We start from the raw sequence: 221,208 nt of genomic DNA, 5'->3' as shown, positions 1-221,208 counted from the left end.
ACGATAAACGGCCTATTCAAAGCTGAGGTCATTCATCGCCGTGGCCCCTGGCGCAGCTTTGAAGCCGTCGAATATGCCACCCTCGAATGGGTCGACTGGTTCAACAATCGCCGCCTGCTGGAACCTATCGGGAATATCCCGCCCGCTGAGGCAGAAGCAAACTTCTATGCTGCTATGGAACGATCAGATATGGCCGCGTAACTAAGACAATTCAGCCTCCGGCAAACCCGGCGCGGTTCACAGAGCAGTGACGCCGGACCCTTACGAAGGTCGGCAAGCGCGCCTTCGAAGGCAAGCGCTCAGATAAGAGGATTTGCGCGCTTTGACTGCGGTGCGTTGTGCTTTGTAGCTTCAGCCGGCATTGGGAACAGCTATTTTATGGAACTCATCTGGGCAGCCGGAAAGATCCCGAAATTTCGTCTCGGCGGGGAAGGGCCGGTTTGAACTACAATAGCATTTCCGAGAGCAAAGCGCGCAGTTATACCCCTGAGACGCGCAGAACCGGACCTGCCGCATAATTCCCGCTTGCGCCAATCAACGCGCCAGCCAATGGTTGTTCGGACAGTTCTTGCGCGGTGAGAAAGCGCCGCTGGCTGGTAACGAACAGCGTGTTGTTGCCGGGTCCACCCCAGATTGGCATGGTTGGCCGACGGACTGGAAGTTGAACCCGTTGAAGAATGGTGCCTGTGCTTGGGTCAACGCGGATCACCTGACCGGGGCCGACGATGGCAATCCACAGCATGCCGTCGCTATCCATGCTCATCCCATCCGGATGATCGCCCTCGGGAAAGGTCAGGACGGGTTTTCGCTTGATCACATTGCCATCGACGTCAAGGCTCAGGTGTTCCAGCGTTCGGGTCGGTGTGTCCGTGAACCAAATTGCGTCTGCGTCTGGGTCGCCCAGAATTGCGTTGGGAATGGCAATGTCGCTTAAGACCTTGGTCACGGTGCCGTCGATATCCCGTCGAAAGAGGCCTCCGGTGGGGATACCGCGCCCGGACATGTCCATTGAGCCAAACCACAGCCGTCCCTGGCGGTCTGGCTTGCCGTCGTTCAGGCGTCGGGATGGCGCATCGGCTTCGGTGTCGCTGAGGCGTTCCCAGATCATCGTTTCGGGGTTTAACGCAACGAGGCCGTTTTCCAGGCCCAAGATCAGGCGTCCGCTTTCGGCAAGTGCGATGAGCCCGCATTGGGTGGGCAACGGAATGGCGCGATCTTGACCATCCGGCACGTGCTGCAATAGCCTTTGACCTTGGATGTCGAGCCACCAAAGGCAGCCGCGCGCCGCATCCCAAAGTGGCGTCTCGCCCGTCAGGGCCATGGCGCTGTGGCGTGGGGTGAAGTCGAGCTTTTGGTGGGTCATGGTCGTTCCAATTTGACACGGACAGGGGGCAGGCCGGTCACGCCGGGCCTGAGTTCGATCAGCCGCCCGGACAGAGGCGCAATATCATTGTAGCCGGGGGGCAGCCGCAAGTAGGTCGAGGTCACGAACAGGCTTCCCATATCCGGGCCGCCAAAGGTCAGGGCGGTCGGCATTGGGACCGGCAACGGGACATGCGCCAAGAGTTGACCGTGCGCATCCAGACGAATGACGGACCAGCCGCCACGCATGGCGACCCACAGACAATCCTCGGCGTCGATGGCCAGACCTGCCGGTTGCCCGATCTCGTCTGACCCGACGAACAGTTCATGGCGCGCGCAGGGCATGCCATCATCGCCAAGATCATAGGCCACAAGAACGGCATGTCCTGCGGTGGGGTCCTGCTCGGTCAGATAGGCGCGCCGCCCATTTTGGCTGAAGACAGTGTTCTTAGGTAAGTAGATTTCCGAGACGATGATGTCCGCCGACAGATCCGGGCGAATCCGGTACAGCGTGCCGCTTTTTTCCAGATTGTCCAACGGCATCGTGCCGGTCCACAAACAGTGCTCTGCGTCAACGCCCACCGTATTAAACCGGTTTTCCGGACGGTGGGATTCTGGATCAACCAACGGGGTTGAAAGGCCGGTGCCGGGATGGAACAAAGACAGGCCGTTTTCGCCGGTCAGAAGCAACTCTTCATCAGTGGTCAATGCAAGGCCACCGGTCAAACCTTCAAGGAGGATGCGGCCGTTTGTGCCGTTGCCCACATCGAGCCAACGCAGGGCGGGGGCCAAGACGTCGAGCCACCACAATCGTCCCGTGGTGGCGCACCAACTGGGGCTTTCTCCGACATAATCACGGCCAGTATCGCGGACAGTGCCGCGGAACGGCGCATCGGGACGGGGCGCGATGACCTGTTCATTCAGGCGTTGCGTCAGCCCCACATGATGCGAAGCGCGGCGGGCTGCCTCGCGGATGGTTTGGCCGGCCATGTGCAACGCATCGGGGTGGGTTCCCGCAGGGTCGAACTGACAGCACAATGCGCCAACCACGGTGCCGTCGCCGTCTCGGACTGCCGCGGCCACGAACAAAGGGTCGCCAAAGCCGGCAACATAACCCAAGGCGCGGGCCTTGCTGATGACGCGCTGAAGGTCGGCGGACCACTCATTCTTGCGCCCCGCTGGCTGTGCCGCCAGAATCGCTTGTCCCGGAGGGCTGTCCAGCAGGCCTAAACGGGGCCAAACCCGAACCGTACGTCCGGCAGGATCTGCCGCATCCAGTACGAAAACCGAGTCGTCATCACTGACATACAGGCAGCACGGCACCCGCAGGACCTGTGTCAGGCGCGACATCTCGGCCTGACAGGCGCGTACGGTCGCATCGCGATCCAAGGCGCCGCGCGCCAGTGACATGACCGTCGCGCCAATGGCGTATCGCCGTGTTTGCCGATCATAGCGAATAAGTCGCCGCGAACGCAGGGCAGACAGCAGGCGATGGACGGAGCCCTTTGATAACCCTAGATGATCTTGGATTTCCTTGAAGCTGAGCGGGGCAGAGCGTCCCAGCAATAGCAGCAGGTCAATGCCGCGGGTCAGCGACTGCGCGCCCGGCACATCCTCGGTCTCGGTCAGGGGGTCATCAATCTGCATTTGGAAAATTCCCTGCTCATCTAACGGGGCGACCTTAGCGCACGGATGTCACATATAGAAAGCAGATTTATCTCAATATCGCATGTTGACACGTTTTGAATATCGTTTCACATTGTGGGAACGGAGGACGGAATGACCCACGCCATTACAATTTCTGAAGCCACGCTTTGGCAGGCTGCCGTGTCGGCCAAGACCACGTGGTTGTTCCTGTGTTTGCGCGATAGCGCTGGGTGCGAAGGGTGGGGCGAGGCCACAAGTTTCGGCAATGAAGCCGAGATTGTTGAGCTGGCCGGTCACTTGTCGAAAGTCTTGAAGCAAGCCCCAACCCGGGGTGTGCAGGAGCTGATCGCGACGCTGCGCCAAGCTGAAATTGCGCCGGGCCGCAGGGCATTGTTCAGTGCGCTGGAGCAAGCGGGTCTGGATCTGGCCGCGCGTCGCGCCAACCTGCCATTGGCCGAAATGCTGGGCGGCGCGCTACAAGCCTCCGTGCCGTTCTATGCCAATATTAATCGCGGAATTCAGGATCGCAGCCCGGGCGGATTTGCGGCGCAAGCCCGCCATATCGTGCAGGCGACCGGTGCTTGCGCCGTCAAGATCGCGCCGTTTGATGGCTACCGCTGGGATCGTTTGGATTGGTCTGAGCGGCGGGCAGTAATGCAGGTTGGATTCGATAGGGTAGCTGCGGTCCGGGCTGAGCTTGGCACCGATGCCGATGTTTTTGTCGACTGTCACGACCGGTTTGATCTTCAAGGTGCCCGGCAAGTGGTGGCCGAGCTGTGCCGTATGGGCGTGGTTTGGATCGAAGATCCGACGGCAATGCATCTGATCACGCCGGATGACCAGCGGCGTCTTCGCGCGGCATGCCATGCGGGCGGTGCCCGGTTGGCTGGCGGGGAAGCTGTTACCAATACTTGGCAGATGGCTCAGTTGATTGCCCAAGGCGGACACGACGTTGTCCTGCCTGATCTGCGCCTGACGGGCCTTCAGGAAGGCGTCGCCATGCTGCGTTTGGCTGCAGCGTCTGGCGTCGGTGCCAGCTTGCACAATCCCGTCGGTCCGGTCCTTGATGCGGTGTCGGTCGAAGTTGCGGCAAGCGTACCGGCTTTCTTAATTCTGGAACGACAGATCGGCGAATCCGAGATGACCGCCCGCATCCGGCCGAACGCTGCATCGGTAAACGATGGACGCGTCGCGTGTGCCAGCGGGGCTGGTTTCGGTTTCACACCAGCCGCTGAGGCATTGGAACTTTCACAAGTCACGTCAGCCAACCGATTGGCCAGCTTCCTCGGCACGCCCGGTGCTGGCCCCGACGCATGACATCATTAGACAGGACATCCGCTATGATCGCCGATAACGCCTTTTCTGGCCGCACCTCGCTTGTGACGGGTGCCAGCCGCGGTATCGCGGCGGCCATCGCCCTTGGTCTTGCCAAGGCGGGATCGCGGGTGGCAATCAGCTATTCGGCGCGCGCTGACGAAATGGCAGGCCATGCCGGAGCCGCCGACCGTTTGGTCGAGCAGATCACCGCCAGCGGCGGCACCGCTGTCGCCATTGAAAGCGATATCGCGCAGGCCGGTGCCGCGCAGGCCTTGGTGGCGGAGTGCGAGCGCAGACTTGGGGCGCTTGATACTTTGGTTTTGTCCGCCAGCGCCCAAATTAACAAAGCCTTCTGGCGTCAGACGCCCACAGATATCGCGGTGCAACTTCAGGTGAATATTACCGCCAACATCGCTCTGTTGCAGGCAGTTTTGCCGTCGATGCAGGCCGAAGGCTATGGCCGGATCGTCACGATCGGTTCGGTGCAAGAAGTTGCGCCCAGCCCAGAGATGCCGATTTATGCCATGACGAAGGCGGCCTTGCGCAATCTGATCGAAAACCTTGCGGTGCAATGCGCCAGCGATAACGTGATGATCAACAATATCGCGCCCGGGCTGATTCAGACCGATCGCAACGCCTTTCGTCGCGAGGATCGGAACAGCTGGGAAGAGTTTATCCGCAGCGCCAATCCCGCAGGACGGGCAGGGGTGCCGGATGATATTGTCAAACCCGCCCTGTTTCTTCTGGCGCCTGACAACACCTTCACGACCGGAAGCACCGTCTATGTCGCCGGTGCCGCCCAAATCGCCCGGCCCGGTAGCGATGCCGCGCCACGTGTACGGGACACGCTTGAAGCCGCATCCTGACACCAAACTACGCTCTGTAAACTAGGGAGGATTCATGTTTACTCGATTCTTAAAAACGGCCGCCGTCGCAGCCCTGCTCAGCCCGCTCGGCGGACTGGTCCACGCAGATGACTACCCGTCACGCAATATCGAGATGATGTTTCCATGGGGGCCGGGATCGGCTTTTGCCATGGCTCAGATCATCACCAACGCCATGGGCGAAGAACTGGACACCAACATCACCGTGGTCTCGACCCCGGGTGCCGCAGGTGTGAAGTCTTTCAACACGGTGCAAGACGATGACGCTGACGGATACACGCTTTTGGACGGATGGGTCGCGCCGCTGATCCTGCAACCCCTCGCAGGAAATACCGAGTTCACCTATCAGGATTTCACGCCGCTGTGGTCCGCGACCCGCGTGCCGTTCGCGATTGTGGTCCGCAAGGATGATGAGCGGTTTCCCGATTACGCGACGTTCATTGAGTACCTGAAGGAAAATCCCGGCAAAGCCCGCTATTCCAGCGGCTCCATCGGGAACATTCCGCACATGGTGATTGCAAAGCTGCTGCAAACTGAAGGCGTCTATGCCCGCAATATCCCGTACCCGCAGGATGGCGATGCGTTCAAGGATCTGCGCGGCGGTCTGTTGGATTTCAGCTTTAACGACCCGATCACGTTCCAAAGCAACAAAGATGCCTTTAAGACCCTTGTCGCGTTCACCAACGAAGACGACGTCGCCGCAGCCTATGACGATGAGACCCAGACCTTGGATGATCTCGGCTTGGATATCGGTCTGACCGGTTTGGCCCCATCGGGCTGGAACTGGTTCCTGGTTCACAAAGATACGCCGGATGACATTGTTGCGACCTTGAATACTGCCATGGAAGCGGCATTGCTGCGCCCAGATGTTCAGGAAAAACTGAAAGCCGCTGGCTTCCTGCCGACGATGTATTCGCCGGATCAGTATGAAGAAATCGTGGGTCCGATTGGCGATCAGATTGCCGCCGCAAAGGATGCGATCGCTTGGGAAGCTGAGCAGTTGAAAAAGTAATCGACCCCAATGAAAAAAAACCGGCCATCCCAGTTCTGCTGGGGCGGCCTTGGCTTGGTGAGGGCGCATGATGAGCGACAGTGAACTACGCAAGGACGACACGACCGCCACGACCGTCGCGCGGGTGGCGGCCGGCGAATGGATCGCGCTCGGCGCTTTCGTTGCGCTGGCCCTGTTCGTCCATCAGCAAATTCTGGGGCCGCTGACCGACGCTGGCTATGCCGATGGGGATGCGGTGAATAACGCCGCGTTGTTTCCCCGGCTTATAGCCAACTTGATCCTTGGGCTCTGTGCCATTCAATTCGTGCAACTGTTGCGCCGCCGGGTGCAGCTGAGCGCCGAATTTATGTATGACGCGCCCCGGGAAAACGCGCTGCGGTGCCTTGTCGGGTTCGGTATTCTGGTCGGCTATCTGCTGGGTCTACCTGTGTTGGGGTTCTATCCAGCAACCGTGCTGTTTCTGCTGGCCATGTTTCTCACTCTCAAAACACGTCCTGTCTGGATCGCCGCACTTGTGGCCGTGTTGCTGACCTTGGCGATCGGTTTTGTGTTCGAAGAACTGCTTCGGGTCGTTCTGCCGCTCGGCCGTTTCGGGCTAACCCTGTAAGGATACGCACATGTTCGATATTCTTCTGTCCGGTCTGGATAGTTTTCAGTCATGGCAGGTCATCGGCGGCGTGCTGTTCGGCACCGTTGTCGGCATGATCGTGGGGGTCCTGCCGGGGCTTGGGCCGCTGATCGGGATCATCCTGATGTTGCCGTTGACGTTCCATATGGAACCGGTCGCGGGCATGGGGCTGCTCATCTCGATATTCGTGGCCGGGTCCTGTGGCGGGGCGATCTCCGCCATCGTGCTGCGCATTCCCGGCACGCCCTTGGCGGCGGCGACGTTGTTGGATGGATACCCGATGGCGCGCAACGGCCGCGCGGCCGATGCCATCGGTCTGGCCATTGCGGCCTCGTCGATCAGCGGTGTTCTGGGCGGCATTGTCATGATCTTCGGTGCGCCATTGTTGGCAAGCGTCGCGACCAACTTTGGCCCGCCGGAATATTTTGCCCTTGCGATTACTGGACTGCTGTCGATTTCAGTCGTCTCTGACGAAAGCACGGTTAAGGGATTGATGACCGGTGCGCTTGGGGTGCTTTTGGCCATGATCGGGAGCGACCCGTTGTCCAACGCGGCCCGGTTCACCTTCGGCACCAATGCGCTGTCGGGCGGCATTCACATTGTTGCGATCATCGTTGGACTGTTTGCGCTGTCGGAGGCTGCGTTCCAGATCATCGAAGGCGGGTATCGCAAGAAGCCAGACGTGCAGCCGGTGCGGATCTCCTTGCGGTCGATTAAGATGACCTTGCGACACTGGCGCAATCTGCTTCGCTCCAGTGCGATTGGGGTGTTCTTTGGGGCATTGCCCGGCGCCAGTGGCATCATCGCGTCGTTTACCGCTTATGCCATCGCTCGCGGGCGGCCACTTGCCGGGGATGCCGAGTTCGGTAAAGGCGCCGAGGGCGGCGTCGTTGCCACGGAGTCGGCGAACAATGCGGCCTGTGGCGGGGCGATGATCCCGACGCTGGCCTTGGCTATCCCGGGCGATGCGGCCACGGCCGTTCTGCTGGGCGCGCTGCTTCTTCTCGGTCTGGTGCCGGGGCCGCAGATGTTTGCCCTGAGCGGCGACGCCGTTGGCGGGATTTTCTTGGCCTTCTTAGTGTCGAACGTGGTGTTGTTCTTCGTGGGTATTCTGATGACACCGCTCTTCGTGGCTGTCCTGAAACTACGTAAGCAATACCTCGTGCCAACGGTCCTGCTGTTGTCGATCGTCGGCGTCTATTCTGTTCAGTCACGGGTGGACGATCTGTGGGCTATGCTGGTGTTCGGGATGCTTGGTTTTGGCCTGCGCCGCTATGGCTACCCGCTTGCGCCGATTGTGATCGGGTTGATCTTGGGGCCGATCGCTGAAGGCAGCTTCCGGCGCACGCTGTTGTTTTCCGATGATGGCGCTTGGTTCATATTGGAGCGGCCCATCGCGACTACGATCCTTGCGATCGATTTGATCGTGCTGATCTTTGCGCTTACGCCGAAAAAGACGCGCCAACAGATCTTCGGTTGGATGATGTCCCGGTCGAGCTGACAGGTTCAGACGGTCGCGGCATCCCATTCGGTCGGTGCAGGCGTCCCGATACCCGGTGTCAAACCCCAGTCACCAGACCCAATGGTCAGGCGTCCTCACGGCGCCTGACTGGCCCGTTAGTGGTGCTGACACAGAGAGACGGGTGCAAGATCCTCTTCGTCGCAGGTGAATTCCTGGGCGAGGGATGCCAGGACGGATTCCACATCCGGCAAGGCGTCTTCGCGGCCCTTTTTTCGACGCAGTTTGCGGGCCAGTTTCGATCCCTTTAACGCCGTTTCTTCGGTCAGAATCAGAAACGCCATCTCTTGCAAGCGGTGAAGAATGATTTCGGCCATATCCGGAGAAAGCTGGTCCAACAGATCATCTGGCTGCCGGCAACTTCCCAGAAGGTCCTTCAGGATTGGGCCATATGCAGCGGCTTCGGCTTGCCCGAGGCACATATCCGTGACCTCTTCCAACTCTTTCAGAAACGCATTGAGAGAGCCGTAGGCGGTTTGCGATGACAGTCCGGTTTGTCGGGTGATCGACAGGACGTCACGATCGATTGCGCCGCATTGCAGAACCAGTCCGTCAAGGGTCAACTCTGTCTGGCGCGGCACGTTCAGCGCCGCTTGAAGGCCGATGATTTCCGCGAACAGCACCAATTGGACCAACTCAGCGGCAGCAACCTCGCACGAGATGCGCGAAATGCCGTTTTGTTGGCTAGCCGTGTAGCTGAGCGACAAGCGCGCACTGCCGTCGGCGCGCATATCCAAGGAGAATCTATTCGTTTTCATGGCGGTGGTATACGGCCTTCAAACCGGTCTGCAAGATCCCAGATGTGTCGTGCACAGCCTTATCCGGGCTGCGACCGCCATCATTCAGCGTCCGTCGCCGAGCGTATCGACGTGATCGCCGAGCAGTGTAGAAGACTAGTAATATGCCACTGGAAAAGTGGCGGAGAGACAGGGATTCGAACCCTGGGAACCCGCAAAGGCTCAACGGTTTTCGAGACCGCCCCGTTCGACCACTCCGGCATCTCTCCGCGTCGTGGCTTGGCGCCGTTTAGACAATGCTCTGTCCCTGTGCAACCACTTTTCGGCGGCGGCGCGGTGATCCGTTGTATTTTCTTTTCCTGTGCCGCATCCTTCTGAGATGACGTGGAGGATTGATGCGTATTTTTCTGATGATTGTGCCGCTGATGTGGGCGTTGCAGGTGGCCGTTACGCGTGCCGCCGAGACGGAAGAGACCTTATTTGAGGTTCTGCAGGTGTCGCGCCTGCTGACCGTGCTTCAGGCCGAAGCGGTGGCCTCTGGACTGGACTTGGCGATGGATATGTCCGGCAGTGATGCGCGCGATCCAGGCTGGCGCGAGGTCGTCGCCGGGATCAACGATCCCGCCGTGGTCGGGCCGCGAATGCTGGACGATTTTAGCGACGCGCTGCCTGATGAAAACTTGCCCGCGATTCTAGAGTTCTGGCAAAGCCCGGATGGACAGGAGATCGTGGCGCTTGAGATGTCCGCCCGCGAGGCGTTGCTTGATCCCGATGTTGCGGCCCATGTCATGGAACGATTTGATGGCGTCGCCGAAGACGGCACCGCGCGCACCGCGCAGTTGCAGGAATTTATCGCGGTCAACAACCTGATCGAGAGCAATGTTCTGGGGGCAATGAATGCAAATGCCGCGTTCCTGCGTGGTTTGCGGCAGGGGGCGCCTTTGCGGGATCTCGCGCCAGGAACCGATTCCGGGATTCTCATGGAAGTGTGGTCGCAAGAGCCAGAGATTCGTTTGGCGACGGTCGCTTGGCTCTATGGGTATTTGTCGCTGGCGTATCAGCCGTTGTCTGATGACGACCTGAACGGCTATATTGCGTTTTCGGCCAGTGACGCGGGGCAGGCCTTCAACGCGGCCCTGTTTTTAGCGTTTGATCGGATGTTCGTCCGCACCTCACTGGAGACAGGGGAGGCCTTGGCCCGCCATCTGACCTCAGAAGACATATAATCACGGTCCCGAAGCTTGACTTCGGCCCTTGTTTCGTTGATATGGCGGCTTCCGGATTGGCCGGAACTGAAAGAATTCGCCGTAAGGCGCGCTGTCCCAGGTGCGGAACCCCGCGAAATTTCACAAATATGTGGAACCGAAGGATGCGAAGATAAAAGGAAATACCGATGTTTGCGGTTATCAAAACCGGCGGCAAGCAATACAAGGTCCAAAGCGGCGATGTGCTGCGCGTGGAAAAACTTGAAGTTGCTGCTGGTGACAAGATCGAATTCAGCGAAGTTCTGATGTTGGGTGGCGACGAGGTTGTTGTTGGCAGCCCGCTGATCGCTGGCGCCTCGGTTAAGGCCGAAGTGATCGACCAGATCAAGGGTGAGAAAGTCATCCATTTTGTGAAGCGCCGCCGGAAGCATTCGTCGCAGCGCACCAAGGGTCACCGTCAGAAGCTGACACTGGTCCGCATCACTGACGTTGTGGCAACGGGCGCAGCAGCCCCGGCCGCCGCAGAATAAAGAGGAGCACGACAGATGGCACACAAAAAAGCAGGCGGTTCATCCCGCAACGGTCGCGACTCTGACGGACGCCGCCTTGGCGTCAAGAAATACGGTGGCGAAGCCGTCATTCCTGGCAACATCATCGTGCGTCAGCGCGGCACGAAGTGGTGGCCGGGTGAGGGCGTTGGCCTGGGCCGTGACCACACCATTTTTGCAACCTCGGAAGGCGCTGTGAAATTTCACACCGGCCTGAAGGGTCGCACCTTTATTTCGGTTCTGCCAGTGGCTGAGGCCGCTGAGTAAGCCGAACCAAAAGAGTGATGGAACACTTGGGGGATCGGCGGAAACGCCGGTCCCCCTTGCCGTTTTCGGCAGGATTATTGCAAAGGCGCCGTCTGTTGCCAATCTTAGGGCGCCCTTTACCGATCCTGTGGCAAAGGGGCGGCGCCAATCTTGATTGGTGAGGCGTCATCGCCATCTATTGTTTATGGGTTGCCGTCTGAAGGCGGGGGCACCTACGGGTCTAATTTCACGCCCACACGGGCACGGAAAGATTTGACGTAAAAGGCATTCAAATGTCGTTTTTGGGAGGAAACACATGATCCAAGAGAAAATTGTCAATCAGGTGACCATTCCGACAGAGCGGATGCATCTAAGGCCGCTGCGTCGGTCCGACGAAGGCTTGCTGTCTTTGTATTTCGGGGACATCCGGGTGGCCTCTCAGACGCGGGCGATTCCGCATCCGCTGCCGCCGGGGGCAAGTGCGGCATTTATCGACCGGTCGTTGCAGTCGGACCGGAAAGAAGACGTCTGGGCGATGGATGGCACCGAGGCAGGGCTGGCCGAATTGCTAGGCATCGTGACCTTGCAACGGTTGTCCCCTGAGCGGTCGGAAATCGGTTATTGGGTCGCTCCGGCGTTCTGGAATGCCGGATACGCGTCAGAAGCCGTGGTCGGCTTGCTAGAGGCGAACCCGCAAAATGTGCGCACTGTCTTTGCGGAAGTATTTCAATCGAACCCGGTTTCGGCCCGGGTGCTGAGCAATGCAGGGTTTGATTATATCGGCGATGCGGAAGCTTTTTCCGTGGCGCAAAATACCATGGTGTCGACCTGGACTTATCTGCGTCGACTCACGGCCTAGTCTGGAATGGGTTAAGGCGCGGGACGATTGGTCCCGGGCCCGGCAGGTCGAAGCCGCATTGAGTCTTTGCTGACTTCCGACTAATGGGGTCATCCAACACAAGGGTCCTGTCATGAAATTTCTCGATCTAGCCAAAGTCTATATTCGCTCGGGCGGCGGTGGGTCGGGTGCGGTCAGTTTCCGGCGCGACCGCTATGTCGAATTCGGCGGTCCGGATGGCGGCGATGGCGGGCGTGGGGGCGATGTGATCGCCGTGGCGGTCGAAGGACTGAACACGCTGATCGACTTTCGCTATCAGCAGCATTTTCTCGCCAAAAGCGGGCAGGGCGGGATGGGCAAGCAGCGCACCGGCGCCAGCGCCGATGACATCATCCTGAAAGTCCCGGCCGGAACCGAAATTCTGGACGAAGACGAAGAAACGGTGATTGCAGATCTGTCGAATGTCGGAGATCGCGTTTTGCTGGCCAAGGGCGGCAATGGTGGCTTTGGCAACCTGCATTTTAAATCCTCGACCAATCAAGCCCCTCGTCATGCCAATCCCGGTCAACCCGGGGTAGAGCGGACGATCTGGCTGCGGCTGAAACTGATTGCAGACGCCGGATTGCTGGGCTTGCCGAACGCCGGAAAATCCACCTTCCTTGCTGCAAGTTCGAATGCCCGTCCTAAAATTGCAGATTATCCATTCACCACCCTTCACCCGAATCTGGGTGTGGTCGGGGTGGATAATGCCGAATTTGTCATGGCAGACATTCCGGGTTTGATTGCCGGGGCCCATGAGGGCAAGGGAATCGGTGACCGGTTTCTTGGCCATGTGGAGCGCTGCTCGGTTCTGTTGCATCTGATCGATGGCACCTCCGAAGACGTGGCCGGTGATTATCAGACGATCATCACCGAACTAGAGGCCTATGGCGGGTTGCTGGCTGACAAGCCGCGCGTCACCGCCTTGAACAAGATTGATGCGCTGGATGACGAAGAACGGGCAGAGGCGCGGGCGGCCTTGGAAGAGGCCTGCGGCGCACCGGTTCTGATGATGTCCGGGGTTAGCCGCGAAGGGCTGGTCGAAGTGCTGCGCGCGGTGCGGGGGCGGATCGAAGACGACAAGTTGCGGTTCCGAACCGCAAATGATGAGGATGAGACGTGGCGTCCCTGACCCAAGCTCGCCGTCTGGTCGTCAAGATCGGATCGGCCCTTTTGGTAGATCGCGAGACAGGCCTTCGGGTCGATTGGCTGCGCAGCCTGTCCGCAGACTTGTTCGACATGCGGCGCCGCGGCGTCGATGTGGTGGTGGTGTCGTCCGGGTCGATCGCGTTGGGTCGCCGCGTTCTGGGCCTGCCGGACGGGCCTCTGCCGCTGGAGCAGTCCCAAGCTGCTGCCGCCGTTGGGCAAATCCGTCTGGCTCGGGCCTATGAAGAGGTTTTGGGTCCGCATGGGTTGACGACGGCGCAGGTTTTGCTGACCTTGGAAGACAGCGTCAATCGTCGCCGCTATTTGAACACGCGGGCCACGTTAGGACAGCTTCTGGCGTTGGGCGTGATCCCGATCGTGAACGAAAATGACACGGTGGCCACCGATGAAATCCGTTTTGGTGACAATGATCGGTTGGCGGCTCAGGTTGCCGCGACCATCGGTGCCGATCAACTGGTGCTGCTCAGTGACGTGGATGGGCTTTATACGGCAAATCCCGGGTTGGATCCGACCGCGAAACGGTTTGATGTGGTCGAACAGATCACACCTGAAATCGAAGCGATGGCCGGCGAGGGGATTTCTGGTCTGTCGCGCGGCGGGATGGTGACCAAACTGATGGCGGCGAAGATGGCGATGGGGGCCGGGTGTGCGATGGTGATCGCCAAGGGTGCCGAAGATCGCCCCTTGAGCGGGTTGATGTCGGGGGCGCCTTGTACGTGGTTCCTGCCAGATACTGACCCGCAGCAGGCGCGCAAACGCTGGATTGCGGCGATGAAGACCCGCGGTCGGTTGGTGATCGATGACGGTGCCGCGCAGGCGCTCCGCCAAGGTAAGTCGTTGCTGCCAGCGGGAATACGGTCTGTGACCGGCAGTTTTGGTCGCGGCGACCCGGTTGAAATTGGCGATCGGACCGGCGCGGTTCTGGGCAAGGGGCTCAGCCGGTATACTGCCGACGAAGCCCGGGTGATCAAGGGGCGCCAGTCCGGCGAAATTCTTGATCTTCTGGGCTATGCGGGCCGTGCGGCCCTGATTCATAGGGATGACATGGTGCTATGAGCGACGACATTTCCACTTTGATGGCAGGGCTTGGCGCACGGGCGCGGGCCGCATCGCGCGAGATGGCCTTTGCGCCGTCCGAGGTGAAGACCGCAGCTTTGCTGGGCGCAGCGGATGCCGTCGAGCGGCGCAAGCCCGAGATTCTGGCGGCGAATGAGAAGGACATGGCGTTCGGGCGGGACAAAGCTCTGACGGATGCGATGCTCGACCGGTTGAAGTTGGACAGCGCTCGGATCGATGCCATCGCGGCTGGGCTTCGGGCGATTGCGGCGCAGGACGATCCGGTTGGCGCGGTTCTGGAGGAATGGGACCAACCCACCGGCATTCACATCCGCCGTGTCCGAACCCCGCTTGGCGTCATCGGTGTGATTTATGAAAGCCGTCCTAATGTCACCGCCGATGCTGGTGCGCTGTGCTTGAAAGCTGGCAATGCGGTGATTTTGCGCGGCGGGTCGGAAAGCTTTCACAGTTCGACGGCGCTGCATGCCTGTCTGATTGAGGGCGTCACGGCTGCGGGACTGCCCGCAGATGCGATCCAACTGGTGCCGACCCGGGACCGGGCTGCCGTGTCCGAAATGCTGACGATGACCGAGTCCATCGATGTGATTGTTCCGCGGGGCGGGAAGGGGCTGGTCGGGCTGGTGCAGCGCGAGGCCCGTGTGCCGGTCTTTGCCCATCTTGAAGGCATTTGTCACATCTATGTCGATGCCGACGCGGACCCTGCCAAAGCGCGAGATGTCATTCTGAATGCCAAAACCCGGCGCACTGGAATTTGTGGCGCGGCGGAATGCCTGCTGGTGGATCGTGCCTATTTTGACCGTCATGGTGCGCCGTTTTTGACTGATCTGATTGCCGCCGGGGTCGAGGTTCGTGCCGATGAGATCCTGCAATCAGTGCCCGGAACGGTCCAAGCGTCAGAGGATGATTTTGGCCGGGAGTTTCTGGACATGATCATCGCGGCGCGAATCGTCGATGGTGTGGATGCGGCGATTGCTCATATTCAGGAATTTGGCTCGAACCATACAGACTGCATTCTGACGGAAAATGGCGCGGCGGTAGATCGGTTTTTCATGCGCTTGGACAGTGCTATCCTGATGCACAATGCGTCGACCCAGTTTGCGGATGGCGGTGAATTTGGTATGGGCGCTGAGATCGGTATCGCCACCGGGAAAATGCACGCGCGCGGACCCGTTGGGGCCAACCAGCTGACAAGTTTCAAGTATCTGGTGACCGGAGACGGCACTATCCGTGCTTAAAGGCGATGAGGTACGGATCAGAATTGCAGATTGATCTCTGTGTCCGTGACACGAACGAACAATTTGCGCTGCATTGCAGCGGCCTGTTGCGGTGCCAGTGCAAACTGAACCTGCGCCGGTGTGATCGGGCCGGGCTTGGGGTCACCGTCAAGGTGGGACCAGAGCTCGGGCAGGGCTTTCAACTTCTTGGCCTGTGCGCTGAGGGTCCAGCTTCGGTCCGAGCGGGTGATCCGCACGTCGCCGCCATAAGGCATCGCGGTGTCCAAACATTGCAGGAGCAGGAACACCAATTTGGTGTCGTCGCGATGAACTTCGCCTTCGGTTTGCCAATCGATCCGAACCCGCCCGCCAATTGTAAAATCCTGCAAGATCGATTTGACTTCGCGACTGCCAATGGCTTGACCATCGCCCGTGGCACCATAGGAGATCCTGAAAAACCGAATGCGGGCTTGCGCGTTCAATAAACTCGCCTTGATCAGATCCATTTCAGGGCCCTCGGCGCTTCGGCTCATCTCCATCAATTCTAGGCCGTTGCCGATGGCACCAATCGGGCTGATAAGGTCATGACAGATTCGTGATCCCAGCAGGGCGACAAGGTCTCTGGGGATTTGGTTCATCGGGATGATCCGTTTCTTGGGACGCGTCGAAAACAGGAAAGCTGCTATGACGTCATTGCTTGAGCCCGGAATGTTGGTCCGGCATCCCAACCAACCAGATTGGGGCCTCGGTCAGGTTCAGTCCAATATCGGCGGCAAGGTCACAGTGAATTTTGAGCATATGGGAAAGATTGTTGTGGACGCGAGCAGAGTGGACCTCGAAATTGAGTATCGTTCATGAAAATTACCTATAATGGTTAACAGAACCTTTAATCTTGTCAATCTTTGGGAAGTTTGCCCATCGATGCAGGTTCAAAATGCACCAGGAACACTATATAAACGGGCCGAAAGTCTTGAGTGATAAGGAACTGATGTCCTCGGCATCTCCGCAATACGACGCGCGTCTCGCAACGCACGAGCAGGATTTCATCGCGGCACAGCGTCTGCGCTACCAGGTCTTCGTCGAAGAACTGGGCGGCGATGGGCCATTGGTGGACCATGATAATCGGTTGGAACGCGATCGGTTCGATCCGTTTTGCGAGCAGATGATCTTAGTCGATCTGTCGAAGGATCCGGCCAACCTTGATCATGTGGTTGGTGTCTATCGGTTGCTGCGCGGGTCCGAGGCGGCCAAAGCGGGCGGCTTTTACTCGGCCGGGGAATTTGATCTGTCTGTGCTAGAGCGCAGCGGTCGGAGCCTGCTAGAATTGGGCCGGTCCTGTCTGCATCCCGATCACCGGGGCGGTCCGGCGATGTACCACCTCTGGACGGCGCTTGCGGCCTTTACTCTGGAGCACAAGATCGAGATCCTGTTCGGAACGGCCAGCTTCCACGGCACCAATTTGGCGGCGCTGGCTGCGCCCCTTTCCCTGCTGTACCACCGTCATCTTGCGCCGGAAGATTTGCGGGTGCGTGCACTGCCTGAACATTACAAGTCTCTGAACCTTCGTCGGGCCACAGACCTTGATCGCGCTGCGGCCATTCTGCAGGTGCCTGCCTTGATCAAAGCCTATCTGCGGTTGGGCGGATTTATCGGTGACGGTGCGTACGTGGATCGCGCGTTCAATACAATTGATGTGTGTCTGGTGCTTGATACCGCTCGCATGAACCCGCGCCAACGCGCGATCTATACTCGAGGGATCGACCTGTGAGCCATACTTGGAAATCCGATGAACCGCCGTTGACCATTCCGACGTCCCCGCTGAATTGGGTGCTGATCGTTCTACGCGGCGTTCCGATTTTGATCTTGTTCCTGACGCTGTCGCTGCTGCTGGTGCTGGGCCGGTTGATTGAGGCACCGCTCTTTGGCCTCAAGCGTCCGGTGACGCCCTATCTGACCCAAGGAACGGCCTATCTGACCTTCCTGCTGCTGGGCATGCGGTTCCGCACCCGTGGCACCCCGATGCGGCAGCATGGCGCTGTGGTGGCCAATCACGCGTCGTGGATGGACATCATCACACTAAGCGCCCGTCAGCAGATATTTTTCGTCGCCAAAACCGAAGTGGCCGACTGGCCCGGGATCGGCTGGCTGGCGCGGGCAACGGGTACCTTATTTATCATGCGCGACCGTCGCGAGGCCGCAGCCCAGAAATTGATGTTCGAATCGCGCCTGAAAACGGGCCACAAACTGCTGTTCTTCCCCGAAGGCACCAGCACCGATTCCCAGCGAGTGCTGGAGTTCAAACCAACCCTGTTCGCGGCCTTCTTCGATGAGGCTTTGAAGGATGACATCTGGGTGCAGCCGGTCAGCGTGATGTACACCGCGCCGAAAGGTCAGGATCCCCGGTTTTATGGCTGGTGGGGCGGGATGAACTTTGGCCAGCACGTGTTGAAGGTTTTGGGGGCGTGGCCACAGGGCGGGGTCGAGGTGGTGTATCACCCGCCTTTGGCTGTTCGCGACTTTGCCGACCGTAAGGCAATTGCCAAAGTCGCAGAGCACATGGTGCGCGATCCGGTCACTGCCAACTTGGGGAAGTGACCGGGTCGCCCGGTTACTCCATCGCTGCCAGCAGGGCTTTCAACGCCTGCGTTGGATCGTCTTGCCGCCAAATCTCATCGCCGATGGCAAAGAAATCTGTGATCGGGGTCAGGCGGCGAATGGCATCCGCATCGAGACGGCCCTCGGCCACCACGGGCAATTCGATCATTTCCGACCACCATGCGAACAGATCATCCTCAGCGGTTTCACCACTGCCGAGGACGGTTTGCCCGACGGGACCAAAGCTGACGTAATCCGCGCCAGCTTCGCCAGCGGCTAGTCCGTCATGGCGTGAGGTTGCGCAGAACGCGCCGACAATTGCATCCGCGCCCAGATCCTTGCGGGTCTTGCGTACCGATTTTGCCCCATCAGTCAAATGCACGCCATCAAGGCCCAGCCGTTCGACCAGATGCAAATGGGTGTCAATCACCAACGGAACATCGCGGGCGTGGGCAATTTCGCGCAAGGCGTCTGCCGCTTGTGCGACGGTCTGTTCATCGGTGCTGGCCATGCGCAGTCGCAGGCAGGCAATCGGTGCCGCGTCCAGCACGGCGGCCAATTTGTCGGGGAACCCGCCGATGGAAAAGTCGGGTGGGGTCACGAGATAAAGTTGTGGGCGGTCATCAGCGGGCATGTCGGCCTCATGTCGTTGTTTTGCGAGACCTACCCTGTGGCCCGGCGTCTCACAAGCCATTGCCCTTTGTGATGCGCTGGCTTAGATCCCGCGCCATGTCAAATCTGACCCATATTCCGCCGGTTTTTGTACTGGTGCGCCCTCAGATGGGGGAAAACATCGGCGGTGCCGCGCGTGCCATGTGGAATTTCGGCCTCGACCGGATGCGTCTTGTGGCGCCGCGCGATGGCTGGCCCAATCCAAAGGCCGTGGCGGTGGCCAGCGGGGCCGGGCGTCTGCTGGACGAGGCGGGGCTGCACGACACCACCGCTGATGCGATCGCGGATTGCACCTATGTGCTGGCGACCACAGCGCGTGGGCGTGGGATGACCAACCCTATTCTGTCCCCTGAGCAGGCCATGATCGAAACCTGGCAGCGGGTGCAGCAGGGCGAGCGGGTGGCCATTCTGTTCGGACCTGAACGGGCCGGTTTGGAAAACGATGACATTGCCCGCGCCAACGCATTGATTTCGGTGCCGGTCAATCCGGATTTTGCCTCGCTCAATCTGGCGCAATGTGTGCTTCTGCTGGCCTATGAATGGCGTCGCCAGACCTTTGAAGTTGCGGCCGAGCGCGTCGATCTGGCCGGGAATGAATGGGCCACAGCGGTCGAAGTGGAACGGCTTGCAGGCCATTACGAAGAGCGGCTGGATCAGGCCGGGTTCTTCTTTCCAGAGACCAAGGCAGACAGCATGAAAGTCGTGCTGCGCAATCTGTGGTCGCGGATGCCGTTGACCCGTGCCGATACCCAGATCCTGCATGGCATCCTGCGGCAGATGGTCCGCTGGAAAGAGCGCGGCGACGACCAACGTTAGATTGCAGACCAGAACGCAGCGGCCTAGCGTGTCGCGGCAACGGGGAGTGGTCCATGAGCCAGAAGAAACGTAGCATTTTCGAAGAGGTGGGCAGCGATGCCCCCAATCCGTCGCCATCCGGCGCGGGTGTGATCGAGCGGCAGCATCGCAGCGGCGCCCGTCTTGCCGTCAGGGCGTGGCTGGTTGTCCTCTTCGCATTGGTGGTGGTGATGATCGTGGTCGGGGGCTTAACCCGCCTGACCGATAGCGGCCTGTCGATCACCGAATGGCGGCCCGTCACGGGGGCGATGCCGCCAATGGACACAGCAGGCTGGACATCCGAATTTGAAAAGTACCAACAAAGTCCGCAGTTCGAAATTATGAACTCAGAGATGACCTTGGCCGAGTTCAAGAGCATTTATTGGTGGGAATGGGGTCACCGGCAACTTGGCCGGGTGATCGGTCTGGTCTGGGCGGTAGGGATTGCGGGCTTCGCGCTGTTCCGGCAGATCCCGCCCGGTTGGACCTTGCGTCTGCTGGGGTTGGGCGTGCTCGGCGGTTTGCAAGGGGCGATTGGCTGGTGGATGGTTGCGTCGGGCTTGACCGACGGCAATACCTCGGTGGCGTCGTACCGGCTTGCCGTTCATCTGGGGCTGGCCTTCGCCATTCTGGGCGTGATTGCGTGGGATGTTCAGTTGCTCAGCCGCCCGGAAAGCGCGTTGCTGAAAGCGCGGCGCAGTCGGGACGCAAAGCTCTTTGGATTGTCCACCGGGGTGATGCATCTAGCACTAGTGCAAATCCTGCTTGGGGCGCTGGTGGCGGGGATCGATGCCGGGCGCAGCTTTACCGATTGGCCTTTGATGGCCGGTCAGGTCTTTCCTCCTGCGGCATTCGCGATCGAACCGTTGTGGAGAAATTTCTTTGAAAACCAAGGTTTGGTTCAGTTTGTTCACCGGATCGTCGGCTATCTTCTGTTCGCCTTTACCATCGTCGTTTGGTCGAAAGGCCGGAAATCCGGCAATCGCAGTACGGCAGGCGCCTTCCATACGATGATGCTGATGGCCTGTGTTCAGGTCGCGCTGGGGATCATGACAGTGCTCTATGCCGCGCCGTGGAATATCGCGATCTTGCATCTGCTCGGCGCTGTCGGCTTATGGGTGATGATCTTGCGGGCGCGGTTCCGCAGCCAATACCCAATCGAACAATCGGTCAGGAGTGCCGGCAAATGAGTGCTTATAACGAGTTGATGGCGTTTTCGCGTGAAACCAATGCGTTGGCGGCGGTTGCTGGACGTTTGGGCTGGGATCAAGAGACGGTTATGCCCCGCGGTGCCGCGGCCCAACGCAGTGACGAGATGTCCGCAATGGAGGGCATCTTGCATGCCCGGCGCTGTGATCCGCGGGTTGGTGACTGGCTGGCGGATGCTGGCGTGGGCTCTGATCCGGTTGAAGCGGCCAACTTACGGTTATTGAAGCGGGATTTCGACCGGGCCAGCAAAGTTCCTGCGGCTCTGTCGCAGCGGTTGGCCCGTGTCACCAGTCTGGCCCAAGGGGAATGGGCGGCGGCGCGGGCGGCAGATGACTTCGCTGCATTCGCACCAAGGCTTGCGGAAGTGGTTGATCTGAAACGACAAGAGGCGGCGGCGTTGGTGCCCGGCGGGGTGGCCTATGATGCCTTGCTGGCCGATTACGAGCCCGGGGTTACGGCAGCCGACCTTGATCAGATGTTTGGGGCGTTGCGTCCGCGTCTGGTGGCCTTGCGCGATCAGGCGTTCGGGATTGAGCAACCCCCTGCAATTACCGGGGAATTTTCTGAACAGGCGCAGATGGTCCTCGGGTCGGAATTGGCGCGTGTGTTCGGATATGACCTAAACCGGGGCCGGATCGATAAAGCTGTCCATCCATTTTCTAGCGGCTCAGGCGTGGATGTCAGGATCACGACGCGCACTGATCCGGCTGACCCGTTCAACTGTTTTTATTCGACAATTCATGAGGTTGGCCATGCTTGCTATGAGCAGGCGGTTGATCTGGACTATCTGCTGACGCCGATTGGACGGGGCACCTCAATGGGGGTGCATGAGAGCCAGAGCCGCACCTATGAAAACCAGTTGGGACGCAGTCGGGCGTTTTGTGGCTGGCTTTATGGCCGGATGAAGGATGAATTTGGTCCCCTAAGTATCCGGAATGAAGACGAATTCTATCGAACGGTAAACCGGGTCGGACCGGGGTTCATTCGGACCGAGGCCGATGAAGTGCAGTATAACCTGCATGTTCTGATGCGCTATGATCTGGAAAAGGCCATGATTTCAGGGGCTTTGGATGTCCGGGACCTTGAAGACGCGTGGAATACCCGCTTTAGAGCCGATTTTGGCCGGGCGGTGCCGAAAGCGTCGCTTGGGGTGTTGCAGGACGTGCATTGGTCGGTTGGCCTGTTCGGATATTTCCCGACCTACAGTCTTGGAAATGTCTACGCTGGCTGTCTTTTCAAGGCGTTGAAGGACGATATTCCAGCGCTGGATGCCCATTTGTCGGCGGGCGATCCATCCCCGGCGACAGCATGGCTGGCCGAGCGGGTGCAGCGGCATGGCGCGTTGCGCGACGGGCGTGAGACCATTGAACATGCCACCGGCGCGGCCCCGTCGGAAGGTCCGTTGCTGGATTATCTTGAGGCGAAATTCGGCGAAATGGCGGCGTCGGACTAACGTCGGACTTTTATCGGACTTTCGTCGGACCCTGCGCACGCTGCCGGACCTGTTGCGCAACGCCGGTGGCGGGCCCATATCCGGCAGGGATGCCAAATATGAGGGCTGATGAATGGGCTATGTGAAGACGGCAATTCTGATGGCGGCGATGACCGCCTTGTTCATGGGGGTTGGCGCGCTGTTGGGCGGGGCTTATGGCGCCGTCATCGCGCTGGTGATTGCCGTGGCGATGAACGCGTTGACGTGGTGGAAGTCCGACCGGATGGTGTTGTCGATGCACAATGCCCGGGCGGTTGCCCCCGGGGATCGGTCGGGCCTTGGATCGATGGTGGCCGATCTGGCACGGGCGGCGAATATGCCGGTGCCCGCAGTCTACATCATTGAGACCGACCAACCGAACGCCTTTGCCACCGGGCGGAACCCGTCCAACGCTGCCGTTGCGGTGACCCGGGGCCTGATGGACCGGCTTAGCCGCGAGGAAGTGGCCGGGGTCGTAGCGCATGAGTTGGCCCATATTCGCAACCACGACACGGCGATCATGACGGTGACGGCAACCTTTGCCGGGGCCATTTCGATCCTTGCCAATTTTGCGATGTTTTTCGGCGGCAGCCGGGAAAAGATGGGGATTATCGGCGTGATTGCCATGTCGATCTTTGCGCCGCTGGCGGCGGCGTTGATCCAGATGGCGATCTCGCGCAGCCGCGAATACGAGGCCGACCGGATTGGGGCCGAGATTTGCGGCAATCCCTTGGCGCTGGCCAGTGCGCTTGAAGGGATTCAACGGGTGGCCGCACGGGTGGATAATGACGTGGCCGAACGCCATCCGTCGACGGCGCATATGTTTATCATCAACCCGCTGCACGCCCATAAGATCGACAATCTGTTTGCCACCCATCCCAAGACCGACAACCGGGTGGCGCGGTTGCGGGCCATGGCCGGGCCAGCGGCGGTCGCGCCGGTGTCGCGCCGCAGGGTGGCGGACCAGCCATCGTCGCTGCCCAAGGTGTCGCGGGCGCGCAAGCGTGATCAAGGCCCGTGGAGTTAGACCGCGAGCGATAGCGGCGAGAACGGCAAGAGCCGGAGGGTCTGGATGATCCTCCGGCTCTTGCCGTTTGAACTGTCTGTTGCGCGCCGGCTGCCCCCCCCCCGCGCTGCGAAATTCGGAACCCTGCGGCTGGTTTAGAACGAATCGTCGCCCTGTTGCCACGGTTTGACGAGGTTGCCAAAGCGGGTGAAGCGGCCTTCGAAGCTAAGCTCGACATTGCCGATGGGGCCGTGGCGCTGTTTGCCGATCACGACCTCGGCCTTGCCGTGGACCCGCTCCATCGCCTCTTGCCACTTCATCATCTCGTCCAGCTTCTCGTCGCTGGGTTTTTCGCGCTCTTTATAATATTCTTCGCGGTAGACGAACATCACCACATCGGCATCCTGCTCGATCGAACCGGATTCGCGCAGGTCAGACAGCTGCGGGCGCTTGTCTTCGCGGTTTTCCACCGCGCGGCTGAGCTGGGACAGGGCGACCACGGGCACATCGAGTTCTTTGGCAATGGCCTTCAGCCCTTGGGTGATTTCCGACACCTCGTTGACGCGGCTGTCCTTGGCGGTGGCCGGGCGCACCAGTTGCAGGTAGTCGACCACGATGACGTCAAGGCCGTGGGTGCGTTTCAAGCGGCGGGCGCGGGCGGCCAATTGGCTGATCGGCAGGGCCGGGGTGTCGTCAATGAAAAGCGGGCAGGCTTCGAGGGTCTTGGCGGCTTCGACGAAACGGCGGAATTCGGTTTCGGTCATGTCGCCGCGGCGGATCTGTTCCGAGGGCACTTCGGCGGCTTCGGACAATACCCGGGCGGCCAACTGTTCTGCCGACATTTCGAGGCTGAAGAAACCGACGACGCCGCCATTGGTCGCGCCGATACTGCCATCGGGCAAGGTGCCTTTGGTATAGGCTTTGGCGATGTTGAAGGCGATGTTGGTGGCCAGCGAGGTTTTCCCCATCGACGGACGCCCGGCAAGGATCAACAGGTCAGACCGGTGCAGGCCGCCGAGTTTCTTGTCGAGATCAGTCAGGCCGGTGGAGACGCCGGACAAGCCACCATCGCGCTGGTAGGCGGCGTTGGCAACATTGACGGCATCGGTGACGGCGCGCAGGAACGATTGGAAGCCCTGACCGGACTGGCCCTTTTCGCCCAGCTTGTAGAGGGCCTGTTCGGCCTCGACGATCTGTTCGCGCGGTTCGCTTTCCACATCCACCTGCGCGGCGCGGGCAGAGATGTCTTGCCCCAGCGCGATCAGTTCGCGGCGAATGGCCAGATCATAGATCAGTTGGGCATAGTCGCGGGCGGCGAAGGTCGAAATGGCGGACCCGGCCAGATGCACCAGATAGGCGGGGCCGCCCAGTTCCTTGAGGCCCGGCTCGTCTTCCAGAAAACTGGCGAGGGTGACCGGGGTGACCAGCGCGTTCTTGGCGATGCGCGAGGCGGCGACTTCAAAGATACGGGCGTGGACCGGATCGAAGAAATGCACCGACGAGATCACCGAAGCGATCCGGTCATAGATCTGGTCGTTGGTAAGCAATGCTCCAAGAAGCTGCTGTTCGGCTTCAATGGAATGAGGCAGCGTGCCGTCCGAACTGCCGGAAAAGCCCGATGTCGTTGCGACTGCCATGCCTGTGATCTGGTTCATGCCTGCTCCCGCGTGGCACGTTCTTGTGCCTGTTGTGGAGAAACCGAGTAACTTTATCGCCGCGCCGGGGCAACCTGTATAACCCTGTGGATAACCTGAGTATGACCTGTGCGCAGCTTATCTTGCGCTATGTCGTAGCGGTTCGTCAACATCTGGGTGGTTCGGGCATTGGGCGGCGCGGAAAAACCTTGGCCGGTTGGCGAGGACCGCGGCGTCATCTGCGGCATTGCCCGAAGATCGGGCAATGCCAGTGCGGGATCTGCGACTCACCGGCGCGGATTGGGATCAGGCGCGGGCCGCTTGCCAGCCGCGCGGGTCGTTCAGGAAGGCTTCGACCTCGGTCAAGGTGGCGGTGTCGAAGGCCGCGCTGACCTTGGCTTCGGCCAGCACGTCATGCCACGTGCAGAGCGAATGCAGGGTGACGCCGTGATCGCCCAAGGTTTTCTCGGTGTCCGGGAAGATGCCGTAATAGAAGATGACGGCGGTATGGGCGCAGCTTGCGCCGGTCTCACGGATGGCATTGACGAAGCTGATCTTGGACCCGCCATCGGTGGTCAGGTCTTCCACCAACAAGACCCGCTGGCCTTCGGTCATGACGCCCTCAATGCGGGCATTGCGGCCATAGCCTTTGGGCTTTTTGCGGATATAGGTCATGGGTAGGCCCATGCGTTCGGCCACCAGCGCCGCGAACGGGATGCCCGCGGTTTCGCCGCCTGCAACATTGTCGAAGGCTTCGAAACCGGCATCGCGCAGGACGGTGCAGGTCAGGAAATCCATCAGGGTGCCGCGAATCCGAGGAAAGCTGATCAGCTTGCGGCAATCGACATAGGTCGGTCCGGGCAGGCCCGAGGAATAGATGAAGGGTTCGGCGGCGTTGAAATCCACTGCCTTGATCTCCAGCAGCATGCGGGCAGTGAGACGGGCCATTTCGGCCTTGTCCGGGAACGAGCTGGGAATCATGGTCTGGTCTTTCTACTGGAAGGGAAGGAAATCAGGACGCAACGCGCCAATGGAGCGGAAATCCGGGGTCGAACAGGGTAACCGGCCCGTCCTCGGTCTGGATGTGAGCGGGGTAGCTGACCGGATCGCCATGGGTCAGGGTCAGCGTCGCGGTGTTTGGCGCCAGCCCGTAGAAGGCGGGGCCATTCAGGCTGCTGAAGCCTTCCAGCTTGTCCAAGGCACCGGCACGGTCAAAGACCTCGGCCAGACAGGACATGGTGTTGCTGGCGGAAAAGACCCCGGCGCAGCCACAGACGCTGAGTTTGTTCGGATCGGTATGGGGGGCGCTGTCGGTACCAAGGAAGAAGCGCGCATCGCCCGAGATGGCGGCGGCGACCAGCGCATCGCGGTGGCGGGCGCGCTTGGCCACTGGCAGGCAATAGTAATGCGGCTTGATCCCGCCGACCAGAATATGGTTCCGGTCGATAATTAGGTGGTGGGTGGTGATGGTCGCGCCCATTTTGCCGTCGGGTTGGGCCGAGACGTAGTCAACGCCGTCCGAGGTGGTGATATGTTCCATTACCACGCGCAGATCAGGGACCCGGCGGCGCAGCGGATCAAGGACGGTGTCGATGAACACGGCCTCACGGTCGAAGATGTCGATGGCCGGGTCGGTCACTTCGCCATGCACGCAGAGCGGCAGGTCGATCTCGGCCATCGTCTCGAGCACGGCCATGACCTTGTCGAAGTCGCGCACGCCAGAGGCTGAATTGGTGGTGGCGCCAGCAGGGTACAGCTTGACGGCGGTGATCAGACCGGACTGGGCGGCCGCGCGCAGATCGGCCGGATCGGTGGTCTCGGTCAGATAGAGCGTCATCAGCGGGGTGAACTCTGCGCCCTCGGGCAGGGCCGCGAGGATGCGGTCGCGATAGGCGACGGCATCGGCAGCGGTCACCACCGGCGGCACCAGATTTGGCATCACAATGGCCCGGCCAAAGTGGCGGGAGGTTTCAGGCAAGACGGCGCGCAGCATGGCGCCATCGCGCAAGTGCAAATGCCAGTCATCGGGGCGGCGGAGGGTCAGGGTGCGGGTCATGGCGGTGGATTATACAATGCCGGGCGCAGTGGCTAGAGGCTCTTGCGGGGTGAGAGTGCCTAACAATCGATCATTTGGGGTCGGAACTGGCCGTCCGGCAGGCAAATCGGCCCATTGGTCGTTGAAATGCGTCGAAGGGAGGGGCTAGGACAAATCAACTCTTTTTGGGCACAGGGGACCTGCTTCGATGCTTGATGATCATGGCGCCCGTCCCTGCACCGGGCCGGGCCGCGCTGCACCGCATCAGCGCACCCGCGGACGGGCCTATGCGTCCTTTGACCTGCGGGACGGGGCGGTGGTGCTGGGCAACCTGCATCAAAGCGGCTCGGCCAAGGCGATGTTGCCCCGGACCCACCGGGCGCGGCCTGAGCTGGTGTTTCTGAACACCGCAGGCGGGCTGACGGGGGGCGACCATCTGCGGTTTGAGCTGGAGGTCGGAGAGGGGGCTGCGGTTACCGCGACAACCCAGACCGCCGAGCGCGCCTATGCCAGTCTGGGCGATCCGGCGCGGCTGGACGTGACGTTGCGGGTGGGCGCGGGCGGCGGGCTGCATTGGTTGCCGCAAGAAACGATTGTGTTCGAGCGGGCGCATTTGGCGCGGCGCACTGTGGTCGATCTGTCCGGGGATGCGCGTTTGGTCATGGCCGAGACGCTGGTGCTGGGCCGGGCCGCCATGGGCGAGCAGCTGCACGATGTGACGGTGCGCGACTGGCGCGAGGTGCGCCGGGACGGGCGACCGATCTTTCTGGAGCCGCTTTGCCTGACGGCCGAGAGCCTTGCCCGGCGCAGCGGGGCGGCGGTTCTGGGGGCGGGGCTGGCGCTGAGTACGATTTGCGTCGCCGGGCCCGGCGCGGAAGATGCGCTGACGGCGCTGCGGGCGCGGTTGGCTGAGGCCGGACCAGAGATCGAGGCGGCGGCCTCGGGCTGGGACGGGAAACTGGTGATGCGGGCGTTGTCGCAGGACGCCTTTACGCTGCGCCGACTGGTGGCGGAGTGTCTGCACCTGCTCTGCGCGGGTCCGCTGCCGCGGGTCTGGCAACTTTGAACCTACAGGACTTTGTGATATCATGAATCTGACACCACGTGAGAAAGATAAGCTTCTGATCAGCTTGGCCGCCATGGTGGCGCGCGGGCGTTTGCAGCGGGGCGTGAAGTTGAACCATCCCGAAGCCATCGCCCTGATCACCGATTTCGTGGTCGAAGGCGCCCGCGATGGCCGGTCGGTGGCAGAGTTGATGGATGCCGGGGCACATGTGGTTGCGGCAAACCAATGTATGGAAGGGATTGCCGAGATGATCCATGATGTGCAGGTCGAGGCCACATTTCCGGACGGCACCAAACTGGTTACCGTTCACCATCCGATCCGATAGGAGGGTCCGTCATGATTCCCGGTGAAGTACTGACCCGTGAGGGCGAGATTGAGTTGAATTCAGGCGCATCCGTGACCGTGTTGCGGGTGGCCAATACTGGTGACCGGCCGGTGCAGGTCGGCAGCCACTATCATTTTGCCGAAACCAACGGCGCGCTGGACTTTGATCGTGCCGCCGCCCGGGGGCTGCGGTTAGATATTGCGGCGGGGACGGCGGTGCGGTTCGAGCCGGGACAGACGCGGGAGGTGACTTTGGTGCCCTATGCGGGGGCGCGGCGGGTTTTTGGATTTAATGCAGGTGTCATGGGGGCCCTCGATACCTAAGTTGATGGATGCGGGCAGGATGTGCCGCGCCTCCCAGAACTGGAGTTCAGACTGATGATGAAAACACCGATCGATTTCTGGCGGAACGGCATGGAAATCTGGATCCGCGCTGCGAATACGCAGATGGATATGACCTTGAAGATGCTGCGGATGATGCCCGGTTGGGATCATGCCGCGCTGTCGGCCAAGGATCATAAGGGTGGCGCCATTGTGCCGAAACCGGCCAGCCGACCCGCATTGCGGTCGGTGACGCCGCCGGTGGCGACGATCGATGCGCCGGTGCGGGTGGTCAAAAAGGCCGCGCCGGTTGCCAAGACCGCAGCATCGGACGTGGCAGAGACAACCGCCGTGCCAGACGCGGCAAAAACAACCGCCGCGCCGGTTGCCGCTAAGGTCGCAGTGACCCCGCCTGCCAAGGCTGCGGACAAACCTGCCGCGAAACCGGCACGGGCGGTGCGCCGCACGACACGCACAAAGACAGCGGCACGTGCTGCGACCTCGGCGCCAACAGCGGCCAGCACAGCGTCGCCGACGGGTTCGACGGCTGCGCGTACGGCATCCAAACCGCGTGTGGCGGATGCGCCTAATACAAAGGCAGACAGCAAGGCTGCAGTCGAAACCGGGGCCGAGACCAAGACCGCGGCGAGTGAACCGGCCGTGACGGCGCCGAAGGTGGCCCCGCAGAAGGCAGTCGAGGCACCTGCGGGTGGTAAGGCGAGCCAACCTACTGAGGCCGCTGCGCAATCGGTGACGACGGACGAGACCAAGGCACCGATCTTCGCCAGCGCGCCGCAATCGGCAGCGGCCGCACCCGATGATCGGACCCCGCCAGCGGCGTCGTCCACCGGCACAGCCCCGCTGAAACGCTGAGGCTGAAGTGCCTTGAAATGCATCGGGGAACCGGTGCATTTCGCCGCTAAAAGTCATCAAAAATAAATAAATCTCTGTCTCGACTGGGAATCTCGATTTTTTAGGCTATCGTTTGGGGACACAGGATTGGCGTAACCAGAGGTGTCCATGTTCCCGTTCTTCCCAGTCGTCGCTACATCCGATCCGTTCAACTTCATGCGTGTAAGCGGTGAAATGGTCACGCTCGGCATCGAATCTCAATCCGTCATCATGTACCGTTTGTTGGGGATGTCCGGTCTTTGGGCGGTGCATCCCGATGAAAACGAACGCATGATCAGCGAAAAGCATGTGGCGTTTACCGAATCCGTGTCCTCGGCCTTTCAGGCGGTGATGAGCGGCAAGAGCCCGGACCGTGTCATGAGCGCGGCAATTGAGCCGCTGCGCAGCAAGACAAAATCCAACGTTCAACGCCTGTCGCAGGGTGACCCGTCACTGGGCTAAGTCCTGATGGTTGCGGCGCGGGAGACGGCGCTGGGCCTGTGGGCGGGTCCGAAGCCGTCGATACTGCCTGAATTTCTGGCAATCTGCACGGATGCTGGGCCAAATGAGGGGCCGAACCTTGCAGGGCCGGGCGGGATTGTGTCTGGTAGCGGCAATTGTCGTCTCAGCTCTGGAACCGATCCATGCCCGCAAGAATTCCCCGCGCCGTTTATGCCGATATGTATGGCCCCACGACCGGAGACCGGGTGCGCCTGGCCGATACTGAGTTGTTTATCGAGGTCGAGCGCGACCTGACCACCTATGGCGAAGAGGTCAAGTTCGGCGGCGGCAAGGTGATCCGCGACGGCATGGGGCAAAGCCAAGTCACCCGCGCAGGCGGGGCGGTAGACACGGTCATCACCAACGCGCTGATCGTGGATGTCACCGGCATCTTCAAGGCCGATGTCGGCCTGAAGAGCGGACGCATTGCGGCCATTGGTAAGGCGGGCAATCCCGATACCCAACCCGGCGTCGATATCATTGTTGGCCCCGGCACCGAGGTGATCGCGGGCGAGGGCCGCATCCTGACGGCGGGCGGGTTCGACAGCCATATCCATTTCATCTGTCCGCAACAGGTTGAGGATGCGCTGCATTCCGGCGTCACCACCATGCTGGGCGGCGGCACTGGCCCGGCGCATGGCACGCTGGCCACCACTTGCACGCCGGGGCCGTGGCACTTGGAACGGATGATGCAGGGCCTCGACGGCCTGCCGATGAATTTCGGTCTGGCGGGCAAGGGCAATGCCAGCCAGCCTGCGGCCTTGGTCGAGATGGTTGAAGCCGGGGCGTGTGCGCTGAAACTGCACGAAGATTGGGGCACCACGCCTGCGGCGATTGATTGCTGTCTCAGCGTCGCTGACGAGATGGACGTGCAGGTGATGATCCACACCGACACCCTGAACGAATCCGGCTTCGTCGAGAACACGGTGGGGGCGATCAAGGGCCGGACCATCCACGCCTTCCACACCGAAGGGGCCGGCGGCGGTCACGCGCCGGACATCATCAAGGTGGTGGGCGAAGCCAATGTGTTGCCCAGTTCGACCAACCCAACCCGGCCTTACACGGTCAACACGCTGGAAGAGCACCTCGACATGCTGATGGTGTGTCACCATCTCGACAAGTCGATCCCGGAAGACGTGTCCTTTGCCGAAAGCCGCATCCGCAAGGAAACCATCGCGGCGGAAGATATCTTGCATGACATGGGCGCGTTTTCGATCATCGCCAGCGACAGTCAGGCGATGGGCCGCGTCGGTGAGGTTCTGATCCGGACCTGGCAGACTGCCCACAAGATGAAGGTGCAGCGCGGGCGGCTGGCCGAGGAAACCGGGGCCAATGACAACGTGCGGGTGAAGCGCTATATCGCGAAATACACCATCAATCCGGCTGTGGCGCATGGCCTGTCGACCGAGATTGGCAGCATCGTGCCCGGCAAGCGCGCCGATCTGGTGCTGTGGGATCCGGCGTTCTTTGGGGTGAAGCCTGAGATGGTTCTGCTGGGCGGCAGCATTGCCTGCGCGCAGATGGGCGATCCGAATGCCTCTATCCCGACGCCGCAACCGGTCTATTCCCGGCCGATGTTCGGCGCGATGGGGCGGTCGGTGGAACGGTCAGCCGTGTTGTTCGTCAGTGCGGCCGGGCACAGCGCCGGAATCAAAGGGCGCTACGGGTTGGCCAAGGATACGGTCGCTGTGGCCGGCACCCGCAATATCGGCAAAGGCGATATGGTGATGAACGACCTGTTGCCCGAGATCGAGGTCAATCCCGAAACCTATGAGGTCCGCGCCAATGGCGAACTGCTGACCTGCGAGCCCGCCAGCACCTTGCCGATGGCGCAGCGCTATTTCATGTACTGATCGCGTTAGCCGCGCACCGGGGGCGGGGTGTGACCCCCGGTGCGCCCTTGACGAGGCTATTGTCCGACGGCGTCCGCCAGCAACCGCACGATAGTGGCCTGATTGACATAGCCGGTGGCGGGCAGGTCCCGCGCGGTTTGATAGCGGCGCAAGGCGCGGCGAGTGTCGGCGTCGAAGGTGCCGTCCACCGCACCGGGATCGAGGTTCAGGGCCGCGAGGCGCTGTTCAAGGATCTGCTTGGTGAATCCGGGAAGTTGCAGGGCGGCCTCGGCGGCAGCGGCGGCGCTGAGTTCCGCTGACTGGGCATCGGCGGCCTTCAATTCAGCCAGTCGGGTGTCGGCTTCGGCGGCAAAAGCACCTTGGGGGAAGGCTTTGAGATACGCCTGATAGGCTTGGGCGGTGTCGGTCTTGCGAGTGCTGTCCCAAAGCTTGCGCTCTTGACCCGCGACTTTGGCCAGCTTGGCCTCTTCGATCTCGGCCAATGCGGCGGTGGCATCGTCCACGTGGATCCCGTCGGGATAACGTTTGAGATAGGCGCGCAGGCCTGCCTCATCGCCAATGGCGCCGGTTTCCTGCCAGAAGGCGCGGTCTTGCCGTTCTTGATCCAGTCGGCGGGCTTCGGCTTCGGCTTCCAACTGGGCGGCGCGGCGTTCGGCTTGGCCGTCCAACCGGGCGATCTGGGTTGTGGTCAGATAGCCGGTGGGCTCGGCATCATTGCGGCGCTGCCATTCAGCGATGGCGGCGCGGCTGCCGGGGCCGAATATGCCGTCGATGCCTTTGGGGTTGAATTCGAGCAAGGACAGATCGCGCTGCACCTCACGCCGGGCGTCTTGGGACAGGGCAAGCTGGTCTTCGGCCAGTCGTGCGTTGCGATTTGGCTCTGATCGGATCTCGGTTAGGGCTTGGGTCGCCTCGGCGGTGAAAGCACCGTCAGGGTAGCGGTCTAGATAGCGGGTATAGCCGGTTTCCGTGTCCGCTGTGCGGGTTTGATCCCAGAAGCTGCGCTCGGTGTCCGACAGCGCGGGGGCTGGCGGCTTGGGCCGTTCTGCCGGTGCGTCAGGGGCCTTTGGCGTAAAACTCAGGCTCAGCGGGGTGTAGCCGGAAACGGTAAGGCCAAGCGCCGTCGCTGCGGGCACGATGGCGGCGCCCGGTTGGCCCAGCGTGTCAGTCGCCAGTTGTTCCAGCGCCGAGGCCGTGCCAGAGATCACCGTCACCCCTTGCGGAATGGCGAGCGGGCCAAGACCGGTCGTCAGGAACGGTCCGGCGGCCTGTTGGTCGTCGTCGGTCGCCAATCCAAGAAGACTTTGGCCGGGCTGGGTGGCGAGGATGGCCAGAACCGTCGACAGCGGCAGGGCGTTTTGCGACAGATCGGTCAGCCGGGATAGTTTCGGCGCATCCACCGGCAACAGCCATGTGTCCAGCCCCGAGGTCACAAAGCGCCCCGATAGCAGCACCACCAGTCGGCCGGGGCGAATGTCCCCGTCCGAGGTGGTGGCGCTGTCTTGCAACTGGTCCATCAGCGCGGTCAGATCGCGCGCCGTTGCATTCCGCGCTTCGATCACGGTCAGGCCGCTGCCGGACAACGACGAGGCGGCGGCGATCAGCCCGTCCCCCGCTGTCACATCCGCCAGAGCCCGGTAATCGCCATTGCCGACGATCAACGCTGTATCGCTGGCCAAGCCGGGCTGTGCCACGGCCAGACACGCGGTTGTTGCCATCAGAAATCTACGCATGGTGAATATCTCTCACGTTGGCCGGGACGGCGGGGCAACCGCGCGCCAAGCCCCGGATCGGGCGCACGTGAGAAGGAAACGCCTGAGCGGGTGAAAAAGTTTCCCCGGGGCCGGTGTTTTGGTGGAATCGTTGGCGTGCGCCCGCTGCGCTAGGTCGGTTCCGCGCGCTCGACCGGGCCGCCATGATCTACCCAGCCGGTAAAGCCGTCCTTTAGATGCGCCGCTTGAAAGCCCATGTCCTGAAGGGTGGCGACCGACAGGGCCGACCGCCATCCCGAGGCGCAATGAAAGATGAACCGGCGGTCTTCGCCAAAGATCGGCTTGAAATAGAGGCTGTCGGGGTCGACCCAAAACTCCAGCATGCCGCGCGGGCAATGAACGCTGCCGGGGATGCTTCCGCTGCGGTGGCGTTCGCGGACATCGCGCAGATCGACGAACACCACCGAGGGATTGTCCATCAGGGCGATGGCGTCGGGGGTTGCGACTTCGTCAATGCGGGCGCGGGCGGCGCGCACCATCTCGGCGGCTGTGGTGGTGAGCTGAGGCATCGGCGGCTCCTTGGGACGGGGAAGGTGCGGCGGCAGTGGTAGGCCCGGAGGGATTTGAACCCCCAACCAAAGCGTTATGAGCGCTCTGCTCTAACCGTTGAGCTACAGGCCCGCCTGCGGCTATCCCTATCAGACCGGGTTTCGGCGTCAAGCTGTAGGTCGGGCCGGGCAACCGCAGATGGCGATTGCCCGGATGGCGGGGCCGCAGGGGGGAGGCGTGGGCGGTGTGAGCAGGGCCAGCTGCGCCTCAGAGCGGCCGCATCGCGACGCCCGCTGCGCCTCAGAGCGGCCGCATCGCGACGCCGGCGGCGGGCAGGGCCATGCCGTCGAAGACCACCGAGTGCGGGCCGTAGTTGAAATAGAACCGGTGCGTGTCGCTGTCGCGGATGCGCAGCCCGTCTGGCACCGGGGTCCGTGGAATGCCTTCGGTGGCACAGGCGGTGGCAATCAGGCGGTCCAGCAAACTGTCATCGGGCCATCCGGCCAGATAATGCTGGCGCCCGACGGATGCCAGGAGCGGCAGGCCAGAAGTCAGGCAGAGGGTGCTGGGAACGGTGCCGTCCAGGTGTTCCATCCAGTGGCGGACATTGCCGCCGCCATTCACGGGCAAGGCTTCGGTGGGCGGCAGGCTTTCTAGATGGGTGATTCGCAGATCAAAGCCGGGCAAGGCAGGGGGCAAGCCGTCGGGCAGGGCGAACTCTGCCGTGCGGGCATTGGTGCGCGGGCCAAGGATCACGGTGCCGGCAAAGGACGACAGCGCGGTCAGAAAACTGTCGGGCAGGGTCATGATGCCGGGGGCGAAGACCAGATCATAGGCCGGAAGCCGGTCGGTGTCGGGCGGCACGATGTCCACCGACAGCCCGGCCCGGCGCAAACCGCGATAGACGGAGAAGACCAGCCGGAAATAATCGAAATCCGCGCCCTGCGGCTGCGTCTCCCATGCCCATTGCGAGGCATAGTCAAACACCAGCGCCACCCGGGCGGTTGCGGTGCCGACATTGGGCAGCGCTTGCAACTCTCGGGCGACCTCGGCGGCTTCGGCCAAGGCCGGGGCTGCGACACTGTCGGGGCGCAGCAATCCGGCGTGCAGTTGTTCTTGCCCGAAGGGGGCCTGCCGCCAGCGGAAATAGCAGACCGCTTCGGCGCCGTGGGCGAAGGCCTCCCATGTCCAGAGGCGGACCATGCCGGGCAGCGGTGCCGGGTTCCACGGGGCCCAGTTGACCGGCCCGGGTTGCTGTTCGATCACCCACCAGCGGCCACGGCCAACGGCGCGATAGAGATCATGGTGGAACGCCTGAAAATCCGGGTCGCCTTGGCGCAGATAGGTGGCTTTATGCGCCTCATCCGCATCCAGCCGGTCCAGTAGAAACCCCATGGGATAGCTGTCCCATGTGGCGATATCGAGATCAGCGCCCGTGTCGAAATGGTCGAACTCCGTCACCCGGCCCATATAGTTGTGCAGCAAGGGGGCGGCGCTGAGGCGGTGCAGCACGGCGGTCTGGACCCGGTTGAAGGCTGTGACCTGATCCGACGAATAGCGCCGGAAGGCCATGACATGGGCCGGGTTTGGTTCGGTCACGGTCAGATTGGGCAGGTCGATGTCATCGAAGCTGCCATAGTCCATCGACCAGAACACGTTGCCCCACGCGCGGTTCAGGTGGTCGACGGATTGATAGCGCTGGGCCAGCCAATCGCGAAAGCCGGTGCGGGCGGCCTCGGACCACGACAGCACCGTGTCATGGCAGCCGTATTCATTGTCGAGCTGCCATGCACAAATGCGCGGATCGCGGCCATAGCGGTCGGCCAGCAGGGTGGTGATGCGGCGGCATTCGTCGCGAAAGCCAAGATGGCTGAAGCAATAGTGCCGCCGCGAGCCAAACTTGCGCGGGCGTCCCTCGCGGTCCACCGCCAGCATGTCGGGGTGTTTGTGCAGCAGCCAGCGCGGCGGCGTTGCTGTGGGGGTGCCCAAGACGATCTTCAGTCCGGCATTCGCCAGCACGGCGATGGCGCGGTCTAGCCAGTCAAAGGTCAGAACGCCGGGTTCAGGCTCCAGCCGTGACCACGCAAATTCGCCAATCCGCACCCATGTGAGGCCCGCCGCGACCATGCGCGCGGCGTCCTCTGGCCATTGGGTTTCGGGCCAATGTTCGGGGTAGTAACAGACGCCTAGGCCGCGCTGCATAGGGATCACGCGTTGATGGCGGCGTCGAAGGCCGCGACGGCTTCGCGTGCCCGGGTGGCGACGGTGTCGACGCTGTCGCCGGGTTTATAGAGCGATGAGCCAAGGCCAAAGCCGTTCGCACCGGCGGCGACCCAATCGGCGAAGTTGCTGGGGCCGACCCCGCCCACCATCGCCACATGGGTGGTCTGGGGCAGCACCGCGCGCAGGGCTTTCAGACCGTCGATGCCCATCTGAAATGCTGGGAACACTTTCAGACCGTCAGCCCCGGCTTTCAGGGCGCCGAAGCATTCACTGGGGGTCAGCACGCCCGGAAAGCTTTGCATATCCAGCGCCTTGGCGGTCCGAACCACGTCCGCGTCGAAGTTGGGCGAGACGATCAGGCGGGCCCCGGTGCGATAGACCTGCGCCACCTGTTCTGTGGTCAAAACCGTGCCAGCGCCAATCAGCGCGGTGTCCCCATGGGCTTTGACCATCGCCTCGATGCTGTCCAATGGCCGGGGCGAATTCATCGGCACCTCGATCCGGGTGATTCCGGCGTCGATCAGAGCGGCGGCAACGTCGAGGGCTTCTGGCGGGGTGATGCCGCGAAGGATGGCGATTAGGGGGCGGCTCATTGGGGCGATCCTTTCAAGGATTGGTAGGCGGCGGTCAGGCCGGCGATCACGGTGGTGTTGCCGTCGGCGATTTCTGCCGGGGCACCTTGGTTGGCAAGGGCGGCGGCGTAAAGCGCGGTGAGGCGGCCATCGCCGATCAGGGCGACATTCTGGCCCAGCCAGTATTCCCGGGTGGCGGCCAGTTCGCAGCCGATCAGATATCCTGACAGGCGCGAGACAGCGGCATCCGGCGTCAGGCCGTTCAGCAGGTGATCCGCGCGCAGACCGAACAGGCGGGCGGGCAGGGATTCGGGCTGGGACAGGGTCTGGGACAAGGCGTGCAGGAAGGCTGGCTCGTCCCAGCCTTTGGACTGCACCGTGTGGCGCAGCACGGTATGCTGCGACAGGGCGGCAAACATATCGCCGGTCATCACCGTCTGAAAGCGGGTGATCCGACCTGCGATGATCTCGACCCATTTGGTGTGGGTGCCGGGCAGGCAGATCACACCGGTGTAGCCGGGGTTGAGGGCCAGATAGCCTGCGATCTGGGTTTCCTCGCCGCGCATGACGTCGGCTGGGGCGGCTTGCAGGATGCCGGGGATGATGCTGACTTGCAGGCGGGCATCCGTGACCTCAGGGTGGACCATGTCGGGGCTGAGCGGCGGGCAAGGGGTGGACGCATAGGGCGCTTCCACCCAGCCTTGCCGCGATCCGACCATGCCGCAGGCGATGATCGGCATGGGCGCATCCGTCAACCAAGGGGTAATCAGGTCGGACAGGGCAGGTTCAAACCCGGCCCGGTCCAGACTGCCCATGCCCTTGTCCGAACTGGCCTCGGCCAGCACGGCGCCGGTTGCATCCATAGCAAAAGCCCGCAGGTGGGTGGTGCCCCAGTCAACGGCGATCCAGTCGGGGTGGTGGTCAGGGCGGTTCATTATCCGGTCACCACCACGCCGCCATCGATCACCAAAGCTTGTCCGGTCATCATTTTTGACGTCTTCGAGGCCAGAAACAGCACGCCACCCACGATATCGTCTGGCTCCAGCGTGTCTTTCAGGCATTGCCGCGCCACGTGGGCGGCTAGACCTTCTTCGGTCACCCAGAAATCGTGCTGTTTTTGGGTCAAGACCCAACCCGGGGCCAGCGCGTTCACGCGGATCCGGTCGGGGCCAAATTCGCGGGCCAGCGATCGGGTCAAGCCGTTGATCCCGGAATTGGCCGAGGTGTAGGCCGGGTAGCCTTCATTGCCCATCATATAGCTGATCGACGAGAAATTGATGATCGACCCGCCGCCCTGCGCCTGCATCCCCGGGATGACGGCTTGCGCGGCAAAGAAATACGCCTTGAAGTTGATGGCTTGGGACCAATCCCAGAATTCCTCGGTGACCTCGGCAGTGCTGTGGCGTTTGTCATTGGCGGCATTGTTGACCAGCACGCCGATCGGGCCATGCGCGTCGGCTGCGGAGGCAATGGCGGCTTTCAGGGCGGGGATGTCGGTGATGTCACAGGGCAGGTAGAGCGGACGGCATCCGGTCGCGGTTTCCATCTGGTCGCAAAACGCAGTGGCGTCCGAGCGCTGAACAAAGGCGACCTTGGCCCCTTGCCGCAAAAACCCTTCGGTCAAGGCGGCACCGATGCCAGAGCCGCCGCCAGTGATGAACACTGACGCGCCGTTGAGGTCAGGGTAGGTAGGGGTCAGTTCCATGGGTCAAGCTTTCGAGTTTGCGGTGGTAAAATGGGACGGGTCACAGACGCTCTCCGTCTAAGACCCAAATTGTGCCGGGGAAAGACCAAGGCAGCAGCAATCCGGCCTGCATCAGCCATTGGCCCGAGGCCTCAAGCGGGCCGTCCTTCAGGGCGGTCTGGCCGCGTGACAATCCGACCAGATCGGCGCGGTTGACCAACGTGACCCGGTAGCGGGCTGTGGGGTCCAGTCCGGTCAGACGCAAGGGGCGCGGTGCGATCTGGTCCGAAGTGGCGCTGTGTCCGGCGAACACCACGAACCGGGCACCATCCCGGGCGAGCTGCTGTTCGGCCAAGATGGCCGGATCGGCGCTGTCGAGGCGCAGGATATCGGCCTGCATCCGCCAGTGGCGGTTTGCTTTCCACCATGTGGTGACCTGTAACAGGGTCGCGGCCTCGTCTTCGGTCAATTCGCGCGGATCCATTTCGAACCCCATCTGGCGCTGGGCGGCGACCCATGCCCGCAGGGACATAGACAGCACCCGCCCCGAGGTGTGGCAATGGCGCGGGCCGACATGGGAGCCGGTGACGCTGGCCGGTAGGAACAGCGCCGCGTCATGCTGGATCCGCAGCCGTTCCAGCGCATCGTTGCTGTCGGACAGCCAAACCCGCTGGGTCCGTTCCAGAATGCCGAAATCGATCCGGCCGCCGCCCGAGGCGCAGGTTTCCAGCTCAACTGTGGGGTGGGCGGCGCGCAGGGCGTCCAAAAGTGCGTAGGTGCCATAGGTCTGGGTCGCGTCGGGAAAAGGCAGGACCCGGTTGTGATCCCATTTCACATAGTCGATGGCGTTGTCCCCAAGGATCGCCGAGATGCGGTCGAACAGATAGGCCCGGACCTGCGGTAAGGCCATGTTCAGCACCAGTTGTTGCCGTCCGCGCAGCTGATCGGCGGGGCCAAGCACCCAGTCGGGATGCGCCCGGGCCAGATCACTGTCGGCATTGATCATTTCCGGCTCGAACCACAGGCCGAAGTTCATGCCCAAACTGTGCACATGGGCAATTAGCGGGGTCAGGCCATCGGGATATTTGCGCGCGTCTATGGCCCAGTCCCCAAGCGAGGTGGTGTCGTCATCGCGCAGGCCGAACCAGCCGTCATCCAGCACAAAACGTTCGGCCCCAAGGGCATGGGCGCGGGTCGCGATGTCTGTCAGGGTGGATAGGTCATGGTCGAAATAGACCGCCTCCCAGCAGTTGTAATGCACCGGGCGGGGCTGCGCCGGGTCGGTGGCCAGGATCCGATCCCGGAGGTGGCGCTGGAAGGCTGTGGCGCAGCCGTTCAAGCCAGTGTCTGAGCGCACGGCATAAAGCGGCGCGCTTTGGAACAGGGTGGCCGGGCCGGGATAAGTGTCGGTGGCGTGGCCGAACTGAAGCTGGCGGCGTCCGTCGGGCAGTTCTTCGGCGATCATGGCGTGGCCGCCGGACCAGCCATAGTGGAAGGCGGCGGCGGCGCCTGCGGTATTGGTGGTGCCGGTGTCGGGCACGATCAGGCCGGGGAAATGTTCATGCCCGGTGCGCCCGGTGCGGTTGTCGCGGCTGCGGATGCCGGCTGACCACGGCGTGGTGACGGGGCGAAATTCGCCGCACCAGCGCCCGGCGAAGTCGATCATCTCGCTGGCGTATTGTGAAGCGGGCAGGACCGGCGCCGCCAGCCAGCTGACATGGACGGGTCGTTCGGCGGTCAGGGTCGATTGCAGGCGCAGGACGTGGGTGTCGGGGTCAAGGGTGACTTCGGCCAGATAGGTCAGGCCGAGGTCCGGGTCGTTGGCCGTGATCGTGATGTGCGTCGCACTGGCGGCGGCATCACAGATGGCGAAGCGTGACCGCAGCGGTTGACCGGCCGCATCGCGCAGCCGCAGACCCGGCTGGCCGGGGAAGCCGCTGCTAACCTCGGGACACAGCGACAGGTCCGGCGTGTCGTCCAGCATACCGCCGGTCACGTCCAGATGTTGGGCATGGGCCAGCGCCCGCAGATCGTCGGATTGGGGCAGCGGTGGCCCCCAATAGATCACGCAGGGCAACCGGCCAGCCCGCGCCGCCAGCGCCAGTGTTTGCCGGGCATCGTCGAGGCGCCAGACCGCGAGGTCTGGCTGCAGGTTTGGCTTGGTCACTTGACAGCTCCGAGGGTCAATCCGGCGATGAAGTGCTTTTGCATCAGGAAGAACATGGCCACCGGCGGCAGGGCCGCGACGATGGAACCGGCGCTCATCAGATGGTAGGCCGCGCGGTACTGGGCGTTGAACGAGGTGATCCCGGCGGTGACAGGTTGGCTTTCGACCCCTTGGGTCAACACGACCGCCCAGAAATAGTCATTCCAGATAAAGGTGAAGACCAGCACGCTTAGCGCTGCGATGGCAGGCTTCATCAGAGGCAGGACGATGTACCAGAAAATGCGCCATTCCGCGATGCCTTCGACCCGGGCGGCTTCGATCAGGGGGAACGGCAGCTGGCGGATGAAATTGCGCATGAACAAGGTGCAGAACCCGGTCTGAAACGCGATATGGAACAGCACCAGCCCGGTCTTGGTGTTGTAGAGGCCCATCTCCAAGGTCAGGTTGCGCACTGGCACCATTAGGATCTGAAAGGGCACGAAGTTGCCGGCCACGAACAGAAAGAACACCAGAAGGTTCAGCTTGAACCGGTAGATGCCAAGGGCGAAGCCGGTCATGCAGGACAGGGCCACGGCGCCGATGGCGGTTGGAATGGTGATCAACAGCGAGTTTAGCAGATAGCGTGGCATGTCGCTGTCAAAGAACACCCGGCCGTAATTCTCGAACCCGGCGAACCGGCTGGGCACGGACCAGTAGTTGCCGCCGACAAAGTCACCTTCGGGTTTGATGGAGAACAGCATCACGGCGATCAGCGGCAACAGCCAGAGGATCAGCGCCAGTGGCAGGATGGACTGATAGGTGATCTGCCAGCTGCGTGAGGTCTTTGCGATCGGGGTTGGGAACATCTCAGTGGCCCTTCTCGTCTTTGTACATCGCGTACAGGAAGTACGAGATGAACAGCAGCATGATCAGGAACAGCATCACGGCGATGGCCGCGCCATACCCCATGCGGAAGCCATATTCCGATAGCGCCACCTCGAACATGTAAAAGCTCAGCACCCGGCTTTCGCCGAACGGGCCGCCATTGGTCATGATTGAAATTAGATCGAACGACCGCAGCGCCCCAATGATGGTTACGACGAAGGCAATGAAGGTCGCGGGCTTCAGTTGTGGCACGATCACGTACCACAGCATTTTCCACCCCTTGGCGCCGTCCAGACGGGCGGCTTCGACTTGTTCGGGATCAACGGCGTTCAGACCGGTCAGATACAGGATCATGCAATAGGCGGTCTGCGGCCAAAGACCGGCGGCGATGATGCCGTAATTCACGAAATTCTCGTCGCCCAAGACATTGATCGGCCCCAAGCCGACATAGCCGAGGATCACGTTCAACAGCCCGAAGGACGGATCGTAGAACCACGAAAAGACCAGACCGACAACGATCTGACTGATCACGAAGGGAAAGAAGAACAGGGACTTGTACAGCCGGATGCCGGTGACGGTCTGATTCAGGAACAGGGCAATCAGCAGCCCCGCCGGGATCGCCAGCAGATAGAGGACCAGCCACAGCAGGTTGTTGCGCAAAGAGGTGTAGAAAGCATCGTCGTCCCACAACTCGCGATAGTTTTCGAGGCCGATGAAATACGCGTCGCTCAGCCCGTCCCATTCGTAGAGCGAGATACTGAAGCTCTGAAAGATCGGGATGATCACATAGACCATAAAAAACAGAATGCCGGGGGCAAGGAACAGCCACGGCGTGACCCGGATTTCGTTGCGCTTGTACCACGACCGGGGTGGCGGCGCATGGTCAGTATGGGGAAGGGCGGTCGATGGCATCGCAAACCTCATTCAGTCGCGGATGAGCGGGGGCGGATGCGGGTCGGCCTGCGTCGCCTTAGGAAGGGCGCAGGCCGAGCGTTGGCATCCCGCAAGGACGGGCGGGGCACGGATGCCCCGACCGTGTGGCGGTTATTTGTTGACGCGTTGGCGCACTTTTTCGATCCGGTCGAGGATCTTGTCCAGATTGTCAGGCTTCACCATAAATTCCTGAAAGCCTTCCATGCCGATCTGGGCGATCTGGGCATCTGCATCGCGATCAAAGAACTGCGCCACGCCACCGGGGCTGTTTTCCGACAGCATCTCGAAGCCTTCGATCAGGAACTTGTCATCATCGACGCCCGCCGCCGAATTGACGGGAAGTTGCCCCAAAGCGTCACCGGCATTGATCGCCGTCTGTACTTCGGGCGAGGTGACGAATTTCAGGAAGGCGCGTGCCGCGTCCTTGTTCTTGGCTTGTGACGGGATGTGGAACGTGTCGGTCGGCGCGTCCTCGGCCAGTTCGATGCCGGGGGTGATTTCGACAAACTGGTAGAAATCGAGCTTGCTGTCATCCAGACCACCATCGCGCAGCGGTGCCACGGCGAAGTTGCCCATCAAGATGGCCGCAGCCTGACCTTGCACCATGAACGGCAGCGATTCTTGCCAGCTATAGGCGGTGTGGTTGTCGATGAACGCGCCCATGTCCAAAAGCTCACGCCAGTTGGCGAAGGTGGCTTTGACGCGGTCGTCAGTCCACGGGATTTCGCCTGCGGTCAGTTGCGCGTGGAAATCATAGCCGTTGGTGCGCAGGTTCAGATAGTCGAACCAGCCGCCAGTGGTCCAAAAGTTCTTGGATCCCAGCGTGTAGCACTTGATGCCATTGTCGAGCAGAACCTGGCAGTTGGCCTTTTCCTCTTCCCAGGTGGTGGGTTCCGTCAGGCCGTACTGCTCGTACAGGTCTTTGCGATAATACACGCCCCACTGGTAGTAGGTGTAGGGCACGCCCCATTGCTTGTCGTCGATGGTCAGCGCGCCTTTGGTCGAGGCCAGTTGATCGGCGAACTGCGGCTCTTCCCAGAGGTCGGACACATCTTCGAACAGGCCCGCTTTCACATAAGGAAGCATCCGGTTTGCCGCGTACCAATTGGCCACATCCGGCGCATTTGCGGTCAGGAAGTTGCGGATCTGAGTTTTATAGGCATCGCGGTCGATGATCGTGACTTCAATGTTCAGGTCGGGGTGCATTTCGCCGAATTGGGCGGCAAGGCCTTCGATCACAGCGCGGGGGGCCGGATTGGACATGTCAGAAAAGATCACGAAATCGCCGCTCAGCGCTTCACTGTGGCTTGCCGCATGGGCCCCGGTCGTTACGATTGCCGTTGTTGCAAGCGCCGCCAGCGACGCTTTGAGTTTGAACCGCATGGTTTCCTCCCTAAGTGGTTCGTAAAATTGGTTTCACATAATGAAACCTAGTTTTACATATTGAAAACTGAACACGACTCGCCTATGCATGTCAACAGTTTCCTCGGGGAGTCCCGGGTGACAGCTGAGGGGCGCGGCTGCCCATGTGGTCACCAGATGACCGCCACCGCAGAGAGGCCGCGAGGACCCAAAGCGCGCGCGATCAGACCTTGTGGAGGGGAAAGACATGTCAGGCGTCACACTGAGCAACGTGATCAAGAAATACGGCGATGTCGAAGTGATCCATGGGGTCGATCTTGAAATTGACGACGGGGAATTCTGTGTCTTCGTCGGACCGTCGGGCTGCGGAAAGTCGACGCTGTTGCGCATGGTCGCCGGGCTGGAGGAAACCACCGGCGGCGCGATCCGAATCGGGGATCGCGAAGTCACCCGGATGGACCCTGCCGAACGCGGCGTGGCGATGGTGTTTCAGACCTATGCGCTTTACCCGCATATGACGGTGAAAGAGAATATGGGGTTCGGCCTGAAGATGAACGGCCATCCCAAGACCGAGATTGAAGCGAAGGTTTCAGAGGCGTCGCGCATTCTGAAGCTTGATGATTATCTGAAACGGAAACCTGCGGCGCTGTCGGGCGGGCAACGGCAGCGTGTGGCGATTGGCCGGGCCATTGTGCGCGGCCCGGAAGTGTTTCTGTTCGACGAACCGTTGTCCAATCTCGACGCCGAGTTGCGGGTTGAGATGCGGGTGGAAATCGCGCGGCTGCACAAAGAAATTGGCGCGACGATGATTTATGTGACCCATGATCAGGTCGAAGCGATGACGCTGGCCGATAAGATCGTGGTGCTGCGCGCAGGCCATATTGAACAAGTTGGCGCGCCGCTTGACCTCTATCGCGATCCCGACAGCCGGTTTGTGGCCGGGTTTATTGGCTCTCCGGCGATGAACTTTCTGCAAGGAACGGTGGGGGATGGCTATGTCACGGTGCCCGGGCTTCAGGCGGATGTCCCGCTGTCGATGACCTTGCCTGCAGCGGGGACCAAGGTGATCCTTGGGGTTCGGCCAGAACACTTGGTGATCGATCCGGCCGGTGTGTCCCACAGTGTGGAGCTGACCGAGGCGCTGGGCGGGGTGTCCTATGCCTATCTGACCGCCGAGACCGGCGAAAAGCTGATTGTCGAAGAGCGCGGGGATGACCGATCGGCCCGTGGCGCGGCGGTTGGGTTAAGTTTTGACCCGGCCCGTGCCATGCTGTTTGACGCCGCAACCGAACGCCGGATCCGCTAGGCTGGAACACCCCGTCCGGGGACCAGACGGCTTTTCTTTTCCGGCCTCTTGCGCTACGGCGACGCCAAGAGATTTTTATGGCAAGGAGCACGCCCATGAGCAGCGGCAAGAATGGTCTGTCCTACGCGGAAGCCGGGGTCGATATCGACGCTGGCAATGCTCTGGTTGAGCGGATCAAGCCCGCTGCCGCAGCAACGGCGCGCGCGGGCGTGATGTCAGGTTTGGGCGGGTTTGGCGCGCTGTTTGATCTGAAGGCGGCCGGGTATCAGGATCCCATCCTCGTGGCGGCCACCGACGGTGTTGGCACCAAGCTGCGGATTGCCATCGATACCGGCGTTCTGGATACCATCGGGATCGATCTGGTGGCGATGTGCGTCAATGATCTGGTGTGCCAAGGGGCCGAGCCGCTGTTCTTTCTGGATTACTTCGCCACCGGAAAGCTCGACTCCGCTGCGGCGGCAACGATCATCGAAGGCATCGCTGCGGGTTGCACCCAATCGGGCTGTGCCCTGATCGGCGGCGAGACCGCGGAAATGCCCGGGATGTACCATGCTGGTGATTTCGATCTGGCCGGATTTTCCGTCGGCGCGGTTGAGCGTGGGCAGACCCTGCCTGCAAATGTGACCGCGGGCGATGTGGTGTTGGGGCTGACCTCGGACGGGGTGCATTCCAACGGCTATTCGCTGGTCCGCCGGATTGTTGAAGTCTCGGGCCTTGGCTGGGACGCGGATGCGCCGTTTACTGACGGACCGTTGGGACAAGCGTTGTTGACGCCAACCCGGCTTTATGTCCGGGCGGCTTTGGCGGCGATCCGGGCCGGCGGCGTGCATGCGCTGGCGCATATCACCGGTGGCGGTCTGACCGAGAACCTGCCGCGCGTTCTGCCCGATGGGTTGGGCGCAGAGATCGATCTGACCGCATGGACCTTGCCGCCGGTCTTTGCCTGGCTGCGCGATATGGGCGGCCTAGACCAAGCCGAGATGCTAAAGACCTTTAATGCTGGGATCGGCATGACCCTTGTGGTCGCGGCGGATCAGGCCGACGCATTGACGCGCGTCCTCAGCGAGGCGGGCGAAACCGTGGTTGTACTGGGGCAGGTCACTGCCAACCCGGGCATTCAGTACCGGGGCACGCTGGCGTGACCAAACGCGTTGCGATCCTGATCTCAGGCGGCGGCACCAATATGGTGGCGCTGGCGCAGGCGATGACCGGGGATTTCCCCGCGCGCCCTGTGCTGGTCCTGTCGAACCGCCCCGAGGCGGGCGGTCTGTCCCGCGCCGCCGAGATGGGTATTCCGACGGCGGTGGTCGATCATCGCGGATTTCAGGGTGACCGCGCGGCCTTTGAGGCTGAGTTGCAGCAGGTGTTGTTGCAGACCCAGCCCGACATCTTGTGTCTGGCGGGCTTCATGCGGGTGCTGACGCCGGAATTTGTGACCCTTTGGTCGGGTAAAATGCTGAATATCCACCCATCGCTGCTGCCGAAATACCGCGGGCTGCACACCCATGCGCGGGCATTGGAGGCGGGCGATGCCGAACATGGATGCACTGTGCATGAGGTGACGCCAGAGTTGGATGGTGGTCCGATCTTGGGGCAGGCACGGCTGACCGTTACATCGGACGATACGCCCGACACGCTGGCCTCGAAGTTGCTGCCGCTGGAACACAGCCTCTATCCGCAGGTCTTGCGGCGCTTTGCTGGCGGGGATCGCAGCCGGATTGACCTGACGTGACGCCAGACCTGTTCATCGCCGGGTAAATCGATTACTTAGAGGAAGAAGTAGCGCCTGATTGGCCGGTTAACGCATTGTATCTGGACATAAATGAAAACCCTGACCACAACCGAACAGCTTGCGGAATTTTGTGCCGAAGCCCGCAACCACCCCTATGTAACGATTGATACCGAGTTCCTGCGTGAGCGGACGTATTATTCGCAACTCTGCCTGTTGCAACTGGCCTATCCGGGCAAGGGCGACGAGAACGCAGTACTGGTGGACCCGCTGGTCGACGGCATGCGTCTTGATCCGCTCTACGATCTGTTTCGCGACACCAGTGTCGTCAAGGTGTTCCATGCGGCGCGGCAGGATCTTGAGATTTTCTACTTCGACGGAAAGGTCTTTCCGAAGCCGTTGTTCGATACCCAGGTCGCGGCCATGGTCTGCGGTTTTGGCGAACAGGTCGGTTACGAGACCTTGGTCAAGCGGATCGTGAACCATCAGGTCGACAAGTCGTCGCGCTTCACTGACTGGAGCAGACGCCCGCTGACTGACGCTCAGAAAGAATATGCATTGGCCGATGTGACCCATCTGCGCGGTGTCTATGAGTTTCTGGCGGCAGAATTGAAGCGGCAGAACCGCAGCAAATGGGTCGACGAAGAAATCGAAGTGCTGACCCGTGCCGAGACCTATGAGATCGCGCCGGATGATGCGTGGAAGCGCGTTAAGACCCGCACCTCGTCGGCCCGGTTCATGGCGATCGTCAAGGAACTTGCCGCATTTCGTGAAAACTATGCGCAGACCAACAATGTTCCGCGCAGCCGGGTGTTCAAGGACGACGTTCTGATCGAACTGGCATCGACCAAACCGGCCAATCTGACCGATCTGGGACGGTCGCGGTTGTTGCAACGTGAGGCCCGTAAAGGCGATCTGGCCGACGCAATACTTGCCGCCGTGGCCCGTGGCGTGGCGATGCCGACCGACCTTGCGCCGCAGCCGGATCGCAGTCGGGACAAGTTGAATGTCGATCCTGCCTTGGCCGATCTGTTGCGCGTTTTGCTGAAGGCGAAGGCAGAACAGTCATCTGTTGCCCAAAAACTCATCGCGACCTCGTCTGATCTGGATTTAATTGCGGCCGGTGAGCGGGATGTGATGGCATTGCGCGGCTGGCGTGGCGAAGTCTTCGGGGACGATGCGCTGCGGCTGTGTGCGGGTAAGGTGGCCCTTGCAGCCAAGGGCGGATCCGTACGCATTATCAATCTTTAAGCGGGCCCTGCGCCGGGAAATGGATGCCATGAGCGATCAGGACACTTTACCTCGTGTGATCGATATTGCTGCGGCAGGACCGGTCAGCGATCAAGTGGCGTTGACCTATGATGGCCGCTTCTTGCGCCGCAAGCGGCTGGTGTCCGATGCGGGCACCGCCTTTCTCGTTGATCTGGCGAAGACGACCAATCTGGGCGATGGGGCGGTTTTGGTGCTGGATAACGGCCTGCGTATCGGGGTTCAGGCCGCGCCTGAACCCTTGATCGAAGTGCGCGGCCCGCTGGCGCGGCTGGCGTGGCATATCGGCAATCGCCATACCCCCTGCCAGATCGGTCCCGATCATCTGCGCATTCTGGACGACCACGTGTTGGCCAAGATGCTGCACGGTTTGGGGGCTGAATTGACCCATGTGACCGCGCCGTTTTTACCCGAGGGCGGTGCCTATGGGCTTGGCCGGACAATGCCGCATGGTCAAGGCCCCGATGACGCCCACGCCCACGCTCATGCCCACTGAGGGCGTATCTGCGCCGCACTCCGGTGACATGCGGGACCTGCTCAGTCTGACGCAATGGTTGTCACCGGCATTTCCGGTGGGCGGGTTTGCGTATTCGCACGGGTTAGATTGGGCCATTGCCGCCGGCGACGTCAGCAATGAGGCCGATATGTTTACATGGCTTTGCGATACACTGGAATTCGGCGCCGGGCGCAGTGATGCAATCATGTTGGGGTTGGCGCATCGCGGCGTGATGGCGCCGGAAGACCTGGCCGATCTGGCGGCGGCATTGGCCGCAAGCAAGGAACGGTGGCAGGAAACGCGCGCCCAAGGCACGGCCTTTGCGGCAACGACCAATGCGATCCTGAACGCGGACCTGCCCGCGCTGCCACTGCCGATTGCGGTCGGCGTTCAGGCGCGGCGGCTGTCGCTGCCGACGGCGACGGTGGCCGCCCTGTATCTTCAGGGGTTTGCCGGGAATGTGACGGCGATTGCAACCCGGATCGTGCCGTTGGGACAGACCGCTGGCCAACGGGTGCTGGCCAAGGCCGCGCCGCTGATTGCCCGGCTTGCAGAGATCGCATCGGACGCTACGCCAGAGGATCTGGCCACGTCGGTCTTTCGCGGCGATCTCGCGGCGATGCAGCATGAAACGCAGGACGTTCGCCTGTTTCTAAGCTGACATCCTGACATCGGGCGGACGCCGTTGGCCCAAGATCATTACAGTTCGAAAAGGAAAGATCATGGCACTGAATGGACCGTTGCGGGTGGGAATCGGGGGGCCGGTTGGCGCCGGAAAAACGACCCTGACCGAGCAGCTGTGCCGGGCCTTGTCGGACCGATATTCGCTCGCGGTGATCACCAACGATATCTACACCCGCGAAGATGCTGATTATTTGGTTCGGGCCCAGGCCCTGCCGGAAGCCCGCATTCGCGGTGTCGAAACCGGTGGCTGTCCGCATACGGCGATCCGCGAGGATGCGTCGATCAATCTGGCGGCGCTGGCGGATCTGGAAGCCGCGTTTCCCGACCTCGATGTGGTGTTGATCGAAAGCGGCGGAGATAATCTGGCCGCGACCTTCAGCCCGGAACTGGCCGACCTGACGATCTATGTGATCGACACGGCAGCAGGGCAGGACATTCCGCGCAAAAAGGGGCCGGGGGTAACGCGGTCAGATTTTCTGGTCATCAATAAAACCGATCTCGCGCCGTATGTGGGGGTCTCGACCGAGCTGCTTCAGCAGGATGCCGAACGGGCGCGCGGGATGCGACCTTTCGTGCTGGCGGCATTGAAGGCCGGTATCGGCGTGCCAGAGGTGGTCGATTTCATCATCCGCGAGGGCGGGCTTCCGGCCCGATAACGCGGTGCCCGACAGCAAAAAGGCCCGGAATTATCCGGGCCTTATGGCATCGTTCCGTTTGCACGGATTTATTTGGCGAGAGGTCCGATCAGCATAATCATCTGACGGCCTTCCATCTTCGGCATGTTTTCGACTTTGCCGATTTCTTTGGTGTCTTCGGCTACGCGCAGCAGCAAGTCCCGACCCAAATTCTGGTGCGCCATTTCCCGGCCGCGGAACCGCAAGGTGATTTTCACCTTGTCGCCGCCTTCAAGAAACTTGAACACGCTCCGCATCTTCACTTCGTAATCATGGATATCAGTGTTCGGACGGAACTTGATTTCCTTGATCTCGATGATCTTCTGCTTTTTGCGGGCTTCGGCTTCGCGCTTTTGGTTCTCGTATTTGAACTTGCCAAAATCCATGATTTTACACACGGGCGGATCGGCGTTCGGTGAGATTTCCACCAGATCAAGACCGGCACGTTCGGCAAGCACCATGCCTTGCGCAGGTGTGGTCACACCGACGTTTTCACCTTCGGCGCCGATCAGACGAATCTGGTCCGACCGAATTCGGTCGTTGACGCGAGGGCCGCTTTCACGAGTCGGCGGGGCATTGTGAGGTCTGCGGGCTATGTTTGAGTTCCTTCGATGATTTCAGTCGTCAGGGTCCGAATGTGTTAAACGGGTGACCGCGCGAACACAACCGGGTATCGCGCGGAACAATAGCACAAGTTTACGTTGCACGCGTGTTTTTCTTGCGCAAGCGTCAACATGACCGGTCAGCCGACAAAGGCCTTTTCCACCACATACTCGGCAGGGTCGGAATTGGCGCCTTCGCGCAAACCGAACCCTTCAAGTATGCGCTTTAAATCCGTGTTCAACCCCATCGATCCGCACACCATGGCCCGGTCGGTCTCGGCGGACATGCCGTCGATGCCCAGTTCCCGGAACAACGTGCCGTCGTCCAAAAGCGTGGTGATCCGTCCCATCTTTGGGCTCTGCTCGCGGGTGGTGGTGGGGTAGTACACCAGCTTGTTGATCGCGTCGCCCAACAGCTCTTGCATCAACTCGTCGGTCTTCAGGCTGTCTACCAACTCGCGCCCATAGGTCAGTTCGGCCACATCGCGGCAGGTATGGGTCAGGATAATCTGATCATAGTCTTCATAGGTCTGCGGCTCGCGGATCAACGAGGCAAACGGCGCGATGCCGGTGCCGGTCGAGAAGAACCACAACCGCTTGCCGGGAACCAAGGCGTCATGAACCAGCGTGCCGACCGGCTTGGGCCGCAAAATGATCTGATCGCCGACCTTGAGATGTTGCAGGCGCGAGGTCAGCGGACCGTCTTGCACCTTGATCGAGTAGAATTCCAACTCGTCGTCCCATGCGGGCGAGGCGATGGAATAGGCGCGCAACAGCGGGCGGCCATCGTCTTTCAACAGGCCGATCATCACAAATTCACCGGACCGGAATCGCAGGGATTTCGGGCGGGTTACGCGGAACCGGAACAGCCGGTCGGAATAATGCTGAACCTCTGTCACGGTCTGGGCGTCGGGCAGGGCTTTTACGGGCGTTGCGTCGGTCACTTGGGTGCGTTCATTCATGGGTCACATTGCAAGGCCGGAGCCTCGCCCTTCTGGGTATCGGTAAACTGGGTAAGATCCTAGGGGCCTGTCAGGCCCGCAGGCGCGACTGATAGTCGTGCGCCTGCCAGTCCGCGCGGGCCAGCCATTGTGGTTCGGGTTGGCGGGCGGCCAGTTCTGCACTGATTTCAACTTCGTCAAAGCCTGACCGGCGCGCCATGGCGTATTGATCGGCCAAGACATGGCCCCGGGCGCGCAGGCGGCCGGTGAATCCCATCAGGCGCAAACGGCGGGCGATGGTAAAGCCCCGGCCATCGGCAAAGCTGGGAAAATCGATCCGAATCATCGGGATGTCCGCCAGCGTTGCGGCCAGCGTCGCTGGGTCGGCATCGCTGGCAACATCCAGCGCGGCGCCGGACTGACCCTCGGCCAGCGCGGCGAACCCTTGGGTCCATGTGTCAGGGCCAAAGCCGGTATCCGTTACAATCACGCTCATGCCGTTTCTCCTTGCGACAGAGGTCCGCGCACCATCTTGCCGTTCACGAAATGTATGCCGCATTCTTCCTTGGCGCTGTTGCGCCAGCGCCCGGCGCGCGGGTCTTCGCCGGGTTTGACCGGGCTGGTGCAGGGGGCGCAGCCGATCGAGGGATAGCCTTTGGCGACCAGCGGATGCCGGGGAAGCCGGTTGTTGGTCATATAGTCCTGAATATCCTGCGGTGCCCAATGAGCCAAGGGATTGACCTTGATCCGGTGGGCGCCGTCTTCTTCAAAGAAATCCAGCGCGGCACGGGTGCCAGCCTGAAACCGCTTTCTGCCAGTGATCCACGCGTCATAGCCTGACAGCGCCCGTTCCAGCGGGCGGGTCTTGCGCAGGTCGCAGCAGGCATCGGTGTTGCGCTGATGCAGGGTGCCGTCCGGATCCTCAAGGCCGAGGTCGTCGGTGTTGGCGCGGATCAATTGAAGATTGCTCAGGCCAAGTTTCGCCGCAACCTCGGCCTGATAGGCCAAGGTTTCCGGAAACAGCATCTGGGTGTCAATGAACAGCACCGGAAGGCTGCGGTCGATCACCGAGACCAAATGCAGCAACACCACCGATTCCGCGCCAAAGCTTGACACCAAGGTAATCCGCCCGACCTGTGGGTCGGTGACCGCCCGTTCCAAAACCGATGTCGCGGAATGATGCCGGTAGCGCCGGTTCAAATGCGCGACACGTTCTGGCAACAGGGCCAGTGGGGCTTCAAGCGGCACGGGCCCGCCCCCCGGCTTGTTCCCCATACAGCGCGGTCTTGAACGGCGCCATGCCGAGCCGGCGATAGGTCTGCAGGAAGGTCTCATCCGCTCCTTCGCGGATCTCCATATAGGCCTCGATCAACCGCTCAACCGCTGGCACGATCTCGTCATAGGCGAAACCGGGGCCGGTGCGTTCGCCGATGGCGGCGGTTTCGGTGCCGTCGCCGCCCAGCGTGATCTGATAATTTTCGACGCCGGCCCGATCCAACCCGAGAATGCCGATATGGCCGACATGGTGATGGCCACAGGCATTGATGCAGCCCGAGATCTTGATCTTCAGCGCGCCGATATCATGCTCGACCTTCAACTCGTCGAACCGCAGGGCCAGTTCTTGGGCAACCGGGATCGACCGGGCCGTTGCCAGCGCGCAGTAATCCATCCCCGGGCAGGCGATGATATCCGAGGCAAGCCCGATATTCGCCGTCGCCAGACCTTCGGCCTTGAGGGCGGCATGTACCGCAGGCAAGTCGGCTTTATGGATATGGGGCAGGATCACGTTCTGCTCGTGGCTGATGCGCAACTCGTCATGGCCAAAGCGTTCGGCCAGATCGGCCAGGACCCGCATTTGCGTGGCGGTCGCATCCCCCGGCGTTGCGCCATGCGCCTTGAGCGAGACCGAGACAATCGCATAGCCCGCGGCCCGGTGTTCTGCCAGATTGGTGTCGGCCCATGACCGGAAAACCGGATCGGTGGCATAAGTCGCGTCAAAGGCGGCAGTCGTGCGGGAAACAAAGGCGGGGGCGGCAAACTGGGCCTCAATGGCGGCCAACTGGTCTTGATCCACCCCAGAGAACAGCGGCCGCAATTCGGCGAACCGCTGCTCGACCAGATCGCGGATGGTTTCCAGACCGTTCTCGTGCACGGTGATCTTGACGCGCGCCTTGTACTTGTTGTCGCGCCGACCCAGCAGATTGTAGACGCTGACGATGGCTTCGCAATAGGGCAGCAGATCGGCCTTGGGCAGGAAGTCACGCACCACCTGTCCGATCATCGGGGTCCGACCCAAGCCACCGCCGACCAGCACTTCGAAGCCCGGCGCGCCAGCGGCATTGCGCACCATGCGCAGGCCGATGTCATGGGCGCGGGTCACGGCCCGGTCGTTCGGACTGCCGGTAACAGCGATCTTGAACTTGCGGGGCAGGAACTGGAATTCGGGATGGTCGGTGGACCACTGACGCAGCAATTCGGCCACCGGACGCGGATCCTCGATCTCGTCAGCCGCGGCGCCGGCGAAGTGATCGGCGGTCACGTTGCGGATGGTGTTGCCGCTGGTCTGGATCGCATGCATCTGCACATCGGCCAGCGCGTCCAACATGTCGGGGATGTCGGGAAGCTTGGGCCAGTTGTACTGGATGTTCTGCCGGGTGGTGAAATGGCCATAGCCTTTGTCGAACCGCTCGGCCAAATAGGCCAGCTGGCGCATCTGGCCACCATTCAGCGTGCCATAGGGGATCGCCACCCGCAGCATATAGGCGTGCAATTGCAGGTAGACGCCGTTCATCAGGCGCAGAGGCTTAAATTCGTCTTCGGTCAGCGATCCGTCCAAACGACGGGCGACCTGGGCACGGAACTGGGCGACCCTCGACCGGACAAAGGCTTCGTCGAACTCGTTGTAAGTGTACATTCTGGGTCTCCTGTTCGGCAGGTGGGCTTAAGCCCGGTCCTGCTGCACTGTCTGCTTGCCATGGGCATAATTGGAAGGGCCGCGACTGCGGAAGACTTCCCGAAAATGCACAGGCTTGGGTCCATTCGTATCGGCAACGGCATCGGCCAGATAGGCACCGACCACCTCGCCGGTCTGCTGCGAGGCAAAGATCAGGCGAATTTCAGCATGGGCTTCATCGTCGATCAGTTCGGCCTTGGCAATATCCGGGCTCCAGCCGTCATCTTCGGTCAGATAGATCACATCACCGTCGCGCAGGGCGTTCGCGGTAACGATCTTCGGGGTGAATTTGCGGCTCATAATGCAGCTTCCTTGATGTCCGTTCGGAAAATGGTGTCGGGCAGGGCGGCCAGAGCAGCACGAGGTGCCAACCCATACAGAAGGACCGCCGGTCCGGTCAGTTTGGCGTCGGCCAGATCCGCCGCGAGGTCGGACAGCGTCGTGCTCAGAATACGCTCGTCCGCGCGCGAGGCGTTTTCGACGATGGTGACCGGGGTCTCTCCGGCAGCGCCGTGCATCATCAACCGCCCTTGTAAGAACCGCGCGCCGCGCTTGGCCATATAAATCGCAGCCACGGTTCCGGGCCGGGCCAAGGCCTGCCAGTCGTGATCGGCAAATCCGGCAACATCATGGCCGGTCAATAGGCGCATGTCCGAATTGCGGCCGCGCCGGGTCATGCTTTGGCCGACATTGGCAACCGCCGCAGAGGCTGCGGTGATGCCGGGAACGATGGTGAAGGCGATGCCCGCAGCCTCGCAGGCGTCCATCTCTTCATCCAGACGCCCAAAGACGGTCGGGTCGCCGGATTTCAACCGCACCACATGCGCGCCATTGGCGGCATGATCGACCATCAGCGCATTGATCTCGTCTTGGCTGACAGATGGGCCGAAGCCTTCTTTGCCTACCGAGATCAGATCAGCTTCGCGCCGGACCAATTCCAATACCTCGGGCGAGACGAGACGGTCATGGATCACCACATCTGCACCATCCAACGCCTTGCGGGCCTTCAGCGTCAGTAATTCAGGATCGCCCGGGCCCGCACCGACAAACGCGACGCGTCCGGCTGCGGGGCGGGCTGTTAGATGCCGATCCAGCAGGGCGTGTAGTGCGTCCTCAGCGCCTTGATCGCCACCAGTGTCAATGGCTTGAGGGCCGTCATTAAAGTAGAACGCTGACCAGAAATCGCGCCGCTTGCGCCCCATCGGCAACCGGTCCGCGTGTTTGCGAAAGGCCTTGCCAATCCGGGCCAAACGTCCAAGTCCGGTTGGCAGGCGATCTTCAAGATCGGCTTTGATGGCGCGTGCCAGCACCGGGGCCGCACCTTCGGTGCCGATGGCCACCGTGACCGGGTCGCGATCGACGATAGCAGGGGTGATAAACTGGCTGTCTTCAAGATTGTCGACGATATTGACCAACGCACCATCGGCCCGGGCCAGCGCCGCAAAGCGCGCGTCCTCGGCGGCGTCTTCATTGGCGCCGTAGGCCAGAACGGCACATAGGGCGTCGCCCGCCTGCGCCCGGCGCCGGATCAACTGCAGTTTTCCGGCCTCAGCCCACGCGACGATTTCGGGGGCGGGGTCGTCGGAAAAGACGGTCAAATGCGCTTCGGTTTTCAACAGAAGCCGCAATTTCGCCAAAGCTGCCGCGCCGCCGCCCGACAGGGTGATCCGGCGGCCTTCTACGGCGACAAAGATCGGGAAGTGTTTCATGTGGGGCTTCCGATGAACAATTTCTCCACAGAATATAGAATACTGTCCCCCTATATGGCTATATCCTGCCACCAATAAGAACATGCGTTCGGTTTATCTGTGTGATATGGACTGAACGTCTGGTTTTGGAAGGAGAAAGGGATGCCCGTTCGCATTGATGAACTTGATCGGAAGATCCTTGCAGAGCTGCAACGGGACGCCGCCCAAAGTTTGGATGAAATCGCCCGCAAAGTCGGGTCATCGAAGACGCCGGTGTGGAATCGTATTCGCAAATTGCGCGACGCCAAGGTCATGGGGCAGAGCACCGTCATTCTCGACCCCGAGGCATTGGGCCTTGAAGCATGTTTTTTCGTGTTGATCCGGACATCGGAACATGAGGCGGACTGGCAGCAGACCTTTCTGGCCACGCTCAAAGCACGGCCGGAGGTCTTAGAGGCGCACCGTTTGGCAGGCGAAATCGACTATATTCTCAAGGTGGTGGTCAAGAACGCCCGGGCCTATGACGCCTTTTATCAATCGCTCATTGCCGAAGTCCGAATTTTCAATGTCACCGCGCTGCTGTCGATGGAACAAATCAAATGGACGACGGAACTACCGGTGCTTGACTGACCATCACCGGGTGATGCTAAGCCTGCGGCGGTCATAAAGCTGATCCGCGTTTCCGATCCGTGGCTGTTCGGTCAGATGCCATGCTGGACGGACCGCCCCGGCATGGCCATCTTTTACCTGTCCTTCGAACATGGCGGAACGGGTCAGCATCAAAATCTCTCTTTGTCTGGACCTTTAAAATATTCCATCAGCGCGGCCTGATCTTCGCCGCCCAAACCCGCTGCGGTGAGCATCCGGTGAATGTCAGCGCATAACGCAGTCGAGGGCATTGCGGTGGTCGTCTGTCGGGCCAAAGCCAGCGCACCGTCCAGATCCTTGACCATATTGTAGATCCGGCCGGTGCGCCGGTAATCTTTGGCGGCAAAGCGCGGCATATACTCTTGAAGGATCGAACTGTCGGCCCGGCCAGCGCGCAGGACGTGGGGGATTTTGGTTGCGTCGCTTCGGCGACTTGATCGGGGTTCGGATCAAAGACATTCACAGTCTGTCAAGTCTCGACCAAGCGGGTTCCAATGGCACCGCCCATCGCACCGGCACCGATCAGGGCGATTTTCAGATTCATGCTGGTGTCTCCGGTTGTGAGGTGGCTAGGGCTAAGGTCTGCCGATGGAAACATGCGACTGGACACAGGACAATCAAAATGGCGGTTGGTCGTTCGTCGGTTGGTCGGGCTTTTAATCTCGACAGGGTGTGAGGCCACGAATAGGTTAACGATAACAGCGGCTGGCACGGCCAGAGATGCAGGCGCTGCGGGCCGGGGGGGGCGCGCAACGGTCGCCGCCGCGCGCCTGACGTGATGCCAGTCAAAATGGGAGGGACAGATGAAATCGATCGTCATTCATGCCGCCAAGGATCTTCGGATCGACGACCGGGACGAGGGCATCAGCGCACCGTCAACGGGAGAAGTTGCCATTCGCGTGGCGGCGGGGGGGATTTGCGGGTCGGACCTGCATTACTACAATCACGGAGGGTTCGGCACGGTCCGCCTGCGCGAGCCGATGATCCTCGGGCATGAGGTTTCGGGCTATATCACGCAGGTCGGGGCTGGGGTCACGGGCCTGAGTGTGGGGCAGTTGGTGGCGGTGTCTCCGTCGCGCCCCTGCCATGATTGCCGTTATTGCCGCGAAGCGAAATATAACCATTGTCTGAATATGCGCTTCTACGGATCCGCGATGCCGTTCCCGCATGTGCAGGGTGCGTTCCGCGAACATTTGATTGCCGATGCCGCCCAGTGCGCACCGGCGGACGGGTTGTCACCGGGCGAGGCGGCCATGGCCGAACCGCTGGCCGTTTGTTTGCACGCAGCAAGGCAAGCGGGGCCGCTTTTGGGCAAGTCCGTTCTGGTGACCGGCTGCGGACCGATCGGCCTGTTGTGCATTCTGGCCGCGCGCCGGGCGGGTGCGAATCTGGTGGTAGCGACGGATTTGGGGCCGTTCACCTTGGGAATGGCCAAGGCGGCAGGGGCGGATGTGACCATCAATATGGGGACCGCGCCTGAAATGCTGGCCGAATTTGGGGCCGACAAGGGCACGTTTGATGTGCTGTTTGAATGTTCGGGTGCCGCTGCCGCGCTTGCCAGTGCTGTGCCTGCGATGCGGCCGGGGGGCACAATCGTTCAGGTCGGCATGGGGGGCGACATGATGCTTCCGGTGCAGGCGATAACGGCCAAAGAGTTGGGCCTGCGCGGGTCCTTTCGCTTTCACGACGAGTTCTTCACCGGGGTCAGTCTGATGCAGAAGGGGTTGATCGATGTGGCCCCATTGATCACCCATCGCTTCCCGATGGACGATGCGGTACGAGCTTTTGAGACAGCCGGTGATCGTAAACAGGCGATGAAAGCTCAGATTGTCTTTTCGGGGTCGCACTGAGTAAAGCAGCGGGCAGGGTCGGCACGGGTTTGAGACGTGTGTCGGCCCGGTCCCGCGCGGGGACGCGGCGGTTCAGGGGGATGGGCGCTATTCGCAGATGGCTTGAAGGCGCAACCATGTGGCGTCAGCGATCAGACCCGCCGTACTGCCGGAAGGACGCGGATCGGCGGCCATCAGCGCATTGGTGAACGTGTCCCCGGGTGCCATCGCTTCGCCATAAGGCTCGGTCGACAGGCCCAGTGCCGCGAACTGGTCCAGAACCTCGGCCAGAGGCGGGTCGGCTTGTGGACGCAACAAGATGGTCTGGGCGTAATCCGCCAAGACGTCATCGCTGATTTCGCCGCTGGTCAGCAGGCCAAAGGTGGCGGCCAGACCGGCGTGACTCATCAGGTCATAGATCGGATCTTCGGTTTCGGCGCGAGCCGCTTCGACCAACAACGCCCCAGCCAGTGCTTCGGGACCGGAATAGGGTTCAATCAGGCTTTTGCGCATCAACAAGATGTTGCCGGGCAGCGACGCGGATGCAACCGGCCCACCGCGCAGGACCGCAACCGCCCAAGGGGCCTCGCCCAGCACCTTGCGTTGCAGCCGTTGCAACGCATTGCGTCCGGCAACACTGCGGCAGGGCAGTCCGGTGACGGGTTCCATATTGACCAATAGGCGCCGGCCAATGTCGACGCGGGTGGCTTCCGGCAATATGCTGGCCGTGTGCCGGATCAATGCATCGGGCAACCAGAACCCGAGCAAACCCACTGCGGCGGCCAGACCGAGACCCAGAATTGTGCGGCGCAGCAAGCCGGGCTTGGGGCGCGAGCGGGTGATCGCCCGCTGCACGGTTTTGATCGCTTCGATCATCGTGTCATCGTCAAGCTCTAGCAGCTCTTCGGCCTCGGGACCGGGCGTATACAGCGCTGGTCGGACGCCGGGGTTGTTCCGGATCACTGCCGGCAAGGACCAATGGGCCAGCGCAATGTCTGCGCTATCGCGGATCACCAGCGTCGCGTCTCCAAGGGCCACGAACACGTTCTGGCGCTGATCCGACGCGGTTCCGCGCCAAATGCCGGCACATTCGAGCCGTTGGTATTGTGAGAGAACCGTCATGGGACGGGCGCTGCCTCGATTTTGTTCTTGCCTGCGCGCAGACTAGGCGTTTGTGCGGCCTCGTACAATCCTCGGTTTGCCCCTGCGCGCCCTCATCAGCAGGGTGCTGTGCCGCGGCGCGAAAGCGGGCCGGGGCTTGACCGTGGGGCATGGGGCGAGGCATGCAATGCTATGATCCGCACCGCCGCCCGTTCCGCCGCATCCCCCGCGTTAACCGCGGCTGCCTTGATTGTCATTGCCATGGCAATGATGGGGTTGGTCGACAATTATGTCGTTACAATCGCGGAAACCACCGGTCTTTGGCAGTTTCAGGTCATTCGGTCGGGCATGGCCCTGTGTCTGCTGACTGCGGTGGCCCGTTGGCAAGGCTGGCGGTTGATGCCACGGCGGTGGGGGCCGGTGATCGCACGCAGCGCGGTGCTGTCCAGCGGCCTGATGATCTATTTCGCGGCTCTGGCGGTAATGCCGATTTCCGAAGCGGTGGCCGGCCTGTTTACTGCACCGATTTTTGTGTTGATCCTGTCGGGGCTGGCATTTGGCCATCGCATCGGCCCGGTGCGGATCGGCGCTGTGGTGCTGGGGTTTTTCGGAGTTCTGATGGTGCTGCGCCCTGATGCCGGGGCAATCACGTGGTTGGCGATCCTGCCAATCCTGTCCGGCATGTTTTACGCGCTGGCCGCGCTTGCGACCCGGGAATGGTGCGCGGGCGAGGCGGCTGTGACGCTGCTATATGGATTTTTCGCGGCGATGGGGCTGTGGGGGCTGTTGGGCTTGGCGGTGCTGGGCGTGGCTCCACAAGTGGCCCCGGCGGGTGCTGCCGGGTTTGCCATGCGGTTTTGGGGCGAGATGTCCGCCGAAGCATGGGCTTGGACGGTGGCGCAGGCGGTGTTTTCCTTGCTTGCGGTGGGCTTGATCATCCGGGCCTATCAGATCGGCGAAGCGTCGTTTGTTGCGGTCTATGAATACGGGCTGCTGTTGTCCGTGGTCATGTGGGGCTATGTGCTGTTCGGAACGCGGATTGATCTGTGGGCGATGGTGGGCATTGCCGCCATTGTCACGTCTGGGGCTGTGATTGCCCTGCGCTCGGGTTCGGACGCCCGGTAATCCGGCGGAGGCGCGCAGTCCGCGCGCCACAATTGTTCACCCCAGTCCCGCCAAAAGGCGGAACCGGGGCCCGTTGGCACCTAAGCGGCAAGGCTGGTGCCATCGCCGTAGCGTCCATAGAAGGTCTCGCCGGTCTCAGCCAGATCGCGCAGCAACGCCGGAGCTGCAAAACGGGGCCCGTGTTCGGCGCTGAGCGCATCGCAGATCTCGACGGCGCGACCGGCGCCGAGGATGTCGAGCCAGCCAAACGGGCCACCGGACCACGGCGCAAAGCCCCAGCCCAGAATGGCGCCGACATCGCCCTCGCGGATGTCAAGCAGCACCCCATCCTCGAACGCGCGCACGGCCTCCAGCACTTGCGACAGCATCAGGCGGTGCTGGACATCGCTCAGGTCAGGCTGGGTGTCGGCGACCGGATAACGCGCGGCCAAGCCATCCCACAATCCGGTGCGCTTGCCCTTGTCGTCGTAGGCATAGAAGCCGGCCTTGGCCTTACGTCCGATCCGGCCCTGGTCTTCCATCCAGAACACCACCTCGTCCACCTCGTCATCGGGATAATCCGCGCCCAATGCCGCTTTGGTGGCGCGGGCGATCTTGGCCCCCAGATCGATGGCAATTTCGTCGATCAGTTGCAGTGGCCCCAGTGGCATCCCGACCAGTTTTGCCGCATTCTCGATCAAGGCGGGTTCGACCCCTTCGCGCAGCATCCGGATACCTTCGTTGGTGAACGGCAGGATACAGCGGTTGGCATAGAAATACCGGGCATCGTTGACCACAATCGGGGTTTTGCGGATCTGGCGCACGAAATCCAACGCCTTGGCCACGGCGCGGTCGCCGGTCTGTGCCCCTTTGATGATCTCAACCAGCAACATCCGGTCCACCGGGCTGAAGAAGTGGATGCCGATATACTGCTCCGGCCGTTTGCTGGTGTTGGCCAAGCTGCCAATCGGCAGGGTCGAGGTGTTGGTAGCAAAGATGGCATCGGCGGGCAGGACTGCCTCGGCTTTCGCTGTGGCTTCGGCCTTAACTTTCGGGTCCTCGAACACCGCTTCGACCACCAGATCGCAGCCCTGCAACGCGCCGTAATCGGCAGTCGGGGTGATCCGGGACAGGATGGAATCTTTCATTTCGGCGGTCATCGCGCGGCGCGAGATCGCTTTGTCGAGCAAATTGGCCGAATGCGCCTTACCGCGCTCCGCACCCTCCTGAGTTGCGTCGATCAACACCACCTCAATCCCAGCGCTGGCCGAGACATGGGCGATCCCAACCCCCATCATGCCCGCCCCCAGTACGCCCAATTTGGTGACGGTTTGGTCCGGCGCATCGGGGCGGTTTGCGCCTTTTTCCAAGGCTTCTTTGTTCAGGAACAGCGACCGGATCATCGCGGTTGACGACGGATTCAGCAGCACCGACGTGAACCAGCGGGCTTCAATTTTCAGGGCGGTGTCGAAGGGGACCAAAGCTCCTTCATAAACCGCCGACAACAATGCTTTAGCCGCCGGATAGACCCCTTTGGTCTTGCCGTTGATCATGGCGCTGGCCCCGACAAAGGTCATGAATCCGGCCGGGTGATAGGGCGCGCCGCCGGGCATTTTGTAGCCCTTGGTATCCCACGGCTTCACCAGATCCGATGGCTCTGCCGCCAAAATCCAAGCTTTGGCTGCCTCCAGCAGATCGGCAGACGGCACCACCGCGTCAATCAGGCCTGCGGACAGCGCCCGGTTGGGATCACTAAGCTTGCCCTCCAGCAGGAAGGGCGCGGCGGCCATTGCGCCAAGCTTGCGTGCCAAGCGGGTGGTGCCACCACTGCCCGGGAAGATCCCCACTTTGATTTCCGGCAGGCCGATCTTGGCCTTGGGATTGTCGGCGGCAATTATGTGATGGCACGCAAGGGACAATTCATAACCCAGACCCAGCGCCGTGCCGGGCAGCGCGGCCACAATCGGCTTGCCGCCGGTCTTTGTCTTCGGGTCCATGCCGGCCAGTTCGATCTTGCGCAGCAACCCGTGAATGCGCATCAACCCGTCAAACAGCCCTTGCGCGGGCGCGGCACCTGCATCTTCCTTCATCCGCGCAATCACGTTCAGGTCCATACCAGCGGCAAAATCGCGTTTGCCTGAAGTCAGGATGATCCCCTTCACCTTATCGTCGGCGAGCGCCTGATCGATCAAGGATTCAAGATCAGCAATGCCTTGTAAGCTCATTACGTTCATCGATTTTTCGGCAACGTCCCACGTGAGGGTGGCGATGCCGTCGCGGTCAAGCGCGTAGGTGAAATCTGTCATTGCGGGTCTCCCAAAAGGGTCGAGAAAGAGGATCGGTGGCGAAAGGAACAACTGGCGCACGTGCGCCCGGAATTAGAGGGGGGGAACATAGGGTCGACCATCCTTATGGGTAAAGACGGCGGTCCCGGCAGACAACGCGACGGTCAGGTCGATATCGGAATAGGTGGCAAATTCAACCCTAGCCCGGCTGCCGATCACAAGGAACGCGGCCGGATCACTGGAGCGGTTTTCAAAGCAGTGTCCGTTGGCAACGCCTGCGGGAAACGCAGCGCAATCTCCGGCCTGTATCTTGGTGTCGCCCCCGTCTTCAAGCAAGTGAAGCTGGCCCTCGGTGACGTATGCAAACTCATCCTCATGCTGGTGCCAATGGCGCAATGAGGACCGCGCGCCGGGATCTAGCATTACCAAATTGGCGCCAAACTGCGTTAACCCGCCAGCCTCACCAAACCGCAGCGACGTGCGGCCAGCCATCATCGCCCCATAGGGCGCGGGGTAGATTGACCCGGTTTTCAATGGCACGTTCGCCCGGTCCAAAGCGCCACTGGGCCCGTGATCGTGTGGGTCGGGATAGGACCCGGTGTCGTCATCCTCGTGCAGCGACTGGCCATCGCGGCGGGTATAGCCGTCGCCGTCCGGGGATTTGCGGTATTGCCGGTCGCGACCGGAATAGCGGCAAATGTCTTGGGGATCGCGCCAGCCCGCCACCAACAAGCGGAGCACCGCATCGCTGCGGTTTTCCAAGCAGTGTCCGTTGGCGCGGCCTGCGGGGAAGGCAGCGGTATCGCCCGCTTGCAGCAACGTGACGCCGCTGTCTTCGGTCAGCGTGGCCGTGCCTTCCAAGATCAGTACGAACTCATCCTCGCGGTCATGCCAGTGCCGCATGGACGAGGCCTGCCCGGGCAGCAACCGCTGCAACCGGACGCCGAACTGGGTCAGCCCACCCAAATCGCCCAACGCCACCGCCGTATCATGGGGGTGGCCGGGGCCGTAACTCAGCGCGGGCGGCGAAAGCTTGGACACCGATCAGACCCGCTCGATGATCGTGGCGGCCCCCATGCCCGAGGCGATGCACAAGGTCGCCAGACCGACCTCTTTATTGGTGCGCTCTAACTCGTCCAGCAAGGTGCCGATAATCATCGCGCCGGTGGCCCCCAGCGGATGGCCCATGGCGATGGCGCCGCCATTGACATTGACCTGTGCTGGGTCGGCATTGAACGCCTGCATAAAGCGCAGAACCACGGCGGCGAAGGCTTCGTTGACCTCAAACAGGTCTATATCGGCGACGGTCATTCCTGCCTCGCGCAGGATTTTTTCCGTCACCGGCACCGGGCCGGTCAGCATGATGGTGGGGTCGGTGCCGATCTTGGCGGTGGCCCGGATCCGCGCACGCGGTTTCAGCCCGTGCATATCGCCAAAGTCCTTTGACCCGACCAACAGGGCGGCGGCTCCATCGACAATGCCGCTGGAATTGCCCGCGTGGTGGATGTGAGAGAGCCGTTCCAGATGGGGGTATTTCATCAGGGCAACAGCATCAAAGCCGGGCAGGGTTTCGCCCATATCCTTGAAGGCGGGCTTCAGCGCGGCGAGAGAGGCCATATCGGTTTGCGGCCGCATATATTCGTCGTGATCCAAAATGGTCAGGCCGTTGATATCCCGCACCGGCACGATGGATTTGGCAAACCGGCCTTCGTCCCAGGCCTGCTTGGCCCGGCGTTGGGATTCGACCGCAAGCGCATCGGCCTCGTCGCGCGAAAACCCGTATTCCGTGGCGATCAGGTCGGCGGAAATGCCCTGTGGCACAAAGTAATGCGCCATCGCAACACTGGGATCCGCGGCAACCGCAGCGCCATCCGATCCCATAGGGACGCGCCCCATCATCTCGACGCCGCCGGCGATATAGGCCTGACCGGCACCGCCCTTGATCTGGTTGGCCGCCAGATTGACCGCTTCCAGCCCCGAGGCACAAAAGCGGTTGATGGCCAGTCCCGGAATGGAATCATCAAATGCCGAGGCCAGCACTGCGGTGCGCGCCAGACAGCCGCCCTGTTCTCCGATCTGCGTGACATTGCCCCAGATCACGTCCTCAATGGCGGCACTTGTCAGGTTGTTGCGCGTCTTCAGCGCATCCAACATTAAAGCAGACAGCCGCACCGAAGTAACTTCTTGCAGTGCGCCGTCACTGCGGCCACGGCCCCGGGGACTGCGCAGGGCGTCATAGATGTAAGCGTCGGTCATGGTGGGGTCCTCGGGTTGGTTTAGGTGCGGTCGGCGGGAGAGCCGGGCATCAGGTCGTAGGGGGCTTTCCAGCCATGCAAGGCCATGATCCGTAACATCCATGTGTCAATATGCGGCCAATCTGCCCGATCGAAACCAAACGGTTCGGGATAAAACAGATAGCCGCAGCAGGATAGGTCGGCCATGGTCGGGCGATCGCCCACGATCCAGTCGCGATCTGCCAAATGCTCGTTGAGGATCGTATAGCTGCTTGTGAGCCGGTTTTGCTGGAAGGCGATGACCTCTGCCGGGCGCTTTTCGGGCGGCAGAAAATTCATCAGAAAACGGGTCGCGCCGTTGAGACCGGACAGTTTGTGGTTGTCCCAAAGGGTCCAGCGCAAAATCTCGCGTCGGGCTTCGGGGGTGTCGCCGCCCAGTTTGCCTGACACTTCGGTCACATAGTCTTGGATCGCGCCGGACTGGGTCAGCGTATAGCCAGTGGCTTCGTCGATCATTACCGGAACTTCGCCCATCGGATTGATCGCCCGAAACTCAGGCGTACGGGCACCGCCGTTGAAAAAATCGACATGGACCGGCTCCCATGACAGGCCGGACAATTCAAGGGCAAGCGCGGCCTTATAGGCATTTCCGCTTTCGCCGAAGCAGTACAGCTTAATGGTCATCAGAAAATCCTTCGCGGCATCCGTGTGTGTTAGGGAATTTTGCGAACATTTGGTACGTTTCTTGGGGCAAGAACAAGGGGGCTATCCCGGGGCGTGGCGTCGCTCAATCCGCCGCAATTTTGCGCAGAACTAATTAATTTACGTGGAATATAAAACAGTTAATCGCAACGCCTCTGCCGCGCCACGTCACAACGACCCACCCAGAGAAAACCCCGATCCCTGACTTTATTCGCTCAGCGACTGGAATTCTGCCTTAAAACGCGGCCGGGTCCAAGGCCATGACGGGATCGGCGCCCGATTGAATACGTGCCAAATGCATCGCCGTCGCCGGAAGTTGACGGGACATGTAATAGCGTCCGGTGGCGATCTTGGCGGTCAAAAATGCTGGATCCCCGGTTTCGGCCTCTAGTTGCGCTGCGGCAGTTGCGGCCATCCGGGACCACATCAATCCCAGACAGACATGTCCAAACAGATGCATGAAATCATAAGATCCCGCGAGGGCGGATTCAGGCGATTTCATCCCAGTTTGCATGAAATACATCCCCGCTGCCTGCAGGTCTTTCGACGCCGCTTTCAGGGGCGGCAGAAAGTCGGTGGCCAAGGCCGCGTTGCCGTCATGCTCGGCAATGAAGGTTTTGACCATCTCGAAAAACGCCATGATCGCCTTGCCGCCTTGTGCGGGCAATTTCCGGCCCACCAGATCAAGCGATTGGATGCCGTTTGTCCCTTCATAGATCATGGTGATGCGGGCATCGCGAACGAATTGTTCCAATCCCAGATCACGGGTGAAGCCAGCGCCGCCTGCGGTCTGCTGGGCCAGCACCGTCGTTTCAAACCCCTTGTCGGTCAGAAATCCCTTCAAAACCGGGGTCAGCAACGAGATCATGGCTTCGGCTTCTGCATCCTTGCCGCGGTGGGCCCGGTCAATCAGGCTTGCGCCCCAAAGCGTGAAGGCCCGGGCGCCTTCGACAAAGCTTTTCTGATCCATCAGATTGCGCCGGACATCGGGGTGAACGATGATCGGATCCGCCGGGCCATCGGCATTGACCGCGCCTGAGACGGCACGGCCTTGCAAGCGGTCTGTCGCGAAGGCCACGGCGTTTTGATAGGCGACCACGCCTTGGGCATAGCCTTGCAGAGCGACGCCAAGGCGGGCTTCATTCATCATCGTGAACATGGCGCGCATGCCTTTGTGCATCTCGCCGATCAAAAATCCGGTCGCGCCATCGTAGTTCATCACACAGGTGGCGTTGCCGTGGATGCCCATTTTGCTTTCCAGACCACCGCAGGCCACCGCGTTCCGGGCACCCAATGCGCCATCCGCTTGGACCATAAATTTCGGGACGATGAACAACGAGAGGCCTTTGACGCCATCCGGGCCACCGGGAATGCGGGCCAGAACCAGATGGATGATGTTCTCGCTCAGGTCATGCTCGCCTGCCGAAATCCAGATTTTGGTGCCGGTGATCTGATAGCTGCCATCGTCTTGCTGTTCTGCTCGGGTGCGGATCAGCCCCAGATCGGTGCCGCATTGCGGCTCGGTCAGGTTCATGGTGCCAGACCAGCGCCCGTCGATCATATTGGGCAGATAGGTCGCCTTCTGTGCCTCGCTGCCATGGGTGTGGATGGCAGAATAGGCCCCGTGGGTCAGGCCCTGATACATGTTGAACGCCATGTTCGATGAGACGAACATCTCGCCAACGGCACAGTTCAACACATAGGGCATGCCCTGACCGCCAAATTCCGGGTCCGCGTCCAACCCCATCCAGCCGCCATCGCGCATCTGCTGATAGGCCTCGGCAAATCCGGTGGGTGTTCGGACCGCGCCATTCTCAAGGCGACAGCCTTCGCGATCTCCGACGGCATTCAGGGGGGCCAGAACTTCGGTGGACAAGCGTCCGGCCTCTTCCAGCACGGCGGCGGTGAACTCCCGCTCCAGATCCGCATAGCCGGGGATATCTGACGTGGCGACCTTCAGCACGTCTTGCAAAACGAACTGAAGGTCCCGGGTCGGGGCTGTATAAGTCGGCATTCTGTCCTCCCTCTGACTGGTCCTGAATCGTGGCGTCAGGGCCGGATTATTCCTGCGTCATGGTCCGGTCGGTACAGTGCCGGTTACAAAGCGGCCCGTCCAGCGTAAGAACTCCTTACTCGGCGGCGTGTTGTTGCCCCCGCAAAGCGGCCAATCGCTGTTCGCCGGCATCAAGTTGGTCACGCAGATCTTTGATCGCGGCGGTCAAGGCGCTGTGCTGGGCCTGCATCTCTTCTAGGTGACGTGTGCCGACCCGGATCGCTTCTGTGATCTGAATTTCGGGTTCCTGGCCGCCTTTGTAGAGGTCAAGCAACTGCCGAATTTCTTCTAGGCTGAAGCCAAATCGCTTCCCCTGAAGGATCAGTTTCAGACGGGCGCGATCACGACGAGTAAACAGCCGTTTCTGGCCTTCACGGATCGGAGAGAGAAGTTCTTTGGATTCATAAAATCGCAGCGTCCGGGGGGTTACCTCGAACGCTTCGCACATTTCGCGAATCGTCATCGTGTCGTCCATAAGAGAAGTCCAATCGTGCAACAAAAACTCGTTAGTTGACGTGAGGGCGAATGCGGGCGCTTACAAGATCCGAGGGCGGGTTGATAAACGAAACGTGACGTCAAATTCGCCAGTTTGGATCATTTGGTTGGGAAATCGTGTGTAAACGCCGTGTGCCGGATTAAAAAAATGTGATGTTGCAGTCCGGAGATGCCGTCAGAACGGTCAGAACTGCCTCAAATGGGCGGGTTGGATTATAGCTCGGCAGCGATCTCGTCGCGCAACTTGCGTAATTCGGCGATTGATTCGGTAATATCCGCCCGTTGGGTTTCCAGAACGCCCAGTTGCCTGTCCGCCAGAGCGACCCAAGCAATCATCTGCGCGTGGTTGCCCTTTTCCTCATAAAGGTCCAGCCATTGGCGAATCTCTTCAAGGCTGAAGCCAAACCGCCGCCCGCGCCGGATCAGGACCATCCGCGCAACTTCGCGCTGGCCGTAAAAACGCGATCGCCCCTCGCGCTCGGGCTTGAGCAATTCGATATACTCATAGTAGCGCAGCGTCCGAGGGGTGGTCTCGAAGCGGGCGCACATTTCCTTGAAGCTGAGCCGTGTATGGGGCATCCGATGGGCCAATTCCGTTGAAAACCGGTGCCTTAGAATTGCCTGTAACCCCGGAGGACGTCAATGCATTGGCCGAAGATAGTGGGTGGAAAACAGGTCAACTGCTGAGGTAACAGGAACAAAGAATGCGCAGGGCGCAGAAGGGCAGGCCGTTCCATGACTGACACCCCGGATGATGATCGGCTTGCGCAGGCCCGCGCCTTTGTTGCGGCGTTGCCGTATTGTGCCGCGCTGCGGATCGGGGTGGACCGGGTCGGGCCGGCCGAGGTGGTGCTGACGTTGCCCTATCATCGGGATCTGATCGGGGATCCGGCCACAGGTGTGATCCATGGCGGTGCGGTGTCGGCGTTGATGGACACCTGCTGCGGGGCTGCGGTGATGACCCATCCCGAGGTGGCGGGGGCTGCCGCGACCTTGGATCTGCGGATCGATTATATGCGGGGGGCGGTGCCGGGACAGACCGTGCGGGCCCATGCCGTCTGCACCCATGTCACCCGGTCAATCGCCTTTGTCCGGGCCACCGCCTTTGATTGCGACGGCGGTCAGCCGATCGCAACGGCGGTCGGCGCGTTCAGCGTCACTGATGCGGCGCAGGTGCCCCGATGATCCGGCCCGCGCCCGAGACGGTTCAGGTGATCAAGCAGCGCCGCGATGCCGCGCTGGCCGCATTGGTCGCGCGGGTGCCGTTTGCCCGGACGTTGGGAATTCAATTTGATCGTCGCGGCGATGAGCTGACAGCGATCCTACCATTCGCGCCGAAGTTGATCGGCAATCCGGCGGGACCAGCTTTGCATGGCGGGGCGACGGCCGGGTTTCTAGAGGTCGTGGCCTTGATCGAACTGACATGGGCGGGGGTCTGGGACCGGATTGAAGGCGGCCACCTGCTGCCGGATGATCTGGCCGATCCCGCTGCCTTACGGATGCCGAAGACGGTGGATTTCACCGTGGACTTTCTACGCTCAGGCTTGCCGCGTGATGCTTATGCCCGCGCCCGGGTGAACCGGTCAGGGCGGCGCTATGCCAGCGTTCACGTCGAAGGCTGGCAAGACAACCGCAGCCGCCTGTTCGCGCAAGCCACCGGGCATTTCCTGATGCCACTTGCCGATGACTGAAACCGCGCCCATGACCGCCCCCCTCAGCCATGCCCGCGTGCTTCGGATCGCGGTGCCAATCGTGTTGGCCAATGCCTCGGTGCCGTTGCTCGGGCTGGTCGATACCGGGGTGATTGGCCAATTGGGCCAAGCCGCGCCAATCGGTGCGGTCGGCCTTGGGGCCGTGGTGCTGTCGGCGTTGTATTGGGTCTTTGGCTTCCTGCGTATGGGCACGGCGGGCATGACCGCGCAAGCCATCGGCGCCGGGGATACCCGCGAGGTGGCGGCGTTACTGGCGCGGGCCTTGATTTTCGCGGCGGGTGCCGGGATCGTGGTGATTGCCTTGCAAAGTGGGATCGCCGCCGCCGCTTTTGCACTGGCCCCGGCCTCGCCCGAGGTCGAAAGCCTTGCCCGCACCTATATGGGCATCCGGGTGTGGTCCGCGCCCGCCGCTATCGCGTTGTTTGGCATTTCCGGCTGGCTGATCGCGCAAGAGCGGACCCGCGCCTTGATGTTGCTTCAGATCGGCATGAACGGGATCAATGTTCTGCTGGATTTCTGGTTCGTGCCGGGCTTGGGCTGGGGCGTGGCCGGGGTGGCCTCTGCCACGGTGATTGCCGAATGGGGCGGGCTGTTGGCGGGTCTGTGGCTGTGTCGAACCACCTTAGCCAGCCCGGCAATGCGGGCTTGGGGCGCGATTTTCGATCGAGTGCGTTTGCTCAAGATGGTGGCGGTGAACCGCGATATCCTGATCCGGACGCTGCTGCTTGAATCGATCTTCCTGTCCTTCATGTTTCTTGGGGCAGGGTTTGGCGACGTGACCTTGGCGGCCAATCAGGTGTTGCTGCAATTCTTGCAGGTTACGGCGTTTGCGCTGGATGGCTTCGCCTTTGCCGCCGAGGCGCTGGTCGGGCAGGCGATGGGCGCCCGCGCCCGCAGCACATTGCGCCAGAGCGCCCGGTTGACCGGCATTTGGGGCGCCGGTCTGGCCATCCTTCTCAGCCTCGGCTTTGCGCTGGCCGGTCCGGCCACCATCGACGTGCTGACGACGGCACCGGATGTTCGGATGATGGCGCGGTCGTTCTTGCCGTGGCTGGTGGCGGTGCCAATCTTGGGAGTGGCCGCGTGGATGTTCGATGGGATTTTCGTCGGCGCCACCCGCACCAGCGATATGCGCAATACCGTGGCCGCCAGTGCGGTGATCTATGCGATCGCGGCTCTGACCTTGGCGCCTGTCTTTGGCAATCACGGTCTTTGGGCTGCCTTGTGCATCAGCTTCGTGGCGCGCGGTATCGCCCTTGGTCTGCGCTATCCAGCGCTGGAGCGCGCGGCCGAAGCCTGAGGCTTCGGCCCGGCGGCGGCTAAAGCCACTCGGCCCGGCCCGTGCCCACCGCCTCAGATACGTTGGTAAACCCGTCGCGTTCTAGCAGCGCGTCCAGACCCTGCGCGATCCGGGGCAACAACGACAGGCCTTCATAAACCAGTGCCGAATAGAGTTGCACGGCGCTGGCCCCGGCCCGGATCTTGGCATAGGCGTCTTCGGCGCTGGAAATGCCGCCGACCCCGATCAGCGGCACACGGCTTTCTGTCAGGCGCGACATCTGGGCCAGAATGCGGGTGGCGCGTTCAAAAACCGGGCGGCCCGACAGGCCGCCCATTTCGCCCCGATGACGGCTGTGGAGCCCATCGCGTGCGGTGGTGGTGTTGGTGGCAATGATGCCATCGATGCTGCTTTCCAGCGCCACTTCGGCAATATCGGCCAGTTCGGCCTCGGTCAGGTCTGGGGCGATCTTCAGAAACACCGGGATTGGTCGTGGCATGCGTCCGCGGGCGTCCATCACCCCAGCCAACAAGGCCCACAGCGCCGCACGGCCCTGAAGGTTGCGCAAGTTTTCGGTGTTGGGCGACGATACGTTCACGGTGGCGAAATCCAGATGCGCCCCGCAGGTTTCCAACACGTCGATATAATCCTGCGCCCGGTCGGCGCTGTCCTTGTTGGCCCCGATGTTGAGGCCAAGAATGGTTCCGGCAGGGCGGTGCGCCAAACGTTCGGCCACAGCCGCTGCGCCGTCATTGTTCAAGCCGAAGCGATTGATCACGCCGCGATCAGCGGTCAGCCGAAACAAGCGTGGTCGCGGGTTGCCCTGTTGCGGGCGCGGCGTCACGCCACCGACCTCTAGAAACCCGAACCCAGCGCGGGCAAGGGGGGCAAGGGCCTGCGCGTTCTTGTCGAACCCTGCGGCCAATCCAATCGGATTGGGCAAATGCAGCCCGGCGATCTGGGTGGCCAAACGCGGCGAGGTGACCGGGCCCGGCAGCGGGGCCAGCCCCGAGATCAGCGCCTTCATGGCCACGCCATGCGCGGTTTCAGGGTCCAGCCGATGCAGGGCCAACAAGGCGGCGCGTTCCAGCACACTCATTGCAGGTTCTCCGGGAAGACATGGCCAGCGGCATCAAGGGGCAAGGGAACGGCCCAAAGCACCTCAGCGCGGGCCAGCGCCCGATAGAGATGCGGAAACAGCGCCCCGCCGCGCGACGGCTCCCAGCGCAGGTCGGCAAGCAGCGGGTCGGTCTCTACCGCCGCCAGAACCAACCCCTCGACGCCGGCAAAATGCTTTGCTGCGGTCTCGTGGGCTTGGGCGGCGGTCGAGAAATGAATATAGCCATCCGCCAGATCCACCGGTGCGCCAAGCGTGGTGCCAGAGCGTTCCAACTCGGCCCATTCATTGGACCGGAATATCTTGTAAATCATCATGGCCCTGCCATGCCCGCAGCCGCGCGCAGCGTCAAGCTTTCGAACACGACATCTGGGCGAGATCGCGGAGGTGCACAAAAGCTTGCCACTGACAGGAAACAGCCGCACTCTGTCTGCGATAACGACCATCAGCGAGGACCATTGACCATGCGCGCCACACTCACATCGGCAGCAGCGCTTTTGCTGGCCGCCGGGGCGGCTCAGGCCGATTTCGACCTGACCATCCTGCACACCAATGACTTTCATGCCCGGTTCGAGCCGATCTCGAAATATGATGGACCGTGTTCGTCCGACGACAATGCCGAAGGCAAATGCTTTGGCGGATCTGCGCGTCTGGTGACGGCGGTGGATGCGGCACGAGAGCGCGCTACCAATTCGATTCTCGTAGATGGTGGCGACCAGTTTCAGGGCACGCTGTTCTATACGTACTACAAAGGCAAAGCTGCCGCCGAGATGATGAACAAGCTCGGCTATGATGCGATGACCGTTGGCAACCATGAATTTGACGACGGCCCCGAAGTTCTGGCCGGCTTTATGGATGCCGTTGATTTCCCGGTGCTGATGTCCAACGCGGATGTGTCCGCGGAACCGGCGCTGGCCGACAAGTTGATGAAGTCCACCGTGATTGAGGTTGCGGGCGAAAAGATCGGCCTGATTGGCCTAACGCCGGAAAACACCGCTGAGCTGGCATCGCCCGGCGAGAATGTGCGGTTCCTTGATCCCGTTGCCTCGGTGCAGGGCGAGGTCGACAAGCTGACCAGCGAAGGGGTTAACAAAATCATCGTGCTCAGCCACTCTGGTTATGCCGTCGACCAAACGGTCGCCGCAGGAACCACCGGCGTGGATGTCATCGTCGGCGGGCACACCAACACCTATCTGTCGAACGTGGCGGACAACGCCGCAGGTCCGTATCCGACCATGGTGGGGGATACCGCCATCGTCCAAGCCTATGCCTACGGCAAATTCCTGGGCGAATTGAACGTCACCTTTGACGATGACGGCGTGGTCATTGCCGCAGCGGGCGAGCCGCTGATCATGGACGTCGAAGTAGATGAAGACGATGTAACCGTGGCGCGGATTACCGAACTGGCCGTCCCGCTGGAGGAAATCCGTCAAAAAGAAGTCGCCGAAACCGCAGCGCCGATCGTCGGCGATCGCGACGTGTGTCGTGTTGAAGAATGCTCCATGGGCAATCTTGTCGCCGACGCCATGCTGGACCGGGTCAAAAGCCAAGGCGTGTCCATCGCCATCGCCAATTCCGGCGGCCTGCGCGCCTCAATTGACGAGGGCACGGTCACCATGGGCGAAGTCCTAACGGTGCTGCCGTTCCAGAACACGTTGTCCACCTTTGAAATCACCGGTCAGGATGTCATTGACGCCCTGGAAAATGGCGTCAGTCAGGTCGAGGAAAGCTCGGGCCGGTTCCCGCAGGTCGCCGGTCTGAAATTCGTCTGGGATCCTAATGTGGCGGCCGGGGAAGGGCGGATCATTGAGGTCTTGGTCGAAGGTGCCGACGGTTTCGCACCGATTGATCCAGCCGCGACCTATGCAATCGTGTCCAACGATTTCGTCCGCAAGGGTGGCGACGGCTATGCCATGTTCATCACTGCGTCCAATGTCTATGACTACGGCCCGGATCTGGCTGATGTGACGGCGGAATACATGGCGGCAAATGCACCTTACAAACCCGTCATCGACGGACGTATCGCCAAGAAGTAACCGCTGACTTGACGGCGCCTTTCGTCCAAGCGGATGGAAGGCGTCATGAAGTTGACTGCTGCCAACTCTGGACCTGAATGACATGTGTGGCCGGTTCGTTCTGACAATGCCTGTCGATGAAATGGCCCGGCTGTTCGATGCGGTGCCATCCAATGATTTACCCCCGGCACCGAATTACAATATCTGCCCGACGACCGCCATTACAACGGTTACGAGTGATGGGGGACAGCGCCGCCTGCGCGCCATGCGCTGGGGGTTCTTGCCGAATTGGTACACATCTCAGGCCGACGGCCCACTGCTGATCAATGCCCGCGCCGAGACGATTGCCGACAAACCCGCCTTCCGGTCCGCCTGCCGGACACGGCGCTGTTTGATCCCGGCCTCAGGGTTCTATGAATGGACAAAGGGTGCGGACGGCGCCCGCTTGCCGTGGTACATCTGCCGTCCTGATGGAGCGCCGTTGGCGTTCGCCGGAATATGGCAGGATTGGACTCCGAACGACGGCGGCGATCCACTTTCCACCTGTGCCATCGTGACGACAGCGGCAAACGCGGCCATGTCCGCCATTCATCACCGGATGCCGGTGATCCTGACGGGTGCTGACTGGCCGCTTTGGCTGGGCGAGGCGGGCACAGGTGCGGCGCGCTTGATGCGTCCAGGGCCTGAGGATGCGTTGCGGATGACCCGGGTCGGTACGGCGGTTAATTCCAATCGTGCCACCGGCCATGCGTTGATCGCGCCGTTGACCAACTGAGGTTTTCCGGACGCACAGGGGCTGGTAGTCAGCAGTCAGGTAGTGAACAGTAAAGATCGGAATCTAGGGAGGAGACCGATAATGAAGTTCCTGACACCTGCTGCGATCATCGCAGCCAGCCTTGCTGTGGGCGCAACCGCTGCCACAGCCCAAACGACGAAGTTGCGAATTCAGAATCACCAATCGCCGGAATCGACCTCGGGTCGGTTGATCGCCGAATTTGTTGAAAACGTCTCGGCCATGTCTGGCGGTGAGATCGACATTGAAATGTTCTATTCATCGGCGGTGGTGAAATCCGCGGAAACCTTTGATGCGGCGGCATCGGGGATTCTGGATTGCGACATGACCAATGGCAGCTATCAGACCGGTAAAAATCCGGCTTTTCAGTTCGTGGCCGACACGATGGGCGGCTATGACACGCCGCTGCAATACCAAGCTTGGATCGCCTTTGGTGGCGGCATGGAGCAGATCAATGAGCTGTATACGCCGTTCGGCATGACCTTTGTTGGGGCGCATGTCGGCGGGCAGGAATCCTTGGCATCGACCCGCCCTATCGCCGGACCTGCCGATCTGGAGGGCTTTAAATTCCGCTCGCCGCCGGGCATGGAATCCGAGATTTTCGCCTCCATGGGGGCCAGCCCGGTGGTCATGGACTTCACCGAGATTTTCACCGCGCTGGAAACCAAGATCATCGACGGGGCGGACGCGTCGTCGCTGGCGGTGAATGTCGGGCTGGGCATCTACGATATTGCCAAGCACACCACCTTTCCCGGCTTCCACTCGATGTCGTCGGACCACCTCGCGTGTAACACAGCGGTATGGGAGGCGATGCCCGAAGCTCATCGGGCGATCATCACTGCGGCGGAAGAAAACCTGGCCTATAAGTTGATGATGCTGACGCTGGTCGAAAATGGCGAGGCGCTGGCCGCGTTGCCGGAACAAGGCGTCACCATCTACGACTGGGCGCCCGCCGATCGGGCCCAGTTCCGCGCTGCGGCCCAACAAGCGTGGGGCGAATGGGCCACCAAAACCCCTGAGACCGCCGCGATTGTGGAGAGCCACAAAGACTTTATCACCCGGATCGGTCTGGGCGACTGACGCTGCGACGCAGAGGGGCGGCGTCGCCCCTCTGCACAAGAACATCACCGCAAATGCGTGAAGGGGACCCTATGAATATTCTGATTATTGGCGGTGGCGGCTTTATCGGCCAGAAACTGGCGCGACAGTTGGCGCAGCAGGGCAGGTTGCGCGGCCAGACCATAGACCGGCTGACGCTGGCGGATCTGGCGGCTCCGGCGACGGTTGCGGCCTCGTTCGTCGTTGACACCTGCGCCTGCAATATCACCGACCGGCCCAGCCTCGATGCCCTTATCACACCTGAGACGGACGTGATCTTCCTGTTGGCGGCAGTGGTGTCCTCTCATGCCGAGGCCGATTTCGATGCCGGGATGCAGGTCAATCTGTTTGGCGTGCTGAACGTGCTGGACCGGTGCCGCGCCGCGGGCCATGCGCCGGTGGTTGTGTTCACCTCGTCTTTGGCGGTGTTCGGAGGCGAAGTGCCCGATCCGATCCGGGATTGGACCATTCCAAATCCGCAGACCTCGTACGGCACCCAAAAGGCGATGGGCGAATTGCTGATCAACGACTACTCGCGGCGCGGGATGATCGATGGCCGCGGCTTCCGATTGCCGACCATTGCAGTGCGTCCCGGTAAGCCGAACCGGGCGGCCTCGTCCTTTATGTCATCGATCATCCGTGAGCCGTTGAACGGGCAAGAGGCGGTGTGTCCGGTGGCCGATGACTACCTGCATTACTACCTGTCGCCGCGCCGCTGCGTGGACAACCTGCTGCTTGGTGCCGAGATTGAGGCCGAGGCCTTTGGGAGCAACCGCTGCCTGACCATGCCGGGTCAAACCTTGTCGATCCGGCAAATGATCGACGCCATGACCGAAGTGGCCGGGCCAGAGCCGGAAAAGCTGATCCGGTGGGAGCCACAGGACGAGATCCAGAAAATCGTGTCGGGCTGGCGGTTTGACTACGATCCGGCGAAGGCGGTTGAGCTTGGGCTGACCGCAGATCAGAGCTTTGTCGAGAACGTGCGCTACTACATAGAGGATGACCAGACCGCGGCCTAGTCCCGACCGCTGACCGCGATCCGTCTGGCATCGGCCCGCATAGGTGCGTCGTCGGTGCAAGACGGCAATGGCGATCCGCGCGTCGGGGATCGCCATTGCCAAAGCTTCGGGCATGCCCCGCTTGGGGCCGACATGGACGGGGCGCCGCCGACACACCGTGCTTCGACCTGTTTGGGGGCAGCCAAAAAAATCCTACCGTCTTGAAAAGGAAATGGTCCGGGTCGTCTTGACGCGATCCGACGTTTGAACTACCCACAGCACGCAAGCGGGCGTTGTGTAATGGTAAGACCTCAGCCTTCCAAGCTGATGACGCGGGTTCGATTCCCGCCGCCCGCTCCAAAATATCGCCAGAGACTGCCCGGTGTGGCGGGGTTGGTTTGATCGTTTTGGACACCGTTCTTCATTTTTATCTCGAACGACGTAGTATCCGGCAAAGACAGCATCCGTTGGCGGTGCGTCAGGCCGACTGCTCGGTGATATGTCTTTTCCGCGGGAATCCGAACGACCCCGACCGGCCAGCTTGCCGATGATCGGTCTGTGATGGTTGCAACCGTTCGCCATTATGCTGCCACATCAGCGACGCAGCAATCGCCGTGAAATTGGTTCGGTTCGCCGCAGGCCAAGGCCGGGGACGCGCCCTGTCGCCGCACGGGTTGTTGCGGCTCGCCAAGGGGGGTAAGGCTCTTGAAACGCAGGAGCAGACTGATGGCAGCAGACACAGACACCTCTGACGGCACGCGCGCCAAGACCAAGAAAATTGGCGCGTTGCGCGGGCTGGTGCCCTTCGTCATGGCTTATCGCGGCTTGTTGGTCGCGGCTATTTTGGCTCTGGTGGTGACGGCATTGACCTCGTTGATTTTACCCATGGCGGTGCGCCGGGTGGTGGATGGGTTCCAGACAGGATCAAGCGCGCTGCTGGATCGGTATTTCTTGGCTGCAATCGGGGTTGCCGGTGTGCTCGCGCTGGGATCGGGGCTGCGCTATTATCTGGTGACCCGACTGGGCGAGCGTGTCGTTGCCGACATCCGCAAAGCGGTCTTTGATCGCGTGATTGGCATGAGCCCGGCGTTCTATGAAAAGGTCATGACCGGCGAAGTGCTGAGCCGGATCACCACCGACACCACGTTGATCCTGTCGGTTGTCGGCTCGTCCATCTCATGGTTCCTGCGGAATTTCCTGCTGTTCTTGGGCGGGCTGATGATGATGCTGCTGACCAGCGCCAAACTGACCGGGCTGGTGCTGTTGGTCATTCCCTTGGTGATCGTTCCGATCATCGCCCTTGGTCGCCGGGTGCGGCGTCTGAGCCGTGAAAATCAGGACTGGATCGCGCAAAGCTCGGGCAAAGCGTCAGAGGCACTGTCGTCGGTGCAGGCGGTGCAGGCGTTCAGCCAAGAAGACAAATCGCGGGCGCAGTTTGGTGCCGTCACCGAACGGTCGTTCGACGCGGCCAAGGCCCGGATGGCGGTGCGCGCAGTCCTTACCGTCATCATTATCTTTTTGGTATTCTCTGGCATTGTCGGCGTACTGTGGATCGGGGCCCGGGACGTGCGCGCCGACATCATGACCATCGGGGAACTGGTGCAATTCGTGATCTACGCCGCGATCATGGCGGGCTCTACGGCGGCCCTGTCTGAAATCTGGGGCGAATTGCAACGGGCTGCGGGGGCGACCGAGCGGTTGGTGGAATTGCTGCATGAGACCGATAGCGTGAACGATCCGGCCCACCCGGTTCCGGCCCCGCATCCGGGCCTTGGCGAGATCACTTTCGACGATGTTGTGTTCCATTACCCGACCCGCCCGGACAGCGCTGCGCTGAACGGGGTCAGCTTTCGGATTCAGCCGGGCGAGACCGTGGCGTTGGTCGGCCCATCCGGTGCGGGCAAGACCACGATCCTGCAGTTGTTGCTACGCTTTTACGACCCGGCATCGGGCAGGATTGCACTGGACGGGGTCGCGCTTCCTGACATGGCCCGGTCGGATTTCCGCCGCATGATCGCCTTGGTGCCACAAGAAGCGGTGATCTTTTCCGACAGTGCGATGGAAAATATCCGCTTTGGTCGCCCCGATGCCAGCGACGATGAGGTGCGCGCTGCGGCCCGTGCGGCGGCGGCGGATGGATTTATCGCGGCCTTACCGCAAGGCTACGCATCGGAACTTGGCGAACGGGGCGTGATGTTGTCCGGTGGACAAAAGCAACGGATTGCCATTGCCCGGGCGATTTTGCGCGAAGCGCCAGTGCTGCTGCTGGACGAGGCGACCTCGGCCTTGGACGCCGAAAGCGAACAATTGGTGCAACAGGCGGTCGAACGTCTGGCGCGGGACCGGACCACTTTGATTGTCGCGCACCGCTTGGCGACGGTCAAAAAGGCTGACCGTATTCTGGTATTCGATCAGGGCCGCATTGTCGCCGAAGGAACCCACGACAGCCTTGTTGCCGAAGGTGGCCTGTATTCTCGGCTGGCGGCGTTGCAATTTACCAGCGCGTCAGAGGTCCTTGCCGCCGAATGACCGATCGGCGCGCCCCATTCCTCTTGTGCGCCCCGTGCATTCGCCACAACATTATGCGACGTTCGGGACGTCGGATCATGTAACGATCAAGGCAAAGGGCGATCTGGGAGGAGCAGCCGTGAGCGAATTTATTTCCGTGGAAGGCCGCAACGCAATTGAGGCCGAGATGCCATGGGCGGCGCGGGACATGCCGGTGACCGTCTATCAGGCCATCGGCCGCACAAAGGCGGCGCATGCCCATCGTAAAGCGTTGTCGTTTCAATTGTTATCGGACCCCAAGGCACCCGCAGTCACGCTGGATTGGACCGCGCTGCACGGGCAGGTGACCCAAGCCGCAAACCTGTTCCGCAGCCTTGGGATTGGCGAGACCGATGTGGTAGCGTTTTTGCTGCCAAATGCAGTTGAGACGGCGGTCACCCTGCTTGGCGCGATGACGGCGGGGATCGTCAATCCGATCAACCCAATGCTGGATGTCGAGCAGATCGCGGGCATCCTGAATGACACTGGCGCGACGGTTCTGGTCACGCTGAAATCCTTTCCCAAATCGGATGTCGCCCAGAAAGCCGCCGAAGCGGTTGCCTTGGCACCCTCGGTCAAGACGGTGCTTGAAGTTGACCTGCTGCATTACCTGACGCCGCCGAAGCGCTGGATCGTTCCGTTCCTGCGGCCGAAGCAGCCCGTGCACCACAGGGCACAAGTGCTGGATTTCACCAAGGAACTGGCCCGCCAGCCATCGGACAATCTGACCTTTGCCGACACGAAGGTCGACCGGATCGCGGCTTACTTTCATACCGGCGGGACCACCGGCACCCCGAAGCTGGCCCAGCACCGGTTTTCGGGCATGCTGTACAATGGCTGGCTGGGGCATCGGCTGATTTTCGACCATGACGATGTGCTGATCTGCCCGTTGCCGCTGTTTCATGTGTTCGCCTGCTACCCGGTCCTGATGTCGGTGGTGCAATCGGGCGCGCATGTGGTGTTTCCGACCCCTGCCGGATATCGCGGCGACGGGGTGTTCGATCATTTTTGGAAACTGATCGAACGCTGGCAGGTCACCTTTCTGATCACCGTCCCCACGGCGCTGTCGGCGCTGATGCAACGTCCGGTGGATGCTGATGTCTCGTCCTTGAAAACTGCGATCTCGGGGTCGGCCCCTCTGCCGATTGAATTGTACAAACGGTTCGAGGCCGCAACCGGCGTTCAGGTGGCGGAAGGGTACGGGCTGACGGAATGCACCTGTCTGGTTTCCTGCAATCCGATCTTCGGCGATAAAAAGGTTGGATCGGTGGGCATTCCGTTGCCTTATACCGATGTGCGCATCCTGCGATGCGGCGAGGATGGCGCGGTGCATCATGAATGCCAAACCGACGAAGTGGGCGAGATCTGCATCGCCAATCCCGGCGTCATTCCGGGCTCGACCTATACCGAAAACGGCAAAAATCTGGGTCTGTTCGCGGACCGGGTGTTTTTGCGCACCGGCGATCTGGGGCGGCTTGATGCCGACGGGTTCTTGTGGATCACTGGTCGCAAGAAGGACCTGATCATTCGTGGCGGTCATAATATTGATCCGGCCGAGATCGAGTCGGCACTGGCTGGGCATCCGGCTGTGGCGGTTGTCGGGGCGATCGGGCAACCGGATGCACGGGCCGGGGAGTTGCCCTGCGTCTATGTCGAACTGGTCGAGGGCGCGACGGCCACGGCGGACGAGTTGCGCGCCTATTGCGCCGCCCGCATCCATGAACGGGCGGCGATCCCGAAATATATCGAAATTCTGGAGGCCTTGCCCAAGACCGCCGTTGGCAAGGTCTTCAAGCCCGACCTGCGCAAGCGCGCCATCCTGCGGGTCTATTCAGCGGCATTGAAAGACGCCGGGTTAGCCTGTGAGGTCGTCGAGGTGATCGAGGATCGCAAGTTTGGCCTGACTGCGATGCTGAAAGCCACGGGCGGCATGGTCGATGATGCCGCGGTGGAAGCCTGTCTTGGTGCGTTCACCCGGCCATGGCGCTGGTGCGACTAGGGCCGGGCGGTGCGGGGCGGGCTTAGTAGCCCTGTGTCCGGTCCACCAGATGCAACAGTGGCTCGCCGCTTTCGCCGCGGCGGATATTCTCGGCAATGACCGTGACCGCAGTCTCGGGGCGGGTCGCAGAGGCAATATGCGGTGTGACCGTCACCTGCGGATGCGCCCAGAACGGATGCTCTTGCGGCAGCGGTTCGACCCGAAACACATCCAGCGTCGCATGGCTGATCTGACCGGTATCAAGCGCCGCCAGCAGCGCGGTGTCGTCAATCAGCGGCCCCCGTCCGGGGTTGATCACCACGGCACCTTTCGGCATCCGCGCCAGCGCCGGCGCATTGATCAGCTGGTCAGTCGCCGGTGTGAGGGGCAATAACAGCACCAAAATTTCGGCCCGCGACAACGCAGTGTCCAAGCCTTCGGTGCCATGCAGGCAGTCGATGCCGGGAATGTCTTTTGGGGTCCGGCTCCATCCGGTGACCGGGAAGTTCAGCGCCCGCAGCGCTTGCGCACACGCGGCCCCCAAAGCGCCAAGTCCCAAGACGGTGATCGAACGATTGCGCGCCAGCGGTGGGAACAACGGCTGCCAGACCCCATCTTGATTGGTGATCTGGCGGTCCATGCCCAAATGGTGACGCAGAACATGACCGGTGACCCATTCGACCATGCCTTCGGTCAGTCCCGGATCGACCATCCGGGCCAACGGCTGGGTCAAGGTCGGAATGCCGACGATTTTCTCAACCCCGGCCCACAGGCCCAGCACCGCTTTCGCACCGGAATAGGGCGTGAAATCGGTCATGCCACCATCGGGAGAATAGACCACATACTGGACCGCGGCCGCATCATCGGGTTGCCGTTGCAGATCGATTTTAACGCCAAGATCGGCGCAAGCAGCTTGCAGCGGCGCCGCATAGTTTTGCCAATCACGGGCGGACGCAGCGAAAAGAACAGGAACGGTCATGACGGGCAATTACCTTGGCTTGTGGACATGGGCACTCTGGACCAGCCCGAAAGCGACCAGAAGAACCAACATCGCAGATCCGCCATAAGATACCAGCGGAAGCGGTACGCCGACGACCGGCGCCAGCCCCATCACCATGGACATGTTGACCGCGAAAAATAGGAAGAACGTCCCGCCAATGCCAAGGGTGAGCAGCGCGCCGAAGCGATCTTTGTTGTTGATCGCGGATGTGATGCAAAAGACCAGAACCAAAACATAGAGCGCCAGAAGGGATGCGGCACCGATAAAGCCGAACTCTTCGGCGAGAGTAGTGAAGATGAAATCGGTGTGCTTTTCGGGCAGAAAGTTTAGCCGGCTCTGGGTGCCTTGCATGAAGCCGCGCCCGGTAATGCCGCCCGACCCAAGCGCGATCTTAGATTGGGTGATGTGATAGCCGGCCCCCAACGGATCGCTGGCCGGGTCAAGAAAGGTGTCGATCCGCCGGAATTGATAGTCCTTGATCAATTGCCAATCGGTGCCGCGCGAATTCAAAACCGCGGCGACCAATCCGCCCCCCAGTCCAATGACCACCGCAAAGTATAGCCAGTGAACCCCGGCCAGAAACATGATGAATCCGCCCCCCGCCAGCATCAGGATGGCGGTGCCGAGGTCGGGCTGCTTCAGCACCAATGCCACCGGCATCAGGATCAGAACCACTGGGATCAGAACCCAGATCAGCCGCGAGGTTTTATGGATGTCCAGCCAATCGTAATAAGCCGCCAGGGCCATTACCAGCGTGATCTTGGTCAATTCGGATGGTTGTAGCCGCATGAAGCCCAGATCGATCCAGCGCTGAGCGCCCATCCCGACAGTGCCGAACAGCTCCACCCCCACCAGCAATGCCAAGGACGCGCCATAGGCCAGGCCGGCCATATTGCGCCAGAACCAGATCGGCACCATAGCAATGACCAGCATCAGGATCATACCAATGACAAAGCGCTTGGCCTGCGGGTCTACCCATGGGGTGAACGATCCACCGGCGACCGAGTACAGCATCAAAAAGCCGATACTGGCGATGGCGCTCAGCAGCAAGATTAGGGGCCAGTTCAGGAACAGCAATTTGCGAAACCCGGTCGGGACAAATTTGACCTTATTCTCAAGATAGGTCATGCGCGGCTGCTAGCCGTTGCCGTGGCGGGATGGTTGCGCAAGGGCAGATTGCGCTGTTCTTCCGCGATCCTGTCGCGCTGGGAACTGGGATAAGCCTCGAGCGGGGGAAGGCCTCCGGTCATGGCGTAAAGCAGAATGTCCCGTGCGATGGGCGCGCAGACCGCCGAGCCGCCGCCGCCATGTTCCACCACCACCGCCACCGAATAGCGCGGTTTCTCATAGGGCGCGAAAGCAACGAACAGGGCGTGGTCGCGCCGTTCCCATGGCAGGTCTTCGTTGCGCGTGACCCCCCGGGCGCGTTCTGCCGCCGTGATGTTGCGGACTTGACTGGTGCCGGATTTCCCGGCCAGCAACATGGTGTCGTCGATCACGCGTGAACCGTAGCCGGTGCCGCGTTGGGTGTTTGAGACCCCGTACATGGCTTTCCGCACGGCACGCAGATAGGCTGGGTTGATGTCCAGTGGACCGTCCGAGCGCAGCGGCTCTTCGATCCCATCCACAGACCGCACCAACCGGGGCGAGATTGCGTTGCCACTGGCGATCCGGGCCAGCATCACCGACAGTTGCAACGGCGAGGCCAGCACGAACCCCTGACCGATGGACGAATTCAGCGTGTCCCCGATGGTCCAGTCCCGGCCGCGCTGGGTGGATTTCCATTCCTTGGTGGGGGTCAGGCCTTCGTTGACCGCGGACATCGGAATATCAAAGGCTGACCCCAGACCCAGCTTGCGCGCCATGGCGGTGATCTTTTCAATGCCGGTGCGTTGCGCGATGTCGTAATAATAAACGTCACAAGATTGCACGAGCCCGTCATTGAGGGTCATGTGGCCGTGGCCGCCGCGCTTCCAACAGTGAAAGCGCCGTCCACCGGCCACCGAATAGCCCGGACAATAGACCGTGTCTTCCGGCGCGATTACCCCGGCCTCTAAGGCGGCCAGTGCGGTAATCATCTTGAACGTCGACCCCGGAGGGTAGACCCCCTGAACCGACTTGTTGGCCAGCGGACGATAAGGGTTTCCGGTTAGCAGCGAGTAATCCGCGCTGGAAATGCCGCGCACAAACTTGTTCGGATCGAAACTTGGCACGGAGGCGATGGCCAGCAAATCCCCTGTTTCCACATCCGTAACCACCGCCGCGCCGCTTTCGCCTGCCAGCCGCGCCTGAACGTAATTCTGCAAGCCGGCATTGACCGTGAGTTGCAGGTTGCGACCGGCAGTGCCTTCAGTGCGGGCCAGTTCGCGCATCACCCGGCCAAGAGCGTTGACCTCGATCTGGGTGTTGCCGGCACGGCCGCGCAGAACATGTTCCATCTTCGCCTCGACCCCGGATTTGCCGATCTGGAACTTCGGGATCTGCAACAGAGGATCAGGATCGTTGAGTTTGGACAGGTCATAATCACTGACCGGACCGACATAGCCGACGATATGGGCAAAATCGTCTTCAAGGGGATAATTGCGCGACAAGCCAACTTCGGGTCGGATGCCGGGCAGGGCTGGCGCATTGACCGCGACCCGGGCCAGATCCTCCCATGTCAGTCGATCGGCAACGGTGACAGGCACAAAACTTGACCGGCGTTCGGTTTCGCGCAGGGTGCGTTGGATGTCTTCGTCGCTGAGTGGAATCAACGTTTGCAGGCGGGCCAGCACGGCTTCGACTTCGCCCGCATCCTCGCGGACGATGACGATCCGGTAATTCTGGTCATTGACTGCAATCGGAACCCCGTCGCGATCAAAAATCAGGCCCCGCGCAGGCGGCAACAGCCGCATGTTGATGCGGTTTTCTTCGGCCAGCATGCGGAACTGATCGGCCTGATCGATCTGCATGGATCGCATCCGCATGGCCAGAACCCCGGCAAACCCCAGCTGAATCGCCCCCAAAAACAATGCCCGGCGGCCGATTTTTCGGGTGCTGTCGTCAGTTTCCCGCGATGTGCGTTTCATGTCGATGCTCCTCGGCCAAAGCCTTCGGGGGCGGGCCGTTTGGTCACGCCAAATCCGTAATGTCCCAGCAACACCACCACCGGGTAGGCCGCCAAGGTGATCGGCACCTGCACCAGCTGCACGCCCAGACCCGGTTGAGACACAAATGCCATGGTCAGGACCAGCCAATGCAGGCAGACCAACAGCGTGACCAGCAATGCCACAAGCGCAAATTCCGCCAGAAAGGACAGGGTCCGCAACCGCCGCTGACGCTTGCGCAACCACTCAACGGTCAGGATCACCAAGGCCGTCCACAAGCCCGGCGGATGCATCAGCAGCATATCGGCCACAAAGAACACCGGTGCCACCAGCCACACCGGCACCAGATCGGGGCGGCGGATCGCCCATGCCATGGTCAGGGCCAGCATCAAATCCGGTCCGGGCCAGGGGTCAGGACCGGTGTTTAAAGGCAGCAGACGGATGAAGACGAAGAGCGTACACAAGACCACAAACATGCCTTGAAGAACTGCGCGTTGCGCCAGACGGCTCTCATTCATTGGCAACTGTCCCAGCTTCCCCCGATGGCGAAACCGGGGCCACGCCGACCGGTCGCACCATGGTTCCGATATCGTCGATCGCGCCGACGCCATCATAGCGCAGAACGCGCAAAAACTCCAACCGTCCGTAATCGGCGGCCAAACGGACGCGCAGCCGTTGATCCGGGCTTTTTGCCACTTGGCCGATCAACAACCCGGCCGGAAAGACGCCCCCATCGCCCGACGATACCACCCGGTCGCCGGGGCGCACCAATTCCGCGGTTTCCAGAAAATCGATCCGGGGCAGGGCCGTGTTGTCGCCCGTCAGAATGACCTTCTGGCCAGAGGGTTGAATCGTCACGGGAATGGACGAAGCGGTATCGGTCAACAGGATTACGCGGGCCGTTTCATCGCCGACGCCGGAAATCCGACCCACAAGTCCGATCCCGTCCATGGCGGCCCAGCCTTCACGAATGCCATCGCGGCGCCCGATGTTCAACAAAACCGATTGCCGAAACGGCGAGCCGCTATCGGCCAGAACTACGCCGGTGACATAGGTCAGCTTCGGGTCCAATTTGACATTGTTCAGATCCAGCAACCGGGCATTCTTTTGCTCCAGTTGCAGGGCGGCTTCTTTCCACGCCTTCATCTGTTGCAGCTCGCGGCGCAATTCCCGGTTTTGTTCATAAATCCGGGCGTAGGAGCGAAAGTTTTCGGACATCTTGACCACACTGGTGACCGGCGTCATCGCCCAGTCCATGTGCGGTAGCACCGTATCTACAATGTCGCTGCGGAGCCGCTCTACCCGTGGGCTGTCGATGCGCCACACCAGAAACAGCGCCAAAAGCGCGGCAATACACAGGCCGGTCAGAATGCGTCTGACGGGCCTGAATTGATCGTTTCCCCTGTCATTGTCCTGTGCCAAACGGGTCTCTCGTACCTGCCCAACGGGCCAAGGGGGCATCCCGGGCCGGACCTGTCACAGCCCGTGTTCCGGTTTAGCTGTCGTAATCGATGACGTGGCGCAACTGGTTCTCAAACTCTAGCGCCTTGCCCGTGCCGATGGCAACGCAGCGCAGGGGCTCGTCGGCAACGGTGATCGCAAGGCCGGTCTGTTCGCGCAGGGCCAGATCAAGATCGCCCAGCAGCGCACCACCACCGGTCAGCATCACGCCACGGTCAACAATATCGGCGGCCAAGTCAGGCGGGGTTGCTTCCAGCGCGATCATAACGGCCTCGCAGATCTGCTGGACCGGTTCGGCCAGTGCTTCGGCCACTTGCGCTTGGGTGATCTCGGTTTCCTTGGGCACCCCGTTCAGCAAATCCCGGCCCCGGATCATCAGGGCCTGTCCGCGCCCATCATCGGGCATCCGAGCCGTTCCGATCGAGGTCTTGATCCGCTCCGCCGTCGCTTCGCCGATCAGCAGGTTATGCTGGCGCCGCAAATAGCTGATGATGCCTTCGTCCATGCGGTCGCCGCCGACCCGGACCGAACGAGCATAAACGATATCGCCCAGTGACAGAACCGCCACTTCGGTGGTGCCGCCGCCGATGTCGACGACCATGTTGCCGGTCGGATCGGTGATCGGCATGCCGGCCCCGATGGCCGCCGCAATCGGTTCAGCGATCAGCCCGGCCCGACGGGCACCGGCTGACAGGACCGACTGGCGAATCGCCCGCTTTTCTACCGGGGTCGCGCCATGGGGCACGCAAACGATGATCTTTGGCTTGGACAGGCTTGTGCGCCGGTGGACCTTGCGAATGAAATGCTTGATCATTTCCTCGGCCACGTCGAAATCCGCAATGACGCCTTCTCGCATCGGCCGGATAGCTTCGATGGAGCCTGGGGTCCGTCCGAGCATCAATTTTGCGTCTTCGCCCACGGCGAGAACTGTTTTGACGCCGTCCTTGACGTGATACGCGACCACCGAAGGTTCGTTCAGAACAATGCCCTTGCCCCGGATATAGACCAGTGTGTTCGCAGTGCCGAGATCAATTGCCATATCGGCAGAGAACAAGCCGGAAAAGAGCCGCATGTCATGGACTTCCTGTAGTGCACCAAAATTCCCCGTGAGTCGCGCCCACAGGTGTCCGGCGGTTATAATGGTCGATGTCGAGGCGCGAAAGGGGACAATATGCAGCCCCCGGCGGAACCACGCCGGTCCGGCCGCTGACCCTACCGTTTCGCCGCCCTGTGGAACGGGGGCGACGTCGGGCAGGCATCAGCGACCGGGGCCGCTTAGCTGACGTCTTTATAGCTGACTGCGCGCCGGTCATCGCCAACCCGGTCCCGGCGCAGGATCAGCCGGTTCAGGGCCGCGACATAGGCCTTGGCCGACGCCACCACCGTATCGGTGTCTGCCGATTGGCCGGTGACGATCTTGCCGTCCTCTTCCATCCGCACGGACACGGTGGCCTGTGCATCGGTGCCTTCGGTCACGGCGTGCACCTGATAGAGTTGCAGCCGCGCTTCATGCGGAAAGATCGCTTTGACCGCATTAAAAGTGGCATCGACGGGGCCGTCGCCGGTGGCGGTGACTTGCTGGTCCACACCATTGACCGTCAGGGTCAGATCGGCCGATTGCGGCGCTTCGGTGCCGCAGATCACCCGCAAGAATTTTACTTTCAGATGCTCGTTGGCCTCTTCGCTGGAAGCGTCCTGCATCAGGGCGACCAGATCGTCGTCAAACACTTCTTTCTTGCGATCGGCCAGCGCCTTGAAGCGCACGAACACATCCTTCAGCTGGTTGTCGCCCAGTTCAAACCCCAGATTGGCCAGCTTGGCGCGCAGCGCGGCGCGGCCTGAATGCTTGCCCATGACCAGATTGGTCTCGGTCAGGCCAATGTCCTCAGGGCGCATGATTTCGAAGTTGTCTGCCGCCTTCAGCATGCCGTCCTGATGGATGCCGGACTCGTGCGCGAAGGCGTTCTTGCCGACAATCGCCTTGTTGGGCTGAACCTGAAAGCCCGAGACCGCCGAAACCCGGCGCGAGATGCCCATGATCTTGCGGGTATCGATCCCGGTCTGGAACGGCATGATATCATTGCGAACCCGCAACGCCATGACCACTTCTTCCAGCGCGGTGTTGCCGGCGCGTTCGCCCAGACCGTTGATGGTGCATTCGACCTGACGCGCACCGGCTTCGACTGCCGCCAGAGAGTTGGCCGTCGCCATGCCCAGATCGTTGTGGCAATGGGTGGCAAAGATGATCTCATCTGCCCCCGGCACCCGGTCCAGCAGCATCCGGATCAGAGCGGCACTTTCACGCGGTGCGGTATAGCCTACGGTGTCGGGAATGTTGATCGTGGTCGCCCCGGCCTTAATGGCGATTTCCACTGTCCGGCACAGATAATCGGCCTCGGTCCGGGTGGCGTCCATCGGCGACCATTGCACGTTGTCGCACAGGTTGCGGGCGTGGGTCACGGTGTCATGGATGCGCACCGCCATCTCATCTTGAGTGAGGTTGGGAATACGCCGGTGCTGCGGCGACGTGCCGATGAATGTGTGGATGCGCGGGGCGCGGGCGTGTTTCACCGCTTCCCAGCAGCGGTCGATATCGCCGATACTGGCGCGGGCCAGACCGCAGATCATCGCCGTTTTCGCCAGCTTCGCAATCTCGCTCACCGCCCGGAAGTCCCCTTCCGAGGCAATCGGGAAACCGGCTTCGATAATGTCGACGCCCATGTCATCCAGCAGCGCCGCGATCTCCAGCTTTTCGGCATGGGTCATGGTGGCGCCGGGGCTTTGTTCGCCATCGCGCAGGGTGGTGTCGAAAATCATCACGCGGTCTTGCGTGCTTGGTGCAGTTGATTGGGTCATGGGGTGGTTCCTTGGTCGTCGTGTCGAAATCCAGTCAGAAATGACCGGGGCTCTGGCGCGTGACAATCCTCTGAGCGGTCGCGCCGAAAGGCACGCTCAGAGGCGACTAAGGAGAAGAAGCAAGCCGCGCAGGCCAAAGTCACCCGGACGGGCAGACTGAACATGGATATGATGTGCGGCGCGGGTCATGGGGATACCTATAGGGGCAGGTGGTCCAGATTGGAAGGCAGAATTTGTGAGATTGTGACACGTCTTGGCGGCGCGGTGCGGCGGGTGCCTCGCAGGGCACCCGCCGCGTAAGTTACGACGCCAACCACGCCTGAATGGCCGGGTGCGCCCCCACACCGGTAGCAAGGGCTTTCAGCCGCGGGCAGTCATCGAACAGATCGACCGGAATGTCATCGAGTGCACCGCTGCTGATCCAGCGATCGGCCATGAACAGCTTGAGATCCGCCACCCCGATTGTCGCGCCGCCAATGAAAGGGCCATCGCCGATTTGCCGCTCAATGAACTGCCCCCACGGGGTCAAATAGTCCCGTGCAAGCTGTTGCCGTGCCGTAGCGCGCGCGGCGGGGTCAGATATCCGCATGGTGGGCGAAATCCGGTGCCGAAGGTCCTCGACCGCGTCCATCACCGCGTCATGGCGGGCAGCGGCAAACGGGTCCTCGGGATACAGCCCGTGCATTCGCCCGATCAGTCGCAGAATGGCGTTGGTTTGGGCGAAGATGCCGTGACCCTCGACTTCTAGAACTGGCAACGCGCCATAGGGCAGGTCGGGCTTCATCGCGGCAAAGGCATCGCGGGTAATGCGATGGTCATCAAAGCTCTGGCCAGTCAGGGCCAGCGCCAAGCGGACCTCTTCGCCGCGACTGCCGGTGAAATCAAAATAGGTGACTTTCAGTGTCGTCATCAGTGTCTCCTGAAGATCGGTCCGCCAAAGATAGGACAGGGTCAGATGGGGCCGAACGCAGCGCCAGAGATACGGGCTGGGCGGGGTGAAGGAAATGGCTTTTCAATGCCCTCCGAATGTTGACGCCGCATCGATCTGGATTAGCTCAACAGTCATAAGCGGGGGGACAGCATGACACGCGCCTTGGTGATCGGAGATACGGGCGGGATCGGCAGCGCGGTTGCCGATACCCTGCGGGCTCGGGGCGTGCAGGTCAGCGGTCTGTCGCGCAGTCGTGATGGGTTGGATATCCGCGATGACGCGTCAGTCGCGGACCAGATGGGCCAACTTGTTGGAGAATTTGATCTGATTTTCGTCGCCACCGGCGTCTTGGACCGGGCAGGGGCACGGCCCGAAAAGTCCCTGAAGGAGTTGTCCGGTGCGGCGCTGCGGATGCAGTTCGATACCAATACGGTCGGCCCGGCGTTGATCTTGAAACACAGTTTGCGGCTACTGCCGCGGGATCGGCGGGCGGTCTTTGTTGCCCTGTCGGCCCGGGTCGGGTCGATCGGGGATAATCGGTTGGGGGGCTGGTACGGCTATCGCGCCGCCAAGGCTGCGCTGAACCAAATCGTTCACGGCGCTGCTGTTGATGTCAAGCGCAGCCACCCGCACGCAATTCTGGTCACGCTGCATCCCGGCACGGTCGCCACAGCCTTTACCGCCCGCTACGCCGCGCGACACCCCCGCGTGGCCCCGGCACACGCAGCGGCCAATCTGCTGGCGGTCATCGACGGGTTGTCTCCGGCTGACAGCGGCGGCTTTTTTGATTGGGCTGGGCGACAAGTGCCGTGGTGACCAAGGGTTATGCCCGTGTAGACAGCAGCGGCTTTTGCGCCAGGTCGATGAGATCTTCGTAGGTCGAGAACAGAACATCATGGGGGAGCTGCGCCGCCGGAGCTTTGCGATAGCCTTCGGTGAACAGGGCAAACGGCGCGCCCTGCGCCTGAGCGGTTTCGGCGTCGACCTCGCTATCGCCCACAAACAGGCGGGGTCCCGGTTCGAGGGCAGAAAAGGCCGCCGTCAGCGGGGCGGGGTCGGGCTTGCGCACCGGCAAGGTATCACCGCCAATCACCACTGAAAACAAATGCCTCAGGCCAAAACCGGCCAGAATGGCCTCGGTCGGGGCTTCGGGTTTGTTGGTGCAGATGCCCAATGTGTGACCAGCGGCGTGAAGCTGGTCCAGACAGGTCCGCACTCCGGGATAGAGCGTCGAAAGGGTGCAAGGATCTGCTTGATAGATCGCAAGAAACACCGATACCAGCCGGGCATGTTCGCGCATGTCGATGCCGCTGGCTTGCAAGATCAGTCGAACCAAATGGGGCACGCCATTGCCGACAAAAGCCCGGATCGCGGCTTGGTCTAGGGGCGGGCATCCTTCCGCCTTTAGCATCCGGTTTGCAGCGGCATGGAGGTCCGGGACGCTGTCGATCAGCGTGCCGTCCAGATCAAAGACAATCGCGGTCATGGGGGCAGGTCCTTTGCTCGCCGGGCATTGCGCCAACCCTTAAAGGCGGGTGGGATTAGGTCAACCACTGCCCGGCCTCGGGACGGGTGCCTTGCCGTGCGCCGACCGGCATGGCATTGGTGACCCAGACCCCCGACGAATGCTGGTAAAGGCCTGATATGACTGCCGATGAGCTGCAACCTTTCTTAACCGGTCTCGCGCAGCGCGTGATGCGCGAAGACGATTGGGGCACCCAGGCCGACTATATTCCGGATTTGGCCGGGATCGATCCTGTGCAATTTGCGATCTCGGTGGTGCTGCCGGATGGTCAGGTCCTGTCGGCTGGCGCGTCAGAACAGCCCTTTTCGATCCAGAGCATTTCCAAGATTTTCACCCTGTCCATCGCTCTTGGCCGGATCGGGGATTCGATCTGGGCCCGGGTCGGGCGCGAGCCGTCCGGCGATGCGTTCAATTCAATCGTGCTGCTGGAAAATGAACAGGGTCATCCGCGCAATCCGTTCATCAATGCCGGGGCGATCGTGACCACCGACGCCTTGCTGGCCGGGCGCGCCCCGCGCGAGGCGCTGTCCGAGATTCTGCAGTTCATTCGCATGGCGGCGGGGGACGAGTCTATTCATATCAACCGCCATGTGGCGCGGTCTGAAAAAGCCACCGGGCACCGCAATATGGCGCTGGCGCATTACCTGCGGTCGTTTGACAATCTGACGCACGAACCGGATTTGACGCTGGGGACGTATTTCCATCAATGTTCCATTGAAATGTCGACCCGGCAATTGGCCTTGGCCGGCCGCTATCTGGCGGCGCTGCCATGCAGTCCACGGATGATCTCGGATGCCAAGGTTCGGCGTTTGAACGCGCTGATGCTGACTTGCGGCCAATATGACGGGTCGGGGGAATTTGCGTTTCGGGTCGGCTTGCCCAGCAAGAGCGGCGTCGGCGGCGGCCTGTTGATTGTTGCGCCGGGCAAGGCCTCCATCGCGATTTGGTCGCCCGGCTTGAACGAACATGGCAATTCCCAAGCTGGAACCAGAGCTGCCGCGCATTTGTCCGACTTTACCGGCTGGAGCGTGTTTCGCCCGTGATCGCCCGCCTCGGCGGCCGTTTCTAAAACAGCGCCATCCCGATCAGGCCGTCCACGATCAATTTAAGCCCAACAGCCACCAGCAGACCGAAGATCACCTTTTCAAAGGTTTTCGGATTGACCCGGCGTACGATCCACAGCCCCGCCAGCCCGCTTGCCACAGCCCACGGTGCCAACAGGGCGCTGGCCCATAACGTCGACAGGTCCAGTTGCCCCAACACGATATAGGGGATGATCTTGGTATAGTTCATCATCGCGAAGAAGATGATGGTGGTGCCGATGAACAGGTCCTTGGACAGTTTCTGCGGCAAGACATACATCTGAAACGGCGGCGCACCCGCGTGAGCGATCATGCTGGTCAGCCCAGAAATGAAGCCGAAGATGATCCCGCCGACACGGCTGCCCGCTTTTCCCGGGCCGGTGTCGCGCGACGACCGCACAAAGCCCCGGGTGCCGAACACCACCGAAATCACCCCCAGCGCCAGCGCCATGAACGCTTGTGGCAAGGATGCGGCGAACAGATAGCCGGTGAGAATGCCTAGGGCTGCGCCGGGGACCAGTTTCCAGACCACCGGCCACGCAACGGCGCGGCGATAACTGGTGATGCTGACAAGGTCCTGCAATGCAAGGATCGGCAACAGGATGGATGCGGCCTGAACCGGCGACATCACCATGGCCAGCACGGGCGTCGCCAGCATACCAACGCCGGCAAACCCGCCCTTGGCCAAGCCGCTTAACGCCACGGCCACCAGAGCGGCGATAATCGTGGCAGCATCAAGGCCCGCGATCATCGCCGGACCAGAGGGACGCCGCGTCGAGATCCCGCCGCGCGCATGCCCGACCATTTTCCGGCCTGAACCGGGAACCAAAGCCCTTGGGCCTGTGATGGACTGTGCGACAAGATCATGCCGCATCACACGCAATCGTCTGGAAAGGTCAAGGTCGGACGGTCAAGTCCGCCGAGTATGCCGCAGGTCCCGCCGATCGTGCCTGAACGTCGGCAGGACCTGTATGTCAGGCCATCGTCGCCAACATCCGTTTCGTCACTTCGTGCTGAAGCGGCGCACCGGTCAAAAAGCGGCAAACTTCTGCGACCGTCGTTTGACCCTGACGTTGGTAGGATTCCACCGTATGGCCTGCAGTGTGCGGCGACAGGATAACATTGGGGGCCGAGCGGATGGGGCTGTCCTGCGGCAGCGGTTCATCGTCGAACACATCCAAGCTGACTGTGATGCCTCCAGCCCGAAGTCGCTGCATCAGCGCGTCCGTGTCGACAATCGCGGCCCGGGCGGTATTGATCAGGAAAGCACCCTCGCGCAACAGGCCCAATTCATGGGTACCGATCATACCACGGGTTTCCGGCAGAACCGGGGCATGCAGTGAGATGACATCGCATTGGGACATGACATCATCGAGGCTTTGGATCTCAACACCAAGCTCGGCGGCCCGTTCGGCAGTGAGATAGGGATCCGCCACCAAAATGCGGCACCCGAAGGGCCGCAGCAGGTTGATGACCAGCCGGCCGGTATGTCCGGCACCGACCAGCCCCACGGTCAACCCACCCAACAGCCGGCCGACAAAGCGATCACGCGAACTGTCCCAATCGGTCCCGGCCTTTGTTTCGACGTCTTGTCGGGTGGTGAAGCGCAAATGCTCCATGATTTGGGCGATCACGAATTCGGCCACGGCCTCGGCGATGTGAAGCGCGGCATTGCTGACCCGAACCCGGTCAGACAGGATCACCGGATACGGAACAATCGCCTGTATGCTGGCACCGGAGTGGGCCACAAACTTGAGGTTGGGGGCGGCGTCGAACAGCGCCTCGTCCAATAGCGGCGAATGCCAGCCGGTGATCACGGCGCTGACGTCAGACATCTCAGACCGCCACTGGTCGTTATCGAAGTGGTCCGGCGAGATATGACGCAGGGTCGCGATTTCGGCGAGCGGGGCAAGGATATCGTCGCTCAAAATTTTCGCGTGCACGCGGTCTTGAACAAGGATGGCAACGACAGGGGGCTGGGGGCGATCTTGGGTATCAAGTGTCACGTATGGTCTCCGGTTGGATCGATAGGCAGCGGCCAATTTCGCGGCGCCACAGCTTCGGATTGAGCGTCTTTGGTGGTGCGGTTTTCAGGTCGGCGCATCTGGTCTTTGCGCAAAGAAACTCCGGGCGTTGTCATGGGTTTCAAAAATTGGGCGTTGGCGCTGCGCAAGGTGTTGCCCAGCTTCATTCGCAGAAAAGGCGATCCACAGTAGCGAGTAATCCGCTGATCATAGGCGGCTTCCAAGCTGGCGATCATGGTAGCGTAAACGGCGGTCACCTCGTCGTCCAGACGGAACCGGTCATCGTTCACAATGACAACGACGGGGTGTCCCTGCGCCGAGCACACCCGGCGCAGCTGATCGCGGATCCTGTCCATTTCGGCCCGAGAGCGGACCTGCATCTTTTCGAAGTTCAAAAACAGGTGCTGACCGTCAGGGGCCAGCGCACGAATCCGTCATGGTCCCGTTGGATCAAGCGTTGATCCGTGCCGCAACCTTGCCGATCGGCAAAAACCAGCGACAGATCGCGCGGATGTCTGGTGTCTAATTATTGCGCCGCAATCGCGGCCAGCAAGGCATCGGTCGCCGCAATTGCGACAAAGCCGGTTGTGGTCAGGGCCGCGCCGCCCTTGATCACCGCAGCCGCAGCCCGCGCCGATATGTTTTGTGCTGCATGGGCGTGCCCAAAAGGCGGGCGCCTGCGTGGACGCCCGCTTCGGAAGGACTAGGGTGTGCTTGCGTGTGGAGCTGGACCCTTTGATCGATTTTGGACCGCCGCATCAGCGGCGGCCCAAAGGCGTTAGCTTAAGCCAGCGCAGAAAGTCTGGATGCGCGTGCAGGCTTCGGTCAAGGCGGCGTCCGAGGTGGCATAGCTGACCCGGAAGCATGGGGACAACCCAAAGGCTGCACCAAACACCACCGCAACACCGGTCTCTTCCAGAAGCGCCGTGGCAAAGGCTTCGTCATCGACAATCTTGGCCCCACCGGCACTGGTCTTGCCGATGCAGCCCGCCACAGACGGATAGACATAGAACGCGCCTTCTGGGGTCGGGCAGGTGACGCCTTCGGCGGCATTCAGCATCGACACCACCAGATCCCGGCGACGTTGGAAAATGGCATTGTTGTCTTGGATGAAGTCCTGCGGACCGTTCAGCGCCTCAACCGCGGCCCACTGACTGATCGTGCAGGGGTTCGAGGTGCTTTGCGACTGGATTTTTCCCATTGCCTTGATCAACGGCACTGGTCCAGCAGCATAGCCAATGCGCCAACCGGTCATGGCATAGGCCTTGGAGACGCCATTGACGGTCAGAGTGCGGTCATACAACTGCGGCTCGACCTCGGCAGGAGTGCAGAACTTGAAATCGTCATAGACCAGATGCTCGTACATATCGTCCGTCATCACCCAAACATGCGGGTGGCGCAGCAGCACGTCGGTCAGCGCTTTGAGTTCGTCCCAGCTATAGGCCGCGCCGGTCGGGTTCGACGGCGAGTTGAAGATTAGCCATTTTGTCTTGGGCGTGATCGCGGCCTCAAGTTGGTCGGCGGTCAGTTTATACGCGGTCTGCGAGGACGCTTCGGCAATCACCGGCTCGCCGCCAGCCAGCAGCACCATATCCGGATAGCTGACCCAGAACGGCGCCGGGATGACCACTTCGTCGCCGGGGTTCAGGGTGGCCATCAGCGCATTGTACAAAATCTGTTTGCCGCCGGTGCCGACCGAGACCTGCGCCGGGGTGTAGTCCAGATTGTTGTCGCGCTTCAGTTTGGCGCAGATCGCCTGCTTCAGCTCAGGGATGCCGTCGACGGCGGTGTATTTGGTCTTGCCAGCTGCAATCGCAGCAACCGCAGCGTCCTTGATGTTCTGCGGTGTGTCGAAATCCGGTTCGCCTGCGCCCAGACCGATGACGTCCTTGCCGGCCGCCTTCAGTTCAGCGGCCTTGGTGGTGACCGCAATTGTGGGCGAAGGTTTTACGCGGGCGAGGGTGTCGGACAGGAAGCTCATGGGTCTCTCCAGTTGTCTTTTCAGCGCACCCTGCTTAGGATGCGGCGGGAGACGGTTCAAGGCAATTGAACGGTCCGGCACCGCCTGCTGCAACTTGTAGGGCCCGCCGCGACCCGATGCCCCACGGCCGTGTGCCGTTTGCAGGAGTGCCCCATGTTAATTGAAACCCCAGATGCGCGTCTCAAGCGCCTGAAAATGCGATCCATGCGGCGCGGGATCAAGGAAATGGACCTGATTCTCAGCCGGTTTGCGGATGACAGGCTGGGCGATTTCAGTGACGCTGACCTCACGCTCTATGACGCATTTCTGTCCGAAAATGATCATGACCTCTACGGGTGGGTTTCTGGCCAGCATGTGGCACCTGAACATTATGCCGCCCTTGTGAAGCAGATTGCACAGCATCAACTGGCTCTATTCAGCGCCACTTAAGGGCGAGGCTAGGGCGGACGGTCGGCCTTTATATAGACCGTTGAACCTATGCCGATGGTCCAAGGCACGACCAACTCTGACGATTTAACGCAATCTTGGGGAATTCCAGCGATGGTCGCCGTCATAAAGCAATGACGGAGGCGGGCCATGAGTGTCCATTCTACCTTAGGTGGTGAGACGGAACAAAGTTTCATGCGGGGCTATCTCGATGCGCTGGCGCTGGTCGAACGGTTGCATCGACTTTTGCTGGATGTGATCAAGGATGAATTCGAACGGGTGGGCATCCTCGAGATCAACGCGGTGCAGGCCCTATTGCTGTTCAATATCGGTGAGAACGAAGTGACCGCCGGCGAGTTGAAGACGCGCGGCTATTATCAAGGCTCAAACGTGTCTTACAACCTTAAGAAACTGGTAGATACCGGATTTATGCACCATCAACGCTGCGAGATTGATCGCCGGTCGGTGCGGGTCAAACTGACTGTGCGGGGGCGCGAAATTCGACAGATTCTTGAAGACCTGTTTGCCCGCCATGCTGATGGATTGGAAGAACGGGGGGTGCTGGGCATGGATGGGATTGAGACAATCAATACATCTTTGCGCCGGATGGAACGCTATTGGACCGATCAAATTCGCTATATCTACTGACAGGGCTGCCCCGCTTGTTAGGGGCAGCGCATATGTCCGTTAATGCATGCGTTCTGACAGGCTGGCCATGATCCAAATCATCCCAGTGCACATGATCAGCAGCAATAACACGGTGAACAAAATCAGGTGCAGATCCTCACGTTTTTGCTGTGACAAGTCGATGTGCAAAAAGAACCTAAAATGCACAACCACTTGGATCAGAGCAAACACGGTGATGACGCCCAGCGTTTGAAGTGGGGCGAGGGCGCCGGTGGCAACCAGCCCGAACGGCACTGCTGTCAGAACCAACGCCAGAACAAAGCCGATCAGATAAGACCGCAATTCTTGGCGGTAATTGGGTTCGTCCTTCATCCGGTTAGCCCCGCGAGATAGACGATCGAGAAAATCCCGATCCAGATAATGTCAAGGAAATGCCAGAACAACCCGAGGCGCAGCAGCCGCAGCTTGACCATATCCGACAGACCGAACACCGCGATTTGCGCCAGCATCACCATCAACCAGATACAGCCTGCGGTGACGTGCAAACCGTGCAACGGCACCAGCCCGAAAAAGGCCGACAAAAACCCGCTGCGGCCCGGACCGGCCCCCTGTGCCAACATGCCCTGAAAATCGTGCAACTCGAACCCCAGGAACGTCAGGCCAAGCCCCAGCGTCACAACGAGGGGCACCACCACCGGCGCTACGCCATGCTTGTGCCGCATTGCCAGCGACGCCAGCCCGAAGGTGAGACTGCTGGTGAGCAAAAGCAGCGTTTGAATCCACGCGCTGCGCAGATCGTAGAGTTGCGCAGGCCCCGGTCCGCCCGCCTCTGCCATCGGGCCTTGCATCGTGATATAGGTCGCGAACATCAATCCGAAGATGATCAAATCGCTCATCAAAAAGACCCAGAAACCGAAGACCAAGGCCTCGGCCTGATCGTGGGCCGCGCCGTGATGGGAGCCCAGATTCAGGCCGGGATGCTTTCGTTCAAACTGGGTCATAGGCTTGGCTCCGGACGCTCATTCATCGCGCGGCCCCGGTTCGCCGGACTGCATTCCTGTGCCCGGGTCACCTCGGGTGAGGCGGCAATCTGCGCCAGCCAAACGCGGTGGTCGCGCGCCACCTGTGCCGCAGGAATGATCCGATGGGTGTCGGTTTGGAACGACCGGACAATAAATGCCCCGACAATTCCGAGGAATGAGACCGCAGCCAGCCACCACATATACCAGACCATCCCCAATCCCAAAAGAACGCCGCCAATGCAGACGACCATTCCGATCGACGTGTTGCTTGGAACGGCGATCGCGTCGTAGGTTTCAGGCTCCTGATAGGCGATGCCGGCTTCCTTGTCGGCCGCGAAGGCATCGCGGCTCCAAACCTGCGGGATGACCGCGAAGTTATATTCCGGCGGTGGGGACGGGATCGACCATTCCAGCGTCCGGCCATTCCAAGGATCGCCCAACGGCACTTGCGCAGTGGCCCGGTCACGCACACTGATCCAAAGCTGGATCATCAGACTGGACAATGCCATCAGCACCAGCATGGCGCCGCCCATGGCGATCAGTGTCAGCGGCTCAAAGGATGGGTCCGTAAAGCTGACTGACCGGCGCGGCATCCCCATCAAGCCCAGCACGTAAAGCGGGAAGAACGTTACGCAAAATCCGACGATCCACAAGACCGCAGTGATATAGCCCCAACGGGTGTTTAAACGGAAACCGAAGGCCTTGGGGAACCAATAGTGGTATCCTGCCAGCAATCCGAACAAGACGCCGGGAATGATCACGTTGTGAAAATGCGCGACCAAAAACAAGGTGTTGTGGACCTGGAAGCTGATGGTTGGATTGGCCAGCATGACGCCGGTCAGGCCCCCGATGACGAACAACATCAAGAAACCGGTGGCATAGACCATTGGCACCGAAAACCGGATCCGCCCGCGATACATGGTGGCCATCCAATCATAGACCTTGACCCCGGTCGGCACGGCGATGAACATCGATGCGATCCCGAAGGCAATATTGACGTTAGCACTTTGGCCCATCGTAAAGAAGTGGTGCAGCCAGACCGTGAAGCTGAGAACTGAAATCGACATGGTGGCGACCACCAGCGACATGTACCCATAGAGGCGTTTCCCTGAATAGGTTGCGATGACCTCGGAAAAAATCCCATAGGCTGGCAGGATCAGCAGATAGACCTCGGGATGTCCAAACAACCAGAACAGGTTGACATAGTTCATCATATTCCCGCCGAGATCATTGGTATAAAAGTGAAAATCCAGATAGCGGTCTAATGCGAGAGTTGCTGTTGCCACCGTTAGCGGTGGCATTGCAAAGACCATGATGATGGCCGTGCACAACACCGTCCACGTGAACAGCGGCATCCGGAACAGGGTCATGCCGGGGGCGCGCTCTTTGTAAATCGTGACGGCGAAATTGATCCCGCTCAAGGTAGAACCAAGCCCAGCGATCCCGACTGACCAAATCCAGTAATCTGGCCCGGGGCCGGGGTTAAATGCCAGACCGGTATAGGGGGGATAGGCAGGCCAACCGCCGGTCGAAAACTTGCCGAGAATCAATGAGATCATGATCAGTGCAGCCCCTACGGCGGTCAGAGCCAGACTGATCTGGTTCAGTACCGGGAAGGACACGTCCCGCGCGCCGATTTGCAACGGCATGACATAATTGATCACCCCGGAAATGAACGGCATCGCCACGAAAAAGATCATGATCGTGCCATGGGTGCTGAACAGTTCGGAAAAGTGACCGTCAGACAAAAAGCCCCCGTCCAGACCGACCCCTTGCTGAACGCGCATCAACGCGCCCTCGATGACGCCCCGGGCCATCATCACCAGCGCCAGAACGATATACATGATGCCGATGCGTTTGTGATCGGTGCTGGTCAGCCAATCGCGCCATAGCGGCCCCCACCAGCCAAACCATGTCACCACGCCCAGCACAATAAAGGCGCCTAGGAACACAACGCCAGCGGCCCCGGCCGCGATAAATTCACTGGTGCTCGGGTTCAAAATTGCCGGGACGAAGGGCAGGGAGTCCAGCCCGATCCGCCCGAAGATCATAGGAAGGATAGTATCCGGGGTCATTGTGGAGTCTCCGTCTCGGCTGCGGGCTTAGGGGTGTCCTCAGCGCGTGGCGGCGCAAAGGCGGCACTACCCGGTTGCGCATTCGGCGGAATTGGCCGACCTTGGTGGTAGCGGTGCGTGATTGCTGAAAATAGGTCTGGTTGGGTCGGGCTGAAGTACAAGGCATTGTCCGGCATCGACGAGGTGGCCAATATCTGATGCGCTTCGGCCTCAGTTGATGGTGCGGCAAGGACGCCGTAGCTGGAGTCATCCAACACGATGCCGTCGGACTTGACGGAGTTAACCCAAGCATCGAAATCCGTATCAGTCATCGCGATTGCCGGGAATTTCTGATGGACGAAACCGGTGCCGTTGAACTGGGTGTTTTCGCCCTCGAAACGGCCCGGCGCGTCGGCCAGAAGCTGCAACTTCGTCGTCATCCCCGGCATCACGTAGATCTGCCCAGCAAGGGCAGAGATCAGGAAGGATTGCATCACCGTGTCACTTGTGAGGGTCAAGGCCACTGGCCGACCTGCGGGGAATGCCAATTCACCAACGGTGGCAATGCCTTGCTCAGGGTAAAGAAACAGCCACTTCCAATCTAGTCCGACCACCTGCACGTTCAGGGGCGGCTGATCGGACACCAAAGGACGGTAGGGATCCAACGCCTTGGTGCTGTGCCACAGCATGGTCGACAGGGCCACGATAATCGCCGCGGGCACGCCCCACATCACGATTTCCAGTGGCGCGGAATATTCCCAATCGGGCAGGTAGCGCGCGCGTTGGTTGCGATAGCGAAAGCGCCACAAGATCAGTGGAACGAAAATCAGAACCGGGGCGACCGCGATCATGGTCAGACCAGTGACGCGCATAAAATGAAGTTTTTGCGCAGCGGCGATGGGTCCGTGTGGGTCAAGAAACGAGTCTGCGATGTCTGTGCACCCGGTCAAAAGCGTCAACATCAAGACGGATCCGACCAGTCTTTTCGATAGGGCACAGCAGGAGTTCAAGGCAGTGACACGCAATTCAGACATTTCGGCTGACCCTTTGGAATTCCACGCACTCTCTCCATAATTGTTGCTTGGTCATCCAAGGTGCGCGCAAAATGCGTGTCCTTGTTCATAATTGGTAGCCCAAACACGGTCGCTGTCGCAACCCGTCAAGGGTAATGTGACAAGATGGCCGAGAAAATCTGTCGCCGCACCCCTTCGGTGAGGTTGCACCGGCCCGTGACATTGCAGGGCATTCATCCTACATCGCGACAATGACATTTGGTAATTTGCATTCATGACTGCGGAGCAGGCGCGTCCTGCCACGCCCTCGCCCACTGAGGCGGCCGACACCGCACTGCCGGAAAACGCGCTTCCGCGTGAAGCGCCAGCCATGACCATTATCGTCCGGATGCTGCCCTATCTCTGGCCCCGCGATCAGCCTTGGGTCAAGGTTCGGGTGGTCGCCTCTCTGGTGACGCTGTTGATCGCCAAGTTTATCGCGGTTGGGACACCGTTCTTTTACAAAGGCGCGGTGGACCAATTGGCAGGAGATGCCGCCGAGGGCAGATTCCTGCTTGCCGCAGGCGCGGTCGGGCTGACGATCGCCTATGGCGTGTCGCGGATCTTGACCGTCGGGTTCCAGCAGTTGCGCGATGCGATCTTTGCCCGGGTCGGACAGCACGCCCTGCGCACCGTGGCACGGGAAACCTTCGAACACATCCACCGCATGTCCATGCGCTACCACATCACCCGCAAGACGGGGGGGCTTAGTCGGATCATGGAGCGCGGGGTAAAAGGCGTGTCCTTTCTGCTCCGCTTTATTATCTTCAGCATTGGCCCGTTGGCCGTTGAATTGCTGCTCGTCGGCATCGTTTTGGCGACCCTGTTTGATATCTGGTATCTCGTGGTGGTCGGCGTGACCATCGTTCTGTACGTCGCCTTCACCTTCAAGGTGACCGAATGGCGGGTGACGATCCGGCGCGAGATGAACAAGCAAGATACCGATGCCAATCAAAAGGCCATCGACAGCCTGCTGAACTTTGAGACTGTCAAATATTTCGGTGCCGAACACCGCGAGGCCGAGCGGTATGACGAAAACATGGCCGGCTATGAAACTGCCGCCGTGCGCACCGCCTATTCGCTGGCCTTCCTCAACATGGGACAATCGCTGCTGATTTCTGGCGGGTTGATTGTGGTGATGGTGATGGCCGCATTGGGGGTGCAGCGTGGCGACTTGACCGTTGGCGATTTTGTCATGGTCAACGCTTATATGATTCAGATCACCATGCCGCTGAACATGTTGGGCATGGTGTATCGCGAGATCCGGCAATCTCTTGTCGACATGGGGCAGCTATTTGATCTGCTCGATCAACCGTCAGAAATTACCGACCGACCCGGCGCGGCGGGGCTGACGGTGACGGAAGGCCGGGTGACATTTCAGAATGTGTTCTTCGGTTACGATCCGGCGCGCCCCATACTGAAAGGCGTCAGCTTCGATGTCCCGCCGGGGAAAACGCTTGCCTTGGTTGGGCCGTCTGGCGCTGGAAAGTCAACAATTGGGCGGCTGTTGTTCCGGTTCTATGATGTTTCGGACGGAGCTGTCTTGATCGATGGTCAGGATTTGCGATCGGTGACCCAAGACAGTCTGCACGCAGCCATCGGGATCGTGCCGCAGGACACGGTATTGTTCAACGACAGCCTGTATTACAATATCGCCTATGGGCGGCCCGAGGCGAGCAGGGCAGAGGTCGAGGCTGCAGCAAAGGCGGCGCGGCTGCACTTGTTCATCGCTGATTTGCCCGAGGGCTATCAGACACAGGTCGGCGAACGCGGGCTGAAATTGTCGGGCGGTGAGAAGCAACGTGTTGGCATCGCCCGGACCTTGCTGAAAAATCCGCCAATCCTGCTGCTGGATGAAGCGACAAGCGCCCTAGACACCGGAACCGAGCGCGACATTCAGGACAGCTTGCGGGCCATGAGCAAAGGTCGCACCGTCATCACCATCGCCCACCGACTGTCAACAATCGTCGATGCCGATGAGATCATCGTTCTGGATGCTGGTCAGGTTGCTGAACGCGGCTCTCATGCCGCGTTGCTGGAAGCCGCCGGGATTTATGCCGGTTTGTGGCGCAGGCAAGCCAAGGGCGAGGCGGCCACGGACACGCCGGAGACCGCGACCTAGACGAACCCCTTATTCTGCCGCCCGCAAAGGCGGCTTGCCGGTCAAGCTGTGCTGGCTTGCATCGGTCGCCGGAGACGCATCCCAGATAATCTCGGGGGCTTTCGCCGCGCGTGCCTTGCGCCGAAGCACCCAATCCTGCGCCGCACGGCTGCTTGCCCCTCGGGTGATCCGCGCCAGCAGGCGCCCAAGCACAGTTGCATAGGTTCCGGCCCAAACCCGCAGCGCCAACATCGAGGGGGTGAACACCAAGGTCAGCATCGTGGCGATGCCCAGCCCGAATACAACTGCTGTCGCCAATTGCTTCCACCAAAGCGCTGTCGGACTGTCGATTGACGCGCCTCCGCCGAAAAAGTCCAGACTGAGGCCGAACATCATGGGCGTTAGGCCCGCCATGGTGGTCAAAGTCGTCAGTAGCACCGGGCGGATACGTGTTTCTGCCGTGCGGATGATCGCCTCAATCGGCGGCATATAACGGCTGTATTCCTGATACGTATCGATCAGGACGATGTTGTTGTTCACCACAATTCCTGCCAGCGCGACGATCCCGGTGCCGGTCATGATGATCGAGAACGGCTGGTTCATCACCAACATGCCAATCAATACCCCCGCAGTGGACAGAACCACCGCCAACAGCACCAGGGTGGCGTTGTAGAAGCTGTTGAATTGCGCCAACAGGATGATGAACATCAGACCAAGGGCGCCAGCGAAAGCGCTGGTTAAGAAGGCCTGACTTTCGGCCTGTTCCTCCTGATCGCCGGTCCATTCCCAATCGACACCGTCCGGGAACGGGCGTCCGGTTTCCAGCCACTCTGTCAGGGCCGCGATCCGTTCATTTCCGTTGATCGGCGCCCCCTCGGGGGTGGTCAGACCGGTGGCGACATCGGCCTTCAGATCAAAGTAGCGGGTTTCGTCGATCCGTTGGATTTCGGCCAGTTTGGCCACCGGCTTGACCGAGATGAAATTTGCTAGCGGCACAAGACCTTGCTGGGTACGGACCCGGAGCGTGTCGAGGGTGCTGAGGACACGGTCGTCCTCCGGCAAGCGAACACGGATTTCAATTTCTTCGTCAGAACTGGGCACCCGCATGGTGTCCAGAAGAATGCCACGTGTGACCAGTTGCACCATGGATCCGACGGTGGCCACGTCTGCGCCGTACCGCCCGGCCTTTTCGACATCGACATCGATCTGCCAGTCGATGCCGGGCAAGGGCAGGGTGTCTTCGATGTCAATCAGGCCCGGAGTGTCTTCAAATTTCTCCCGCGCGATCCTGACCGCGTCCCGCAGCGTGTCCCAGTCCTGTCCGGATAGGCGCAGATGCAACGGCTTGCCCGATGCCGGGCCGCGCGACAGGTTTAAGATCTCGGTATAGATGCCGGGGATCTCTTGCAGTGCGGTTTGCATCCGCTCCAACACGGCATCGCCATCGTAATAGGGGTCGACCTCGCGGCGTAAAAACAGGGTTCTGAAAAACCCACCCGATGCGTCGACTTGAGGCCGGTCATCCCATGGGATGATCTCGAATTGCACTTGCCCGATCGTATCACTGGGGCTGTCACCGCCGCCGGTATTGGCGTTCAACCCGCCGTTGCCGGCAAATGCAAAGGTGCTTGCGACCCCGTCGGTGGCCAAGATGACGTCCTCGACTTCCCGAACCAGTTGATCCTTCTCGGTCAGGGACAAGTTTCCCCGGGCCCGCACATAGACAATGGCTTGTTCAGGCTCACTTTCGACGAAGAATTCGACGCCGTTATTGTGGGTGCCAAAATAGGAAAAGACCGTGACCACGAAGAAACCAACTGCACCGATGACCACAAGCGGCATGACCGGGTTTCCGGTAATTGCCTTGATGATCCAGCCAAACGGCGTCCGGCGATAGCCCGCGCGAATTGGGCGGGGTGCCCACTGAATGGCGGCGGCACTCATGGTAATGGACGTGGCGAATGCACCGGCGATGACCATGGCCGCGCCAAGGACCCATCCCATGGGTCCGGCTGCGCCGCTGGGTCCAAGCAAATAGGTGGGGTTGAGCGACTGCATCGCCCCGAGGAACAGCAGATAGAGCGCGAGCGCGACAAGCGCTGCCCGGATCAGCCATGGAAGACCCCGAAGCGCATCCGCGATGTGGCCAAAGGTGCGAGACAGGCGGCCGGTGACCCCACCCATCACCGGTAGGTAGATCAGGGCGACAATCAAAGATGCCGATAGGACGAAGATCAGCGTCACAGGCAGCATGCCCATAAACTGCCCCGGCACACCCGGCCAAAACAGCATCGGCAAAAAGGCACATAGCGTCGTCGCCGTCGAAGAAATGATCGGCCAGAACATTCGCTTGGCCGCCTCGACATAGGCATGCATCGGGCCGCTGCCTTCGGATATCCGGCGGTCGGCGTATTCCACTACCACAATGGCGCCATCGACCAGCATGCCGACGGCCAGAATTAGCCCGAACATCACAATGTTCGAGATCGAGATCCCCATCAGCGCGAGAAAGGCAAAGCACAGCAGAAACGAGGTCGGGATCGCAAAACCAACCAACAGCGCTGGTCGCGGCCCTAAAGAGGCAAGAACCACGATCATCACCAGCGCGATGGCGGTCAGAACCGATCCTTCCAACTGATTGACCATGCTGGCAACGTTGCCGGACTGGTCATTTGACGTGGTGACCGATACGGCGGCCTGCAAATCCAACGGCCAGCTGGCCTGTTCGGCGGCCACTTCGGCCCGTACAAGCGCCGCAGTGTCGATCAGGTTGTAGCCCTTGCGCTTGACCACCTGAAGCGCCACGGTCGTGACCCCGTCAAACCGTGCGGTTCCGGTGCGGTCTTCAAAGGTCAGGCGGATATCGGCGACGTCGTTCAAGGTGACGATCCGGTCGCCATTGGTTTTGATGGGCAGGTTGAACACGTCCTGCCGGTCATTGAACGAGGACGGGATCTTGACCGAAAACGCGCCATTGGCGGACTCCAACTCGCCTGCCGCAATCAGCCGGTTGTTGTTGACCACGGCGTTGATCATATCCGTCGCCGACAAATTGTAGGACTCCAACCGCAGTGGATCGACGATGACTTCAAGCATTTCATCGCGGTGCCCAGCCAGCGGCGCTTCAAGGACAGGCTCTAAGCCTTCCAGCCGATCCTGAAGGTCCTTGGCCAATCTCAGAAGGGTGCGTTCCGGCAGGTCGCCGGTCATGCTGACGATGATGATCGGGAACTCAGAAAAGTTGATCTCATTGATGGAATACTTGTCCGCGCCTGCCGGGAACTTACCCTCCGCGGTCGTCATCGCCGCGCGGACATCGGCCAGCGTTTTGGTCTTGTCCCAGCCAAATTCGAACTCAAGCCCGACGCCTGCATACCCTTCGGATGCGGTGGCCGTCATCGTCTTCAGGCCATCCAAAGACGACAATTCGGTTTCCATGGGCTTGATTAGCAGAGATTCGCTGTCCTCGGCCGAGATGCCCGGAAACGGCACCGACACGAACACGGCTGGAATTTCGATGTCCGGCTCGCCTTCTTTCGGCAGCACGTTATAGGCATAGCCCCCCACAACCAGTGAGAGCACGATAAACGCGAGGACCATCCGCGCATGTTCGGCCGCCCAGTCGACGATTCTGTTCATTCGTCGCCACCCCGAAGCGTCACTGTGACTGCGGCGCCATCGCTGACATATTCCTGTCCGACCACGATGATCCGCGCTGTTTCCGGCAGGCCGGACAATAGAACGCCGTCGATCGTATCGCGGACCACTGCCACCGGCTTGAACCGGACGTGATCGGTGTCATCCACGATTCGCACGCCCATGGTGCCGTGGTCATCCAAAGTCAGGGCCGATGCCGGGACAAGATGCGCCGACACGCCCGCAGCGGCGATGGCAAGGTCAGCCGTCTGTCCGTCACTGATCGTCAAATCAGGGTTCGCGGTCTCAACTTCGACCCGAAACGTCCGGGTTGCCGGATCGGCCGAGCGCGAAATGAACGTCACCTGACCTGTGATGTCCCGGCCGTTGCCCAGTTGCATCTTGGCAGGTGCCCCGATGGCAACTTTCCCGACAGACAATTCGGGCAGGAACCCGACGACCTTGATGGGATCCAATTGAATGATTGTGGCGCAGAGCGAGCCTTGCTGCATCAGACTGCCCAATTCTGCGGTCTCGGAGTCCAGCAACCCTTTGAACGGCGCCAAAAGGGTCAGGCGCTCGATGTCCTTCTTTGCCAAGTCGACAGCCGCCTGCGCGGCTTGCAATGACGCCTTTGCGGCGGCTGCGCTGGTTTCCGAACCGAATCCACCTTTCGCCAACCGGTCTGCAGCGGTGTCGGTGATGCGCGCTTCTGCCATCCGGGCTTCGGCTTCGGCCAGTTTTGACGGACGCGTGCCGGGATCAATCTGACACAAGACCTGACCACTTTCGACGAAACTGCCCTTCGGCAAGGGCGCGGATGCCACTAGACCAGATGTTTCTGCCCGGATTTCGACTTTGCGCGCCGCCTCGGTCTGGCCGCGCAGAAGTACGGCGTTGTCGACGCCGGATGCTGTGCTTTCGATGGCGACAACCGAGACTTTCCGCGATGGGGGCGCTGCATTCTCGTCAGAACTGGCGCCTGAATCCGAAGCGATTCCAGTGGGTTCGTCCTGTTCGCGGGCGAACCCCAAAACCCGGTCACGTTCGAACACGATGGCGTAAAGGCCAACGGCAACCAGCACTGCGATCAGAAGTGGGGCAAGTCTCATTTCGGGCGTAATCCAGGCTGAATTTTGGGATGAGAAGGCATCTTCTGAACCATATGGTTCAGTTTAGTGAGATTGCCAATTCGTCGCAAGTGGCCGAACCAGAGCGTCGACAGCGTTTTCGATGTACCTGCCCTTGGCAATCCGGCGTGCTTCACGGTATGAGGTTTGCAACGAAAGCGGGAGAGTGCGTTGAGCCAATCTGACAGTTTCATCGACGAAGTGACCGAAGAAGTCCGCCGCGAGCGCCTGTTTGGCCTTGCGCGGCGCTATGGTTGGATCGCCATATTGGCAGTCGTACTGATCATCGGCGCTGCTGGCGTGGTCGAATGGCGCAAGGCCCAAGCACGGGCCGAAGCCGAAGATCTTGGCGACGCTCTCTTGGCTGCGATGGCCAGCGAGAACGCGCTGGCGCGGGCAACCGCGTTGGACGGCGTCGGCGGAACCGGCCTTCCGGGATTGCCTGCGCGTTTTCTTGCTGCCGATAGTTTGGCCCAGTCCGACGTGAATGCCGCTGGCGCGTTGCTGGACGAGATCGCCGCCGATTCGGCCCTGCCTGCGATCTATCGGGATCTGGCGTCGTTGAAGCTGACCATGCTGGCTGATTATCCAATGTTGTCGGATGAAAAGCTGGTCCGGCTCGAAACCCTGATCGCACCGGGTGCGCCCTTTCGGATGGCCGCACTTGAGCAAATTGCCGCCGTGCGGATCAGCCGGAATGAACCGTCTCAGGCGATTGACATCCTCCGGACGATTTTAACCGACGCCGATGCATCTGCTGGGCAGCAGCAACGGGCACAACAACTTATCGTCGCGCTTGGCGGCGAGTTTGAAGACAGTTGAAGCTGGGGCCGCTCTGATGGTGCATCGATCAACCCGGGGGGTAACTCTTCGTGCCGCGCCACTTCTCGCGTTGTTGTTAGTGGCAGCATGTGGGGATGACGAGGAACTGTTGTCGGGGCCGCGCTATGACGTGCGGGAATTCGACACAGCTTCGGATGATTTTGAAAAGCAGATGGAAGCCGGTGGTCCGGCCACCGATCAGCCGCCGCCGACGCCCAACACAGTCACACCGATCACTCCTTACGGCGTCACCGGTGAGACCCGAGCCTTGTCTCTGCCTGTACAGGTCGCCAACGCCAATTGGACCCAGATCAATGGCGGGCCGACCCATCAGATCACACATCCGGCCTTGCCGAACCAGCTGTCGCTGGCGTGGTCCGTTCCAATTGGTGAGGGCAATACTCTGCGCAAACGGATCACAGCGGATCCGGTTGTGTCAGGTGGGCTGATCTTCACCATGGACAGCAACAGTATGGTTCAGGCCCATACCACCCAAGGCCAATTGGTCTGGCAAACGGATCTGACGCCGACGGTTGAACGGCCCGGCGAAGCAGTGGGGGGCGGCCTGGCGGTCGAAGGATCCCAACTGTTCGTTACCACCGGTTATGGCGCGCTATTTGCCCTGAATGTGGCCACTGGGGCCCAAAATTGGGTGCAGTCCTTGGGGAGTATGCCCAACTCTGCGCCGACCGTGTCGGGAAACATCGTCTATCTGACGACCCGGGACAGCACGGCATGGGCCATCGATACGCGGAATGGCCGGGTGTTGTGGGACCTTCTGGCCAGTGAGTCCGGCACTGTCGTGGTCGACGGGGCCGCCCCGGCCGTCACCAGCCGCGCTGTGCTGTTCCCCTTCGGGTCCGGCGATCTTGTCGCTGCCCTGAAAGTTGGCGGCGTTCGGTTGTGGTCCACGACTGTGACCGGGCAACGACGCGGCAAAGCCTATGCTGGGATTGGCGATATTTCCAGTGATCCGGTCGTGGTTGGCGACACGGTTTATGTCGGCACGCCGTCGGGGCGTTTGGCAGCCATCAATGCCGCTGATGGTGATCGCTTATGGACCGCGCCATTCGGCGCTAGCAGTGCCGTCTGGCCCGCCGGAGGGTCGCTGTTCCTCGTGTCCGATCAGGCAAACTTGGTTCGCGTCGCCGCCAGCACCGGAGAGCCGATCTGGTCGGCATCCTTGCCGCTATTCACCGATGAAAAGATCAAAAAGCGCAAAGCCGTCTTTACCCATTACGGGCCGGTACTGGCCGGGGGACGCCTGATCGTAGTGTCCGATGACGGATATATGCGCGAAATTGATCCGACGTCTGGGGCGTTGCTGCGCATGTCCGAGCTTCCCGGTGCCGCCGCCGCAAATCCCATCGTGGCGGGGCGCACACTTTATGTGGTAACCGCTGATGGCACGTTGAGCGCTTTCCGCTGACACGATCGTCGTATATGGCAGTCGTTCTGCGATTCTTCCGGAGACCGAAATGTTTACCCTTGCCATCGTTGGACGACCGAATGTCGGTAAATCCACCCTGTTTAACCGTTTGGTTGGCAAGCGACTGGCGCTTGTCGATGATCAACCCGGGGTAACGCGCGACCTTCGTGAAGGTGACGCGCGTTTGGCCGATCTTCGTTTTACCGTGATCGACACCGCAGGTCTCGAAGAGGCGACGGATGAAAGCCTTCAGGGCCGGATGCGGCGCCTGACGGAGCGGGCCGTGGACATGGCGGATATCTGCCTGTTCATGATCGATGCCCGGACCGGTGTTACCCCCGCCGATCAGGTCTTCGCTGAAATCCTGCGCAAGCGGGCGGAACGGGTCATCATTGTGGCGAACAAGGCCGAAGGGCACGCTGGCGAGGCTGGCTTCCTTGAGGCCTATTCGCTGGGTCTGGGCGAACCGTTGCGGTTGTCCGCCGAACACGGCGAAGGCATGAGCGAATTGCTGACGCTGCTGATGCCGCTGCATGACGAGTTTCGCGACCGTGCCCGCAAGGATGCGCCAGAAACTGACGTGGATCTGGAAGACGCTGACGGCGCGTTCGATCCCAGCAAGCCGCTTCAGGTCGCAATTGTTGGTCGTCCGAATGCCGGGAAATCGACCCTGATCAACACCTTGATCGGCGAGGACCGTTTGTTGACGGGTCCCGAGGCAGGGATCACGCGGGACGCAATTTCGGTCACAACGGAATGGGACGGACGTCCAATCCGCGTTTTTGACACGGCCGGGATGCGGAAACGTGCGAAAATTCAGGACAAGCTGGAAAAGCTTTCCGTGTCAGACGGGTTGCGGGCGGTTAAATTCGCCGAAGTCGTGGTGGTTCTTCTGGATGCCGCCATTCCGTTTGAACAGCAAGATCTCCGGATTGCCGATTTGGCCGAACGCGAGGGCCGGGCCGTCGTGGTAGCGGTCAACAAATGGGATCTGGAAGAGAACCGCCAAGAGAAATTGGCTGAGCTGAAAGAAGCGTTCGATCGGTTGCTGCCGCAACTCTTTGGCGCGCCTTTGGTGACCGTGTCGGCAAAAACCGGGCGTGGACTTGACCGGTTGCAAGCCGCCATCCTCAAGGCGCACGAGGTCTGGAACCGCCGGATCACGACGGCCCAGTTGAACCGTTGGTTGGCGGATATGGTCGTGGCGCACCCGCCACCCGCACCGGGTGGCCGCCGCGTGAAGCTGCGGTACATGACACAGGTGAAAACCCGTCCGCCGGGATTTGTGGCGATGTGTTCCTATCCTGAGAAGGTGCCTGAAAGTTATAAGCGCTATCTTGTCAACGGGTTGCGCAAGGACTTTGATATGCCGGGAACGCCGATCCGGTTGACCTTGCGCAGCCAGTCCGATGCGAACCCCTATAAGGATCGCAAGAAGGCCGGGCCGTCGAAGCTTAGAAAGCATCTCGGGCCCAGACCTCTCGATAAATAGACGATTAGATCAGCGTACCGTCCGGTGACAGGGCGGTACGTCCCCCAAGATAGGGATGCAGCGCCTCCGGCAGGGTCACACCGCCATCAGCGGTCTGTCCGTTTTCCAGAACGGCGATCAGCGTACGGCCCACGGCCAATCCAGACCCATTAAGTGTATGAACGAACTCGGGTTTTCCACCTGCTTCGGGGCGGAACCGGGCATTCATGCGGCGGGCTTGAAACGCACCACAGACGGAAATGGAACTGATCTCACGATAGGTGTTTTGACCGGGAAGCCAAACCTCGATGTCATAGGTTCGGGTCGCGCCAAAGCCTGTGTCGCCGCTGCACAAGTGCATGGTTCTGAACGGCAATTCCAGACGCTCTAGAATGTCTTCCGCCAGTCCGGTCATCCGGTCATGTTCGGCTTCCGACGCGTCCGGATGGCTGATGGACACCATCTCGACTTTCTCAAACTGGTGCTGACGCAGCATGCCTGCAGTGTCACGGCCTGCCGATCCCGCCTCGGAGCGGAAGCATTGGGTGTCGGCCACATAGCGCCGTGGAAGGGTTTCTTCGTTGATAACCAATCCGTTGACGATGTTTGTTAAGGTGACTTCTGCGGTCGGAACCAGCCACCACCCATCGGTGGTCTTATAGCTGTCTTCGCCGAATTTCGGAAGCTGGCCAGTGCCGTAGAGCATGTCTTCCAGCACGAGGACCGGCGACCAAACTTCTGTCAAGCCGTTGATATCGCAATGAGTATCCAGCATGAACTGAGCCAGCGCACGGTGGATGCGCGCGATCGCGCCGGTCAGCAGGACAAAGCGTGCACCAGACAGTTTCGCGGCGGTTTCAAAATCCATTCCGGGCAATACACCCTTGATTTCATAGTGTTCTTTCGGCTGAAAGTCGAAATCCCGCGGGCTGCCTTTGCGGCGAAGCTCGATATTGGCGGCTTCATCGCTGCCCTCGGGGACGTCATCAGCCAAGATATTTGGCAGCGACATCAGAAGGGTCCGCAGGGCTTCGTCCGCCTGTTTGGCGTCGGCATCAAGGGTGGCGATTTCGGCCTTCTTGGCGGCCACGAGGTCCCTAAGCCTTTGAAATTCGGCGTCATCTCCAGACGCTTTGGCCGCGCCCACCATTTTGGAGGCGGCATTGCGTTCGGCAAGGGCGGCCTCGGAGGCACTGATCTTTTCCCGGCGGGCGGCATCCAAGCCAAGGACTTGATCTGTAACGCCCGACAGGCCGCGACGGAGCATCGCTGCGTCGAATGCGTCGGGGTTTTCACGGATAAAACGAATGTCGTGCATAGGCCTGCCTTTTGTCTGATGGCGAGGTTATGGCAGCGAATTCCGAAGGGGCCAAGGGGGCGAGTTTCCGTGTCGGATTAACGTCGGACTTTTATCGGACTTTCGTCGGACCGCGGCGTGCGATCCGTTAGGCGGCTGGTAAGCCCTGATCAGTGGGCGCAGATGGCCAAAGCGCGGCGCGGACCTAAGGGCGACCGCATCGGGATTCGCGACCTGAATTTGTCTGAACTTTCTAGGAAGGCGTCCTCGGCGCTGGCATCTTGCCGAGGGGGCGACTATGTCAGGCGGGAGCGCCGTGGGGGCGGCTTGCCTTCGGGCAGGGCCGAGACTAGGGTGCGCGCCAAATCAACGAGGGGGTTGCCCCCGCAGACTGCAAGGATCCCTACATGTTCGCTACTCCTGCTTATGCCCAAGCCGCGGGCGGCCCGATGGGCGCTATCTCGAGCTTTGTTCCGCTGATCTTGATCTTCGCGATCATGTATTTCCTGCTGATCCGTCCGCAGCAGAAGAAAGCCAAGGAACACGCCAAGATGGTTGCAGCATTGCGCCGTGGCGATCAGGTCGTCACCCAAGGCGGGCTGATCGGCAAGGTTGTGAAGGTCAAAGAAGGCGGCAACGAAGTTGAAGTCGAACTGGCCGAAGGCGTTAAGGTTCGGGTGGTTCAGAGCACCATCGCCACCGTTATGAGCAAAACCGAACCCGCAGCCTAAGGCCGCGTCTTTTCAGTGTTATAGTCGTTAAGGGGTCTCCATGCTGCAGATCGATCTTTGGAAACGGGTGCTGATCTGGGCGCTGGTCCTATGTGGACTGGCCCTAGCGATGCCGAACCTGTTTTACAGCCGGGTGGAGACCCATAACGACGCCGTGAAAGCGATCGCGGCGTCCGGCGGGGTGGCAAGCCCCGACCAAACGGCAGAGGCGGCAGAGTGGCCGAGCTTCTTGCCGTCGGGACTGGTCAATCTGGGGCTGGACCTGCGCGGCGGCGCGCATCTGCTGGCCGAGGTTCAGGTCAGCGACGTTTATGCCGACCGGATGGACGGATTGTGGCCTGAGGTGCGTGATACGTTGCGGGCTGAGCGGGCGACGATCGGGACGATCCGCCGGGTCGACAGTGCGCCAGACGAATTGCGGGTGCAGGTCGGTGAACCGGCGCAGATCGCGCAAGCGGTTGCGCTGGTGCGAGATTTGGCCCGCCCGATTGTGTCGCTGACCGGGGTGGGGGCATCGGATATTGATGTCAGCGCCGAAGGTGCGGATGTGGTGGTGCGGCTATCCGAAGCTGAAAAGCAGGCCACCGACACCCGGACGATGCAACAAAGTCTTGAGATTATCCGGCGCCGGGTCGACGAGGTCGGCACCCGCGAGCCGACGATTCAGCGGCAAGGCGAGGACCGGGTCCTGATTCAGGTGCCGGGGATCGGGTCTGCGGACGAATTGAAAGAATTGATCGGAACCACGGCGCGGCTGACCTTTCAGCCGGTCGTCGGGCGGACCACGGACGGATCGGCTGATCCGGGCGCGCGCAACCTGTTGCTGCCGTCCTTGGACAATCCGGGCGAATATTACATCATCGAAGACCGGACCGTCGTATCGGGCGAAGAGCTGACCGATGCGCAGCCTGCCTTTGATCAGAACGGCCGACCTGCGGTGAACTTCCGGTTCAATCCGGCAGGGGCGCGGAAGTTTGGCACCTATACGGCCGAGAACATCGGCTCGCCCTTCGCCATCGTGCTGGACAGCGAAGTGATCAGCGCGCCGGTGATCCAGAGCCATATTGCTGGCGGCTCGGGCATCATCACCGGCAATTTCGACGTTGAGGAAAGCACCCAGTTGGCGGTGCTGCTGCGGGCCGGCGCCTTGCCCGCCAAGATGACCTTTCTGGAAGAGCGCACGATTGGCCCGGAACTGGGTGCGGACAGCATCGCAGCGGGCAAGATCGCCTGCATCGTCGCCTTCTCGGCTGTGCTGATCTTTATGGCGCTGAGCTATGGCTTTTTCGGCATGGTGGCCAATCTGGCGCTGATCATCAATGTGGGGCTGATCTTTGGCCTGCTGTCATTGATCGGTGCGACCCTGACCCTGCCGGGCATTGCCGGGATCGTCTTGACCATCGGGATGGCTGTGGATGCCAACGTGCTGGTCTATGAGCGGATCCGGGAAGAATTGAAGACCTCGAAAGGTCCGGCCCGGGCGATCGAGTTGGGGTATGAGCGGGCTTTGTCGGCCATTTTGGATGCGAACGTCACCACCTTCATTATCGCGACGATCCTGTTCATCATGGGGTCGGGTCCGGTGCGTGGCTTCGCCGTGACCCTGGCACTGGGGATTTTGACGTCGGTCTTTACCTCCATCTATCTGACCCGGCTCTTTATCGTCATGTGGTTTGAACGCCGCCGTCCCAAAACCATCGAGGTGTGATCCCATGCGTCTGAGACTTGTTCCCGCCGAGACCAATTACGACTTTTTCAAGTTCGCGCCTGCGACCTTCGGATTATCGGTTGCTGCTGTGCTGGTGTCGATCGTGGTGTTTTTCACCATGGGCCTGAATTACGGCATCGACTTTCTGGGCGGCACGACGATCCGCACCGAAAGCGCCCAGCCGGTGGATGTGGCGGTCTATCGCGCGGCGCTGGACCCGCTGGGTCTGGGCGATGTCGCCATTTCCGAGGTGTTCGACCCGACCTTCGGGTCTGACCGTCACGTGGCGCAGGTGCGCATTCAAGCCCAGCCGGGCGAGGATGCCATTGCGCCTGAAACCATCCTCGCGCTGGAAGCGGCATTGCAAACCGTCGATCCGGGCATGACCTTTCCCTCGGTGGAAAGCGTCGGGCCCAAGGTGTCGGGCGAATTGGTGCGGACGGCTGTGATGTCGATTCTGGCGTCGTTGACGGCGATCCTGTTCTATATCTGGCTGCGGTTTGAATGGCAGTTCTCGGTCGGGGCTGTGGCGGCCCTGTTCCACGATGTGGTCATTACCGTTGGCGTGTTCGCACTGTTTCAAATCCCCTTCGATCTGACGATCATCGCCGGGATTCTGACCATCATCGGCTATTCGATCAACGATACTGTGGTCATCTTTGACCGGCTGCGGGAGAACCTGCGCAAGTTCAAGACAATGCCGCTGCGCGACGTGATGAACCTCAGCGTAAACGAAACCCTAAGCCGTACCGTCATGACCAGCGGCACCACGCTGATCGCGTTGATTGCGCTGTTGGTGTTGGGGGGCGACGTGATCCGGGGATTTGTCTTTGCGATTACTTGGGGCGTCGTGATCGGGACCTATTCGTCGGTCTTTGTGGCCAAGAATATCGTGCTGTATCTCGGCGTGAAGCGGGACTGGAGCAAGAAATCTGCCACCGCAGGCACCCAGTTTGCTGATATCGACGCTTAAAGTCGCCATCATGCCCGTGTCATCGGGCCGGATCACCTGAGAGGACCGCTCATGCGTTTGCGCGAGATTACCTATCCCGAAGGCACACCGGTTGAGGGCTATGGCCCGGGATTTTTCCGGGTCGGCGGCGCGGTGGTGCAGGGCGGTGTGCTGGTGTTGCCGAGCGGCGTTCAGCCGTGGGCAGGCTATGACGAGGCGGCGCCTTTGCTGGCGCAGGCCGGGGTGATCGACGTGCTGCTGCTGGGCACCGGATCAGAGATTGCTCATATTCCGAAAGAATTGCGGCAGGCTTTGGACGAGGCCGGGATCGGGGTTGAGGTCATGGCCTCGCCCGCGGCGTGCCGGACCTATAACGTATTGCTGTCCGAGGACCGCCGGATCGGGCTGGCCGCCTTGCCGGTGTCGTGAGCCAGACTGTGACGGCGCCGGCCGCGGTGATGGCTGCCTCTGGGCTGGCCTGTGCGCGAGGCGGGATTGCGGTTCTGGACCGGATTGATCTGGAACTCGCCGCCGGAGAAGCGCTGGTGCTGCGCGGGCCGAACGGAGTGGGCAAAACCACGCTATTGCGCACGTTGGCCGGATTACAGCCGGCGCTGGCTGGCCGATTGGCCGTGGATCCCGAAGGCGTAGTTTATGCCGGACATCTGGACGGCGTAAAGGCGATGCTAACCGTCACCGAGAACCTGACCTTTTGGGCCCGCTGCTTTGGCACCGAGCCGCGCGAGACAGTGGCGCGGGCGGTGCAGGCTTTTGATCTGGACGGGTTGACCGATCGTGCCGCCGGCACTTTGTCGGCGGGGCAAAAACGGCGCTTGGGTCTGGCGCGTCTGCTGGTCACCGGGCGAGCCATTTGGTTGCTGGATGAGCCGACTGTGTCGCTGGATACCGCGAGCGTCGCCTTGTTTGCGGCGGTGATGCGGCGGCATCTGGCGGCGGGCGGTGCGGCGATCCTTGCCACGCACCTGGACCTTGGCATTCCGGCGCGATCCCTTGATCTGAGCGCGTTCAAGGCTCGGGCCCTGATAGAACACGACGATTTTAACGAGGCGTTCCTGTGATCGCGCTGCTGCGCCGGGATCTAACGCTGGCCGTGCGCGCCGGTGGCGGCTTCGGACTTGGGCTGGCGTTTTTTCTGGTGGTGGTGATTCTGGTGCCGTTTGCGGTTGGGCCGGATACCGAGATTTTGGCACGGATCGCGCCGGGGGTGCTGTGGCTAGGGGCCTTGCTGGCCTGCCTGCTGTCGTTGGACCGGATTTTCGCGCTGGATTGGGAAGATGGGTCCATGGACCTTTTGGCGACGGCGCCGCTGCCTTTGGAGGGGGTGGTGGCGGTCAAGGCGCTGTCCCATTGGTTGACCACCGGCTTACCGCTGACTTTGGCCGCCCCGGTGCTGGGGGTGTTGCTGAACCTGCCAACGCCAGGCTTTGCGTGGTTGGTGCTGTCCTTGGCGTTGGGCACCCCGGCGCTGAGCATCATCGGCGCATTCGGCGCGGCCCTGACCGTCGGGCTTAAGCGCGGCGGCTTGTTGTTGTCGTTGTTGGTGTTGCCGCTTTATGTGCCGACGCTGATCTTTGGGGCCGAGGTGGCGCGTCGCGGGTCTGAGGGGCTGGAACTGGGCAGTCCGCTGGCCTTTCTGGCCGGGATCAGCTTGGGTGTGGCGGCTCTGATGCCCTATGCCGCAGCGGCGGCGCTCCGTGTCAATTTGCGCTGACCCTGTGGGTCGCATAAGGATTGCAACGCTGTTCGGTCGTGAATAGGTCTTGAGTATGTCGCTGTGGGAATACGCGAACCCAAAGAGGTTCATGCAAATATCGGCGGCTGTGTTGCCGTGGGTCGCTGGTTTCGGCGGCGTCTGCTTGGCTGTCGGGCTGATCTGGGGGTTCTTCGGAACCCCTGAAGATTACCGGCAGGGCGCAACGGTGAAGATCATGTATCTGCACGTGCCGGCCGCGCTGTTGGCGATCAACGGTTGGCTGATGATGCTTGCGGCCTCTCTGATCTGGCTGATCCGGCGGCATCATGTCTCGGCCCTTGCCGCGCGGGCCGCCGCGCCGGTGGGCCTGACCATGACCGTGATTGCTTTGGTTACCGGCGCTATCTGGGGCCAGCCGATGTGGGGCACGTGGTGGGTCTGGGACCCGCGCCTGACCAGCTTTTTGATCTTGGGGCTGTTTTATCTGGGCTATATCGCGCTGTGGGAAGCCATTGACGATGCCGATACGGCGGCGGACCTGACCAGTGTGCTGTGTCTGGTCGGGTCGGTCTTTGCCATTCTGTCACGCTATGCGGTGCTGTTCTGGAATCAGGGCTTGCATCAGGGGGCGTCGCTGAGCCTCGACAAGGAAGAAAACGTGGCCGATGTGTTCTACTTTCCGCTGCTGCTGTGCATCGCGGGGTTTGTGCTGATCTTTCTGGCGTTGGTCCTGTACCGGACCCGCACCGAGATCCGGCTGCGGCGGTTGCAGGCCTTGATGGCCCGGGATCGGCTGTTGTGATGCCGGAACTGGGGAAATACGCGGGCGAGGTCCTGTCGGCCTATGGGATCAGCTTGGCCCTGCTGGCCGTTCTGGTGGCGGTGTCACTGGCCCGGGGACGCCGGGTGCGGGCAAAACTGCGAGCATATGAAGACCGAAAAGGCGCACGATAATGGCGAAAATTTCCCCCCTGATGATCTTGCCGCCGCTGATCTTTGCTGGGCTGGCCGGGCTGTTCTATGTCGGGATGTTCCGGGACGATCCCGATGGGTTACCGTCCACCATGGAGGGGCGCGCCGTGCCGCCGGTGGTGGTGGTGCCGCTGGCCGATCTGCCGGTGTTCGACGATGCCACTCTGCGCAGTGACGGCGTCAAGCTGGTGAATTACTGGGCCAGTTGGTGCGCGCCGTGCCGGGCTGAGCATCCAAGCCTCGAGCTGCTTGCGGCAGAGGGCGTGCCGATTTACGGCGTCAATTACAAAGACGACCCCGAGAAGGCGCTGGCCTTTCTGGCAGAGCTTGGCGATCCCTATACCGCGATCGGGGCGGATAGCAGCGGGCGTATGGGGGTCAACTGGGGGCTGTACGGCGTGCCAGAGACGTTCGTGATCGACGCGGACGGCATCGTGCGGCTGCGGTTTGCCGGTCCGATTACCGCCCGCATTCTGGACGAGAAAATCCGGCCCGCAATCGCTGCTGCGGCTGAGCCAAACTAAACCATCCCCGTCGTTAGACAAATGCCAAACCGGCACCGCAAACGCGCTTGCGATGCGGGGTCAGATGCTGCGCCTGCTGACCACCGCCGCGCGCGAGACAAGTGGCCATAGCCCAAAAAAAAGGCCCGGAACACTGTTCCGGGCCTTTTGTGGTTCAGGTGGCGATCAGCCTGCTTTGGCAAGGCTGCGCAGCACGTAGTGCAGAACGCCGCCGTTCTCGACGTATTCTTTTTCGATGGCGGTATCGATCCGGCACTTCAGGGCGATCTCTTTGACCGTTCCGTCCGCGTAGGTGATGGTGCAAGGCACTTCGCTAAGCGGTTTCAGATCACCTTCCAGCCCCGAGATCGCGACGGTTTCTTCGCCGGTCAGGTTCAACGACTTGCGGGTGTCGCCGCCGGTGAATTCGAACGGGATCACGCCCATGCCAACGAGGTTGGAGCGGTGGATACGCTCAAAGCTTTCGGCAATCACGGCTTTGACGCCCAAAAGGTTGGTACCCTTGGCGGCCCAGTCACGCGATGAGCCTGCGCCGTATTGTTCGCCGCCGAAGATCACCAGCGGGGTGCCTTGGTCGACATAGGCCATGGCGGCGTCGAAAATCGCCATCTGGCTGCCATCTGGCCCCTTGGTGTAGCCGCCTTCGACCCCGTCCAGCATCTCGTTCTTGATGCGGATGTTGGCAAAGGTGCCGCGCATCATGACTTCGTGGTTTCCGCGGCGCGAGCCGTAGGAGTTGAAGTCTTTCACCGGCACTTGGCGTTCGATCAGGTACTGGCCTGCCGGCGTGCTGTCTTTGAACGACCCCGCTGGCGAGATGTGGTCCGTGGTGATCATGTCGCCGAGAATGGCCAGAACCTTGGCGCCATCGATATTACTGATGGTGCCGGCGTCCGGACCCATGCCTTTGAAGTAAGGCGGGTTTTGCACATAGGTCGACGAGGTCGGCCAGTCATAGGTCAGGCTGTCGGTGGTTTTGACGCCCTGCCATTTTTCGTCGCCTTTGAAGACGTCGGCATATTTCGACCGGAACGCTTCACGGGTGACGGTCTGCTCGACCAGATCGGCCACTTCTTGCGTGGTTGGCCAGATGTCTTTCAGGAACACATCGTTGCCGTCCTTGTCTTGACCCAGCGGCTCGGTCGTCAGGTCGATGTTCAGGTCACCGGCCAAGGCATAGGCAACAACCAGCGGCGGTGAGGCCAGATAGTTGGCGCGGACATCCGGGCTGATGCGGCCTTCGAAGTTGCGGTTGCCTGACAGAACGGCCGTGGCAATCAGATCCCCTTCGGCGATGGCCGACGAGATTTCTTCCTGCAACGGACCAGAGTTACCGATACAGGTGGTGCAGCCGTAACCGACAAGGTTGAAGCCGATAGCGTCGAGGTCTTCTTGCAGGCCAGCGGCCTCAAGATAGGCCGACACCACTTGGCTTCCGGGTGCGAGCGACGTCTTGACCCAAGGCTTCCGGTTCAGGCCGAGGGCGCGCGCCTTACGGGCCACCAGACCGGCACCGATCATCACATAGGGGTTCGAGGTGTTGGTGCAGGACGTGATCGAGGCGATCACGACAGAGCCGTCCCGCAGCGTGTAATCTTCGCCTTTGACGGCTTGCGATTTGCGTGGATCGGCACTGGACGGGGCCGGGGCCGGACCTTCGGACGACATGACATCGGCGCGCTTGGAGGTGTCGATGCCGCGGTATTCATGGACCACGTCAAGGAACGCAGACGCGGCGTGATCCAATGCGGTGTAGTCTTGCGGCCGCTTCGGACCCGAGATCGCAGGCACGATGGTGCCCATGTCGAGGTGCAGGGTGTCGGTGTAGATCGGCGCATAGTCTGGGCCACGCCACATGCCGTTGGCCTTGGCATAGGCTTCTACCAGTGCGATGCGGTCTTCTTCGCGACCGGTGTTGCGCAGGTAGCGGATGGTTTCGCCGTCGATCGGGAAGAAGCCACAGGTTGCGCCATATTCTGGCGCCATGTTGGCGATGGTCGCGCGGTCTGCCAGCGGCAGGTGATCGAGGCCTGCACCGTAGAATTCAACGAATTTGCCGACCACGCCTTTTTTGCGCAGCAGCTCGACCACTTTCAGCACCAGATCGGTGCCGGTGGTGCCTTCCATCATCTTGCCGGTCAATTCAAAGCCGACCACTTCGGGGATCAGCATGGAAATCGGCTGACCCAGCATGGCGGCTTCGGCTTCAATGCCGCCGACGCCCCAGCCCAGAACCGCCGCGCCGTTGACCATGGTGGTGTGGCTGTCGGTGCCAACCAGCGTATCAGGGTAAGCGACTTCGGTGCCGTTTTGATCCGTGTCGGTCCAAACCGTCTGGGCCAGATACTCAAGGTTGACCTGGTGGCAGATGCCGGTTCCCGGGGGGACAACGCGGAAATTGTTAAACGCCGACTGGCCCCATTTCAGGAAGGTGTAGCGCTCCATGTTGCGCTCGTATTCGCGGTCAACGTTCATCTGGAAGGCGCGCGGGTTGCCAAATTCGTCGATCATCACCGAGTGGTCGATGACCAGATCCACCGGGTTCAACGGGTTGATCTTGGTGGCGTCACCGCCAAGATTGACCAGCGCGTCGCGCATGGCGGCCAGATCGACCACGGCCGGAACGCCGGTGAAATCCTGCAACAGCACGCGGGCCGGGCGATAGGCGATTTCGCGCGGGTTCTTGCCGCCCATCGCGGCCCAATCCGAGAATGCCTTGATGTCGTCGGTGGTGACGGTCTTGCCGTCTTCGAAGCGCAGCATGTTTTCCAACACGACCTTCAGCGCAACGGGCAGGCGGGAGAAGTCGCCAAGCCCTGCGGCTTCGGCGGCGGGAATGGAGTAGTAGGCGATGGAGGCGTCGCCGACGGTGAGCGTCGTGCGGGTCCCGGCTGTATCTTGTCCGACGGTGATGGGCATGGAACGGCCTTCCTGTTTGCTGAAGGGAAATAGCTGCGGATTATATGCCGCTTTGGCGAGGTGCGATCAAGGGGGGTGCGGCTTTATGTATACCATTGCACACAATACACGGGCTCTCGCAAAAGGGTGATTGGCGCGGCGGAACAAACTGGCCTAGGGTCACCCCACCAAACGGAGAGTGTGGATGAGCGTGATCAGACAGATTTTCGCGGCGTGTGTGGCCGTCGGCCTGAGTTCGGGAACGGGGCAGGCGCAATCTACGGCGGGACCTGTTGTGGTCGAGTTGTTCACCTCGCAAGGGTGTTCGTCTTGTCCTCCTGCGGATGTATTCATGAGCAAATTGGCAACCCGGTCTGACATTCTGCCGTTGGCGTTGCATGTGGATTATTGGGACTATCTGGGTTGGGCAGACGTGTTGGCGTCGCCGCAATTCACCAAGCGGCAAAAGGCCTATGCCCGCTCGGCTGGGCGCAAGATGATCTATACGCCGCAGATGATCGTCGGGGGTGAGACCGCGGTGGCGGGCTATCATCCGATGGAGATCATGGATGCGGTGATGGCGGCGCAGAAAATTTTGCCCACAGTGACCATTTCCGCCCGGATGACGGGGACCACCGCCGAGATTGAGCTGAAAGCGGTGCGTCCTCTGACCCGTGACGTGGTTGTGCAGGTGGTCCGCTATCGCCCGCAGACGCGGGTGGAAATTGAACATGGCGAGAATGCCGGCAAGACCATCGATTATGTGAACTCGGTGACGGTCTGGGATGCGATCGGCACTTGGGATGGCGTCCACGACGTCCGTTATGAGGTGTCAGTGCCGGGGCCAGATCGGGCCGTGGTGATCGTGCAAGAAGAAGGTCACCGGCGCATCTTGGCGACCGCCGCCTTACGCTGACGTTCGGGTTTCCAGCGCCGGTGTATCCACAGCCACTGGTCCATATCCGCTCGCACCCGAGCTTCTAGGCTGTCGTTGAACGCTTGGGTCATTGTGGCCGCGTCGCTATGGGCAATCGGGTCCTCGGCGATAACCTCGAAGGTGTGGCCACGCCGGATCGCATAAACCGGAATGAACAACGCATCATATTTCAGCGCCATTTCAGCGGCATTGAGCGATGTCGGCGCCGGTTTGCCAAAAAAGGTCAACGGAGTGGCACGGTTGACATATTGGTCGATCAAAAGGGCGATGGCATTGCCTTGTCGCAAAAACCGCAACATCTGCGCCAGCCCGCGGCGTCCGCGCGGAAATACCGGCAGGGCAATGCGCGACATGGCGGCGTTGAAATAGGCGTCGAGGTTCGGGTCATCGACGGGACGGTACAGCACACCGATCTGGTGACCGCGCTGGGACAGAAGATAGCGCGCCGCCTCGCCGTTACCGAAATGACCACTGACCACGACGATGGGGCGGTGGGCGACGCGGGCGGCATCAAGGGCCGCCAGGCCGGGGCCCTGCATGTCGGTGCCGTCCAGTTGTGCTTTGAAATCCTCGCCCGAGGCCAGTTCCATCATCATCCGGCCTGTATTGGCCGGGACCGCGCGGATCAGACGGCGGATGTCGGCTTCGGGCAGGTCGGGGCAGACATGGGCAAGGTTGTCGCGGATGCGCCGGTCATAACCGGCGATGGGCGCGACCACATAGGTCATCAGCCACGCAACCACCGCGAGGCGCATTCGATAGGGCAGGATCAAGGGCGCGCGCAAGAGGGTCAGGATGGCCCATGACGTGCTGCGGCGAGACCCGGCGCCGGTTGCGCGTTTGCTGCTTTTGGCCATGGTTTGTCCCTGATCTTCCTGCAATCCGGTCTGCACAGATCCTGTCTATAGGCGCAGGACGGCGTCCCGGCAACCGACGTGGCGCATCACGACCGGTCGGCAGGTGGGACACAGGCGATCAGTCGTCGTCGTCAGTGCGCAATGTCAGTTCCCCGGCGCGTTCCATATCTCGAATGGCCGCGACGACGGCGTTCATCGCCTCTTCGCCATCTTTGGATTTGACCTTGCCGAGGTCGGCGATTTCTTCGCGCAACTGGCTGGCCAGTCGCTGGGACATGTTGGTGAACATGAACTCTGCCGAGGCGATGTCCGCCTCTGCATCCGCAGCGGCGGCAAGTGCGGTCACCAGCAGGGTCTGGTCGACGGCGCGGGTTACTTTTGGAATATCCCGGGCGAAGATCCGGTCGTGGATGTTTGCGAAGGTAAAAATGGCTTTGCGGACCTCTTGGGCAAAGCCGGCATCGGCTTGATCCAGCCCGGTCAGGACGTCGTCCCGGGTTGCCGCCGCCGAAAAGTTCAGGATGGCCCCCAAGCGGTCTACCGGGGCTTCGGGAAAGGCGCGGGGATTGGTGTCGGCCACTTGGCTGGCAATGCCAAGGCCAATCATCCGGACGGTGTCGGGATCAATGCTGCTGGTGGTGGAAATGGCATAGGTGATCCGCCGGGCCAGATCGCCGGGCAGTTGCCCCAACATTTCGGCAGAGCGGGCCACCGGCAGTTTCGACAGGACCACGGCGGCAATTTCGGTGCTTTCCTGACGGATGATGTCGGCAAGGATCTGGTTCGATAGGCCTGAAATCATCCGCCACGGATCGCCGGTCATGACCAGACCGGTTTCTTGCCGCACCCGCCGGATGGAGGTGCTGCTGATGGCACCGTCCAGCGCCGTCAGCGCGTCTTCTAGGCCGCCGGGAAAGGACATGCCCAGATCGTTCACTTCCGAGGTGAATTCTTCCACCACCTCGCGCAGCGTGTCTTTGTCGATCCGGCGCAACGCCCCCATTTCATGGGTGAGGTCGACCTGAAGCGACTCGGGCAGATCCTCAAGCGAGAGTTGCGTTCCCTCCTTCAGTAAGAGCCGGACAATGATGGCCGCTTTTTGCCGTTGGCTGAGGCGCGGCCGTGGACGGCGGGCAGGAAGGGGGGCGGCGGGGCGGGCAAGACTGCCGCCGATGTGAGCAAGGGCTTGGGACACTGTGTACTCCGCATTCTGCTGAAGCGACAGGCCTAGCCCGAGTCGGCTTAAATCCAAGTTACCGACGGCAATGGAGATGGAGAATTTCGGCGCGGTGGCACCGGAGCCCGGCCAACATCTGGCCTGCGCGGCGCGTATCACAGGACAAGGGCGGCAAAATGAGACGGCCAGCACAGTGTCCTGTGCTGGCCGCAAGCATCGCCATTTTTATCGTTCCGCAGATCCGGCGCTTAGCTGTCGCCAAACACCCGGGCAAAGATCGTGTCCACATGTTTGGTGTGGTAGCCGATGTCGAACTTTTCTTCGATTTCGGCGGGGCTGAGTGCGGCGGTCACTTCAGGATCGGCCAGAAGTTCGGTTTTGAAATCCGCGCCTTGTTCCCAAACCTTCATCGCGTTGCGCTGTACCAGCTTATAGCTGTCTTCACGCGAGACCCCAGCTTGGGTCAGTGCCAAAAGCACCCGTTGCGACATTACTAGACCACGGAATTTATTCATGTTGGCCAGCATGTTGTCCGGATAGATCACCAGCTTGTCGATAACCCCGGTGAGGCGGGCCAGCGCGAAATCAAGGGTGACGGTGGTGTCGGGACCAATCGCGCGTTCCACCGAGGAATGCGAGATGTCGCGCTCGTGCCACATGGTGACGTTTTCCATCGCCGGGATCACTGCCATGCGGACGGTGCGGGCCAGACCGGTCAGGTTCTCGGTCAGGACCGGGTTGCGCTTGTGCGGCATGGCGCTTGAGCCCTTTTGGCCGGCGCTGAAAAATTCTTCTGCCTCCAGAACCTCGGTGCGCTGCATATGGCGGACTTCGGTGGCGATGTTTTCAATCGACGACGCGATCACGCCAAGGGTGGCGAAGAACATGGCGTGGCGGTCACGAGGAATGACTTGGGTCGAGATCGGTTCAGGGCGCAGGCCCAGTTGGGCGCAGACATGTTCTTCGACGCGTGGATCGATATTGGCGAAAGTGCCAACCGCGCCAGAGATGGCACCAGTGGCGATCTCAGCCCGGGCCTGCTGCAACCGGGTCCGGTTCCGGTCCATTTCCGCATAAAAGCGTGCGAAGGTCAGGCCCATGGTGGTGGGTTCGGCGTGGATGCCGTGGCTGCGGCCGATCCGAACGGTGTCTTTATGTTCGAGCGCGCGTCGCTTGAGCGCGGCCAACAGTGCATCCACATCGGCCAGCAGAAGATCAGCGGCACGGACGAGTTGCACGTTAAAGGTGGTGTCCAGAACGTCAGAGCTGGTCATGCCTTGATGCACGAAGCGCGCGGCATCGGCGCCGATGATCTCCGAGAGGTGGGTCAGGAAGGCAATGACATCATGCTTGGTGACGGCCTCGATCTCGTCGATGCGGGCGACGTCGAAGTCCACGTCTTTCGCCTTCCAGACGGCCTGGGCGTTGTCGCGCGGGATCACGCCGAGGTCGGCCATAGCGTCACAGGCATGGGCCTCAATCTCGAACCAGATGCGGAACTTGGTTTCCGGTGACCAGATGGCGACCATGTCGGGGCGGGAATAGCGAGGGATCATCGGGCGTGGGCCTCTGTCAATTTCGGGAGTGTGCCGCTGTCATAGACAAGGCAGGTAAGGGCGACAAGGCGGCAGGCTGGCCCAGTCGGGGGCTGGTGGCTGAAAGACGGGCGGCGGATTTGGGGCATGGCAGGATGACCGGGCTTTCCGGGATGGCGGCCAGCGGCAGGGCACGTTTAGGCCGTTATTCATTTCCTTTTGTCGGTTCAGTGACTTAGGGTAAGGTAAAATCACCCTGAGCCGATATTTTTGATTGTATAAGGACTGGCGTCATGCGCACCAAAAACCGATCTCTGCCGCGTTTGTTTTTAGCTGCGGCATCTTCCGTTAGCCTTGTGATTTCGGCGGTGGCCGCACAGGCCTGCACCGGGATTGTCCTGACCGGCGCCGATGCCGGGGTGGTTTCGGCCCGCACACTTGAATTTGGCTTTGACGTTCAGTCCGAGGTCATGGCCATTCCCGCAGGCACGGAAATCACAACGCTGGCCGCGAACCCAGACCTGACCGGGTTCACCTATACCACAACCTATGGCTTTGTCGGCCTGAACGCCTTGGATCTGACGGTTGCGGTTGATGGGATGAATGAAAAGGGCCTGTATTTCGGCGCGTTCTTCTTTCCGGGAGAGGCCGAATTCGGAACCGCGACCGCTGAGAATGCCAGCCAAGTGATTTCAAGCGAGGAGTTGGGCAATTGGATTTTGGGCAATTTTGCCACCGTGCAAGAACTGCGCGCCGCCTTGCCTGCCATGACTGTGGTCGGGACCGTGATCGAAGAGATCGGCGGCGTGGTGCCGTTGCATTACTCGGTGGTCGATGCGACCGGCGCCGCGATTGTCATTGAGTATTCCGCCGCCGGGCTGAAAGTGTTCGACAATACGGTGCATGTCATCACCAACTCGCCCGCCTATGATTGGCACATGACCAATCTGCGAAACTACATTGGCCTGAGCCCGGATAACGACGGGCCGGTCAGCATTGATGGGCAAACGCTTGCGGGTTTCGGGCAGGGCACCGGGATGTTCGGGCTTCCGGGTGATTTCACGCCGCCATCGCGCTTTGTTCGGGCCACGGCCTTTGTGGCGACGGCGGAGCAGCCTGCGACCTCGGACGCGGCGGTGTTTCAGGCCTTTCATCTGCTGAATGCCTTCGACATCCCGAAGGGACTTGTCCGTGACCCCAGCGAAGACGGAGCGCAGGATTACACGGTCTGGACCTCGGCAGCCGATACCAAGGCCGGAGTGTATTACTTTAAGACCTATCAATCGCAGCAACTGGAAAGCGTGACTGTGGCCGAGGTATTGGCCGGGCTAAACGGGATTCACACCGTGCCGATGGACACTAGCTTATCCCTGGTCGATCGCAGCGCCGATTTCCCGTCGAACTGACGTCGAACGCCCTGTCAGCGATCTGGCCAAGTATAAAAAAGCCCCGGACAGTGCCGGGGCTTTTTCATATCGTTGGAACGCCGCTGGATCAGCGGTTTTCAACATCCACGTAGTCGCGCTTTTCGGCGCCCACATAAAGCTGACGCGGGCGACCGATCCGCTGTGCCGGATCGTTGAGCATTTCTTTCCACTGAGAAATCCAGCCAACCGTCCGCGATACTGCGAAAATTGGCGTGAACATCGAGGTGGGAAAGCCCATCGCTTCAAGGATGATGCCGGAATAGAAGTCGACGTTCGGGAACAGTTTCTTGTCGTGGAAATACGGATCGGCCAAAGCCTGCTTTTCCAGTTCCTTGGCAACCTGAAGGATCGGGTTGTCCTCGACGCCGAGCAGTTCCAGCACTTCGTCGGCGGACTGCTTCATCACCGTCGCGCGCGGATCGAAGTTCTTGTAGACCCGGTGGCCAAAGCCCATCAGGCGGAACGGATCGTTCTTGTCTTTGGCGCGGGCGATGAACTCTGGAATCCGGTCAACGGTGCCGATTTCCTTGAGCATTTCCAGACAAGCTTGGTTCGCGCCGCCATGGGCCGGCCCCCACAAGCAGGCGATGCCCGCTGCGATACAGGCAAACGGGTTGGCACCCGAGGACGAGGCCAGACGCACGGTCGAGGTTGATGCGTTCTGTTCGTGATCGGCGTGCAGCGTGAAGATCCGGTCCATGGCGCGGCTGAGGATCGGATTGACTTCATATTCCTCGGCCGGAACCGAAAAACACATGCGCAGGAAGTTCGACGCATAGTCCAGATCGTTGCGCGGGTACACGAACGGCTGGCCGGTGTGATACTTGAACGCCCATGCCGCAATCGTCGGCATCTTGGCGATCAGGCGGATTGAGGCCACTTCGCGCTGCCACGGATCCGAAATGTCGGTGCTGTCGTGATAGAAGGCCGACATCGCGCCGACGATCCCAACCATAACCGCCATCGGGTGCGCATCGCGGCGGAAGCCCGAGAAGAAGTTGCGCATCTGCTCGTGCAGCATGGTGTGATGGGTGACGCGGGCTTCGAAATCTTCCAACTGCGCACCGGTGGGCAACTCACCGTAAAGAAGCAGATAGCAGACCTCAAGGTAATGCGATTCTGCGGCCAGTTGATCAATCGGATAGCCCCGATGCAGCAGAACGCCCTCTTCGCCATCGATGAACGTGATGGTCGATTCGCAGGCGGCGGTGGAGGTGAAGCCAGGATCATAGGTGAAGACGTCACCTTGGGCATAGAGTTTCGAGATGTCGATGACATCTGGTCCCAAGGTCGGCGTATAGATTGGCAAGTCGAGCGTCTTGCCCCCAAAGCTCAGGGTCGCGGTTTTCTTATCGTCTGCCATTTTATTTACCTCTGTTGCCGGGTGGGCGCGCGTCGCGGCGGCCGATTTGGTCCATCTCTTGGTCTGGGTCAGTCCGCGCGTGGGCCTGGCCTCAGTCCATAACGTCTGCGATGCGGGAAAGAGTTTCATCCCGACCGAGAATAAGCATCATGTCAAAGACGCTTGGGGATACCGATCGACCTGCCAACGCTGCTCTTAAGGGCTGTGCAACGTTTCCGGCTTTGACCGAATGTGCTTCGGCGACGGTAGCTACGATCTCCTCAAGTGCGTTGCGGCTCCAATTAGCATTTTGCAGGTGCGGCGTCAATTCACGCAGTATACCACGGGATACAGTATCTATTGCCTTGGCCGATTTTTCGTCCAGTTCCAGCGGGCGAATCTCTAAGATGAAGTGCGCTTTATCAAGGAGTTGCGGAAGTGTCTTCGCGCGGTCTTTCAGGCAATATAGGGCACGGTTCAGGCCATCCTTTTGCGCGTCTGTAAGCGCAGGCGCACCCGTTGCGGCCAGAAATGTCGCGATCTCTGTCATCAACGCGGCGTCGTCGGTCATCGCGATATGTTGACCCGCGACGTTTTCCAGCTTCTTGAAATCGAACCGGGCGGGCGCCCGTCCGATTCCCTCAAGGTTGAACCACTCGAGGGCCTGTTCCGTGGTGAAAACCTCGTCGTCACCATGGCTCCAGCCGAGGCGTGTCAGATAGTTGCGCAGGCCTTCGACCGGATATCCCATGGCACGGTATTCTTCGACGCCCAAGGCACCGTGGCGTTTCGACAGCTTCTTGCCGTCAGGACCGTGAATCAGCGGGATATGAGCCCAGACCGGTTCAGCCCAGCCCATGGCGCGATAGACCTGCAACTGGCGGGCGGCATTGTTCAGATGGTCGTCGCCGCGGATCACATGGGTCACGCCCATGTCATGGTCATCGACCACAACGGCCAGCATATAGGTCGGAGTGCCGTCCGAGCGCAGGCAGACCATGTCGTCCAACTCGCTGTTGCGGATTTTGACATCCCCTTGCACTTCGTCCTTGATCACTGTGTCGCCGTCCAGCGGCGCTTTGATCCGCACCACATAGGGCAAATCGGGGTGATCGGCAGGGTCCGCATCGCGCCACGGCGAGCGGAACAGCGTCGAGCGCCCCTCGGCCCGGGCGGCGTCACGGAACGCGGCAATCTCGTCTTGCGTTGCAAAACACTTATAGGCATGGCCGCTGTCCAGCATTTGCAGTGCGACCTCGGCATGGCGGTCCATTCTGGCGTGTTGGCTGACGGCCTCGTCGTCGTGATCCAGTTTCAGCCACGCCAGCCCGTCAAGGATGGCTGCGGTGGCTTCGGGGGTGGACCGGGCGCGGTCAGTGTCTTCGATCCGCAGCAGAAATTTGCCGCCGCGACCACGGGCAAACAGCCAGTTGAACAGGGCAGTACGCGCCCCCCCGATATGCAGAAACCCGGTCGGAGATGGGGCAAAGCGGGTGACGATTTGGGTGTCGGACATGAGGGCTCCTTTGGGCATGGCTTGTCATAAGCGGCGCGCTTGCGCGGGTAAAGACCCGCCCGTGCGTCCAGCGTTAACCTTTTCGCAACTACGATTAATTTAACCTGAACCTGCGATGGTGGTCAGGAGGTGCCGGAGCATGGCACGACCGGCCCGGATTGGCCTTATGATCGCTGCGCAACGCGGTCACCTCTTTGTCTGGATGCCGGTTTTTCTGGCGCTGGGGATCGGACTTTTTTTCTCTCTTCGGTTCGAACCTTCGGTCCTTGACTACGGTGTGGTGGCGGGGTTGGCCATTGTGCTCGCAACGGTAGCGCGCAGCAGTGGCGAGACACTGTCGCCGCTTTTGTCGGCTGTGGTGTTGATCCTGTTGGGGTTTCTGCTGGCCGGGGCGCGGAGCCATCTTCGCGCCGCGCCGGTGATGGAATATCGCTATTATGGCGCGATTGAAGGGCGGGTGATCGCCGTGGACCGGTCGCAAAGTGAAAAGCCACGGCTGACTTTGGATCAAGTGGTTCTGGAGCGGACATCGCCGGCGCGAACCCCCCGGATTGTGCGGGTATCGTTGCACGGCAGGCAGGGGTTTATTGATCCGGTACCGGGATTGCGGGTGATCCTGACCGGGCATTTGTCGCCGCCGGGCGGACCGGTGGAGCCTTATGGCTTCGACTTTCAGCGGATGGCGTGGTTCCAACAACTCGGCGCGGTCGGCTATACGCGGACGCCGGTGCTTGGGCTTGACCCGCCGCAACCGGGCAAGCCGTTGCTGGCGCTGAATAGATTCCGGTTGGGTCTGTCCGCAGCGGTTCAGGCCCAGTTGCCGGGGCAGGTCGGCGCTTTCGCAGCCGCGCTTGTGACCGGCGATCGGTCTGGTCTGACCGGCGAGACTTTATCAGTGATGCGGGACAGCAATCTTGCGCATCTTCTTGCGATCTCTGGCCTGCATATTGGGTTGCTGACGGCATTTGTCTTTGCCGCCGTGCGTTATGGGATCGCGCTTGTCCCGGCGGTGGCATTGCGCGTTCCCGCCAAGAAGGTCGGCGCGATTCTGGCGCTGTTTGCGGCGCTGGCGTATCTGGGTTTGTCCGGCGGCAATGTCTCGACCCAACGCGCCTTTATCATGGTGGCGGTGATGCTGTGCGCGGTGCTGCTGGATCGCCGAGCCTTAACCTTGCGGTCGGTGGCGCTTGCCGCGCTGATCGTGCTGGTTCTGGCCCCGGAATCTTTGCTCAGCCCCGGATTTCAGATGTCCTTTGCGGCCACGACAGCCTTGGTTTGGGTATTTGGCGAGATGCGCTCAGGGGCGCGACTGCCGATCCCGAAATGGGCGCGTGGGGTACTGTCGTTGATCATTTCGTCTGCCGTGGCCGGCATTGCGACCGCGCCCATTGCCGCAGCGCACTTCAATCAAAGTGCCACCTATGGCTTGATCGCAAATTTGCTGACAGTCCCCTTGATGGGCAGTGTCGTCATCCCGGCTGCGGTGCTGGCGGCGTGCCTCAGCCCGTTTGGATTGGGCTGGGTCGGGCTTTGGATCATGGGGGTGGGCATCCGCTGGATCCTTGGTGTCGCTACCGCCGTGTCGAAGATGGATGGGGCTGTGCGGCTGATCCCGCAACCGCCACCGATGATCTTGCCGATGATGATCTTGGGGCTGATCTGGATTATTCTGTGGCAAGGGCGCCTGCGGCTTGTCGGGCTCATCCCGACCGTTCTGGCGGTATGGCTGTGGATTGACGCAGAGCGGCCTTATCTTCTGATCTCGGACACAGCCACGCTTGTTGGCGTCATGACGCCGGGCGGACGCGCCCTGAACAAGCCCAAAGGCGATGGGTTCGCGGCGGAAGGCTGGTTGGAAAACGATGGGGATCGGTCTGATCGTGACACGGCGTTCCAACGCGCCAAGCCTTATGAGACCGGCGATGGATTTCAGGTGGACCTAGGTGCCGCGCGTCTGACCCAGATGGCCGGTCGCGCCCTGACGGCCAGCGCGGACCCCTGCAATGCGACCACCATCCTGATTGCCAGCAAACCGGTGGGCGCGACGGCGACTTGCCTTGTGCTGGACCCAGAGATCCTCACGCTGTCAGGTGCGCTGGCGCTGCGGCAATCGCCGGTGGCGGTGCAGTCAGTACGCCAAGTGACGGGTTATCGTTTGTGGAACTCCCGCGATCTGCGCGCGGGGCGGCCGCATCGCGTTCCTGAATTGGAACGCGATGCACAAGTCATCCTTGACCGGATTATGATAGCACTGACCACCGGTAGTCGGGTGGACACCAGAGACGCAAATCCGCCAGAACAGGCTCAGTAATTGCGGATCAAACCGACCAATTTGCCCTGAATTTCCACCTGATCGGCGCGGAATACCCGGGTTTCATAGGCCGGGTTGGCGGCCTCCAGCGCGATTGCGCCACCGCGCCGGCGAAACCGTTTCAGGGTCACGCTGTATTCGTTTTGATCCTGAAACGCCGCGACGACAATTTCGCCATTCTCAGCGCTGCTACCTTCGCGGATCACCACCACATCGCCGTCATTGATGCCCGCGTCGATCATCGAGTCGCCCCGCACCTCAAGCGCATAATGTGCACCGGTTCCTGCTACCATCTGCGGCGGCACCACCACATTATAGCCGTCGCTCGGGACGGCGCTAATCGGGCCACCAGCTGCGATCCGCCCCAAAAGAGGGATTTCGTTGCCAGCCCGCCCGGACGGTTGAGAATTTGCCGGGATCGGCGCGGCCACCTCAGGCGCGGCAATGCCATCAATGACCCGTGGGCGGAACCCGGCGGGGTCGATGGCATCGGGAAGTTTAACGATCTCCAGCGCCCGGGCCTTGTGGGCCAATCGCCGGATAAACCCGCGATCCTCCAACGCAGTGATCAGACGGTGAATGCCCGACTTCGATCTCAGATCGAGCGCCTCTTTCATCTCATCGAAGGACGGCGGCACGCCATCGCGCTGGACGCGGATATGAATGAATTTAAGAAGGTCCAGTTGCTTCTGTGTCAACATTTTCGGCACTCCAAGGACAAGACACAAGCCTATGTTTCCGAAACGTTCTATGCGCGTTCCCGGTTTGTGTCAACCTTTCACCTCAGAGAAGAACCACGTCGACCGTGGCGCCGGCATCCATCATCGGGGCGTTGGGCGGGCGAACCACGAGCGCGTTTGATCGCGACAGAACCGATTGCAAGCTGCTGTCCTGACGGTCGAACACAGTGACTTCGCCGGCCTCTAGCCATGCGCGCATGTAATGCTCACGCGGGCCGTTCGCCGTAAGGGCAACTGCCAGTCGCGCGGTTGATCTGGGCGCGGGCTGCGCCGGCAAGCCCATCAGCACCCGTAACGATGGAAGAATGAAGATCGTTCCGCAAACCATTGAGGAGACGGGATTTCCGGGAAGTCCAATCAGGGGGATTCCGGCCAGTATCCCCGCCATCATTGGTTTTCCCGGCCGCATTGCGACTGTGTAGAAGGATCGGGACAGTCCAAGATCGGCGGCCATGTTTCCAATCAGGTCGTGATCCCCGACGGAAGCCCCGCCGGTTGTCACAACCAGATCGCAGCCAGCGGTCAAAGCCAAAACGGTCTGCAAGGCCCCGATCCGATCGCGGGCGATGGGCAACAGGCGCACCAGCGCCCCTTCGCGTTCCAGCAAGGCAGCGAGGCCATAGCCGTTCGAGGACAGAATTTGATCTTCTGAGGGGGATGTGCCGGGCATCACCAACTCGTCCCCGGTGGTTAATAGCCCCACAATCGGGCGGCGATGCACCCGCACAGACGGGATGTTCATGGCCGCAAGTAATGCGACGTCCGCAGGACTAAGACGCGTCCCGGCGGGAAGGCGCGCTCCGGCACGAAAGTCCCCTCCAGCAGGGCGGATATGGGTGCCTGCGTCAAGGTTTTCGGACAAAATAATGTCGTTGCCGTCCACCGTCACGTCTTCTTGGATGACGATCCTGTCGGCTCCAGCGGGAACCGGCGCACCGGTAAAGATACGGACGGCTTGACCTGAAAAAAGCTGTCCGGGATACCGCTGACCGGCCGCCGCTTCGCCGATCACGGTAAAACGCGCGCCGGGGGCGATGCGGTCACTGGCGACTGCGTAGCCATCCATTGCCGAGGCGGCAAACGGCGGCTGATCGCGGGTGGCGACGGCATCTTCGGCCAACACGCGGCCACAGGCGTTTCGTAGCGCAACAGGTTCGGCGGCAAGGGGTTGCAATAACGCGAAAATTCGATCCAGTGCTTCAGAGACAGGGATCACGACAGGCTCATCCCTCTGCGACGAAGCGGCCCGACTTTCCGCCGTCTTTGTAGGTGAGGCGAATGTCGGAAATGACCATGGATTTTTCAACGGCCTTGACCATGTCGTAGACGGTCAATGCCGCGACAGACACGGCGGTGAGGGCCTCCATCTCGACGCCGGTTTGACCGGTCGTCTTGACTGTCGCCACGATTTGCACTCCGGGCAGTGCCGCATCAAGGGACAGCTCAAGGCGGACATTGCTGATAGGTAAGGGGTGGCACAGAGGGATCAAATCGGCGGTTTTCTTGGTCGCCATGATGCCAGCCAGACGCGCAACCGCCAAGACGTCACCTTTTTTCGCGCGACCATCGGAAATGATTTCAAAGGTTTCCGGCGTCATTTTAATGCAGCCAGATGCCTCGGCAACGCGAGAAGTGATGGGCTTATCCGATACGTCGACCATATGGGCATCGCCCTTGGCGTCAAAATGACTGAGCCGGGCCTCCATCAGACCCCCCCTGATCGCAACGGTGCGCTAAGCAGATGGCGGGTGGCGAAGGTCACGTCGGGCTGGCGCATCAGGCTTTCGCCAATCAAGAAGCACCGAACCCCATAGGCGGCCAAATCCGCAAGGTCCTCTGGCGTCGATAACCCGGATTCGGCAACGATGGTCCGATCGACGGGGACCCGCCGCGCCAGCGTCCGGGTCGTGTCTAACGTCGTGTCGAATGTGTGCAGATTGCGATTGTTGATCCCAATCATCGGCGAGGTCAGCAGGCCGGCGCGGTCCAGTTCCTGTTCATCGTGGACTTCAATCAGCACATCCATGCCCCAAGCAAAGGCAGCGGATTCAAGTTCGGCGGCCTGTTCGTCACTGACACATGCCATGATGATCAGAATGCAATCAGCCCCCAAGGCGCGGGATTCCGTCACTTGATAGGGGTCGAACAAAAAGTCTTTGCGCAGGACCGGCAGGGAAGTTTCCGCGCGGGCTTGCACCAAAAAGGAATCGTCCCCCAAGAAGGATGGCGCGTCGGTCAGCACCGACAAACAGGCGGCGCCGCCCGCTTCATAGGCTGCGGCCAGAGCCGGTGGGTCAAAATCCGCGCGGATCAAGCCCTTGGATGGGCTGGCTTTTTTAACCTCTGCGATCAACCCATAGCCTTGTTGACGGGCGCGCAGAAGCGCGTCGTGAAAGCCGCGAACCGGGCTGGCATCACGGGCATTTGCTTCAAGATCAGCAAGGGGCACAGCGCTTTTTCGCGCGGCGATTTCCTCAAGCTTGTAAGCCTTGATACGGTCCAGAACGGTGGGGATCATTGTGTTGCCTCGCTTGTCGCCCGGGCTAAGCCCTGGACTTTGTCGCGGGCTTTGCCGCTGTCAATACTTTCTCGTGCCAGGGAGACCCCGTCGGACAGGGTTGCCGCCCGTTCGGCGATGACCAGAGCCGCCGCCGCGTTGAAGCATACTGCATCCCGATACGCGCCGGGCGCACCGTCAAGCAGAGCCCGGAAGGCGGCACCGTTATGGGCCGGACTGCCGCCCAGAATATCTTCGAATGGATGTACGGGTAGGCCCGCATCCTCGGGGTGGACTGTGATCATGGACACGGTGCCGTCCTTCAGAACCGCCACCTCAGAGGGTGCCGAAATCGCGATTTCGTCGGTCCCGTCGCCACCATGCACCAGCCACGCAGCCTCTGATCCAAGGGCTAGAAGCGTTTCGGCCATCGGCCGGATCAGATCGCTGGAAAACGCCCCGGTCAATTGTCGTTTGACCCCGGCTGGATTGGTAAGCGGCCCCAGAATATTGAATATTGTGCGGGTGCCAAGCTCGGTCCGTGAGGGCATGACGTATTTCATCGCTGGATGATGCATGGGGGCCATCATGAAGCAGATGCCCACATCCTGCAAAGCCTTTTCAACGGCTTCCGGCCCGATCATCACGTTGATTCCCATCTGCGCCAGCGCATCGGCCGCACCAGATTTCGAACTGAGATTGCGGTTGCCGTGCTTGGCAACGGGCACGCCTGCGCCTGCCACAACAAAAGCAGTGGCGGTCGAGATATTCAATGTGCCTTTGCCGTCGCCACCAGTGCCGACAATATCCATCGCCCCCTCAGGTGCGATGACCGGGCTGCATTTCTCGCGCATCACAGAGGCGGCAGCGGCGATTTCCTCGACGGTTTCGCCGCGGGTGCGCAGCGCCATCAGAAAGCCGCCAATCTGGCTGGGGGTCGCATTGCCTTCAAACAGCGCGGTAAAGGCCGTGCGGGCCTGCGCCGAGGTCAACGGGCCTTCGGCGGCCAGTCCGATCAGGGGCTTCAGGTCAGGGCTCATGCCGATACCGCCACACGCTCGAGAAAGGTCTTCAGCATGGCATGGCCGTGTTCCGAGGCGATGCTTTCGGGATGAAACTGCACGCCTTCAATGGCGTGGTCGCGGTGGCGCAGGCCCATGATGGTGCCGTCTTCTAGCCATGCAGTCACCTCAAGGCATGCGGGCAGGCTGTCACGGTCGACCACCAAAGAATGATAGCGGGTCGCGGACAAAGGCGACGGCAAGCCTGCGAACACGCCAGCACCGTCATGGTGCATTGCGCCAAGTTTGCCATGGACGATTTCGTGGCAGCGCACGACCTTGCCGCCGAAGGCCTGCCCGATGGTTTGGTGCCCAAGGCACACGCCGAGCAACGGAATTCCTGCGTCCGCCGCCGCTATGGTCAGATCAAGGCAGATGCCGGCTTGATCAGGGTCGCAGGGGCCGGGCGATAACACGATCGCCTCAGGCCGTAAGGCAAGGGCTTCCGCAACGCTGAGGGTGTCATTACGGTGGACGGTGACATCGGCGCCAAGGTCGCCCAAATAATGCACGAGATTGTAGGTAAAGCTGTCGTAGTTGTCGATCAGGAGGAGCATGTTGTGCGATATCCGGTTCTTCTGGGCGTCGTCTGGGATGGTGCACACTTGCTCAGGTCGAGGGCGGGTGGTCAAGAGCGGAACAAGCGGATAGGACACCGCAAAGTCGCAAATAAAAGGGGCCGGGCAGGGCCGTGAACAAAGGATTTCTGATTGGCGCATTGTGGGGGCTCGTCATCGGGAGCCTGGTCTTTGTCGTGGCCTCAGTGGTGTTGGAGCGGAAGTCCGAACAGGCGGTGCTGCCAAAGGCGGATCCCGTGTCTCAGACCGGGCACGACTTAGCCGCCACTTCCGTGCTGGATTCAGCGCCAAGATTTGAGGGCGGGTTGCAACGGCCCGAACAAATGCCGCGCAGCCTTTGGCCGCGTCCGCCCGCCGTTCATATGCCGGCCATCCCGACCCGCGCCGCGCCGCCGCCGGGCCTTGCCGCGCCTGGGTCCGGTCACCTTGTGACGGTCGCGCCCGCCGTGCGCGGCATCGCCAGCCCGCAGCGCGATGTTTTGCCGGATCCCTTCACCGCGTTGGCCAAGGATGATTTGGTGCGTCGGTCAGGGACACCGGCGACTCCGCGCGCGATTGACGCCGGGCCTAGCGCTGTCGTTGCGCCCAAGGGGCCGACCCCGCCGCAGCGGATGGCGTCGCCGCCAATTCCGGTGCTGGTGTCCAAGCCAATCTTACCGCCCGCGCCGGACCTTCAATGGGCAAATGTTGTGGTGCATCGAGATGCGCCGCCGCAGCACCGGCCCGGTTCTCTGCCGCAGCGACGACTGTCTGCCGTGCCTGCGATACAACCGGATACGGCGGTTCCAGTATCGGAACAGGGCGCGGGTGATCTTTTGGCGACTGCGCCGTCCGGCCAAGGGGAAGAATTGTCCCTAACGGGGCCGCAAAACCCTGCGCAGCCACCGCTGGATCGCAGTGAGGCTGGGGGCGACTCTGACGATGCGTTGCGCGTGGCTTTTGTGCTGTCGGCGCCGCAGGACGGTGGCCAGCCGGGCAGGCGGGCCCCGGCTTGGGCGATGACGCAGATGGTCGCTTCGGCGGACCGCGCCGACGCTGGGTCTGCCCTTGAACAGGTGTTGGCCGTCACGGACCCGTTTCCAACGTCATTGGGCTTTCTGATTGATCCGAATGCAGCCTTTGGGGCCGGTGCAACCGAGCCTGATCTCTGGTCCGAACCGCCTGTAGATAGCGGTGTGATCGGGGTTTTGGGCTTGGACAAGGGCCAGCCCGACGCCTTTTTGGCGATCCGCCGCGCAGGTCTACCCGGCGTGCTGGTCTATAGCGTTCTGGACGGTGCCAACGGAGCGGCGCAATTGGGGGCCGTTGTGGAACGGGCCCGCCGGGATGGTCAGGTGGCTGTGCTGGTCCGCAACGATCCGGCGACCTTGGCGGCGATCGACGACTGGTTCAAAACCGGGGCGGGGTCGTCGGTGCAGCCAGTGCCGTTATCGGCGCTGATGCCCTAAGACAGCCCCCCGGCCTTAAGAGTTGCCACCGCCAAACCGGCCTGCTTCATCGGCAGCTTTGCGGATCGCCTTGGATTTATTTACCGTTTCCTGCCACTCGGCTTCTGGATCGCTGTCGTATACGACGCCGCCACCGGCCTGAATGTACAAAGTTTGATCCTTCAGCACGGCGGTCCGCAAGGCGATGCACATATCCATGTCGCCATTGGCGGCGAAATAGCCGACGCCGCCGCCATACACACCGCGTTTTTCCGGTTCCAACTCGTCGATGATCTGCATGGCGCGAACTTTTGGCGCACCAGAGACGGTGCCCGCAGGCAGGCCTGCCAACAACGCAGAAAGTGCGTCCTGATCGTCGGATAATTCGCCCACCACGTTCGAGACGATATGCATGACGTGACTGTAGCGTTCGATGGTGAACTGTTCGGTCGGGCGCACCGTGCCAATCTTGGACACTTTGCCGGTGTCGTTCCGCCCCAAATCCAGCAGCATCAGGTGTTCGGCGCATTCCTTGGGGTCGCCAAGAAGGTCGGCCTCTAGGGCGCGATCTTCGTCCGGTGTCGCGCCGCGCGGGCGGGTGCCAGCAATCGGGCGAATTGTGACTTCCTTGCCGAACACGCGCACCAGAATTTCGGGGCTGGCACCGATAATTTGAAAGCCGCCGAAATTGAAGAAGAACATGAACGGGGACGGGTTGGTGCGCCGCAGCGAGCGATAGAGCGAGAAGGGCGGAAGGGTGAATGTCTGGCTCCAGCGCTGTGCCGGAACAACTTGAAAGATATCACCGGCCCGAATGTAATCGCGGGCGCGTTCGACCGCCGCCATATAGTCGGCTTTGGTGAAATTTGAGACCGGGTCTGCCGGAACGGATTCGGCGCCAAGATTGCGGCTGTTCGACGGCGGCTGCCGGTCCAGATCGCGCAGGGCATCCATGACCCGTTCGGCGGCTTGGGCATAGGCTGCCCGGGCATTCAGGCCCGATCCGGCCCAGGCCGGAGACACCAAAGTGACCTCGCCCTTGACCCCGTCCAGCACGGCCACGACCGAAGGCCGGATCATGACCGCATCTGGCAGACCCAGCGGGTCGGGGTTCACATTGGGCAACTGTTCGACCAGACGGATCATGTCATAGCCGAGATATCCGAACAGACCGGCCGCACTGGGCGGCAGATCGTCGGGCATCTCAATTCGGCTTTCTTCGATCAATGCGCGCAGGCTTTCCAGCGGTGGCGCGTCCTGAACCTCAAAAGCATCGCGATCGAAGCGCGCGGTCCGGTTCAGTCGCGCGACTTGTCCGCGACATTCCCAGATCAGGTCCGGCTTCAATCCGATGATCGAATAGCGCCCGCGCACTTCGCCGCCGGTGACGGATTCCAGCATAAAAGTGTCTGGCGCGGCCTCGCCCATTTTCAGCATCAACGAGACCGGCGTGTCCAGATCCGCCGCCAAGCGGGTATAGACCAGTTGGGTTTTTCCCGCGTTATAGCCGCGGGAAAAGTCTTCGAAATTCGGGGTCAGGGTCATGGTAGCTGCGCATGTACGGCATTTATAGCCGCTTGGTTGATGGAAATGCCCTCTTCTGCCTGAACGGCGCGGGCGATCTGGATCTGGATGTCCTGTGCCATAGATTGCGCGGCCTGCTGGTTGAGGGACGTCCGCAAGAACTCTGCCGTCGGATCATTGGGATCGGGGGCGGCAACTGCATCTAGGCGCAGAAGATAGACGTCATCGGTGCCTTCCACGATTGTTGCCTTGCCGGGGGCCAAGTCAAACGCTTGTTCCATGATGCTCACAGGCAGGTCACGCAACAGGTCACGGCGGGTCAGGCCGGTCTCAGATGACGGGGTCAGGTTCAGGTCCATGAAGGACGCGCCATTGTCCAACTGCACAATATAGTCCGCCGCTGTTTCGGACAGAGCCGCACGAATTGCCGCGTCCTGCGCCAGATCGGTCGCCAGTTCGCGCACGTCGTCCATCGGTGGCAGGGCGGATGGGATCACGTCGTCCAACCGCAATGCAAAGATCGAGCCGTCGTCCAGAACCGTGATGCTTGGATAGTCGTCAGCGGTGACCGACGCTGCTGCGGACTGAAATTCATTATAGGCCGTGATGCCATCGCCCGGTTCACCGATCCAGTTGAGGCTGCCAATTTCCACTTCGGATTCGGCGTTCAGGTCTTCAAGTGTCGCGCCGCCCGCCAGAAGATCGTCCAAGGCTTCTACATCTTCCGATATCCGGGCACGTGCTGCCAGATAGGCCATATCCTCGCGCAGGATCGACACGGCGTCTTCAAAACTGGTTTCCTGAGGGGACAGGATCGCATTCACTTGAAACAGTGCCGGTCCGATGGGCGACGGCAACGCGCCGGTCACGCCGGTGTCGGTCAGGGCAAAAACGCCGGCCCCGGCCGCATCAAGGTCACTTTCGGTGACGACGCCAAGATCAACGTCATCCTCGGTCAAGCCGCGTGCGTCCAAGAGATCCGCAAAGGTGGTCTCGCCGCTGTCCAGCTGTTCCTTGGCCGCTTCGGCTGCGGCCATGTCGGCGAAGCCAAGCCGCTGTACCATGCGCTGCTCGGGCCGGACAAATTCATCAATCCGCTCTTGATAGGCGGTCCGCAATGCCGTCTCGTCGACCTCGATCTCGTCAACCAGCATGTCCGGTGTCAGCCAGACATAGGTGATTGCCTTGCTTTCGGGCAGGCGGAACAGGTCGGGGTTGGCGTCGTAGAATGCTTGAACGGCCTCGGCGTCCGGCGCCGCAACGGGGGCATCCAGATCCGCCGCAGTCATCTGGGCATAGGTGAAGTCGCGCTGTTCGCCAATAAACTTGTAGATGGTATCGGAATAAGTAGCCGAGGGGGCAATCCCGGCTATGAGCGCGCTTTGGAACAGGCTGCGGGCCACTTCTTGGCGGATTTGGTTCTCAAACTGGCTGACGGTGAAGCCGCTTTGATCCAACGCGAAGCTATAGGCATCGCGGTCGAAGCTGCCATTGACCCCTTGGAAAGCCGGAATGGTCAGGATTTCTTGGCTGACCGCGTCATCGCCAACAGACAGGCCGATCTTGCGGGCCGCCTCATCAAGGGCCGCTGCGGCCAACAGTTCTGACAACACGCCCTGATCGACGCCCGCCGCCTGCATCTGCGCCAAGTTCGCGGTTTCACCGGTCTGTTGTGTGATCGTTGCCATCTGCTGTTGCAGGGCGCGGCCGTAGCTTGTGATCGGGACTTCGGTTTTCCCGACTGCCGCAACCGCCGTGACGGTGCCGCCGAAATTGCCGACGCCGAAGCCCGCCAGACCGACGATCAGCATGGCAAGAACCATCCAGACAAGAATGTTCGTGAGCATGCTCTTGGGTTTGCCTGCCATTTGCAGTGCCATCCTTCATATTGCGTGCGGTCAAATTGCGTGCAGTGGGTCTAGTGGGTTTCCCGGAACCGGGCAACCAGAAGCGCGTGATCGTATTGCGCCGGGCCGGCGGCTGTCAGGTGCCGCGATAGGGCTGCACATATTGCAAGGCCATGTCCCACGGGAAGAAAATCCAGGTGTCCTGACTGACCTCGGTGATGAACGTATCCACCATCGGGCGTCCTTTGGGTTTGGCATAGACCGTCGCAAAATGCGCGTTGGGGAATTTTTCCCGAACCAGCGCCAGTGTTTTGCCGCTGTCCACCAGATCGTCGATCACCAGAATACCGGTCCCGTCGCCCATCAATTCCGGGTCGGGCTCTTTCAACACGCTGGCGTCGGCTTGCGACTGGTTGTCATAAGACTTCACCGAGATTGTATCCACGGTCCGAATGTCCAGTTCCCGCGCCACGATCATCGCCGGGGCCATTCCGCCGCGGGTGATGGCGACCACGGCGCGCCATGGGGTTCCGTTTGGCCCTTGGCCATCCAGACGCCATGCAAGCGCGCGACTATCACGATGAATCTGATCCCAACTGATGTGGAATCCCTTCTCATGCGGCAGCCGGTCGGTCATTCTTGTCTCCTTGCGGGTCAGGTGGCGACGATCTTGATGCCGAGCACGGCCAAAAGGCCGCCAAAGCACCGATCGATGGTTGATTTCATTCCGACATAGCCGCGTTTCGTGCGTTCGAACGAGAATACGCGAACGACCAGAACATTCCAGACGGCTTCGTTGAAAAAGACCACGCCCAACAGCGCGAGGTAGATCAGCCAACTTGTGCCCGGGGGCACGGTTCCGGCGAAAATTGCACTGAACATGACGGCAGGTTTCGGGTTGGACAGTTGGGTCGTTAGCCCCAGCATAAAGGCTGCGCGCAGGCTGCGCGGCGGCGCACCGGTCGGGGTCAGATCAAAGGGCTCGCCCGCGCTGCGCCACATCTTCCATGCCATCCAAAGCAGATAGCCTGCGCCCAATACTTTGAAGCCGGTTAGAAGCGCGGGCGCAATTTCAAAGACCAGCGCCAACCCAAACAAGGCGGCGGCCGCCCAAATCACGCCGCCCACACCAATGCCAGCCGCCAAAGCGGTGCCGGTGCGCATGCCTTCCGTCAGTCCGGTGCGCACAGACATCAAGACAGCAGGGCCCGGGCTGATTGCCGCCATGAAATGGAGGAAGGCAATCGCCAAGAACATCGAAATGGCCACGGCTTATTCGTCCTTGGGTTTGGCAGTCGTGATATCGGGGGCGTCGACGGCTTTCATGCCAACAACATGATACCCGGCATCGACGTGCAGAACTTCGCCGGTCGTTGCGGTGCCAAGATCAGACAACAAGAACAGCGCCGCCTTGCCGACTTCTTCCTGCGTCACAGTACGGCGCAGCGGAGAATTATACTCGTTCCATTTCATGATGTAGCGGAAATCACCGATTCCGCTGGCCGCGAGCGTCTTGATCGTTCCAGCGGAAATCGCGTTGACCCGGATCGCATCCTTGCCAAGATCTTCGGCCAGATAGCGTACCGATGCCTCAAGAGCCGCTTTTGCGACCCCCATGACGTTGTAATGTGGCATCACTTTTTCAGCGCCATAATACGTCAGGGTTAAACAACTGCCGCCTTCGGTCATCATTTTTTCCGCACGCTGAACAACGGCGGTGAAGGAATAGACCGAAATATCCATGGTCATCCGGAAATTTTCCGGGCTGGTGTCGACATAGCGACCGCGCAATTCGTTCTTGTCCGAAAATCCGATGGCATGGACGATAAAGTCCAATTTATCCCATTTTTGACCTAATTCCTCGAACAATGCATCAATAGACTCCGCATTGCTTACGTCACATTCCAAAACGATGTCAGAACCAACCGACTCTGCCAGCGGCACAACGCGCTTTTTCAGGGCGTCGCCTTGGTACGAAAACGCCAATTCAGCCCCATGGGCGGCACACATTTTGGCGATGCCCCAGGCGATCGACTTGTCGTTCGCCAGCCCCATGATGAGCCCGCGTTTTCCTTGCATGAGTTCTGTTGACATTCTTGCTTCTCCGCGCACCATTGGCCGTAAGGTCGTGTAGGACATTGTTTCGACCGCATCAAGGTCATGACGCCGCATCGGCTCATGGTCCTGAACGGGCTACAGGATTATCCGTGTTCTGCACGCGCGGCACGTGGATGCTATTCGACGTATAGAGTTGGGGTTAAATTGCTAGATCGTTCGGGAATATTTGCTGGGGACGACCCGTTTGAGATTGTGGCGCAATGGCTTGCAAGCGCCGGGGAGACGGAATTGTCCGACCCAAATGCCGTGTCATTGGCGACACAAGGGCAGGACGGGTTTCCAAATGTGCGCGTGGTTCTCCTGAAAGAAATCGAAGACAACGCGATCGTGTTCTACACAAATTATACCAGCACCAAGGGCAAAGAACTTGACGCCAGCGGTGTCGCGGCGGCTGGATTTCATTGGAAGTCGCTGCGCCGGCAAATCCGGTTCCGTGGTCATATTGAACGGGTCTCGCCGGAACAGTCTGACGCCTATTACCACACACGCCCTTTAGAAAGCCGGATCGGGGCTTGGGCGTCGCTGCAATCTGCGGCTCTGGCCTCCCGAGACGAATTGACTCAGCGCATTCGCGACACGGAAACGCGGTTTGGCAACACGCCGCCGCGCCCGGCGTTCTGGGGCGGCTACCGGTTGATTCCTGTAGAAATTGAATTCTGGGCGGATGGCCCGTTCCGCTTGCACGACCGCTTCATCTGGAGGCGGCCCGGACGGAGCGACCCTTGGACCATAGCGAGGCTTAGCCCTTAAAATGATGTTCGCGATATACATATTCGATAAAGTAATTCCATTTACTGCCCTACAGGATCCGTTGACAGGTTCACGACAGCAACCTTATCCCCAACGTGAAAAAGAAGTTTGTCGGTTGCATGAAGAGTGAAGAGAGTGAAACAGAGACGGTAACGGGTCTCGTTAAATGGTTCGATCCCGGTAAGGGGTTCGGATTCGTCATTGCGAACGAGGGCGGCAGTGACATCCTGCTGCACGCCAATGTGTTGCGAAATTTCGGACAAAGCTCCATCGCGGACAACGCGGTCGTCGAATTGCTGGTGCATGATACACCGCGCGGACGGCAAGCCGTCGAAGTGATGCGCATCGAACCTCCCGATGTGACGGAAGAGGCACGCGATCCGGCAGCTGACAGTGATTTTGAGCCACCCGAAGACGCGGGGCCGCTGGAACCTGCGCGGGTGAAATGGTTCGACAAGACCAAGGGCTTTGGCTTTGCCAACACCTTTGGAAAGTCCGATGACATCTTTATTCACATTGACGTGCTGCGGCGATCTGGGCTGGCCGATTTGCAACCCGGAGAGGCCGTATGCATCCGGGTGGCCGAAGGGCGCCGTGGCTTGATGGCGGTGCAGGTCAGTTCTTGGGAATATGCTGCGATGGGTGAGGATTAAGATGCGTCCTCCCTTTTGGCTGATTTGCGGTGGTGCGGCTCTTGTTGCGATGCCCGCATTCGCGGTGTGCGATCTGGAGCAGGTCGAATTGCGCGGCACCTGGGGCAGTGCCCGATTCGATGTTGAAATTGCGGATGATCCCGACGAGCGCGCGATCGGATTGATGAACCGAGCCAGCATGCCGCGCCAATCTGGAATGCTGTTCGTGTATGAAGAACCGCAATCCGTGGCCTTCTGGATGCGCAACACTCTGATTCCCTTAGATCTGATCTTCATTGATCAGACGGGCATCGTTACCCGCGTACATCAGAACGCCATTCCTTTGGATGAAACCTCGATTCCCGGTGGACGAGGGGTCCTTGCTGTCCTTGAAGTCAATGGCGGCCTGTCCGAGGTGCTGGGAATCGCGCCCGGAAGTGAGGTTCGGCACCCGGCATTTAAAAATAATGATCCAAGTTGGCCTTGTGACTGATTTTCCCTTTTCATTCCCGTCGTCGGGCGCTAGAGACACCTCAGTCGGGGCGTAGCGCAGCTTGGTAGCGCGACGGTTTTGGGTACCGTAGGTCGCAAGTTCGAATCTTGCCGTCCCGACCACTTCATCCATATGAATTTATAGATAATTCCGCTGTAGGCGAGTGTGGCAGCCATTCTTGCGTCGATCCAGTTTACAGTTTGGTTTGATCCTGTTGCACACATGTTGCGTCGGACTTTCGGCGGAAATCCGATGTGGTTTTTGATGCGCATAAGCGTACCCGGAAAGGTGATCTGCAAGACCACGATCGGGCCTGACGACAGCCGGGTACCGAGACGGCGAGGGTCTCTGACCGTCTGGTTTGATGCTGGGAAAGGTTTGGAATTTGCTCCATCCGGGATGCGAGGCCGCCAACAGTCCTACAGCGACGCCGCCATCCAAGCCCGCCTTCGGATCAAAGTTCTGTTTGGCATGGCGGGGCGCTAGCCCCCCGGGTCTAGCGCCGATGGTACCCCCTCGGACTTCTGAAACAGGTAGATATCGTCATGGAGACTGAAGGCCCAATGGTTGCTGCGGGGGTTGAAATAAATTTTTTGACCAAAACTCAAATCGCGGGTTCAAATGTCCTCGTTGGCGCGAAGCCTTGAAGCGTCTCGGCAATTCTGATGGCGACACTCGCCAAAGAAACTTGAAAGATCGTTTCTTTCGGTGGCTGCTTGATTCCTTAAAGGTCGTCGGACGCAGTTCTCTTGGGCGCCTGCTTCTGTTTCTGGGATGCGCATACGTCTTTCTTTGGATGCCTGACATTGATCTGACGGTGATTTCAATTCTGCATCACCGTTCAATCATCACGCATTCTCTTTTTCCAGCGTTACTCTTTTTGCTCTTTGGCCGTCGTCTAGGTGCTGCGCCTATGGCCGGTGCTTTGATCGGTACGAGCGTTCATCTGTCGTGTGATCTTCTATCGCCGATGGTCGGTTATGCGCAGATCTGGCTGCCCGCGCCGTTCAAGGCTCCGCTGGGGTTGTTTAGTTATATTTGGCTTGGCGGAAATGCGGTTGTTGGCTTTGCACTTGCGGCCTCGATGGCAAGGACGGCCTTCCCGCGTCACTTGGCATTGCCGATCGTGGCATTGGTCGCGGTCGTCGGGGGTACGATGTATGGCGTGCTGAACGAAGGGTCAATTCTGGCGGTCCTAGCGGTTCTTGTCATTGTGGTCCTGTCGCTGTTCCCTGAATGGTTCATCCAAAGACGTTGGCGGCATCTATCCCGCTATGGAATGCTTGAATGAGTGTCTATGTCCAAGCCGACCCCCGCGCCGGAAACCTTGATCCGGTCAGAATTTATCCATGGCTTGCCGCCGCATTCACATGACGTCGCCGCGATATCTGGTCCGGTTTTTCCCGTGATACGAGGCACAAAGGCCGGGACTTGTATTCTAGAGACATTTCGCGGGATACGGCGACCTGACACCTCCCTCTGGGAAGTCCATTGATAATCGAAAGTTAAAATGCACCAGATCGACCGCCTCAAGACAGACTGTTCGAAATGCGCGGCCCTTTGCTGCGTCGTTCTGGCCTTCGATAAAGGAAAAGATTTCGCGTTTGATAAAAATCCCGGCGAACCTTGCCGGAACCTCTCGGGGCACAGGTGCACAATTCACAACACCTTGGCGCAGGACGGTTTTCCTGGCTGTGTCGCCTATGACTGTCTGGGGGCCGGAAATCGCGTCGTTCAAGAGGTCTTCGCAGGCCAGTCTTGGCAGCGGGATCCACGCCTGATGCCGCTAATGATGGAAGCCTTTTCAGCGATGCGCGAGGTGCATAAGCGCATCGACATGCTGCGTGCCGCCGAGTTCCTGACCTTAGAACCGCGGATTGAACAGAAACGTAAAGACTTCCTCGACGACCTTGAACGGCACCACTGGAGCGGGCCGGAACTCAATGAATTCGAGTTTGGCTTGGCGCTGGAGATTGACATTTTCTTCCATGGGAGCAGCGAGCGTTCTGCTTTGCCCGTTCCTCTTGACGGTGAGGTTGCGACGTGATGACCGATCACCCTACCGAATAAACCTTTAACTCAAGGTGTCGACCTGCATGCGCGGGTCGCCGGATTAGAGCTTAAGGCCCGCTTTAGTAAGTGGATGCTCTTCAGCAATCATAAGCGGGCCACTCTGCCATTGGCGGCGGGCCACGCGCCGTGGCCTATGATCACCAAACTGAATCGACGCAACCCGATCCGCAAGGACCAAGAGTAGCGCACTTTACGCCGAAACCCGTCGACAGAATCGGGACTGCCGCAGAATGCGCGTTGCCCTGCTAACCAGTCGCTTTAGACGCGATGCGTTCTTCGCCACGCCTACGGCGCCCGGTGGTGTGCTGTTCAGGGCCGCATCACGTGACGACGAAGATAAGAACGGTGACGGCATCTGCCAGCGGGACAGGGCGCTGATAAATGTTTTCCAGCACTGACTGGAGGCCGCTGATCGTGCGGGCGGCAGGATCATGTTCGAGGGCAAGCAAGCCCTCAGGGATGTCGGCCAGTGCGCAGTGAATCGCACCGATCACCGGCACCGTGATCTCGCGGTCTGGCAAAGTGATTCGTAGCGAATCGCCAAGACGAATCCGGTCTTTCCAGCCTTCCTGACTGCGCACCGTAATATTCATGCCCGACTGGAAGACTGGGTTCACGAAGTCGATCGCGTGTGTTTCAATGGCTCTCAGGGTCATTTTTTACCTATTTTTGGCGGTTAGAAGCGGGGCGAAGCGGGCAAGTTCCGAGGAAGATCAAAGAATGAAAAAGCCTGCTTGAGCTTTCCCGTCAAACCCGGCATACGTCGCCTCGTTGATCCGAACAAGCGCCGCCCGGCGCAGGGTTCGTTGATTGGCCCGAGTGGCGGAATGGTAGACGCAGGGGATTCAAAATCCCCCGCCGCAAGGCGTGCCGGTTCGAGTCCGGCCTCGGGTACCATCATGGGATCTATAGATTTTCCACATATCGCAAGACATGATCTGGAAGGTCTCTAGACCCGTGTTTCGTATCCAGAAAGCCTATTGTTCAGTCGCGGGCTGATCCCGTCATGGGCGCTCGTCGGCGGCATCTCTTCGGCAGTGGGTAATCGGGCGATGGCGTCGCGAGAGACGGCAAGAGGCTGGACATTCTCGGCCTGACGGCAGATCCTTCGGAGGGACAGTTCTGGAGGTTTTCATGCCCGATACACGCGCGCCTTGGCATCATTGGCCAATCGCCATTCTGACACTTGCATTCTATTTGATCGGGGCCTTGGACTTCACGTTCACGTATTTCCGACTTGGGTTCTACACGGACAATTTCTCCCCCGAGCAGGTCTCGTACATCCGCGGCTTGCCCAGTTGGGTGAACGGGGTATGGGCTGCCGGAGTGTGGGGTGGTTTGCTAGGCGGCTGGTTGTTGTTCCAGCGCAACCGGTTCTCCGTTCTGCTGCTGTTTCTCGGATTTTGCGTCATGGCCTTTCTGACCGTGTGGCTCAGTCTGTTCGCGCGTCCGTCGCTTGTGGGTATCGCCGGGTGGCTTGGCCTTTATGTGATGGTCGGGACCACTGCCGTTGCGTTGCTGTTCTACATCTATGCCCGCTGGGAGCGGAGCGTGAACAAATTGTAACCCAGTCGCCGATCTGGGGTGTCCGGGGCCACGATGGCACCCGGACCGGTCGGTAAAAGAGGGGAATATCGGCCTAGATTTCAAGCTGATGTAATTTTCTTCGAGAACTTGCTTTGGGTTGCTTGACGCCGTCGAAACCAGCGCATAGTAACACCCCACGCCAAGCGACGCTTGGTACGAAGCGGGCGGTTGTAGCTCAGTTGGTTAGAGTACCGGCCTGTCACGCCGGGGGTCGCGGGTTCGAGCCCCGTCAACCGCGCCATCGCTTCGAATGATCCAATACAGATCATATGCATGCCACGGGAACCTAGTTTCCGTGGCCGCATCTGTTTGAGGTTCGTTATTTAACGCTTTGAAATCATTCCGGTTTACTCGGCGATTCACCGAAATTTCGGGTCGTTGACAGGAAATTAAAAAACCTCATCGAAACTGCTTGACGCCCCCGGTGTGCCCGCCTAAAAGCCCGCAACGCCAGACAGGAACACAGTCCTGAACGGCTTGCGCGGTTGTAGCTCAGTTGGTTAGAGTACCGGCCTGTCACGCCGGGGGTCGCGGGTTCGAGCCCCGTCAACCGCGCCATTTTTCCCCCGATGACCATTGTGACAATAGACAGTAAGTCTGCCCTAACGGGCAGACAGTTTGTCCAAGATGCGCGCCCAGCTGCGGATGCCTTTGTGATAGCTTTCGAGGGCGTATTTTTCGTTCGGCGAGTGGATCTGATCATCGTCGCGGGCGAATCCGATCAGCATGGCATCCATGTTCAGAATATTCTTGAAATAGCCCGCGATGGGAATCGACCCGCCGCTGCCGACAAAAGCCGCTTCGCCGGGCCACTCGTCGCTGAGGGCGGCACGCGCCAATTCAAACGCCGGATGCGCCGTCGACATCCGACTCGCAGGGGAGGCCCCGTGCGCGGTGAAGCTGGCGGTGCAGTCCGGCGGTAGCTGGGCTGTCACATACTCCCGGAACGCCACTCTGATCGCGTGGGGGTCTTGGGTGCCGACCAGGCGGAAGCTGACCTTGGCCGTGGCCTTGGCGGGCAACACCGTTTTGAACCCGGCACCGGTATAGCCGGCGATGATGCCGTTGATTTCGCAAGTGGGCTGGGACCACAGCATCTCAAGGGGGGTCTTACCCGCCTCTCCGGCAGGGGTAGACAGGCCAACCTCGCCGAGGAAGGCCTCGGCATCGAAGTTCAAGGCATCCCATTGCTGACGCAGGGCAGGATCGAGGTCAGGCACGCCGTCATAAAAGCCGGGAAGGGTGATTCGTCCGGTATCGTCATGTAGGCTGGCAAGAATGCGGGTCAGCACCCGGGTCGGGTTTCGTGCCAGACCGCCGAACAGACCAGAGTGAAGGTCTTTGTTGGGGCCGTGGATGGTGACCTCATCCCCCATCAAGCCGCGCAATTGGGTCACGATCGCCGGGACCGTTTCGCTGTAAAGACCGGTGTCCGAGATCAGCGCCACATCTGCCGTCAGTTCGGCGGCGTTTTCGGTCATGAATGGCACCAGCGACGGTGAGCCGCTTTCTTCTTCACCCTCGAAGAAGCAGGTGATCCGGGCGGGCAGGGTGCCATGCACAGCCAACCACGCTCGGCAGGCTTCGACAAAGGTCATCAACTGGCCCTTGTCATCCGAGGCCCCGCGGGCGCGAATAACCTGCCCGTCCTTGGTATCTTCGATTGCCGGGCTAAACGGTGGGCGGTCCCATAGATCAAGCGGGTCGACGGGCTGAACGTCATAGTGGCCGTAGAACAGCAGGTGCGGTCCTTCGGTGCCCGCATGGGCGACCACCATCGGATGACCCGGCGTGGGGCGCTTTTCGGCGTTAAAGCCGAGGGCCGACAGTTCGGCGACCAGCCAATCAGCCGCGTGGTCACAATCCTGCGCGTGGGCGGGATCGGTCGAGATCGACGGGATTTCCAGCAGTTGAAATAGGCGGGCAAGGGAGGCATCGAGATCAGCATCGATCCGGTCGAGAACAGGCGCAAGGGACATGGCGGCTCCGTAAGATGGTGGGTTTGATGTGACAGTATCAGCGCAAAACCTGTCGTCTACCCGGGATCGGGTCTCAGCTAAGTTGACCGCAAGGCGGTGCAATGATGGTCGAAAACGTCGCAGACGGGGCCGCGCAGGGTTGGGACATATTCGCCCATACCCCGCTGCCTGCCTGAAATACGGGCTATTTCTGCTTGGCGAGGCGGGCTATCCTGTGACAGGAATATCCGACACGGTTTGATCTGTGACAAGTTCCGGTCCCGCCCGGATATGGCATAGAGACCGGACGAGCATCGAAAGGACTGCAACGTGGACTATAACGCACAACTCGATACGGCGCTGGAACGGCTGCATCAAGAAGGCCGCTACCGGACCTTTATCGACATTGCGCGGGATAAGGGCAACTTTCCACATGCGGTCTGGACGCGGCCGGACGGCTCTACCAAGCCCGTGACCGTGTGGTGTGGGAACGATTACCTTGGGATGGGTCAGCACCCGGTTGTCTTGGCGGCAATGCACGAAGCGCTCGATGCCACCGGCGCCGGGTCGGGCGGCACGCGGAATATTTCCGGCACCACGGTCTATCACAAGCGCCTCGAGACTGAGATCGCGGACTTGCACGACAAAGAGGCGGCTCTGGTCTTTACCTCGGCTTATGTTGCGAACGATGCCACCTTGTCGACGCTGCCCCGGCTTTTTCCCGGCTTGGTCATCCTGTCGGATGAATTGAACCATGCGTCGATGATCGAGGGTATCCGTCGCGGCAAAGGCGAACGGCATATCTTTCGCCATAACGATGTGGCGCACCTGCGGTCGATCCTTGAGGGGCTGGACCCCGCGGTCCCAAAACTGATCGCGTTCGAGTCCGTCTACTCGATGGATGGTGACTTCGGGCCGATCAAAGAAATTTGCGACGTTGCGGACGAGTTTGGTGCCCTGACTTATCTGGACGAAGTTCATGCGGTTGGGCTTTATGGCCAGCGCGGCGGCGGTGTGGCCGAACGCGATGGTCTGTCCCACCGCATCGATATCGTGAACGGGACATTGGGCAAGAGCTATGGGGTGATGGGCGGCTATATCGCCACCAGCCACCGCATGGTGGATGCCATTCGGTCCTATGCGCCGGGCTTCATCTTTACGACCTCGCTGCCACCGGCGATCGCAGCAGGTGCTGCGGCCTCTATCCGCCACCTGAAAACGGATCAGGCGTTGCGCGACAAGCACCAAACGCAGGCCCGCATTCTGAAGCTGCGCCTCAAGGGGATTGGTCTGCCGATTATTGATCACGGCAGCCATATCGTGCCGGTCCATGTGGGCGACCCGGTCAAGTGTAAGATGATCTCTGACCGGCTGCTGGTCGATAGCGGGATTTACGTTCAGCCGATCAACTTCCCGACGGTGCCGCGTGGCACGGAACGTCTGCGGTTCACGCCGTCCCCGGTTCACGGGGCGTTGGAGATGGACAAGCTGATCACCGCGATGGACGGGCTGTGGTCGCATTGTGCGCTGAGCCGAAAGTCGATGTCCGCCTAAGGTCGCGCGCTATTTGGACCGTGGTTGCCGCGGTCCGGGACCGCGGCAGAGTGGTTAGTGGGCCTGAAACGGTTTTTGTATAGGCACGTGCGTCTAAGCCCTTGCTATGGTATCGTAGGTCAAGGCAAACCCTGCGGCACGAATCGTAGGGACGCCTTGGGGGTTAGGCAGTTGGCATGGATTATGTCGCATGAATGGGCGCATTGATCAGCCTGCGGAAACGCGGGATGTTCGTCCGAAAAGTTTCGATGACTTTGAGTTAACGCTTGGGGACATCATGCGGGGCGAACGCGCAACCAAGGGAAAATCTCTTCTCGAGGTTCAGCGCGATATCAAAATCAAAGCTGAATATCTGGCTGCGATCGAAGATGCGGATTTAAGCTTCTTCGAGACACCGGGATTCATCGCCGGTTACGTCAAATCCTATGCCCGCTATCTTGGGATGAACCCCGAATGGGCGTATCGGACCTTCTGTGCCGAGAGTGGATTTTCCCATGTGGCCGGTCTTGACGCGCAGGTCTATGCCAAAAAAACCACGCGCCGGGCAGCGCCGGTCAAAGCCCACAGTGATGTTGGCGATGCCATGTTGGCGCGTAGCCCGATCTATGTGGCGCAGGCGCCGGGGGCGTTCAGCAATATCCGGGTCGGTGCAATCGGCTCAATGATGGTGCTGGTCGCGCTGATTGGCGGCTTGGGCTATGGCGGCTGGTCCATCCTACAGCAGATTCAAAAGGTTACCCTGACCCCGGTTGAAACCGGTCTGGCAACGGCAAGCCGAAGCGACCCGCTTGAACTTGGCGGTCTGGTTGCCGAAAATGCGGCCCCGACCACCGCTGCGCTGGAACGTCTCTATCGTCCGCAGGCGTTGGATGCCCCGATCATGGTGCCTCGCGATGGACCGATCGCGGTTCTGGACCCCGGCGCGCAGGGCGTTTTCGCGCAATATGTGCCGCCGCAAACACCGGATGCCGCGCCTCAGCAACCTGAGACGCCGATTGCCGAGCCCGAGATTCAGGTGGTCGAAGCAACGCCGCCAAAGGTTGTTCTATTTGCACGTCGCCCGGCTTGGGTCCGCGTGAAGGCTGCTGATGGCACGGTGTTGCTGGAGAAAATTCTGGAACAGGGCGAACGGTTTATTTTGCCCGATACCGATCAGGCGCCGACGCTCCGCGCGGGCAATTCTGGATCGGTGTTTTTTGCTGTGAACGGCGAAACCCTTGGGCCTGCCGGGCCGGGAACGTCGGTGGCGAAGAACGTGGTCTTGTCGGCAGCGGCGCTGTCGGACGCCTATCAGGTGGCGGACTTGGCGCAAGATACCGAATTGGCACGCTTGGCCGAACTGGTGATCGAACCCATCGATCTTCCGGCACCGGAATAGCACCGCGCAGCATTGCCTCTGGTCAGGCGTTGCGGCGCGGGGACAGCCGGACTATCTAGGGGGCAACCTCGTCAGATCCGGGACTCATGTCATGTCGCTCAACCACATCCGTCCGTGGCGGAATATCTATCGCCGGAAATCCCGGCAAATTATGGTCGGATCGGTGCCCGTTGGCGGGGATGCGCCGATCACCGTACAAACCATGACCAATACAGACACGTCAGATGTGGCCGCAACGGTCGCTCAGGTGCAGGCCTGTGCCGATGCTGGTGCAGATATCGTCCGCATTTCCACGCCGGATCAATCGTCGACTCGGGCGCTGAAACAGATCGTTGCCGAAAGCCCGGTGCCGATCGTCGCCGATATTCATTTTCACTACAAACGCGCGATCGAAGCCGCCGAAGCCGGGGCTGCCTGCTTGCGGATCAACCCCGGCAATATCGGGGAAGAATCCCGGGTACGCGAGGTGATCAAGGCCGCCAAAGATCACGGCTGTTCGATCCGCATCGGCGTGAATGCCGGAAGTCTTGAACGGCATCTGCTGGAAAAATACGGCGAGCCATGCCCCGAGGCGATGGTCGAAAGCGGCTTAGAACATATTCGGATTCTGCAAGACAACGACTTCCACGACTTCAAAATCAGCGTGAAGGCCAGCGACGTATTCCTTGCAGCTGCCGCCTATCAAAGCTTGGCCGAAGCCACCGATGCGCCGATCCATTTGGGCATCACCGAAGCGGGCGGCCTGACGTCGGGCACGATCAAATCGGCCATTGGGCTTGGCAATCTGCTTTGGATGGGGATCGGTGACACCATCCGGGTGTCTTTGTCCGCCGATCCGGTGGAAGAGGTCAAGGTTGGCTATGAGATTCTGAAATCTCTTGGTCTGCGCCATCGCGGTGTGAACATCATCTCGTGCCCGTCCTGTGCGCGTCAGGGCTTTGATGTGATTAAGACGGTCGAAGCCTTGGAAGAGCGGCTGGAGCACATCAAAACCCCGATGAGCCTTAGTATTATCGGCTGTGTTGTGAATGGCCCGGGCGAGGCATTGATGACCGATGTCGGGTTTACCGGCGGCGGTGCCGGATCGGGCATGGTCTATTTGGCTGGCAAGCAGTCGCACAAACTGTCCAATGCCGAGATGGTGGATCACATCGTGGCGCAGGTCGAAAAGAAAGCCGAAGAACTGGATGCTGTGGCGGCGGCAGAGGGGCAGGCGGCGCAATAAGCGCCGCCCGACCTTAATCGCGATTATTGGTCGCGGGCTTCGGCGACAAGGGCCTGCATCGCATCAAGCGGCACATATCCACGCACCACTTCGTCGCCCAAGACGAAGGTCGGCGTCCCATTGATCGCCAGCTTTTGCGCCAGCGCGTGGTTGGCGTTCAATTCCTCGCTGACCGCTGCGCTGTCCATTTCGGCCATGATCGCGTCGCCATCAAGGTCAAGGTCGCGGGCCAAACGGCTTAGCGCCGCTGCATTCACCGAGCCGGACAATTTCATCAGCGCGTCATTGGCCCGTTTATAGGCCTCTGGTCCGGCGACGATCCGGGTGGCGATGGCAAAGCGCGAGGAGGTCACTGAATCCTCGCCGAGGATTGGGAACTCTTTCACGATGAAGCGGATATTTCCGTCGCCATAAACCAAAGCGTTGACGTCGTCATGGGCCCGACGGCAATATCCGCAACGGTAGTCGAGGAATTCCACCAGCGTGATATCGCCGTCAGGATTGCCGCCGACATAGGACCGCCCATCATTGAACAATTCACCGGACAACTCGGCCACCATGGTTTTGTCGGCTTGCTCTTTGGCGGTGACCTGACGGCCTTCAAGGACGGCGATTGCCTCCATCAGGACTTCGGGGTTGTCGAGAAGATAGGCACGAACTTCGTCGCGGAAGGCCTGTCGTTCCGAATCCGACAAGCTGTCCATCTCAAACGCATGGGCCGTGGTCGTCACGGTTGCGGCCAATGCGACCCCAAGGGCCGCTTTGATCACTGGTTTCAAATTCAAAAACAAGGTTATCTCCGTTTGGTAGTGGCCGCATTGGCAGCCCTGATTAAATCCTCGGCCTGGGCCCATCCGGGCGATCCCACCGGCAATTGTCCGATCGCGCGCCGTGCGTGCAACCCGGCATCCGCCAACTTTCCCGAAAGCGCATAGCGTTCTGCCGTCGCAAGCGATGCCATACCCGGCTGGTCGGCCTTTGCATAGGCGATCGCCAGATCCCGCAACAACCCGGCTGAAAACGCTTCACGGTTCCGGGCGCGTTTCAACACCGTTAACGCCTCGGCATCGGTGCCGGGTTGGCCATTGGCCAACAAGGCCCGGCCAAACCCGGCCAGGATGAGGGAATCATTCGGCGCAAGCTCAACCGCACGGCGATAGGCCGCTATGGCCGGGGCGACATTGCCGGATTCGATTTCGATCCAGCCGCTAAGCTCATGCAGATACGGATCGTTGGGATGGGCCTCGAGCAGGGCGTCCATTGGCTTGCGCGCCGCTGCCATGTCGGGGGTTTTGAAATAGGCCAGCACCCGTTCGATTTGGGCCGCATCCGACATATCCTCGGGCGACAATCGTTGCAGCGTATAGGCCGGACTGCGCAGATAGGCGGATAGTTTGGCCTGCAAGCGGTCGAACCAATATTCAACTTCGGCTGTTTCGCCGTCGCGCGGGGACAAGGCCGCGGCGGTGCTCTCAACCGCGCGCAACCGATCGCGCGTCAATGGATGGCTGACGGCATAGGGATCCTGCAACGCGGGCATCAGGGCTTCTTGTCCGGCGAAATGGTTCAGCACGCCGGCCATCGCTTTGGGGTCAATCCCGGCCCGTGCCAGAAAGCGCATGCCGGATTTATCGGCCGATGCTTCCTCGGCCCGGGTATGGGTCAAGAAGGCACGTTGCGCTGTCGAGACGCCGCCTGCGGCCAATCCGATCCCGAGGCTGGGGTTGCCTGCTGCAAGGCCGGTCGCGATCCCCAACAGGATGCCAACCCCTGCCGCAGTGCGCGAGTTTTGAAAATTAACGCCGCGCTGAATGATGTGGCCATTGGCGATATGGGCCAGCTCGTGCGAGATCACTGCCTGCAACTCGGCGGCGTTGTCGACTTTCAGGATCAGACCGGCATTGATGAAAACAGTGTCATAACCGGCCACGAATGCATTCAGCGACAGATCATTGACCACAAGCACACGGGTCCGGTTGGCCGGCAGTCCCGCCGCCACCAATAACGGTTGTGCCAGAATGTCGAGGCCATGCTCAATACCGGAATCCCGCAACAGCCCTTGGGCCGATCCGCTTTGCGGCAGCCAAGCCAAGGCCAGAACCACAAGACCAGCACACCGGCGCAAACGTACGCGGGTTGACCCTATGACGCGACGGGTTCGGGGAGTGCGGGGCATTGACCTCGTTTCTGCCGGATGCGACGGACAGGTGCAGGTTTGGGAGAGTTCGATGCAAACATCAAGACGAAGCGATGTCGATCCCTTTATCGTGATGGACGTCATACAGGCCGCAGCCGAAGCTGAGGCTGCGGGACGGCACATCATCCATATGGAGGTGGGGCAACCCGGAACGGCGGCACCGGGCACAGCCCGGGCGGCGCTGGCGACCGCGCTGGACGGGGACGCTATGGGATATACCGTGGCGCTTGGGCTGCCGGCCTTGCGCACTGGCATCGCCCGTCTGTACCACGACTGGTACGGGGTGACCTTGGACCCGGCCCGGGTCATCGTCACCTCAGGCTCATCGGCTGCGTTTCTGCTTGGCTTTACGGCGCTGTTCGATACCGGGGCGCGGGTGGGGGTAACGGAACCGGGCTATCCGTCCTACCGGCAAATCCTAAAAGCGTTGGCCCTGTCGCCGGTCGGATTGCCGACGCAGCCCGATAACGGTCACCACCTTCGGCCCGAGGATATTCCTGATGGTCTGGACGGTGTGATTGTCGCCTCGCCCGCAAATCCAACCGGTGTGATCCTGTCTAAAGATGAATTGGCGGCCCTGATCGCCACCACTGCGGCCAAGAATGTGGCGTTCATCTCGGACGAGATTTACCACGGCTTGCATTATGGCCCGCGGGCGACCTCGGCGCTGGAAATCACCGACGATGTCTATGTCATCAATTCTTTCTCGAAATATTTCTCCATGACCGGCTGGCGCATTGGCTGGATGGTTGTGCCGCCCGATCATGTGCGGACCATCGAGCGATTGGCGCAGAACATGTTCATCTGTGCGCCCCATGCCGCGCAGGTGGCCGCATTGGGGGCGTTGGACGGAACCGCAGAGTGCGAGGCCTTACGAACAGTATATGCCGAGAACCGGCGCTTGATGATGGCGGAGTTGCCGAAAGCGGGGTTCACACGTCTGTCACCACCGGACGGTGCCTTCTACATCTACGCCGACGTGTCCGACATCTGCGACGACAGTCAGGCCTTCGCGGCCGAAATCCTTGCGGATGCGGATGTGGCGGTCACCCCGGGGCTTGATTTCGATCCGGTCCGGGGGCGGCACAGCTTGCGCTTTTCCTATGCCCGATCCACCGACGACATTCGGGAAGGTTTGCGCCGCCTGACGGCCTTCATGGCAGCCAGTACCGTAGGCTAAAAGGTTCAGGCGACCCGACCGATGCGCCTCGGCGCTAGGGTGATGGGTCGTCATGGGGCAAAAAGGCGCCTACGCATGCGCTTTTGTGATTTTGACCCGTCGCTGCAGGCGCTATATAGTGCGCTTCACGCCTGCGCGAACGTCCGCACGACAGCCTGCACGAACGGAGTCCCCATTTGTTGCGTTTCATCCTCGGTATCTTCGGTGCCATCTTTAGTTTCGTCACCATTGGACTGGTGATCGCGGCCCTTCTGGTCGGGGCAATTTTCTGGATGTATGGGCGTGATCTACCTAATTACGAACAGCTTTCCCAATATGCACCGCCGACCATCAGCCGGGTCTATTCCGGCGAAGGGGCGCTGATCGACGAGTTCGCGCAAGAACGTCGGCTGTTTGCGCCCTCATCGGAAATTCCTGATCTGGTCAAAATGGCGTTCATTTCCGCCGAGGACAAAAACTTCTATTCCCATAAGGGGTATGATCCCATGGGGATGGCGGCGGCGGTCGTGGCGATGGCCCAAGGCGGATCGCTGCGCGGGGCGTCGACCATTACCCAGCAGGTCATGAAGAACTTCCTGCTGTCCAGTGACCGGTCGGCCGAGCGTAAGATCAAGGAACTGATCCTCGCGACCCGGCTTGAGCAGACCTTGAGCAAAGACAAGATCCTCGAACTGTACCTGAATGAGATTTACTTAGGTCAAAACAGCTACGGCGTGGCTGCTGCCGCACAGACCTATTTCAATAAGAAATTGTCGGATCTGACCCCCGAGGAAGCCGCCTATCTGGCGGCCTTGCCCAAGGCGCCGTCAACCTATCACCCGGTGCGTGATATGGAGCGGTCGCTGGATCGCCGCAATTTCGTTCTGCGTGAAATGTTCGAAAACGGCGTTCTGGATCAGGCCGAGTACACCACCGCCCGCGCACAGCCTTTGCGCTCGGTTCAGAACGGCGATTTCGAAGGCTTCCGGCAATCTTTGCCGCCCCGGGATTATTTCACCGATGAGATTCGCCGCCAGTTGAGCCGGGATTTCGGCGAGACCGAGTTTTTCACCGGTGGGCTTAGCATCCGCTCCACGCTTGTCCCTGCCATGCAGGAAACCGCAGCCGTAGCCTTGCGCCGAGGTTTGGAAAACTATGACCGCAGCCGGGGCCTCTGGCGCGGCACCGGAGAATTTGTGCCGATTGAGCGCTTGTCGGACGAGACGCTGTGGCGGGAATCGCTCGCCTCGGCCAACGTGTCACGGGATGTCACTGGCTGGGAAGCCGCCGTCGTCCTGTCCTTGGATGGTGGCGTGGCTCAGATCGGTATCGAAGGTCTGGACCGCGATCCCGACACTCAGGTCATCTTGGCTGGTGACGTCAAATGGGCGGCAAAACGTGGCCAACTCAAAGCTTCGGTACCCGCCGATTTGCTGGGCGTCGGTGAAGTGATTTTGGTCAAACCGCTGCGGGATGGCGAGGATGCAATCACCGGTTGGTCGTTGCGACAGATTCCCGAAGTGCAGGGCGCTTTTGTGGCGATGGACGTGAATACCGGTCGCGTGATCGCCATGCAGGGCGGGTTTTCGTATCAGGATTCGGTCTTTAACCGGGCCACCCAAGCCACGCGTCAGCCCGGGTCATCCTTCAAGCCGTTCGTTTATGCGGCGGCATTGGACAGCGGCTATACCCCGGCAACCATCGTGGTCGACGCCCCCATTGAAGTGAATATCGGCGGCGAAATCTGGCGGCCGAAAAACTATTCCAACAAGTTCTATGGTCCAACGCCGCTGCGAACCGGGATTGAGCAATCGCGCAACCTGATGACCGTCCGCTTGGCGCAAGCGGTGGGGATGGACGTCGTGGCGGGCTACGCGGATCGCTTTGGTGTCTATGACCATATGCAACCCTATCTGGCCAACTCGCTGGGTTCCGAAGAAACCACCCTGTACCGGATGGTGTCGGCCTATGCGATGTTTGCCAACGGCGGCCAACGGGTGGAGCCGACGCTGGTCGACCGCGTGCAAGATCGTTGGGGCAAGACCATTTTCCGCCATGACGACCGCCAATGCTTGGATTGCGACACCTTCATGGTGCCACCCGGTGTGCCGCCGCGAATCGTATCTGACCGTGAGCAGGTCATCGACCCAATCACCGCCTATCAGATCACCTCGATGATGAAGGGGGTTGTGGATCGCGGCACGGCCTCGGGCACCGTTAATCTGCCCGTGCCAATCGCGGGCAAGACTGGCACCACCAATGATGAAAAGGATGTCTGGTTCGTCGGGTTTTCGTCTAACATCGTCGCCGGGTGCTATATCGGGCACGATCAGCCGAGGCCGATGGGACGGGGCGCATCCGGCGGGGGCATGTGTGGCCCGGTCTTCAACGAGTTTATGGCCGAGGCAATCAAGGTATATGGGGGCGGGCCGTTTGCCGTGCCGCCGGGCGGCCGCTTTGTCAGCATCGACCGGATCACCGGGGCGCGGTTGTCGGACGATGCCAGTGGCCCGAATGTGGTGTCCGAATATTTCCGCAACGGTCAGGAAATTTTGTTCGGCTCGTTGGTCGATGGTGGCTTCGCGATGGGCGCAGGTCTGCCGCTATATAGCCGCGACGAAGCCCTTAGCGGCGGCAGTGAGATCACGACCTCGACCGGTGAAGTTAAAAGCATTCCGAAAAAGGCTGGTTTCGGGACCATCAGTTCTGGTGGGTTGTACTGACAGGACCGGGGCGCGCAGGTCGCTGTCCCGGCCACGCTTGCCTGTGGGTCACGAGGCATTTATAGACATGGTTCGCGCCGGCCGGCGCTGATGTCGATCTTGGAAGGTGCCTGATGCGCGCAGAAATTCAGAATTCAATCGCCAGCATCGAAAAGTCGCTGGAACTGTTGGCTCAACGGATGGATTGGACCACGGCGGCGCACCGGCTGGAAGAATTCGATGCCATGGCCGAGGATCCGGGTCTGTGGAACGATCCCGCACGGGCGCAAAAGCTGATGCGTGAACGTCAGATGCTGGTCGATGCCATGGAGACCTACCGGACGATCAAGCAGGATCTGGCCGACAATATCGAATTGATCGAGTTGGGCGAGATGGAGGGCGATGCCGAAGTCGTCACCGAAGCCGAAGCCGCAATCAAGGCCCTGACCGAACGGGCGGCGCAAAAAGAACTTGAGGCACTGCTGGACGGCGAAGCCGACGGCAACGACACGTTTCTTGAGATCAATTCCGGCGCGGGCGGCACCGAATCTTGCGATTGGGCCTCAATGCTGGCACGGATGTACGTTCGGTGGGCCGAAAAGCACGGCTACACGGTTGAACTGCAATCGGAAAGCGCGGGCGAAGAGGCCGGCATCAAATCGGCCGCATATAAGATCAGCGGTCCGAATGCATATGGCTGGCTGAAATCTGAAAGCGGCGTGCATCGTCTGGTCCGCATCTCGCCCTATGACAGTGCGGCCCGGCGCCATACGTCGTTCAGCTCGGTCTGGGTTTATCCGGTGGTCGACGACAATATTGAGATTGAGGTCAGCCCGAACGACATTCGCATCGATACCTATCGCTCGTCGGGGGCGGGTGGCCAGCACGTCAACACCACCGATTCTGCGGTACGGATCACCCACCATCCCACAGGGATCGTGGTCACTTCTTCCGAAAAATCCCAACACCAAAACCGGGACATCGCCATGAAGGCGTTGAAATCACGCCTGTACCAGATGGAACTTGACCGCCGCAATGCTGCGATCAACGAGGCCCATGAAAACAAGGGCGATGCCGGTTGGGGCAATCAGATCCGCTCGTACGTTTTGCAACCCTATCAGATGGTCAAAGACCTGCGGACCAATGTTGAGACGTCGGACAGCCAAGGGGTTCTGGATGGCGATCTGGATAAGTTCATGGCTGCGACGCTGGCGCAGGATGTGGCTGGAAAAAGCCGAGGCGAGGCACAGGGCAACGGCTGATCAACGCCGGATGAGGTGTTTGTATTGTGCGATTTGACTCGAACTTCGTCGTCGGGCCCATTTTGAGCCAAGGATCGCGGCGGCACTGATCCCGCGACACAGAGGGATTGTCATGGATCAACCATTGGCTGCTGCACCAAAGCATGGTGTTCCAGAATTTCGCCCAGTTACCGGGGAAATGATCCGAAACTCCGTGCTGCAAGGGTGGCGGGATTTTCGTACCGCCCCGCAATACGGATTGTTCTTTGGCGGGTTCTACGTTGTCTGCGGTCTGGCCCTTTGGCAACTGACGGTGATTACGGGGCAGAGCTATTGGTTGCTGTTGGCCGCATTCGGATTCCCGCTGATCGGGCCTTTTGCCGCCGTCGGCCTTTATGAGGTTAGCCGCCTTTTGCAACGTGGCGAAGCGCTGAGTTGGTCCAAGGTGCTAACCGGTGTTTGGCAGGAAAAAGATCGTCAAATCCCGTCTTTGGCAGCCATCATCATTTTTCTGTTCATTGTCTGGGTCTTCATCGGCCACGTGATTTTTGCCCTGTTCATGGGCCTGTCCGTCATGACCAATGTCTCAACCTCGGTTGCCGTCTTCCTGACCGCAAATGGTCTGATGATGATTGGTGCCGAGGTTGTCATCGGTGGATTGGTGGCGTTTATCCTTTACGCCATCACGGTTGTCGGAATGCCGATGCTGGTCGATCGGGACGTGGATTTCGTGACCGCCATGATCGCAAGTTTCAGTCTTGTGTTGCGCAACCCTCGACCGATGTTGGTCTGGGGTGCGTTTGTCACCGTCGCCTTAAGCGTCGGGATGTTTCCGTATTTCTTTGGATTACTTGTCGTTCTGCCGGTGCTGGGTCATGCCACGTGGCACTTGTACCGCAACGCCATGGTTTGACCGCCTGCGCAAAGGCAGACGCGCAACCGCTGGTACAGTTGCGCGCTAAGATCAGCTGTCTTTGGACAGTTCAGTCGCCGTGGGCTCGGGCAGGGCGGCGGGCTTGCGTGCGTCGCCACCAGAGGTCTTCAGCGGGTCTTCTTGGCGCTGAACCGAGCCTTCGAAATGCGCCCCGCTTTCAATCGCGATGGTCTTGTGGATGATGTCGCCTTCGACCTTGGCGGTCGAGGTCAGGCGAACTTTCAATCCGCGGACACGTCCGATGACATGGCCATTGACCACGATATCATCCGCGACCACTTCGCCCCGAACCGTCGCTGTCTCTCCGACGGTCAGCAGATGAGCATAAATATCGCCTTCGATCTGCCCTTCGACCTGAATGTCGCCTGAAGTGCGGATATTACCAGTGATGGTCAGATCACTGGACAGCACCGACGCGGCCGGTTTTGGCTTCATCGCTGGCTTTGTCGCGCTGGACTGCCCAGCCGACGCGGCAACCTGCGCCGGTTGCGGATCGGTCTCTACAGTCTTAGGCGGGGTTTCGTTCACTCGGTTCTTAGAAAACATCGCGTGCAGCCTTGATATATTTCAATGGGTTTACGGGGGTGTCTCCCACCCGAACTTCATAGTGAAGATGCGTGCCAGTCGAGCGGCCAGAATTCCCCATAGCACCGATGCGATCCCCGCGCGAGACCCTTTGACCTGCTTTGATGTTGATTTTGGACAGATGCGCAAACCGGGTCTCTATGCCAAATTCATGCTGGATCTTGATCAATCGCCCATAACCGGATTGCCACCCGGCATGGATCACAACGCCATCGGCACTGGCATAGATCGGCGTGCCGTAGGATCCGGCCCAATCCTGCCCGGCATGAAGCCGCCGGCCACCGTTGATCGGGTCGCTGCGATAGCCAAAGTTTGACGTCGAGCGCACATTGGCTTCGACCGGAATGGAAAATGGCACCTTATCGATCGCCAAACGATAGAGATTCAACTCGTCCATATCGGACAGAACCGAATTGGCGCGCAGTTCGTCCGGGGTCAACGGTACGGATTTTGTCGACATGCTGATCGGGGTCAACGGCCCGCCCTGTCCGGAATATTGCCGGCGCATCTGTTTCAGGATTTGGTCCGGCGGCAAACCGACATCCTTGAACATCTTGTTCAGGGGCTCGATCGCCAGGGTCATCGCCTCTTCCAGTTGCGTGAAGATCCGCGCCGTCGTTTCGTCTTTCAACCGTATGTCCAGTTCAAGCGACGACAAATCGGCTTTGACCTGAGCCACTTGATCTTGCATGGCGTCCCGGTCGGTGGCGGTGCGTTCCAGCGCCTCGGTGAGATAGGACAGGGTTTGGCGGGCTTCGTTCAGACGGCTTTCTAGGGCTGCATCCTGATCCTCTGCGCCGGACTGGGTGACGCTGCCAAGCCGTGCAAGGGCGTCGTCCCGGTCACTCAGGGCTTGGCGCAGCAACCCGCGCATCGCTTCGTTTGCCTCAATCATCTCGCGCCGGGCGATTTCGGTTTCAAACAGGTTGGTCTGGATGCTGGCCGCCCCGTCGAGGGCTTCCGCAAAATTGCCCTGCGCATCAAAGGCCGCCATCCGCTGGCGATCTCGGTCCGCCGCCAATGCGTTCAGACGCACTTCGTACATGCGCTTTTCACCGGCTGCGCCGGATTGAATGCCGTTTTTGCCCACGAGCCCGATCACAAGAAAGGATGTCGCAACGATGCACCATCCGACAACCACGGCCCCGCCGATGACAGCAATGACGTGGTGGCGCGGCCTGATGCGGACAAAGCGTGTGCCGTTATCGGATTTTACAAAAATACGTTTCTCTGGAAAAATCCTGCTCAGCAACGATGGCGTGTCAGCGCTGTTTGAAATCGTCACGTTGCCCCGTCCTTGTCTCGGAAATGCCGGTTTATTGCGGCCTTGCTTTGGAAGGATTTGATCCCTCCGACATCAGTAACGCGGGACCGAACCCGAGGCAAGAATGTGACGGGGCAGGGGGAAAACGTGGGTAAAAGTGGCGAAAAATCGGCGAAATTCCGCCGAAAATGGCATCCGGATACTTGAGACGCGGACGGCGCGGTTACAGGGCCTGAACCGCTTTTAGCACTGCTTCAGCGTGACCCGGAACTTTCACTTTGCGCCAAACCTGACGGATGGTGCCGACGGCATCGATCAGGACAGTTGTGCGCACAATGCCGTCGAAGGTTTTTCCATACATCTTCTTCTCGGCCCAGACCCCATAGGCTTCGCAGATCTCTGTCTGTTCGTCCGACAAAAGTTTGACCTGCAAGTCGTGCTTCGCGCGAAACTTGCCATGTTTTGCGACGCTGTCTTTCGACACGCCAAGTACAACGGCACCGGCGGCGGCAAATTTATCGCTCAATGCAGAAAAATCCTTGGCCTCTGTTGTGCATCCACTGGTGTCGTCCCGAGGGTAAAAATACAAAACCACCGGCTTGGGTCGGAGAGCGGACAAGGTGATGTCGTCGCCCTCATCCTGCGGTAGGGTGAAGTCCGGGGCGGTCTGGCCGATGTCGATCATGCGCTGTCTCCTCATGGGTGGGTCGCAGTCTTGTGTCTCGCGCGATTGGGCCAATGTCCAGCACTGGCCGCACTGGCCGCACTGGTCGGCAGCTGGGGATGCGCATAGGGTCAGCTCATGGATCGACCTTCCAAATATCGTGGCCGTGGCGCGCGACTTTTCCAGTGGACTGCCTGGCTTTTGGTGGCCGGGTTTGGTCTGGTCGGTGCCGGTGTCTTTTGGCTGGATCGAGCGCCGTTGGGGATGCCGCGCGTGGTGATTACACAGTTTGAAACGCGCCTTGACCAAATGCTGCTGCCCACCGGCATGACCGCCCAGATTGCGGAACTTAGTATCGGCTTGCGGGACGGATTCCGACCGGCGGTGACCTTGTCTGGGGTGACGCTTGGCGAACCCGGGACGGAGCCGACGGTCGCGCTGGACCGATTGGATGCGGTGCTCTCGGCGGGCAGGCTGATCCGGGGCGAGCCCATGATTCGGGCGTTGCGGCTGGAGGGGCTGGCGCTGACGGTTCAAAGCGATGCCGAAGGCCGTCTGAATGTGCGCCTTGGGGAGCGGACGGTCGCACGGGGGGCCGTGTCCGCGTCTGACTTGATCGGCCAAATGCGCCGGATGCTGGACCACGAGCCAATGGCGCGTATTGCCACCATCGGCGTCGATGACTTGGCTTTTCGCTTCGAAGACGTGCGGCGCAAGACTGCGGTCTCGACCACCGGCGGCACCTTGCGGCTCAGCCGGTCCGGGACGGAACTGACGGTTGATCTGGATATGGGCGAGATCGCGGGCCTGTCAGACGGGACCACCATCGGCCGGATTTCAGCGGCGTTGACCAGTGACGCGCCAGACGGGGCGGCGCGCGCCGAGATGGCAATGCGCGGCATCGTCCCTGCCTCAGTGGCGGGGCTGGCCGGGCCGTCACCATTAAGTGATCTGCTATCGCGCCTTGCAGCCCCGGTGTCTCTGACGCTTCGGGCAGCCATGACAGCGGGCGGAAATTTGGACGAATTGACTGGCTCCGTATCTGTGGGCGAGGGGACCATTGCCCTGCCGGGCATGGCTGAGCCGATGCCGGTGGATTGGATGCGCGGCAATGTTGCGCTGAATATGGCGCGTGACCGGCTTGATCTGACCGACCTCGATCTGGCCAGTCAAAAGATTGCCTTTGGCGGCGATCTGACATTGATTGCATCGCCCGACGATCCGGTGTCCGGGCCGATCTTGGCACAAGTAGCGCTGTCGCGGCTAGAGTTGCACGAGCCTGCGCTTTTTCCAGACCCAGTGCGATTTGACGGGCTTTGGGCCGATGCGCAATATGACCGATCCTCCAGCCGGGTTTCGCTGGGTTCCTTGTCGCTGTTGCAGGGCGACATGCGGATCGAGGCAATGGGGCGCCTTGCACCGGAGACTGCAACGGCGCCGCAGCACTATGCCCTTGATCTGTCGGTGCAAGAGGCAGACCGCGCGGCGCTGCTTGCCTTGTGGCCGCCGGCGCTGAAGCCCGGCACCCGCGGCTGGCTGACCAAGAATATCCATCGCGGCACGCTGACCGATGTGCACGTGGCGTTGCGGTCGCGCGACAGCGGTAATCCGACCGTGGGGGCGACCTTCCGCTTCAAGGACGCCGAGGTTCAGCCCGTCACCCGGATGCCACCGCTGCGCAACGGGCAGGGATTTGGAGAGATCACCAATAACCGGCTCAGTATCGCGGTGGACAGCGCCAACCTTGGCCCAGACGAGGGCGGCGACATCCAATTGACCAACGGATTGATGCAAATAGAAGACCTTCGAGTGCCGGACACAGAGGCGCAGATTTCCTTTGATGCGGTGGGGGAAAGCGCCACGGTTCTGGGGTTTCTCAGCGGCGCGACTTTCGCCGACCCAAGCGCGCCGCCACAGACCTCGACCGGGCAATTTTCGCCCGCTGATGCCACCGGCACGATCGCGCTAACCACACGCTTGCGCGTCCCGCTAGAGCGCGGAACCAAGGGCGAGGATATCGGCGTCGCGGCCACCGGAACTCTTGTCGGATTCACTAACGATACGATTGTTCCGGGCAAAGATTTGGTGGCGGGTGTCCTTGCCATCGATGCCACGTCCACACGGGTGCAGGTGACCGGGCCGGTGACCCTCAACGACCTTCCGTTGAGCATTGATTTTGCCCGCGCAATCGGGCCTGCGGCGGCGGATCAACCCGGATCGGTGGTCACGGTCAAGACTCCGTTGACGGCGGCTCTGGTCAAGGAATTCCGGGTGCCGTTGCCGCAAGGTGCCGTGTCCGGTGCGGGGCGGATTACGGCTGTCATCACCAGCCAACCAAACACGCGCCCGATGCTGGAGTTGACCGGCGATCTGACCGGAAATGCCCTGTCGATCCCGTCATTGGGCATTGCAACCTCGCGGACATCGGGTGGCAGTTTGCGGGTCGAAGGACAGCTTGGAGCGCGGACCTCCCTTTCCAAGATCGATCTGCGGACGCCGGGCCTGACGTTGGCCGCCTCGGCGGAACTGCCGGGGCAGGACCAGGGCGGGACGGCAGGGGGCGGTGGGGCGCTAAGCTTTCAACGCCTTCAGATCGGCCGCTGGTTGGATGCGCCGGGACGGGTTGGGGCCGGTACTGGCGGTTCAGCGGGGCCGGTGGTCCTGACCTCAGGCACCGTTGACCTACGTTATGCGCCGTTCGGAAAGTCGAAGGGCGCGGCCGGTGCGCGGCCGCCGGTGACGCTTGATCTGGATCGGCTGGTCATTAGTGACGATATCGCACTGACCGGGGTTCGCGGGGCGTTGACGGCTGGTGGGGCCGGTGATCTGACCGCCGCGGTCAATGGCAAGGCACAGGTTGCCGTGCGGGTGGATGGGGCGGCAACCGGCGGGGCGATCCAGATCACCTCGGCCGATGCCGGTGCAGTTTTCGCAGCTGCGGGTATCTTTGCCAATGCCAGAGGCGGCACTTTAAATCTGCGTTTGGACCCGCAACCGGGCGCGGGGATGTATCACGGCACGTTGCGGGTTCAGCACACGTCGCTGCGGGAATCGCCCACCATCACCGAGCTGTTGTCTGCGATCAGCGTTGTCGGCGCCATTGAGCAAATGTCGGGGGAAGGCATCACCTTTTCCGATGTGAGGTCAAACTTCGATATGGCACCCGGGCGCATCAAAATCCAATCGGCCAGCGCGGAGGGGCCGTCATTGGGACTGTCGATGGATGGCGCCGTTGATCTGGTGGGAAAGACCGTGGATCTGCAAGGGGTGGTGTCGCCGATCTATTTCCTGAACCAGCTTGGGTCGTTTATGACCCGCCGCGGCGAGGGGCTTCTAGGCGTCAGCTACACTCTTCGTGGGCCGATGGCGAAACCCAAAGTTGCGGTCAACCCGCTGTCAATGTTAACGCCCGGGTTCCTGCGCGAGATTTTCCGCAGGCCGATCTCAAGTAGCGCAACGGAAAGCGGGAACTGACGGCATGACTTTGGATGACTTCGACTTCGATCTGCCGGACGCATTGATCGCGACCCGGCCCGTCAAACCGCGCAGTTCCGCGCGCTTATTGGTGGCCACGGACACAGGGATCGAGGATCGCCATGTGTTTGATCTGCCCGAAGTGCTGCGCCCGGGAGATCGGCTGGTTCTGAATGACACCAAGGTTCTGCCCGCGCGGTTGAGCGGAACCCGCCACCGGATTGGCGCGGACGGCACCGGGGTGGCCCGGATCGAAGTGACCCTGCTTGATCCGCAGGGCGATGGCACATGGCAGGCGCTGGTCAAACCGTTGCGTAAGATCCGCGATGGCGAAGACATTGTCTTTAATGATCAATTCTCGGCCAAAATCGTCGGACGGGGCGACGGCGGGTTGGTGCACTTGGCCCTGTCTGCCGAAGGTGACGCGCTGACCGAATTGCTGGATGCGACGGGATCCATGCCGTTGCCGCCTTATATCGCGTCTAAACGTGCAGCCGATGCGCAGGATAAAGACGATTATCAAACCGTGTTTGCCCGCCATATCGGGGCCGTGGCCGCGCCGACCGCATCGCTGCATTTTGATCAGGACTTGCTTGATGCATTGGCCCGTCGCGGCGTCACCTTCAGCCACGTCACGTTGCATGTGGGCGCTGGCACCTTCTTGCCGGTCAAGGTCGAGGATCCCCGAAATCACAAGATGCATTCGGAATGGGGCGAGGTCAGCGCGCAGGCCGCAGCCGAGATCGCAGCAACCCGGGCTGCTGGTGGGCGGATCATTCCGGTCGGGACCACGGCGTTGCGCCTGATTGAAACCGCTGCGCGCGAGACCGGGCAGGTGGCCCCGTGGTCCGGGCCGACAGATATCTTCATTTATCCCGGGTTTTCCTTTCGGGCCAGCGATGCCCTGATGACCAACTTTCACTTGCCAAAATCAACACTGATGATGCTGGTCAGCGCGCTGATGGGCACGGATCGGGTGCGGCAAATCTATGCCCATGCCCTAGAGCGGCAGTACCGGTTTTTTTCCTACGGAGACGCCTCGATCCTGTTTCCGAAGGACCCACCAACCGCGGCCCTGTGACATTTTCACAAAGCGGTGAAATTTTAGGCAAATAGCCGAATTTGACGTTTTCAGACCGGATCGAACGGCGTAGGGAGCCCGCGACCCTCGCCGCGATTCTGGAACTTTGCCATGCTCGATACCTTGTCCCGCTCTTGGGCGCTGCTTTTGGGCGTGCTGTTGTTGATGGTCGGCAATGGCGTACAAGCCAGTCTTCTGGGCATCCGCGGCGCCATCGAGGCCTTTTCGACCTTCGAAATGTCGTTGGTAATGTCGGCCTATTTCGCCGGATTCCTTGGCGGCTCGCGCTTTGCACCGGACCTGATTGCCCGGGTGGGTCATGTCCGGGTGTTTGCCGCGCTGGCCTCGTTCATCTCGGCCATCCTGATCCTGTTCCCGGTCGCCGCAAATCCGTGGGCGTGGGTGGTGCTGCGGTTCCTGATCGGGTTTTGCTTTTCTGGCGTCTATGTCACCGCAGAAAGCTGGTTGAACAACGCCGCCAGTAACGAACACCGTGGCAAAGCACTGTCGCTTTATATGATCGTGCAAAGCACCGGCATCGTTCTTGCCCAAGGGCTGCTATTGACGGCTGATCCGTCCGGCTTTGTGCTGTTCGTCATTCCATCGGTGCTGGTGTCGATCGCCTTCGCACCAATCCTGCTGTCCGTGGCCCCGACGCCGATTTTCGGCACGTCGAAATCCATGAGCTTTGCACATCTGTTCCAGATCTCGCCGCTGGGATGCGTCGGCATTTTTCTGGTCGGTGGGGTCTATTCGTCGATGTTCGGCATGGCGGCGGTCTATGGGACCCAAGCCGGGTTCGATGTTGGCGAGATTTCGTTGTTCGTGGCGATGATTTATATCGGGGGCATGGTGCTGCAATATCCGTTCGGCTTTTTGTCGGACCGAATGGAGCGCCGCCAGCTGATTGTTACCGCAGCGGCAATCGGTGCTCTCGGCGCCGGTATCGGGATATTGGCAGGCTCTTTTCCCGTTCTGCTGCTGGCCGCCTTTTTGATCGGTGGCATGTCCAGCCCGCTCTATTCTTTGTTGTTGGCGCATACCAATGACTACCTCGACCCTGAGGACATGTCGGCCGCGTCGGGTCGCTTGATGTTCATCACCGGGATGGGGTCGATCGGCGGCCCGTTGGCGACCGGATGGCTGCTGGAGGCCTTTGGTCCATCGGGCTTTTTTGCCTTCTCTGCCGCAGTTCTGGCGGTCTTGGCGGGTTATGGTCTGTACCGGTCCACCAAGCGGCCATCGCTCAGCGTCGAAAGTACCGGCAACTATGCTGCGATCCCGCCAACCGCATCGCGTGTGACGCTTGAGGTGGCACAGGACTATTATCAGGAAGGCCCCGAGGCTGGTAGCGGGGCAACACCAGAGCAGAGTTAAATTTCAGACGCTTGTCGGATCCAGATCAGTCTGCGACTGTGGGTCTGGGGACGATGTAACGCTGACCGAAACAGGTAAGGGAGGACCGATGCCTGACCCCAATGACCTACTGACGTTCTGGATCGACGAGATCGGACCAGAGGGCTGGTATCGTGCAGACGATGCCGTAGATGCAATCATTCGCGAGCGGTTTGAACCGTTGTGGACCTCGGTTCATGGCGGGGTGCCCACGGGCTGGACGCCGACGCCCGACAGCGTCTTGGCGCTTTTGATCCTGTTGGACCAATTTCCACGCAACATGTTCCGTGGCTCGGCAAAGTCGTTTGCAACCGATCCTGAGGCCCGCGCCAAAGCCAAGAAGGCCATCGCCCGCGGCTGGGATCTGCGGATTGCCGAACCGGCGCGGCAGTTCTTGTACACGCCGCTGATGCATTCCGAGTGCCTTGAAGATCAGGAGCGGTCGGTGCGCCTTTATAAGGCGCGGATGTCCAATACAGAGGGTCTGCTGATCCATGCCCGGGCCCATCGGGAAGTGATCCGGCGGTTCGGGCGGTTCCCGCATCGCAATATCGATCTCGGTCGCAAGTCGACAGCCGCTGAAGTCGCGTTTCTAGACGATGGCGGGTATCGTACAGTCGTGGACTCTTTGCGCAAAGCCGCATAGGACACGCCCGCAGCACATAGGGGCAGGCCGTTTGCCCCCGCATCCGGTGCTAAGTTTGGGGGCGGCGACGGTTGGATCGGTTTTCGAGTGAATCACAGGACGACTTCTGGGAAGTCGAGGCCCTTTATGACCTGTGCTTTGCCCCCGGGCGCGAGGCGCTGTCGTCGTACCGGCTTCGGGATGGGGTCGCACCTGTGCCTGAACTTTCCCTGGTCGCACGCGATCAGGCCGGCATCTTGGCGGGCGCAATCCGCTATTGGCCGGTTCGGATCGGTCATGATTTGGCATTGTTGCTTGGGCCTGTCGCGGTTCACCCAACCCGGCAAGGCGAGGGACTTGGCGGCCTTTTGATCCGCGAAAGCCTGCGCTTGGCCACCGATCTGGGCTGGAGCCGGATCTTGTTGGTCGGCGATCCGCCCTATTATTCAAGATTTGGCTTTATGCCGCTGGCCGGGGTGGAGATGCCGCCGCCGACCAATCCGGACCGGGTGCTGGGCCAAGCGCTTGTGCCCGGCGCGTGGGACGGGGTACAGGGCGATGTGACCCGGGCGATTGATCCACCCCAGCCCTATGCCGCCCCGTGCAATTCGCAGGTGGGCTGAGCGGTCAGGACTGCGCCTTCAGCCATTCCAGCACCGCTTTGCGTACCGTCTGTTGGCCTTCTTCGCGGGCGGTTTCAATCACCTCCCGCACTTGAGTCAGATCCGATTTGCGCAACAGATGCTTGACCGGGCCGACCGATGCCGGGCGCATCGACAAAGATCGCAGTCCCATCGCGGCGAAACACAGGGCTTCGATGGGCCGTCCGGCATCTTCGCCACAGAACGACAGCGGCGTTCCGACCTCGTCACAGCGCTTTACGATCATTTCAATCAAGCTGAGGAAGCTGACATTGAGGGTGTCGTAGCGCCGTCGAACCTGTTCGTTTTCGCGGTCGGCGGCGAAGAAAAACTGTTTCAGATCGTTGCCGCCGATGGAAATGAAATCGGTCAGTTCGAAAAACTGGCGCGGGGCAAAGGCCAAAGACGGGGTCTCCAGCATTGCCCCGATTTCAAGCTTCGCCGGCAAGGCGTGGCCGAGATGCTTTTCGCGTTCCATTTCATCCAGCAACATCTGCCGGGCTTGGCTGAATTCTTCGAATTGTGCCACGAAGGGGAACATGACGGTCAGGGGGCGGCCGTTCGCGGCGCGGATCAGCGCCTGAAGTTGCATCCGCATGATGCCCTTCTTGTCCAAGCCAACTCGGATGGCCCGCCACCCCAAGGCGGGATTGGGCTCGTCCGGGCGTTTCATATACGGCAGAACCTTGTCCGAGCCGATATCCAGCGTCCGAAACACCACCCTGCGGTCCTGTGCGGCATCCATCACGCGCGCATAAAGACGGGCCAGATCGCCCCGGCGCGGCACCTTGCTGCGGATCAAAAACTGCAACTCGGTCCGAAACAGACCGACCCCCGCAGCCCCCGATCCGATCAGACTGGGCAAATCCGCCATCAAGCCGGCATTCATATCCAGCCGGATCGTTGTGCCGCACAGGGTTTCGGCGGGCAAATCCCGAATGCAGGTGTACCGCTCTTGCGCCTTGGCTTGCATCGCCAGCTTATCGCGAAAGGCGGTTGTGACCGAGTCGCTGGGGCGCAGATGAACCACCCCCTCATCGCCATCGAGCAATATTTGATCGCCGTTCAAAGCTTCGGTGGTGATGCCTTCGGCGTGAATGATCAACGGAATGGCCCAAGCGCGAGCAATGATCGCAGCATGGGAGCCGACGGAGCCTTGCTCCAGCACAATTCCTTTGAGGGAGCGGCCGTATTCCAGCAACTCACCGGGACCGATATTGCGGGCAATCAGAATCGCGTCCAGTGGACGTTCGGCGCCGGTTTCGCTGCCTTGACCGGTCAGGATCCGCAACAGGCGGTTGGACAGGTCGTTCAGGTCTTCGAGCCGGTCACGGATATAGGCGTCGGGCACGCTGCGCAGGCGGGCTTGGGCTTCGGATTGTTCTTTCTCGACGGCGGCTTCGGCTGACAGGCCACGGGCGATGTCGGCCTCCATCCGGCGCATCCAGCCTTTGGAATTGGCGAACATCCGATACGTTTCCAGCACCTGAAGATGGTCGCTGTCGTCGTCGTCTTCGCCAGCAAGCATCTGGTCGACAGACTTGCGCAACTGTTTGATCGCATCGCGAAGGCGGGCCATTTCGGCGTCGGGATCGTCTCCGATCGGGTTGGTCACCACGACGCGCGGATCGTGCAGGAACACCCGGCCCTCGGCGTTGCCTTCTTGTCCGATCCCCCCCCGAAAGGTTTGTGACCGCCGGTGGAGCGGGGTCAGCACATCAGAATCCCCGATGATCGCCCCGAGTTCGGTCATTTCGGCCAGCACCATAGCCACGACTTCCAACGCGTAAATCTCATCCTCGGAAAAGCTGCGCGCTGCCTTGGACTGGACGACCAACACCCCCATGCGCTGACCTAGGCGCTGGATCGGCACGCCTAGAAAGCTTGAGAATATTTCCTCGCCGGTTTCGGGCATAAACCGAAACCCCGGTTCCTGCGGGGCATTCGCGGTGTTGATCGCCCGGCTGTTGCGGGCGACGCGGCCAACCAGACCTTCGCCAAGCCGCATGCGGGTCTTGTGAACGGCCTCGGCATTCAAGCCTTCGGTCGCGCACAACTCTAGGGTTTCGTTGTCCCGAAACAGATAAATCGAACAGACTTCGGTGCCCATGGAATCTGCGATCAGATGGGTGATCCGATCCAGACGTTCCTGACCAGCACCGCCATCGGCCATCGCATCGCGAAGCCGATTGAGCAGTTTCCGGCTTTCGCTTTCGGTACTAGGTGCCATGTCTCTCGATCAGGAGGCTTTCTCCAACTCGAAGGCATCATGCAGGGCTTGGACTGCAAGTTCCATATATTTCCGATCAATCAGCACCGAAATCTTGATTTCGGACGTCGTGATGATCTTGATGTTGATATTTTCATCGCGCAACGCCCGGAACATCTTGGCTGCGACGCCAGCATGACTGCGCATCCCGATTCCCACTACGGACACTTTAGCAACGCCGGTATCGGCCAGAAGTTCTTCGAACAGGATGTCGCCCTTGCTGCGGGCATCTGCCAAAGCCTGATCTGCGCGTTTTACCTGATCCACCGGACAGGAAAACGTCATGTCGGTCACGCCATCGTCGGAAATGTTCTGGACGATCATATCGACATTGACGCCAGCTTCGGCCAGCGGCCCAAAGATCGCAGCGGCAATGCCGGGCCGGTCTTCGACCGAGACTAGCGTCATCTTGGCCTCGTCGCGGGAATAGGCCACGCCTGAGATCACATTATTTTCCATCAGCTCCTCCTCGTCGCAGACAAGCGTGCCTGAAGTTGAATTGGTCTCTTCAAAAGATGATAGCACTCGCAGGCGCACCTTGTATTGCATCGCCAGTTCGACAGAGCGGGTCTGCAAGACCTTCGCCCCCAGCGAGGCCAGTTCAAGCATCTCTTCGAACGAAATGCGGTCCAGTTTGCGGGCTTTGTTGGTGATGCGCGGGTCGGTGGTATAAATTCCGTCCACATCGGTATAAATATCGCAGCGTTCCGCGTCGAAGGCCGCAGCAAACGCCACCGCAGTGGTATCCGAGCCGCCCCGTCCCAATGTCGTCACGCGGCCTTCCGGGCTGATCCCCTGAAAGCCAGCAACCACCGCAACCTTCATGCCTTCAGCGAATTTCTGGTCAATATTCTTGCGCGGAATACCGGTGATCCGGGCGGTCGAATGGGCCGAGGTCGTTTGCAGCGGAACCTGCCATCCCTGCCAGCTTCGGGCCGGGACATCCATTTCCTGCAGGGTCAGCGCCATCAATCCTGCGGTGACGTTTTCACCCGAGCTGACCACGGCATCATATTCGCGTGCGTCAAACATTGGCGACGTCTCGTTGACCCAGGACACCAACTCGTTGGTTTTTCCCGACATGGCCGACACGATCACGATGACGTCATAGCCGCGCGCCACTTCGGCGTGCACCTTCTTGGCCGCGTTGCGAATGCGGTCCGGATCGGCCACCGAAGTGCCGCCGAATTTCATCACCAAAATTGGCATGGGCGCCGTTCCCTCCAATGGTCAGAGCCGTTGAGCGTTCTCATAAGCAAGGGGCAGGGGCACTGCAAGAGGACGCCTGCGCGGCAGGCTGTCCAACGGCCAGATCGTCAGCTCAGCTTGTTGGGATTTCGAAATGGCAAGGGCAGCACGGGAATGCCGTCGTCGATCAATTTTCGGGCATCGTCCAGATTGGCCTCGCCGTGGATCGGTCGCTCGGGGGCATGGCCGGCATGGATGTCACGAGCTTCGCTGGCAAATTTGTCGCCCACATAGTCGGAATTGGCCTCAACCGCCTTTCGGATGCGGGCGATTGTCTGTTCCAGTTCGGTTTTTGGGGGTTTCAACGCCGAGGTCTGCACGGTGTCGTGGCCCGCCGGGCGGGCACCTGCCGATTGCTCGGCCTTTGCGACGCGCGGTGCCATCACCGCCTTGGTCACCGAGGCCGAACCACAGGCCGGACATTCCAACAGGCCGCTTTTTGCCAGACTGTCAAAGGCCGGCCCAGATTTGAACCAGCTTTCAAACGCATGCCCATCTGCACATTTCAGCGCAAAGCAGATCATCTCGGCCTCACTTTACTCTACCAACTGGGTCTTAAATTGGCTTTTTCAGGGAATAGTCAATCGCGAACACTGAGGCATCCATCAATCGTTCAGGCCCTGCGGGTCAAATCGAAGGATGAGCTTCGCCAATCCGGGGGCTTTGACCATCGCGGCGGCGCGCTTGGCGGCAAACCACTTGCGTTTGCGCTGATGGCGTTCGGGGAACTTGGCCAACAGCGTTTTCACCTCTAACGGGTAGACCCGAACAAGACAGGTCAAGCTTTTGGCGCGATGCACGGACTTGGAATAAGTGTAGCCGCCCACTGATTTGGAAAACAGTCGGCCCTGCACCCCGGCCTCTTCAAAGGCCTCGATCACGGCGGAATCGGCCGCGGTTTTGCCCGGAATCAGCCACCCTTTCGGGATCACCCACCGCTTAGTTTCGCGGCTGGTTACTAGCAAGATCTGGGTTTTGCCGGCCTTAACCCGAAAACACATCGCACCACATTGCTCTTTGGTATCTACAAGGCGGGATGTCTGCGGTGAAACCGACGCCTTGAATTTTCGACTTCCGTCCAGAACTGATATCCTCTTCGTTGACTCACCACCCGATTATAGGTGCGTTGCGCCCGACGTGCCCGCCGGACCATGGCCGTAGCGGGTTGCTGTTGCCAGCCTTAATGCCACCGGAACGGACCCCAGAATGTCAGTGCCCTAACGCCGGTTTGCGTTATTCTTCGATTTCCGGTCCGCCTTCAAGGTGCGGATGAATGCCGCGTCCCGGCTTAGAACTGCCAGCGGACGCCAGCCATAACCGCTTGACCGTCTTGGTAGTTGGCCGCAGTGTCATCATAGGTGAACACGCGGTAGATTGCGTAGACGTCCACGGCATATTCCTGAATGTTTTGAACGGCCATGACCGAATAGGTAATGCTGTCACTGTCATTCTCGGCGAAGTTCTGTCCATCGTAATAGTCCACCGCAAAGTTGGTGCTGCCGATGTCCCAGAAATCAGCCTTCCAGCCCAGTTTCGTGTAGATATAATCGCCGTCACTGTCGATTTCTGACCCGCCAGCAACGGTGAAGTTCAGCCCTGTCGCCTTGTGCAGGGTCGAGAGTGAGCCTGACCAGAATTCGAAATTGTCCCCGCCGTCGGGCATCGTCCAATTGTAGCCGACGCCTGCTTGGGTCTGAAAGCCGCCCGCATCTGACATGTAGCGCGCCGCAAGGTCGCCATACAAATCGTCCGGGTTTTCGCCGACCCAATCGTTGCCATAGGCACCGGACACGGTAATTCCCGAAAAGGTCGGAGTGTCATAGCGCACACGCAAACGGCGGCTACCATCTAGGTTGGTCGAGGTGCTTTGAACCGTGATGTCCGACAGCGTCCCGTTATTTTGTCGATAGAAAAAGTCACCAGCAATATCTGAAACGTGGGAATAGCCGATAACGTCGGTGCCCGAGACGTCGATCTCGGCGATACCGTCAGATGCCATGGAGCCCTGGCCGAACGAAAAGTTCCCGTAGGTTTCATTGCCGAACGAGACTTCCAACTTCCGCAGATTGGACCGGGAAAACCCCCAATCGGTTCCGTCGCTGTCCAACTGACTGATCGCGTTGGAGGCGCGCGGCATGTACCCGGCTTCCGCGATCCCCATGATGTCCCAGCCGGTGTCGAGCGAGGATTCATAGACGGCACCGAACCGCGGGGTGCTGTTGGCGTTGCCAACCGGCGCATAGCCTTGGCTTTTTTCGCCGTCGTCATAACCCAAATAGGACGGGTTGATCTGGCCATAAGCCGTCACGGACCCGCCATTTGCGAAAGTATAGGACAGCGGCGATTCTGCATGGGCTGCAACGGTGACCATGGACAGGATCGCAATGCCCGCGCCATGAGCGACGACGAATTGACAGGCTTTTTGTCGCGAAAGGGGCATCTACGAAGGTCCTTATTCGGAATTTGATCGTATTCGATAAATTCCGTTTAGACTTTCAATTGCAGATCGTCACATTTTAATGGGGGAAAATGCGGGATGTTGCGCCATGAACACAACATCCCTTGTATCCGCTGCCGTAAGGCAGGATCCTTCCGCCGTGTTACTGACTGGCGAGCGTATTGATCGATGCGACCGTCGTTAGCGACCCGAACACAGCAGAGATCGCCTTGTTGAACTGGCTGACCGGCGCCTCGGTGATGAAGATGGTGTCTTCGTCGCGCACCGTGAAATTCCGGGCGACAAACAGACCCTCGCCCTTGGTCAGGTCAAAAATATAGGCGATTTTTTGCGTGCCGGTGAGGTCAGGTTGTCCCAACACCTTGCGTGCGATCTCTTGCGGTTCCTCGCGCAACAGGAAAATCCCGGTCGGATCCGCTGATACGCTGGACAGACCGCCAACCTGTGCCAAGGCCTCCATTGCCGATAGTTCCTGACTTTCAAAGCGGACGCGGCTTTGGCGTCCGGCGGCCCCCATTGCCGTATAATACCGCTCATCTGCCTCAACGAGGATCCGGTCCCCGGTGCGCAAGGCAATGTCGTTTTCTGGATCTGCATAGAGCGAATTGAACCATACCTTGCCGCTGGTGCGGCCGCGCAGAACCGTGACTTGCGCGATCTCGGGTTCAATGGTCACCCCGCCCGCCCGTGACAGCATCGACGACAGGCGTCGGGTCGGGCGTTCGATCGGATAGACGCCTTGCGCCGTGACCTTGCCGGAAATGGAGACCGTATTGCCATCGCCCGCGCGGCGCATGACGGTGATCTGTGGATCGGGCGTTTGCGCCCCCAGAAGTTGGCTCAGTTCGGCCCGCAAATTGTCCGGGGTTTTTCCGGCGGCGGAAATCCGTCCCGCATAGGGCACGAAAATCATGCCATCACCATCAACCTGAATCGCATCAAGCGGGGCAGGGACCCCAGCAACCGACAACAGGCCTTCCTGCACGTTCTCCCAGATCGCCAAGGACAGTGTGTCGCCCGGCTGAATCACATCAGCCTCAATCATCGACGCACTTTTGAAACTGCTGGGAAAGCCCAGAGGCGGCGTGTATTCCGCAGCTTTGGCAACCCCTTGATTGACGCTGACGATATATGCGTCCCCGCCTTTCAGAACGGAGGTTTCATACAATTCGCCCTTTGTCGGGCCGGGCCGAGGGATGGCGCCGGAACAGCCTGCAAGACTGAGAATGGTGATGACGACGGCCAATTTCTTGTGCCATTCTCGTGATCCGATCAACTGTCTGCCCCTTTTCCATCTCTTTCGGATGTCCATGCCTTCTGACACATTATTCAGCGCCATGCCAGATAGGCCAGACCCCAGAGAAATCCCCTGCGGCAACTGTGTCTGGCTTGACCCGGCGCCCGGCAAGGCGCTAGGTCCGCGCATCGACACCGCGCAGGAGGGGAACCAGACATGTTCACCGGGATAGTCACCGATATCGGCACGATACGTGCGCTTGAACAACGCGGCGATTTGAAGGCGCGGATTGGCACCAGATATGACGCTGACGGCATCGATCTTGGCGCATCTATCGCCTGCGACGGGGCCTGCTTGACGGTTATTGCCAAAGGTCAGGATGCCGATGCGGGGTCTTGGTTCGACGTCGAGATTTCAGCCGAAACCATTTCGAAGACCAATCTAGGAAGCTGGATTTCCAGCAAGAAAATCAACCTAGAACGCCCCTTGAAGGTCGGAGATGAATTGGGAGGTCACATCGTCTCGGGCCATGTCGATGGCGTGGCCGAAGTGACCGCAATCGAAGCGGACGGGGACAGCACTCGGGTGATCCTTCGGGCGCCGGACGCGCTGGCCCGGTTTATTGCGCCGAAGGGATCGGTCGCCCTGAACGGCACCTCGCTGACGGTCAACGATGTCGACGGCCCTAGCTTTGGCATTAATTTCATCCCGCATACCAAACAAGTGACGACTTGGGGGCAGGTCGCGATCGGCGACCGGATCAACCTCGAGATCGACACTTTGGCGCGCTATGTCGCACGATTGAACGATTGGGCGGTTCGGTGAGGCCGCAATCAGGCGCTGGCAAATTGTCATCGGTCGGGATAACAGACGGGTTCTGACAAGGTGGATGCAATGACCGAGTACGAAAAGACCGATTACACTGACGCGATTTCTTCTGTCGAAGAGATCGTGGAAGACGCGCGCAATGGCCGGATGTTCATTCTTGTGGATCATGAAGACCGCGAGAATGAAGGCGATCTGGTTATTCCGGCGCAGATGGCGACCCCGGACTCGATCAATTTCATGGCCACCCATGGTCGCGGGCTGATCTGCCTGACCTTGACCGGAGAACGGATCGACGCGCTTGGCCTGCCGCTGATGGCATCGGACAATTCCTCGCGTCATGAAACGGCGTTTACAGTGTCAATCGAAGCACGCGAAGGCGTGACGACTGGGATTTCGGCCCATGACCGGGCGCGCTCGGTTGCGGTGGCGATTGATCCATCCAAAACTGGCAGTGATATTGCGACGCCGGGGCATATCTTTCCGTTGCGCGCACGGGAAGGTGGCGTTTTGGTTCGCGCCGGCCATACCGAAGCCGCCGTCGATGTTGCGCGCCTCGCGGGGCTGATCCCGGCGGGCGTCATCTGCGAAATCATGAACGAAGACGGCCATATGGCCCGTTTGCCCGACCTTGTGGCGTTTGCGCAGAAGCATAATCTGAAGATTGGCACGATCAGCGACCTGATCGCCTATCGCCGCCGCCACGATAATCTTGTCCGCGTCTCGGCTGAACGACAGGTTCAGTCTGAATTTGGGGGCGAATGGACCATGCGGATTTATTCGGACACCGCCCATGGGGACGAACATATCGCCCTGATTAAAGGTGATTTGAAAGGCGATGCGCCGGTTCTGGTGCGGATGCACGCGCTTGACCCCATGCTGGATGTGATTGGCTTGGGGGAAGCGGGACGCGCCTCTGAATTCAGCCGCTCCATGGAATTGATTGCCGCCGAGGGGCGTGGCGCGTTGGTTTTGCTGCGCGACACCACCATGAAACTTCATCCCGAAGATGCCGGATCGCCCGTGACTTTGCGGCAATATGGCCTTGGAGCGCAGATCCTCAGCTCGCTCGGGCTGTCGGACCTGATTTTATTGACCAATTCGGTCAAACCAAAAGTCGTCGGACTGGAGGCCTATGGGCTTTCGATCGTCGACACCCGCCCCATTCCTACGGAGTAACCCATGGCCGGACAAAGCCACCATACCCTCGCTCGGCCAGAGTTCGCAGAACCGGTACGGGTCGCCATCGTTGTGGCGCCCTATTACCACGAGATTGCGCAGAATCTGATTGCCGGTGCGAAAGCCGAACTGGATGCAGTTGGGGCGAAATACGAAGTGATCGAAGTACCGGGTGCATTGGAAATTCCGACCGCCATTCGGATCGCACAGCGCAGCAACGACTTCGACGGCTACGTCGCCTTGGGCTGCGTCATCCGCGGTGAGACCACCCATTACGACACCGTCTGCAATGACAGTTCGCGGGCGCTGACCCTTTTGGGGCTGGATGGCGCCTGTATTGGCAACGGCATCCTAACGGTCGAGACAGTCGCGCAGGCGGAGGTTCGGGCCGATGTCCTTGGCCAGAACAAAGGGGGCGGGGCAGCCGCCGCGGCCCTGCATCTGATCGCGCTGACCCGGCGTTTTCTCAACAAAGGCAAAAGCGTTGGCTTTCGCCCCGGCGGGTTGACGCTTGCCGGTGACATCGAGGGGCCAGCAACGGCATGACTGACACACCTACAAACTCTGATTCAAACCCTGACGATGACCAGCCCCTACCGCTGTCAGGCAACCAAAAACGCAAGCTGAAATCGGCGGCGCGCTTTTTTGCGGTGCAGGCCTTGTTCCAGATGGAAACAACGCAACAAACCGCGGAAACCGTGGTGCAGGAATTTTCCGACCACCGCTTCGGCGAACGCTTTGACGACCACGAGATGGTGGAAGCGGATAAGGAATTCTTTCGGTCGCTGATTGATGGTGCCGTCAACTGGCAGGCCCAGATTGACCAGATCACCCATCGGGCGCTGGTTGCCAAATGGCCAATCGCGCGGATCGATCCGACGCTGCGGGCGCTGTTCCGCGCCGCCGGGGCGGAGTTGGTTCGCGAAAATACGCCGCCGCGGGTTGTGATCACGGAATATATGGCGGTGTCGGACGCGTTTTTTCCTGACGGAAAAGAAGCGAAATTCGTCAACGCCGTGCTGGATCATATGGCGCATGAGGCCAGCCCCGACGGATTCTGATCGACCCGCTGCAAAGATTTTTGCAAGTGTTTTAGTAGGTTAGGGGGGGTTCTGACGTCGCCATTTGGGTGGCGCTGGAAAGACAGGTGCGGTTGGGGTATGATTTTGGGGTCAACACCAAAGGATAGCCCATGCCTAAGCTCGTTCGACTGTATATCACGCAGGTCTGTATCGGATTTGCCCTTTCGGCAGGGTTCGTGGCGCTGTTGGTGCTCAGCAATGTCGGCAATCTGGCGCATCTGATCGGGTCGTCGCCGATTGGGTGGCTGGCAGTGTTTATGTTGTGGTTTTTCAACGGGATCGTGTTTGCAGGAGTGCAATTCGCGCTGGCGTTGCCACGGGCATCCCGGCCGGAAGGCGGAGGCGGACGTCGGCCCAGAACGCCGGTGGCACATTCGGATCCGATGGCTATTCCTGTAAAGGTGACGCCCCGAAATCACCGCATGACACACTGAAATTAAACGAATTTTAAGCTTCGGATTTCTGTCGGACTTTTATCGGACTTTCGTCGAACCATGCCTCGGGCCGATGGGCACGGCGACGCCGCCATCGGCCTCGGGCCGGGGTAAACGCGATCATAGAGGGAAGGGAAAAGTGGCGGGCCCGCAGCAACCGTGGAGGCGTGAAATTCCCGAGGACCTGTGTTTACAGGTGGGCACCAGGTATCATAACCAGGGTCATAACAGAGCCAGCTCCCTCGGAATTGCTTAAGGCCACCGGAATTAAGCCACAGCACGCGAAGAGCAGAACCCGCCGAGGCCTTAGTTAGGCATCATTGCCCGGCACAACAAGCGGCGATCGACACTGGCGCGCAAATAAAGTTCAGATCAGACAGTGGGGGCAGCCCTAGAAGGCGCCGCGCAGCAAGGCCAGCGCCAAGGCATGTTCCCGTGTGGTGGCGCCCATCTTCTGTCGGACGTTGCGCAGATGCATGCGAACGGTGATTTCTGCAACGCCCAGCGTCTCGGCTATGCGGCTGTTGTTCATGCCTTGGGCCAGACAATGCATCACGTCCTTTTCCCGGACGGTCAAGGACCGGTATTCGGTCATGCCGCCGTAGAGAGCGTCAACCTCGGTCGGCGGCGATAGCCGTGCGGCCATCAGTGCCGAGACGGTTCGGATCAGATCGGCGGTGTTGGGGCCAAACATCTCTTGGGGGTCATCCTGCATCGCCATGACCACCACATTGTCATAAGCCGGTTTGCGCCATTGATGCGCCCACAGCCATGCGTAGCCATAGGACAGCAGGCGCTGCCGCAGCAGCGGAAACCGCGGATCGGGTGCCATGCCGGGCACGGGAAGCCCCGCAAGTGATAATTCCGGGATATCGCCGCGTCTGATGGCAAACAGCATCGGATCGATTTCATGAAAGCGATTGGCGTCATATTCTTTGATCCAAGCGTCTTCCATCGTACTCCGCGCCCAGATCATCTCGCGCGTGTCACGGGTAAAGGCCCCGGCATTTAACGCCACCGCGCCAATTTTTTCCGATGCTCTGACAATTGCCGCCCAACTGTCCTCAATACCTGAAGTCGACGACAGCGTGTCGGTGATGTCGAGTAAAATGGTTTCAAAACTTTGGCTCATAACATTTTCCAAATAAACCTTTACCCATTAATCAGCGTATCCTTCTAACGGGATAACCTCAAGAAACGGATCGCACCTATCTCATTCGATAGCTTGTTCTGGATGAGGGAGTATGGTGAATTGTTTGTACTAACGCAAAAGCAGACATTTAGAAGCGCGGTCATGTTTTTAGATCGCGGTTTGCTCTAGCCCGCCTTTGGTGAGCGTATCATTCGTCGCTCCCTTGACGAATTTTACCAAAGATTTTTCAGCACGTTTAATTTGTATAGAAGGTGTCCGTTCTTGAACGGGCACCTTCGCCTTTCGCCCCGGCGGCGGGGCGCAAAGCGGCTTGACCAATGTTCGCTATTTGTTCATATTCTATTTATGCCGGACACCGCAGCACTGCCTGAGATCGCCCTTCGGACCCTGACATCAGGGCAGGTTCTGGCACGCGGCACATGTCGGCATCTGCGCAGCCATAATTTCACCTGTATCGAAGAATTCACCTTGGCCACAGGCCGCCGCGTCGATGTGATGGCTTTGGGGCCAAAGGGCGAGATTTGGGTGGTGGAATGCAAATCCAGCCGCGCCGATTTTATCACTGATGCGAAATGGACTGATTACCTTGGCTATTGCGACCGGTATTTCTGGGCGGTGGATGACCGGTTTCCGGTGGACCTGCTGCCCGAGGGCACCGGTCTGATCATTGCTGATGGCTACGACGCGGAATTGCTGCGCATGGGGCCAGAAACACGGCTGGCCGGGGCGCGGCGCAAGGCCCTGACCCTGCAAGTGGCGCGGCAGGGGCTGCAGCGGTTGCAGGCCCTGCGCGACCCGGGATTTAGCGCTTTTTCTTGAGGGCGCTGGCCTGTTCGGCAGCGGCGCGCAGTTCCTCAGCGATCTCAAGCGCCTCGTCCGGTTCAAAATCCATCGGCACCTCGACGCCGCCGTCGGCTTCGATGAAAATGCGGACCATCCCCTGATCAGTCGGGCCGATCTGCATGTTGGCGCTGAGGTCACTTTCGCTGTTGATGCCCATGGTCATCTCCTTTTTCAGTCGGGGTAGCTTCTGATGTGGCAGCAGGCAAGAGCCAAGGATAGGCCGCAAGAGAAGAGATTTCAGAAAAAGCGAAAAACTTGGCCCAGAGCCACTTGCATTCAGTAAATTGCGAAGCTAAACCGCCCCAACGTGCCGCCTTAGCTCAGTTGGTTAGAGCGCTGGATTGTGGATCCAGAGGTCCCCCGTTCAAGCCGGGGAGGCGGTACCATCCCCCTATTAGTTTCCAGACATCGCCAAGCCGAACCGGTGTTGTCAGCGTTGCGCAGTTCGACCCGGCGTATCCGGTCGGGCAGGGCGCAGTCGGCGATCCATCTTTGAACCGCCGAAGGCCGATTGTGATGGCGCGATGGATTACTCCATCGCTTCCAGTTCGTCGATCATGTCTGAAATCATGCTCAGCCCCTTATCCCAGAACGCCGGATCGGCGGCGTCGAGGCCGAAGGGCGCCAGCAGTTCGGAATGATGCATGGAGCCGCCAGCCTTCAGCATCTCGAAATACTTGTCCTCAAAGCCGGGCGTGCCATCTTGGTACACCGCATAGAGCGCGTTCACCAAGCCATCCCCGAAGGCATAGGCATAGACGTAGAACGGCGAGTGCACGAAATGCGGGATATAGGCCCAGAACGTGTCATAGCCGTCCATGAACTCAAATGCCGGCCCTAGGCTTTCGCCCTGGACGCTCATCCAGAGGGCGTTGATGGCATCGGGGGTCAGTTCGCCCTCGGCCCGAGCGGCGTGCAGTTTGCATTCGAAATCATAGAACGCGATCTGGCGCACCACGGTATTGATCATGTCCTCAACCTTGCTGGCCAGCAGGGTCTTGCGCTGTTCAGGGGTCTTGGCGCCTTCAAGCAGCTTGCGGAAGGTCAGCATCTCGCCGAACACACTGGCGGTTTCGGCCAAGGTCAGCGGGGTTGACGACAGCAGCTCGCCTTGCTCGGCCGCCAGAATTTGGTGCACGCCATGGCCCAGCTCATGGGCGAGGGTCATCACATCGCGCGGTTTGCCCAAGTAGTTCAGCATGACATAGGGGTGCACCGTGGTGACGGTGGGATGGGCAAAGGCACCGGGGGCCTTGCCGGGTTTCACCCCTGCGTCGATCCAGCCCTTGGTGAAGAACGGTTTGGCAAGCTCGGCCATGCGCGGGTCGAAATCACGGTAGGCATCCATCACCATCGTCTCGGCGCGGGGCCAATCGACGATGCGAGTGTCTTCCATCGGCAGCGGCGCATTGCGGTCCCAGACCTGCATCACATCAAGGCCGAGCCATTTGCGCTTCAGCTCGTAATAGCGGTGCGACAGCTTGGGGTAGGCGGCAACGACGGCGTTGCGCAGGGCCTCGACCACCTCGGGTTCGACCTGATTGGACAGGTGGCGACCGAATTGCGGGCTGGGCATCTTGCGCCAGCGGTCTTCGATTTCCTTTTCCTTGGCCAGCGTGTTGTGGACGCGGGCGAACAGTTTGACGTTGTCGCCAAACACCCGGGCCAGTTCGCGCGACGCCGCCTCGCGGGTGCTGCGGTCCTGTTCGGTCAACAGATTCAGTGTCGCCTCAATGCCCATCTCTTCGCCGTTGACGGTGAAGCTGAGCCCGGCAATGGTTTCGTCGAACAGACGGTTCCATGCGGCGGCGCCCACCATAGACTGATCGTGCAGGAACTTTTCCAACTCGTCGGACAGCTGGTGCGGTTTCATGGCGCGCAGCCGGTCGAAGATCGGTTTATAGCGGCCCAGTTCCGGGTTCTCGGCCAGCATGGCGGCCAATTTCGTGTCGTCGAGCCGGTTCAGTTCCAGCGAATAGAATACCAACTGACTGGTCATGTCGGTGATCCGGTCCTGCATGTCGGCCATGAACTTGGCGCGGTCGGGATCCAGCGTGTTCTGATAATATTGCAGTCCGGCAAACGACATGATCCGGCCGCCAATGGTGCTGATGTTCTCGTCGCGCTGCACGCAGGCCAACAGACCGGCAGCGTCGAGCGTGTCGAGCTTGCCTTCGTAATCGGCTGCGAAATCAGTGCAGGCTTGCTCTAGCCAGTCCAGATCCGCGATCAAGCTGGGGGCGTCCTGTGCGGGATAGAGATCGCTGAGGTCCCATTCCGGCAAGCTGCCCAGAGCACTGGCCCCGGTGTCAGAGGGCGCGTCGCGGGCGGGAATGATCGGCTTAGTCATGGTCACCTCTTGTGATGTGTCCATGGAAGATAGGCAGTGCCGCACCGTAGGTTCAAGCGGCAATGCCTTGATCTTCAGCCATATGCGGCGAGAAGCGCCTGAAGATCGGCCAATGTGTTGGCTTCGGACGCGGGTTTGTCCTGTCGCCACCGCGCCATGCGCGGAAATCGCAGCGCGATGCCGGATTTATGACGGGGGCTGTTCTGGATGCCCTCAAAGGCGATTTCGAACACTTGCTGCGGCTCGACCCGGCGTACGGGGCCAAAGCGTTCAAGGGTGTTTTTGCGCACCCATGCGGTCAGGCTGCGAAATTCGGCATCGGTCAGACCGGAATAGGCCTTGGTGAACGGAACCAAGGACGGTCCATCCCAGACGGCGAAGGTGTAATCGGTAAAAAGATTGGCGCGGCGTCCATGTCCGGCCTGCGCATAAAGCATCACGCCATCGATGACCAAGGGATCAACTTTCCACTTCCACCAATCGCCTTTTTTGCGGCCCGCGCGATAAGGTGAGGCCCGGCGTTTGAGCATCAAGCCTTCGGCGCGCTGACTACGGGCGTCATTGAGCAGCGCGGATAAATCACTCCAACGTCGTGCTGTAACTAGCGGTGATATATCAATATTTGCGTCAAACTGAAGCTCTGATAACGCGACCTCCAACAGCGCGCGTCGCTGGCTGAGCGGGGCTGACCGCAGATCGCGACCTTGCCATTCCAGCAGATCGTAGCAGCGCAGGATCACCGGCGCCTCGGTGAGCAGCTTGCGCGGCACGGTTTTGCGGCCAAGGCGCTTTTGCAGATCGGCAAAGGGCAGGGGTGCTGACCCTTTCCACGCCAGAAGCTCACCATCGAGCACGGTGCCGTCGGGAATGGTATTCAGGGCACTGGCCAGTTCGGGAAAGCGGTCGGTCATCAGATCTTCGCCGCGACTCCAGACATGGTGCTGGCCAGCGCGGCGGATCAATTGGGCGCGAATGCCGTCCCATTTGTATTCGACCTGCCACTCGTCAAGATCGCCCAATGTCTCGGGCGGGTCTTCCAGTTGATATGCCAGATAGAACGGATATGGCCGTGACAGGTTTGCAGTAGGATCATCGGTCAGGATCAGTCGGTCGAACGTGGTGGTGTCTGGCGTCCAGTTGCCCATGAGGCGCACGGCCAGATCAGATTGGGTCACGCCGGTGGCCGCCGCCAGCGCCCGGGTCACCAGCTTTTGACTGACGCCAACCCGGAAGCCGCCAGTGATGAGTTTGTTGAACACCAGCCGCGCATCTGCGGGCAAGCTGGCCCATGCATCCCGAATGTGCTGCGCCCGGGCGGCATCGTCTAACGTCGGCAGCGTCGCCAGCAGCTGCATCCAGGCTGGCAGACTGCGGTCGTCTTGCTGGGATGGTGGCGGCAACACCAGCGCAATGGTCTCGGCCAGATCGCCAACGACGAAATAGGTTTCCTCGATCAGCCAGTCTGGCAAACCTGCGGCTTCGGCGGCCAGCATCCGCAATTGGGTCGCGGTCATCGCGCGCCGTGGTCGCCGCCCGGATAGCAGCGCGATCGCCCATAAGGCGGCGTCGGGCGCGGCCTCGCGGAAATATTGCGCGAGGGCCGCAACCTTAATGTTGACGCTGTTGGTCTGATCCAGATCGTGAAAGAGCTGCGCAAACCGTTGCACGGGGGAAATCCTGCTGGGTTATGGGAACCTGTTCGGTCGATATTTTACATAATTACGATTATTCAACTTACGGATTTGGTGATCCCGCACGTCAGACCGGCTGTTTTTTCAACGCCCGCAGCCGCTGTATCAGGCTGGATGTGTCCCAACGACCGCCGCCCAAGCTTTGGACATCGCCGTAGAATTGATCCACCAAGGCCGCCACTGGCAACGACACGCCAACCTCGCGGGCCTGATCCAGCGCGATCCCCAAATCCTTGCGCATCCAGTCCACGGCAAAGCCGTGCTCGAACGCACCATCGACCATGGTGTCAGCGCGGTTGGCCAATTGCCACGATCCGCCAGCGCCTTGGGCCACCAGTGCGGCGACTTTCTTGGCGTCCAGACCGGCCTCGGTGGCGAAGAACAGCCCCTCGGAAATGCCCTGAACGATGCCCGCGATGCACACTTGATTGACCATTTTGGTCAGTTGGCCAGAGCCCACCGGGCCAAACAGTTCGGTCGCCTTTGCATAGCAGTCCATGATCGGCGCAGCCCGGTTGAAATCGGCCTCTGAGCCGCCACACATCACCGCCAACTGGCCATTTTGCGCCCCGGCTTGTCCGCCCGATACCGGCGCATCGACAAAGCCGATGCCGTGTTCGGCAGCGACGGCCGCCAATTCACGCGCGACCGTGGCTGAGGCTGTCGTGTGATCGACAAAAATCGTGCCGTCGCCCATCCCGGCCAGTGCGCCGTCGTCCCCAAGGACAACCGAGCGCAGATCCGCATCGTTGCCGACGCATGCGAACACCAGATCACAGTCCTGCGCGGCCTGTCGGGGCGTCTCGGCGGACGCGCCGCCATGTTCGGCCACCCATGCGGCGGCTTTTGTGGCGGTGCGGTTATATACGGTGACCGTGTGGCCCGCCTGCACGAGATGGCCCGCCATGGGATAGCCCATCACGCCCAATCCAATAAATGCCACTTTTGCCATCGAACTCTCCTAACCTGCCCGCAGAATTTCAGGTATGTTACGAGGATCCCACACTGGCTGAAAGACCATTTCAACCTGTTGTAGCCGAGGCGCAAATCTGCGTTACATGCGGTCAACATCACGAAACAAAAGTAACAAATACGGATCGGCGAAGGCAGATGACCCTCAAAACCGGCGTTCTGGCCATTCTTCTTCTCACAGGGTCGTCGATTGCGGCCATGGCGCTGGAGAGCGTGAATTTCACCGTCGTCGGCGTTGCGGCAGATGAGGACACCGGCGCGTTGGAGGACAGCCTGCGCGCAGCATCTTTGACAAATACCGCGCTTGAACAAGACGATAGCAATGCACAAGATGTCTTGGGCGCGGCACGATCTGACTATGCCCGGTTTATCAGCGTCCTGTATCAGAACGGATATTTCGGACCGTCGATTTCAATCAAAATCGACGGCAAGGAAGTGGCAGATATTGATCCGTTCAATCCGCCGAACGCCGTCACCACAGTTGATGTCGCCGTAAATACAGGGCCCAGTTTTCGGTTTGGCACCGCCCAGATCGGGCCTCGTCCGGATAAGGCCGAACCGACCCCGATTGTGCCCGGGTTTGAGAAGAACCAACCGGCGGATTCGACCCTTGTTGCCACAGCCGCCAATGCCGGCGTCAATGAATGGCGCGAAAAGGGTCACGCCAAGGCTGACGTTGCCGGGCAATCCATCGTCGCCAATCACGAACGACGGCGCCTCGATGTCAAGATCGACCTAGAGCCGGGTCCCCGGTTGCGGTTCGGCCCGATCACGATCACCGGCAAGACCGCCGTTCGCGAAGACCGTATCCGTGAAATCATGGGCTATCCCGAGGGCGAAATCTATTCTCCGTCAGAATTGCGCGATGTGCTGAGCCGGTTGCGCCGCACCGGCGCGTTCAGCGTGGCCGCCGTGACCGAAGCCGATGCGCCCAGTGCGAACGGCAATTTGGATTACACCTTGTCTGTCATTGACGAAAAGCCCCGGCGCATCGGGTTCAGCGGCGATGTGTCGACCCAAGATGGCATCACGTTAAGTGCGTTCTGGCTGCATCGGAACCTGTGGGGCGGCGCCGAGCGGCTGCGCATCGACGCTGAGATCGCCAATATCGGCGGCACCGCCGGTGGCTTTGGCAGCGAACGCAGCGATGGCATGGATTACGGGATCGGGGCGCGCCTGACCAATCCGGCCATGTTCGGAACCGACAATGACGGGTTCGCTTATGGCAGCTTCTCATATACCGACGATCCCGAATATGAAGAAACTGCGGCCTTGGTCGGCGTCGGTTTAAGCCGTCATTTCGACGACAAATATTATGGCGAAACGTCCATCGGTTACCGGTATTCCGACGTGAACGACGCCTTTGGACACCGCGAATTCAATCTGATCGTGTTTCCATCCCGTCTGGAATGGGAAAATCGCGATACGCCGGGGGATGCCAAGAAAGGCTCTTATGCCAACCTTTATCTGACGCCCTATGCCGGGGTCGCCGGGTCGGAAAGTGGCGCGATGATGGATCTGGATCTGCGCGGCTATCAGGGGCTTGGGTCGAAGAAAAAGGTGGTGCTGGCAGGCCGGGTGCAACTGGGCAGCGTGGTCGGCTCTAGCCTGAGTGAAACCTCGCCCGAATATCTGTTCTTCTCAGGCGGCGCTGATACCGTCCGCGGACAACCGTATCAAAGCCTCGGGGTCGATGTGGGCTCTAGCCAACTGTCGGGTGGCCGCAGCTTTGTTGGGCTGTCCGCCGAAGTGCGCACTGCCGTCACCGAAAGCATTGGTGCCGTTGCCTTCATGGATTGGGGGTTCGTCGGCCCGGACAGTTACTATTCAGACGCCGGAAATTCACAATCTGGCCTCGGCCTTGGTATCCGCTATGGGACACCGATCGGACCGATCCGCCTTGATTTGGCGACGCCGTATACCGGGGAGCTTAAAGAGTTCTCTCGGGTTGAGATTTACATTGGAGTAGGACAAGCATTTTGACCCGCCGCTCAGTTCTTTTGCTGGCCCTGATCGCGGCCTTTGGGGTGATGGTTCAGTCCGCGCCGCAGGCCGTTGCCCAGACCACCCCGACACCGACCGAAGCGGCTGCCGACGACGATGCCGGCTTTCTGGAACGGATGATCCAGAATGCTCTGGGCGGCCCCGGCAGGACCGTGCGGATTTCTGGTCTGAGCGGTGTGCTGAGTTCCGAAGCCAGCATCGCGGAAATCGAAGTGTCCGATGACGATGGCACTTGGTTGCGGATTCGGGATGTGGTGCTGAATTGGCGTCGCCTGGCGCTGTTGCGCGGTCGCTTGGAAGTGGATGCCCTGACCGTCGGCTCGGTGCAGGTAGAACGTAAGCCACTGCCCGCCCCCGGCGAAGCCCCGGCGCTTGCCGCCGATCCCGATGCTGAACCCACCCTCTTTGCCCTGCCCAGTTTGCCGGTTTCGGTCAATGTTCAACAACTGTCGGTCGGCGCGCTGTCTTTGGCTGAACCGGTGGTTGGTCAGGCGCTGGTCGCGTCGATCAATGGCTCGGCCAGTTTGGCGGGCGGTGAAGGCGCGATCAATCTGGCCGTGTTGCGGATCGATGGCAAAGCCGGAGCCATCAACCTGAATGCCGGGTTCGAAAATGACAGCCGCCGTCTCTATGTCACTTTGGATGTGGACGAATCCCAAGGCGGCCTGATCGCCAGTATGTCAGGCATGCCGGATGAACCGGCGCTGAAACTGACGGTGTCGGGCGACGCACCCATTAGTGATTTTACCGCCGATATTCGACTGGCGACGGACAATGTCGATCGGTTGACCGGCACGGTGTCCTTAAGCGAGACCCAAAGCGTCGCCAATACCCCGCAACGGGCCATCGCGGCGGATTTGTCTGGCGATGTCGCCAATCTGTTCTTGCCCGATTACCGCAACTTCTTCGGCAACGAGGTGGAACTTGTGGTGCGGGCCATTCAAGACCCGGTTGAGGGCATCGATATCTCGCAACTGGATCTGACCACGAACGGCATGACGCTGGACGGTCAGATTTCACTGTCCGCAGATTATCTGCCCCGCGTTATCGATATTCGTGCCCATTTGGGACAGGTGAAAACCGGCTTGCCGGTCACCCTGCCCCTGCCCGGCCCGGCGCTGACGGTCCAGATGGCCGATCTGGTGGTGGCTTATGACGAAGCCTCGGGCGACGATTTCACCCTGTCGCTCATTAGTGATGGCGTGATGCGTGAAGATGGTCTGGTGTTGGACCGTGCCGCGATCACCTCTAGCGGGACGCTGGCGCGTCCGACGCCGGGCAAGATCGACGCCCTAACCGGTGATCTGACGGTTGCTGTCACCGGGTTTTCCCATACGGATGTGGCGCTGTGGGATGCGGTCGGCGACGGCTTTGAGCTGACCAGCCAGATTGACTGGACCAATGGCGGCGCGCTTCAGCTCAGTGATCTGATCGCGCAATCGGACGATGTGAAGCTGCGCGGCAATGCGACGGTCACCGGCTTGCAAGACAGTGACATCGCGGTTGCCGCGACCGTGTCCGCCGAAACCGGTGATCTGGACCGGTTTTCAGCCATCAGCGGCCAGACCCTTGGCGGTCAGGTCACGGCGGATGTGACCGCGACGTATGCCGTGACCTCAGGCGCGTTCGACGTGGATCTGGCCGGACAGGCGCAGGATCTGGCCATCGGCGATGACCCGTCCAATGACCTGTTGGCAGGCGCGCTGGACCTGAAGCTTCAGGCGGCGCGAACCGCAACCGGGATTGAGGTTCCGAGCCTCAGCGTCAAGGGCTATGCGCTGGATTTGACAGGCGTTGCGGCGATTGCGCCAGACGGTTTGCCCAGCAAACTGAACGTGACCGGTACGGTTGGGCGCGCGGGCAATGACCGGCTTGCCTTGCCGATCCCCGGACCCGAGGCCTTGATCCGCCAAGCCAATATCGACATCGCCTATGATGCGGCCAAAGGGGACAGTTTCACCGCCCTGATCGATGCGGCAGACTTTAGCCGCGCCGGTCTTGGGTTCTCCAGCGCGCGCATTCAAGCCGACGGCACGTTGGGCCGCAGCGGCGCGAACGGTGCCTTGTCGGGCGCGACTGCGGCCCTGACGGCGACGGTGCAGGACTTCACCCATCCCGATGCGGCGATCGCGCAGGCTGTTGGCGATGCGGCAGACCTTAGTGCCGATCTGGACTGGGTCAATAATGGGGCGCTGACGCTGAGCGATCTCGACGCGCGGACCGGCGATGTGGCCCTGACGGGCGGCGCGACGGTGACCGGCTTGCAGGCCGATGCCATTGCGGTCGACGCCAAGCTGGCGGCAACGGCAGGCGATCTTGCCCGGTTCTCGGCCATCAGCGGCCAAAACTTGGCCGGGGCAATCACGGCAGATGTGACCGCGAAATATGATGTCCCCACCGGACATTTCGCCATTGATCTGGCCGGTAAAACCACCGACCTGACCGTTGGCGAACCGGCAGACACCAATCTGTTGGCCGGCACTGTCGATCTGGCGGTGACCGCCGCCCGGACCGACACCGGGACCGACCTCAGCCAATTTTCCCTCAAAGGCCAAGCGATTGACATCGCCGGGACTGCCCAATTGGCAGCGGACAACTGGCCCGAGAAAATCGACCTTGCCGGGCGGATTGGCTCGGGCGGCACCGACCCCGTTTCCCTGCCTGTTCCGGGACCGGTCATGCTGTTGCAACAAGGCCAGATTGATCTGTCCTATGATGCCGCCTCCGGCGACACATTTACAGCCGTACTGGCCGCGGATGGGTTCAGCCGCGATGGTATGGAGGTGGGCGCGGCCCGTGTAACGGCGAACGGTGACATTGCCCGGATGGCCTCGGGTCTTGGGGTTGCATCGGCCTCGGCAGTGCTGAACGCCGATTTGACCGGGTTTCGCCATCCCGATCCCGCAATCTATCAGGCGGTCGGCGATGATCTTGGTTTCAAGACCACGGCGAACTGGATCAATGGCGGTCAGCTGACGATTTCTGACCTGTCGGCAAAATCGGGTAATGTGACCCTGACCGGCGACGCGACGGTGGACGGGCTTCAGGGCGACGACACCATGGCGGTCAAGGCGCAAATCGCGGCTGTCGCGGGCGATCTGGGCCGGTTCTCGGCCATTAGCGGGCAACAGCTTGGGGGCAGTATCTCGGCAGATGTGACCGCAGATTACACCGTCGATACTGGGCATTTCGACGTCGATTTCACCGGCCAAACCCGCGATCTGTCGGTGGGCACCGAAAGCGCCGACGATCTGCTGGCCGGAGATGTGTCAATGGCCATCACCGCCGCGCGAGACGAGACCGGGATGACGTTGAGCAACCTGTCCATTGACGGGCGGTCGATCAATCTGGCCGGTACGGCGATGCTGGACCCAGAACTTTGGCCCAGCAAGGTCGATATTACCGGCCGCGTCGGCACCCCGACAGGGGCGCCGGTGGTCTTGCCGATTGGGGGGCCACCTGCCCGGCTGCAAGCTGCCGACCTGACCCTCAGTTATGACGCCGCCCAAGCGGACGGTTTCAAAGCGGTGATTTCGGCCCGGGATTTTGACCGCGACGGCGTCCGCGTCGGCACGGTCAACCTGATCGCGGACGGAGCAATCCGCAAAACCGAAGGCGAAAGTGGCGTCTCTGATGTGACCGCGAAGATCACCGGACAGGTTGCGAACGCATCCGCCACCGATGCGGCGATGAACCGGGCCTTGCGGGATGGGGCGGATCTGGGGGCGACCCTCGACTGGACCGCCGAAACCAACAACCTGAACGTGACAGGCTTGACGTTGACCTCTGGCGATGCGTCGGTGACCGGCAACGGGCGGCTGGCCAAACTGGGGGCGGCAGACATGGAAATGTCGGCGCGGGTTGATCTGGCCACCGGCCCTCTGGCCCGGTTTTCCGGCCTGACCGGGCAGCAATTGGGCGGCGCGCTGACCGCGGGTGCAACCGCAAGCTTCGCGGCGCAAACCGGGTTCTTCGATGTCGAATTGGATGCCTTGGGACAAAACATCTCGACCGGTGTGCCAGATGTCGACCAACTATTGGCTGGCCAGACGAGGATCGTGGTCGATGCCTCGAAAGACGAAAACGGACTGCGCATCGACCGCGGCGATATCACCGGCACCGAGCTGACCCTGACCACAACCGGCGGATTGGTGAACGGCCAGACGGATGTTGTGATGAACGGCCGCCTGCGCAATCTTGGCCTGTTCGTTCCGGGCATTTCGGGACCGTTGGTGTTGCAGGCCACAGCCAGCGAACGCAATCAGGTCTGGTCGATCCGGTCGACTTTGGATGGCCCCGGCGGCGCGCGTGTGGCGGCGACGGGCGACGTTCTGCGCCCAGATGGCACCATGGACGTAAGCGCAACCGGGAGCTTGCCGCTTTGGCTGGCAAACCGGGCACTTGCGCCGCGCTCCATCCAAGGGGACGCCACGTTTGATCTTCGGGTCAATGGCCGGCCCGGCTTGGATGCCGTATCGGGTACTGTGAACGTGGCTGGGGGGCGATTGGCAGACCCCGAGACCCGATTGGCACTGGAAAACCTTGGCGTGCGCGTGGCGATCGCCAATGCTCGGGCCGATCTGGACGTTCGTGCAAATCTGAACACCGGCGGGACAATTACCGTCAGCGGTCCAATTACCTTGACCGGCGATATTCCGGCGCAAATCGACGTCAAGCTAGATCAACTGCATCTGGTGGATCCTAGCTTGTATGACACGACCGTGAATGGGCAAATTTCGGTGAATGGGCCGTTGACCGGCGGTGCCGACATTGCCGGACGGATTGATATTGGCCGGACCGAAGTGCAGATTCCATCCAGTTTCGGTGGCCCATCGGCAGTGCCGGATATCGAGCATAAGGGGGAACCCAAGTCCAGCTTGGTGACACGCATGCGTGCCGGGCTGGTCACAGAGGATGACGGCGGCGGCGCGCAGGGCGGCGGGCCGGTTTACAATCTTGACCTGCTGATCTCGGCACCGAACCAGATCTTCATTCGCGGACGTGGACTGGATGCTGAACTTGGCGGCGCGATTACCGTCCGCGGCACCTCGGTGACGCCAGTCCCAAGTGGTGATCTGCAACTGATCCGTGGCCGCATGAGCCTATTGTCGCAAAATTTGGAGTTCACCGAGGCCACGATTTCGTTCCAAGGGTCACTGGTGCCGTATCTGCGGATGGTTGCGTCATCCGATAACGGGACGATCAATGCCAATATCGTCATTGAGGGACCGGTGACCGATCCGGAAATCTCGCTGTCGTCGGACCCTGAACTGCCGCAGGACGAAGTCTTGGCGCAATTGTTCTTCGCCAAACCGATTGCCAGTTTGTCCCCGGTCGAGTTGATCCAGCTGGCATCGGCGATCAATACGTTGTCGGGCGGTGGTGGTGGCGTGTTTGGCGCAATCCGCGATACGCTGGGCGTCGATCAGTTGAACGTGGCAAAGGATGATGATGGCACCACTTCGGTCACGGCCGGGAAATACATTTCGGAGCGAGTGTATACGGATGTGACCGTGGGATCAGACGGCACCAGCGAGATCCAACTGAACTATGAAATCCGCAAGAATTTCACAGCGCGGGGCGGGTTCGACAACGATGGCAATACCAGCATCGGCCTGTCCTATGAGACGGATTATTGATCTGACCGGGCGCAAGCCCTGACATGGTCACCCCGCCCCGGTATCGCGCTGATGCCGGGGCGGGGTTATGATGGTGCCAGATCGCAATAGCCGCGTTAACGCGTCCCTAACCGTTGGGCACTGGAGACAACGAAAAAGGGGAGCAGATTTGCCCCCCCCCTTTGATTACTCACAACACTGTGCGGTGCGTCGGTGTCTTAGCCCAAGGCATATCCCGCGCCGCGCACGGTCCGTAACGGATCACCCCCGCCATGCAGGCACAGCGCCTTGCGCAAGCGGCCAATATGGACATCGACGGTCCGGGTGTCGACATAAATGTCGCGGCCCCAGACCCGGTCTAGCAACTGTTCCCGGCTCCAGACCCGGCCCGGCTTTTCCATAAAGGTGGACAGCAGGCGAAATTCCGTCGGCCCAAGTTTCAACGAGTTACCATCGCGGAACACTTTGTGGCTTTCGGCGTCGAGGCGGATGTCCTCATATTCCAGAACCTCCCCGACCGTCGCAGGACGGGTCCGGCGCAATTGCGACCGCACCCGGGCGATCAGCTCGGACACCGAATACGGCTTGACCACGTAGTCGTCGGCGCCGGTTTCCAAGCCGCGAACCCGGTCGACCTCTTCGGAACGGGCGGACAGCATGATGATCGGAACGGCGCGAGTTTCCACCCGCGACTTTAGTTGCCGGCATATCTCGATGCCCGACACGTTCGGCAGCATCCAGTCCAGAACAATCAGGTCCGGGGTCTGTTCCTTGACCAGAATCAAGGCCTCTTCGCCGTTCTCGGCCTTGGCCACGCCGAACCCTTCTGCCGAAAGGTTATAGGCAAGCATCTCGCGCTGCGCCGGTTCGTCTTCTACCACCAGAACAAGGGGTTGGGATGCGGTGGCCAAGGGGTCAGCCCTCCTTCTCGGAGGTCATGAAGGCGGTGCGGTCGCCTTTGGGACGGTCATCGGCCGGCATCTCGCCGGTGATGAGGTAAATCACCTGATCCGCAATCGAGGTCACGTGATCACCCATCCGTTCGGTGTTTTTTGCGATGAAGTGCAGATGCATACAACCGGTGATGTTGCGCGGATCTTCCATCATAAAGGTCAGAAATTGCCGGAACATCGCGTTGTACATCTGATCGACTTCGGCATCGCGAACCCGAACATCATGCGCCAATGCCAGATCGCGGCGGATATAGGCATCCAGCGCATCTTTCAGCATCAATTCAACCATTTGCGCCATCCGCCGAATGTCAGCATAGGCGTCTGGGATGTGGTTCATCTGGGCCAAAACGAAAGTCCGCTTCGCCATATTCTTGGAAAAGTCGCCGATCCGTTCCAGATTGCCGCTGATTTTCATGACCGACAAGGCGGTTCGCAGATCGACAGCCACCGGCGCACGCAACGCGATCAGGCGCGCAGCTTCTTCGTTGATCTGGATTTCAAGTTCATCGATCAGAAGGTCGCGACGACGCACTTCCTCTGCCAGTTCTTCGTCGCGGGTTTCCAGCGATTTTGCCGCATCTAAAATCGACGTTTCAACCAATCCACCCATCCGCATGATATGCGCCTGAACAGCCTCAAGTTCCCGGTCGAAGACCGAAGATATATGTCCGTTTGCCACGATAATGCCTCTTTTAGCCGATGCGTCCGGTGATGTAGCTTTCCGTGCGCGGGTCTCTTGGGTTGTTGAAAATTTCGCCGGTTTCGCCGAATTCCACCATTTCGCCAAGATGGAAAAACGCGGTCTTTTGGCTGACACGCGCCGCCTGCTGCATCGAGTGCGTGACGATCACGACCGAAAAGCTTTCGCGCAATTCGTCGATCAGTTCCTCAACCTGTGCCGTCGCGATCGGGTCGAGCGCGGAGCAAGGTTCGTCCATCAACAGGACCTCAGGTTCGGTGGCGACGGCACGGGCGATGCAAAGCCGCTGCTGCTGCCCGCCGGACAGGCCGGTTCCCGGTGAATGCAGGCGATCCTTAACTTCGTTCCAGATCGCGCCGCGACGCAGGGATTTCTCGACGATCTCGTCCAGGTCATCCTTGGATTGCGCCAGCCCGTGAATCCGCGGGCCGTAGGCCACGTTGTCGTAGATCGATTTGGGAAAGGGGTTTGGCTTTTGAAACACCATTCCGACCATGGCACGCAATTGCACCGGATCGACCCGCTTGTCGTAAATATCGTTGCCGTCGATGGTGATCTTGCCTTCGACGCGGCAGCTATCGATGGTGTCGTTCATGCGGTTCAGACAGCGCAAGAACGTCGACTTGCCGCAGCCCGATGGACCGATGAATGCGGTCACAGCCTTGTCTTCGATATTGACGTTGACGCCTTTGATCGCATGGGTGCTGCCGTAGTAAACATCCACGTTTTCACCCGAAATCTTAGTATCGCGGGTCCCGACCTTACGCTCTGTCATGCGCATATCGTTCATCTGAGTATTCCTCTCACCAGCGTCGTACGAGGCGACGGCGCAAAATAATAGCTGTAGGTATGGTTGTGATGGCCGGGCGTCCCGAACCTAGAGGTGCAGCAGGCTGCGGGAGGCAAGCCTGTAATGCCTTTGGGGGCCGACGTGATGATTGCGATCTGGGTCATTCCGATCAGAGCCAGACCGACGGCGAACGCATCGTGTTCGGCAACGGGGTCACATTTGGCCTAGCTGCGGCATCCCACACCAGAGGTGCGGTGATCGGTTTGGCAAACTGCATCTCACGCTCCTGACTGTGGCGACGATACGCCCAGGTAGGGCCTTCTCGTCCAGCGAGTTAGGCCTCCACAAAGTCGCTTTTATAACACTTTCATGACAGTTTTGTAACAGTCAAGGCTGTGTATAATTTACTGTTTGAATTCAAGGGCCTGAAATTGGCAAAACAATTGAGAAACAACTGCCCTTGCCCAGATCACTGGCGATTTTCAAGCGTCCGCGATGCCGGTTGGCAATGTGCTTTACGATCGCTAGGCCCAATCCGGTGCCCCCAAGGTCCCGGGAACGGTGATTGTCGGCGCGGTAGAATCGCTCGGTCAGCCGGTGCAGATGGATGGAATCGATGCCGGCACCAAAATCGCGCACGTCCACTTGCAGGCCCGGAGCCCGCATGATCGGATCACGAGGCACGAGCACGATGTCGATCTCGATCCGGCCACCGGAACTGCCATATTTGATCGCGTTCTCGATCAGGTTGGTAAAAACCTGCATCAATTGGTCGGCATCGCCTTGCACCCGTTTCTGGGCCTCGGGCAACGGCGCATTGATCACCACCTCGACGCCTGCGCTTTCGGCCAGCGGCCGCAGGCTGTGGCAGACAGCTTGGACAAGGTCTTGCAGGTCTTGTAATTGGGTGGGCCTGACCCGCTCTTCGGTTTCGACCCGGGATAGGGACAGCAGGTCATCCACCAGCCGATTCATCCGCTCGGCCTCGCGTTCCATCGTCTCTAGAAACCGGTCCCGGGCCTCGACATCGTTGCGGGCTGGTCCGCGCAAGGTTTCGATGAACCCAAGGATCGCGGTTAATGGGGTGCGCAATTCATGACTGACATTCGCGACGAAATCGCGCCGCATCTGCCCGGCGGTTTCGAAGGAAGTGACATCTTCGAGGCTGACCAATACCCCAAGCCCCGACCCGTTCTGGACCGGCGCACAGATGACACGGTACAGGGTTTCCTGCGCATGATCCTTGGCACTGTATCGGGCTTCTTGGCGTTCCTTGCTGCTGTAAACACGCGAGATTGCGTCAAGGATCGCCGGTTGGCGCAGGACGCTGAAGTAATGCCGCCCCTCCATGCCGGAGCCGAACATTTCGGTGGCGGGTGCATTCAGCAATTTAAGGCTTTGATCCGCACCGATCAGCACCAACGGCATCGGCACTCCGGACAGAACAGCGTTCAGAAGTTCAGAGTTCACGATCGCGCACCCTGTCCGTCGACGGGATATCACTCGAAAGGCGCTGCTTTACTGCAGTCTTGCAGGTCATTCGTCGGACATCCTTAGTTCAATTGTGACACGCGACCTCCTGCAGTGACGGCATCACGAGGGGGGAAGCGGCTGTGTTCGGCGGCATCGGAGCGCAAGCCGGTTCGGGACGAGACCCGATCCGTGCTCTTTAGCAGGCAGATCATGACAGTTCTGTGTCAACGAGCCGGGCAACCGTGTTATAGTGCGCGCAACCCGTCGCGGAACCGGCGCATGTTGGTCTGATAGGATGCGGCGGATTTTAGCAATGCCGCCTGTGCGTCGGCGTCCAGCACCCGCACAACTTTGCCCGGTGCGCCCATCACCAACGATCCATCCGGGATCTCTTTGCCTTCGGTGATCAAGGCACCTGCCCCGATCAAGCATCCCTGCCCGATCCGCGCCCCATTCAGTACGGTTGCCCCCATCCCGATCAAGGTGCCATCCCCGATGGTGCAGCCATGCAGCATGGCCTTGTGGCCGATGGTGCAATTGGCGCCAATGGTCAGTGGGAACCCCATATCGGTATGCAGAACGCAGTTTTCCTGAATATTGCTGCCGTTGCCAACGGTGATGGCTTCGTTGTCGCCGCGCAAAGTTGCGCCGAACCAAACTGAACTGCCGGTCATCAGAATGATCCGCCCGATCAGGTTGGCATCCGGGGCCACCCAGACGTCACCGTCTTCAGGGAATTCCGGCGCTATGCCGTCCAAACTGTACAAGGTCATGCCCGCTCCTCAAATTCGGTGTTCAAGCTCCGCACCCGGTCCATCAAGCCCGGCTGGCGACTGCGCTTTAGGCGCTCGGCGGTGACAATCGCCTGCACGTCGGCTTCGGCCTGTGCCAGATCGTTATTCACAAGCACATAGTCATATTCTGCCCAGTGACTGATTTCATCACGACTGCGCATCATCCGTCCGGCAATGACATCCTGCGGATCCTGCCCGCGGGAGTTTAATCGCCGTTCCAGTTCGGCGATCGAGGGTGGCAACACGAAGATTGAGACCACGTCCTCGGCCCGTACTGAGTTGCGCACTTGTTGGCCGCCCTGCCAGTCAATGTCGAAGAGAACGTCATGCCCCTCGGCCAGCGCTGCAAGAACCGGCGCTTTGGGCGAGCCATAGAGGTTCTCAAACACCTCTGCATGTTCGAGCATTTCTTCGCGTTCGACCATGGCTTGAAACGTCTCCCGGTCGTGAAAGAAGTATTCGCGCCCGTGCTCTTCACCGGTGCGCGGGGTGCGCGTGGTCGCTGAGACCGAAAAGCGGATCGAGGGATCCCAGTCGCGCAATTTGCGCGCCAGCGTCGATTTTCCGGCACCGGAGGGCGATGAAAGTATGACCAGAAGGCCGCGTCGATTTACCATGATCATCGCTTTCCTGCAAAATGAGTGGGCGCAGATGCGCGTGCTGGCCCGCAAACGTCAAGATCGAACTGGTGAAAAACGTCAAACAAACCCGAGGCGTGCAGGGCGTCACCTTCTACGCTTTGGCAGAAGTCATGTCTAAAAGACATCTCATTCGGCTCTGTTGGTCGTATCAGCGATTAACCAGCCCTATCTAATGCGCATCGCTTTTGACGCAATTTATGTTCAAACTCATTTCAAGCTGCTCAGGCCGGTCTTTTCAACCTGATCGACGAGCGCCTTTGTGAAAAAGTGTTAAAACTCGGTGTGGAGTCTGTTATATGTGTGTTCAAGATGGCGCGTCTGTCGTCAATTCTTCCGGCAATATCGTGTCGATGGTCAACATCAGAGTTGCAATGAAACATCCCGCTATGGCCCAGGTAGAAGCGTATTGGGAAGGTCTGAGGGGCGGTCGTCCGATCCCCTTCCGGTCTGAGATAGACCCGCGTGGCATTGATCGGGCGCTGGAACATGCCTTCATTCTTGAACGGATTGCCCCCGGCGTCGCCCGCTTTCGGCTTGCGGGCAGCCATCTGAACGACCTGATGGGGATGGAGGTCCGGGGCATGCCAGTCACCACCTTGTTCACCCCCGACGCCCGCCGCCAGATCAGCGATGCCATGGAACACCTGTTTGAACAGCCTGCCACGGTCCGCTTTCATCTCGTCGCGGAAACCGGGTTTGGCAAACCAGCCCTGACAGCGGATGTGCTGCTATTGCCGCTGAAAAGCGATTTGGGCGATGTCAGCCGGGCGCTTGGATGCCTCGTGACCGAGGGACAAATTGGTCGGACGCCCCGTCGGTTCGATCTGGAGGCCGTCGAGGTTCTGCCGGTGGCTGGGGTCGCGGTGTTCCCCGACAGCGCTCCGGCGGTTCCAGCGCGCGGTATTCCTGCCTCGGATGTCCCGGCCGAAACCGTTGGCTTTGCCGAGGACCAAAAGCCGTTCGCGGCCCTTGAGAAAAGAACTGCCGCATCCAAACTGACATGCAAGACCGCGCCGCCCTATTTGCGGTTGGTCTCGTCCAACGACGACACCGAATAGGCGTGACCTGGTGGACAAAAAAAGGGCGGTGTCACCGACACCGCCCCTTTTTATATTCGTTAAGCTAATGCCTGAGATCAGACTGCCGCGACGGCGGTCTGTTCTTGGGTCGCCCGAATTTCCTCGGCCACCAGAAACGCCAGTTCCAGCGATTGGCTGGCATTCAGACGCGGGTCGCACGCGGTGTGATAGCGGGAGGACAAATCGTCATCGGTCACATCACGCACGCCGCCGGTGCATTCCGTCACATCGCGGCCGGTCATTTCAAAATGAACGCCGCCCGGATGCGTGCCTTCGGCTTTGTGAATTTCGAAGAACTCCCGCACTTCGCGCAAGACACTTTCAAACGGACGGGTCTTATAGCCCGACGCCGACTTGATCGTGTTTCCGTGCATCGGATCACAGGACCAGACCACGTTCGCCCCTTCTTGGCGCACGCATTCGACCAGACGCGGCAAGTGATCCCCGACGGACCCGGCGCCAAACCGCGCAATCAGGGTCAAGCGACCGGCCTCGTTCTCGGGGTTGAGCCGTTCCATCAACAGCTTCAGGTCCTCGACAGTCATGGACGGGCCGCATTTCAGACCGATCGGGTTTTGGACGCCGCGACAGAAATCCACATGCGCGCCGTCAGGCTGCCGGGTGCGATCGCCGATCCAGATCAGGTGACCAGAGCCGGCGACAGGCAGGCCAGTGGTGGAATCGATCCGGCACAGCGCTTCTTCGTATTCCAGAAGCAGCGCCTCGTGGCTGGTGTAGAAATCCACCGACCGCAGGGTATGCGCTGTGTCAGCCGACACGCCCGCTGCCTTCATGAAGTCCAGCGCGTCCGAAATTCGGTTGGCCATATCGCGGTAGAGTTCTGCCTCATCCCGGTCAGTGAAGCCCAAGGTCCAAGCGTGCACCTGATGGACGTCGGCATACCCGCCATGGCTGAACGCGCGCAGCAGGTTCAACGACGCTGCCGATTGCGTATAGGCCTGCAGCATCCGCTGCGGATCTGGGATGCGCGACTCGGCTGTGAATGCGATGTCGTTGACGATGTCACCGCGATACGATGGAAGTTCGATCCCACCGACGGTTTCGGTTGCCGCCGACCGCGGCTTGGCGAACTGCCCGGCCATGCGCCCGACTTTCACCACCGGGACTTTCGCGGCATAGGTCAGGACCATCGCCATTTGCAACATGACTTTGAATGTGTCGCGAATACCGACCGCGTCGAATTCTGAGAAGCTTTCGGCGCAATCGCCGCCCTGCAGCAGAAATGCCTCGCCGCGTGAGACCTGTGCCAATTGGCTTTTCAGGGTCCGCACCTCGCCCGCAAACACCAACGGAGGATACTTCGCGAGTTTCGCCTCGACATCGGCAAGTGCAACCGCGTCGGTATAATCCGGCATTTGAACCCGAGGTTTTTGTCTCCAGTCCGCTTTGTTCCAGGCCCGTGTCATAGCTTCCTCCGCTTGGGACTGATCCGCCTATTGGATCGGGTGGCTGTGTATAGCCGGGCTTTTGGGAAATGGAAACACGCGCAACGCCGCAAGTTGTATGATCGCCTCTGTAGAACGGGGACGTGGCTGACCTATCGTGTCGGTATTCCGAGTTCGGGATGACGTCTGACCGGCGTGCCGACCCGGCGCCGGCCGCCAACGGGATGAAAACGGGTCAGACCGCCCTTCCCGCCCCGGTTGAAATGGCCGCAACCATCACCCCAATCACATTGTTTTCAAATTTAGGCAGGATTCGACTTGAACCGGCTGAAAACCGCAGTATACCGCACCGCACGGAGAGGTGGCCGAGTGGTCGAAGGCGCACGCCTGGAAAGTGTGTAGGCGGGAGACCGTCTCCAGGGTTCGAATCCCTGTCTCTCCGCCATAGATTCCGGCGAAAACCTTGGGATCAAACATGGAAACGATGCTCCATTGGTTCGGGGGTACAGTTCTGCTGACCGAGTTTGGTCGGGCCGATTGTATTTGATACGTAACACAGAGCATGCGGCGCATCCATATAGCTCGGGTCGACTGGGAATCTTGGTCGGCGTCAGGCAAATGCCGCCCTTCGCAGTCCGGTCACGCCGCATCCTCACCAAACTGGCGCATGTTGGAGATGAGTGGAAAGCTGTTGGTCCCCTAAAAGAGAATTGGCACCTTACAACCTAAGTGCCAATTAAGGTAAGACCTACCCTTTGATGTCATCGACAGTGGGCGGCAAGCAGAAGCTCGCTGGGAGTGCAAGAAAAATTTTTCTTATTGAATTTTCAGACGTTCAGCCATGCTAACTCACCGAACTCCGAGCTTCGAAACTACGGGCCACTTCTTGTCGTTGCCGATCTAACCTGTAGGTTCCCCAAAAAATGTGGCGCCCAAACTCGTCGTTGGACACTCGATGTGAGCAGCGATGGAAGCTGCCACTATTCTGGTGCAGTGTCAATCACGGCGGCAAAAGGGGCCATTTACCGGCGCAAAAAAGGGGCCACGCTCGGGATGCCGGCGGCGCTCTGGCGCGTGTGCGCCCCACATAGCTAACGCGTGCCAGAGCGCGCTGGCCGTAGGCCAGCACTAATGCTGTTTTGGGGAGTTCAGTCCTGGAGTTTTCGGCTCTGTCTCAGCCGGTAGCTGTCGCCGTTCATTTCCAAAATATGCACATGGTGGGTCAAGCGATCCAAGATGGCACCGGTAAGGCGTTTGGAGCCGAAGACTTCGGTCCATTCATCAAATGCAAGTTAGACGTGATGACGATCGAGCCGCGCTCATAGCGCTGCGAGATGACTTCGAACAGCAACTCTGCGTCGGTTTTGCTCAGGGGAACGAAGCCGAGTTCATCGATGATCAACAGGTCCTGACTTGCCATCAGCTTTTGTAGCCGTTGCAACCGCCGGTCATCAGCCGCTTCGATCAACTCATGCAGTGAGCCATTGATGCGCCATCGGTTCGAGCACAATGGCGAACGCGGCGGCTGTCGTGAATCGGACCTTCAGGCCCTTCTGGCAAGCCGCGAGGCCAAGGCCCAAAGCGATGTGGGACTTGCCGGTTCCTGAAGGACCCAGAGCAATAATGTTTTCGCGGCGATCCGCGTGTTCGCAACGGGCAAGTTCCATGGTCAGGACCTTGTTGAGCGACGGGATGGCCTTGAAGTCGAAGCTGTCGAGACTTTTCGTGGCCGGAAACTTTGCCGCTTTGATCCGCCGTTCGACCATCCGGCGTTCGCGCCAGCGGGCGTCCGCCCGCAAGTCATGATTTGGCGGCGCACGCCGCCGGGCAACTCCAACTCGCAAAGCCGCTGCAGATACTGCACAGGATCTTTGCCCTCTGCTGCGCCCCGCGTACGTCCGCAGGCAACTCACCAAATTGGCGGCGCACGCCGCCGGACGGGCCAGCTTGTCATATTCGCTCTTGAACGTCGGCAATCGCAGCGCCTTGAGGTGATGCTGCAATAGAACCTGCGGGGTGTCGCTCATGCCGGTTCTCCCGACATCAGGCTCATGTAGCTGGCCGGGTTCGTCGTCCCGACCTGTGCTCTGGGCAGATAGGGATAGATGTCGAGATCAAGGCGGGGCGGACGCCGCTCGATCCGGCACAGGACAAGATGCTTCACGGCATCATAGCCGATGGCCCCAAGATCCAATGCCTGACGGATCGCAGCGTGCAGATGGATCAGGTCAAACGTTTCCAGCAGACGCAGAACCTGACCATACTCACGCTTGCCCTTCTTCCCCATCCGCGCCTCCAATAGCCGGCGCAGCGTGGCGAATTCGTCGGGCAGGTCCCAGCCTTGCAGAGATGAGGAGGACCCGTGGACCTTCCAGTGGAAGGTCCGCCCGACGAATGCCTGATCGAGCGCACCGACCTTCTGCTCCAGCAACGGCAGGTAATGCATCGGGTCGAACACCATGTCGGCGCGTGCGTAAGACCGGCGGTGGCGGGCAATCACCTCGGTCCCGCAGCCAACCACAACCTCATGGACGTCATGCCGGAGGCATGCTTTCAGCATGATACCCCGAACCTGAACCTCGTGATGGGCATAAGCGACCGGCACCGAGTAATCGTTGTTGCGATATCGGACCATTGAGATCGATGTCGCCCGCGTGCTGACCTTATCGCAGGCATTATAAGGCATGGGGTAACCCCATCAGCGCATCCAGGTCCCGCATCAGACGCTCACCGACGGTCTCGGAATGTCCGCGAAGACTGTCGTCTTGCCGTTTCAGGCACTGTCCTTCCAGCATGCGACCATGGTCCTCGGACCGATGGCAGACAAGATCACATCGTTCAACGCATCGAAGCTGTCGAACCGCGGCGCGGGAACGAGGAAATTCCGCCGCCCATAGCCGATCACACCCTCGACGTTGCCTTTATCGTTGCCCTTGCCCGGTCGGCCAAACTTGTCGTCGAACAGGTAATGCGACTGCAATTCCGAAAAGACACGGGTACGCAACCGGACCCCATCGCCCAGAATCTTCGCCACCGCGATCGTCACTCGACCATTGTCCTCGGACCAATGGCGGACAAGGTCTCGTTGTCGTAGAGGACCTGCAACGGAACGCCGCCGAAGAAGGCAAATGCAGCGTCCGCCATGGGCCTCGGACCGATGGCGCTCCCAATGTCGACCATCGCGAAGGAGTGCAGCTTGCACTCGACCCCGGCAATCACCCCCAGCGTCTCGCCGAAATCAACCTGAGCATGCCCCGGCGCATGTGAGAGCGGCACGAACACTTCCCGCGTCCGGCGCTTCGATCCGCGCACGTAATCGGTGACGATGGTAATCCCGCCCGTGAAGCCATGCTCGTCGCGCAGCCGCGCATGAATGCGCTTGGCAGTGTGCCGCTGTTTCTTGAGTTTGCTCTTATCCTTTTCGAGGATCTGGTCGATCACCGCCACAAAGGGATCAAGCTTCGGGCGGAGCGGTGGCTCTTTGCGTTGATACCCCGGAGGCACCGAATGCTGCAGGATCTTCGACACCGTCTTGCGGTCAATCCCGAACAGACGCGCTGCCTCGCGCGCACTCATACCCTCGACAGGGCACGCTTTGCGCACCCAGTTATAAAGTTCCACAGAATACATCTCCCGGCCCTCAGCTTCCGCCCCGGGCATCAGAATGGCGGACTTTTACTCCGCGACGGTCAGGTAATCCGACCGTTTCTGTGGACCAGTTTGCCTCCGGGATTCACACGCTTGGTCAAGGGCGGCTTTGGTGAAGATTTTTTGATGCGGGCCGGAGTGTGAGGGTTGGACTTGTTGCTTGGTCGGCCCGCATTGGAAAATCTCCCAAGGTGGAAGCCGCGTGGGCTTGGCAATGTCTATGGGGAAAGTGCGCTGTCGGTCGGTTCAGCGGTGATTATCGCGGATCGTCTGGCGTTTTTCAAGATGCTAGCCGGTGGCGTATCCCTACACGGTGACGCCGTTAGAACAACAAGGTGAGATGGGACTGGACCTGCATGGCACATGGGCGCTCGCGCTGCACACCGTGACCGGACCGGATCTGCGCGATGCAGCCAGTGTGAGCGTTGGATGGGTGACATGGGTTCTGTCATGCGGCTTGCTCCCTTGGTGGCGCGCGGGACATCGGTTTCTGGCCGCGTCGGAATATCTCAATGATGCGCATGGGGCTGCCACAGCACGGGCATGGTTCGCGCAGCGTGAGAGGGGTGTCGTCTGGCTCAGTATCTTCGACATCTGCCTGATCTGGCGGCTGGACACAGAGAAACGCACGGATTTTGGCGAGGTTGGTCTTGCGCATGCCACTGGCCAGAAGGCCCTAGTGCCGGATGCGATGGAAGCCATCAGGCAGGACGTGGATCAGAAAGCGGCGGATGAAATCGTGCGTGGGGAGGTGCATGACCTTTTGACGATTGTCGTTCTTGACGCGGTAATCCTTCCAGCGGAACGTGACAGTGTTGGCATCGGCGCTGACGAGGCGATGGTTTGAGATCGCCACCCGGTGGGTGTAACGGCTCAGATAGGTGAGTACAGCCTCGGGGCTGCCGAAGGGTGGCTTGGCATACACCAACCATTCAGATTTGTGGAAGGGGGCGAGCCATGCTGCGAAGGCATCCATCCCCGCCAGGTGTTCCAAATCGCCGAAGAAGGCGAGCTCCCCGGCACGATGCAGTGCCATCAGCCCGTCCAGAAACAGGCGGCGGAATAGGCGCGACAGTACGCGCAAATGCAGAAAGAACCCGGGCTTACAGGCGACCCACCTTGCGCCTTTCGGCGACAGGCCGCCACCAGGCACGATCATGTGGATGTGCGGATGGTGGGTCATCGCTGAACCCGTCGTGTCGAAGACGCGCCTTTGGCACGACGTATGCAAGACGCTGGTCATGCCGACCTTCGCACCCATACGCTTGGGATCGGCAGCGATGGTCATCACCGTTCCCGCCGACGCCTTGAATAGGAGGCCGTAGACGGCCTTCTTGTTCCAATAGGCGATCTGCGCGATCTTTGCCGGTAGCGTGAAGACCTTGTGGAAATACTCGACGGGTAGCAGGTCCACGGCGCGGGCTTGCATCCAGTCGTGTGCAGCCGGTCCCTGACATTTTGGGCAATGCCGGTTCTTACAACTGTTGTAGGCGATGTGGTGGTGATCGCACTTTGGGCACGCTGCCACATGCCCACCGAGCGCCTCGGTTCGGCAAGCCTCAATCGCTGACATGACTTTGAGCTGGTTCAGACTGACATGTCCCGCACTGGCCCGCCGCCACGCGGGGCCATATCGTCGAAAGATGTCTGCAATCTCCAGTTTTGGGCGGGACAAGGCCCGCGCCGATTACTCCAGACTTCGCTTGAGGGTTTGATTTTGCAGGCCAGCCAGCATCTCAAAGGGGCTGACGGTGTCCTTGATCGTTTTGGTAGCGACGTGGGTGTATTGCGCTGTCGTCGTTAGTTTTGCATGACCCAGCAAGACCTAGATGACGCGCACGTCGGTGTTTGCCTCCAGCAGATGCGTCGCGAAACTATGGCGCAGCGTGCCGAAGGCGCGTCTACGACACGACGTGTGCAGGGTTGCCGGTTTGGAAATGCCCGCCATATGTTTGGCCGAGGTAAAGGCCCGGTTCAATTGGCGCGACGAGATCGGGTTGATGTTGGGCTTTCCGGGGAACAGCCAGCCTTCCGGGCGCGCTTCCTTCCAATACTCCTGCAACAGGCTGAGCAGACCCGGTGACAACATCACCTTGCGATCCTTGCCACCCTTGCCCTGATCCACATGGATCAGCATTCGGTCGCTATCAATGTCGCTGATCTTGAGATTGCACACCTCGGATGCGCGCAGACCCGCACCGTAAGAAATGCTGAGTGCCGCCCGGTACTTCTGACCAGGTCCAGGAGACGCCATGAGCAGATCTGACACCTCCTACACACTGAACACGACTGGCAGCTTCTTGGGCTGGGTCTTGAATTGCATGAAGCGCTTCATGTCCTCGCGCCCGCAGGTGATGCCGAAAAAATAAACGCAGCGCGACAATCCGGGTATTGAATGTCGAAGGTGTCACCCCGCTATCTGTCATGTGCAATTGATAGGCGCGCAGTTCCTCTGGTGTGGCAGTATCCGGTGAATGACCGAGAAACGTAGTGAAATTCTTGATCGCTCGGAAGTGCGACTTCTGCGCTTTGTCGCCCATCCCGCGAATGCGCATATCTTCCATCATCCGCGCGCGAAGCGGGCTCATCTTCTCCTCTGTCATGAGAACCTCCTGTCATCAGATTGAGAAACCTCAATCGTCAGTCAGGTCAGCGGGATTGCAAAATGCGCGCCGTTATGGCCGTCTCACACCATCAGTCACGTGCGCCGATGCCGCGCGAGCGGCTTAGTCCGAGGGCCGACCTTACCGATTCTCAGGTGTCGAGCGAGCCAGATGCTGCGGTGCATCGCAGGTCGGCAGTGAGCCCACTTCGCTCGATGCTGCTTGCTCCACGAATGGCTGCTTCAGAAGGGAACCTGACCAAATATAGTAAAAAAACTAAAGCACGGCGCTACTAATCTCGCGCCTCGCAAATCGCGTTGAGCGAGTTGGCCTTTCTGGTCAAGCCAACCGCATCCGCTGGCGGTGCAAATTGGAACCAAGCCGATAGGCCTCCAGCCCAATCAGTGGACCGAAATGCACCATCGCAGCACCCAGCCCACCCCAATCATGCAGCGTTGCCCAATGCAAAAGGGTCAGCACCGCTGCACCGTATACGAAGCGCTGAAGGGTTTTCCAGCGAGGGCCCAGTTTGCGAACCCACGCGTCTGTCGAAGTCACGGCCAAGGGCACGAAGATTAGAAAAGCAAGCCAACCCGTCCAGATGTAGAGTTTGGAGATTTCGCCACCCGTAAAGGCGCTCGCGCCCTCGTCAACAAGGTACAGGATCGTATGGGCCAAAGCATAGCCAAATGCCGCAACCCCAAGATAGCGCCGCCGCTTCATCAACCATCGCGGTCCACGCCAACTTTTGAACAACATCACCAACGGCGTGATCATCATCGTGATAATCATAAAGCGTGCTGCAAACTCACCTGTCGGATGCAGAAGTTGATTGACCGCCTCGGGATCGCCAGAGGTAAGGCCGATCACCATTGGTATGGCAGGCAACGTCAGGATGCCCCAAAAAGTGTAGGGTGAATTGAAAAACGCTTTAATAAGGGCCATTGAAGTTACTTTCGTTACCTTTTGCAAAACAGTGCAGTCCGTTTGCAGCGTCTAAGACCAAGGATCGGGATGTCGGGATCAACAGGAAGACGCGCATTTAGTCCGCGAGTGATCCGAAATAGTCGGCCCAGCTTTGATGAGGTCTGCCTGCGACTGCCGTAAAGTCGCTGGGCACATCGTAAACGCCAAGGCGAATACCCTCATATATGCCGACGATGATCGGTCCGATGAAATCGCCCAGTTCGGCTGTGCGATCCGCGACGTACTCTTTTGGTGTCATCTCGCGATAGGTCAACGACGTGCCGAATGCGCCGTTCAAGTGACCCGCAAGCTCGCCTTGTGTAATTGGGGTGCCCCATAGGTTAAACGTCTGGCCGTTTAAGGTGTCGTTGCTTAACAGGCAGGCATAGGCATGGGCCAACTCAGACCGGGTTGTGTAGCCGCATTTGCCCGCACCGGCGCTGTTGGCGATTTCACCTTTTGCTTTGTAGCTGGCGATGTATTCCACGTCCGGCTCGATATAAATGCCATTGCGCCCGATAGCATAAGCAAGCCCGCTGGCACGCACGTCGGCTTCGGTTTGACGGTTGCTTTGAACAAAGGGGGAGAAGGCTGTGCCGTCCTCAGCGCCTTGAATGCTGGTATAAACGATCTTTTGCACGCCTGCGCTTTTAGCGGCCTCAATAACATTTCGGTGTTGCTGAATACGGGCATCGGGGGCATCCATGCCGGACACCAGCAACAAGGTATCAACGCCGTTGAGAGACGCCCGCAACTGGTCCGGTTGTCCGTAATCGCCGGGGCGGATTTCAATTCCAAACCCTTTTGCGTTCGCCGGGGTGCGGGCCAGGCCGATGATAGTCTCACCGCCTGAGGTCTTAATCAAATTGCGTGCAATTGCTCCGCCAAGTTGGCCGGATACGGCAGTAATCGCGATTGTCATGGGATGTTCCTAGTGTCAAATTCGGTCAAGTCTTGGTTTGCGCATGTTGCCCCACAGATTTCAGCCCAGCGAAGGCCCGCTTGAGTTTGATCGCGATGCGAAGCGCCCATCCGGGTACACGTGGCATCCAATTTGTGATCGCGGGCTTATATGAGGGGCGTTGTTCCTGACGCTTGGCCCATGCCCTAACAGCCGGATAGGGTGTAAAATCGAAGCCAATGGTACCCAGAACGATGTACTGAGGAAGCCACGCGATATCAGCTATGCTTTGCGCGTCACCGACGAGGTAGTCGTGATTTGCGAGACGCAGTTCCATCTTGTCAAAGGCCTCTGCGATCATTTTGCGCGCCGCTTCGACGTCTGCATTGCTGAACCCTTCCAGCGATTTGCGGTGGAATGCGACAAGCTCTTTGTCGGGCTGAACGTCAGCATAATGCTCCATGTCAGATTTCTTTTTGGTTGCGCCATGCATGCTGCCATAGACCCAAGTCTTGATCGCCCTGATGTGCATAGACACAGCCAAATCGAACCACATATCGGCCTGAGCGGCGAGGATCGGGTCCGCAGGGACAAGCGCCGGCTGAGGAAATTGTTCTTCCAGATATGCGAGGATATCATCCGATTCCGTGACCGTAACGCCATCATGCACAATCGCGGGCACCAGACCTTTTGGGTTGATCGCAAGATACCACGGCTGGATATTTTCCTGCTTGCCCAAATTTATTTCATGGGAAACCCACTTCAGGCCCTTCTCTTCAAGCGCGAGGCGCACACGCATCGAGCAATTCGATATGCCCGCATGATACACGTGGATCCCTTTAAGCGAAGTGATTGCGGGATCATTGGTTGACAGGATTGGCATAATTTTGCTCCTCAATAGACAGTTTTCGGCTCGACGTTACGTGTCGGCAGAGTTCACTGCGGTGACGGCCTGCCACTCGATCTTCGGGCTTTCGCGGAACGCGAACCGTTCCAGATGGCTGCCGATCACGCGACATGCTTTGGTCAGGTCGGCTTGGGTTTCAGCGTTGACTGTCAGGTCCAAAACGCCTTGATCTGCTGACAAAGCGCATTGGCCAAACGGGAATTTGATCAGCCCAGCCTGCGGGTCAAACTGAACTTCGATCTTGTGTCCGAAATGCTTGCACAGTTGTTGCAAATAGCTGCTGGCCCGTTCGGTTGTGAATTTTGCGTTGCTTGTGAACATTGCTGTCTCCTGTGTGCTGAACACAGAAATAGACAGAACCGGCCTTTATGATTATCCGACATGTTGAGAAATCATTTTTACAGGAATTAGAAAGATGATCGAAGACTATCGCAGCCTCGCTGTCTTTGTCGCCATCGCCGACACAGGCAGTCTCAGTGCCGCGGGTCGTCGGCTCAAGCTTTCTACATCCGTCATCAGCCACCACCTTTCGCGATTGGAAGAACGCCAAGGCGTGACGCTGTTTTTCCGTTCAACGCGGTCCATGTCTTTGACGCCCGAAGGTCAAATCGCGCTTGATCCAGCCCGCCGAATGGTCGCCGCAGGAGAAGAGGCTTTGGACGCGATTCATGCAGGAAATGAAGAACCTGTCGGCGCGCTTCATGTGGCGATGCCGGCCTTCGGCGAGCAGAGCAAACTGCACCAAACACTATGGGGATTTGCACAGATGCACCCAATGGTCGCGATATCCCTGCAGTGCAGCGACATGCCGACCGATCTGGTAAAGGACGGATTTGATCTGGCGATCCGGTTGGGCACATTACGTAGCAGCAGCTTGAAAAACCGTCGTATTGCCGACTTTGAGCGTTTGCTGGTCGCCTCACCGGATTACCTGTCGGCGCGCCCGCCGATTGTGACCCCGCACGACCTTAAAGCGCATGACTTCATCGCGGTGACGCAAATTCCATCGATGATGGCGCTGGAACGCAAAGGCCAATCGGAGAACATTTCCCCAGAAAACCTGCGCATTGAGGTGAACACGGTAAATGCCGCCAAGGCTGCAGTGCTGGCCGGGCTGGGGATCTGGCACCTGCCGCGGAGCGTGATCGAGCAGGAAGTCATCCAGGGGAAATTGGTTCGCGTTCTACCGGACTGGAACCTACCTACACTGGGCATTTACGCTGTTTGGCCAGACATCGGACCGCAAAAAGCGCTGACCCGCCGCCTGATTGATCATTTCATAGCGCATCGTTCAGATTTGATGTTGTGAAACCTTCCCATCAAACGCGTCGCTGTCGCTCGGTGGATACACGAGTGAGCCAAGACGACCTTGCATCGCCCCGCCAAACCGAGAAATCGTGTCTCCCAAGTTCGACAAAATCGGCTCGATTTTGGGCAGGATCTTCGAGCCCCAGCATATAGTTTCAATGGGTTGGAGTCTGTGTAAGACTGATTTCGGTGAAAGTCGTGTAGTTACACGTGCTATAACTTATGTTACTTGGAATATAGCTAAAGATCGAATACTTTGCATTCCATGTTTACGCGCATCACCGAGAGCGGCGGTCGCCGCTATCTTCAGATAGTCGAGTCGTTCCGAAACGAAGCCGGCAAGCCCCGGCTGCGGGTTGTCGCCAATCTCGGGCGGGTCGACGGGATGAAAGAGGGACAGCTCGACGCCC

General features: G+C 60.3%; 198 protein-coding genes, 9 tRNA genes and 5 pseudogenes. 102 read left to right on the top strand and 110 right to left on the bottom strand.

All coding sequences use genetic code 11. The features are described from left to right. Positions 1–201: IS3 family transposase (locus BV911_RS03600; RefSeq protein ID WP_139840022.1), on the top strand; the 201-nt coding region annotated here is incomplete at its 5' end. Between the two features lie 277 nt (positions 202–478). On the opposite strand, the gene BV911_RS03595 is transcribed toward BV911_RS03600, so the two are convergent. Both BV911_RS03595 and BV911_RS03590 read right to left on the bottom strand, forming a co-directional pair. Further along, positions 479–1,363 (bottom strand): SMP-30/gluconolactonase/LRE family protein, encoded by an 885-nt coding sequence (locus BV911_RS03595; RefSeq protein WP_086052213.1) that lies wholly within the window; start codon positions 1,361–1,363, stop codon positions 479–481. Continuing rightward, positions 1,360–3,009 carry an SMP-30/gluconolactonase/LRE family protein gene (locus BV911_RS03590; RefSeq protein WP_086052212.1) on the bottom strand — a complete coding sequence of 550 codons (1,650 nt, stop codon included), beginning with the start codon at positions 3,007–3,009 and terminating at the stop codon, positions 1,360–1,362. The genes BV911_RS03595 and BV911_RS03590 overlap by 4 nt, the downstream gene beginning before the upstream one ends. Before the next feature lie 132 nt (positions 3,010–3,141). Between BV911_RS03590 and BV911_RS03585 the strand changes: the two genes are divergently transcribed. From BV911_RS03585 to BV911_RS03565, 5 genes are all read left to right on the top strand, one after another. After that, positions 3,142–4,326: a mandelate racemase/muconate lactonizing enzyme family protein gene (locus tag BV911_RS03585; RefSeq protein WP_086052211.1), complete on the top strand. Its 1,185-nt coding sequence runs from the start codon at positions 3,142–3,144 to the stop codon at positions 4,324–4,326. Positions 4,327–4,349: 23 nt separating this feature from the next. Then, positions 4,350–5,192, top strand: a complete 843-nt coding sequence (locus BV911_RS03580; protein ID WP_168183968.1) for an SDR family NAD(P)-dependent oxidoreductase — start codon at positions 4,350–4,352, stop codon at positions 5,190–5,192. Between the two features lie 34 nt (positions 5,193–5,226). Next, entirely contained in the window at positions 5,227–6,222 is a 996-nt protein-coding gene (locus BV911_RS03575; RefSeq protein ID WP_086052209.1) for a tripartite tricarboxylate transporter substrate binding protein, read from the top strand. Positions 6,223–6,292: 70 nt separating this feature from the next. Next, positions 6,293–6,829: a tripartite tricarboxylate transporter TctB family protein gene (locus tag BV911_RS03570; protein WP_168183967.1), complete on the top strand. Its 537-nt coding sequence runs from the start codon at positions 6,293–6,295 to the stop codon at positions 6,827–6,829. Positions 6,830–6,839: 10 nt separating this feature from the next. Further along, a complete protein-coding gene (locus tag BV911_RS03565; RefSeq protein ID WP_086052207.1) occupies positions 6,840–8,351 on the top strand; it encodes a tripartite tricarboxylate transporter permease in 1,512 nt (503 codons plus the stop codon). A gap of 116 nt (positions 8,352–8,467) precedes the next feature. On the opposite strand, the gene BV911_RS03560 is transcribed toward BV911_RS03565, so the two are convergent. Beyond that, positions 8,468–9,127 (bottom strand): hypothetical protein, encoded by a 660-nt coding sequence (locus BV911_RS03560; RefSeq protein ID WP_139840021.1) that lies wholly within the window; start codon positions 9,125–9,127, stop codon positions 8,468–8,470. Between the two features lie 158 nt (positions 9,128–9,285). Further along, positions 9,286–9,375 (bottom strand) — tRNA-Ser (locus tag BV911_RS03555). A gap of 126 nt (positions 9,376–9,501) precedes the next feature. Here BV911_RS03555 and BV911_RS03550 point away from each other — a divergent pair. The 7 genes from BV911_RS03550 to BV911_RS03520 all read left to right on the top strand — a co-directional run bounded on the left by BV911_RS03550 (position 9,502) and on the right by BV911_RS03520 (position 15,461). After that, positions 9,502–10,332 carry a hypothetical protein gene (locus BV911_RS03550; RefSeq protein WP_086052205.1) on the top strand — a complete coding sequence of 277 codons (831 nt, stop codon included), beginning with the start codon at positions 9,502–9,504 and terminating at the stop codon, positions 10,330–10,332. Between the two features lie 167 nt (positions 10,333–10,499). Continuing rightward, on the top strand, positions 10,500–10,841 hold the full coding sequence (gene rplU, locus BV911_RS03545; protein WP_086052204.1) for a 50S ribosomal protein L21: 342 nt from the start codon (positions 10,500–10,502) through the stop codon (positions 10,839–10,841). A 15-nt stretch (positions 10,842–10,856) separates the two neighbouring features. Next, positions 10,857–11,126 (top strand): 50S ribosomal protein L27, encoded by a 270-nt coding sequence (gene rpmA / locus BV911_RS03540; RefSeq protein WP_086052203.1) that lies wholly within the window; start codon positions 10,857–10,859, stop codon positions 11,124–11,126. 295 nt (positions 11,127–11,421) lie between these two features. Next, entirely contained in the window at positions 11,422–11,964 is a 543-nt protein-coding gene (locus BV911_RS03535; RefSeq protein WP_086052202.1) for a GNAT family N-acetyltransferase, read from the top strand. Positions 11,965–12,076: 112 nt separating this feature from the next. Further along, positions 12,077–13,114, top strand: coding sequence for a GTPase ObgE (gene obgE, locus BV911_RS03530; protein ID WP_086052201.1), 1,038 nt, complete (start codon positions 12,077–12,079; stop codon positions 13,112–13,114). Next, on the top strand, positions 13,102–14,205 hold the full coding sequence (gene proB, locus BV911_RS03525) for a glutamate 5-kinase (RefSeq protein WP_086052200.1): 1,104 nt from the start codon (positions 13,102–13,104) through the stop codon (positions 14,203–14,205). The genes obgE and proB overlap by 13 nt, the downstream gene beginning before the upstream one ends. Next, positions 14,202–15,461 (top strand): glutamate-5-semialdehyde dehydrogenase, encoded by a 1,260-nt coding sequence (locus BV911_RS03520; protein WP_086052199.1) that lies wholly within the window; start codon positions 14,202–14,204, stop codon positions 15,459–15,461. The genes proB and BV911_RS03520 overlap by 4 nt, the downstream gene beginning before the upstream one ends. Before the next feature lie 17 nt (positions 15,462–15,478). On the opposite strand, the gene BV911_RS03515 is transcribed toward BV911_RS03520, so the two are convergent. Further along, on the bottom strand, positions 15,479–16,078 hold the full coding sequence (locus tag BV911_RS03515; RefSeq protein ID WP_086052198.1) for a histidine phosphotransferase family protein: 600 nt from the start codon (positions 16,076–16,078) through the stop codon (positions 15,479–15,481). 46 nt (positions 16,079–16,124) lie between these two features. On the opposite strand from BV911_RS03515, the gene BV911_RS03510 reads away from it, so the two are divergent. The 3 genes from BV911_RS03510 to BV911_RS03500 all read left to right on the top strand — a co-directional run bounded on the left by BV911_RS03510 (position 16,125) and on the right by BV911_RS03500 (position 18,035). Next, complete coding sequence (locus BV911_RS03510) at positions 16,125–16,298, top strand: DUF3553 domain-containing protein (RefSeq protein ID WP_086052197.1); 174 nt, start codon at positions 16,125–16,127, stop codon at positions 16,296–16,298. A 130-nt stretch (positions 16,299–16,428) separates the two neighbouring features. After that, positions 16,429–17,208: a GNAT family N-acetyltransferase gene (locus BV911_RS03505; RefSeq protein WP_086052196.1), complete on the top strand. Its 780-nt coding sequence runs from the start codon at positions 16,429–16,431 to the stop codon at positions 17,206–17,208. Further along, positions 17,205–18,035: a 1-acyl-sn-glycerol-3-phosphate acyltransferase gene (locus BV911_RS03500; RefSeq protein ID WP_086052195.1), complete on the top strand. Its 831-nt coding sequence runs from the start codon at positions 17,205–17,207 to the stop codon at positions 18,033–18,035. The genes BV911_RS03505 and BV911_RS03500 overlap by 4 nt, the downstream gene beginning before the upstream one ends. 13 nt (positions 18,036–18,048) lie before the next feature. Here the strand turns inward: BV911_RS03500 and BV911_RS03495 are convergent, their stop codons facing one another. Beyond that, positions 18,049–18,669, bottom strand: coding sequence for a thiamine phosphate synthase (locus BV911_RS03495; protein ID WP_086052194.1), 621 nt, complete (start codon positions 18,667–18,669; stop codon positions 18,049–18,051). A 95-nt stretch (positions 18,670–18,764) separates the two neighbouring features. Here BV911_RS03495 and BV911_RS03490 point away from each other — a divergent pair, with 95 nt between their 5' ends. From BV911_RS03490 to htpX, 4 genes are all read left to right on the top strand, one after another. After that, positions 18,765–19,523, top strand: a complete 759-nt coding sequence (locus tag BV911_RS03490; protein WP_086052193.1) for an RNA methyltransferase — start codon at positions 18,765–18,767, stop codon at positions 19,521–19,523. 53 nt (positions 19,524–19,576) lie between these two features. Further along, positions 19,577–20,731 carry a heme A synthase gene (ctaA, locus tag BV911_RS03485; protein ID WP_086052192.1) on the top strand — a complete coding sequence of 385 codons (1,155 nt, stop codon included), beginning with the start codon at positions 19,577–19,579 and terminating at the stop codon, positions 20,729–20,731. Continuing rightward, positions 20,728–22,203, top strand: a complete 1,476-nt coding sequence (locus tag BV911_RS03480; RefSeq protein WP_086052191.1) for a carboxypeptidase M32 — start codon at positions 20,728–20,730, stop codon at positions 22,201–22,203. Before ctaA ends, BV911_RS03480 begins: the two co-directional genes overlap by 4 nt. A gap of 112 nt (positions 22,204–22,315) precedes the next feature. Beyond that, complete coding sequence (htpX, locus tag BV911_RS03475) at positions 22,316–23,248, top strand: zinc metalloprotease HtpX (RefSeq protein WP_086052190.1); 933 nt, start codon at positions 22,316–22,318, stop codon at positions 23,246–23,248. A 134-nt stretch (positions 23,249–23,382) separates the two neighbouring features. Here htpX and BV911_RS03470 read toward each other — a convergent pair whose 3' ends face one another. From BV911_RS03470 to pyrC, 3 genes are all read right to left on the bottom strand, one after another. After that, entirely contained in the window at positions 23,383–24,864 is a 1,482-nt protein-coding gene (locus tag BV911_RS03470; RefSeq protein WP_240512134.1) for a replicative DNA helicase, read from the bottom strand. 303 nt (positions 24,865–25,167) lie between these two features. Further along, the gene (locus BV911_RS03465) at positions 25,168–25,842 is read right to left on the bottom strand and encodes an orotate phosphoribosyltransferase (protein ID WP_086052188.1); all 675 of its coding nucleotides are present in this window, start codon (positions 25,840–25,842) and stop codon (positions 25,168–25,170) included. Between the two features lie 31 nt (positions 25,843–25,873). Further along, on the bottom strand, positions 25,874–26,917 hold the full coding sequence (pyrC, locus tag BV911_RS03460) for a dihydroorotase (protein WP_086052187.1): 1,044 nt from the start codon (positions 26,915–26,917) through the stop codon (positions 25,874–25,876). A 187-nt stretch (positions 26,918–27,104) separates the two neighbouring features. Between pyrC and BV911_RS03455 the strand changes: the two genes are divergently transcribed. The 6 genes from BV911_RS03455 to ureC all read left to right on the top strand — a co-directional run bounded on the left by BV911_RS03455 (position 27,105) and on the right by ureC (position 31,852). Then, positions 27,105–27,962 carry an urease accessory protein UreD gene (locus tag BV911_RS03455; RefSeq protein ID WP_086052186.1) on the top strand — a complete coding sequence of 286 codons (858 nt, stop codon included), beginning with the start codon at positions 27,105–27,107 and terminating at the stop codon, positions 27,960–27,962. Positions 27,963–27,984: 22 nt separating this feature from the next. After that, a complete protein-coding gene (locus BV911_RS03450; protein WP_086052185.1) occupies positions 27,985–28,287 on the top strand; it encodes an urease subunit gamma in 303 nt (100 codons plus the stop codon). An 11-nt stretch (positions 28,288–28,298) separates the two neighbouring features. Next, positions 28,299–28,610, top strand: a complete 312-nt coding sequence (locus tag BV911_RS03445) for an urease subunit beta (protein WP_086052184.1) — start codon at positions 28,299–28,301, stop codon at positions 28,608–28,610. A 54-nt stretch (positions 28,611–28,664) separates the two neighbouring features. After that, positions 28,665–29,480 carry a hypothetical protein gene (locus tag BV911_RS19735; protein ID WP_086052183.1) on the top strand — a complete coding sequence of 272 codons (816 nt, stop codon included), beginning with the start codon at positions 28,665–28,667 and terminating at the stop codon, positions 29,478–29,480. Between the two features lie 147 nt (positions 29,481–29,627). Then, a complete protein-coding gene (locus tag BV911_RS03435; RefSeq protein ID WP_086052182.1) occupies positions 29,628–29,960 on the top strand; it encodes a hypothetical protein in 333 nt (110 codons plus the stop codon). A gap of 182 nt (positions 29,961–30,142) precedes the next feature. Further along, positions 30,143–31,852, top strand: coding sequence for an urease subunit alpha (ureC, locus tag BV911_RS03430; protein WP_086052181.1), 1,710 nt, complete (start codon positions 30,143–30,145; stop codon positions 31,850–31,852). A gap of 56 nt (positions 31,853–31,908) precedes the next feature. Here ureC and BV911_RS03425 read toward each other — a convergent pair whose 3' ends face one another. From BV911_RS03425 to BV911_RS03375, 11 genes are all read right to left on the bottom strand, one after another. After that, positions 31,909–33,585 (bottom strand): peptidoglycan-binding protein, encoded by a 1,677-nt coding sequence (locus tag BV911_RS03425; protein ID WP_086052180.1) that lies wholly within the window; start codon positions 33,583–33,585, stop codon positions 31,909–31,911. 149 nt (positions 33,586–33,734) lie between these two features. Continuing rightward, on the bottom strand, positions 33,735–34,133 hold the full coding sequence (locus BV911_RS03420; RefSeq protein WP_086052179.1) for a rhodanese-like domain-containing protein: 399 nt from the start codon (positions 34,131–34,133) through the stop codon (positions 33,735–33,737). A 36-nt stretch (positions 34,134–34,169) separates the two neighbouring features. Then, positions 34,170–34,245, bottom strand: a tRNA-Ile gene (locus tag BV911_RS03415). A 168-nt stretch (positions 34,246–34,413) separates the two neighbouring features. Next, positions 34,414–36,315: a beta-galactosidase gene (locus tag BV911_RS03410; protein WP_086052178.1), complete on the bottom strand. Its 1,902-nt coding sequence runs from the start codon at positions 36,313–36,315 to the stop codon at positions 34,414–34,416. A gap of 5 nt (positions 36,316–36,320) precedes the next feature. Then, the gene (locus BV911_RS03405; protein ID WP_086052177.1) at positions 36,321–36,929 is read right to left on the bottom strand and encodes a 2-dehydro-3-deoxy-6-phosphogalactonate aldolase; all 609 of its coding nucleotides are present in this window, start codon (positions 36,927–36,929) and stop codon (positions 36,321–36,323) included. Continuing rightward, positions 36,926–37,843, bottom strand: coding sequence for a 2-dehydro-3-deoxygalactonokinase (locus BV911_RS03400; RefSeq protein ID WP_086052176.1), 918 nt, complete (start codon positions 37,841–37,843; stop codon positions 36,926–36,928). Before BV911_RS03400 ends, BV911_RS03405 begins: the two co-directional genes overlap by 4 nt. Then, positions 37,843–38,613: an SDR family NAD(P)-dependent oxidoreductase gene (locus BV911_RS03395; RefSeq protein ID WP_086052175.1), complete on the bottom strand. Its 771-nt coding sequence runs from the start codon at positions 38,611–38,613 to the stop codon at positions 37,843–37,845. The genes BV911_RS03400 and BV911_RS03395 overlap by 1 nt, the downstream gene beginning before the upstream one ends. A 40-nt stretch (positions 38,614–38,653) precedes the next feature. Then, positions 38,654–40,759: an alpha-galactosidase gene (locus tag BV911_RS03390; protein ID WP_240512129.1), complete on the bottom strand. Its 2,106-nt coding sequence runs from the start codon at positions 40,757–40,759 to the stop codon at positions 38,654–38,656. Next, on the bottom strand, positions 40,756–41,604 hold the full coding sequence (locus BV911_RS03385; RefSeq protein WP_086052174.1) for a carbohydrate ABC transporter permease: 849 nt from the start codon (positions 41,602–41,604) through the stop codon (positions 40,756–40,758). Before BV911_RS03385 ends, BV911_RS03390 begins: the two co-directional genes overlap by 4 nt. 1 nt (position 41,605) lies before the next feature. Then, positions 41,606–42,535 carry a carbohydrate ABC transporter permease gene (locus BV911_RS03380; RefSeq protein WP_205963788.1) on the bottom strand — a complete coding sequence of 310 codons (930 nt, stop codon included), beginning with the start codon at positions 42,533–42,535 and terminating at the stop codon, positions 41,606–41,608. A 132-nt stretch (positions 42,536–42,667) separates the two neighbouring features. Further along, positions 42,668–43,939 (bottom strand): ABC transporter substrate-binding protein, encoded by a 1,272-nt coding sequence (locus BV911_RS03375; protein WP_086052172.1) that lies wholly within the window; start codon positions 43,937–43,939, stop codon positions 42,668–42,670. Positions 43,940–44,165: 226 nt separating this feature from the next. Between BV911_RS03375 and BV911_RS03370 the strand changes: the two genes are divergently transcribed. The 7 genes from BV911_RS03370 (at position 44,166) to ureG (ending at position 50,058) form a co-directional block, all read left to right on the top strand. Continuing rightward, positions 44,166–45,224 carry an ABC transporter ATP-binding protein gene (locus BV911_RS03370; RefSeq protein WP_086052171.1) on the top strand — a complete coding sequence of 353 codons (1,059 nt, stop codon included), beginning with the start codon at positions 44,166–44,168 and terminating at the stop codon, positions 45,222–45,224. A gap of 95 nt (positions 45,225–45,319) precedes the next feature. Beyond that, complete coding sequence (purM, locus tag BV911_RS03365) at positions 45,320–46,366, top strand: phosphoribosylformylglycinamidine cyclo-ligase (protein WP_086052170.1); 1,047 nt, start codon at positions 45,320–45,322, stop codon at positions 46,364–46,366. Beyond that, positions 46,363–46,956, top strand: a complete 594-nt coding sequence (purN, locus tag BV911_RS03360) for a phosphoribosylglycinamide formyltransferase (protein ID WP_086052169.1) — start codon at positions 46,363–46,365, stop codon at positions 46,954–46,956. Before purM ends, purN begins: the two co-directional genes overlap by 4 nt. A gap of 90 nt (positions 46,957–47,046) precedes the next feature. Next, the gene (gene rnd, locus BV911_RS03355) at positions 47,047–48,204 is read left to right on the top strand and encodes a ribonuclease D (RefSeq protein WP_086052168.1); all 1,158 of its coding nucleotides are present in this window, start codon (positions 47,047–47,049) and stop codon (positions 48,202–48,204) included. A 28-nt stretch (positions 48,205–48,232) separates the two neighbouring features. After that, on the top strand, positions 48,233–48,718 hold the full coding sequence (locus BV911_RS03350) for an urease accessory protein UreE (RefSeq protein WP_086052167.1): 486 nt from the start codon (positions 48,233–48,235) through the stop codon (positions 48,716–48,718). Positions 48,719–48,746: 28 nt separating this feature from the next. Continuing rightward, positions 48,747–49,379: an urease accessory protein UreF gene (locus BV911_RS03345; protein WP_086052166.1), complete on the top strand. Its 633-nt coding sequence runs from the start codon at positions 48,747–48,749 to the stop codon at positions 49,377–49,379. A 61-nt stretch (positions 49,380–49,440) separates the two neighbouring features. Further along, entirely contained in the window at positions 49,441–50,058 is a 618-nt protein-coding gene (gene ureG / locus BV911_RS03340) for an urease accessory protein UreG (RefSeq protein WP_086052165.1), read from the top strand. A gap of 68 nt (positions 50,059–50,126) precedes the next feature. Here ureG and infC read toward each other — a convergent pair whose 3' ends face one another. The 7 genes from infC to cysG all read right to left on the bottom strand — a co-directional run bounded on the left by infC (position 50,127) and on the right by cysG (position 56,281). Continuing rightward, entirely contained in the window at positions 50,127–50,672 is a 546-nt protein-coding gene (infC, locus tag BV911_RS03335; protein ID WP_086052164.1) for a translation initiation factor IF-3, read from the bottom strand. 146 nt (positions 50,673–50,818) lie between these two features. Then, on the bottom strand, positions 50,819–51,640 hold the full coding sequence (locus tag BV911_RS03330) for a ferredoxin--NADP reductase (protein ID WP_086052163.1): 822 nt from the start codon (positions 51,638–51,640) through the stop codon (positions 50,819–50,821). A gap of 70 nt (positions 51,641–51,710) precedes the next feature. Next, positions 51,711–52,115, bottom strand: a complete 405-nt coding sequence (locus tag BV911_RS03325; protein WP_086052162.1) for a DUF934 domain-containing protein — start codon at positions 52,113–52,115, stop codon at positions 51,711–51,713. Continuing rightward, positions 52,112–52,894 (bottom strand): phosphoadenylyl-sulfate reductase, encoded by a 783-nt coding sequence (locus tag BV911_RS03320; protein WP_086052161.1) that lies wholly within the window; start codon positions 52,892–52,894, stop codon positions 52,112–52,114. The genes BV911_RS03325 and BV911_RS03320 overlap by 4 nt, the downstream gene beginning before the upstream one ends. Further along, positions 52,857–54,533, bottom strand: coding sequence for a nitrite/sulfite reductase (locus BV911_RS03315; RefSeq protein ID WP_086052160.1), 1,677 nt, complete (start codon positions 54,531–54,533; stop codon positions 52,857–52,859). The genes BV911_RS03320 and BV911_RS03315 overlap by 38 nt, the downstream gene beginning before the upstream one ends. 27 nt (positions 54,534–54,560) lie before the next feature. After that, positions 54,561–54,872, bottom strand: a complete 312-nt coding sequence (locus BV911_RS03310; protein WP_086052159.1) for a DUF2849 domain-containing protein — start codon at positions 54,870–54,872, stop codon at positions 54,561–54,563. Next, the gene (gene cysG, locus BV911_RS03305) at positions 54,869–56,281 is read right to left on the bottom strand and encodes a siroheme synthase CysG (protein ID WP_086052158.1); all 1,413 of its coding nucleotides are present in this window, start codon (positions 56,279–56,281) and stop codon (positions 54,869–54,871) included. The genes BV911_RS03310 and cysG overlap by 4 nt, the downstream gene beginning before the upstream one ends. A 141-nt stretch (positions 56,282–56,422) precedes the next feature. On the opposite strand from cysG, the gene BV911_RS03300 reads away from it, so the two are divergent. Further along, positions 56,423–56,890 carry an Lrp/AsnC family transcriptional regulator gene (locus BV911_RS03300; RefSeq protein ID WP_086052157.1) on the top strand — a complete coding sequence of 156 codons (468 nt, stop codon included), beginning with the start codon at positions 56,423–56,425 and terminating at the stop codon, positions 56,888–56,890. 3 nt (positions 56,891–56,893) lie between these two features. Here the strand turns inward: BV911_RS03300 and BV911_RS19520 are convergent, their stop codons facing one another. Together BV911_RS19520 and BV911_RS03295 are read right to left on the bottom strand one after the other, a co-directional pair. Further along, complete coding sequence (locus tag BV911_RS19520) at positions 56,894–57,040, bottom strand: hypothetical protein (protein ID WP_168183966.1); 147 nt, start codon at positions 57,038–57,040, stop codon at positions 56,894–56,896. Further along, a complete protein-coding gene (locus tag BV911_RS03295; protein ID WP_205963789.1) occupies positions 57,040–57,318 on the bottom strand; it encodes an NAD-binding protein in 279 nt (92 codons plus the stop codon). The genes BV911_RS19520 and BV911_RS03295 overlap by 1 nt, the downstream gene beginning before the upstream one ends. 393 nt (positions 57,319–57,711) lie before the next feature. Between BV911_RS03295 and BV911_RS03285 the strand changes: the two genes are divergently transcribed. After that, a complete protein-coding gene (locus BV911_RS03285) occupies positions 57,712–58,758 on the top strand; it encodes an L-idonate 5-dehydrogenase (protein WP_086052155.1) in 1,047 nt (348 codons plus the stop codon). An 87-nt stretch (positions 58,759–58,845) separates the two neighbouring features. Here the strand turns inward: BV911_RS03285 and BV911_RS03280 are convergent, their stop codons facing one another. After that, positions 58,846–59,859, bottom strand: coding sequence for a hypothetical protein (locus BV911_RS03280; RefSeq protein ID WP_086052154.1), 1,014 nt, complete (start codon positions 59,857–59,859; stop codon positions 58,846–58,848). 171 nt (positions 59,860–60,030) lie between these two features. On the opposite strand from BV911_RS03280, the gene BV911_RS03275 reads away from it, so the two are divergent. Continuing rightward, positions 60,031–60,963: a DMT family transporter gene (locus tag BV911_RS03275; protein ID WP_086052153.1), complete on the top strand. Its 933-nt coding sequence runs from the start codon at positions 60,031–60,033 to the stop codon at positions 60,961–60,963. 80 nt (positions 60,964–61,043) lie between these two features. Here the strand turns inward: BV911_RS03275 and BV911_RS03270 are convergent, their stop codons facing one another. The 7 genes from BV911_RS03270 to BV911_RS03235 form a co-directional block, all read right to left on the bottom strand. Next, a complete protein-coding gene (locus BV911_RS03270) occupies positions 61,044–63,248 on the bottom strand; it encodes a 3-hydroxyacyl-CoA dehydrogenase NAD-binding domain-containing protein (RefSeq protein WP_086052152.1) in 2,205 nt (734 codons plus the stop codon). Positions 63,249–63,320: 72 nt separating this feature from the next. Further along, positions 63,321–64,268 carry a cupin domain-containing protein gene (locus BV911_RS19945; RefSeq protein WP_240512127.1) on the bottom strand — a complete coding sequence of 316 codons (948 nt, stop codon included), beginning with the start codon at positions 64,266–64,268 and terminating at the stop codon, positions 63,321–63,323. A gap of 3 nt (positions 64,269–64,271) precedes the next feature. Then, the gene (locus tag BV911_RS03255; RefSeq protein WP_086052151.1) at positions 64,272–65,483 is read right to left on the bottom strand and encodes an acetyl-CoA C-acetyltransferase; all 1,212 of its coding nucleotides are present in this window, start codon (positions 65,481–65,483) and stop codon (positions 64,272–64,274) included. Between the two features lie 20 nt (positions 65,484–65,503). Next, complete coding sequence (locus tag BV911_RS03250; protein WP_086052150.1) at positions 65,504–66,145, bottom strand: glutathione S-transferase family protein; 642 nt, start codon at positions 66,143–66,145, stop codon at positions 65,504–65,506. A gap of 253 nt (positions 66,146–66,398) precedes the next feature. Beyond that, a complete protein-coding gene (locus BV911_RS03245; RefSeq protein ID WP_086052149.1) occupies positions 66,399–68,177 on the bottom strand; it encodes an acyl-CoA dehydrogenase C-terminal domain-containing protein in 1,779 nt (592 codons plus the stop codon). Positions 68,178–68,292: 115 nt separating this feature from the next. Continuing rightward, complete coding sequence (locus BV911_RS03240) at positions 68,293–68,679, bottom strand: MerR family DNA-binding transcriptional regulator (protein WP_240512126.1); 387 nt, start codon at positions 68,677–68,679, stop codon at positions 68,293–68,295. A 245-nt stretch (positions 68,680–68,924) separates the two neighbouring features. Beyond that, positions 68,925–69,290, bottom strand: a complete 366-nt coding sequence (locus BV911_RS03235; protein WP_086052147.1) for a MerR family DNA-binding transcriptional regulator — start codon at positions 69,288–69,290, stop codon at positions 68,925–68,927. A gap of 156 nt (positions 69,291–69,446) precedes the next feature. On the opposite strand from BV911_RS03235, the gene BV911_RS03230 reads away from it, so the two are divergent. From BV911_RS03230 to BV911_RS03220, 3 genes are read left to right on the top strand one after another with little or no spacing between them, the layout of a single operon-like run. Continuing rightward, positions 69,447–69,896 (top strand): PaaI family thioesterase, encoded by a 450-nt coding sequence (locus BV911_RS03230; RefSeq protein ID WP_086052146.1) that lies wholly within the window; start codon positions 69,447–69,449, stop codon positions 69,894–69,896. Beyond that, entirely contained in the window at positions 69,893–70,402 is a 510-nt protein-coding gene (locus BV911_RS03225; protein ID WP_086052145.1) for a PaaI family thioesterase, read from the top strand. The genes BV911_RS03230 and BV911_RS03225 overlap by 4 nt, the downstream gene beginning before the upstream one ends. Before the next feature lie 10 nt (positions 70,403–70,412). After that, entirely contained in the window at positions 70,413–71,723 is a 1,311-nt protein-coding gene (locus tag BV911_RS03220; RefSeq protein WP_086052226.1) for an MATE family efflux transporter, read from the top strand. A 19-nt stretch (positions 71,724–71,742) separates the two neighbouring features. Here BV911_RS03220 and BV911_RS03215 read toward each other — a convergent pair whose 3' ends face one another. Together BV911_RS03215 and BV911_RS03210 are read right to left on the bottom strand one after the other, a co-directional pair. After that, positions 71,743–72,801 carry a quinone-dependent dihydroorotate dehydrogenase gene (locus BV911_RS03215; protein ID WP_086052144.1) on the bottom strand — a complete coding sequence of 353 codons (1,059 nt, stop codon included), beginning with the start codon at positions 72,799–72,801 and terminating at the stop codon, positions 71,743–71,745. Continuing rightward, the gene (locus tag BV911_RS03210; protein ID WP_086052143.1) at positions 72,798–73,136 is read right to left on the bottom strand and encodes a DUF952 domain-containing protein; all 339 of its coding nucleotides are present in this window, start codon (positions 73,134–73,136) and stop codon (positions 72,798–72,800) included. The genes BV911_RS03215 and BV911_RS03210 overlap by 4 nt, the downstream gene beginning before the upstream one ends. Positions 73,137–73,283: 147 nt before the next feature. Between BV911_RS03210 and BV911_RS03205 the strand changes: the two genes are divergently transcribed. The 7 genes from BV911_RS03205 (at position 73,284) to BV911_RS03170 (ending at position 82,269) form a co-directional block, all read left to right on the top strand. Beyond that, on the top strand, positions 73,284–74,855 hold the full coding sequence (locus BV911_RS03205; protein WP_086052142.1) for a bifunctional UDP-sugar hydrolase/5'-nucleotidase: 1,572 nt from the start codon (positions 73,284–73,286) through the stop codon (positions 74,853–74,855). Positions 74,856–74,937: 82 nt separating this feature from the next. Then, a complete protein-coding gene (locus BV911_RS03200) occupies positions 74,938–75,609 on the top strand; it encodes an SOS response-associated peptidase (protein WP_086052141.1) in 672 nt (223 codons plus the stop codon). Between the two features lie 81 nt (positions 75,610–75,690). Beyond that, positions 75,691–76,707, top strand: coding sequence for a TRAP transporter substrate-binding protein DctP (gene dctP, locus BV911_RS03195; protein ID WP_086052140.1), 1,017 nt, complete (start codon positions 75,691–75,693; stop codon positions 76,705–76,707). Between the two features lie 71 nt (positions 76,708–76,778). Further along, positions 76,779–77,744: a D-erythronate dehydrogenase gene (gene denD, locus BV911_RS03190; RefSeq protein ID WP_086052139.1), complete on the top strand. Its 966-nt coding sequence runs from the start codon at positions 76,779–76,781 to the stop codon at positions 77,742–77,744. A 265-nt stretch (positions 77,745–78,009) separates the two neighbouring features. Then, positions 78,010–78,083, top strand: a tRNA-Gly gene (locus tag BV911_RS03180). Positions 78,084–78,449: 366 nt separating this feature from the next. Continuing rightward, the gene (locus BV911_RS03175; protein ID WP_086052137.1) at positions 78,450–80,252 is read left to right on the top strand and encodes an ABC transporter transmembrane domain-containing protein; all 1,803 of its coding nucleotides are present in this window, start codon (positions 78,450–78,452) and stop codon (positions 80,250–80,252) included. 118 nt (positions 80,253–80,370) lie between these two features. Beyond that, a complete protein-coding gene (locus tag BV911_RS03170) occupies positions 80,371–82,269 on the top strand; it encodes an acyl-CoA synthetase (RefSeq protein WP_086052136.1) in 1,899 nt (632 codons plus the stop codon). Positions 82,270–82,291: 22 nt separating this feature from the next. Here the strand turns inward: BV911_RS03170 and BV911_RS03165 are convergent, their stop codons facing one another. From BV911_RS03165 to BV911_RS03130, 8 genes are all read right to left on the bottom strand, one after another. Next, positions 82,292–83,227, bottom strand: a complete 936-nt coding sequence (locus BV911_RS03165) for a glyoxylate/hydroxypyruvate reductase A (RefSeq protein ID WP_086052135.1) — start codon at positions 83,225–83,227, stop codon at positions 82,292–82,294. 9 nt (positions 83,228–83,236) lie between these two features. Continuing rightward, the gene (gene rodA / locus BV911_RS03160; RefSeq protein ID WP_086052134.1) at positions 83,237–84,376 is read right to left on the bottom strand and encodes a rod shape-determining protein RodA; all 1,140 of its coding nucleotides are present in this window, start codon (positions 84,374–84,376) and stop codon (positions 83,237–83,239) included. Further along, the gene (mrdA, locus tag BV911_RS03155; protein WP_086052133.1) at positions 84,373–86,316 is read right to left on the bottom strand and encodes a penicillin-binding protein 2; all 1,944 of its coding nucleotides are present in this window, start codon (positions 86,314–86,316) and stop codon (positions 84,373–84,375) included. The genes rodA and mrdA overlap by 4 nt, the downstream gene beginning before the upstream one ends. After that, the gene (locus BV911_RS03150; protein WP_086052132.1) at positions 86,313–86,852 is read right to left on the bottom strand and encodes a hypothetical protein; all 540 of its coding nucleotides are present in this window, start codon (positions 86,850–86,852) and stop codon (positions 86,313–86,315) included. Before BV911_RS03150 ends, mrdA begins: the two co-directional genes overlap by 4 nt. After that, complete coding sequence (gene mreC / locus BV911_RS03145; protein WP_086052131.1) at positions 86,845–87,756, bottom strand: rod shape-determining protein MreC; 912 nt, start codon at positions 87,754–87,756, stop codon at positions 86,845–86,847. Before mreC ends, BV911_RS03150 begins: the two co-directional genes overlap by 8 nt. A 73-nt stretch (positions 87,757–87,829) precedes the next feature. Further along, positions 87,830–88,867 (bottom strand): rod shape-determining protein, encoded by a 1,038-nt coding sequence (locus tag BV911_RS03140; RefSeq protein ID WP_086052130.1) that lies wholly within the window; start codon positions 88,865–88,867, stop codon positions 87,830–87,832. Between the two features lie 203 nt (positions 88,868–89,070). Next, positions 89,071–90,651 (bottom strand): 2-isopropylmalate synthase, encoded by a 1,581-nt coding sequence (locus tag BV911_RS03135; RefSeq protein ID WP_086052129.1) that lies wholly within the window; start codon positions 90,649–90,651, stop codon positions 89,071–89,073. A gap of 301 nt (positions 90,652–90,952) precedes the next feature. Beyond that, positions 90,953–91,561, bottom strand: a complete 609-nt coding sequence (locus tag BV911_RS03130; protein ID WP_086052128.1) for a glutathione S-transferase family protein — start codon at positions 91,559–91,561, stop codon at positions 90,953–90,955. A gap of 171 nt (positions 91,562–91,732) precedes the next feature. On the opposite strand from BV911_RS03130, the gene BV911_RS03125 reads away from it, so the two are divergent. Then, the gene (locus tag BV911_RS03125; RefSeq protein WP_086052127.1) at positions 91,733–92,398 is read left to right on the top strand and encodes an SDR family NAD(P)-dependent oxidoreductase; all 666 of its coding nucleotides are present in this window, start codon (positions 91,733–91,735) and stop codon (positions 92,396–92,398) included. Positions 92,399–92,405: 7 nt separating this feature from the next. Here BV911_RS03125 and gph read toward each other — a convergent pair whose 3' ends face one another. Beyond that, positions 92,406–93,068 carry a phosphoglycolate phosphatase gene (gene gph, locus BV911_RS03120; protein WP_086052126.1) on the bottom strand — a complete coding sequence of 221 codons (663 nt, stop codon included), beginning with the start codon at positions 93,066–93,068 and terminating at the stop codon, positions 92,406–92,408. Positions 93,069–93,226: 158 nt separating this feature from the next. Here gph and BV911_RS03115 point away from each other — a divergent pair, with 158 nt between their 5' ends. Then, positions 93,227–94,150 (top strand): glutaminase, encoded by a 924-nt coding sequence (locus BV911_RS03115; protein ID WP_086052125.1) that lies wholly within the window; start codon positions 93,227–93,229, stop codon positions 94,148–94,150. A gap of 22 nt (positions 94,151–94,172) precedes the next feature. On the opposite strand, the gene BV911_RS03110 is transcribed toward BV911_RS03115, so the two are convergent. From BV911_RS03110 to BV911_RS03095, 4 genes are all read right to left on the bottom strand, one after another. Further along, a complete protein-coding gene (locus BV911_RS03110; protein ID WP_205963787.1) occupies positions 94,173–94,994 on the bottom strand; it encodes a sulfite exporter TauE/SafE family protein in 822 nt (273 codons plus the stop codon). Positions 94,995–95,163: 169 nt separating this feature from the next. Beyond that, positions 95,164–96,195: a hydroxyacid dehydrogenase gene (locus BV911_RS03105; protein WP_086052124.1), complete on the bottom strand. Its 1,032-nt coding sequence runs from the start codon at positions 96,193–96,195 to the stop codon at positions 95,164–95,166. Then, positions 96,192–96,470 carry a hypothetical protein gene (locus tag BV911_RS03100; protein ID WP_139840020.1) on the bottom strand — a complete coding sequence of 93 codons (279 nt, stop codon included), beginning with the start codon at positions 96,468–96,470 and terminating at the stop codon, positions 96,192–96,194. The genes BV911_RS03105 and BV911_RS03100 overlap by 4 nt, the downstream gene beginning before the upstream one ends. A gap of 521 nt (positions 96,471–96,991) precedes the next feature. After that, entirely contained in the window at positions 96,992–98,194 is a 1,203-nt protein-coding gene (locus BV911_RS03095) for a pyridoxal phosphate-dependent aminotransferase (protein ID WP_086052122.1), read from the bottom strand. A gap of 153 nt (positions 98,195–98,347) precedes the next feature. On the opposite strand from BV911_RS03095, the gene BV911_RS03090 reads away from it, so the two are divergent. Then, on the top strand, positions 98,348–98,623 hold the full coding sequence (locus BV911_RS03090; RefSeq protein WP_086052121.1) for a succinate dehydrogenase assembly factor 2: 276 nt from the start codon (positions 98,348–98,350) through the stop codon (positions 98,621–98,623). Between the two features lie 147 nt (positions 98,624–98,770). Further along, positions 98,771–99,268, top strand: coding sequence for a MarR family winged helix-turn-helix transcriptional regulator (locus BV911_RS03085; protein WP_086052120.1), 498 nt, complete (start codon positions 98,771–98,773; stop codon positions 99,266–99,268). A 39-nt stretch (positions 99,269–99,307) separates the two neighbouring features. Here the strand turns inward: BV911_RS03085 and cyoD are convergent, their stop codons facing one another. From cyoD to BV911_RS03065, 4 genes are read right to left on the bottom strand one after another with little or no spacing between them, the layout of a single operon-like run. Further along, positions 99,308–99,619, bottom strand: coding sequence for a cytochrome o ubiquinol oxidase subunit IV (gene cyoD / locus BV911_RS03080; RefSeq protein ID WP_086052119.1), 312 nt, complete (start codon positions 99,617–99,619; stop codon positions 99,308–99,310). Then, positions 99,616–100,248 carry a cytochrome c oxidase subunit 3 gene (locus tag BV911_RS03075; RefSeq protein WP_086052118.1) on the bottom strand — a complete coding sequence of 211 codons (633 nt, stop codon included), beginning with the start codon at positions 100,246–100,248 and terminating at the stop codon, positions 99,616–99,618. Before BV911_RS03075 ends, cyoD begins: the two co-directional genes overlap by 4 nt. Continuing rightward, positions 100,245–102,344, bottom strand: coding sequence for a cbb3-type cytochrome c oxidase subunit I (locus BV911_RS03070; RefSeq protein ID WP_086052117.1), 2,100 nt, complete (start codon positions 102,342–102,344; stop codon positions 100,245–100,247). Before BV911_RS03070 ends, BV911_RS03075 begins: the two co-directional genes overlap by 4 nt. Then, on the bottom strand, positions 102,341–103,174 hold the full coding sequence (locus BV911_RS03065) for a cytochrome ubiquinol oxidase subunit II (RefSeq protein ID WP_240512125.1): 834 nt from the start codon (positions 103,172–103,174) through the stop codon (positions 102,341–102,343). The genes BV911_RS03070 and BV911_RS03065 overlap by 4 nt, the downstream gene beginning before the upstream one ends. A gap of 532 nt (positions 103,175–103,706) precedes the next feature. Between BV911_RS03065 and BV911_RS03060 the strand changes: the two genes are divergently transcribed. After that, positions 103,707–105,497, top strand: coding sequence for an ABC transporter ATP-binding protein/permease (locus BV911_RS03060; RefSeq protein ID WP_240512124.1), 1,791 nt, complete (start codon positions 103,707–103,709; stop codon positions 105,495–105,497). Between the two features lie 9 nt (positions 105,498–105,506). Here BV911_RS03060 and BV911_RS03055 read toward each other — a convergent pair whose 3' ends face one another. Together BV911_RS03055 and BV911_RS03050 are read right to left on the bottom strand one after the other, a co-directional pair. Then, positions 105,507–109,115, bottom strand: coding sequence for an efflux RND transporter permease subunit (locus BV911_RS03055; RefSeq protein WP_086052115.1), 3,609 nt, complete (start codon positions 109,113–109,115; stop codon positions 105,507–105,509). Beyond that, a complete protein-coding gene (locus tag BV911_RS03050) occupies positions 109,112–110,224 on the bottom strand; it encodes an efflux RND transporter periplasmic adaptor subunit (protein WP_086052114.1) in 1,113 nt (370 codons plus the stop codon). Before BV911_RS03050 ends, BV911_RS03055 begins: the two co-directional genes overlap by 4 nt. A 189-nt stretch (positions 110,225–110,413) precedes the next feature. Between BV911_RS03050 and BV911_RS03045 the strand changes: the two genes are divergently transcribed. From BV911_RS03045 to der, 3 genes are read left to right on the top strand one after another with little or no spacing between them, the layout of a single operon-like run. After that, positions 110,414–111,064 carry a hypothetical protein gene (locus tag BV911_RS03045; RefSeq protein ID WP_086052113.1) on the top strand — a complete coding sequence of 217 codons (651 nt, stop codon included), beginning with the start codon at positions 110,414–110,416 and terminating at the stop codon, positions 111,062–111,064. 16 nt (positions 111,065–111,080) lie between these two features. Continuing rightward, entirely contained in the window at positions 111,081–112,493 is a 1,413-nt protein-coding gene (locus BV911_RS03040; protein WP_086052112.1) for a PQQ-like beta-propeller repeat protein, read from the top strand. 49 nt (positions 112,494–112,542) lie between these two features. Next, a complete protein-coding gene (gene der, locus BV911_RS03035; protein WP_086052111.1) occupies positions 112,543–113,985 on the top strand; it encodes a ribosome biogenesis GTPase Der in 1,443 nt (480 codons plus the stop codon). Positions 113,986–113,989: 4 nt separating this feature from the next. Here the strand turns inward: der and serS are convergent, their stop codons facing one another. Beyond that, positions 113,990–115,282, bottom strand: a complete 1,293-nt coding sequence (gene serS, locus BV911_RS03030; protein ID WP_086052110.1) for a serine--tRNA ligase — start codon at positions 115,280–115,282, stop codon at positions 113,990–113,992. Between the two features lie 386 nt (positions 115,283–115,668). On the opposite strand from serS, the gene yajC reads away from it, so the two are divergent. From yajC to BV911_RS02985, 9 genes are read left to right on the top strand one after another with little or no spacing between them, the layout of a single operon-like run. Beyond that, positions 115,669–115,992 (top strand): preprotein translocase subunit YajC, encoded by a 324-nt coding sequence (yajC, locus tag BV911_RS03025; RefSeq protein WP_086052109.1) that lies wholly within the window; start codon positions 115,669–115,671, stop codon positions 115,990–115,992. Positions 115,993–116,032: 40 nt separating this feature from the next. After that, a complete protein-coding gene (gene secD / locus BV911_RS03020; RefSeq protein WP_086052108.1) occupies positions 116,033–117,700 on the top strand; it encodes a protein translocase subunit SecD in 1,668 nt (555 codons plus the stop codon). A gap of 4 nt (positions 117,701–117,704) precedes the next feature. Then, a complete protein-coding gene (gene secF / locus BV911_RS03015; RefSeq protein WP_086052107.1) occupies positions 117,705–118,673 on the top strand; it encodes a protein translocase subunit SecF in 969 nt (322 codons plus the stop codon). A 51-nt stretch (positions 118,674–118,724) separates the two neighbouring features. Then, positions 118,725–119,081, top strand: coding sequence for an Mth938-like domain-containing protein (locus BV911_RS03010; protein WP_086052106.1), 357 nt, complete (start codon positions 118,725–118,727; stop codon positions 119,079–119,081). A 29-nt stretch (positions 119,082–119,110) separates the two neighbouring features. Next, the gene (gene ccmA / locus BV911_RS03005; RefSeq protein WP_086052223.1) at positions 119,111–119,731 is read left to right on the top strand and encodes a heme ABC exporter ATP-binding protein CcmA; all 621 of its coding nucleotides are present in this window, start codon (positions 119,111–119,113) and stop codon (positions 119,729–119,731) included. Beyond that, positions 119,728–120,384 carry a heme exporter protein CcmB gene (gene ccmB, locus BV911_RS03000; protein WP_086052105.1) on the top strand — a complete coding sequence of 219 codons (657 nt, stop codon included), beginning with the start codon at positions 119,728–119,730 and terminating at the stop codon, positions 120,382–120,384. The genes ccmA and ccmB overlap by 4 nt, the downstream gene beginning before the upstream one ends. Before the next feature lie 55 nt (positions 120,385–120,439). Then, positions 120,440–121,168: a heme ABC transporter permease CcmC gene (gene ccmC, locus BV911_RS02995; RefSeq protein ID WP_168183965.1), complete on the top strand. Its 729-nt coding sequence runs from the start codon at positions 120,440–120,442 to the stop codon at positions 121,166–121,168. Further along, the gene (gene ccmD / locus BV911_RS02990) at positions 121,168–121,320 is read left to right on the top strand and encodes a heme exporter protein CcmD (protein ID WP_086052103.1); all 153 of its coding nucleotides are present in this window, start codon (positions 121,168–121,170) and stop codon (positions 121,318–121,320) included. The genes ccmC and ccmD overlap by 1 nt, the downstream gene beginning before the upstream one ends. Continuing rightward, the gene (locus BV911_RS02985; RefSeq protein WP_086052102.1) at positions 121,320–121,862 is read left to right on the top strand and encodes a DsbE family thiol:disulfide interchange protein; all 543 of its coding nucleotides are present in this window, start codon (positions 121,320–121,322) and stop codon (positions 121,860–121,862) included. Before ccmD ends, BV911_RS02985 begins: the two co-directional genes overlap by 1 nt. 165 nt (positions 121,863–122,027) lie before the next feature. Here BV911_RS02985 and acnA read toward each other — a convergent pair whose 3' ends face one another. Continuing rightward, the gene (gene acnA / locus BV911_RS02980; RefSeq protein ID WP_086052101.1) at positions 122,028–124,781 is read right to left on the bottom strand and encodes an aconitate hydratase AcnA; all 2,754 of its coding nucleotides are present in this window, start codon (positions 124,779–124,781) and stop codon (positions 122,028–122,030) included. A 184-nt stretch (positions 124,782–124,965) separates the two neighbouring features. Between acnA and BV911_RS02975 the strand changes: the two genes are divergently transcribed. After that, complete coding sequence (locus BV911_RS02975) at positions 124,966–125,676, top strand: thioredoxin family protein (RefSeq protein ID WP_086052100.1); 711 nt, start codon at positions 124,966–124,968, stop codon at positions 125,674–125,676. Here the strand turns inward: BV911_RS02975 and BV911_RS02970 are convergent. From BV911_RS02970 to purB, 3 genes are all read right to left on the bottom strand, one after another. Beyond that, on the bottom strand, positions 125,640–126,554 hold the full coding sequence (locus tag BV911_RS02970) for a lysophospholipid acyltransferase family protein (RefSeq protein WP_086052222.1): 915 nt from the start codon (positions 126,552–126,554) through the stop codon (positions 125,640–125,642). The genes BV911_RS02975 and BV911_RS02970 overlap by 37 nt on opposite strands. Positions 126,555–126,672: 118 nt before the next feature. After that, positions 126,673–127,749 (bottom strand): flagellar motor switch protein FliG, encoded by a 1,077-nt coding sequence (locus BV911_RS02965; protein ID WP_240512123.1) that lies wholly within the window; start codon positions 127,747–127,749, stop codon positions 126,673–126,675. A gap of 230 nt (positions 127,750–127,979) precedes the next feature. Beyond that, a complete protein-coding gene (purB, locus tag BV911_RS02960) occupies positions 127,980–129,287 on the bottom strand; it encodes an adenylosuccinate lyase (protein WP_086052099.1) in 1,308 nt (435 codons plus the stop codon). Positions 129,288–129,559: 272 nt separating this feature from the next. Here purB and BV911_RS02955 point away from each other — a divergent pair, with 272 nt between their 5' ends. Beyond that, positions 129,560–130,672, top strand: a complete 1,113-nt coding sequence (locus BV911_RS02955; protein WP_086052098.1) for a choloylglycine hydrolase family protein — start codon at positions 129,560–129,562, stop codon at positions 130,670–130,672. A gap of 88 nt (positions 130,673–130,760) precedes the next feature. On the opposite strand, the gene gltA is transcribed toward BV911_RS02955, so the two are convergent. Together gltA and gltX are read right to left on the bottom strand one after the other, a co-directional pair. After that, complete coding sequence (gene gltA / locus BV911_RS02950) at positions 130,761–132,056, bottom strand: citrate synthase (protein ID WP_086052097.1); 1,296 nt, start codon at positions 132,054–132,056, stop codon at positions 130,761–130,763. Between the two features lie 91 nt (positions 132,057–132,147). Next, positions 132,148–133,551 (bottom strand): glutamate--tRNA ligase, encoded by a 1,404-nt coding sequence (gltX, locus tag BV911_RS02945; RefSeq protein WP_086052096.1) that lies wholly within the window; start codon positions 133,549–133,551, stop codon positions 132,148–132,150. 139 nt (positions 133,552–133,690) lie between these two features. Here gltX and BV911_RS02940 point away from each other — a divergent pair, with 139 nt between their 5' ends. Continuing rightward, complete coding sequence (locus tag BV911_RS02940) at positions 133,691–135,862, top strand: ComEC/Rec2 family competence protein (RefSeq protein ID WP_086052095.1); 2,172 nt, start codon at positions 133,691–133,693, stop codon at positions 135,860–135,862. On the opposite strand, the gene lexA is transcribed toward BV911_RS02940, so the two are convergent. The 6 genes from lexA to BV911_RS02910 form a co-directional block, all read right to left on the bottom strand. Further along, on the bottom strand, positions 135,856–136,563 hold the full coding sequence (gene lexA / locus BV911_RS02935; RefSeq protein WP_086052094.1) for a transcriptional repressor LexA: 708 nt from the start codon (positions 136,561–136,563) through the stop codon (positions 135,856–135,858). The genes BV911_RS02940 and lexA overlap by 7 nt on opposite strands. Before the next feature lie 82 nt (positions 136,564–136,645). Next, complete coding sequence (gene glp, locus BV911_RS02930) at positions 136,646–137,818, bottom strand: gephyrin-like molybdotransferase Glp (protein ID WP_086052093.1); 1,173 nt, start codon at positions 137,816–137,818, stop codon at positions 136,646–136,648. A 7-nt stretch (positions 137,819–137,825) separates the two neighbouring features. Further along, positions 137,826–138,308 (bottom strand): cyclic pyranopterin monophosphate synthase MoaC, encoded by a 483-nt coding sequence (gene moaC / locus BV911_RS02925; RefSeq protein WP_086052092.1) that lies wholly within the window; start codon positions 138,306–138,308, stop codon positions 137,826–137,828. Beyond that, entirely contained in the window at positions 138,308–139,120 is an 813-nt protein-coding gene (trpC, locus tag BV911_RS02920) for an indole-3-glycerol phosphate synthase TrpC (RefSeq protein ID WP_086052091.1), read from the bottom strand. The genes moaC and trpC overlap by 1 nt, the downstream gene beginning before the upstream one ends. Beyond that, complete coding sequence (trpD, locus tag BV911_RS02915; protein ID WP_086052090.1) at positions 139,117–140,139, bottom strand: anthranilate phosphoribosyltransferase; 1,023 nt, start codon at positions 140,137–140,139, stop codon at positions 139,117–139,119. The genes trpC and trpD overlap by 4 nt, the downstream gene beginning before the upstream one ends. After that, positions 140,136–140,717, bottom strand: a complete 582-nt coding sequence (locus BV911_RS02910; protein WP_086052089.1) for an aminodeoxychorismate/anthranilate synthase component II — start codon at positions 140,715–140,717, stop codon at positions 140,136–140,138. Before BV911_RS02910 ends, trpD begins: the two co-directional genes overlap by 4 nt. Positions 140,718–140,851: 134 nt before the next feature. On the opposite strand from BV911_RS02910, the gene BV911_RS02905 reads away from it, so the two are divergent. Continuing rightward, positions 140,852–142,186, top strand: a complete 1,335-nt coding sequence (locus tag BV911_RS02905) for a hypothetical protein (RefSeq protein WP_086052088.1) — start codon at positions 140,852–140,854, stop codon at positions 142,184–142,186. Between the two features lie 15 nt (positions 142,187–142,201). On the opposite strand, the gene trpE is transcribed toward BV911_RS02905, so the two are convergent. From trpE to fabI, 5 genes are all read right to left on the bottom strand, one after another. After that, on the bottom strand, positions 142,202–143,710 hold the full coding sequence (gene trpE, locus BV911_RS02900; protein ID WP_086052087.1) for an anthranilate synthase component I: 1,509 nt from the start codon (positions 143,708–143,710) through the stop codon (positions 142,202–142,204). Beyond that, positions 143,707–145,557 carry a peptidylprolyl isomerase gene (locus BV911_RS02895; RefSeq protein ID WP_168183963.1) on the bottom strand — a complete coding sequence of 617 codons (1,851 nt, stop codon included), beginning with the start codon at positions 145,555–145,557 and terminating at the stop codon, positions 143,707–143,709. Before BV911_RS02895 ends, trpE begins: the two co-directional genes overlap by 4 nt. Positions 145,558–145,672: 115 nt before the next feature. Beyond that, on the bottom strand, positions 145,673–146,173 hold the full coding sequence (gpt, locus tag BV911_RS02890; RefSeq protein WP_086052085.1) for a xanthine phosphoribosyltransferase: 501 nt from the start codon (positions 146,171–146,173) through the stop codon (positions 145,673–145,675). Positions 146,174–146,190: 17 nt separating this feature from the next. After that, on the bottom strand, positions 146,191–146,805 hold the full coding sequence (locus tag BV911_RS02885; protein WP_086052084.1) for a LysE family translocator: 615 nt from the start codon (positions 146,803–146,805) through the stop codon (positions 146,191–146,193). Positions 146,806–146,808: 3 nt separating this feature from the next. Further along, positions 146,809–147,630 (bottom strand): enoyl-ACP reductase FabI, encoded by an 822-nt coding sequence (fabI, locus tag BV911_RS02880; protein WP_086052220.1) that lies wholly within the window; start codon positions 147,628–147,630, stop codon positions 146,809–146,811. A gap of 168 nt (positions 147,631–147,798) precedes the next feature. Here fabI and pdxH point away from each other — a divergent pair, with 168 nt between their 5' ends. From pdxH to BV911_RS02845, 7 genes and pseudogenes are all read left to right on the top strand, one after another. Next, a complete protein-coding gene (pdxH, locus tag BV911_RS02875; RefSeq protein WP_168183962.1) occupies positions 147,799–148,404 on the top strand; it encodes a pyridoxamine 5'-phosphate oxidase in 606 nt (201 codons plus the stop codon). Between the two features lie 119 nt (positions 148,405–148,523). Then, a complete protein-coding gene (locus BV911_RS02870) occupies positions 148,524–149,057 on the top strand; it encodes a cold-shock protein (RefSeq protein ID WP_086052083.1) in 534 nt (177 codons plus the stop codon). Between the two features lie 49 nt (positions 149,058–149,106). Further along, positions 149,107–149,529 (top strand): DUF192 domain-containing protein, encoded by a 423-nt coding sequence (locus BV911_RS02865; RefSeq protein ID WP_240512122.1) that lies wholly within the window; start codon positions 149,107–149,109, stop codon positions 149,527–149,529. A 45-nt stretch (positions 149,530–149,574) separates the two neighbouring features. Beyond that, positions 149,575–149,651: transfer RNA gene (locus BV911_RS02860), tRNA-Pro, on the top strand. A 211-nt stretch (positions 149,652–149,862) separates the two neighbouring features. Continuing rightward, positions 149,863–150,003, top strand: a pseudogene (locus BV911_RS20340) (transposase); the annotation flags it as partial. Positions 150,004–150,172: 169 nt separating this feature from the next. Next, entirely contained in the window at positions 150,173–150,820 is a 648-nt protein-coding gene (locus BV911_RS02850) for a hypothetical protein (protein WP_168183961.1), read from the top strand. Positions 150,821–151,039: 219 nt separating this feature from the next. Further along, a complete protein-coding gene (locus BV911_RS02845) occupies positions 151,040–151,576 on the top strand; it encodes a hypothetical protein (RefSeq protein WP_086052080.1) in 537 nt (178 codons plus the stop codon). Between the two features lie 346 nt (positions 151,577–151,922). On the opposite strand, the gene BV911_RS02840 is transcribed toward BV911_RS02845, so the two are convergent. Further along, entirely contained in the window at positions 151,923–152,258 is a 336-nt protein-coding gene (locus BV911_RS02840; RefSeq protein WP_086052079.1) for a hypothetical protein, read from the bottom strand. 157 nt (positions 152,259–152,415) lie between these two features. On the opposite strand from BV911_RS02840, the gene BV911_RS02835 reads away from it, so the two are divergent. The 4 genes from BV911_RS02835 (at position 152,416) to BV911_RS02820 (ending at position 153,747) form a co-directional block, all read left to right on the top strand. Continuing rightward, positions 152,416–152,499, top strand: a tRNA-Leu gene (locus BV911_RS02835). 237 nt (positions 152,500–152,736) lie between these two features. Continuing rightward, the gene (locus BV911_RS02830; protein WP_086052078.1) at positions 152,737–153,168 is read left to right on the top strand and encodes a hypothetical protein; all 432 of its coding nucleotides are present in this window, start codon (positions 152,737–152,739) and stop codon (positions 153,166–153,168) included. Between the two features lie 185 nt (positions 153,169–153,353). Next, positions 153,354–153,430 (top strand) — tRNA-Asp (locus BV911_RS02825). A gap of 240 nt (positions 153,431–153,670) precedes the next feature. Next, a tRNA-Asp gene (locus BV911_RS02820) sits at positions 153,671–153,747 on the top strand. 44 nt (positions 153,748–153,791) lie between these two features. On the opposite strand, the gene BV911_RS02815 is transcribed toward BV911_RS02820, so the two are convergent. Beyond that, entirely contained in the window at positions 153,792–155,168 is a 1,377-nt protein-coding gene (locus tag BV911_RS02815) for a M20/M25/M40 family metallo-hydrolase (protein WP_086052077.1), read from the bottom strand. A 309-nt stretch (positions 155,169–155,477) separates the two neighbouring features. Here BV911_RS02815 and hemA point away from each other — a divergent pair, with 309 nt between their 5' ends. From hemA to ispG, 3 genes are all read left to right on the top strand, one after another. Next, positions 155,478–156,701, top strand: a complete 1,224-nt coding sequence (gene hemA, locus BV911_RS02810) for a 5-aminolevulinate synthase (protein WP_086052076.1) — start codon at positions 155,478–155,480, stop codon at positions 156,699–156,701. Between the two features lie 190 nt (positions 156,702–156,891). Continuing rightward, a complete protein-coding gene (locus BV911_RS02805; protein WP_086052075.1) occupies positions 156,892–158,079 on the top strand; it encodes a helix-turn-helix domain-containing protein in 1,188 nt (395 codons plus the stop codon). A gap of 91 nt (positions 158,080–158,170) precedes the next feature. Further along, positions 158,171–159,304 carry a flavodoxin-dependent (E)-4-hydroxy-3-methylbut-2-enyl-diphosphate synthase gene (gene ispG, locus BV911_RS02800; protein WP_086052074.1) on the top strand — a complete coding sequence of 378 codons (1,134 nt, stop codon included), beginning with the start codon at positions 158,171–158,173 and terminating at the stop codon, positions 159,302–159,304. Positions 159,305–159,327: 23 nt separating this feature from the next. Here the strand turns inward: ispG and BV911_RS02795 are convergent, their stop codons facing one another. Together BV911_RS02795 and BV911_RS02790 are read right to left on the bottom strand one after the other, a co-directional pair. Beyond that, positions 159,328–160,095, bottom strand: a complete 768-nt coding sequence (locus BV911_RS02795) for a DsbA family protein (protein ID WP_240512121.1) — start codon at positions 160,093–160,095, stop codon at positions 159,328–159,330. A 2-nt stretch (positions 160,096–160,097) separates the two neighbouring features. Continuing rightward, the gene (locus BV911_RS02790; RefSeq protein ID WP_086052073.1) at positions 160,098–161,480 is read right to left on the bottom strand and encodes a M48 family metalloprotease; all 1,383 of its coding nucleotides are present in this window, start codon (positions 161,478–161,480) and stop codon (positions 160,098–160,100) included. A gap of 52 nt (positions 161,481–161,532) precedes the next feature. Between BV911_RS02790 and BV911_RS02785 the strand changes: the two genes are divergently transcribed. From BV911_RS02785 to BV911_RS02770, 4 genes are all read left to right on the top strand, one after another. Further along, positions 161,533–162,681: a pyridoxal phosphate-dependent aminotransferase gene (locus tag BV911_RS02785; RefSeq protein ID WP_086052072.1), complete on the top strand. Its 1,149-nt coding sequence runs from the start codon at positions 161,533–161,535 to the stop codon at positions 162,679–162,681. Between the two features lie 176 nt (positions 162,682–162,857). Continuing rightward, positions 162,858–165,383, top strand: a complete 2,526-nt coding sequence (locus tag BV911_RS02780; RefSeq protein ID WP_086052071.1) for a penicillin-binding protein 1A — start codon at positions 162,858–162,860, stop codon at positions 165,381–165,383. A gap of 113 nt (positions 165,384–165,496) precedes the next feature. Continuing rightward, positions 165,497–166,624 (top strand): peptide chain release factor 2, encoded by a 1,128-nt coding sequence (prfB, locus tag BV911_RS02775; protein ID WP_086052070.1) that lies wholly within the window; start codon positions 165,497–165,499, stop codon positions 166,622–166,624. A 112-nt stretch (positions 166,625–166,736) separates the two neighbouring features. After that, positions 166,737–167,516, top strand: coding sequence for a DUF2189 domain-containing protein (locus BV911_RS02770; RefSeq protein WP_086052069.1), 780 nt, complete (start codon positions 166,737–166,739; stop codon positions 167,514–167,516). A gap of 51 nt (positions 167,517–167,567) precedes the next feature. On the opposite strand, the gene BV911_RS02765 is transcribed toward BV911_RS02770, so the two are convergent. From BV911_RS02765 to bcp, 3 genes are all read right to left on the bottom strand, one after another. Next, positions 167,568–168,083 carry a polymer-forming cytoskeletal protein gene (locus BV911_RS02765; protein ID WP_086052068.1) on the bottom strand — a complete coding sequence of 172 codons (516 nt, stop codon included), beginning with the start codon at positions 168,081–168,083 and terminating at the stop codon, positions 167,568–167,570. Next, the gene (locus BV911_RS02760; protein ID WP_086052067.1) at positions 168,073–169,407 is read right to left on the bottom strand and encodes a M23 family metallopeptidase; all 1,335 of its coding nucleotides are present in this window, start codon (positions 169,405–169,407) and stop codon (positions 168,073–168,075) included. The genes BV911_RS02765 and BV911_RS02760 overlap by 11 nt, the downstream gene beginning before the upstream one ends. Before the next feature lie 202 nt (positions 169,408–169,609). After that, on the bottom strand, positions 169,610–170,071 hold the full coding sequence (bcp, locus tag BV911_RS02755; RefSeq protein ID WP_086052066.1) for a thioredoxin-dependent thiol peroxidase: 462 nt from the start codon (positions 170,069–170,071) through the stop codon (positions 169,610–169,612). A gap of 117 nt (positions 170,072–170,188) precedes the next feature. Here bcp and BV911_RS02750 point away from each other — a divergent pair, with 117 nt between their 5' ends. The 5 genes from BV911_RS02750 (at position 170,189) to BV911_RS02730 (ending at position 177,248) form a co-directional block, all read left to right on the top strand. Beyond that, complete coding sequence (locus BV911_RS02750; RefSeq protein WP_086052065.1) at positions 170,189–173,524, top strand: AsmA-like C-terminal region-containing protein; 3,336 nt, start codon at positions 170,189–170,191, stop codon at positions 173,522–173,524. A gap of 4 nt (positions 173,525–173,528) precedes the next feature. Continuing rightward, positions 173,529–174,605, top strand: coding sequence for a tRNA preQ1(34) S-adenosylmethionine ribosyltransferase-isomerase QueA (gene queA / locus BV911_RS02745; RefSeq protein ID WP_086052064.1), 1,077 nt, complete (start codon positions 173,529–173,531; stop codon positions 174,603–174,605). Positions 174,606–174,716: 111 nt separating this feature from the next. After that, positions 174,717–175,982, top strand: a complete 1,266-nt coding sequence (locus BV911_RS02740) for an MFS transporter (protein ID WP_086052063.1) — start codon at positions 174,717–174,719, stop codon at positions 175,980–175,982. Between the two features lie 88 nt (positions 175,983–176,070). Next, a complete protein-coding gene (locus tag BV911_RS02735) occupies positions 176,071–176,646 on the top strand; it encodes a DUF924 family protein (protein ID WP_086052062.1) in 576 nt (191 codons plus the stop codon). 71 nt (positions 176,647–176,717) lie between these two features. Beyond that, on the top strand, positions 176,718–177,248 hold the full coding sequence (locus BV911_RS02730) for a GNAT family N-acetyltransferase (protein ID WP_086052061.1): 531 nt from the start codon (positions 176,718–176,720) through the stop codon (positions 177,246–177,248). Between the two features lie 4 nt (positions 177,249–177,252). On the opposite strand, the gene ptsP is transcribed toward BV911_RS02730, so the two are convergent. The 6 genes from ptsP to BV911_RS02700 form a co-directional block, all read right to left on the bottom strand. Beyond that, entirely contained in the window at positions 177,253–179,496 is a 2,244-nt protein-coding gene (ptsP, locus tag BV911_RS02725; protein ID WP_086052060.1) for a phosphoenolpyruvate--protein phosphotransferase, read from the bottom strand. Between the two features lie 9 nt (positions 179,497–179,505). After that, complete coding sequence (locus tag BV911_RS02720) at positions 179,506–180,744, bottom strand: aspartate kinase (RefSeq protein WP_086052059.1); 1,239 nt, start codon at positions 180,742–180,744, stop codon at positions 179,506–179,508. Positions 180,745–180,851: 107 nt separating this feature from the next. Beyond that, positions 180,852–181,307, bottom strand: a complete 456-nt coding sequence (locus BV911_RS02715) for a DUF1178 family protein (protein ID WP_086052058.1) — start codon at positions 181,305–181,307, stop codon at positions 180,852–180,854. A gap of 81 nt (positions 181,308–181,388) precedes the next feature. Next, a complete protein-coding gene (locus BV911_RS02710) occupies positions 181,389–181,784 on the bottom strand; it encodes an NUDIX hydrolase (protein ID WP_086052057.1) in 396 nt (131 codons plus the stop codon). Between the two features lie 287 nt (positions 181,785–182,071). Next, positions 182,072–183,223 (bottom strand): porin, encoded by a 1,152-nt coding sequence (locus tag BV911_RS02705; protein WP_086052056.1) that lies wholly within the window; start codon positions 183,221–183,223, stop codon positions 182,072–182,074. A 160-nt stretch (positions 183,224–183,383) separates the two neighbouring features. Then, positions 183,384–184,517: a polysaccharide biosynthesis/export family protein gene (locus tag BV911_RS02700; RefSeq protein ID WP_240512120.1), complete on the bottom strand. Its 1,134-nt coding sequence runs from the start codon at positions 184,515–184,517 to the stop codon at positions 183,384–183,386. Positions 184,518–184,694: 177 nt separating this feature from the next. Between BV911_RS02700 and BV911_RS02695 the strand changes: the two genes are divergently transcribed. The 5 genes from BV911_RS02695 to BV911_RS02675 all read left to right on the top strand — a co-directional run bounded on the left by BV911_RS02695 (position 184,695) and on the right by BV911_RS02675 (position 187,998). Further along, entirely contained in the window at positions 184,695–185,303 is a 609-nt protein-coding gene (locus BV911_RS02695) for a riboflavin synthase (protein ID WP_086052055.1), read from the top strand. A gap of 69 nt (positions 185,304–185,372) precedes the next feature. After that, positions 185,373–186,482 (top strand): 3,4-dihydroxy-2-butanone-4-phosphate synthase, encoded by a 1,110-nt coding sequence (gene ribB, locus BV911_RS02690; RefSeq protein WP_086052054.1) that lies wholly within the window; start codon positions 185,373–185,375, stop codon positions 186,480–186,482. A 3-nt stretch (positions 186,483–186,485) separates the two neighbouring features. Next, positions 186,486–187,028: a 6,7-dimethyl-8-ribityllumazine synthase gene (locus BV911_RS02685; RefSeq protein ID WP_086052053.1), complete on the top strand. Its 543-nt coding sequence runs from the start codon at positions 186,486–186,488 to the stop codon at positions 187,026–187,028. Next, positions 187,025–187,543: a transcription antitermination factor NusB gene (nusB, locus tag BV911_RS02680; protein ID WP_086052052.1), complete on the top strand. Its 519-nt coding sequence runs from the start codon at positions 187,025–187,027 to the stop codon at positions 187,541–187,543. Before BV911_RS02685 ends, nusB begins: the two co-directional genes overlap by 4 nt. A 131-nt stretch (positions 187,544–187,674) precedes the next feature. Next, entirely contained in the window at positions 187,675–187,998 is a 324-nt protein-coding gene (locus tag BV911_RS02675) for a hypothetical protein (RefSeq protein WP_086052051.1), read from the top strand. Between the two features lie 391 nt (positions 187,999–188,389). Here BV911_RS02675 and BV911_RS02670 read toward each other — a convergent pair whose 3' ends face one another. Then, positions 188,390–189,130, bottom strand: coding sequence for a LuxR family transcriptional regulator (locus tag BV911_RS02670; RefSeq protein WP_086052050.1), 741 nt, complete (start codon positions 189,128–189,130; stop codon positions 188,390–188,392). Positions 189,131–189,496: 366 nt separating this feature from the next. Between BV911_RS02670 and BV911_RS02665 the strand changes: the two genes are divergently transcribed. Then, positions 189,497–189,970, top strand: coding sequence for an MmcB family DNA repair protein (locus tag BV911_RS02665; RefSeq protein WP_086052049.1), 474 nt, complete (start codon positions 189,497–189,499; stop codon positions 189,968–189,970). Here BV911_RS02665 and BV911_RS02660 read toward each other — a convergent pair. Next, positions 189,954–190,151: a DUF6324 family protein gene (locus BV911_RS02660; RefSeq protein ID WP_086052048.1), complete on the bottom strand. Its 198-nt coding sequence runs from the start codon at positions 190,149–190,151 to the stop codon at positions 189,954–189,956. The two genes, BV911_RS02665 and BV911_RS02660, sit on opposite strands and share 17 nt — an antisense overlap. A 152-nt stretch (positions 190,152–190,303) precedes the next feature. Here BV911_RS02660 and BV911_RS02655 point away from each other — a divergent pair. Then, positions 190,304–190,380: transfer RNA gene (locus BV911_RS02655), tRNA-His, on the top strand. A gap of 143 nt (positions 190,381–190,523) precedes the next feature. On the opposite strand, the gene BV911_RS02650 is transcribed toward BV911_RS02655, so the two are convergent. From BV911_RS02650 to BV911_RS02640, 3 genes are all read right to left on the bottom strand, one after another. Beyond that, complete coding sequence (locus BV911_RS02650) at positions 190,524–192,344, bottom strand: M3 family oligoendopeptidase (protein WP_086052047.1); 1,821 nt, start codon at positions 192,342–192,344, stop codon at positions 190,524–190,526. Between the two features lie 74 nt (positions 192,345–192,418). Then, complete coding sequence (locus BV911_RS02645; RefSeq protein WP_086052046.1) at positions 192,419–194,011, bottom strand: ATP-dependent DNA ligase; 1,593 nt, start codon at positions 194,009–194,011, stop codon at positions 192,419–192,421. A gap of 91 nt (positions 194,012–194,102) precedes the next feature. Continuing rightward, complete coding sequence (locus BV911_RS02640) at positions 194,103–194,987, bottom strand: NAD(P)-dependent oxidoreductase (RefSeq protein ID WP_086052045.1); 885 nt, start codon at positions 194,985–194,987, stop codon at positions 194,103–194,105. 158 nt (positions 194,988–195,145) lie between these two features. On the opposite strand from BV911_RS02640, the gene BV911_RS02635 reads away from it, so the two are divergent. Together BV911_RS02635 and BV911_RS02630 are read left to right on the top strand one after the other, a co-directional pair. Next, positions 195,146–196,990, top strand: a complete 1,845-nt coding sequence (locus tag BV911_RS02635; RefSeq protein WP_168183960.1) for an autotransporter assembly complex family protein — start codon at positions 195,146–195,148, stop codon at positions 196,988–196,990. Further along, positions 196,987–202,650: a translocation/assembly module TamB domain-containing protein gene (locus BV911_RS02630; RefSeq protein WP_086052043.1), complete on the top strand. Its 5,664-nt coding sequence runs from the start codon at positions 196,987–196,989 to the stop codon at positions 202,648–202,650. The genes BV911_RS02635 and BV911_RS02630 overlap by 4 nt, the downstream gene beginning before the upstream one ends. 197 nt (positions 202,651–202,847) lie before the next feature. Here BV911_RS02630 and phoB read toward each other — a convergent pair whose 3' ends face one another. The 6 genes from phoB to gmk all read right to left on the bottom strand — a co-directional run bounded on the left by phoB (position 202,848) and on the right by gmk (position 207,956). Continuing rightward, on the bottom strand, positions 202,848–203,540 hold the full coding sequence (gene phoB, locus BV911_RS02625) for a phosphate regulon transcriptional regulator PhoB (protein ID WP_086052042.1): 693 nt from the start codon (positions 203,538–203,540) through the stop codon (positions 202,848–202,850). A 4-nt stretch (positions 203,541–203,544) separates the two neighbouring features. Next, positions 203,545–204,261 carry a phosphate signaling complex protein PhoU gene (phoU, locus tag BV911_RS02620; RefSeq protein WP_086052041.1) on the bottom strand — a complete coding sequence of 239 codons (717 nt, stop codon included), beginning with the start codon at positions 204,259–204,261 and terminating at the stop codon, positions 203,545–203,547. A 13-nt stretch (positions 204,262–204,274) separates the two neighbouring features. Continuing rightward, complete coding sequence (gene pstB / locus BV911_RS02615; protein ID WP_086052040.1) at positions 204,275–205,072, bottom strand: phosphate ABC transporter ATP-binding protein PstB; 798 nt, start codon at positions 205,070–205,072, stop codon at positions 204,275–204,277. Between the two features lie 417 nt (positions 205,073–205,489). Beyond that, positions 205,490–206,542 (bottom strand): cell wall metabolism sensor histidine kinase WalK, encoded by a 1,053-nt coding sequence (locus tag BV911_RS02610; RefSeq protein ID WP_240512119.1) that lies wholly within the window; start codon positions 206,540–206,542, stop codon positions 205,490–205,492. Positions 206,543–206,790: 248 nt separating this feature from the next. Further along, positions 206,791–207,318, bottom strand: coding sequence for a gamma carbonic anhydrase family protein (locus BV911_RS02605; RefSeq protein WP_086052038.1), 528 nt, complete (start codon positions 207,316–207,318; stop codon positions 206,791–206,793). Further along, positions 207,315–207,956, bottom strand: coding sequence for a guanylate kinase (gene gmk / locus BV911_RS02600; RefSeq protein WP_086052216.1), 642 nt, complete (start codon positions 207,954–207,956; stop codon positions 207,315–207,317). The genes BV911_RS02605 and gmk overlap by 4 nt, the downstream gene beginning before the upstream one ends. Positions 207,957–208,366: 410 nt before the next feature. Here gmk and BV911_RS02595 point away from each other — a divergent pair, with 410 nt between their 5' ends. Next, positions 208,367–209,038, top strand: a complete 672-nt coding sequence (locus tag BV911_RS02595; RefSeq protein ID WP_240512118.1) for a PAS domain-containing protein — start codon at positions 208,367–208,369, stop codon at positions 209,036–209,038. Positions 209,039–209,115: 77 nt separating this feature from the next. Here BV911_RS02595 and BV911_RS02590 read toward each other — a convergent pair whose 3' ends face one another. After that, entirely contained in the window at positions 209,116–210,486 is a 1,371-nt protein-coding gene (locus tag BV911_RS02590) for a class II 3-deoxy-7-phosphoheptulonate synthase (RefSeq protein ID WP_086052037.1), read from the bottom strand. 334 nt (positions 210,487–210,820) lie between these two features. On the opposite strand from BV911_RS02590, the gene BV911_RS02585 reads away from it, so the two are divergent. Next, positions 210,821–210,910, top strand: a tRNA-Ser gene (locus tag BV911_RS02585). A 703-nt stretch (positions 210,911–211,613) separates the two neighbouring features. Here the strand turns inward: BV911_RS02585 and istB are convergent. From istB to BV911_RS02545, 8 genes and pseudogenes are all read right to left on the bottom strand, one after another. Next, positions 211,614–212,492: pseudogene (gene istB, locus BV911_RS20335) on the bottom strand (IS21-like element helper ATPase IstB). Then, a pseudogene (locus BV911_RS02575) lies at positions 212,489–214,041 on the bottom strand (transposase). The pseudogenes istB and BV911_RS02575 overlap by 4 nt, the downstream one beginning before the upstream one ends. Before the next feature lie 520 nt (positions 214,042–214,561). Then, positions 214,562–215,788 (bottom strand): annotated as a pseudogene (locus tag BV911_RS02570) (IS91 family transposase). 12 nt (positions 215,789–215,800) lie between these two features. Beyond that, a pseudogene (locus BV911_RS19730) lies at positions 215,801–216,716 on the bottom strand (tyrosine-type recombinase/integrase). Between the two features lie 339 nt (positions 216,717–217,055). Continuing rightward, positions 217,056–217,661 (bottom strand): sulfite oxidase heme-binding subunit YedZ, encoded by a 606-nt coding sequence (locus BV911_RS02560; protein WP_168183959.1) that lies wholly within the window; start codon positions 217,659–217,661, stop codon positions 217,056–217,058. 97 nt (positions 217,662–217,758) lie between these two features. Beyond that, entirely contained in the window at positions 217,759–218,604 is an 846-nt protein-coding gene (locus tag BV911_RS02555; protein WP_086052036.1) for an NAD(P)H-binding protein, read from the bottom strand. Between the two features lie 25 nt (positions 218,605–218,629). Then, positions 218,630–219,466 carry a glutathione S-transferase family protein gene (locus BV911_RS02550; protein ID WP_086052035.1) on the bottom strand — a complete coding sequence of 279 codons (837 nt, stop codon included), beginning with the start codon at positions 219,464–219,466 and terminating at the stop codon, positions 218,630–218,632. Positions 219,467–219,502: 36 nt separating this feature from the next. Then, positions 219,503–219,811: a DUF2218 domain-containing protein gene (locus BV911_RS02545; RefSeq protein ID WP_086052034.1), complete on the bottom strand. Its 309-nt coding sequence runs from the start codon at positions 219,809–219,811 to the stop codon at positions 219,503–219,505. A gap of 94 nt (positions 219,812–219,905) precedes the next feature. Here BV911_RS02545 and BV911_RS02540 point away from each other — a divergent pair, with 94 nt between their 5' ends. After that, a complete protein-coding gene (locus BV911_RS02540) occupies positions 219,906–220,799 on the top strand; it encodes a LysR family transcriptional regulator (protein ID WP_086052033.1) in 894 nt (297 codons plus the stop codon). A gap of 219 nt (positions 220,800–221,018) precedes the next feature. On the opposite strand, the gene BV911_RS19725 is transcribed toward BV911_RS02540, so the two are convergent. Beyond that, positions 221,019–221,208: hypothetical protein (locus tag BV911_RS19725; RefSeq protein WP_205963786.1), on the bottom strand; the 190-nt coding region annotated here is incomplete at its 5' end.

The organism is Pseudoruegeria sp. SK021, assembly GCF_002119405.1.
GTDB lineage: Bacteria > Pseudomonadota > Alphaproteobacteria > Rhodobacterales > Rhodobacteraceae > Meridianimarinicoccus.
This window is presented reverse-complemented; position numbering and strand designations above follow the sequence as displayed.

What these genes read in the sequence shown, in the direction of transcription:
- BV911_RS03595 (WP_086052213.1), bottom strand. Translation starts at nt 1,363, where the DNA reads ATGACCCACCAAAAGCTCGACTTCACCCCACGCCACAGCGCCATGGCC.
- BV911_RS03590 (WP_086052212.1), bottom strand. Translation starts at nt 3,009, where the DNA reads ATGCAGATTGATGACCCCCTGACCGAGACCGAGGATGTGCCGGGCGCG.
- BV911_RS03585 (WP_086052211.1), top strand. Translation starts at nt 3,142, where the DNA reads ATGACCCACGCCATTACAATTTCTGAAGCCACGCTTTGGCAGGCTGCC.
- BV911_RS03580 (WP_168183968.1), top strand. Translation starts at nt 4,350, where the DNA reads ATGATCGCCGATAACGCCTTTTCTGGCCGCACCTCGCTTGTGACGGGT.
- BV911_RS03575 (WP_086052209.1), top strand. Translation starts at nt 5,227, where the DNA reads ATGTTTACTCGATTCTTAAAAACGGCCGCCGTCGCAGCCCTGCTCAGC.
- BV911_RS03570 (WP_168183967.1), top strand. Translation starts at nt 6,293, where the DNA reads ATGAGCGACAGTGAACTACGCAAGGACGACACGACCGCCACGACCGTC.
- BV911_RS03565 (WP_086052207.1), top strand. Translation starts at nt 6,840, where the DNA reads ATGTTCGATATTCTTCTGTCCGGTCTGGATAGTTTTCAGTCATGGCAG.
- BV911_RS03560 (WP_139840021.1), bottom strand. Translation starts at nt 9,127, where the DNA reads ATGAAAACGAATAGATTCTCCTTGGATATGCGCGCCGACGGCAGTGCG.
- BV911_RS03550 (WP_086052205.1), top strand. Translation starts at nt 9,502, where the DNA reads ATGCGTATTTTTCTGATGATTGTGCCGCTGATGTGGGCGTTGCAGGTG.
- rplU (WP_086052204.1), top strand. Translation starts at nt 10,500, where the DNA reads ATGTTTGCGGTTATCAAAACCGGCGGCAAGCAATACAAGGTCCAAAGC.
- rpmA (WP_086052203.1), top strand. Translation starts at nt 10,857, where the DNA reads ATGGCACACAAAAAAGCAGGCGGTTCATCCCGCAACGGTCGCGACTCT.
- BV911_RS03535 (WP_086052202.1), top strand. Translation starts at nt 11,422, where the DNA reads ATGATCCAAGAGAAAATTGTCAATCAGGTGACCATTCCGACAGAGCGG.
- obgE (WP_086052201.1), top strand. Translation starts at nt 12,077, where the DNA reads ATGAAATTTCTCGATCTAGCCAAAGTCTATATTCGCTCGGGCGGCGGT.
- BV911_RS03520 (WP_086052199.1), top strand. Translation starts at nt 14,202, where the DNA reads ATGAGCGACGACATTTCCACTTTGATGGCAGGGCTTGGCGCACGGGCG.
- BV911_RS03515 (WP_086052198.1), bottom strand. Translation starts at nt 16,078, where the DNA reads ATGAACCAAATCCCCAGAGACCTTGTCGCCCTGCTGGGATCACGAATC.
- BV911_RS03510 (WP_086052197.1), top strand. Translation starts at nt 16,125, where the DNA reads ATGACGTCATTGCTTGAGCCCGGAATGTTGGTCCGGCATCCCAACCAA.
- BV911_RS03505 (WP_086052196.1), top strand. Translation starts at nt 16,429, where the DNA reads ATGTCCTCGGCATCTCCGCAATACGACGCGCGTCTCGCAACGCACGAG.
- BV911_RS03495 (WP_086052194.1), bottom strand. Translation starts at nt 18,669, where the DNA reads ATGCCCGCTGATGACCGCCCACAACTTTATCTCGTGACCCCACCCGAC.
- BV911_RS03490 (WP_086052193.1), top strand. Translation starts at nt 18,765, where the DNA reads ATGTCAAATCTGACCCATATTCCGCCGGTTTTTGTACTGGTGCGCCCT.
- ctaA (WP_086052192.1), top strand. Translation starts at nt 19,577, where the DNA reads ATGAGCCAGAAGAAACGTAGCATTTTCGAAGAGGTGGGCAGCGATGCC.
- BV911_RS03480 (WP_086052191.1), top strand. Translation starts at nt 20,728, where the DNA reads ATGAGTGCTTATAACGAGTTGATGGCGTTTTCGCGTGAAACCAATGCG.
- htpX (WP_086052190.1), top strand. Translation starts at nt 22,316, where the DNA reads ATGGGCTATGTGAAGACGGCAATTCTGATGGCGGCGATGACCGCCTTG.
- BV911_RS03470 (WP_240512134.1), bottom strand. Translation starts at nt 24,864, where the DNA reads ATGGCAGTCGCAACGACATCGGGCTTTTCCGGCAGTTCGGACGGCACG.
- BV911_RS03465 (WP_086052188.1), bottom strand. Translation starts at nt 25,842, where the DNA reads ATGATTCCCAGCTCGTTCCCGGACAAGGCCGAAATGGCCCGTCTCACT.
- pyrC (WP_086052187.1), bottom strand. Translation starts at nt 26,917, where the DNA reads ATGACCCGCACCCTGACCCTCCGCCGCCCCGATGACTGGCATTTGCAC.
- BV911_RS03455 (WP_086052186.1), top strand. Translation starts at nt 27,105, where the DNA reads ATGCTTGATGATCATGGCGCCCGTCCCTGCACCGGGCCGGGCCGCGCT.
- BV911_RS03450 (WP_086052185.1), top strand. Translation starts at nt 27,985, where the DNA reads ATGAATCTGACACCACGTGAGAAAGATAAGCTTCTGATCAGCTTGGCC.
- BV911_RS03445 (WP_086052184.1), top strand. Translation starts at nt 28,299, where the DNA reads ATGATTCCCGGTGAAGTACTGACCCGTGAGGGCGAGATTGAGTTGAAT.
- BV911_RS19735 (WP_086052183.1), top strand. Translation starts at nt 28,665, where the DNA reads ATGATGAAAACACCGATCGATTTCTGGCGGAACGGCATGGAAATCTGG.
- BV911_RS03435 (WP_086052182.1), top strand. Translation starts at nt 29,628, where the DNA reads ATGTTCCCGTTCTTCCCAGTCGTCGCTACATCCGATCCGTTCAACTTC.
- ureC (WP_086052181.1), top strand. Translation starts at nt 30,143, where the DNA reads ATGCCCGCAAGAATTCCCCGCGCCGTTTATGCCGATATGTATGGCCCC.
- BV911_RS03425 (WP_086052180.1), bottom strand. Translation starts at nt 33,585, where the DNA reads ATGCGTAGATTTCTGATGGCAACAACCGCGTGTCTGGCCGTGGCACAG.
- BV911_RS03420 (WP_086052179.1), bottom strand. Translation starts at nt 34,133, where the DNA reads ATGCCTCAGCTCACCACCACAGCCGCCGAGATGGTGCGCGCCGCCCGC.
- BV911_RS03410 (WP_086052178.1), bottom strand. Translation starts at nt 36,315, where the DNA reads ATGCAGCGCGGCCTAGGCGTCTGTTACTACCCCGAACATTGGCCCGAA.
- BV911_RS03405 (WP_086052177.1), bottom strand. Translation starts at nt 36,929, where the DNA reads ATGAGCCGCCCCCTAATCGCCATCCTTCGCGGCATCACCCCGCCAGAA.
- BV911_RS03400 (WP_086052176.1), bottom strand. Translation starts at nt 37,843, where the DNA reads ATGAACCGCCCTGACCACCACCCCGACTGGATCGCCGTTGACTGGGGC.
- BV911_RS03395 (WP_086052175.1), bottom strand. Translation starts at nt 38,613, where the DNA reads ATGGAACTGACCCCTACCTACCCTGACCTCAACGGCGCGTCAGTGTTC.
- BV911_RS03385 (WP_086052174.1), bottom strand. Translation starts at nt 41,604, where the DNA reads ATGTTCCCAACCCCGATCGCAAAGACCTCACGCAGCTGGCAGATCACC.
- BV911_RS03380 (WP_205963788.1), bottom strand. Translation starts at nt 42,535, where the DNA reads ATGCCATCGACCGCCCTTCCCCATACTGACCATGCGCCGCCACCCCGG.
- BV911_RS03375 (WP_086052172.1), bottom strand. Translation starts at nt 43,939, where the DNA reads ATGCGGTTCAAACTCAAAGCGTCGCTGGCGGCGCTTGCAACAACGGCA.
- BV911_RS03370 (WP_086052171.1), top strand. Translation starts at nt 44,166, where the DNA reads ATGTCAGGCGTCACACTGAGCAACGTGATCAAGAAATACGGCGATGTC.
- purM (WP_086052170.1), top strand. Translation starts at nt 45,320, where the DNA reads ATGAGCAGCGGCAAGAATGGTCTGTCCTACGCGGAAGCCGGGGTCGAT.
- rnd (WP_086052168.1), top strand. Translation starts at nt 47,047, where the DNA reads ATGAAAACCCTGACCACAACCGAACAGCTTGCGGAATTTTGTGCCGAA.
- BV911_RS03350 (WP_086052167.1), top strand. Translation starts at nt 48,233, where the DNA reads ATGAGCGATCAGGACACTTTACCTCGTGTGATCGATATTGCTGCGGCA.
- BV911_RS03345 (WP_086052166.1), top strand. Translation starts at nt 48,747, where the DNA reads ATGCGGGACCTGCTCAGTCTGACGCAATGGTTGTCACCGGCATTTCCG.
- ureG (WP_086052165.1), top strand. Translation starts at nt 49,441, where the DNA reads ATGGCACTGAATGGACCGTTGCGGGTGGGAATCGGGGGGCCGGTTGGC.
- BV911_RS03330 (WP_086052163.1), bottom strand. Translation starts at nt 51,640, where the DNA reads ATGAATGAACGCACCCAAGTGACCGACGCAACGCCCGTAAAAGCCCTG.
- BV911_RS03325 (WP_086052162.1), bottom strand. Translation starts at nt 52,115, where the DNA reads ATGAGCGTGATTGTAACGGATACCGGCTTTGGCCCTGACACATGGACC.
- BV911_RS03320 (WP_086052161.1), bottom strand. Translation starts at nt 52,894, where the DNA reads ATGGGGAACAAGCCGGGGGGCGGGCCCGTGCCGCTTGAAGCCCCACTG.
- BV911_RS03315 (WP_086052160.1), bottom strand. Translation starts at nt 54,533, where the DNA reads ATGTACACTTACAACGAGTTCGACGAAGCCTTTGTCCGGTCGAGGGTC.
- BV911_RS03310 (WP_086052159.1), bottom strand. Translation starts at nt 54,872, where the DNA reads ATGAGCCGCAAATTCACCCCGAAGATCGTTACCGCGAACGCCCTGCGC.
- cysG (WP_086052158.1), bottom strand. Translation starts at nt 56,281, where the DNA reads ATGAAACACTTCCCGATCTTTGTCGCCGTAGAAGGCCGCCGGATCACC.
- BV911_RS03300 (WP_086052157.1), top strand. Translation starts at nt 56,423, where the DNA reads ATGCCCGTTCGCATTGATGAACTTGATCGGAAGATCCTTGCAGAGCTG.
- BV911_RS19520 (WP_168183966.1), bottom strand. Translation starts at nt 57,040, where the DNA reads ATGCTGACCCGTTCCGCCATGTTCGAAGGACAGGTAAAAGATGGCCAT.
- BV911_RS03285 (WP_086052155.1), top strand. Translation starts at nt 57,712, where the DNA reads ATGAAATCGATCGTCATTCATGCCGCCAAGGATCTTCGGATCGACGAC.
- BV911_RS03280 (WP_086052154.1), bottom strand. Translation starts at nt 59,859, where the DNA reads ATGACGGTTCTCTCACAATACCAACGGCTCGAATGTGCCGGCATTTGG.
- BV911_RS03275 (WP_086052153.1), top strand. Translation starts at nt 60,031, where the DNA reads ATGATCCGCACCGCCGCCCGTTCCGCCGCATCCCCCGCGTTAACCGCG.
- BV911_RS03270 (WP_086052152.1), bottom strand. Translation starts at nt 63,248, where the DNA reads ATGACAGATTTCACCTACGCGCTTGACCGCGACGGCATCGCCACCCTC.
- BV911_RS03255 (WP_086052151.1), bottom strand. Translation starts at nt 65,483, where the DNA reads ATGACCGACGCTTACATCTATGACGCCCTGCGCAGTCCCCGGGGCCGT.
- BV911_RS03250 (WP_086052150.1), bottom strand. Translation starts at nt 66,145, where the DNA reads ATGACCATTAAGCTGTACTGCTTCGGCGAAAGCGGAAATGCCTATAAG.
- BV911_RS03245 (WP_086052149.1), bottom strand. Translation starts at nt 68,177, where the DNA reads ATGCCGACTTATACAGCCCCGACCCGGGACCTTCAGTTCGTTTTGCAA.
- BV911_RS03240 (WP_240512126.1), bottom strand. Translation starts at nt 68,679, where the DNA reads ATGACGATTCGCGAAATGTGCGAAGCGTTCGAGGTAACCCCCCGGACG.
- BV911_RS03235 (WP_086052147.1), bottom strand. Translation starts at nt 69,290, where the DNA reads ATGCCCCATACACGGCTCAGCTTCAAGGAAATGTGCGCCCGCTTCGAG.
- BV911_RS03230 (WP_086052146.1), top strand. Translation starts at nt 69,447, where the DNA reads ATGACTGACACCCCGGATGATGATCGGCTTGCGCAGGCCCGCGCCTTT.
- BV911_RS03225 (WP_086052145.1), top strand. Translation starts at nt 69,893, where the DNA reads ATGATCCGGCCCGCGCCCGAGACGGTTCAGGTGATCAAGCAGCGCCGC.
- BV911_RS03220 (WP_086052226.1), top strand. Translation starts at nt 70,413, where the DNA reads ATGACCGCCCCCCTCAGCCATGCCCGCGTGCTTCGGATCGCGGTGCCA.
- BV911_RS03215 (WP_086052144.1), bottom strand. Translation starts at nt 72,801, where the DNA reads ATGAGTGTGCTGGAACGCGCCGCCTTGTTGGCCCTGCATCGGCTGGAC.
- BV911_RS03210 (WP_086052143.1), bottom strand. Translation starts at nt 73,136, where the DNA reads ATGATGATTTACAAGATATTCCGGTCCAATGAATGGGCCGAGTTGGAA.
- BV911_RS03205 (WP_086052142.1), top strand. Translation starts at nt 73,284, where the DNA reads ATGCGCGCCACACTCACATCGGCAGCAGCGCTTTTGCTGGCCGCCGGG.
- BV911_RS03200 (WP_086052141.1), top strand. Translation starts at nt 74,938, where the DNA reads ATGTGTGGCCGGTTCGTTCTGACAATGCCTGTCGATGAAATGGCCCGG.
- dctP (WP_086052140.1), top strand. Translation starts at nt 75,691, where the DNA reads ATGAAGTTCCTGACACCTGCTGCGATCATCGCAGCCAGCCTTGCTGTG.
- denD (WP_086052139.1), top strand. Translation starts at nt 76,779, where the DNA reads ATGAATATTCTGATTATTGGCGGTGGCGGCTTTATCGGCCAGAAACTG.
- BV911_RS03175 (WP_086052137.1), top strand. Translation starts at nt 78,450, where the DNA reads ATGGCAGCAGACACAGACACCTCTGACGGCACGCGCGCCAAGACCAAG.
- BV911_RS03165 (WP_086052135.1), bottom strand. Translation starts at nt 83,227, where the DNA reads ATGACCGTTCCTGTTCTTTTCGCTGCGTCCGCCCGTGATTGGCAAAAC.
- rodA (WP_086052134.1), bottom strand. Translation starts at nt 84,376, where the DNA reads ATGACCTATCTTGAGAATAAGGTCAAATTTGTCCCGACCGGGTTTCGC.
- mrdA (WP_086052133.1), bottom strand. Translation starts at nt 86,316, where the DNA reads ATGAAACGCACATCGCGGGAAACTGACGACAGCACCCGAAAAATCGGC.
- BV911_RS03150 (WP_086052132.1), bottom strand. Translation starts at nt 86,852, where the DNA reads ATGAATGAGAGCCGTCTGGCGCAACGCGCAGTTCTTCAAGGCATGTTT.
- BV911_RS03140 (WP_086052130.1), bottom strand. Translation starts at nt 88,867, where the DNA reads ATGCGGCTCTTTTCCGGCTTGTTCTCTGCCGATATGGCAATTGATCTC.
- BV911_RS03135 (WP_086052129.1), bottom strand. Translation starts at nt 90,651, where the DNA reads ATGACCCAATCAACTGCACCAAGCACGCAAGACCGCGTGATGATTTTC.
- BV911_RS03130 (WP_086052128.1), bottom strand. Translation starts at nt 91,561, where the DNA reads ATGACGACACTGAAAGTCACCTATTTTGATTTCACCGGCAGTCGCGGC.
- BV911_RS03125 (WP_086052127.1), top strand. Translation starts at nt 91,733, where the DNA reads ATGACACGCGCCTTGGTGATCGGAGATACGGGCGGGATCGGCAGCGCG.
- gph (WP_086052126.1), bottom strand. Translation starts at nt 93,068, where the DNA reads ATGACCGCGATTGTCTTTGATCTGGACGGCACGCTGATCGACAGCGTC.
- BV911_RS03115 (WP_086052125.1), top strand. Translation starts at nt 93,227, where the DNA reads ATGACTGCCGATGAGCTGCAACCTTTCTTAACCGGTCTCGCGCAGCGC.
- BV911_RS03110 (WP_205963787.1), bottom strand. Translation starts at nt 94,994, where the DNA reads ATGGTCGGGCATGCGCGCGGCGGGATCTCGACGCGGCGTCCCTCTGGT.
- BV911_RS03095 (WP_086052122.1), bottom strand. Translation starts at nt 98,194, where the DNA reads ATGAGCTTCCTGTCCGACACCCTCGCCCGCGTAAAACCTTCGCCCACA.
- BV911_RS03090 (WP_086052121.1), top strand. Translation starts at nt 98,348, where the DNA reads ATGTTAATTGAAACCCCAGATGCGCGTCTCAAGCGCCTGAAAATGCGA.
- BV911_RS03085 (WP_086052120.1), top strand. Translation starts at nt 98,771, where the DNA reads ATGAGTGTCCATTCTACCTTAGGTGGTGAGACGGAACAAAGTTTCATG.
- cyoD (WP_086052119.1), bottom strand. Translation starts at nt 99,619, where the DNA reads ATGAAGGACGAACCCAATTACCGCCAAGAATTGCGGTCTTATCTGATC.
- BV911_RS03075 (WP_086052118.1), bottom strand. Translation starts at nt 100,248, where the DNA reads ATGACCCAGTTTGAACGAAAGCATCCCGGCCTGAATCTGGGCTCCCAT.
- BV911_RS03070 (WP_086052117.1), bottom strand. Translation starts at nt 102,344, where the DNA reads ATGACCCCGGATACTATCCTTCCTATGATCTTCGGGCGGATCGGGCTG.
- BV911_RS03065 (WP_240512125.1), bottom strand. Translation starts at nt 103,174, where the DNA reads ATGATCGCGGTCGCCCCGGTTCTGATTTTCGTTCCACTGATCTTGTGG.
- BV911_RS03060 (WP_240512124.1), top strand. Translation starts at nt 103,707, where the DNA reads ATGACCATTATCGTCCGGATGCTGCCCTATCTCTGGCCCCGCGATCAG.
- BV911_RS03055 (WP_086052115.1), bottom strand. Translation starts at nt 109,115, where the DNA reads ATGAACAGAATCGTCGACTGGGCGGCCGAACATGCGCGGATGGTCCTC.
- BV911_RS03050 (WP_086052114.1), bottom strand. Translation starts at nt 110,224, where the DNA reads ATGAGACTTGCCCCACTTCTGATCGCAGTGCTGGTTGCCGTTGGCCTT.
- BV911_RS03040 (WP_086052112.1), top strand. Translation starts at nt 111,081, where the DNA reads ATGGTGCATCGATCAACCCGGGGGGTAACTCTTCGTGCCGCGCCACTT.
- der (WP_086052111.1), top strand. Translation starts at nt 112,543, where the DNA reads ATGTTTACCCTTGCCATCGTTGGACGACCGAATGTCGGTAAATCCACC.
- serS (WP_086052110.1), bottom strand. Translation starts at nt 115,282, where the DNA reads ATGCACGACATTCGTTTTATCCGTGAAAACCCCGACGCATTCGACGCA.
- yajC (WP_086052109.1), top strand. Translation starts at nt 115,669, where the DNA reads ATGTTCGCTACTCCTGCTTATGCCCAAGCCGCGGGCGGCCCGATGGGC.
- secD (WP_086052108.1), top strand. Translation starts at nt 116,033, where the DNA reads ATGCTGCAGATCGATCTTTGGAAACGGGTGCTGATCTGGGCGCTGGTC.
- secF (WP_086052107.1), top strand. Translation starts at nt 117,705, where the DNA reads ATGCGTCTGAGACTTGTTCCCGCCGAGACCAATTACGACTTTTTCAAG.
- BV911_RS03010 (WP_086052106.1), top strand. Translation starts at nt 118,725, where the DNA reads ATGCGTTTGCGCGAGATTACCTATCCCGAAGGCACACCGGTTGAGGGC.
- ccmA (WP_086052223.1), top strand. Translation starts at nt 119,111, where the DNA reads ATGGCTGCCTCTGGGCTGGCCTGTGCGCGAGGCGGGATTGCGGTTCTG.
- ccmC (WP_168183965.1), top strand. Translation starts at nt 120,440, where the DNA reads ATGTCGCTGTGGGAATACGCGAACCCAAAGAGGTTCATGCAAATATCG.
- ccmD (WP_086052103.1), top strand. Translation starts at nt 121,168, where the DNA reads ATGCCGGAACTGGGGAAATACGCGGGCGAGGTCCTGTCGGCCTATGGG.
- BV911_RS02985 (WP_086052102.1), top strand. Translation starts at nt 121,320, where the DNA reads ATGGCGAAAATTTCCCCCCTGATGATCTTGCCGCCGCTGATCTTTGCT.
- acnA (WP_086052101.1), bottom strand. Translation starts at nt 124,781, where the DNA reads ATGCCCATCACCGTCGGACAAGATACAGCCGGGACCCGCACGACGCTC.
- BV911_RS02975 (WP_086052100.1), top strand. Translation starts at nt 124,966, where the DNA reads ATGAGCGTGATCAGACAGATTTTCGCGGCGTGTGTGGCCGTCGGCCTG.
- BV911_RS02970 (WP_086052222.1), bottom strand. Translation starts at nt 126,554, where the DNA reads ATGGCCAAAAGCAGCAAACGCGCAACCGGCGCCGGGTCTCGCCGCAGC.
- purB (WP_086052099.1), bottom strand. Translation starts at nt 129,287, where the DNA reads ATGATCCCTCGCTATTCCCGCCCCGACATGGTCGCCATCTGGTCACCG.
- BV911_RS02955 (WP_086052098.1), top strand. Translation starts at nt 129,560, where the DNA reads ATGCGCACCAAAAACCGATCTCTGCCGCGTTTGTTTTTAGCTGCGGCA.
- gltA (WP_086052097.1), bottom strand. Translation starts at nt 132,056, where the DNA reads ATGGCAGACGATAAGAAAACCGCGACCCTGAGCTTTGGGGGCAAGACG.
- gltX (WP_086052096.1), bottom strand. Translation starts at nt 133,551, where the DNA reads ATGTCCGACACCCAAATCGTCACCCGCTTTGCCCCATCTCCGACCGGG.
- BV911_RS02940 (WP_086052095.1), top strand. Translation starts at nt 133,691, where the DNA reads ATGGCACGACCGGCCCGGATTGGCCTTATGATCGCTGCGCAACGCGGT.
- lexA (WP_086052094.1), bottom strand. Translation starts at nt 136,563, where the DNA reads ATGTTGACACAGAAGCAACTGGACCTTCTTAAATTCATTCATATCCGC.
- moaC (WP_086052092.1), bottom strand. Translation starts at nt 138,308, where the DNA reads ATGGAGGCCCGGCTCAGTCATTTTGACGCCAAGGGCGATGCCCATATG.
- trpC (WP_086052091.1), bottom strand. Translation starts at nt 139,120, where the DNA reads ATGATCCCCACCGTTCTGGACCGTATCAAGGCTTACAAGCTTGAGGAA.
- trpD (WP_086052090.1), bottom strand. Translation starts at nt 140,139, where the DNA reads ATGAGCCCTGACCTGAAGCCCCTGATCGGACTGGCCGCCGAAGGCCCG.
- BV911_RS02910 (WP_086052089.1), bottom strand. Translation starts at nt 140,717, where the DNA reads ATGCTCCTCCTGATCGACAACTACGACAGCTTTACCTACAATCTCGTG.
- trpE (WP_086052087.1), bottom strand. Translation starts at nt 143,710, where the DNA reads ATGACCCTGACCCCGAATTTCGAAGACTTTTCCCGCGGCTATAACGCG.
- BV911_RS02895 (WP_168183963.1), bottom strand. Translation starts at nt 145,557, where the DNA reads ATGGCAGGCAAACCCAAGAGCATGCTCACGAACATTCTTGTCTGGATG.
- gpt (WP_086052085.1), bottom strand. Translation starts at nt 146,173, where the DNA reads ATGACCGACCGGCTGCCGCATGAGAAGGGATTCCACATCAGTTGGGAT.
- fabI (WP_086052220.1), bottom strand. Translation starts at nt 147,630, where the DNA reads ATGTCAACAGAACTCATGCAAGGAAAACGCGGGCTCATCATGGGGCTG.
- BV911_RS02870 (WP_086052083.1), top strand. Translation starts at nt 148,524, where the DNA reads ATGAAGAGTGAAGAGAGTGAAACAGAGACGGTAACGGGTCTCGTTAAA.
- BV911_RS02865 (WP_240512122.1), top strand. Translation starts at nt 149,107, where the DNA reads ATGCCCGCATTCGCGGTGTGCGATCTGGAGCAGGTCGAATTGCGCGGC.
- BV911_RS02845 (WP_086052080.1), top strand. Translation starts at nt 151,040, where the DNA reads ATGCACCAGATCGACCGCCTCAAGACAGACTGTTCGAAATGCGCGGCC.
- BV911_RS02840 (WP_086052079.1), bottom strand. Translation starts at nt 152,258, where the DNA reads ATGACCCTGAGAGCCATTGAAACACACGCGATCGACTTCGTGAACCCA.
- BV911_RS02830 (WP_086052078.1), top strand. Translation starts at nt 152,737, where the DNA reads ATGCCCGATACACGCGCGCCTTGGCATCATTGGCCAATCGCCATTCTG.
- BV911_RS02815 (WP_086052077.1), bottom strand. Translation starts at nt 155,168, where the DNA reads ATGTCCCTTGCGCCTGTTCTCGACCGGATCGATGCTGATCTCGATGCC.
- BV911_RS02805 (WP_086052075.1), top strand. Translation starts at nt 156,892, where the DNA reads ATGAATGGGCGCATTGATCAGCCTGCGGAAACGCGGGATGTTCGTCCG.
- ispG (WP_086052074.1), top strand. Translation starts at nt 158,171, where the DNA reads ATGTCGCTCAACCACATCCGTCCGTGGCGGAATATCTATCGCCGGAAA.
- BV911_RS02790 (WP_086052073.1), bottom strand. Translation starts at nt 161,480, where the DNA reads ATGCCCCGCACTCCCCGAACCCGTCGCGTCATAGGGTCAACCCGCGTA.
- BV911_RS02785 (WP_086052072.1), top strand. Translation starts at nt 161,533, where the DNA reads ATGCAAACATCAAGACGAAGCGATGTCGATCCCTTTATCGTGATGGAC.
- prfB (WP_086052070.1), top strand. Translation starts at nt 165,497, where the DNA reads ATGCGCGCAGAAATTCAGAATTCAATCGCCAGCATCGAAAAGTCGCTG.
- BV911_RS02770 (WP_086052069.1), top strand. Translation starts at nt 166,737, where the DNA reads ATGGATCAACCATTGGCTGCTGCACCAAAGCATGGTGTTCCAGAATTT.
- BV911_RS02765 (WP_086052068.1), bottom strand. Translation starts at nt 168,083, where the DNA reads ATGTTTTCTAAGAACCGAGTGAACGAAACCCCGCCTAAGACTGTAGAG.
- bcp (WP_086052066.1), bottom strand. Translation starts at nt 170,071, where the DNA reads ATGATCGACATCGGCCAGACCGCCCCGGACTTCACCCTACCGCAGGAT.
- BV911_RS02750 (WP_086052065.1), top strand. Translation starts at nt 170,189, where the DNA reads ATGGATCGACCTTCCAAATATCGTGGCCGTGGCGCGCGACTTTTCCAG.
- queA (WP_086052064.1), top strand. Translation starts at nt 173,529, where the DNA reads ATGACTTTGGATGACTTCGACTTCGATCTGCCGGACGCATTGATCGCG.
- BV911_RS02740 (WP_086052063.1), top strand. Translation starts at nt 174,717, where the DNA reads ATGCTCGATACCTTGTCCCGCTCTTGGGCGCTGCTTTTGGGCGTGCTG.
- BV911_RS02735 (WP_086052062.1), top strand. Translation starts at nt 176,071, where the DNA reads ATGCCTGACCCCAATGACCTACTGACGTTCTGGATCGACGAGATCGGA.
- ptsP (WP_086052060.1), bottom strand. Translation starts at nt 179,496, where the DNA reads ATGGCACCTAGTACCGAAAGCGAAAGCCGGAAACTGCTCAATCGGCTT.
- BV911_RS02720 (WP_086052059.1), bottom strand. Translation starts at nt 180,744, where the DNA reads ATGCCAATTTTGGTGATGAAATTCGGCGGCACTTCGGTGGCCGATCCG.
- BV911_RS02715 (WP_086052058.1), bottom strand. Translation starts at nt 181,307, where the DNA reads ATGATCTGCTTTGCGCTGAAATGTGCAGATGGGCATGCGTTTGAAAGC.
- BV911_RS02710 (WP_086052057.1), bottom strand. Translation starts at nt 181,784, where the DNA reads ATGTGTTTTCGGGTTAAGGCCGGCAAAACCCAGATCTTGCTAGTAACC.
- BV911_RS02705 (WP_086052056.1), bottom strand. Translation starts at nt 183,223, where the DNA reads ATGCCCCTTTCGCGACAAAAAGCCTGTCAATTCGTCGTCGCTCATGGC.
- BV911_RS02695 (WP_086052055.1), top strand. Translation starts at nt 184,695, where the DNA reads ATGTTCACCGGGATAGTCACCGATATCGGCACGATACGTGCGCTTGAA.
- ribB (WP_086052054.1), top strand. Translation starts at nt 185,373, where the DNA reads ATGACCGAGTACGAAAAGACCGATTACACTGACGCGATTTCTTCTGTC.
- BV911_RS02685 (WP_086052053.1), top strand. Translation starts at nt 186,486, where the DNA reads ATGGCCGGACAAAGCCACCATACCCTCGCTCGGCCAGAGTTCGCAGAA.
- nusB (WP_086052052.1), top strand. Translation starts at nt 187,025, where the DNA reads ATGACTGACACACCTACAAACTCTGATTCAAACCCTGACGATGACCAG.
- BV911_RS02675 (WP_086052051.1), top strand. Translation starts at nt 187,675, where the DNA reads ATGCCTAAGCTCGTTCGACTGTATATCACGCAGGTCTGTATCGGATTT.
- BV911_RS02670 (WP_086052050.1), bottom strand. Translation starts at nt 189,130, where the DNA reads ATGAGCCAAAGTTTTGAAACCATTTTACTCGACATCACCGACACGCTG.
- BV911_RS02665 (WP_086052049.1), top strand. Translation starts at nt 189,497, where the DNA reads ATGCCGGACACCGCAGCACTGCCTGAGATCGCCCTTCGGACCCTGACA.
- BV911_RS02660 (WP_086052048.1), bottom strand. Translation starts at nt 190,151, where the DNA reads ATGGGCATCAACAGCGAAAGTGACCTCAGCGCCAACATGCAGATCGGC.
- BV911_RS02650 (WP_086052047.1), bottom strand. Translation starts at nt 192,344, where the DNA reads ATGACTAAGCCGATCATTCCCGCCCGCGACGCGCCCTCTGACACCGGG.
- BV911_RS02640 (WP_086052045.1), bottom strand. Translation starts at nt 194,987, where the DNA reads ATGGCAAAAGTGGCATTTATTGGATTGGGCGTGATGGGCTATCCCATG.
- BV911_RS02635 (WP_168183960.1), top strand. Translation starts at nt 195,146, where the DNA reads ATGACCCTCAAAACCGGCGTTCTGGCCATTCTTCTTCTCACAGGGTCG.
- pstB (WP_086052040.1), bottom strand. Translation starts at nt 205,072, where the DNA reads ATGAACGATATGCGCATGACAGAGCGTAAGGTCGGGACCCGCGATACT.
- BV911_RS02605 (WP_086052038.1), bottom strand. Translation starts at nt 207,318, where the DNA reads ATGACCTTGTACAGTTTGGACGGCATAGCGCCGGAATTCCCTGAAGAC.
- gmk (WP_086052216.1), bottom strand. Translation starts at nt 207,956, where the DNA reads ATGGTAAATCGACGCGGCCTTCTGGTCATACTTTCATCGCCCTCCGGT.
- BV911_RS02595 (WP_240512118.1), top strand. Translation starts at nt 208,367, where the DNA reads ATGGCCCAGGTAGAAGCGTATTGGGAAGGTCTGAGGGGCGGTCGTCCG.
- BV911_RS02590 (WP_086052037.1), bottom strand. Translation starts at nt 210,486, where the DNA reads ATGACACGGGCCTGGAACAAAGCGGACTGGAGACAAAAACCTCGGGTT.
- BV911_RS02560 (WP_168183959.1), bottom strand. Translation starts at nt 217,661, where the DNA reads ATGGCCCTTATTAAAGCGTTTTTCAATTCACCCTACACTTTTTGGGGC.
- BV911_RS02555 (WP_086052036.1), bottom strand. Translation starts at nt 218,604, where the DNA reads ATGACAATCGCGATTACTGCCGTATCCGGCCAACTTGGCGGAGCAATT.
- BV911_RS02550 (WP_086052035.1), bottom strand. Translation starts at nt 219,466, where the DNA reads ATGCCAATCCTGTCAACCAATGATCCCGCAATCACTTCGCTTAAAGGG.
- BV911_RS02545 (WP_086052034.1), bottom strand. Translation starts at nt 219,811, where the DNA reads ATGTTCACAAGCAACGCAAAATTCACAACCGAACGGGCCAGCAGCTAT.
- BV911_RS02540 (WP_086052033.1), top strand. Translation starts at nt 219,906, where the DNA reads ATGATCGAAGACTATCGCAGCCTCGCTGTCTTTGTCGCCATCGCCGAC.